The sequence below is a fragment of the Arcicella rosea genome (assembly GCF_040543805.1).
GTDB classification, from domain to species: Bacteria; Bacteroidota; Bacteroidia; order Cytophagales; family Spirosomataceae; genus Arcicella; species Arcicella rosea.
The window spans coordinates 115,344-346,029 of record NZ_JBEUMS010000002.1; the positions used below are offsets into that span (position 1 = coordinate 115,344).

Annotated in this window: 154 protein-coding genes, 1 pseudogene and 1 riboswitch (2 of these 156 only partly in view); of the genes and pseudogenes, 88 read left to right on the plus strand and 67 right to left on the minus strand. The window is 35.4% G+C overall.

Translation table 11 applies throughout. From position 1 onward, the window contains the following. The 19 genes from ABID42_RS03810 to ABID42_RS03900 all read left to right on the plus strand — a co-directional run. Window positions 1-1,246, plus strand: the 3' portion of a protein-coding gene (locus ABID42_RS03810) for a glycoside hydrolase family 140 protein (RefSeq protein ID WP_367282507.1). It extends 152 nt beyond the left edge of the window; the window shows 1,246 of its 1,398 coding nt (coding positions 153-1,398); its start codon lies beyond the left edge, outside the window; the stop codon is at window positions 1,244-1,246. 12 nt (window positions 1,247-1,258) lie between these two features. Next, on the plus strand, window positions 1,259-2,179 hold the full coding sequence (locus tag ABID42_RS03815) for a glycoside hydrolase family 43 protein (RefSeq protein ID WP_367282508.1): 921 nt from the start codon (window positions 1,259-1,261) through the stop codon (window positions 2,177-2,179). 6 nt (window positions 2,180-2,185) lie between these two features. Continuing rightward, the gene (locus ABID42_RS03820) at window positions 2,186-4,030 is read left to right on the plus strand and encodes an exo-alpha-sialidase (protein ID WP_367282509.1); all 1,845 of its coding nucleotides are present in this window, start codon (window positions 2,186-2,188) and stop codon (window positions 4,028-4,030) included. Window positions 4,031-4,100: 70 nt separating this feature from the next. Next, window positions 4,101-5,447 carry a sialate O-acetylesterase gene (locus tag ABID42_RS03825; protein WP_367282510.1) on the plus strand — a complete coding sequence of 449 codons (1,347 nt, stop codon included), beginning with the start codon at window positions 4,101-4,103 and terminating at the stop codon, window positions 5,445-5,447. Further along, on the plus strand, window positions 5,447-8,221 hold the full coding sequence (locus ABID42_RS03830; RefSeq protein WP_367282511.1) for a glycoside hydrolase family 2 protein: 2,775 nt from the start codon (window positions 5,447-5,449) through the stop codon (window positions 8,219-8,221). The genes ABID42_RS03825 and ABID42_RS03830 overlap by 1 nt, the downstream gene beginning before the upstream one ends. 140 nt (window positions 8,222-8,361) lie before the next feature. Continuing rightward, complete coding sequence (locus tag ABID42_RS03835) at window positions 8,362-11,118, plus strand: alpha-L-rhamnosidase (RefSeq protein WP_367282512.1); 2,757 nt, start codon at window positions 8,362-8,364, stop codon at window positions 11,116-11,118. Window positions 11,119-11,170: 52 nt separating this feature from the next. Next, entirely contained in the window at window positions 11,171-12,301 is a 1,131-nt protein-coding gene (locus ABID42_RS03840) for a sialidase family protein (RefSeq protein WP_367282513.1), read from the plus strand. A gap of 4 nt (window positions 12,302-12,305) precedes the next feature. Then, complete coding sequence (locus tag ABID42_RS03845; RefSeq protein ID WP_367282514.1) at window positions 12,306-13,694, plus strand: alpha/beta hydrolase family protein; 1,389 nt, start codon at window positions 12,306-12,308, stop codon at window positions 13,692-13,694. A 5-nt stretch (window positions 13,695-13,699) separates the two neighbouring features. After that, entirely contained in the window at window positions 13,700-14,578 is an 879-nt protein-coding gene (locus tag ABID42_RS03850; RefSeq protein WP_367282515.1) for a sugar phosphate isomerase/epimerase family protein, read from the plus strand. A 51-nt stretch (window positions 14,579-14,629) separates the two neighbouring features. Continuing rightward, on the plus strand, window positions 14,630-17,098 hold the full coding sequence (locus ABID42_RS03855) for an L-rhamnose mutarotase (protein ID WP_367282516.1): 2,469 nt from the start codon (window positions 14,630-14,632) through the stop codon (window positions 17,096-17,098). A gap of 35 nt (window positions 17,099-17,133) precedes the next feature. Beyond that, on the plus strand, window positions 17,134-18,222 hold the full coding sequence (locus ABID42_RS03860; protein WP_367282517.1) for a Gfo/Idh/MocA family protein: 1,089 nt from the start codon (window positions 17,134-17,136) through the stop codon (window positions 18,220-18,222). After that, window positions 18,222-19,805 carry a sodium:solute symporter family transporter gene (locus tag ABID42_RS03865; RefSeq protein ID WP_367282518.1) on the plus strand — a complete coding sequence of 528 codons (1,584 nt, stop codon included), beginning with the start codon at window positions 18,222-18,224 and terminating at the stop codon, window positions 19,803-19,805. The genes ABID42_RS03860 and ABID42_RS03865 overlap by 1 nt, the downstream gene beginning before the upstream one ends. A gap of 18 nt (window positions 19,806-19,823) precedes the next feature. Further along, window positions 19,824-22,016 (plus strand): alpha-L-rhamnosidase-related protein, encoded by a 2,193-nt coding sequence (locus tag ABID42_RS03870; protein WP_367282519.1) that lies wholly within the window; start codon window positions 19,824-19,826, stop codon window positions 22,014-22,016. Between the two features lie 322 nt (window positions 22,017-22,338). After that, window positions 22,339-25,101: an alpha-d-galacturonidase gene (locus tag ABID42_RS03875; protein WP_367282520.1), complete on the plus strand. Its 2,763-nt coding sequence runs from the start codon at window positions 22,339-22,341 to the stop codon at window positions 25,099-25,101. A 60-nt stretch (window positions 25,102-25,161) separates the two neighbouring features. Continuing rightward, window positions 25,162-26,709, plus strand: a complete 1,548-nt coding sequence (locus ABID42_RS03880; protein ID WP_367282521.1) for an MGH1-like glycoside hydrolase domain-containing protein — start codon at window positions 25,162-25,164, stop codon at window positions 26,707-26,709. Between the two features lie 108 nt (window positions 26,710-26,817). Further along, window positions 26,818-29,625, plus strand: coding sequence for a glycoside hydrolase family 95 protein (locus ABID42_RS03885; protein ID WP_367282522.1), 2,808 nt, complete (start codon window positions 26,818-26,820; stop codon window positions 29,623-29,625). Then, window positions 29,625-33,143 (plus strand): malectin domain-containing carbohydrate-binding protein, encoded by a 3,519-nt coding sequence (locus tag ABID42_RS03890; protein ID WP_367282523.1) that lies wholly within the window; start codon window positions 29,625-29,627, stop codon window positions 33,141-33,143. The genes ABID42_RS03885 and ABID42_RS03890 overlap by 1 nt, the downstream gene beginning before the upstream one ends. A gap of 167 nt (window positions 33,144-33,310) precedes the next feature. Continuing rightward, window positions 33,311-34,861: a sodium:solute symporter family protein gene (locus tag ABID42_RS03895; protein ID WP_367282524.1), complete on the plus strand. Its 1,551-nt coding sequence runs from the start codon at window positions 33,311-33,313 to the stop codon at window positions 34,859-34,861. Window positions 34,862-35,020: 159 nt separating this feature from the next. Then, on the plus strand, window positions 35,021-35,959 hold the full coding sequence (locus tag ABID42_RS03900; RefSeq protein ID WP_367282525.1) for a dihydrodipicolinate synthase family protein: 939 nt from the start codon (window positions 35,021-35,023) through the stop codon (window positions 35,957-35,959). 22 nt (window positions 35,960-35,981) lie between these two features. On the opposite strand, the gene ABID42_RS03905 is transcribed toward ABID42_RS03900, so the two are convergent. Both ABID42_RS03905 and ABID42_RS03910 read right to left on the minus strand, forming a co-directional pair. Continuing rightward, window positions 35,982-36,473, minus strand: a complete 492-nt coding sequence (locus ABID42_RS03905; RefSeq protein WP_367282526.1) for a Fur family transcriptional regulator — start codon at window positions 36,471-36,473, stop codon at window positions 35,982-35,984. Between the two features lie 187 nt (window positions 36,474-36,660). Beyond that, window positions 36,661-37,581, minus strand: coding sequence for a helix-turn-helix domain-containing protein (locus ABID42_RS03910; protein WP_367282527.1), 921 nt, complete (start codon window positions 37,579-37,581; stop codon window positions 36,661-36,663). 97 nt (window positions 37,582-37,678) lie between these two features. Here ABID42_RS03910 and ABID42_RS03915 point away from each other — a divergent pair, with 97 nt between their 5' ends. The 4 genes from ABID42_RS03915 to ABID42_RS03930 are packed head-to-tail and all read left to right on the plus strand — an operon-like array spanning window position 37,679 to window position 45,862. After that, the gene (locus ABID42_RS03915) at window positions 37,679-40,900 is read left to right on the plus strand and encodes a DUF1553 domain-containing protein (protein WP_367282528.1); all 3,222 of its coding nucleotides are present in this window, start codon (window positions 37,679-37,681) and stop codon (window positions 40,898-40,900) included. A 3-nt stretch (window positions 40,901-40,903) separates the two neighbouring features. Next, the gene (locus ABID42_RS03920) at window positions 40,904-42,421 is read left to right on the plus strand and encodes a DUF1501 domain-containing protein (RefSeq protein ID WP_367282529.1); all 1,518 of its coding nucleotides are present in this window, start codon (window positions 40,904-40,906) and stop codon (window positions 42,419-42,421) included. Between the two features lie 26 nt (window positions 42,422-42,447). Then, window positions 42,448-43,557 carry an NHL repeat-containing protein gene (locus tag ABID42_RS03925; RefSeq protein ID WP_367282530.1) on the plus strand — a complete coding sequence of 370 codons (1,110 nt, stop codon included), beginning with the start codon at window positions 42,448-42,450 and terminating at the stop codon, window positions 43,555-43,557. 16 nt (window positions 43,558-43,573) lie between these two features. Further along, complete coding sequence (locus ABID42_RS03930; RefSeq protein WP_367282531.1) at window positions 43,574-45,862, plus strand: DUF5703 domain-containing protein; 2,289 nt, start codon at window positions 43,574-43,576, stop codon at window positions 45,860-45,862. 80 nt (window positions 45,863-45,942) lie between these two features. Here the strand turns inward: ABID42_RS03930 and ABID42_RS03935 are convergent, their stop codons facing one another. Continuing rightward, window positions 45,943-46,218 (minus strand): FUSC family protein, encoded by a 276-nt coding sequence (locus ABID42_RS03935; RefSeq protein WP_367282532.1) that lies wholly within the window; start codon window positions 46,216-46,218, stop codon window positions 45,943-45,945. A 260-nt stretch (window positions 46,219-46,478) separates the two neighbouring features. Here ABID42_RS03935 and ABID42_RS03940 point away from each other — a divergent pair, with 260 nt between their 5' ends. Next, window positions 46,479-47,213, plus strand: a complete 735-nt coding sequence (locus ABID42_RS03940; RefSeq protein ID WP_367282533.1) for a 3-keto-disaccharide hydrolase — start codon at window positions 46,479-46,481, stop codon at window positions 47,211-47,213. 124 nt (window positions 47,214-47,337) lie between these two features. On the opposite strand, the gene ABID42_RS03945 is transcribed toward ABID42_RS03940, so the two are convergent. The 13 genes and pseudogenes from ABID42_RS03945 to pcaH all read right to left on the minus strand — a co-directional run bounded on the left by ABID42_RS03945 (window position 47,338) and on the right by pcaH (window position 61,741). Beyond that, the gene (locus ABID42_RS03945) at window positions 47,338-48,126 is read right to left on the minus strand and encodes a PhzF family phenazine biosynthesis protein (RefSeq protein WP_367282534.1); all 789 of its coding nucleotides are present in this window, start codon (window positions 48,124-48,126) and stop codon (window positions 47,338-47,340) included. A gap of 887 nt (window positions 48,127-49,013) precedes the next feature. Then, entirely contained in the window at window positions 49,014-49,667 is a 654-nt protein-coding gene (locus ABID42_RS03950; protein ID WP_367282679.1) for a 3-oxoacid CoA-transferase subunit B, read from the minus strand. Window positions 49,668-49,727: 60 nt separating this feature from the next. Further along, a pseudogene (locus tag ABID42_RS03955) lies at window positions 49,728-50,414 on the minus strand (CoA transferase subunit A); the annotation flags it as partial. A 116-nt stretch (window positions 50,415-50,530) separates the two neighbouring features. Next, window positions 50,531-51,739: a 3-oxoadipyl-CoA thiolase gene (gene pcaF / locus ABID42_RS03960; protein WP_367282535.1), complete on the minus strand. Its 1,209-nt coding sequence runs from the start codon at window positions 51,737-51,739 to the stop codon at window positions 50,531-50,533. Between the two features lie 210 nt (window positions 51,740-51,949). Further along, window positions 51,950-52,714 (minus strand): malonate transporter subunit MadM, encoded by a 765-nt coding sequence (gene madM / locus ABID42_RS03965; RefSeq protein WP_367282536.1) that lies wholly within the window; start codon window positions 52,712-52,714, stop codon window positions 51,950-51,952. A gap of 1 nt (window position 52,715) precedes the next feature. Further along, entirely contained in the window at window positions 52,716-53,084 is a 369-nt protein-coding gene (gene madL / locus ABID42_RS03970; RefSeq protein WP_367282537.1) for a malonate transporter subunit MadL, read from the minus strand. Between the two features lie 175 nt (window positions 53,085-53,259). Beyond that, entirely contained in the window at window positions 53,260-54,744 is a 1,485-nt protein-coding gene (locus tag ABID42_RS03975; protein ID WP_367282538.1) for an acyl-CoA synthetase, read from the minus strand. A 231-nt stretch (window positions 54,745-54,975) separates the two neighbouring features. Beyond that, a complete protein-coding gene (locus ABID42_RS03980) occupies window positions 54,976-56,322 on the minus strand; it encodes a 3-oxoacid CoA-transferase (RefSeq protein ID WP_367282539.1) in 1,347 nt (448 codons plus the stop codon). Window positions 56,323-56,443: 121 nt separating this feature from the next. Beyond that, on the minus strand, window positions 56,444-57,613 hold the full coding sequence (locus tag ABID42_RS03985; RefSeq protein WP_367282540.1) for a 4-hydroxybenzoate 3-monooxygenase: 1,170 nt from the start codon (window positions 57,611-57,613) through the stop codon (window positions 56,444-56,446). Window positions 57,614-57,706: 93 nt separating this feature from the next. Continuing rightward, entirely contained in the window at window positions 57,707-58,825 is a 1,119-nt protein-coding gene (pcaDC, locus tag ABID42_RS03995) for a bifunctional 3-oxoadipate enol-lactonase/4-carboxymuconolactone decarboxylase PcaDC (RefSeq protein WP_435521468.1), read from the minus strand. Window positions 58,826-58,950: 125 nt separating this feature from the next. Beyond that, the gene (pcaB, locus tag ABID42_RS04000) at window positions 58,951-60,279 is read right to left on the minus strand and encodes a 3-carboxy-cis,cis-muconate cycloisomerase (RefSeq protein WP_367282541.1); all 1,329 of its coding nucleotides are present in this window, start codon (window positions 60,277-60,279) and stop codon (window positions 58,951-58,953) included. After that, window positions 60,276-60,800 carry a protocatechuate 3,4-dioxygenase subunit alpha gene (pcaG, locus tag ABID42_RS04005; RefSeq protein ID WP_367282542.1) on the minus strand — a complete coding sequence of 175 codons (525 nt, stop codon included), beginning with the start codon at window positions 60,798-60,800 and terminating at the stop codon, window positions 60,276-60,278. Before pcaG ends, pcaB begins: the two co-directional genes overlap by 4 nt. Before the next feature lie 233 nt (window positions 60,801-61,033). Continuing rightward, a complete protein-coding gene (pcaH, locus tag ABID42_RS04010; RefSeq protein ID WP_367282543.1) occupies window positions 61,034-61,741 on the minus strand; it encodes a protocatechuate 3,4-dioxygenase subunit beta in 708 nt (235 codons plus the stop codon). Window positions 61,742-61,881: 140 nt separating this feature from the next. Here pcaH and ABID42_RS04015 point away from each other — a divergent pair, with 140 nt between their 5' ends. Further along, complete coding sequence (locus ABID42_RS04015) at window positions 61,882-62,784, plus strand: helix-turn-helix domain-containing protein (protein ID WP_367282544.1); 903 nt, start codon at window positions 61,882-61,884, stop codon at window positions 62,782-62,784. Between the two features lie 186 nt (window positions 62,785-62,970). On the opposite strand, the gene ABID42_RS04020 is transcribed toward ABID42_RS04015, so the two are convergent. From ABID42_RS04020 to ABID42_RS04055, 8 genes are all read right to left on the minus strand, one after another. Next, window positions 62,971-64,347, minus strand: coding sequence for an alkaline phosphatase family protein (locus tag ABID42_RS04020; RefSeq protein ID WP_367282545.1), 1,377 nt, complete (start codon window positions 64,345-64,347; stop codon window positions 62,971-62,973). Between the two features lie 206 nt (window positions 64,348-64,553). Next, window positions 64,554-65,765, minus strand: a complete 1,212-nt coding sequence (gene eboE, locus ABID42_RS04025; RefSeq protein ID WP_367282546.1) for a metabolite traffic protein EboE — start codon at window positions 65,763-65,765, stop codon at window positions 64,554-64,556. Window positions 65,766-65,768: 3 nt separating this feature from the next. Beyond that, window positions 65,769-66,926: a 3-dehydroquinate synthase gene (locus tag ABID42_RS04030; RefSeq protein WP_367282547.1), complete on the minus strand. Its 1,158-nt coding sequence runs from the start codon at window positions 66,924-66,926 to the stop codon at window positions 65,769-65,771. 33 nt (window positions 66,927-66,959) lie between these two features. Then, the gene (eboC, locus tag ABID42_RS04035; protein WP_367282548.1) at window positions 66,960-67,841 is read right to left on the minus strand and encodes a UbiA-like protein EboC; all 882 of its coding nucleotides are present in this window, start codon (window positions 67,839-67,841) and stop codon (window positions 66,960-66,962) included. 3 nt (window positions 67,842-67,844) lie between these two features. Beyond that, the gene (locus tag ABID42_RS04040) at window positions 67,845-68,864 is read right to left on the minus strand and encodes a TatD family hydrolase (RefSeq protein WP_323258035.1); all 1,020 of its coding nucleotides are present in this window, start codon (window positions 68,862-68,864) and stop codon (window positions 67,845-67,847) included. 126 nt (window positions 68,865-68,990) lie between these two features. Continuing rightward, the gene (locus ABID42_RS04045; protein ID WP_367282549.1) at window positions 68,991-69,806 is read right to left on the minus strand and encodes an EboA domain-containing protein; all 816 of its coding nucleotides are present in this window, start codon (window positions 69,804-69,806) and stop codon (window positions 68,991-68,993) included. Window positions 69,807-69,890: 84 nt separating this feature from the next. Continuing rightward, window positions 69,891-70,574: a recombinase family protein gene (locus ABID42_RS04050; RefSeq protein ID WP_367282550.1), complete on the minus strand. Its 684-nt coding sequence runs from the start codon at window positions 70,572-70,574 to the stop codon at window positions 69,891-69,893. 95 nt (window positions 70,575-70,669) lie between these two features. Continuing rightward, window positions 70,670-70,804, minus strand: coding sequence for a hypothetical protein (locus ABID42_RS04055; protein ID WP_367282551.1), 135 nt, complete (start codon window positions 70,802-70,804; stop codon window positions 70,670-70,672). A gap of 262 nt (window positions 70,805-71,066) precedes the next feature. Between ABID42_RS04055 and ABID42_RS04060 the strand changes: the two genes are divergently transcribed. From ABID42_RS04060 to ABID42_RS04070, 3 genes are read left to right on the plus strand one after another with little or no spacing between them, the layout of a single operon-like run. Then, on the plus strand, window positions 71,067-72,041 hold the full coding sequence (locus ABID42_RS04060; protein ID WP_367282552.1) for a lipid A deacylase LpxR family protein: 975 nt from the start codon (window positions 71,067-71,069) through the stop codon (window positions 72,039-72,041). A 43-nt stretch (window positions 72,042-72,084) separates the two neighbouring features. Next, window positions 72,085-73,044 carry a D-2-hydroxyacid dehydrogenase gene (locus ABID42_RS04065; protein ID WP_367282553.1) on the plus strand — a complete coding sequence of 320 codons (960 nt, stop codon included), beginning with the start codon at window positions 72,085-72,087 and terminating at the stop codon, window positions 73,042-73,044. Further along, a complete protein-coding gene (locus ABID42_RS04070; protein WP_367282554.1) occupies window positions 73,041-74,186 on the plus strand; it encodes a glycerate kinase family protein in 1,146 nt (381 codons plus the stop codon). The genes ABID42_RS04065 and ABID42_RS04070 overlap by 4 nt, the downstream gene beginning before the upstream one ends. 31 nt (window positions 74,187-74,217) lie before the next feature. Here ABID42_RS04070 and ABID42_RS04075 read toward each other — a convergent pair whose 3' ends face one another. From ABID42_RS04075 to ABID42_RS04105, 7 genes are all read right to left on the minus strand, one after another. Beyond that, window positions 74,218-74,748: a YceI family protein gene (locus ABID42_RS04075; protein ID WP_367282555.1), complete on the minus strand. Its 531-nt coding sequence runs from the start codon at window positions 74,746-74,748 to the stop codon at window positions 74,218-74,220. Window positions 74,749-74,781: 33 nt separating this feature from the next. After that, window positions 74,782-75,411 carry an alpha/beta hydrolase gene (locus tag ABID42_RS04080; protein ID WP_367282556.1) on the minus strand — a complete coding sequence of 210 codons (630 nt, stop codon included), beginning with the start codon at window positions 75,409-75,411 and terminating at the stop codon, window positions 74,782-74,784. Between the two features lie 16 nt (window positions 75,412-75,427). Further along, window positions 75,428-76,366: a ring-cleaving dioxygenase gene (locus ABID42_RS04085; RefSeq protein ID WP_367282557.1), complete on the minus strand. Its 939-nt coding sequence runs from the start codon at window positions 76,364-76,366 to the stop codon at window positions 75,428-75,430. Window positions 76,367-76,544: 178 nt separating this feature from the next. Continuing rightward, window positions 76,545-78,956, minus strand: coding sequence for a glycoside hydrolase family 127 protein (locus tag ABID42_RS04090; RefSeq protein WP_367282558.1), 2,412 nt, complete (start codon window positions 78,954-78,956; stop codon window positions 76,545-76,547). A 34-nt stretch (window positions 78,957-78,990) separates the two neighbouring features. Continuing rightward, complete coding sequence (locus ABID42_RS04095) at window positions 78,991-80,424, minus strand: APC family permease (RefSeq protein WP_367282559.1); 1,434 nt, start codon at window positions 80,422-80,424, stop codon at window positions 78,991-78,993. 30 nt (window positions 80,425-80,454) lie between these two features. Continuing rightward, window positions 80,455-81,456 carry a 4-hydroxyproline epimerase gene (locus ABID42_RS04100; RefSeq protein WP_367282560.1) on the minus strand — a complete coding sequence of 334 codons (1,002 nt, stop codon included), beginning with the start codon at window positions 81,454-81,456 and terminating at the stop codon, window positions 80,455-80,457. Window positions 81,457-81,668: 212 nt separating this feature from the next. Continuing rightward, complete coding sequence (locus ABID42_RS04105; protein ID WP_367282681.1) at window positions 81,669-82,586, minus strand: dihydrodipicolinate synthase family protein; 918 nt, start codon at window positions 82,584-82,586, stop codon at window positions 81,669-81,671. A 235-nt stretch (window positions 82,587-82,821) separates the two neighbouring features. Between ABID42_RS04105 and ABID42_RS04110 the strand changes: the two genes are divergently transcribed. Beyond that, window positions 82,822-82,998: a hypothetical protein gene (locus ABID42_RS04110; RefSeq protein ID WP_367282561.1), complete on the plus strand. Its 177-nt coding sequence runs from the start codon at window positions 82,822-82,824 to the stop codon at window positions 82,996-82,998. A gap of 18 nt (window positions 82,999-83,016) precedes the next feature. Then, window positions 83,017-83,406, plus strand: a complete 390-nt coding sequence (locus ABID42_RS04115; RefSeq protein ID WP_367282562.1) for a hypothetical protein — start codon at window positions 83,017-83,019, stop codon at window positions 83,404-83,406. Between the two features lie 232 nt (window positions 83,407-83,638). Here the strand turns inward: ABID42_RS04115 and ABID42_RS04120 are convergent, their stop codons facing one another. Continuing rightward, on the minus strand, window positions 83,639-86,032 hold the full coding sequence (locus ABID42_RS04120; RefSeq protein ID WP_367282563.1) for a beta-L-arabinofuranosidase domain-containing protein: 2,394 nt from the start codon (window positions 86,030-86,032) through the stop codon (window positions 83,639-83,641). Window positions 86,033-86,577: 545 nt separating this feature from the next. Between ABID42_RS04120 and ABID42_RS04125 the strand changes: the two genes are divergently transcribed. Then, a complete protein-coding gene (locus ABID42_RS04125) occupies window positions 86,578-90,720 on the plus strand; it encodes a two-component regulator propeller domain-containing protein (RefSeq protein WP_367282564.1) in 4,143 nt (1,380 codons plus the stop codon). 65 nt (window positions 90,721-90,785) lie between these two features. On the opposite strand, the gene ABID42_RS04130 is transcribed toward ABID42_RS04125, so the two are convergent. Further along, a complete protein-coding gene (locus tag ABID42_RS04130; RefSeq protein ID WP_367282565.1) occupies window positions 90,786-92,291 on the minus strand; it encodes an esterase/lipase family protein in 1,506 nt (501 codons plus the stop codon). 233 nt (window positions 92,292-92,524) lie between these two features. On the opposite strand from ABID42_RS04130, the gene ABID42_RS04135 reads away from it, so the two are divergent. The 4 genes from ABID42_RS04135 (at window position 92,525) to ABID42_RS04150 (ending at window position 107,629) form a co-directional block, all read left to right on the plus strand. Then, window positions 92,525-96,835, plus strand: a complete 4,311-nt coding sequence (locus tag ABID42_RS04135) for a T9SS type A sorting domain-containing protein (protein ID WP_367282566.1) — start codon at window positions 92,525-92,527, stop codon at window positions 96,833-96,835. Window positions 96,836-96,921: 86 nt separating this feature from the next. Next, entirely contained in the window at window positions 96,922-101,277 is a 4,356-nt protein-coding gene (locus ABID42_RS04140) for a T9SS type A sorting domain-containing protein (protein ID WP_367282567.1), read from the plus strand. Between the two features lie 86 nt (window positions 101,278-101,363). Continuing rightward, a complete protein-coding gene (locus ABID42_RS04145) occupies window positions 101,364-105,686 on the plus strand; it encodes a T9SS type A sorting domain-containing protein (RefSeq protein WP_367282568.1) in 4,323 nt (1,440 codons plus the stop codon). A 170-nt stretch (window positions 105,687-105,856) separates the two neighbouring features. Beyond that, window positions 105,857-107,629 (plus strand): hypothetical protein, encoded by a 1,773-nt coding sequence (locus ABID42_RS04150; protein WP_367282569.1) that lies wholly within the window; start codon window positions 105,857-105,859, stop codon window positions 107,627-107,629. Window positions 107,630-107,699: 70 nt separating this feature from the next. On the opposite strand, the gene ABID42_RS04155 is transcribed toward ABID42_RS04150, so the two are convergent. Together ABID42_RS04155 and ABID42_RS04160 are read right to left on the minus strand one after the other, a co-directional pair. Further along, on the minus strand, window positions 107,700-109,514 hold the full coding sequence (locus ABID42_RS04155) for a bifunctional sugar phosphate isomerase/epimerase/4-hydroxyphenylpyruvate dioxygenase family protein (RefSeq protein ID WP_367282570.1): 1,815 nt from the start codon (window positions 109,512-109,514) through the stop codon (window positions 107,700-107,702). Next, entirely contained in the window at window positions 109,511-110,524 is a 1,014-nt protein-coding gene (locus ABID42_RS04160) for a zinc-dependent alcohol dehydrogenase (protein ID WP_367282571.1), read from the minus strand. The genes ABID42_RS04155 and ABID42_RS04160 overlap by 4 nt, the downstream gene beginning before the upstream one ends. A 315-nt stretch (window positions 110,525-110,839) precedes the next feature. Between ABID42_RS04160 and ABID42_RS04165 the strand changes: the two genes are divergently transcribed. The 5 genes from ABID42_RS04165 to ABID42_RS04185 all read left to right on the plus strand — a co-directional run bounded on the left by ABID42_RS04165 (window position 110,840) and on the right by ABID42_RS04185 (window position 114,658). Further along, window positions 110,840-111,745, plus strand: coding sequence for an AraC family transcriptional regulator (locus tag ABID42_RS04165; protein ID WP_367282572.1), 906 nt, complete (start codon window positions 110,840-110,842; stop codon window positions 111,743-111,745). 24 nt (window positions 111,746-111,769) lie between these two features. Beyond that, the gene (locus ABID42_RS04170; protein WP_367282573.1) at window positions 111,770-113,065 is read left to right on the plus strand and encodes an MFS transporter; all 1,296 of its coding nucleotides are present in this window, start codon (window positions 111,770-111,772) and stop codon (window positions 113,063-113,065) included. Between the two features lie 118 nt (window positions 113,066-113,183). Further along, window positions 113,184-113,390, plus strand: coding sequence for a helix-turn-helix transcriptional regulator (locus ABID42_RS04175; protein WP_367282574.1), 207 nt, complete (start codon window positions 113,184-113,186; stop codon window positions 113,388-113,390). After that, entirely contained in the window at window positions 113,383-113,718 is a 336-nt protein-coding gene (locus ABID42_RS04180) for a HipA N-terminal domain-containing protein (RefSeq protein WP_367282575.1), read from the plus strand. Before ABID42_RS04175 ends, ABID42_RS04180 begins: the two co-directional genes overlap by 8 nt. Further along, window positions 113,708-114,658 carry a type II toxin-antitoxin system HipA family toxin gene (locus tag ABID42_RS04185; protein WP_367282576.1) on the plus strand — a complete coding sequence of 317 codons (951 nt, stop codon included), beginning with the start codon at window positions 113,708-113,710 and terminating at the stop codon, window positions 114,656-114,658. Before ABID42_RS04180 ends, ABID42_RS04185 begins: the two co-directional genes overlap by 11 nt. Before the next feature lie 29 nt (window positions 114,659-114,687). On the opposite strand, the gene ABID42_RS04190 is transcribed toward ABID42_RS04185, so the two are convergent. Beyond that, window positions 114,688-118,842: a two-component regulator propeller domain-containing protein gene (locus ABID42_RS04190; protein WP_367282577.1), complete on the minus strand. Its 4,155-nt coding sequence runs from the start codon at window positions 118,840-118,842 to the stop codon at window positions 114,688-114,690. Window positions 118,843-119,129: 287 nt separating this feature from the next. On the opposite strand from ABID42_RS04190, the gene ABID42_RS04195 reads away from it, so the two are divergent. The 5 genes from ABID42_RS04195 to galA all read left to right on the plus strand — a co-directional run bounded on the left by ABID42_RS04195 (window position 119,130) and on the right by galA (window position 129,500). Next, window positions 119,130-122,117 carry a SusC/RagA family TonB-linked outer membrane protein gene (locus tag ABID42_RS04195; RefSeq protein ID WP_367282578.1) on the plus strand — a complete coding sequence of 996 codons (2,988 nt, stop codon included), beginning with the start codon at window positions 119,130-119,132 and terminating at the stop codon, window positions 122,115-122,117. Window positions 122,118-122,135: 18 nt separating this feature from the next. After that, entirely contained in the window at window positions 122,136-123,743 is a 1,608-nt protein-coding gene (locus ABID42_RS04200; protein WP_367282579.1) for a RagB/SusD family nutrient uptake outer membrane protein, read from the plus strand. A gap of 117 nt (window positions 123,744-123,860) precedes the next feature. Next, complete coding sequence (locus ABID42_RS04205; RefSeq protein ID WP_367282580.1) at window positions 123,861-124,916, plus strand: SusE domain-containing protein; 1,056 nt, start codon at window positions 123,861-123,863, stop codon at window positions 124,914-124,916. A 2-nt stretch (window positions 124,917-124,918) separates the two neighbouring features. Then, entirely contained in the window at window positions 124,919-125,959 is a 1,041-nt protein-coding gene (locus ABID42_RS04210) for a glycoside hydrolase family 53 protein (protein ID WP_367282581.1), read from the plus strand. A gap of 130 nt (window positions 125,960-126,089) precedes the next feature. After that, on the plus strand, window positions 126,090-129,500 hold the full coding sequence (gene galA / locus ABID42_RS04215; RefSeq protein WP_367282582.1) for a beta-galactosidase GalA: 3,411 nt from the start codon (window positions 126,090-126,092) through the stop codon (window positions 129,498-129,500). A gap of 92 nt (window positions 129,501-129,592) precedes the next feature. On the opposite strand, the gene ABID42_RS04220 is transcribed toward galA, so the two are convergent. The 5 genes from ABID42_RS04220 to ABID42_RS04240 all read right to left on the minus strand — a co-directional run bounded on the left by ABID42_RS04220 (window position 129,593) and on the right by ABID42_RS04240 (window position 133,283). Then, the gene (locus ABID42_RS04220) at window positions 129,593-130,291 is read right to left on the minus strand and encodes a DUF2490 domain-containing protein (protein WP_367282583.1); all 699 of its coding nucleotides are present in this window, start codon (window positions 130,289-130,291) and stop codon (window positions 129,593-129,595) included. Window positions 130,292-130,298: 7 nt separating this feature from the next. Then, complete coding sequence (locus tag ABID42_RS04225) at window positions 130,299-130,931, minus strand: DUF4956 domain-containing protein (protein WP_367282682.1); 633 nt, start codon at window positions 130,929-130,931, stop codon at window positions 130,299-130,301. After that, the gene (locus tag ABID42_RS04230) at window positions 130,909-131,706 is read right to left on the minus strand and encodes a polyphosphate polymerase domain-containing protein (protein ID WP_367282584.1); all 798 of its coding nucleotides are present in this window, start codon (window positions 131,704-131,706) and stop codon (window positions 130,909-130,911) included. Before ABID42_RS04230 ends, ABID42_RS04225 begins: the two co-directional genes overlap by 23 nt. Further along, entirely contained in the window at window positions 131,696-132,178 is a 483-nt protein-coding gene (locus ABID42_RS04235; protein WP_367282585.1) for a hypothetical protein, read from the minus strand. The genes ABID42_RS04230 and ABID42_RS04235 overlap by 11 nt, the downstream gene beginning before the upstream one ends. A gap of 280 nt (window positions 132,179-132,458) precedes the next feature. Then, a complete protein-coding gene (locus ABID42_RS04240) occupies window positions 132,459-133,283 on the minus strand; it encodes an SGNH/GDSL hydrolase family protein (RefSeq protein WP_367282586.1) in 825 nt (274 codons plus the stop codon). Window positions 133,284-133,467: 184 nt separating this feature from the next. On the opposite strand from ABID42_RS04240, the gene ABID42_RS04245 reads away from it, so the two are divergent. The 17 genes from ABID42_RS04245 to ABID42_RS04325 all read left to right on the plus strand — a co-directional run bounded on the left by ABID42_RS04245 (window position 133,468) and on the right by ABID42_RS04325 (window position 160,318). Continuing rightward, window positions 133,468-133,971, plus strand: coding sequence for a heme-binding domain-containing protein (locus ABID42_RS04245; RefSeq protein ID WP_367282587.1), 504 nt, complete (start codon window positions 133,468-133,470; stop codon window positions 133,969-133,971). Between the two features lie 103 nt (window positions 133,972-134,074). Continuing rightward, window positions 134,075-136,120 carry a M48 family metallopeptidase gene (locus tag ABID42_RS04250; RefSeq protein ID WP_367282588.1) on the plus strand — a complete coding sequence of 682 codons (2,046 nt, stop codon included), beginning with the start codon at window positions 134,075-134,077 and terminating at the stop codon, window positions 136,118-136,120. A gap of 139 nt (window positions 136,121-136,259) precedes the next feature. After that, the gene (locus tag ABID42_RS04255; protein WP_367282589.1) at window positions 136,260-138,500 is read left to right on the plus strand and encodes a heavy metal translocating P-type ATPase; all 2,241 of its coding nucleotides are present in this window, start codon (window positions 136,260-136,262) and stop codon (window positions 138,498-138,500) included. A gap of 82 nt (window positions 138,501-138,582) precedes the next feature. Further along, the gene (locus tag ABID42_RS04260) at window positions 138,583-138,795 is read left to right on the plus strand and encodes a heavy-metal-associated domain-containing protein (RefSeq protein WP_367282590.1); all 213 of its coding nucleotides are present in this window, start codon (window positions 138,583-138,585) and stop codon (window positions 138,793-138,795) included. Window positions 138,796-139,055: 260 nt separating this feature from the next. Beyond that, window positions 139,056-139,652, plus strand: coding sequence for an RNA polymerase sigma factor (locus tag ABID42_RS04265; RefSeq protein WP_367282591.1), 597 nt, complete (start codon window positions 139,056-139,058; stop codon window positions 139,650-139,652). A 141-nt stretch (window positions 139,653-139,793) separates the two neighbouring features. Next, on the plus strand, window positions 139,794-140,999 hold the full coding sequence (locus ABID42_RS04270) for a FecR family protein (RefSeq protein ID WP_367282592.1): 1,206 nt from the start codon (window positions 139,794-139,796) through the stop codon (window positions 140,997-140,999). 387 nt (window positions 141,000-141,386) lie between these two features. Next, window positions 141,387-144,656 (plus strand): TonB-dependent receptor, encoded by a 3,270-nt coding sequence (locus tag ABID42_RS04275; RefSeq protein WP_367282593.1) that lies wholly within the window; start codon window positions 141,387-141,389, stop codon window positions 144,654-144,656. 19 nt (window positions 144,657-144,675) lie between these two features. Then, window positions 144,676-146,292: a RagB/SusD family nutrient uptake outer membrane protein gene (locus ABID42_RS04280; protein WP_323257961.1), complete on the plus strand. Its 1,617-nt coding sequence runs from the start codon at window positions 144,676-144,678 to the stop codon at window positions 146,290-146,292. A 189-nt stretch (window positions 146,293-146,481) separates the two neighbouring features. Beyond that, the gene (locus tag ABID42_RS04285) at window positions 146,482-148,680 is read left to right on the plus strand and encodes an alpha-N-acetylglucosaminidase (RefSeq protein ID WP_367282594.1); all 2,199 of its coding nucleotides are present in this window, start codon (window positions 146,482-146,484) and stop codon (window positions 148,678-148,680) included. Between the two features lie 182 nt (window positions 148,681-148,862). Further along, window positions 148,863-149,996 (plus strand): acyltransferase family protein, encoded by a 1,134-nt coding sequence (locus ABID42_RS04290; RefSeq protein ID WP_367282595.1) that lies wholly within the window; start codon window positions 148,863-148,865, stop codon window positions 149,994-149,996. Between the two features lie 576 nt (window positions 149,997-150,572). Then, the gene (locus ABID42_RS04295) at window positions 150,573-151,259 is read left to right on the plus strand and encodes an RNA polymerase sigma-70 factor (RefSeq protein WP_367282596.1); all 687 of its coding nucleotides are present in this window, start codon (window positions 150,573-150,575) and stop codon (window positions 151,257-151,259) included. A 197-nt stretch (window positions 151,260-151,456) separates the two neighbouring features. Next, window positions 151,457-152,461, plus strand: a complete 1,005-nt coding sequence (locus tag ABID42_RS04300) for a FecR family protein (RefSeq protein ID WP_367282597.1) — start codon at window positions 151,457-151,459, stop codon at window positions 152,459-152,461. A 72-nt stretch (window positions 152,462-152,533) separates the two neighbouring features. Then, a complete protein-coding gene (locus ABID42_RS04305) occupies window positions 152,534-155,878 on the plus strand; it encodes a SusC/RagA family TonB-linked outer membrane protein (RefSeq protein WP_367282598.1) in 3,345 nt (1,114 codons plus the stop codon). 26 nt (window positions 155,879-155,904) lie between these two features. Next, window positions 155,905-157,584 (plus strand): RagB/SusD family nutrient uptake outer membrane protein, encoded by a 1,680-nt coding sequence (locus tag ABID42_RS04310; RefSeq protein ID WP_367282599.1) that lies wholly within the window; start codon window positions 155,905-155,907, stop codon window positions 157,582-157,584. A gap of 160 nt (window positions 157,585-157,744) precedes the next feature. Further along, entirely contained in the window at window positions 157,745-159,637 is a 1,893-nt protein-coding gene (locus tag ABID42_RS04315) for a pectinesterase family protein (RefSeq protein WP_367282600.1), read from the plus strand. 128 nt (window positions 159,638-159,765) lie between these two features. Next, window positions 159,766-160,002: a hypothetical protein gene (locus ABID42_RS04320; RefSeq protein WP_367282601.1), complete on the plus strand. Its 237-nt coding sequence runs from the start codon at window positions 159,766-159,768 to the stop codon at window positions 160,000-160,002. Continuing rightward, window positions 159,995-160,318: a type II toxin-antitoxin system RelE family toxin gene (locus ABID42_RS04325; RefSeq protein WP_367282602.1), complete on the plus strand. Its 324-nt coding sequence runs from the start codon at window positions 159,995-159,997 to the stop codon at window positions 160,316-160,318. The genes ABID42_RS04320 and ABID42_RS04325 overlap by 8 nt, the downstream gene beginning before the upstream one ends. Before the next feature lie 5 nt (window positions 160,319-160,323). Here ABID42_RS04325 and ABID42_RS04330 read toward each other — a convergent pair whose 3' ends face one another. The 4 genes from ABID42_RS04330 to ABID42_RS23995 all read right to left on the minus strand — a co-directional run bounded on the left by ABID42_RS04330 (window position 160,324) and on the right by ABID42_RS23995 (window position 163,475). Then, entirely contained in the window at window positions 160,324-161,076 is a 753-nt protein-coding gene (locus ABID42_RS04330) for a hypothetical protein (RefSeq protein WP_367282603.1), read from the minus strand. A 116-nt stretch (window positions 161,077-161,192) separates the two neighbouring features. Then, window positions 161,193-161,777 (minus strand): DUF3347 domain-containing protein, encoded by a 585-nt coding sequence (locus ABID42_RS04335; RefSeq protein WP_367282604.1) that lies wholly within the window; start codon window positions 161,775-161,777, stop codon window positions 161,193-161,195. Between the two features lie 74 nt (window positions 161,778-161,851). After that, window positions 161,852-162,919: a YncE family protein gene (locus ABID42_RS04340; protein WP_367282605.1), complete on the minus strand. Its 1,068-nt coding sequence runs from the start codon at window positions 162,917-162,919 to the stop codon at window positions 161,852-161,854. A gap of 133 nt (window positions 162,920-163,052) precedes the next feature. Continuing rightward, window positions 163,053-163,475 carry an HYC_CC_PP family protein gene (locus tag ABID42_RS23995; RefSeq protein WP_435521469.1) on the minus strand — a complete coding sequence of 141 codons (423 nt, stop codon included), beginning with the start codon at window positions 163,473-163,475 and terminating at the stop codon, window positions 163,053-163,055. 182 nt (window positions 163,476-163,657) lie between these two features. On the opposite strand from ABID42_RS23995, the gene ABID42_RS04345 reads away from it, so the two are divergent. Continuing rightward, window positions 163,658-165,598, plus strand: a complete 1,941-nt coding sequence (locus ABID42_RS04345; protein ID WP_367282606.1) for a heavy metal translocating P-type ATPase — start codon at window positions 163,658-163,660, stop codon at window positions 165,596-165,598. Window positions 165,599-165,663: 65 nt separating this feature from the next. On the opposite strand, the gene ABID42_RS04350 is transcribed toward ABID42_RS04345, so the two are convergent. The 12 genes from ABID42_RS04350 to ABID42_RS04405 form a co-directional block, all read right to left on the minus strand. Beyond that, on the minus strand, window positions 165,664-166,056 hold the full coding sequence (locus ABID42_RS04350) for a type II toxin-antitoxin system VapC family toxin (protein WP_367282607.1): 393 nt from the start codon (window positions 166,054-166,056) through the stop codon (window positions 165,664-165,666). Continuing rightward, window positions 166,038-166,295: a hypothetical protein gene (locus tag ABID42_RS04355; protein ID WP_367282608.1), complete on the minus strand. Its 258-nt coding sequence runs from the start codon at window positions 166,293-166,295 to the stop codon at window positions 166,038-166,040. The genes ABID42_RS04350 and ABID42_RS04355 overlap by 19 nt, the downstream gene beginning before the upstream one ends. A gap of 39 nt (window positions 166,296-166,334) precedes the next feature. Beyond that, on the minus strand, window positions 166,335-167,981 hold the full coding sequence (locus tag ABID42_RS04360) for a hypothetical protein (RefSeq protein WP_367282609.1): 1,647 nt from the start codon (window positions 167,979-167,981) through the stop codon (window positions 166,335-166,337). An 84-nt stretch (window positions 167,982-168,065) separates the two neighbouring features. Continuing rightward, complete coding sequence (locus tag ABID42_RS04365) at window positions 168,066-170,258, minus strand: hypothetical protein (RefSeq protein WP_367282610.1); 2,193 nt, start codon at window positions 170,256-170,258, stop codon at window positions 168,066-168,068. Window positions 170,259-170,278: 20 nt separating this feature from the next. After that, window positions 170,279-171,475 (minus strand): BatA domain-containing protein, encoded by a 1,197-nt coding sequence (locus tag ABID42_RS04370; protein WP_367282611.1) that lies wholly within the window; start codon window positions 171,473-171,475, stop codon window positions 170,279-170,281. 127 nt (window positions 171,476-171,602) lie between these two features. Next, the gene (locus tag ABID42_RS04375) at window positions 171,603-172,469 is read right to left on the minus strand and encodes a DUF58 domain-containing protein (protein ID WP_367282612.1); all 867 of its coding nucleotides are present in this window, start codon (window positions 172,467-172,469) and stop codon (window positions 171,603-171,605) included. A gap of 2 nt (window positions 172,470-172,471) precedes the next feature. Next, window positions 172,472-173,455, minus strand: coding sequence for an AAA family ATPase (locus ABID42_RS04380; protein WP_367282613.1), 984 nt, complete (start codon window positions 173,453-173,455; stop codon window positions 172,472-172,474). Window positions 173,456-173,458: 3 nt separating this feature from the next. Then, window positions 173,459-174,073, minus strand: a complete 615-nt coding sequence (locus tag ABID42_RS04385; RefSeq protein WP_323257923.1) for a DUF4159 domain-containing protein — start codon at window positions 174,071-174,073, stop codon at window positions 173,459-173,461. Window positions 174,074-174,202: 129 nt separating this feature from the next. Next, window positions 174,203-175,540: a TldD/PmbA family protein gene (locus ABID42_RS04390; protein ID WP_367282614.1), complete on the minus strand. Its 1,338-nt coding sequence runs from the start codon at window positions 175,538-175,540 to the stop codon at window positions 174,203-174,205. Between the two features lie 113 nt (window positions 175,541-175,653). Beyond that, complete coding sequence (locus ABID42_RS04395) at window positions 175,654-177,294, minus strand: TldD/PmbA family protein (RefSeq protein ID WP_323330270.1); 1,641 nt, start codon at window positions 177,292-177,294, stop codon at window positions 175,654-175,656. A gap of 255 nt (window positions 177,295-177,549) precedes the next feature. After that, a complete protein-coding gene (locus ABID42_RS04400; protein ID WP_323257916.1) occupies window positions 177,550-178,869 on the minus strand; it encodes a TldD/PmbA family protein in 1,320 nt (439 codons plus the stop codon). A gap of 120 nt (window positions 178,870-178,989) precedes the next feature. Then, window positions 178,990-180,633, minus strand: a complete 1,644-nt coding sequence (locus ABID42_RS04405; RefSeq protein ID WP_367282615.1) for a TldD/PmbA family protein — start codon at window positions 180,631-180,633, stop codon at window positions 178,990-178,992. A 284-nt stretch (window positions 180,634-180,917) separates the two neighbouring features. Here ABID42_RS04405 and ABID42_RS04410 point away from each other — a divergent pair, with 284 nt between their 5' ends. Next, window positions 180,918-181,355, plus strand: a complete 438-nt coding sequence (locus ABID42_RS04410; protein WP_367282616.1) for an EVE domain-containing protein — start codon at window positions 180,918-180,920, stop codon at window positions 181,353-181,355. Then, window positions 181,348-181,803 (plus strand): MarR family winged helix-turn-helix transcriptional regulator, encoded by a 456-nt coding sequence (locus ABID42_RS04415; protein WP_367282617.1) that lies wholly within the window; start codon window positions 181,348-181,350, stop codon window positions 181,801-181,803. The genes ABID42_RS04410 and ABID42_RS04415 overlap by 8 nt, the downstream gene beginning before the upstream one ends. A gap of 3 nt (window positions 181,804-181,806) precedes the next feature. Here ABID42_RS04415 and ABID42_RS04420 read toward each other — a convergent pair whose 3' ends face one another. Next, window positions 181,807-183,114, minus strand: coding sequence for a DUF8692 domain-containing protein (locus ABID42_RS04420; protein WP_494337605.1), 1,308 nt, complete (start codon window positions 183,112-183,114; stop codon window positions 181,807-181,809). Window positions 183,115-183,649: 535 nt separating this feature from the next. Here ABID42_RS04420 and ABID42_RS04425 point away from each other — a divergent pair. The 18 genes from ABID42_RS04425 to ABID42_RS04510 all read left to right on the plus strand — a co-directional run bounded on the left by ABID42_RS04425 (window position 183,650) and on the right by ABID42_RS04510 (window position 212,777). Further along, on the plus strand, window positions 183,650-185,254 hold the full coding sequence (locus ABID42_RS04425; protein ID WP_367282619.1) for an arylsulfatase: 1,605 nt from the start codon (window positions 183,650-183,652) through the stop codon (window positions 185,252-185,254). A gap of 59 nt (window positions 185,255-185,313) precedes the next feature. After that, on the plus strand, window positions 185,314-186,942 hold the full coding sequence (locus ABID42_RS04430) for an arylsulfatase (RefSeq protein WP_367282620.1): 1,629 nt from the start codon (window positions 185,314-185,316) through the stop codon (window positions 186,940-186,942). 145 nt (window positions 186,943-187,087) lie between these two features. Then, window positions 187,088-188,176, plus strand: a complete 1,089-nt coding sequence (locus ABID42_RS04435) for a formylglycine-generating enzyme family protein (RefSeq protein ID WP_367282621.1) — start codon at window positions 187,088-187,090, stop codon at window positions 188,174-188,176. A gap of 420 nt (window positions 188,177-188,596) precedes the next feature. Further along, window positions 188,597-189,511, plus strand: a complete 915-nt coding sequence (locus ABID42_RS04440) for a hypothetical protein (RefSeq protein WP_367282622.1) — start codon at window positions 188,597-188,599, stop codon at window positions 189,509-189,511. Window positions 189,512-189,850: 339 nt separating this feature from the next. After that, a complete protein-coding gene (locus tag ABID42_RS04445; protein WP_367282623.1) occupies window positions 189,851-190,024 on the plus strand; it encodes a hypothetical protein in 174 nt (57 codons plus the stop codon). A gap of 152 nt (window positions 190,025-190,176) precedes the next feature. Further along, window positions 190,177-191,082 carry a sterol desaturase family protein gene (locus ABID42_RS04450; protein WP_367282624.1) on the plus strand — a complete coding sequence of 302 codons (906 nt, stop codon included), beginning with the start codon at window positions 190,177-190,179 and terminating at the stop codon, window positions 191,080-191,082. 29 nt (window positions 191,083-191,111) lie between these two features. After that, the gene (locus ABID42_RS04455) at window positions 191,112-191,822 is read left to right on the plus strand and encodes a rhodanese-like domain-containing protein (RefSeq protein WP_367282625.1); all 711 of its coding nucleotides are present in this window, start codon (window positions 191,112-191,114) and stop codon (window positions 191,820-191,822) included. 144 nt (window positions 191,823-191,966) lie between these two features. Further along, window positions 191,967-195,023 carry a SusC/RagA family TonB-linked outer membrane protein gene (locus ABID42_RS04460; RefSeq protein WP_367282626.1) on the plus strand — a complete coding sequence of 1,019 codons (3,057 nt, stop codon included), beginning with the start codon at window positions 191,967-191,969 and terminating at the stop codon, window positions 195,021-195,023. Window positions 195,024-195,166: 143 nt separating this feature from the next. Next, a complete protein-coding gene (locus tag ABID42_RS04465; protein ID WP_367282627.1) occupies window positions 195,167-196,735 on the plus strand; it encodes a RagB/SusD family nutrient uptake outer membrane protein in 1,569 nt (522 codons plus the stop codon). 193 nt (window positions 196,736-196,928) lie between these two features. Beyond that, window positions 196,929-198,323: a sulfatase family protein gene (locus tag ABID42_RS04470; RefSeq protein ID WP_367282628.1), complete on the plus strand. Its 1,395-nt coding sequence runs from the start codon at window positions 196,929-196,931 to the stop codon at window positions 198,321-198,323. A gap of 81 nt (window positions 198,324-198,404) precedes the next feature. Then, complete coding sequence (locus tag ABID42_RS04475) at window positions 198,405-200,705, plus strand: arylsulfatase (RefSeq protein WP_367282629.1); 2,301 nt, start codon at window positions 198,405-198,407, stop codon at window positions 200,703-200,705. 64 nt (window positions 200,706-200,769) lie between these two features. Next, complete coding sequence (locus ABID42_RS04480) at window positions 200,770-200,940, plus strand: hypothetical protein (RefSeq protein WP_367282630.1); 171 nt, start codon at window positions 200,770-200,772, stop codon at window positions 200,938-200,940. Window positions 200,941-201,031: 91 nt separating this feature from the next. Beyond that, on the plus strand, window positions 201,032-203,467 hold the full coding sequence (locus ABID42_RS04485; RefSeq protein WP_367282631.1) for a TonB-dependent receptor domain-containing protein: 2,436 nt from the start codon (window positions 201,032-201,034) through the stop codon (window positions 203,465-203,467). A gap of 103 nt (window positions 203,468-203,570) precedes the next feature. Further along, complete coding sequence (locus ABID42_RS04490) at window positions 203,571-205,886, plus strand: arylsulfatase (protein WP_367282632.1); 2,316 nt, start codon at window positions 203,571-203,573, stop codon at window positions 205,884-205,886. A 94-nt stretch (window positions 205,887-205,980) separates the two neighbouring features. After that, a complete protein-coding gene (locus ABID42_RS04495; protein ID WP_367282633.1) occupies window positions 205,981-206,145 on the plus strand; it encodes a hypothetical protein in 165 nt (54 codons plus the stop codon). A 36-nt stretch (window positions 206,146-206,181) separates the two neighbouring features. Then, on the plus strand, window positions 206,182-208,041 hold the full coding sequence (locus ABID42_RS04500; protein WP_367282634.1) for a sulfatase family protein: 1,860 nt from the start codon (window positions 206,182-206,184) through the stop codon (window positions 208,039-208,041). A gap of 463 nt (window positions 208,042-208,504) precedes the next feature. Next, the gene (locus ABID42_RS04505; protein ID WP_323257884.1) at window positions 208,505-211,072 is read left to right on the plus strand and encodes a TonB-dependent receptor; all 2,568 of its coding nucleotides are present in this window, start codon (window positions 208,505-208,507) and stop codon (window positions 211,070-211,072) included. An 85-nt stretch (window positions 211,073-211,157) separates the two neighbouring features. Next, window positions 211,158-212,777, plus strand: a complete 1,620-nt coding sequence (locus ABID42_RS04510) for a sulfatase family protein (protein ID WP_367282635.1) — start codon at window positions 211,158-211,160, stop codon at window positions 212,775-212,777. A gap of 32 nt (window positions 212,778-212,809) precedes the next feature. On the opposite strand, the gene ABID42_RS04515 is transcribed toward ABID42_RS04510, so the two are convergent. Continuing rightward, the gene (locus ABID42_RS04515; protein ID WP_367282636.1) at window positions 212,810-212,980 is read right to left on the minus strand and encodes a hypothetical protein; all 171 of its coding nucleotides are present in this window, start codon (window positions 212,978-212,980) and stop codon (window positions 212,810-212,812) included. Window positions 212,981-212,989: 9 nt separating this feature from the next. Here ABID42_RS04515 and ABID42_RS04520 point away from each other — a divergent pair, with 9 nt between their 5' ends. The 5 genes from ABID42_RS04520 (at window position 212,990) to ABID42_RS04540 (ending at window position 221,827) form a co-directional block, all read left to right on the plus strand. Continuing rightward, complete coding sequence (locus tag ABID42_RS04520; protein ID WP_367282637.1) at window positions 212,990-213,409, plus strand: rhodanese-like domain-containing protein; 420 nt, start codon at window positions 212,990-212,992, stop codon at window positions 213,407-213,409. A gap of 1 nt (window position 213,410) precedes the next feature. After that, a complete protein-coding gene (locus ABID42_RS04525) occupies window positions 213,411-214,982 on the plus strand; it encodes an arylsulfatase (RefSeq protein WP_367282638.1) in 1,572 nt (523 codons plus the stop codon). Between the two features lie 604 nt (window positions 214,983-215,586). After that, window positions 215,587-218,784, plus strand: a complete 3,198-nt coding sequence (locus ABID42_RS04530) for a SusC/RagA family TonB-linked outer membrane protein (RefSeq protein ID WP_367282639.1) — start codon at window positions 215,587-215,589, stop codon at window positions 218,782-218,784. A 26-nt stretch (window positions 218,785-218,810) separates the two neighbouring features. Beyond that, a complete protein-coding gene (locus tag ABID42_RS04535) occupies window positions 218,811-220,292 on the plus strand; it encodes a RagB/SusD family nutrient uptake outer membrane protein (protein ID WP_367282640.1) in 1,482 nt (493 codons plus the stop codon). Between the two features lie 86 nt (window positions 220,293-220,378). Further along, entirely contained in the window at window positions 220,379-221,827 is a 1,449-nt protein-coding gene (locus tag ABID42_RS04540) for an arylsulfatase (protein WP_367282641.1), read from the plus strand. A gap of 164 nt (window positions 221,828-221,991) precedes the next feature. On the opposite strand, the gene ABID42_RS04545 is transcribed toward ABID42_RS04540, so the two are convergent. The 8 genes from ABID42_RS04545 to ABID42_RS04580 all read right to left on the minus strand — a co-directional run. Next, entirely contained in the window at window positions 221,992-223,182 is a 1,191-nt protein-coding gene (locus ABID42_RS04545) for a cysteine desulfurase family protein (RefSeq protein ID WP_367282642.1), read from the minus strand. A 135-nt stretch (window positions 223,183-223,317) separates the two neighbouring features. Further along, complete coding sequence (locus ABID42_RS04550) at window positions 223,318-223,773, minus strand: protein-disulfide reductase DsbD domain-containing protein (protein WP_323257870.1); 456 nt, start codon at window positions 223,771-223,773, stop codon at window positions 223,318-223,320. Window positions 223,774-223,842: 69 nt separating this feature from the next. After that, window positions 223,843-223,938: riboswitch (SAM riboswitch) on the minus strand. Window positions 223,939-224,025: 87 nt separating this feature from the next. Beyond that, entirely contained in the window at window positions 224,026-225,498 is a 1,473-nt protein-coding gene (locus tag ABID42_RS04555) for a tetratricopeptide repeat protein (protein ID WP_367282643.1), read from the minus strand. A 14-nt stretch (window positions 225,499-225,512) separates the two neighbouring features. Further along, window positions 225,513-226,457, minus strand: coding sequence for a sulfite exporter TauE/SafE family protein (locus ABID42_RS04560; protein WP_367282644.1), 945 nt, complete (start codon window positions 226,455-226,457; stop codon window positions 225,513-225,515). 36 nt (window positions 226,458-226,493) lie between these two features. Then, the gene (locus ABID42_RS04565; protein WP_367282645.1) at window positions 226,494-227,711 is read right to left on the minus strand and encodes a sterol desaturase family protein; all 1,218 of its coding nucleotides are present in this window, start codon (window positions 227,709-227,711) and stop codon (window positions 226,494-226,496) included. Window positions 227,712-227,781: 70 nt separating this feature from the next. Continuing rightward, window positions 227,782-228,630, minus strand: coding sequence for a serine O-acetyltransferase (locus ABID42_RS04570; protein WP_367282646.1), 849 nt, complete (start codon window positions 228,628-228,630; stop codon window positions 227,782-227,784). Between the two features lie 119 nt (window positions 228,631-228,749). After that, window positions 228,750-230,600: a family 2A encapsulin nanocompartment cargo protein cysteine desulfurase gene (locus tag ABID42_RS04575; protein WP_367282647.1), complete on the minus strand. Its 1,851-nt coding sequence runs from the start codon at window positions 230,598-230,600 to the stop codon at window positions 228,750-228,752. Next, window positions 230,584-230,686 carry the 3' portion of a family 2A encapsulin nanocompartment shell protein gene (locus ABID42_RS04580; RefSeq protein ID WP_367282648.1) on the minus strand. The gene runs 821 nt beyond the window's last position, so 103 of the gene's 924 nt are visible here — the last part of the coding sequence; its start codon lies off the right edge, out of view — the gene reads right to left on this strand; its stop codon occupies window positions 230,584-230,586. The genes ABID42_RS04575 and ABID42_RS04580 overlap by 17 nt, the downstream gene beginning before the upstream one ends.

Here is a 230,686-nt window from a genome sequence, read left to right on the forward strand (position 1 = left end):
GGGCGATACGGGCTGGCTTTTATTCAATAAATTGACTCGTGAAGAAACCGAAACATATCTTGAAGACAGAAAACAAAAAGGTTTTAACGTGATTCAAGTGATGGTTTTACATACGACAGAAGCCGTAAATGCTTATGGCGATTCTGCTTTGGTGAAACGAGATGTGGCGAATCCAAAATTGACAGAAGGAAATAATTTTACCAATGAAGAGGAGTATGATTTTTGGGATCATGTAGATTTTGTGATCAAAAAAGCAGAAGAGAAAGGCATTTATATAGCATTAGTTCCTATTTGGGGCGGTAATGTAAAAGCTGGTCATGTTTCACAAAAACAGGCTGAAATATATGCGTCTTTTTTAGCAAATCGTTACAAAAATCAATCAAATATTATCTGGTTAAATGGCGGAGATATTAAAGGAAGTGACTCGTTGGCTGTTTGGAAAACGATTGGAAAAACCATCAATGATATTGATACGAAGCATTTAATTACTTTCCATCCAAGAGGAAGAACTTCTTCATCTGATTGGTTTCACAATGAAAATTGGTTGGACTTCAACATGGTTCAATCAGGACATAAATCCTATGAACAAGATACTTCTGCCAATGAAACTCGTCATTTTGGAGAAGATAATTGGAAGTTTATCAACGATGATTATCGCATGAATCCAATTAAACCAACAATCGATGGCGAACCATCTTACGAAGGAATTCCACATGGTTTACATGATTCTTTAGCAACAAGATGGACGGCGGATGATGTTCGTCGATATGGATATTGGTCGGTTTTTGCAGGAGCATTTGGTTATACTTATGGGCAAAATGAAGTAATGCAAATGCACAAAGGCTATTCTAGTTCTACTTCTTTTGGACCAATAGAAAAATGGTCGGTCGGCATAAAAGCTTTAGGTTCAAGCCAGATGATTCACCTGAAAAATCTGATGCTTTCAAAACCATTTTTTGATTTAGTACCAGACCAAAGTTTAGTACTTGACCAAGGTTCAAGATATGATTATTTAATAGCAACAAAGGCGAAAAATACCGCTTTGATTTATACTTACACAGGTAGAAATTTCAAAGTAAATATGGGAAAAATAGCTGGAGAGCAAGTAAAAGCTTCTTGGTATAGTCCAAGAGATGGAAAAACACTTGAAATTGGAGTATTCGATAACAAAGGAGAACAAGCATTTAATCCGCCAGCAGAACCTAAAAATGGCAATGATTGGGTATTAATCTTGGATTCAAAATAGCTTGAAAATCAAATGAAACGTGTATTCGGAATATTATTAATTACGCTTTTATTGAGCGCTTGTTCGAAAGAAGTATATATGTTTAGTTCATTTCACGAACCAGCAACCGACGGTTTACGATTTTTATACAGTGAAAATGGCTATCAATGGAAAGACTTAAATCACGTTTTTTTGAAACCCAATGTCGGTAATCAAAAAGTAATGCGTGACCCTTCAATTGTGCAAGGACCTGATGGCACTTTTCACTTAGTTTGGACAAGTAGCTGGAAAGGTGATAAAGGTTTTGGTTATGCGAGTTCAAAAGATTTGATTCATTGGTCTGAACAAAAAATGATTCCTGTGATGGAACATGAATCCACTACGGTGAATGTTTGGGCTCCAGAATTATTTTACGATGATGAAACAAAGCAATTTGTCATTATTTGGGCTTCTTGCATTCCTTTTCGTTTTCCAAAAGCGTTGGAAGCAGAAGACAATAACCATCGAATGTATTATACAACGACTACGGATTTTAAAAGTTTTTCGCCTACGAAACTGTTAATCGACCCCAATTTCAGTGTAATTGATGCAGTGATTGTAAAGCGAAAAGCAAAAGATTATGTCTTGGTTTTAAAAGATAATACTCGCCCGAATAGGAATATCAAAGTAGCTTTTGGCGAAAGTGCGATAGGTTCTTTTACAAACGTTTCAGCACCATTTACGAAAAATTTTACAGAAGGTCCAAGTGTTGAAAAAGTAGGCAAAGATTGGTTGATTTATTATGATTCGTATCAAGATAAAACTTATGGTTCGATGAAAACGGCTGATTTTAAGACTTTTACAGAAGTGTCAGCACAAACGTCAGTTCCAGAAGGACATAAACACGGGACAATTTTTAAAGTAAAAAAACGAATCTTAAAAGCTATTCAGCAAGAGATTCAATCAAAGAAATAATTAAGCATGAATCATTTCAAATATATACTTTCTTCTTTGTCGCTTATCTTGAGTTTTGCCATAGCAAATGCTCAAGATACAGTGCATTATACTGGCGAAACACTTTCAAATGTTGATTATCATCATGGGCAATTGAGTCCAGCGGTGGGTGTGCATAATATTCAGGTTTTTCATGCAAATAGAGAAAATCCTGCATTAGCTGGCGGGAGTAATTGGACTTACAATCATGCTCCAATGTTGGCTTATTGGAATAAGACTTTTTACTTGCAATACCTTAGCGACCCTGTTGGCGAGCATATTCCTCCCGGACAAACACTTTTGTTGACTTCAAAAGATGGTTATCATTGGTCGAATCCTACCGTTATTTTTCCACCATACAAAATTCCTGACGGCTGGAAAAAAGAAGGTTATCAAGGCATTGCCAAAGATTTATATGCCGTAATGCACCAACGTATGGGCTTTTTTGTATCGAAGAAAAAACGTTTACTTACTTTAGCATATTATGGCATTGCGATGGATGCAAAAGACGACCCAAATGATGGAAAGGGAATAGGAAGAGTAGTAAGAGAAATTTATGCCGATGGAAAATATGGCGAAATTTATTTTATCAGAAATAATACTTCTTGGGATAAAAGTAAATCTGCTTACCCTTTTTACACCACAAGTAAAGACAAAGGCTTTATCGAAGCTTGTGATGAACTTTTAGCAACGCCTTTGATGATGCAACAATGGGTAGAAGAAGCCGATCGAAATGACCCTTTGATTCCACTAAAAAGAGAAGCGAAGGCTTTTAGCTATTATCATTTGCCAGATAACAGAGTGGTTGGTTTATGGAAACATGCTTTGACTTCTATCAGTAATGATGAAGGTAAAACTTGGCAATATAATCCTTTAAGAGCGCCCGGTTTTGTGAATAGCAATGCAAAAATTTGGGGACAAAAAACCTCGGATGGAAAGTATGCAACGGTTTATAATCCCTCAGAATTTCGTTGGCCATTAGCAATTTCAACCAGCAAAGATGGTTTGAATTACACCAATTTATTATTGGTAAATGGAGAAATTTCTACCATGCGTTATGGCGGGAATTTTAAGTCTTACGGTCCACAATATGTCCGTGGAATTATTGAAGGAAATGGCGTTGTGCCTGATGGAAATATGTGGCTTACTTATAGCATGAACAAAGAAGACCTTTGGGTAAGTAAAGTGCCTGTACCAGTAAGTGACGAAGTAAAAAACCACCCGAATGAAGTTTTTGCAGCAATGAAAAATGGCGAAGAGCTAAAGTATTGGAATATTTTCAGTCCAATTTATGCTCCTGTGGCAATTGAAGAAATCGCTGATGGGACTAAAGCCTTGGTTCTAAGAGATAAAGATAAATTTGATTTTGCCAAAGCTGAAAGAGTAATTCCCGAATCAAAAAAAGTAGCGGTTGAATTTACTATTATTCCACAACAATCAGATAAAGGTTTATTGCACATTGATTTTCAGGATGGAAAAGGAACAACTGCTGTAAGATTAATTTTAGATGTAGACTCTGCTTTTAAAGCAAAAGTAGGCTACAGAAATTCTGGCATTATGAAGTACGAAGCTGGAAAAGAGTACAATGTTCGCATTGAATTAGACCGCCACAAACGCATGTTTAACATTTTTGTCAACGGACAAAGTAAAGGTACAAAACTCTTTTTTGCACCTGTTACTTCTTTCAAAAGAGTAACCTTCAGAACGGGAGAAATTCGCCGATTCCCTGATGCCGATACGCCAACCGACCAAAACTTTGATTTGAAAAATGCTGGAGAATTAGACAAAGAAGCGGTTTATATCATCAAATCATTTAAAACGAGTCCTTATTAAGATGTCTAAAAAGAGTATCATATTTTTCCTTTTTTGTTTGCTTTCGCTCAAAGTCCAAGCACAAATTGTGTTGCCTAGAATTCTGGGACACAACATGGTTTTGCAACAAAATAAACCGATTACCATTTGGGGAAACGCTTCTGTGGGCGAAAGAGTAAGTGTACAATTTGCAGGACAGGAAAAAACTGCTTTTGCCGATGAAAATGGAAAATGGACGATTGTCTTAAAACCTTTGAAAGCGTCTTCTACAGAAGCCGAAATGACTATTTCTGGAAAGAATGTTATCAAACTGGAGCATATTTTAGTGGGTGAAGTATGGCTATGTTCGGGACAGTCGAACATGGAATATACCATGCGCAAAAATAGCAAAGTAAAACGACCAAATATAGCCACTGAAAATCCTGTCGATGAATTGGAATTCGCTAAAAACCCACAAATCCGTATTTTTTTAGTGAATCGGAAAGAATTAATCAAGCCAGATTCGCTGCATCGTGGTTGGAGTATTGCCAAAGATTCTGCCTTGCGTTCGTTTTCAGCGGCAGCATATTTTTTTGCGAAAGAATTACACAAAAATCTAAATGTTCCAATCGGTATGATTTCTTCGGCCATTCCAGGAAGTAGAATTGAGCCGTGGATTTCAGAAGAAGCCTTTGCTGAATCGGCTTACTTCAAAGGTCAAAAAGTAGAAGGTGAACCAGCCAAATTTTATACGCCAATGATTAAGCCACTTGTACCTTTTGCGTTAAAAGGCTTTTTGTGGTATCAAGGCGAAACCAATTGCTTTTTGAAAGAAACCACGGAATACACCCAAAAATTAACAACCTTAATTAACAGTTGGCGAAAAGCTTGGGGTGATAAAAAATTGGCTTTCAATTTTGTACAAATTGCACCGCATAATTATTCGGATGCAAAAGGAAAATTGGTACTGATGAAGGAAACTTTGCCTGAATTCAGAGAAGCGCAAACGAATGTGTTGAAACTTCCGAATACAGGAATGATAATTACGACGGATTTGGTCGATAGTATTAGAGATATTCATCCTGCTTATAAATGGGAAATTGGAAGACGCTTGGCACTTGTCGCTTTGAATCAGGATTATGGCATGAAAAACATAATTGCTTCAGGACCAATCTTTAAAAAAGCGAAAGTAAAAGGGAATGAAATCCAGATAACTTTTGATGAAATCGGAACAGGATTAATCAGCAAAGACGGAAAAAAATTGAGTGATTTTCAGATTGCTGGCGAAGACGGAAATTTTGTAAATGCCGAAGCGACTTTGAAAGATAACAAAGTCATACTTTCGTCTCCACAAATTACCAAACCAGTAAAACTTCGCTTTGCTTGGGACGAAGCCGCTCAACCTAACTTATTTAATCAAGAAGGCTTACCAGCCCGACCTTTTAGAACAAATTTATAATGAAGCGTAATTTTTTAATCATATTGCTTTGCCTGATTTCTTGGTTTGCGAAAGCGCAAGAAACTCAAAAATTGTATTTGTCTGGAACTGGAAATGACAAAACCGTTAACTGGGATTTTTTCTGTACTGCGGGTAATAATTCAGGAAAATGGACAAGTATTCCTGTGCCTTCAAACTGGGAATTACAAGGTTTTGGAAAGTACAATTATGGTTTTTCGAAAGATAGTTCAAGAGGAAAAGAAAAAGGTTTGTACAAACATACTTTTAAAGTACCAAATACTTGGAAAGGCAAAACTATCAATATCGTTTTTGAAGGCGTGATGACTGATACCGACGTGAAAATCAACGGAAAATCGGCTGGAGCTACGCATGAAGGAGCGTATTATGCTTTTCGTTATGACATTACTTCGTTGGTAAATGTTGGTGAAAATAATTTGTTGGAAGTAACAGCTGCCAAACATTCAGCTAATGCTTCTGTAAATGAAGCAGAGCGAAAAGGCGATTTTTGGATATTTGGAGGCATTTTTCGCCCTGTTTACTTAGAAGCTTTACCGACGCAACATATTGAAAGAGTAGCTTTGGATGCTGATGCCAAAGGAACTTTCAAAGCCAATGTTTACTTAAAAAATGCTAAAGTTTCACAACTAATTTCAGCCCAAATTTATACGCTTGATGGAAAGAAAGTTGGTACGCCAATACATCAAAAAGTAAGTAAGACGGATGAAATTGTAGGATTAAAAACACAAGTAAACTCGCCATTATTATGGTCGTCCGAAAAACCAAATCGTTATAAAGTAATCGTTAATTTGACGGAAAATAATAAAGTAATTCATTCGGTTGAAAAGAAATTTGGATTTCGTTCGGTATTGGTCAAACAAAGAGATGGCGTTTATGTAAATGGCAAAAAGATAAAATTCAAAGGCGTAAATCGCCATTCTTTTTGGCCAACTTCTGGTAGAACAACCAGTAAAGAAATTAGTCTTTTGGATGTAAAATTGATGAAAGACATGAATATGAATGCCGTGAGAATGTCGCATTATCCGCCAGATGACCACTTTTTGGAGGTTTGTGATTCTTTGGGTTTGTATGTGATGGATGAATTGGCAGGATGGCACGGCAATTATGATACGCCAACGGGTACAAAATTATTGAAAGAATTGATGGAGCATGATGAAAATCATCCTTCGGTAATTTTCTGGATAAATGGTAATGAAGGCGGACATAATTATGAATTAGACCCAATTTTTCCGCAAGAAGATATTCAAAAACGTCCTGTAATTCACGCTTGGGAAGCTTTTGCAGGTTTTGATACACAACATTATCGTGAATACAATTATGGAATTGGGAATTATGACAACGGACATAATATTGTAATGCCAACGGAGTTTTTACATGGAATGTACGATGGCGGTCACGGTGCAGGTTTAGAAGATTACTGGGAAAAAATGTGGGTGAGTCCTTTGTCTGCTGGCGGTTTTCTTTGGGATTTTGTCGATCAAGGAATCGTAAGAACGGATAAAAATGGGATATTGGATACCGACGGAAATCATGCCGCAGATGGAATTGTAGGTCCATATCGTGAAAAGGAGGGAAGTTATTTTACGATTAAGGAAGTTTGGAGTCCGATAAAATTTGAAGCCAAAGAAATTACTTCTGATTTTGATGGAGTCTTGAATATTGAAAATCGTTATTCGTTCACCAATATTAACGAATGTACTTTCTCATGGAAATTGAAACAATTTGGGAACAAAAACCTTTTAGAAAAATCGGGTTCTGTTGTTTCTCCCAATATTAAGCCGAATGAAAAAGGCATTATCAAATTGTCACTTCCAACAGATTGGCAAGCTTATGATGTGTTGTATGTAACTGCCAAAGATGCGAACAAACAAGAAATTTTTACTTGGAGTTTTAAGATTTCTTTGCCAAATAAAATTGCAGAAAGTATTGTTAAGAAAAGTGGAAATGATGAAGTGAAGATTACAATGGTAGATTCACTCTATACCATTTCTGTAAAGAACTTGCAGATTTCAATCAACAAATTCACGGGACTTTTACAAAAAGTACAGAACGAAAAAGGAGTAATTCCTTTCAATAATGGTCCAATTGTACAAGAAGGTGCGACTAATTTCAAAAATTTCTCGCAACGTGTTGAGAATGGCAATGTAATTATTACTTCTACTTTCGATAGAAAAAATAGTTACAATACTTTGGAATGGACAATTTATCCATCAGGTTGGGTAAAAATGAAGGTGAATTATTTCCCTGGAGATTACTTTACAACCTTTTTTGGAGTAAATTTTTCATTTCCTGAAAACCAAATAAAAGGTGTGGAATATATGGGAAATGGACCTTTCAGAGTTTGGAAAAATAGAATGAAGGGAAACCAATTTGGGGTTTGGCAAAAAGAGTATAACACTACGGAAACAGGAGAAATACCTTTTCTCTATCCAGAATTTAAGGGTTATCACTCAAATATGTATTGGTGTAAATTTATTGGGAAAGAGCAAACTTTTACGGTGGTTACCGAAAATGAAGATATTTTCTTCCGTTTGTTTACGCCAGCGTTTAAACAAGATCCTTACAAAAATTATCAAATTAATTTCCCGAATGGAGATATTTCATTTCTACAGGGTATCGCAGGAATTGGTTCGAAAACCAATAAAACTGAAAACTCTGGACCAATGGGCATGAAAAATATTTATTACGATTACGAAAAAGAACCAGCCAGAGCGAAAGAGTTGGTTTTGTATTTTGATTTTGTTGGAAATAAGTAATTGTGATATAAACCTATAAGGATTTAATAATAATTTTCTTATTATTAAGGAATTAACAGAATCCTTATAGGTTTCAGGTTTCAATAAAATTGTCCGTTGTACTTAGATAGAAAAGATTTATATCAATTGATTATAAAAGAATGAAAATTACAAAACACATCTTCCTTTTGGTAGCCATCGTACTTTTTGCTTCGTTTAATAAGCAAGATGCGGGTATTCAATTACAAAATTTACGTTGCGAAATGCTCGTGAATCCAGAAGGAATTGATGTAGTAAAACCTCGTTTAAGTTGGGAAATTATTAGTCCACAACGAAATGTTCAGCAAATTGCCTATCAAATATTGGTGGCTTCTAGTCCAGAAAAATTAGCCAATAATGAAGCAGATTTATGGAATTCTGGAAAAGTAAATACTGATGAATCTATCCATGTAAAATACGCTGGAATGACTCTAAAAAGTAAAAAAAGAGCTTTTTGGAAAGTAAAAATCTGGACGAATAAAGGTGAATCTGCTTGGTCGGGAAATGCTTTTTGGAGTATCGGTTTACTGAATTATGTAGATTGGAAAGGCAGATGGATTGGACTAGACCGCTCTTTTGAATGGGATAACGAAACACAATTTTCAAGACTTTCGGCAAGGTATTTTAGAAAAGAATTTCAGGCGAAAAAGACAATTAAACAAGCAACGGTTTATATCGTGGGCTTGGGCATGTACGAATTGTATTTGAATGGTCAAAAAGTAGGCGACCAAGTATTAGCACCTGTGCCAACAGATTATACAAAAGGAGTAAAATACAATACTTTCGATGTGACAAAATTGTTGCAAACGGGGAATAATGCCATCGGAACAGTATTAGGAAATGGACGTTTTTACACGATGCGTCAAGATTATAAACCCTACAAAATCAAGACTTTTGGCTATCCGAAAATGTTGTTGAATTTGGATGTAGAGTATACAGATGGCACAAAAGAAACGATTTCTACCGATGAAAGTTGGAAAGTAACTGCCGATGGCCCTATCAGAACTAACAATGAATATGATGGCGAAGAGTACGATGCAACCAAAGAAATGCCCAACTGGAATAAAGTTGGTTTTTCTGATAGCAATTGGATAAAAGCCCAATTGGTGCAAGAAGCTGGAGGAATGTTTGAAGCACAGATGACGGAAAACATGAAAGTAATGGAAACCATCAAACCTGTGTCGATTAAAAACTTGAAAGTCAATACTTATATTTTGGACATGGGGCAAAATATGGCGGGTTGGTTGAGATTGAAAGTAAAAGGAAAAAAAGGAGATAAGGTTACTTTGCGTTTTGCCGAAACTTTACAAAGTACTGGGGAATTGTTCGTCAGAAATTTAAGGGATGCTAAAGTAACGGATGTTTATACTTTGAAAGGCGAAGGACAAGAAATTTGGGAGCCTTCATTTGTATATCATGGTTTTAGATATGTAGAGGTTACAGGGTTCCCGACTGTTCCAACGATTGATGATTTTGATGGAAGAGTCGTTTATGATGATATGGCAACGATTGGTGAATTTGAAACGTCTGATAAAACCATTAATCAAATCTATAAAAATGCTTATTGGGGCATCAGAAGTAATTATAAAGGAATGCCCGTTGACTGCCCACAAAGAAATGAGCGTCAGCCGTGGTTGGGTGATAGAACAACGGGAGCTTATGGCGAAAGCTTTATTTTCGATAATGTTCGTCTTTACTCAAAATGGTTGAATGATATTGAACAAGCGCAAAAACCAGACGGAAGTATTCCTGATGTTGCCCCAGCTTTTTGGCGATATTATGGCGATAATGTTACTTGGCCAGGTACTTATATCACCATCGCTGATATGTTGTATCATCAATTTGGCGATAAAGAAACGATTAAAAAGCATTATCCTTCCATGAAAAAATGGATAGATTATATGCAAGAAAAATACTTGGTCAATGGATTGATTACCAAAGATAAGTATGGCGATTGGTGCGTTCCGCCAGAATCTTTAGAATTGATTCATGCAAAAGACCCAGCTTTACAAACGGATGGCATTTTGTTGGCTTCTGCAACTTATGTGAGGCTTTTAGAATTAATGCAAAAATTTGCCCATTTATTGAATAAGCCTGAAGATGTAAAAGCATATTCAAAAGTTGCTGAGGATATTAAAAAGGCTTTTAATCAAAAATTCCTGAATACTCAAAAAGGACAATACAGTAACGGAACGGTTACAGCCAACCTTTTGCCTTTGGTGTATGAAATGATTCCTGCCAATGAAAAAACTAAAGTTTGGAATAATATTGTCAACAAAATTTTGGTCGATAATAAAGGGCATATCAGTACTGGTGTAATTGGTACGCAATGGTTAATGCGTGGTTTAAGCCAAAATGGTCGTGCAGATATTGCCTATAAAATTGCTTCAAATCGTGATTATCCAAGTTGGGGCTATATGGCTGAAAATGGCGCAACAACCATTTGGGAGCTTTGGAATGGTGATAAAGCCAATCCAGAAATGAATTCTGGAAATCATGTCATGCTTTTGGGCGATTTGATTATTTGGTATTATGAAAATATTGCAGGCATTAAATCTGCAAAAGATGCTGTGGCTTTCAAGAAAATCATCATGAAACCAGAAATGATTGATGGCTTAAATGCAGGAAAAGCATCTTATCATTCCATGTACGGAACGATAAAATCAGATTGGAAAAAAGACGGAAACAAATTTCAATGGAATATCAGTATTCCGGCCAATACTAAATCTTTAGTTTACTTGCCTGCCAATTCTTTAGATAAACTAACAGAAGGAGGAAAGAAAATTGTAGGACTTGAAGGAATCAAATTTGTAAAAACAGAAGGCAATCAATTGATTGTAGAAGTAAGTTCTGGCAATTATTCGTTTATCGTCAATTAGTAAATATTCAGAAAAAATACTCTCAAAATATTAAAAATTTAATACGAATATCATGTTCAAAAAAAGCTTATTTATAGTATTTTCAATGATTTGTGTACTTTTCACAAACCAAGTGAATGCACAAAAGTGGAAATCGGGATTATTAGTCGATGAATTTGTGGTTGAAAATCCACCTTTTCCAGAAAGCCATGCCGCCACCATTGCTGAAACACCCAAAGGTTTGGTTGCCGCTTGGTTCGGTGGTACGAAAGAGCGAAATCCTGATGTTTGTATTTGGGTAAGCAGAAATGAAAATGGTAAATGGCAAGCGCCACAAAATGTTGCAAATGGCATTGTGAACGATACTTTGCGCTATGCTTGTTGGAATCCAGTATTGTTCCAAATTCCGAATGGCGATTTAATGCTTTTCTACAAAATTGGACCAAGCCCTGCGAAATGGAAAGGTTGGTTAAAAACTTCTTCAGATAATGGTCTTACTTGGTCGCAAGCGAAAGCTTTGCCAGAAGGTTATATCGGACCCGTAAAAAATAAGCCAGTTTTGTTGAGTAATGGAAACCTGTTTTGTCCAACAAGTACAGAAGGTTCAGGTTGGAAATTGCATTTTGAAGTAACGCCAGATTTTGGAAAAACTTGGAGAATCGTTGGACCAATCAATGATGGAAAAACCTTTAATGCCATTCAGCCAAGTATTTTAGATCATGGAAAAGGTAAATTACAGATTCTAGCAAGAAGTAGAGACAGAGCAATTATTGAATCTTGGTCAACAGATAATGGTGAAACTTGGTCGCCTTTGGCAAAAGCTAGTTTACCAAACAATAATTCTGGAACAGACGCTGTGACCTTGAAAAATGGAAAACATTTATTGGTTTATAACCATGTTTTACCGCCGGGCGATTTGGCAAAAGGACCAAGAACACCTTTGAATTTATCGTTAACGAAAGATGGTAAAGAATGGTATGCCGCTTTGATTATCGAAGATTCTCCGATTAGCCAATATTCGTATCCGTCTATCATTCAAACGTCAGATGGTTTGGTGCATGTAATTTATACCTGGCGAAGAAAGAAAATTAAACATGCCGTAATCGACCCTTCAAAATTGAAATTGAAGAAAATTACCAATGGAGAATGGCCGAAAATCAAAGGATACGAAGCACCCAAAGGTGGAGAAATTACTAAAGACTAAGCGCATGAAATTCCTAAAAACTTTCTGTTTCTTGTTGTTGAGCTATTATTCTTTGGCTCAAAACGCTGATAATGCTTTCAAAAAACCTTTGAAAGATGTCATTGCGCAAATCGAAACTCGCTTTAAAGTGAAGATTCGCTATCCAGAAGATTTAGTAAAAGATAAATGGGTTACGTATGCTGACTGGCGTTTCAGACCAGATTTTGAAAAAACGATGACGAATGTATTGTCTTCGCAAGACATTACTTTTGCCAAAGAAGGTGAGAAAAAGTACAAACTTCAGCCTTATCAATATCACTTAAAAACACCAGAAGAAGGCGAACAACAGCTTGCTTACTTATCAACTTTATACAACGACGAAGCAAGTTGGGAAAAACGGAAAGATGAATTACAAGCTTGTATGTGGAAAGCGCTGAAACTTTCACCTTTGCCAGCGAAGCCAACAAGTAAAGTAATCACGAGTAATAAACGTACAATGGACGGTTATACCATTGAAAATGTGGCGATTGAAACGCTTCCGGGTGTTTATGTTTGTGGGTCTTTGTATATGCCTTTGGAAAGTAAAGGAAAAATCCCTGTGATTTTAAACCCTGACGGACATTTTGGTGATGGACGTTATCGTGCTGATTGTCAATATCGTTGTGCGATGCAAGCCCGAATGGGTGCTATCGCTTTTAGTTATGACCTTTTTGCTTGGGGAGAATCTACTTTGCAATTCAAATCTGAAAATCATAGAAAAAGTCTTGCGCAGACCATGCAGACGCTAAACAGTATCCGAATTTTAGATTGGTTATTGTCATTTAGCAATGCAGATGCTAGTCGTGTGGGCATTACTGGTGGTTCGGGAGGTGGAAGTCAAACGATGTTAATCACAGCTCTGGATGATAGAATTACTTTGAGCGTACCCGTCGTGATGTTGTCTTCTTACCATTCTGGTGGCTGTCCTTGCGAAAGCGGAATGGGCGTACATCTTTGTGGAAATGGAACAAATAATGTAGAAATTGCCTCAATGGCGGCACCGAGACCACAATTAATTTTATCAGACGGAAAAGATTGGACGCAGCATGTTCCTGAAACTGAGTTTCCTTTTATTCAAAAAATCTATGGTTTTTACGGAAAAACAGACGAAGTAAAAAATGTGCATTTTCCAGAAGAAGGTCATGATTATGGAAAAAGTAAACGCTTGGCATTGTATGATTTTCTAGCAAAAAACTTCCAGTTGGAGGTGAAAAAATTGAAAGATAAAACAGGAGTAATGGATGAAACGAAAGTAACGATTGAGCCATTTCCAGCTATGTATGTTTTCGGCGAAAAAGGTGAAAATCTGCCCAAAAATGCGGTAAAAGATTTTGAAACCTTAGAGAAAATATTCGCCGAAGCGATAAAAAATTAGATAAAATGAAAAAGCTAACCATAGCGATTCTAGCAACGACAATGACTTTTTTCTGCTCGTTGCCATTGGAAAGTATTGCCCAAATAAATCAAAAATATAAAATTGGTGTGATTGATTTAATGCTTTTGAAAAGGCAAAAACTGGGAGCATTGACGCTGACGAAGGAAATCGGAGCTGATGGTGTAGAAGTTGACATGGGTGGTTTGGGCAAACGCCCAACATTCGAAAATGCCTTGGCGAATGATTCTGTCCGAACGGTTTTTCTGAACAAAGCCAAAGAATTGAACATTGAAATGTTTTCATTGGCGATGACTGGCTATTATGCTCAGTCATTTTGTGGAAGAGAAGAGTACAAAAAATCAATTGAAGATTGCATCAAAACCATGCAATTGATGAATATCAAAATTGCCTTTTTGCCTTTGGGAGTACAATGTGATTTGAAAAAAGACCCAGCCGTGAGAGATTCGGTAGTGGCTAGATTAAAAGTTGCAGGCGAAATGGCTAAAAAAGCAGGCGTTATAATCGGAATAGAAACAGCGTTGAGTGCGAGTGAAGAAGTAAAATTATTAAAGGAAATAGGTTCTGAAGGAATTAAAATTTACTTCAATTTTTCTAGCCCTTTAAAAGAAGGAAGAGATTTATACAAAGAGTTGAAAATATTAGGCAAAAATAGAATTTGCATGATTCACTGCACCAATAAAGATGGTGTTTGGCTACAAAATGACCCAGAGATTGACATGAAAAAAGTAAAAGCCACGCTTGATAAAATGAAATGGACTGGCTGGTTGGTCATAGAGCGTTCAAGAGATGCGAATAGACCAAGAGATGTCAAAGGAAATTTTGGTGCAAATACCGCTTTTTTGAAAAGCATTTTCCAGAAATAAACAATGAAATATTGCCACTACATACTTGCTTTTTTGACCTGCTGTTTTTCAATGCAAATTCAGGCACAGACTGATATTTGGGTTGCTCCAAATGGTGCTGATACTAATTTAGGGACAAAAGAAAATCCGCTTCAAACTGTTTCAATGGCAATTCGAAGAGTCCGTGAAATGCGTAGATTGTCAGAAAACAATTTCACAAAAGCCATTCATATTTATGTTCGTGAAGGAAATTATCAATTATACGAGCCCATCACGATTCGTCCAGAAGATGCTGGAACTTCACTGAGTCCAACAATAATAGAAGCAGCTCCGAATGAAAAACCAATCATTAGCGGTGGTATTTCATTAAGTGGCTGGACAAAAGTAAAAGGCAACTTTATTGGCTTACCCAAAGAAGCGATTGGAAAAGTTTGGGTAGCAGATGCACCGAAAATTGGAGGAAATGTATTGGATTTCAGACAATTGTGGGTGAATAATCAAAAAGCGATTCGTGCTAAAGATACTCCTTATCCAAGAATGAATCGTATTTTATCTTGGAATAAGAAAGAAGAAACTTGCTGGATTTCAACACCAAAATTCCCAGAAATAACAAAAGCCAATGGTGTAGAAATGTTTATTCATCAATGGTGGGCAATTGCCAATTTGCGCATCAAGAAAATGGAAGTACAAGGCGACAGTACAAAGCTTTCATTTTTTCAACCAGAAAGTAAAATTCAGTCTGAACATCCTTGGCCTGCGCCTTGGATTTCAAAAGAAACGGGTAATTCTGCGTTCTATTTAACCAATGCCATTCAGTTTTTGAACGAAGCTGGCGAGTGGTTTTTGGATAAAAAAGCTGAGAAATTATACTACATTCCACGGGTAAATGAAGTAATGGAAAATGCGGAAGTAATTGCTCCTTCGCTTGAAACTTTGGTACGAATAGAAGGGACAGTTGATCATCAAGTATCTCATGTTTTCTTCAAAAATATTGTTTTTTGTCATACTTCATGGTTGCGTCCATCTCAGCAAGGGCACGTTCCGCATCAAGCGGGTTTGTACATGTTGGATGCTTACAAACTTAAAATGCCTGGAACGCCAGACAAAAAAACCTTAGAAAATCAAGCTTGGGTTGGTCGCCCGAAAGCTGCTGTGGAAGTTTCTTATGCCAATCACACAGGTTTTGAGGCTTGCCGTTTTGAACATTTGGCTTCTACTGGTTTAGATTATCATAAAGGCGTTCATGATAATTCTATCAAAGGAAATCTATTTAAGGATGTTGGCGGAACGGGTATTCAAGCAGGTGTTTTTGCGGATGAAGCCACTGAAATACATTTACCTTATAATCCTTCAGATGAAAGAGAAGTTTGTACAAACTTGCTGATTAGCAATAACTTAATTTCTGATGTTACGAATGAAGATTGGGGTGCAGTTGGTATTGGGGCAGGTTTTGTAAAAGGCATTAATATTGAACATAATGAAATTTCTGATGTATCATATTCTGGAATAAGTATGGGTTGGGGCTGGACAAAAACCGTCAACGCCATGAAAAATAATAGCATTTCAGCCAACAAAATTCATCATTATGCCAAACACATGTACGATGTTGCGGCAATTTATACTTTGTCGGCTCAGCCTGGTTCTGTCATTTCCGAAAACTATGTCGATAGTATTTACAAAGCTCCTTATGCGCATATCCCTAACCATTGGTTTTATTTATACACAGACGAAGGCTCCTCTTATTTTACGATAAAAGATAATTGGAGTCCCTCTGCAAAATTTCTACAAAATGCCAATGGCCCAGGAAATACTTGGCAAAATAATGGCCCACAAGTAGCAGACAGCATCAAAGTAAAGGCAGGAATTCAGGCAGAATATGCCTATTTATTAAAAGACAAAAAGCAAGCAGATAAGTATTGGGAAATCAATGTTGAAAAACCAGTTATTGTAGAATTGATTACTAAAAATGGACAGACGATAGACCGAAAAAAATTAGATGAAATACTCTTGAAAAGTAAGGTTTCGCAAGAAGCTTTATTTCAATGGGAAAATCATTTAGTGATTTTTGATAAAGTACAAGATGTGTATTTATTGCGAGAAAGACTGAAAAATGCTTTTCCCAAATTACAAATCAAGACTTATGATGATTTGTTTTATGAATTCAATCAAGAAAAATGTAAAAATGGGAAGTCAGCGAAAGAATGGTCGCACACAATACTCACAGCCAATTTAGTAGCTGATACTACTTTACAAAAAGAGTACTTAAGCTATCATGCTACACAATTTGAAAAATGGCCAGAAGTTTCTCAAGGTTTTTGCAATGCCGATTTTCAACAATTATTAATTTATAAAAATGGAAGACAACTGATGTTGGTCATCAGTATTCCTAAAGGTGAAAGTTTGGATAGGCTCAATCCTAAAACGATTGAAAATAATCCTAAAGTGGTAGAATGGAATAAGTTAATGACGAAATATCAAGAAGGAATTTCTGGTACCCAAAAAGGTGAAACATGGGTTTTTCTAAAACCAGCAGGTAATTAAAAATTAGATTCTCAAAATTAAAAATAGCAATACAAATGTTGAAATTAGGAATTTTAGGTTTAGGAGAAGGAAGAAGTACAATGTCGGCAGCTTTGGCAAGTACAAAATTAGAACTGGTAAAAGTATGCGACCGCAATATTGATTTGTGTAAGCAAAGAGCCAAAGAATTTGACTTTCACAATTATACAACTGAATATCAAAATTTATTAGACGATAAAAGTATTGATATTATCGCCATTTATACGCCCGATAAATTTCATGCTGAACATACCAAACAAGCTTTATTGCATGGCAAACACGTTGTTTGCACCAAGCCTTTTATTGATGATTTATCGAAAGCAAAAGAATTAATTGAGCTTTCAGAAAGTACTGGCAAAAAAGTTTTTGTCGGACAAAGCTCTCGTTTTTTTGAACCCATGAAAAAGCAAAGAGCCGATTTTGAAGCGGGATTAATCGGTGAATTAATCACGATTGAAGGCTATTATCATGCCGACCACAGATGGTTTTTAGACAAAGGTTGGTCGCTAGAAAATGCATTTAAATGGCTTTATGGTGGTTTGAGCCATCCAGTAGATTTTATCAGATGGTATTTGCCAAACATTGAAGAAGTAATGGGTTATGGCATGTTGAGTTCAAATGGATTAAAAGGCGGTTTGAAAAATGCCGATACCATGCACTTTATTTTTAAAGCGACTGACGGAAGAATTGCAAGAGTAAGTGGTGCATATACTGGCCCAGTTCAGCCCGTGGTGCGTGATAGCGAAATGAGTTGTATTTTAAGAGGAACAGAAGGCTGCAGCCAAGCCGATTATATGGATTTACGTTATGCTGTTACCACAAATACGGGCGAAGAAATTGTACAAACGTGGGAACATAAGCTAAAACATTACTTCCGTTTTGAAGGGAAAAGTCACCATGCTGGCGAGTACCAAAATTATTTAGAATACTTTGCCGATTGTCTTGAAAGTGGCAAAACGGCTTATCCAAACATCAAAGAGGGCGTTGGAACTGTGGCTTTATTGCAGGCAATGGATAAATCTTTACAAACAGGTTTACCCGTAAAAATTGCCGATGTATTGGCGACGCATCAATTAAGTGCAGACATTTTAAATAATCATAGATAATGGGAAGCATTGTAGAACGCCTAACCATTTTAGATTATAGCATCGTTGTTGCCTACTTGGTGATATTGATTGTTATTGGTTACCGAGCAAGTTTTTCAGACAAATCTGATAAAGAAGAAACCTTATTTTTAGCCAATAAATCTTTGGGTTGGTCAAGCATTGGCTTTAATATGTGGGGGACAAATGTGGGACCATCTATGTTACTTGCCTTTGCCAGTATCGGTTACAGTACTGGAATTGTAGCCGTTAATTTTGATTGGTACGCTTTTGTCTTTTTGTTTTTGCTGGCAATTGTTTTTGCTCCAAAATACTTAGCTGCAAATGTAAGTACCATGCCTGAATTCATGGGAAAACGCTATGGCGATTCTACCCAAACAATTTTAGCTTGGTATGCTTTGATAAAAATTTTAATCTCTTGGTTATCATTAGGCTTGTTCGCTGGTGGGTTTTTAGTAAGACAAATCTTGGGCATTCCGATGTGGCAATCAGTGATTGTTTTGGTATTGTTTGCTGGACTTTTTGCTTTTGCAGGCGGACTCAAAGCCATTGCTAAAGTAAATGTTTTCCAAATGATTTTACTGATTGCAGTTTCACTGACGCTTACTGTTTTGGGTGTTATTAAAGTCGGTGGAATTTCCAAAGTATATCACAGCGTTCCTGCTGATTATTGGACATTGATTCATCCTGCAAGCGACCCAAAATATCCTTGGTACGCCATTTTATTAGGCTACCCAGTAGCTGCAGTGGCTTTTTTCTGTACCGACCAAGCAATGGTTCAATCGGTATTAGGTGCGAAAAATTTGGAGCAAGGTCAATTAGGCGTAAACTTTATCGCTTGGCTTAAAATACTTTCTTTGCCTTTATTTATCCTGACAGGAATTTTATGCTACATACTTTTCCCGAATTTAAAAGACCCATCTGAAGCTTATATGACGATGGTGACGAATCTTTTCCCGCCCGGCATGAATGGTTTGGTCATCGTTGTACTGATTGCAGTACTTGTCGGAACGATTGGTTCTTCTTTAAATTCTTTAAGTACCGTTTTTACGATGGATGTGTATTTGAAGAAAATCAATCCTCAGGCTACCAATAATGAAATTATCAGGGTTGGTCGTATGACGGTAATTGCGGGTTGTTTTTTTGCTATCATGATGGCTTTGGCAATTGATAGTATCAAAGGCTTGAATTTATTCGATGTTTTTCAATCGGTTTTGGGCTTTATTGCGCCACCTTTAGCTGTTGTTTTTTTATTGACTGTTTTCTGGAAAAGAACTACCAAGAAAGCAGTAAACTTCATTCTCTCGGCAGGCTCAGTCTTTAGTTTGGGTGTAGGAGTAATGTATCTCTGGGTTTTTACGCCTGATAAATATCCTATTTGGCCACATTATCTATTACTTTCTTTTTTCATTTTTGCTTTCTTAGCAGTGTTGGCGATGATTATTTCATTGTTAGACAAAGCACCAACCGTTTATTTGGCAACTTTAGAGGAACAAAATAGCATTGAAAAACCAAGTAAAAAAGTATGGATTTCGTGGCTTTTATTAACGATTGTCATGATTGGACTTTACCTTTTTTTTAACTAATGAAAATTCAATTTTAAAATGATGAAAATACTTTCCACAAAAATCTCATTGAAAACAAAGCTGCTGGCAGTCTTGACTTTCCTGTCTTTTTGTTCACCTACTTTGGCTCAAAATCAAGCTACTTGGATTTGGTATCCTGGTGATTTTGAAGTTTGGTTGAGTAACAAAATGCAAAACAGAAGAACAGAACGTGGTTCGTTTTTCCCGCCATTTTGGAAATTGGACAGTCATTATAATTTAGTTGATTTTCATAAAGATTTTGATTTGCCCGTTGCTGAAGAAGTTTTATTGACTGTAGAAGGACAATTCAATGTAAAAATTGATGGAAAAGCAATTGCTGGTTTTCCGAAAAAAATCACTGTACCTGCTGGAAAACATAGAGTTAGTTTAAAAGTATTTTGTCAAGACCGTGTTCCTGCCATTTTTGTGCAAGGCAAAAAAGTGGTTTCAGATGCTTCTTGGCTCGTTACTTTTGAAGACAAAGAATGGATTGATGAAACAGGAAAAGCTTCTGACCAATCTGGTACAAAATGGCTCAATGCAGGTTTCTGGAATTTTAACTCGGCTTTAACGCCTCCTTCAAAATTCAAATTAGACACTAAAATTCAACAAGCTGTAAAAACAGAAAGAAAGTCACAAAGTCTTTTATTGGACTTTGGCAAAGAGACTTTTGGTTTTATCAAATTGCAAGGTTTAAAAGGAAAAGGGAAACTAAAAATTTACTACGGAGAATCTAAAGAAGAAGCTTTGGCGACTGAAACTTGCGAAACTTTAGACGAAATTGAAGTAAATGAAGCCAATAAAAAAGATATGACGATGGAGCTTTCAAAAGCTTTTCGTTTTGTAAATGTGCAATTTGAGGCTGGCGTTTCGCTTGATGGAGTATCGATGTTGTATGAGTTTTTACCTGTAGCCGACCGTGGCGGTTTCCGTTGTTCTGACGAACAAATCAATAAAATTTATGATGTTTCAAACTATACTTTTCATTTGAATACTCGTGAGTTTTTCATTGACGGAATCAAACGTGACCGCTGGATTTGGTCGGGCGATGCTTATCAAAGTTATTTGATGAACTATTATTTATTGTTCGATTCTCCTTCGGTTACTCGTACTTTATTGGCACTCAGAGGAAAAGACCCCGTGACAAGTCACATCAATACCATCATGGATTATACCTTTTATTGGTTTATCGGCATCAACGATTATTATCAATATACGGGCGATAAAACTTTTATTCAACAGTTTTATCCAAGAATGCAAAGTTTGATGGATTACTGTTTGTCAAGAAGAAACAGCAATGGAATGATGGAAGGCTTAACGGGCGATTGGGTTTTTATCGACTGGGCAGAAGGTTTAAGTAAAAAAGGAGAAGTAAGTTTTGAGCAATTGCTTTTGGCGAGAAGTTTAGAAACAATGGCAACTTGTGCCAATATTGTGAACGATACCAAAAATGAAGAAAAGTACAAACAATTGGCAACGGAGCTAAAAGCAAAGCTTTTCACCAATTATTGGAACAACGAAAAACATGCTTTGGTACATAGCCGAGTGGATGGAAAGCAAACCGAAAATGTAACTCGTTATGCCAATATGTTTGCAATTTTCTTTAATTATCTCGACGAAGCTAAAAAACAAGATGTTAAAACACATGTACTTTTGAACGATAAAATTCAGAAAATTACAACACCGTATATGCGTTTTTATGAGTTAGAAGCACTTTGTGCTTTGGGCGAACAAAGTTATGTATTAAAAGAAATGAAAGATTATTGGGGCGGGATGTTGAATTTAGGCGCTACTTCTTTCTGGGAAGAATACAATCCTACCAAAAAAGGGGATGAACATTATGCCATGTATGGTCGTCCGTTTGGGAAAAGCCTTTGTCATGCTTGGGGCGCAAGTCCTATCTATTTGTTAGGAAAATATTTCTTAGGTGTAAAACCTACTTCTGCCGCATATAAAACCTATTTAGTAGAACCACAATTAGGCGGTTTGCAATGGATGGAAGGAAAAGTTCCAACACCCGATGGCGATGTAAAAGTGTATTGTAGCACGCAGCAAATCAAAGTAACTGGTGTAGCTGGAGTTGGAACTTTAAGGTTTAAAAGTAAAATAAAGCCAAGCAGTAAAGATGGAGAAATCAAAGCTTTGGCAAATGATTTATATGAGTTAACGCTTGAAAAAGGCAAGACTTACGAAGTATTTTATGGGTTATAATATTTAGGAATATTGATTAAAAACGGACGAATTTTCGTCCGTTTTTTTATTGTCAATGCCCAATAGAAATACTTCAATTGAATATTTGTGCTTGAAAGTTCTTTCTTGATAGATTTGAAATCTTTTTATCAAAAAATCATTGTCATTTAGAAATGATAAAATTGTACAATAGTTAGAAAAAATGATAGAGTAAAAGCCCTAGCTTTAACAATAAATTTGTAACGTTATTTTGGGCAAGTTGAATTTTATTAATACTTTATTAGATTTTTCTTAAAAATACAAAAGCTCTCCAATCGTTTTATCAATACATCAACTCATTTCTATGAATAAGTTTTTGAAATATATTATCCTTAACCTGCTCATTTGCTGTAGCTTTAGTGCGATAACATTCGCTGAGATAATTCCACAAAAAAAACGTTTAGCTACAATTTTAATAACGGATTCTAGTCAAATTCGTATCAAATTTGGTGTAGAGAAACTTCGTTCGGCTTTAACAACTATTGGCTATGAAGTAAAGATTAAAGCTGTTTCAAATACAAAAGAAACGGGGAGTGTCATCGTCATAAGTACTTTATCTGATGAAAAGCTCCAAAATACTCTTTCTTTATACAATCTTGACAATAAAAAGGATTTAGGAAAAGAAGGATTTTCTATCTCAAAAGCAATCGATAAACCTATGTTGATTATTGGAAAAGATGCTTCTGGTGTTTTGTATGGTTGTTTGGAATTGGTGAATCAAATTAAAGAAACAGGGAAATTATCCGAACAAATTAATATCAGCGAACAACCAGAAATGGTTTTGCGTGGTACTTGTATCGGTTTGCAGAAAACGACTTTATTGCCGGGAAGAGGAACTTACGAATATCCATACACGCCCGAAAGTTTTCCTTGGTTTTATGATAAAGCGATGTGGATTCAGTATTTGGACATGATGGTTGAAAACCGCTATAATTCTTTGTACTTGTGGAATGGACATCCTTTTTCATCTTTAGTGAAATTAAAAGAGTATCCTTATGCGGTAGAAGTTGATGACGAAACTTTTAAAAAGAATGAAGATATTTTCCGTTTTCTAACCCAAGAAGCCGACAAAAGAGGCATTTGGGTGATTCAAATGTTTTACAATATTATCATTCCGAAACCTTTTGCTGAAAAACATAATCTTGAAACACAAGACCGCAACCGTCCGATTATTCCCATTATTGCAGATTATACTCGTAAATCTATCGCCGCTTTTGTTGAAAAATATCCAAATGTTGGCTTGCTGATTACTTTGGGGGAAGCCATGGAAGGCGTTGGTCAGGATGATGTTGATTGGTTTACGAAAACCATTATTCCGGGCGTGCAAGATGGTTTGAAGGCAATCGGACAAACGACAGAACCGCCGATTGTTTTGCGTGCACACGACACCGATGCACCAAGAGTAATGAAAGAAGCATTGCCACTTTACAAGAATTTATTTACAATGGCAAAATTCAACGGAGAAGCCTTGACAACTTATACGCCAAGAGGTTCTTGGGCAGAATTGCATAGAAAACTCAGTAGAATCGGAACGGTTCATGTAGAAAATGTACATATTTTAGCCAATCTTGAGCCTTTCCGTTATAGCTCGCCCGATTTTATTCAGAAATCAGTTTTGGCAATGCACAGTATTTATGAAGCTAATGCTTTGCACTTATATCCACAAGCGTCTTATTGGGATTGGCCATTTACGGCAGATAAAACTGACAAACGTTTATTGCAAATTGACCGTGATTGGATGTGGTACAAAACTTGGGCAAGATACGCTTGGAATTCAAACAGAAAACGAGAAAATGAAGTAAATTATTGGGGAAAAGAATTAGCGAAAAAGTACGGCTTACCGCAAGAAAAAGCCAAAAATGTCTTGACAGCAATGGAAGAAACGGGAGAAATTTCTCCGAAATTACTTCGTCGTTATGGCATTACAGATGGGAATCGCCAAACACTTACTTTAGGAATGTTGATGACACAATTCATTAATCCTTTCCGTTATGGTTTGTTTACAATGCTGTATGAATCGGAAGCACCAGAAGGCGAAATGATTATAGAATATGCTGAGAAAGAATGGAAAAATGAAAAGCACATTGGCGAAACGCCTGTAAGAGTAGCAGATGAAGTAGTAGCACATGGTAAAAAAGCCGTTGAAGCCATTGATAAAGCTGCCAAATTTGTCACCAAAGATAAAACAGAATTCGACCGTTTGAAAAATGATACTTATTGCTATGATGCAATGGCGAATTTTTATGCAGAAAAAGTAAGAGCAAGTCTTTCGATACTTCGTTATAAATATTCAAACGATGTGAAGGATTTAGAAAAAGCTTTACCGCTTTTACAAAGTAGTGTAAATCATTTTTCAGATTTAGTAAAATATACTAAAAATGCGTATTTGTATGCCAACAGCATGCAAACCAAACAGCGTAAAATTCCGATGCGTGGTGTGGATGCTACTTTTATTCATTGGGAAGAAATGTTGCCAGTGTATCAAAAAGAATTAGCTCGTTTTAAGTTTTCAATTGATTCTCTGAAATCACAAAAAAATGTAATAGTAAAACAAGCTACACTTTTTGAAAGTGTAGATGTAAAAGTTTCTGCTGGTGTTGAAGGGTTTTATCAAAACGAAAAAGGACAGCAAGTATTCACAGATACTTTATCAGCAATTTCTGATTTAGCCATTCAATTAAAGCAATTAAAAGGCTTGAAATTTAACCGAGAAAAGCAACAATCTGTTGGAACAAGTTTGACATTTACGACAACAGAGCCCGTAAAACTTTTAGTAGGCTTTTTTAATGATAAAAATCGTAAATTCTTGCAAGCACCTGAATTAGAAACAGATGCAAGTGCTAATGATTACGGTCAGTCGGAAATTAAGATTTCAAATGCAGTATTGATAGCAGGATTTCCAGCGGTAAATATTCATGCTTACTCTTTCAAAGCTGGCACCCATACATTGAACTTAGGAAAAGGAGCTTGTTTGGTTGTAGGTTTTATGAAAGGGAATCAAGAAATCCCAATTTCAGATGCAGGTTTAGCAGGAAACAAGAAAAATATTGATTGGCTATTTGAGTAATTAATCTAATCTCAAACCTATAAGGTTTCTAAAACCTTATAGGTTTAAAAGGTTCAAATAATGAAATATAAATCACATCTTATCTCCATACTTTTACTCTTTGTAATAAGTAATACTTTCGCCCAAAAAGCAAACATTTTATCGACAGATAAACTTAAAAACTTTGTCACAGAATTTAACGCCTCAGACGATGAAGCAGTCGTGAATTTTGTGCCAAATGCCCAATCTTTCGAATGGCTTTCACAGAATATTCCTTTGTTTGAATGTCCAGACTCTGTCATTCAAAAAGTATATTATTATCGTTGGTGGGCATTGCGCAAGCATCTCAAACAAACACCCGATGGCTTTATTTTTACAGAATTTATCACCAAAGTAAATCACGCAGGTAAGCACAATGCCGTAAGTAGTGCGTTGGGACACCATATTTATGAAGGACGTTGGTTGCGTAATCAGCAATATATCAATGAATATACTTCGTTCTGGTTAGATGTTGACCCGAAGCATACTGTTCAGCGTTTTCATGGTTTCAGTAGTTGGATTGACGATGCGGTTTACAATCGTTATTTGGTCAATTTAGATAAAGCTTTTATCGAAAAAAATCTTTTGACATTAGAGGCCGATTACAGAAAATGGGAAGTAGAAAAGCAATTGCCTAATCAGCTTTTCTATCAATTTGATGTAAAAGATGCGATGGAAGAATCTATCAGCGGTGGCAGAAAAGATAAAAATATTCGCCCGACCATCAATAGTTATATGTATGGAAATGCAAAAGCATTAGTGGCAATGGCGAAGTTGGCGCAGAATGATACTTTAGCTCAAAAATATGAAGCAAAAGCAATAGAACTTAGAAAATTGACTATTGATAATCTTTGGGATCAAAAAGCTAGTTTCTTCAAAGTAAAACTTGAAAAGACAAATGGATTTTCGGATGCTCGTGAGGCGATTGGGTTTATTCCTTGGTACTTTAATTTGCCAGATGATAAAGCGAATGTCGCTAAAGCATGGAATCAACTGATTGATACAACGGGTTTTAAAGCACCTTGGGGACTTACTACTGCCGAACGTCGTCATCCATTATTTAGAACACACGGTTCTGGTCATGGTTGCGAATGGGACGGCCCACTTTGGCCTTATGCCACGACCCAAACTTTAAAAGGCTTATCGAATTTGTTAACAAATTATAAGAATCACGGAGCGATGAATGCTCAAGTTTTTTACGATGAATTACACAAATATGCCAATTCGCATCAAATGAATGGCAAATTGTACTTGGGGGAATATCAGGATGAAAAAAATGGAGAATGGCTTAAAGGTGATAATCCAAGAAGTAAGTTTTATAATCACTCAAGCTTTGCAGATTTGATTATTAACGATTTGGTTGGATTAAAGCCAAGAGCAGATAATGTTCTTGAAATCAAGCCATTAATTTCTGAAAAACAATGGGATTGGTTTTGTTTAGACAACGTTTTTTATCACGGAAAAAACCTGACAATTCTTTGGGATAAAACGGGTAAAAAGTACGGAAAAGGGAAAGGTTTCATGGCATTTGTTGACGGAAAACAAATCGCTAAAGCTAAAAAATTAAAAGAATTGAAGGCGAGTTTATGAGTTCATGAGTTTATGGTTTATGAGTAGATTTTATTTACTCATAAACCTTAAACTCATGAACTTTTTACTCATAAATCCTAAACTCATAGACTCACAAACGCAGAACTCATGAACTTAAAAAGTCTTGCTCTTTTCATTTTTTTGCCATTGCTGACCAATGCCCAAGCGTATAAACTTTGGTACAAAAAGCCTGCGGAAAAATGGACGGATGCTTTACCAATTGGAAATGGAAGACTTGGCGCAATGGTTTATGGAGGTGTTGAAAAGGACAGAATTCAGTTCAATGAAGAAACGCTTTGGACGGGCGAACCACGCAATTATAATCATCCTGACGCTGCTAAATACTTAGGTAAAATTCGACAATTATTACAAGAAGGGAAGCAAAAAGAAGCGGAACAACTGGCGGAAGAAAAATTCATGGGAACCAAAAGTAACGATGGGAAACGTGAAGAATGGTTAGCAGAAATTCGTCAATTAAAAGGTTTTGTGGGAAATCCAGCCGCAGAAAATTTTGATGATTCAGCTTGGAAAACGATTAAAGTGCCAACTTATGAAGGTTGGGAAACTGTAGGTTTTGAAGGTTTAGACGGCGCACTTTGGTTCAGAACAACTTTTGATTTACCTGAAAACTGGAAAGGTAAAAATTTGATATTGGATTTAAACCGAGTCCGTGACCAAGATTTTACTTATATCAACGGAAAATTAATTGGAAGTACCAATAATACAGACGTCAGGAAGTATGTAATTCCTGCGGAAGTATTAATAGTTGGGAAAAATAGCATCGCCATTCAAGTAATAAATTATTTCGACAAAGGCGGAATTGCGGGCTACAAAGACACAACTCGCCACATCGGAATTTATCCAGCCAATGAAAATGGCGAACAAAGAATTTCTTTGGTAAAAGATTGGAAATACTTTATTCAAAATGATGAACCGCCAGCCGTTGGGAAATATCAAGCAGATTATCAGCCTTTTGGAGATTTGTCTCTTGATTTTAAAGGACTTCAAAATTTCACCAATTATAAACGTGAATTGTCGCTTTCGGAAGCGATTGCTAGAACAAGCTATACTTCAAAAGGCATTCAATTTACCAGAGAATACTTTGCCAGCGAACCAGACCAAGCAATCGTTATTCACCTTTCAGCCAGTCAGTTAAAAAGTATCAGTTTTGATGCAAGTTTTAGCAGTCCACATAAAAAATATGTTGTTCGTCAGCTTGATAAACATACTTTAAGTTTATCAGTAGCTGTTAGAAATGGGGTTTTGAAAGGAGAAAGTAATTTATTGATTCAAGCAAAAAACGGAAAGATTTCGACTGAAAATAATAAGATTTCAGTTGAAAATGCCGACGAAGTAAGCTTGTATTTAGTCGCTGCTACAAACTTTATTGATTATAAAAACACTTCGGGAAATCCTTTCGCCATTTGTCAGCAAAGACTAGCCAATATTCAAAAAAGTAAGCTTGCTTCTTCCCAAAATTCCACCAAAATCAAACAAAAACATTTACAAGAGTATCAACAATATTACAATACTTTTTCGATTGATTTTGGAAAAGACAAGTACGAAAATCTTCCGACCGACGAAAGAATACAACAATTTCAACATCATTCAGACCCATCATTTGCAGCATTGTATGTGCAGTACGGTCGCTATTTGTTGATTTCTTCTTCAAGATTAGGCACGCATCCAGCCAATTTACAAGGCATTTGGAATGATTTACTCACGCCGCCTTGGGGAAGTAAATACACCACCAACATCAATGCAGAAATGAATTATTGGCCAGCCGAAGTACTCAATCTTTCGCCAATGCATAAATCACTTTTCAAGATGATTGAAGAATTGGCAAAAAATGGAAAAGAAACTGCCAAAACACATTACGATGCACGTGGCTGGTTGGTACATCACAACACAGATATTTGGCGAGGAACTGCGCCCATCAATGCTTCAAATCATGGGATTTGGGTGAGTGGTGGCGGATGGCTGAGTCAGCATCTTTGGGAACATTACTTGTTTACCCAAGATAAAAATTTCTTGAAAAACAACGCTTATCCTATCATGAAAGGAGCGGCGGAATTCTTTGTTGATTTTCTGGTAAAAGACCCTAAAACTGGTAGGTTAATCAGTACACCAGCGAATTCTCCTGAAAATGGTGGCTTGGTGGCTGGTCCAACGATGGATCATCAGATTATCAGAAATCTGTTTAAAAACTGTATTGAAGCAAGTAAAGTATTACATTTAGACGAGAAATTTCGAGATACTTTATTGACAAAATACAAACAGATTGCACCAAATCAAATTGGGAAATATGGTCAATTGCAAGAATGGTTGGAAGACAAAGATGATACTACTAACAGACATCGTCATGTTTCACATTTATGGGGCGTGCATCCTGGCAATGATATTACTTGGGAAGAATCTCCCGAAATAATGAAGGCGGCTAGACAATCCTTAATTTATCGTGGCGACGAAGGAACAGGTTGGAGTTTAGCTTGGAAAATTAATTTTTGGGCAAGATTCAAAGATGGCGACCATGCTATGAAAATGGTAAAAATGCTTATTCGTCCCGCTAGTGGTACGGGCGGTTCTTATGTCAATTTATTTGATGCACATCCGCCATTTCAGATTGATGGAAATTTTGGTGGCTCGGCTGGCATTGCCGAAATGCTTTTACAAAGTCATACCAAATACATTGATATTTTTCCTGCTTTACCCACTGATTTACAAGAAGGAACTGTAAAAGGCATTAAAGCCAGAGGCGGTTTTGAATTAGATTTTACTTGGAAAAATGGAAAGTTGACGAGCCTGAAAATTCTTTCAAAAGCAGGAGAACATTGTTATTTGAGATACGGAAAGAAGGAAATAGATTTCCAAACGACAAAAGGGAAAGTTTATACATTTAATGGTGAATTGAAATAATGAAAAGATGCTTTTATAGTTTATTTTGTTTGGCTTTTTTGTTGTTGAATTCAACGCAGTTTAAAGCTCAATCACTTCTTCGGAAAGATATTTCATTAGATAATAATTGGTTTACTACTGCTAAAGATTCGCTTGATAATTTTCCAGGTTTTGAAATAAGTACCTTTTCTGTCAAAAATTGGAAAAAAGTAAATGTGCCACACAATTGGGATCAGTACGAAGGTTATCGCCGAATGCTTCATGGGAACAAACATGGCTATGCGTGGTATCGTAAAACGTTTAAAGTACAAGAACTCAAAAATGGAAAACGTTTTTTTCTGTATTTTGAAGGCGTAAGTTCTTATGCAACTGTTTGGCTGAATGGTAAAAAAGTGGGTACTCATGCAGGTGGAAGAACTACTTTTACTTTGGATGTGAAGGACGTTATTTTAAGTCAGAATCAAGAAAATACTTTGGCTGTTCGTGCCGACCATCCTGCAAATATTCAAGATTTACCTTGGGTTTGTGGTGGCTGTTCTCCCGAACGTGGTTTTTCGGAAGGTTCGCAACCGATGGGTATTTTTCGTCCTGTGCATTTAGTCATTACGAATGAAGTACGTATTCAACCTTTCGGAATTCATATCTGGAATGATTCCACTGCTTCTGAAAAATCTGCTTTATTGCATCTTTCTGCAGAAATTAAAAACTACAGCAATAAGCTTAAATCACTGATAATTCTCAATGAATTATTCGATAAAAATGGACAGAAAGTAAGTGAAATAAGTTCAAAAATTACCCTTGCTTCCAATACCGTTGCTAATATCAATCAACAATTTTCTGAAATTAAAAATCCAATACTTTGGTCGATTGAAAATCCGTATTTGTATCAAGTACGCACTAAAATCATTGAAAATGGTAATTTGATTGATGAAATAAAAACAGATTATGGCATTCGTACCATCAGTTGGCCAATTGGTAAAAAAGGCGCCAAACAGTTTTTATTGAATGGAAAGCCTGTTTTTATCAATGGCATTGCAGAATACGAGCATCTGATTGGCAATAGCCATGCTTTCAGCAAAGAGCAAATTCATGCTAGAGTACAACAAATTAAAGCGGCTGGCTTCAACGCCTTTCGGGATGCGCATCAACCTCATAATTTACGTTATCATCAATATTGGGATGAATCGGGAATTTTGTGGTGGCCACAAATGGCGGCACATGTTTGGTACGATACGCCTGCTTTCAGAGAAAATTTTAAAACACTTTTAAAAGATTGGATTAAGGAACGTAGAAATAGTCCTTCGATTGTGCTTTGGGGTTTAGAAAACGAAAGTACTTTGCCCGAAGATTTTGCTAAAGAATGTACAGCATTGATTCGTCAGTTAGACCCAACGGCTTCTTCTCAGAGAAAAATAACGACTTGCAACGGAGGAAAAGGGACAGATTGGGATGTTCCGCAAAACTGGACAGGTACTTATGGAGGCGACCCAAATTTATATGGAGAAGACGTTGAAAGACAAGTATTAATTGGTGAATATGGCGCTTGGAGAACCATAGATTTACATAAAAATCAAGGTTTCAGCGAAGACAAAATGACTAATTTGATGGAATTGAAAGTACGTTTGGCGGAAGCTGCGAAAGAGAAAACGACGGGACATTTCTTTTGGTTATTCAATTCGCATGATAATCCGGGAAGAGTACAAGGAGGAGAAGGTTTGCGAGAAATCGACCGTGTTGGTCCTGTGAATTACAAAGGATTATTAACACCTTGGGAAGAACCACTAGACGTTTTTTATATGTTTCGGGCAAATTATGCTTCAAAGGAAAAAGAGCCAATGGTGTATATTTCCTCACATACTTGGGCAGATCGATGGACTAAAACGGGCAAAAAAGATAGTATCGTTGTTTATTCTAATGCCGATGAAGTAGAATTATTTAACGACGTCAATCATGTTTCTTTAGGGAAAATAAAACGAAATGGCATTGGCACACATTTTCAATGGGATGGCGTGGATATTCAATATAATGTTTTGTATGCGGTGGCTTATGTAAATGGAAAAGCTGTTGCAAAAGACTATATTGTACTCAATCATCTCCCGAAAGCGCCACATTTTCAGAGTCTTTATTCGGCTAAATCAGAAGTAGTAAGTGCCAAAAAAGATTACCAATATTTGTACAGAGTAAATTGTGGTGGGAATCAGTACATCGACCATGAAGGAAATACGTGGTTAGCCGACCAACATAAAACCGAAAAAAATACTTGGGGTTCAAGTTCTTGGGCAGATGATTTTAAAGGAATGCCAAGTTTTTTTGCTAGTCAAAGAAAAACGAATGACCCAATTTCTGGTACGAAAGATTGGCAATTATTTCAAACATTTCGTTACGGACGTGAAAAATTGAAGTATCATTTCAATGTTCCAGACGGAGAATATTTAGTAGAATTGTATTTTACAGAACCTTGGCTTGGTACAGGTGGTGGCATAGATTGTTCAGCTTGGCGTTTATTTGATGTGGCCGTGAATGAGCAAACGGTCTTGAAAAATGTAGATATTTGGAAAGAAACAGGACACGATGGCGCATTGAAGAAAACAGTGAAAGTAAAAATAAAAGGCGGTCAATTGGTGATTTCTTTTCCGAATGTTAAGGCTGGGCAAGCACTTATTTCAGCCATTGCCATTGCGAGTTTGGATAAAAAATTAAGTGAGGTTGCCCAAAAATCATGCTTAATTCATGTAAAAGAAGCAAATACTGATACAAAAATGCAATATTGGTTGGACACAGGTGATAAAGTATATTCAGACAATAATGCCCAATTTGTATCCTTGCCTTCAAATTTGTACAGTGCAACATCCCTACAGTTTGCCCAAAATCAGAACACAGAAAAGCTTACATTTACAGCTATAGAAAATATTGATGTTTTTGTGGCGATACCAATATCAGTCATTCAAAAACCAGATTGGCTTGCTAGTTTTGAAGAAACGGGTTCTTTTATCGAAAGTACTTATCAAAACAATACAGCTTATAAAGTGTTAAGAAAACGCTTATCGGTAGGAGAGGAGCTAACGCTGGGTAAAAATCCTGAAAATTCAGCACATTACTTGTTGATGATAAACCAAAGCAGTACCATTGAACCCGCTTATGATTTAAAAACGGTAAAAAGTTATAAAGCCATAGAAGGTAAATTGATAGGAGGAGCAGTGAAAGAAATTTTGATGGAAAAAGAAAGAGTTTCATTCAAAAAACCATCTGGCGATGCTTTAGAATGGACAATTTCAGTGGGGGTTGCAGATACTTATTCGCTAACGATAAAGTATCATAATCCTCTTGAAAAAGTTTTGCAGGCAAGATTAGCGATTGTTGCTACGAATGGCACAGTGATAAAAAAAGGAGATTTAATTTCTTTTCCACCTTCAAAAAAAGGAAAATGGAGTTATTACAGCACAAGTACTGGAACAATGATTAATGCAGGAACGTATCAAATAAAATTGATAGCTGAAGATGCTGAAAATCTAAGCCTTGATGCTATTGATGTGCAATAAATTGCTGATTTGTCTAGAAAGTCAGCAAAAATTTTCAGAAGAAGATAATATCGTATAATACAAAAGAAAAATCCTATAAATAACCAGAGAAATACTACTGTATATTTGTACTGTTGAATATAGAACAAAATACAGTTTTATAATCATAGAATCCCGATTTAGCATACATGAAAAACCTTCCATTTTTTGATTTATCCATCATTATTATTTATTTAATTGGGATGGTTTTGGTAGGGTTTTATTTTTCGAGAAAGAATAAAAACGCTGAGCAATTTACAACGGCCTCTGGTAAAATTCCGGGTTGGGCAATCGGAGCATCTATCTATGCTACTTTTTTGAGTAGTAACACTTTTTTAGGTGTGCCGGGCAAAGCATTCGGGAGTAATTGGAATGCTTTTGTATTCAGTTTATCGATGCCTTTGGCGGCTTGGGTTGCGTCGAAGTATTTTGTGCCTTTTTATCGAAATACGGGAGAAGTATCCGCTTATACGCACCTCGAACATCGTTTTGGTGCTTGGGCTAGAACTTACGCTGTAGTTTGTTTTTTATTGACACAATTGGCTAGAATGGGTTCCATTTTTTTTGGAATTGCCCTTAGTTTACAGGCACTTACAGGTTATTCGATGGAATTAATCATGTTGGTGATGGGTGTTTGTATCATTATTTACACTGTTTTAGGTGGAATTGAGGCAGTTATCTGGACAGAAGTAGTTCAGGCAGTGATAAAAACCTTTGGCGCTATTTTGATTTTGTATCTGATTATCAGTGAGATGCAAGGTGGAGTTGGTAAAATTATTGATATTGGTGTAGCAAATAATAAGTTTAGTTTAGGCAGTTTTTCGCCTGATTTTGTGGATTCATCGTTCTGGGTAGTTTTGTTATATGGTTTTTTTATTAACCTCAATAATTTTGGGATGGATCAAAACTATATCCAACGTTATCATACCACATCATCGGTAAAAGAAGCGTCAAAATCACTATGGCTTTGTGTGTGGTTATATGTGCCAGCGTCTTTAATTTTCTTTGTAATAGGCGCATGTTTATTTGCCTATTATCAGGTAAATCCAGAACTGATTGAAGCAGTAAAACATCAGGTTGCACTTGAGCGATTACCCAACGCATCGCCAACAGAAATTCAGGCAATGATGGCAACTTTACAACCAGCAGATTATGGAGATAAAGTAATGCCACATTTTATGGTAACGAAAATCCCAGCGGGATTAATGGGCTTAATTATTTCCGCAATTTTATCAGCGGCGATGAGTACCATTAGTTCAGGAATGAATTCATCGGCGACTGTTTTTTCTGTAGATATTTATCAACGATACATCAGTAAAGACAATAGTGAAAAGAAACAAATGAATTTACTCCATATCGCTACGGTTGTCTTTGGTTTGTTGGGAATGGGAACGGGAATTGCGATGATTGGTGTAAAAAGTATTTTGGATGTTTGGTGGCAATTATCAGGAATTTTTGCGGCTGGAATGTTAGGTTTATTTTTATTAGGAATCATAAGTCGCCAAAGTAAAAATCACGAAGCATTGATTGCTACGATAATTGGAATTTTAGTAATTATCTGGATGACTTTCTCTCCGAGTATTCCAGAAGAGTATGCTTTTTTGAGAAATACACTGCATAAAAACATGATTATTGTAATAGGAACACTTAGCATTTTTCTGACGGGAATCCTGATTACAAAGTTTAAAAAACGAGCATAATAAAGAAATAACAATATTTAATCATTAAAATTTTTGGTGTAAACGTTAGTGTTTTCACCCTGAATCTTCTGTGCCCTTTTGGATTCGAATGAACAGATTATTCCTGTTTATTTTCATTTGAATTTATTAGCGGTAACAGTTTATCTAATTTAAATTACGATGGAAAAATCGAAAAAAGGTTTTATCCCAGTCATGCTTACGCCTTTTAATGACAACGGATACATTGATTTTGACGCTTTAACAAAACTCACAGAAATCTATTTAGAAGCTGGAGCAAGCGGTTTATTTGCCAATTGCTTGTCGAGTGAAATGTTTGAGCTTTCAGATCAAGAAAGAATAGCATCAATACAGCACGTTATTAAAGTTGTAAACGGAGCTGTGCCTGTTGTAGCAACTGGAACTTTTGGCGGAGCAATTGAAAAACAAGCAGACTTTGTAAAAAGAGTAAACGATACTGGAACAGAAGCTGTAATCCTGATAACCAGTTTGTTAGCGGATGAAAATGAAGCGGATGAAGTATTTGATGAAAGAGTTTTTGCATTATTAGATAAAACAGAAAAAATTCCAGTGGGCTTTTATGAATGCCCAGTTCCTTATAAAAAAGTGCTTACGCCAACACAGTTAAAAGGTTTTGTAGAAACCGGAAGAGTAATTTATCACAAAGATACTTGTTTGGATATTGAACAAGTAAAAGAGAAAATAAAGCTGACTGAAGGATATAAATTTGGCTTGTATGATGCTTATATGGCCCATGCGGTGGATTCTCTGAAAGCGGGTTCGGCTGGACTTTCTTGTATTCAAGGAAATTATTTTCCAGAATTGATTGTATGGCTTTGCAATAATTATGAGGATGAATCTCAACAAAGTGAAGTTGCTAGAGTGCAACAATTTTTGATTGATAACATGGATGTGATGCACAACGTATATCCTATAGTTTCAAAATACTTCTTGCAAAAAAGAGGTTTAGATATTTCGACCTTTACTCGTAGGAAAGTAGGGAATTTCACTGCTTCTATCACCAAAGAAATCGAAACGCTTTATAATAATTACGGACTTTTGCAGGACGAATTAGATTTGAAAATGGCATTGAATTATTAAAACTGCATAATTTAGGTCAAAATTACTTTTCTGTATTTTGTTCTTTGATATTCATCTTCATTCTTTCACTACAGTCAATTTGTTTGCATTTGCTGTAAAAAGTGAGAGAATGATGAAGAATTTCACAATTAAAAAACTCGCCTACCATATTTTGTATATTCTGAATTCTAGGATCACAAAATTCAGTAACTTTCTGGCAATCAACACATACTACATGGTCGTGTTGGCGTCTTCCATAAGCTTTCTCATATCTTGATGATATTTTATTTCCAAACTGATGTTTAATAATCAACTCTGCTTCAACAAGCAGTTCTAAAGTATTATAAACTGTTGCTCGGCTAACATGATAATTCAGATGTTTTAAAGCCAAATACAATTCATCTGCTTCAAAATGGTCATTTCTTTCATAAATATGCTCTAGGATTGTTAATCGCTCGTGAGTTTTGCGGTATCCTTTTGTATCAAGAAATTCCTGAAAGGTTTTTTTAACTGTATTGATGTTTGATAATGCCATGCACTATTGATGATATAATTGATAGATTGTTTTCCTATAATTTTGAACGGTGTAAAATATACTTACCAAAGAATTACCTATTTATCGTATCTAGGTTAAAACCATTGTGTGAAATTAGACTAAATCTAAATAAAAAACAATAAGTCTGCTTAGAAATTATTTTTCCTAATCACTTATCAAAAGTGTTTTACACCACACGATTATTCTTTTTATATTCACTTGGTGTTTGTTGTGTTACTTTTTTGAAACTTCTTGAAAAATAAGATAAACTTTCAAACCCAGTTTTGTTTGCTATTTCAAGAAGTTGGAAATCTGAAGTAATCATCAATAATTGTGCTCTTTCAATACGCTTGAATTGTATGTAACTCAGCGGTCTTTCTCCTGTATTTTCATGGAAAACTCTGGAAAAATAATCTGGACTTAAATTCGCACGGTCTGCTAAATGTTCAACGGTTAGGTTTTCTTCAAGATGTGTCTGAATGTAATTAATGGCTTCTAAAATTTTGGAGGGAATTACTGTCGTTTCTGCTAATTCAAAATATTTTTTCGCCAAAAAACGAGAGAGTAATTGCATAATAATTCCCTGTGTTTCCATGAATGCAGAAGCATCTAAAGTATCATTTTTCTGTTTGAATTCTTGCAGAATTGGATACTTTTCATAGTCTTTTGGGTCGTTAGATTGCGTTAATCCTCTTCCTTTATTCAGGCTCAAAAGTCTTTTAAAATGCGTAAAATCTTGGGCTTCAGCTGGTACTTTAATGATTTTTCGATGATTTGAAAACAAGGCATTTCCATCAATAGATTCTTCAATAAATTGGATGTAATACTGGCTCAAGAAGTGATTACATTGATAATTACAAATGGTAAAACTTGGCACTAAATACAAAAAATTTGGTGCTAGAATTTGACTTTCATGGGCATTAAAAAGTAAACCTTCGCCTTCATCAATCAAATACATTCTATAAAATGGACTAATTACATGCTTGAAATTCCAAGTTTTGTTCAACTTTACGTAATCTGCATTTAAGAGTGAAAAAGTATTTTTTAATGATTTCCTGAGCATTTTATTTATTTTATCAGCTTGATTCCTTTTTGTAAAAATATTCATAAAAGTCGGATTTGTGAAAATATTCGTCAGTTTTGTATAATATTAATAATATATTGTATTATAGATTTGTAGAATTGTTTGCTCAATTATTATGATAATGAACCGACTATTGTTGATATTAATTTTCTTGGCAAGTTTTTCTTTGCTTTCCTGTTCGCCGAAATTACCCGAAGAGGTTGAAATTGCTATGAAGGAACTTCCTGATGAATTGGATTATAATATTCATGTAAAACCCATTCTTTCAGATAAGTGTTTTGCTTGTCATGGACCCGACAAAGCCAAGCAAAAAGCTGGTTTACGATTAGATTTAGCCGAATTTGCTTATGCAGATTTACCAGAAAATCCGAATAAAGTAGCCATCAATCCCGGAGATTTAGCTGACAGTGAATTCTTTCATAGAATCATTTCCGACGACCCAAATTATGTAATGCCCACTCCTGAATCGCATTTAAGTTTAAGTGCTAAAGAGAAAGCAATTTTAATTCAATGGATAAAAAAAGGAGCAGAATACAAAACACATTGGGCTTTTGTAAAGCCTGAAATGCCAGATGTACCTGAAGTAGAAAATGAAGAATTGGTCAAAAATCCGATTGATAATTTTATTCAAGAGAAATTGAGTCAAGAAAAATTAGTCCCGTCAAAAGAAGCTCCCAAAGAAATTTTATTGCGCCGTTTATCATTTGATTTAACAGGATTACCGCCAACAGTTCAAGAAATAGACGCTTTTTTAAAAGATAATACTCCAAACGCTTACGAAAAACAAGTAAACAGATTACTGAATTCGCCACATTATGGTGAAAAAATGGCTGTAGATTGGCTAGACTTAGCTCGTTTTGCAGATTCACATGGATATACAGTGGATAGATTGAGAGATATGTCACCTTACCGTGATTTTGTCATTAATGCTTTCAATAAAAATTTGCCTTACTACAAATTTGTTCATTGGCAACTGGCTGGAGATATAATGCCAAAACCTACCAAAGAAATGATGATTGCGACGGCATTTAACCGCAATCATCAGCAAAATATGGAAGGTGGAATTGTGGAAGAAGAATTCCAAACCGAGTATGTAATTGATAGAACCAATACTTTTGGCGATGCTTTCTTAGGGCTTTCTGTTGGCTGTGCTAAATGCCATGACCATAAGTATGACCCTATTTCTCAGAAAAATTATTATCAATTATTCAGCTTTTTTAACAATGTAAAGGAAGCTGGACAAATTTCTTGGGATGACGCTTTGCCTACGCCAACGATGATGTTGCCAAGCAAGCAACAAGAACAAATACTTCATTTTATCAATACCAAAATTGCCCAACAAGAAAAAGTAATTGCTCAAACAGTTACTCATGAAAATCCAAATTTTCAGCAATGGCTCGCCAATAAAAGCTATCAAAATCTTGCGAAAGAAAGTATTCCAAAGGCTGGTTTACAGGCATTTTTTACTTTTGACGACGGTTCTTTGAAAAATTCAGCAAACCCAAAACAAATGGGTGTGATGAAAAGAGAATCGGGACAATTGGGTGATAAACCTGTTTTTGAAAATACAGCGAGCGGAAAATCAATGCTGATGAATGGAGATGTTTTTCTGGATTTAAACCAAGTGGGAGTTTTCAGAAAATCTCAAGCATTTTCAGTCGGTGTTTGGGTAAATATTCCCAAAGATTTGAAAGAAGGAGTAATTCTACACAAAAGCCAAGCAGAGCGATTGTATAATTTCAGAGGATATCATTTGTACTTGAAAAACAATCGTTTAGAAATCAATATGGCACACACAGCTCCATCAAATGCCATTACAAAAATTTCAAAACAGCCAGTTATTCGTAATCAATGGATTCAATTGACGATTACTTATGATGGTTCGTCAAAAGCAAATGGTTTTAGGTTGTATCAAAATGGAGATGAAATGGCGATGGAAACTACAACAGACCAATTGACGAAAGATATTTTATTTGGCTTTGATGTACAACCAGGCTTGCAAATTGGCGCTTGGTGGCGTGGTTTAGGTTTCAAAAATGGAAAAGTAGATGACATTTCTGTCTATAACCGAGTACTAAGTCCTTATGAATTAAAAATATTGGCTCGAAAAGCCAATTGGTCGAGTTTAGCCAATAAAAATAGTAATCAACTTTCGGCACAAGAAGTATCAGCTTTGAAGCAATATTACTTATCAGCAGTTTCTCCAGCATTACAAAATTCAAGAAAAGTATTAACGCAATTGCGGACTGCCTTAGCAGATTCAACAGAAAAAGTTGATGAATTGATGGTGATGCAAGAAACACCAAAACCTAAAAAAGCACATATTTTACTTCGTGGAAATTATGATGCTTTTGGTGAAGAAGTATTTCCTAATACACCAGAATCCATTTTAAGTTATCCTGAAAATTTACCTAAAAATCGTTTTGGCTTAGCACAATGGCTTACGCATGAAGACCATCCGCTGACGGCAAGAGTAGCCGTAAATCGTTTTTGGCAAAATTTCTTTGGTGTTGGTTTAGTAAAAACAACTGAAGACTTTGGAAACCAAGGAGAAATGCCAACGCATCCAAAATTGTTAGATTGGCTGGCGATTACTTTCAGAGAATCGGGTTGGGATGTTAAAAAGCTCAATAAATTGATTGTAATGTCGGCTACTTACAGACAAGATTCTCGTGCGACGAAGGAAGCGAGGGAAAAAGACCCTGAAAATCGCTTATTGGCGCATGGACCAGTTAACAGAATGACGGCAGAAATGATTCGAGATAATGCGCTCATGGCAAGCGGATTGTTGAATCCTATCATTGGTGGGAAAAGTGTAAAACCTTATCAACCAGAAGGACTTTGGGAAATTAATAACACTACTTATAAAGCAGATTCTGGGAAATCGGTCTATCGTAGAAGTTTATACGTTGTTGTAAAAAGAGCCGTTCCGAATCCTACTTTAGCAACTTTTGATGCTACTTCAAGAAGCTTTTGTGTAGTGAGGCGACAAAAAACTAATACGCCTTTGCAAGCTTTAGTAACATTAAACGACCCAACTTTTGTGGAAGCAAGTAGAGTAATGGGCGAGCAAATGGCAAGAATTCCCGATGTAAAAAAAGCAATTATTGATACTTATAGAAAGCTAACGGGAAGAATACCACAAAATAAAGAAGTAACATTATTGGTACAACTTCAACAAATATCGTTGGCAAAATTTAAGCAACATCCACAAAAAGCAAAAGGTATTTTGAAGGCAGGGCAATATCAAGTAGATAAAAAAATAGATACTTCATTGATTGCAGCCAATGCCGTGGTGGCGAATACAATTTTAAATTCTGATGCTACTTTAACCAAAAGATAGAAAATGGCACATCATCATGACGAAGAATTTAGGCTTCACACGCCCGAATTCAACCATTTACATAATAAATTAGACAGAAGAAATTTCTTGACCAAAACCTCTTTGGGTTTAGGTTCTTTGGCAGTTGGCTCATTGTTGACTGGTGTATCGGGCTTTTTTGATGCACCCAAAAAGATTGTTCAAGAAAGTACTCCTAACCTTGAAGAAGAAATTTTAAAGGCTTTGCCACATATTGCCCCCAAAGCTAAAAGAGTAGTTTATTTGTTTATGAGTGGCGGTCCTTCGCAGTTTGAAACTTTTGATTATAAGCCCAAACTCATCAGTTTAGCGGGGCAAAATTTGCCAGATTCTGTTAGAAAAGGACAAAGATTGACGGGCATGAGTGCTAACCAAAGTGCTTTGCCGATGGTGCCTTCTGCTTTTAAATTCAATCAGCACGGGCAAAGCCAAACGTGGATTAGCGAATTGTTACCACATACAGCACAAGTGGTAGATGAATTGTGTATCATTAAATCTATTCATTCAGAAGCCATTAATCATGACCCTGCCATTACTTTTTTTCAGACAGGAAATCAACTTCCCGGACGACCGTCAATCGGTTCTTGGGTGAGTTATGGTTTGGGTTCTGATAATCAGAATTTACCAACTTTTATTGTATTGGTTTCTAAAAATGGTCAGAAAGACCAGCCACTTTATGCTCGTTTGTGGGGAAATGGCTTTTTGCCTTCCAAACATCAAGGCGTTCAGTTTAGGTCGGGCAAAGACCCTGTTTTGTTTTTAAATGACCCCGAAGGATATGATGGCAAAGACCGCAAAGAAATGTTGGATTATCTTTCAAAACTCAATAAACTACAAAACGATACTTATGCCGACCCAGAAGTAGAAGCCAGAATTGCACAGTACGAAATGGCGTATCGTATGCAAACTTCTGTGCCAGAAGTAATGAGTACAGCCGATGAACCAGACGAAGTATTTGATTTGTACGGAGCCGATAGTCGTGATGCGGGAACGTATGCGGCGAATTGCCTTTTAGCCAGAAAATTGTTGGAAAAAGATGTAAAATTTGTACAATTATATCATCAAGGTTGGGACCAACATGGCGGACTTCCACAAGGAATTACCCAACAATGTAAAAGTACAGACCAAGCCACAGCAGCACTTATCAAAGACCTAAAAAGAAGAGGAATGCTAGAAGATACTTTGGTGATTTGGGGTGGTGAATTTGGCAGAACGGTTTATTCGCAAGGAAAACTCAGTGCGAATGATTATGGTCGTGACCATCACCCAAGATGCTTTACCATGTGGATGGCTGGCGCTGGTGTAAAAGCTGGCTTGAGCTATGGAGAAACGGATGATTTTAGCTATAATATTGTAAAAGACCCCGTTCATGTGCATGATTTTCAAGCTACTTTAATGCACTTGATGGGCGTTGACCACGAACGTCTGACCTATAAGTTTCAAGGAAGAAGATTCCGATTGACCGATGTGCATGGCAAAGTAGTGAAGGATATTTTAGCTTAATTTCAATCAATCAGAACCTAATAACTATGACAACCAGAAGAAATTTTATTAAAAATACAACGCTCGCTACTGCAACTACTTTATCAAGTTCAAGCTTTGGTTTTTCTATCTTGCATCAAGATAAAAAAGCGGAAGAATTAATCATTGGTCATGGAGATTTTAAATATAAAGTAGATAAAAGTTGGGCAAAAATTAGTGCGAATTCAAATCCAATTTTCAATTGCCACGAAATGGTGCAAGACAGCAAAGGGCGATTAATTATGTTGGGCGATAATGTCAGAAACAATATTTTAATTTTTGATAAATCTGGCAAACTTCTTGATTTTTGGGGAACGGCTTTTCCTGGAGGACATGGTTTGACATTGACAAAAGAAGGCGGAGAAGATTTTTTATTGATTGTAGATTGTGGTTGGTACCAAGATAAAACTGGAAAATGGAATCCTCAGGCAGGGCAAGTATTAAAAACTGATTTGAACGGGAGAGTGATTTTTACAATCGGTCACCCACGCACTATTGGTATTTATAAAGATAATGAGCCATTTATGCCAACCGAAACAGCCGTTGCACCCAACGGAGATATTTATGTAGCTGATGGTTATGGCTCAGATTATATCATTCAGTACAATAGTCGTGGTCAATATATTCGCCATTTTGGCGGGCAGCATAATGCAAATAAAGAACATAATTTGTACAATGCCCACGGCGTGGCGATTGATTTACGAGATAAAAATAATCCAGTATTGATTTGTACTTCTCGTGATGAAAATTGCTTTAAATTCTTCACTTTAGATGGAAAGTTTATCAAAAGAGTAGATTTGCCAGGAATGTACGTTTGTCGCCCCGTACTTGATGCTGAAAATATTTATGCAGGAGTATGTTGGTCGAAGGATGCGAACGGGCAAAAATTAGGAGGTGATTCTGGTTTTGTAACTATTCTGGATAAAAATAATAAAGTAGTTTCTAGTCCGGGAGGAACGGCGCCGACCTATAAAAATGGAATTTTACAAGCTACCTTACAAGCTACAAATCCTATTTTCCAACATGGACATGATGTTTGTGTAGATGAAGACAAAAACTTGTATATCTGCCAGTGGAATGCCAATCATACAGCACCCGTAAAATTAACAAGAGTATAAAATCGTACAATTTAAAATGAGAAAATATATTCTTTCAGTCGTTTTGATTGGGTTATTATTGAGCCTAAAAGCACAAAATAAATCAATAAGTGATTACAATGTAGTTTGGAATAGCCAGAGTAAAAACTCGTCTGAATCAATGCCATGTGGCGGTGGCGATATTGGGTTGAACGTTTGGGTTGAAAATGGTGATGTTCTTTTTTACCTTTCCAGAAGCGGTACTTTTGATGAAAACAATGCTTTCCTGAAGCTTGGTCGTGTGCGTCTTCAATTATCTTCCAATCCTTTTAATCGTCCTGATTTTAAACAAGAATTACATTTGGAAGAAGGTTTTGTAAGTATTTCGGCAGGGAAAACGAAATTGAAAATTTGGGTAGATGTTTTTCGTCCCGTTGTCCATCTTGATTTGCAAAGTGACAAAGCCATTACCCTAAAAACTTCCTTCGAATCTTGGCGAAATGAAGACCATCTTATCACGGATGCAAAAGAATTAAGAGCCAATTCTTATAAAGTAAAGCAGAAGTTTGAAGTAAAAACTTTTAAAGATAATATTGATTTTCAAGGAAATAACATTCTTTTTTACCACAGAAATAGGAGTGACCTAGAAAACGTTTTTGATTATACCGTGAAAATGGAAGGGATGAATTCGGTGAAAGACCAACTTTATAATCCTATCAAAAACAATACTTTTGGTGGAATCATCTCAGGAAAAAATCTAAAAGTTGTAGGTAATACTTTCGGGAAATATGCTGATACTGACTTTAAAGCTTGGTCGCTCGAAAGTATCAAGGCTAGTCGTTCACAGCAAATTGATATTGCTTTGCACGTGGCGCAAACCGAAACTTTTGAAGAATGGGAAAAAGGATTAAATAATATTTTAACCGAAGCTGAAAATCATAAAAAAGAAGCTTTTCAGCAAACAAGTACTTGGTGGAAAAATTTCTGGAACAGAAGTTATATCTACATCGAAGGCAAAGACAGTACTGTTTCTCGCAATTATCAACTCTTTCGTTATCAGTTGGCTTGTAATGCTTATGGTAAATGGCCAACAAAATTCAATGGGGGATTATTTACTTTTGATCCTACTCATGTCGATAAAATTTATCCATTTTCGGTAGATTTCAGACTTTGGGGTGGCGGAACGATGACAGCACAAAACCAGCGTTTGGTTTATTTTCCAATGTTTAAAAATGGGGATTTTGATATGCTGAAACCTCAATTTGATTTTTACTTGCACTCACTGAAAAATGCGGAATTAAGGAGTAAAGTCTATTGGAATCATGCAGGAGCTTGTTTTACTGAACAAATTGAAAATTTTGGGTTACCTAATGTTTTTGAATATGGTTTGAAACGACCAGAAGGCTATGATGCGGGTATTGAGTATAACGCTTGGCTTGAATATGAATGGGAAACGGTGTTAGAATTTTGTTTGATGATGCTAGAAACCGAGCGATACGAAGGCAGAGATATTTCGGAATATGTGCCTTTTATTGAAAGTTGCCTTACTTTTTATGATGAACATTATCAGCAATTAGCCAGAAAACGTGGGGTAAAAACCTTTGACGAGCAAGGACAATACATTTTTTACCCAAGTTCGGCCGCAGAAAGCTATAAGATGACTTATAATTCTACCACGGTGATTTCAGCGTTAAAAGTAATTTTATCAAGAGTAATTGAACTTCCTGAAAAATACCTTGACAGTACTCGCAAGGAAAAATGGACAGTGATGTTAAAACGTATTCCGCCGATTCCTTTGCAGGAAATTGAAGGACATAAAACCCTTGCGCCAGCACAAACTTGGACAAGAATTCAGAATTCAGAAGCACCACAATTGTATCCTGTGTATCCTTGGGGACTTTATGGACTTGGAAAACCAAATCTTGAAACAGCTATCAATACTTATCGTTTAGACCCACACGTGCAGAAATATAGAACACATATTGGTTGGCGACAACACAGTATTTTTGCAGCACGTTTAGGCTTGAAAGAAGAAGCGCAAGAACTGACAAGAGAGAAATTCAAAGATGCCAATCATCGTTTTCCTACTTTTTGGGGACCAGCTTTCGACTGGACACCCGACCATAATTGGGGCGGTTCGGCAATGATTGGTTTACAAGAAATGTTGATGCAAGTAGAAGATAAAAAAATCTATTTATTACCTGCTTGGCCAAAAGATTGGAATGCTCAATTCAAATTACATGCGCCTTATAACACAACGATTGAAGGCATCGTGAAAAATGGAAAGATAGAGAAACTAACAGTTTCGCCAGCATCTAGGAAAAGAGATGTGGTGGTGATGGAGTAATAAATATTACCTTTAGTTTATACTTTCAATTAAATCAATAGGGGTGGACTTAAAGTCCGCTCCTATTGATTGACAAGGGTTTATTTATCTTTTTTCCCATTTTTGTTGTTGATTTCTACTTGAATTTCTTTAAGATTTTGTTTCTGAACCTGAGAATTCTTAAAAATTCCAGCAATTAAGAATATTGGAATGGCAAGATATAGGAAACCAAAACCGTTTTTTACAACGCCAAAAACCATTACGCCAATTAAAAATCCTATTATTACAGCAGAGAAAATTTCATTTTTTTTAATCTTTTTTTCTTCAATCAATAACTCTTCAAGAGTCAATTGCGAGTAATCCTTTTTTTCAAACATGTTTTGTTTAGGTTTAATGTTAAAAATTTATGTTTTGTATAGTTGTTTCTTATGGTAGGAATATACTTATTTTAAAAACATTCGCTTCTAAACCTTGAAGTTATATATTTTCGGTCAAATTCTGGATTTTATCAATTTTGAATTTGGCGCTTTGCTTGCCAGCTATAATGGGTCTTTCCTAACTAAGCGGGTCATAATCCTAGAACGTTATTTGTATTTTTGAATGAAAAAATATTCTTAAACAATCAAAATACAGCTTTATGAAAAAGACAATCATTTCCTTACTTTCGTTTGGTTTAATCGTTACACTATTAGGTTCGTGCTCTGAAAAAAAAATTGCTAATAACGAATTAAGTGACCAAGAAAAAGAAAAAGGTTGGACTTTGCTTTTTGATGGAAAAACCACCAACGGTTGGCATTTATACAACCAAGGAAAAGCACCATCGACTTGGATGGTGAAAAACGAAGAATTATTGTGTAATCCAGATTCTGCAAACTTACTGCATGGCGATTTGGTTTCAGACAAAGTATATAAAAATTTTGATTTAAAATTTGAATGGAAAATCTCAAAAGCTGGGAATAGTGGCGTTTTTATCAATGTAATTGAACAAGATACAATTCCGACAGCTTGGGCTTCTGGGCCAGAATATCAGCTACTCGAACACGAAAATATTGGAGCAGACTATCTAAAAGACTCCACTAAATGGTCTGCTTGTTTGTATAGCTTTGCGCCTCAAAAGAATATAGCAAAACTCAAACCATTTGGCGAATGGAACGAATCTAATATCAAACAAAACAACGGGAAAATTGAATTTTATTTGAATGGAATACTCACAGCCGAACAAGATTTAACCGCTGAAACTTGGAAAAAAATGGTCAGTAATAGCTACTTTAAGAATTTTCCGATATTCGGTAAAAATACTGCTGGTCGAATTGCCCTTCAAGAATGGTCGAAAGGAGTGGCTTTTAGAAATATTAAGGTGAAGGAATTGTAGGTGATTTCGCAATGGGTGGTGTATTTACTACCCATTGCGAAATGACTTTTATTGATACATGAAATTTGGTTTTGATAATGTTTGAGTTGCCTCAGTAGTTCTAAAGATAGAAAATACATCAACCTTATTCCGTCCATAAAGTACCAATTGAGTACGTTTTAGCTTGACCACTGATGAGTACTCTATCATCCATCAATTCGCAAAATAGTTTCCCGACTCTTTTGGAAACTTGAAGGGCTGTGAATACTTTTTTGTTGAGTCTGCTTGCCCAAAATGGAATTAATGAACAATGTGCTGAACCAGTAACGGGGTCTTCAAGAATGGATGCTTGAGGTGTGAAAAACCTTGAAACAAAATCACAGTTATCACCAATTGCCGTAACAATTACGCCACCGGGGTCAAGGTTGATTTGGTCAAAAATTTGTCTGTTGATTTGGATATTTTTTACTTCTGTTTCAGTATCATATACCAAAAGATAATCTCTTGCTTTTAATACTTCTTTGGGTTTGATATTCAAAGATTGTTCAATGATAACTGGCAAGTCGGCTTTCTCAGGCATTCTTGAAGGAAAGTTCATTTGGTAGTAATCCTTATCAACCTTTACCGTCAGGTCTCCACTTAGCGTATCAAAAATGAACGTATCGTTTGGGTAATTAAGTAGCGTTTTTAAGCAATGAGCCGTTGCCAAAGTAGCGTGTCCGCATAAATCCATTTCAATTTCAGGCGTAAACCAACGCAAATGAATTTTGTCACCCATATTTACAAAAAATGCAGTTTCTGCAACTGCATTTTCTTTGGCAATTTTCATTAAAATTTCATCAGGAAGCCAAGTATCTAATGGAACAACACAAGCAGGATTTCCACCAAAAACCTTATCGGTAAAAGCATCTATTTGATATAAGTTTAATTTCATTTAGTACTCGCAGACTGAGTCTGCATTTTATTTATTGTTCAAAGTCGAAAGAAGACTTTGAACAGCAAACGTGTATTGTTGTCTGAATGTTTTTGATAGTGGTATTTTTGGAAAATTCATATTCAACTAAGTTTTGATGTGTATTTTAGTATTTTATAAGAAAATTCGGAATTTAGTATTTATGATACATAAACCAAATTACTCTCTCAACTCACTAAAGTATCACATTAACCCTCAAGAAAAAAATCATCAACCACTTTCTCTCCAAAAACTTATTACACAATAATTTCTTGCTCTAAAGTAGCAATGGCACACTCATGGCATGACTATCAGAAACTTAATGCTTCTCAAAAATCACTAGAAGTCATGCCATGAGTTTTTGTTGAAACCTTCCTGCACGTTGCAGGAGCAAAACATCGTGTGATTAAACCTTCCCGCAACTTGCAGGAGCAAAATGACAGACTGAAATTCCTTCCTCCAAGTTGGAGCAACAAAATGATAGGTTGAAATTCCTTCCCGCAGCTTGCAGGAGCAAAATGATAGGCTGAAATTCCTTCCCGCAGCTTGCAGGAGCAAAATGATAGGCTGAAATTCCTTCCCGCAACTTGCAGGAGCAAAATGATAGGTTGAAATTCCTTCCCGCAACTTGCAGGAACAAAATGATAGGTTGAAATTCCTTCCCGCAGGTTGCAGGAGCAAAATGATAGGTTGAAATTCCTTCCCGCAACTTGCAGGAGCAAAATGACAGACTGAAATTCCTTCCTCCAAGTTGGAGCAACAAAATGATAGGTTGAAATTCCTTCCTCCAAATGGGAGCGACAAAAAAATAGAGCCATGTTTCCTCAAAAACACGGCTCTAAAAAAACTCAAAGCTCATAGCTCAAGGCTCACAGCTCAATCACTGGAATATCGCCCTCGATTATTAATTTGCCTTCTGTGGCAGCTTTTACTTCGTCGATACTCACGTTGGGAGCGATTTCTAACAGTTTAAAACCGCCTTCGGATAATACTTCTAATACCGCTAATTCGGTTACGATTTTCTTGACACAATGGATGCCCGTAATGGGTAAAGTACAATTACTCAACAGTTTTGATTTACCATCTTTACTCACGTGTTGCATCGCTACGATGATATTTTTGGCAGAAGCCACCAAGTCCATCGCACCGCCCATGCCTTTTACCATTTTGTTAGGAATTTTCCAGTTGGCAATGTCGCCATTTTCTGAAACTTCCATAGCTCCCAAAATCGTCAAGTCCACGTGTTCGCCTCGTATCATGGCAAAACTTTCGGCAGAACTAAAGAGCGAAGAACCTGCTTGCATCGTAATGGTTTGCTTGCCTGCATTGATTAAATCAGGGTCGATTGCCTCTTCCGTAGGGAATGGACCAATCCCCAACAAACCATTTTCTGACTGCAACACTACGCTGATATTTTCAGGAATATAATTGGCAACCAACGTAGGAATCCCGATTCCCAAGTTTACATAATCACCATCTTTGATTTCACGAGCAATTCTTTTGGCAATTTGGTTTTTATCCAAGCCTTTTGCTGTGGAAACCGCTGTTGCTTTTTCATCTTTGGTAGCACTTGTTGGAATACTTATCGTGCGTTGTTCAATTCTTTTCTGGTAATTTTCACCTTGGAAAATTCGCTGTACATAAATGCCGGGCGTATGGATTTCGTTGGGGTTTAAAGTCCCTGCTGGTACTAATTCCTCTACTTCGGCAATGGTAATTGCCCCAGCCGCCGCCATGATCGGGTTGAAATTTCTTGCCGTTCCTTTGAAAATTAAATTCCCTGCGGTATCGCCTTTCCAAGCTTTTACGATAGCAAAATCGGCTCTGAGCCACGATTCCAACAAGTATTTTTTACCATTAAATTCTCGTACTTCTTTGCCTTCCGCTACTTCTGTGCCTACGCCAGCAGGGGTAAAAAAGGCAGGAATTCCTGCACCGCCTGCTCTTACTCTTTCGGCTAAAGTACCTTGTGGAATTAGTTCTACTTCGAGTTCTCCTGATAATAATTGACGCTCAAACTCCTTGTTTTCACCTACATAAGAAGAAATCATTTTCTTCACTTGACGACTTTTCAGCATGAAACCAATGCCAAAATCATCAACGCCAGCATTGTTTGAAATACAAGTAAGACCTGTAACTCCTTGCTGAATCAAGGCAGCAATACTATTTTCGGGAATACCGCAAAGTCCAAAACCGCCAAGCATCAGCACGGCATTGTTTGGAATATCTTTCACCGCCTCTTGGGCATTTTTTACTACTTTATTTGTCATTTTTTATAGAAATTGTTTTAAAACCTCACCCCCCAACCCCCTCTCCTGTTGAGAGGGGGCTTTTCGTTTACAGAGCTCCTCTTCTCTACAGGAGAAGGGGTTGGGGGATGAGGTTACTAAACCCTCTCAATAATTACCGCATAACCCATTCCTACACCAATACACATGGTAGCAAGGGCGTAGCGTTTATTTTGTTTCTGTAATTCTAAAGCCGCAGAATAAGTAATCCTTGTGCCTGACATACCCAACGGATGACCCAAAGCGATTGCTCCGCCATTGGGGTTTATTCTTTCGTCGTCGTCAGCAATGCCCAAAGCTCTGGTACAAGCCAAAGATTGTGCGGCAAAAGCTTCGTTGAGTTCGATAATATCAATATCATTCAAAGTTAAACCTGCCTTTTTCAAAGCTTTTTGCGTTGCCGTCACTGGTCCGATTCCCATGATACGAGGCTCAACGCCTACGATTGCCGAAGCGACAATTCTTGCTTTTGGGCTTAAACCATATAAATTGATGGCAGATTCAGAAGCTAAAAACATGGCAGCCGAACCATCATTTAAACCTGCGGCATTCCCTGCGGTAACGCTTCCACCGTCTTTTTTGAAAACAGGTTTCAAGGTCGCTAATTTCTCAAGTGTTGAATGGGGTTTTACAAATTCGTCAGTATCAAAAAGTTTGGTTTCACCTTTTTTCACGGTAATTTCTACGCCAACAATTTCTTCTGCCAATCGTCCTGATTGTTGGGCTTTATAGGCTTTTTGATGCGAACGATAAGCAAAAAGGTCTTGGTCTTCACGGCTGATTTTATAAATTTCAATCAAATTTTCCGCCGTCATACCCATTGCATCCGTACCGTACATGGCTTGCATTTTTGGATTGATAAAACGCCAACCGAAACTTGAATCGAACATTTGGGCATCGTTGCCAAAAGGTTTGGAAGTTTTAGAAATTACCCACGGGCTACGAGTCATGTGTTCCATACCACCAGCAATCATAATTTCGGCATCGCCTACTTGAATACTTCTGGAAGCATCAATCACTGCTGACATCCCCGAAGCACATAAACGATTGACGGTTTGGGCTGGCACAGCATAAGGCAAGCCTGCTAACAAAGAAGCCATTCGTGCCACATTGCGGTTATCTTCTCCTGCCTGATTATGATTTCCAAGAATCACTTCATCAATCATTTCAGTAGGAATATTGGGATTTCTTTTCACTAATTCTTTAATCGTCAAAGCTGCCAAATCATCTGCTCTGACGCTCGACAAACTGCCACCAAAATTCCCAATAGGCGTTCTGATGCCATCAATGATATAAGACTGGTTCATATATTTTATTTTAAGCTATCAGCTTTGAGTTATGAGCTTTGAGCTACGAGCTGAAAGTATTGATTGTGTTTTTATGGCTATTTGGGATTTGAGATTTCTGATTTCGGAAATTGCATAAAATTCAATAAAATACGAGACACTAATTTCATTTGATAATGCCGAAATCCGACGTCTGGAAACCGACATCAAAAATTCTGTATAACTAATTACTTAATCAGCAAAAGCTATTTTCATCATGATAAATAAAAGTGAAGGACAGAAAAGACAGCCTAAACCCGTATAAAAAGTGGCTGTTAAAGCACCATAAGGCACTAATTTCGGGTCGGTAGCCGCCAAACCTGCCGTTACTCCACTGGTTGTACCCATCAATCCACCGTAAACCATTGCCGTATGAGGGTTATTTAAGCCAATGTATTTCGCAATAAAAGGTGTACCAATGGTTACAAAAACTGCTTTTACGACACCAGCAGCAATACTGAGTGCCATCACATCCGAACTTGCTCCGATGGCCGCACCTGTTACTGGTCCAACAATATAAGTACAGGCTCCTGCACCGATAGTCGTTAAACTAATGGCATCACGATAACCCCACAATAAAGCAATGAGTACGCCACCCATAAAAGATAATACAATCCCTAAAAAAAGAGAGAGTACTCCTGCTAATCCAGTGCGTTTAATCACGATAAAACTTGCTCCCATTGCCGTTGAAACAATAGCAAAGTCACGAAACATTGAACCACCCAAGACACCAAAACCTGAAAAGATTTTAATGTCGGCAATGCCTTTTTCTCCACCAGTAGCTACACCGCCAAAATATGCCAAGAGTAAACCAATGATAATAGCAATGGCAGAGCCGGGAATTTTTTTATTCGTTGCTTTTACCGAGATAAGCTCTGAAAAGTAAATGATAAGACTGACTACCAAAAACGTAAAAACAATACCATTTTTTTCAAGGAACTTTGAAATGATTTCCATATTAGTCTATTTGAGAGCTTTTAGATATTTTAGCTAAAAAAGGAATGACAGCGATACAAATAAGTACAGGAACAATACCTGCCAGAATAGCCATAAAGCCACTGGAAACCGCCACTTTTACATTCTGTGTCGCCGACATTGCGACTACAATCGGTATGTACATCTGACTCCAGAATAAAATTCCTTTTTCCGTAGAAGTATCTAAATAGTTCTTCTTCTTGAGCCAATCGTTGATGAGAATCAGTAAAATCATGGCAAAGCCAACGCCGCCAACATTGGCATCTACGCCAATGAATTTCCCTATAAACTCCCCAAAAATCTGCCCCACAACATAGCAAAAGGCTAATATGCCTACTCCGTAAATAATCATAGTTTAATAGTAAAGTGGTTGATAATGGTTAGTTATAAATTGTGAATTATGAATTAGTGCTTTAAGAAGGAATGTTTTCGGATTTCAGATGTCGGATTTCGGCTTTATAAAAACGTTTTTTTATTCTTACTTTATCCTATTTTCCGAAATCAGAAATCCCAAATCTAAAATTGTTTTAAAACAACTTCTTCAAATCATTTTTGGTGACTTTTCCCATTGCATTTCTCGGTAGTTCATTGGCGATGACATATTTTCGAGGTGCTTTGTAGGCTGGCATTTTTTCTCTAATCCAAGTATTAAGTTCCTTTAAATCAATCTCTGGATGATTCACAATCAATACTCCTGCAACCAATTCTCCCCATTCTTCATTAGGAATACCTATTACACTACAATCATTAATGTGCGGATGCGTTCGGAGTACTTCTTCAATTTCTAAAGCTGAAATTTTATATCCGCCAGACTTAATAATGTCGATAGAATCTCTTCCTAAAATTCTGTAATAACCCTCTTCAACCACTGCAATATCGCCCGTTTTAAACCAGCCATCTTCGGTGAAAGTTTTCTGTGTCGCTTCTGGTTTGTTCCAGTACTCCAAGAATACATTTTTACCTTTGATTTGAATTTCTCCCGGTTGTCCTACTTCAACTAATACGTTTTGCTCGTCCACTAATCTTGCTTCAACGCCTGCAAGCGGTTTTCCGATATAGCCAGCTTTGCGTTCGCCATCGTAAGGATTACTGATACCCATTCCGATTTCAGTCATTCCGTATCTTTCCAATAAAGTATGTGTGCTGATATGTTTCCATTTTTCCATCACAGAAACAGGCAAAGCTGCTGAACCTGAAACCATTAATCTAAATTTCGACAAAGTTTCTGTGAGTACTTCTTGCTCTGCTGTTGGGAGACTTTCCCAATAAGCAATCAGCTTGAAATAAATCGTTGGCACAGCCATAAATACATTGATTTTACCTTGTTGGAAAGCGGCAAAAACACCTTCGGCTGAGAAAGAAGATAAAAATTCAACCGTAGCACCCGACCATAAAGCACAAGAAATAACATTGATAATGCCGTGAACATGATGCAGGGGCAAAATACAAAGGATATGGTCTTGTGATGACCATTGCCAAGATTCAACCAAAGTAGAAACTTGTGCTTCAATATTACTATGCGTTGTAACGACACCTTTAGGTAAATTGGTCGTGCCACTGGTATAAAGAATCATCGCCCGACGTTCGGAACTAAGTTCAGGTAATACTTTTTCTTCTGAAGCTTGTGCTGGAATATCTGTGAGAATAATAAATCTAAAACCTTTTTCTGCGGCAAGCGGAGCTAAAATAGCAGCGTACTCTTCGCCAGCAATTACGATTGTTGCTTCTGTGTCATCAGTAACATATTGCAATGAAGGCAAAGGATAAGTAATGCACAAAGGCACTGCAATGCCACCTGCTCGCCAAATTCCCCACTGAACTTTTACATAATCAAAGCCGGGAGCAACCATGAAAGCTACTCGTTGTTCATTCAAATCAGTGGCATCTTGCAACAAATAAGTAGCCACAGCATTTGAATTATCTAAAAGTTCTTGATAAGAAAATGATTTTCCATCTGAAATAATAGCTTGATTATTGAGGTTTTTCGTAGCGTTTTCAACAAGTTTAAGCATTGTAATATTTGATTAGTTATTTTTATTCTTTATTTCAGACAAATTTATGGGATTATTCTTAATAATTTGGTAAGTTTTAAATCTTGGGCTTTTCTATTATTTTACTGCTGTTTAGTCAGAAGTTTTATCGAAGTATCAATCATGATATTTTTCTCCAAAAAGCACGTATTGACAGAATTTAGCTAAATTCCGTCAGTACGTTGACGTTTTTTAGCTAAATTCTGTCAATAGCTAATCTAAAGCCTCAATAAAGTTGGCACTGGTTTTGGCTCTTACTTCTTCTAAACTTACGTTTGGCATTAAACCAATTAAGGTTAATTTTCCTGCTGGAAATGCAAAAACCGCTAATTCTGTAATAATCATATCCACAACACTTTTGGCCGTTAGTGGCAAAGTACAAGCAGGAACAATTTTTGATGAACCGTCAGGATTACTGTGCGTCATGGTGATGATTAATCTTTTTGCACCTTTGGCTAAATCCATCGCACCACCAACGCCCAGAAGTGGTTTGCCTGGCACAGCCCAGTTGGCTAAATTGGCTGCTTCATCTACTTCTAATCCACCCATGATTGCCACGTCGATATGTCCGCCACGAATCATCGCAAAAGAATCTGCACTATCGAAATAGCTACTTCCTTTCAAAGCCGTTACGGGAATTTTACCTGCATTTACAGGATAATCCATCGCTCCGCCACCGTCAGTTGGCACTGGACCAACGCCTAACATTCCGTTTTCGGTATGAAGAATAATGCCGTGTTCTTCAGTAATCAAATCAGCAACCAAAGTAGGAATACCGATTCCCAAGTTTACAACATCACCTTTTTTCAATTCAGCCAAAGCACGTTTTGCCATGTTCATACGGCTTTCATCTACTTTTTTAGAAGAAGAAACCGAAGCAGAACTTCCTAAATCTTCTAAAGTAATTTTGGCATCCACTAAATAATCGACATAACAACCTTGCGTATGGATAAACTCTGGTGCAATTTCTCCGACTGGCACAATTTCTTCTACTTCCGCAATGACCAAATCCGCAGCCGTTGCCATGGCTTTGTTGAAATTATTTTCAGTCATTCTGTACTGCAAATTCCCAGCAGTATCCGCACGCCAAGCACGGATAAAAGCCACATTGCCACGAATACTTTTGATAAATACTTGTTCTACGCCATCTAATATTTTGGTTTCTCTACCTTCGGCAATGATAGTTCCTGCCGAAGTGGGCGTATAAAAGCCACCGATACCGGCACCGCCAGCACGGATGGCTTCGGCTAATGTTCCTTGTGGGAGGAGTTCGTAAGCAACATCGCCATTTTGGGCAGCTTTTACAGCATCTGGATTGGAAGTAAAAAATGAACCTATCATTTTTTTGAGCTGTCCGTTTCTTAATAAACGTCCGCCTCCAAGTCCAGCTTCGCCAGTATTATTGCCAATAAAAGTCAAATTCTTTGTGCCGATTTCCGCCAAAGCGTGCATCAAATGAACGGGATTGCCCGTCATGCCAAAGCCGCCTTGCAGTAAAGTGTCTCCATCCTTTACCATCGAAGCGGCAGTGTGTAAGTCGATAATGGGTACTGTTTTCATATTTTGGTAGCTTTCAGCTATCAGCCTTGAGCTATGTATGAGCTGTCAGCGATGAGCTTTTTGTTTTTTTTAAAATCTATAATCTCAAGGCTCATAGCTCACAGCTCAAAGCTATCTGCTATCAAGCAAATGTATCTAATGGAAAACCAACGTAATTTTCTGCGATGGTTTTTTGATATGCTTCTGAAATGGTTAAATAATCAAATTTTGATTTTTGTAAAAGACTTTCAAAACTGCCTTCTGCGGCTTGTTTATGACAGAGGTATGTCATGAAGTTGGAAAAATCCTGTACACGCCAAACTCTTGCAACACATTTTTTAGAGTAATTCTCTAAACTCTCCTGACTACCCGATTCATAAAATTCAATCAAGCCTTGTGCTAAATTATGAATATCAGCCACAGCTAAATTCAAACCTTTTGCTCCCGTTGGTGGTACAATATGAGCCGAATCGCCTGCCAAAAACAAGCGTCCAAACTGCATATTATCAATCATAAAGCTTCGCATTGGCGTAATACTTTTTTCAAAAACTTCGCCTTTGTCTAGAGTAATACCTAAACGCAATTCGAGTTCGTTCCAAATTTTTTCGTCAGACCAATTCTCTACGTTATCGTTGTTATCTACTTGTAAATACAAACGACTTATTTTTTCAGAACGCAAACTTGCCAAAGCAAAACCATTTGAATGGTACGCATAAATAAGTTCGTCGTAAGTAGGCACAGAGTACGCCAAAATTCCTAACCAACTAAATGGATACTCAATTTTGTATTCGTTGTAAGAATCTTTCGGTAAAGTTTTGCGAGCTAAACCGTGGAAGCCATCACAACCGCCTACAAAGTCGCAATAAATCACCTTTTCTTCACCCAAATGTGTAAAATGAATTTCAGGATTTTCACTTTCTACGTTTCTAATTTCTTTCGCTTCTGCTTCAAAAATGATTGGAATTTCACGAGCTTCACAAGCTTGAATTAAATCTTTTACGACCTCTTGCTGACCGTAAATCGTTACTTGTTTTTGAGTATGTTTTTCAAAATCAATGCGTTGACTCACGCCATTATAATTGATATAACAGCCATGATGAACAAGTCCTTCTTTATGCAGACGCTCAGAAACCTGCAAGCCATCAAATACTTCAACGGTATTATGTTCTAATAAACCCGCACGTACTCGGTTTTCAACATACTCTCTACTTCTGTTTTCAATAATAACAGATTGAATTCCTTTTTGCTGGAGTAAAAGAGCCAAAGTAAGTCCCGATGGCCCCGCTCCGATAATTCCTACTTGTGTTTTCATTTTTTTATTTTTAAGCTGTGAGCTTTGAGCAACGAGCTATGAGCTTTGAGCGATGTGTAAAAAAGCCCAAAGCTCATAACTCATGGCTCATAGCTATAGGCTATTAAACACTTCCTCTGCCGTATGAAAAGCTTCGTTGGCGGCAGGTAAACCGCAGTATAATGCCGACTGCATCAATACTTCTTTGATTTCAGCAATGCTTACACCATTGTTGAAGGCGGCACGAATGTGCATTTTTAATTCTGCTTTTCGGTTCAAGGCAATCAACATCGCAATCGTAATTAAGCTACGACTATGCTTTGATAAATTCGGACGAGTCCAGATTTCACCCCAAGCGTAATTACTAATAAACTGTTGAAAATCAGCATTAAAATCATTGATATTGCCGTTGGCTCTGTCAACGTGAGCATTGCCCAAAACACTTCTTCTCACGTGCATTCCTTTTTCAAAAGTGCTTTCACCAACGATAAATTCGATCAATACTTGGGCATATTCTTCGGGCAATTCTGTACTGGCTAAATGACGAGCGTGCAGTACTTTTAAGCGAGCATTCGGGATATTTTTAGCAATAAATTCAGCCTGAGCAACATTTGTTACTGGGTCTTCGTCGCCCGTAATCACCAAAGTTTCTACCGATACTTGTGATAAACTTTCTCTGAAATCAGCATCACGAATGGCAGCACAACAATTTGAATAACCTAAAATATCACTCCGTAAAAACATAGCTTTGGTTTCGGCTACTCTTTGCGGACTGTTATTTCTGAAACTTTCGGTAAACCATCTTTCCATCGTATCGTCCACAATGGCTTGCATTCCCTTGGTTTTGATGGTTTCAATTCTGCCATTCCAGCGTTCATCGTTTCCGATTTTTGCACCCGTATTGCTTACAATTAGCTTTTTGATGCGATTAGGATAATGAATTCCTAACCATTGACCAATCAAACCACCCATCGAAAGTCCACAGAAATAAGCTTCGTCAATTTTTAATTCATCCAATAAATCAATAACATCTTGTCCCAACAAAGCAATGCTGTAAGGTTCGGGTGTAATTTCACTTCCTCCATGCCCACGAGTATCGTATTGCAAAACCCTAAAATATGGTAAAAGAAAAGGCACAAGTTCATCCCACATCAACATTTCAGAACCCAAAGAGTTAGAAAAAATCAACACAGGACTATTCGGCGTTCCTTGTAGTTTATAGTTAGTTTTCATTTTAGCTTTGAGCCATCAGCTATGAGCTTTCGGCTTTTATTTAAAATTTAGTCATACTTTATGATTTAGGCGATAAACCTAAAAATTTGATAATACCTAATGAAATATTGCTTAAAGCCTACTACCTAAAGCTTAGAGCTTACAGCCTTTCCCAAAATATTATCAATAATCTCCAAACTCAATCCAATCGCATTTTCGGCTTGAAAGAGTGGTTGGAGTTCAGGTTCTGTTAAATAGTTCTGATTTTCTACCAGAATCTTTTTCAAATGTTTTTGTTCAGCAACTGCTTTTTTACAGGCTTTTTCTACTAATTCGTGGGCTTCACTTTTGCCAATTTTTTCAGCCAAAGCCAGTGAAACATTTTCTGCATAAATCAATCCCTGTGTCAATTCAAGGTTTTGAAGCATTCGATTTTTATCTACTTCTAAACCGCTGAGAAGCCCAATACTTCGTTCAACAGTGCCAGCCGTGAGTTTCATTAAATCATTCAAAACCTCCCATTCCGAATGCCAGAGTCCAGCTGAACGCTCATGCTCCTGAGTCATCGCAGTCATCAATGTTGCCACCAAATGCGGTACTCTTTGGGCATTTGCCAAAATAATAGCCGATGCAACAGGGTTACGTTTATGCGGCATCGTACTTGAACCGCCTTTGCCCACTCCAGCTCCTTCAAATACTTCGCCTACTTCGGTTTGCATTAGCAGCGAAATATCTTTGGCAATTTTTCCGATACTTCCTACCAAAACGCCCAAAACAGCAGCAAAATGGACAAAAGCATCTCGGTGTGTATGCCAAGAATGAGTAGCCTTTAAGCCTAAAATATTCGCTAAACTTTCTTTTACTTTTTGATTAATCGCTTGATTCTGAGAACCTACCGCACCAGCCAATTGTAAAACCAATAATTCACCTTTCAGCGATTGAATACGTTCTGCCGAACGCTGAATACTTTCCAGACACAAAGCCATTTTTAGTCCGAAAGTAATTGGTTTGGCTTGTTGCAAAAGCGTTCTACCAATCATCAGAGTTTGGCGGTGTTCTTGCGTCTGCTTAATAAGTACCTCTTGTAAAGTATTTAATTGATTTTCAAGCCATTCGACAAATACTTTGGTTTGTAAAACCGTAGTCGTATCAACTACATCTTGACTTGTAGCTCCGAAATGCACAAATTTGGCAGCTTCTGCATCTTGGTTTTTGACCAATTGCGTCAATTGTTTTACCAAAGGAATAGCAACATTTCCGCCCAACTGTATCGCTTTTTTCAAAGCTTGTAAATCTATCAAATCAGCTTGCGAACAAGACGCAATGATACCTGCAGAAGTATTTGGAACGATACCATGTTCGACTTGGGCTTTTGCCAAACTTGATTCAAAAAGCAATAAATAGCTCAGACTCTTTTCATCAGAAAAAAGTTCGTTGATTTCATCGGAATAAAATACTTCGGAATATAGACTCATATTTCAAAAAAGACAGTTTCGTTTTCGCCTTGCATATAAATGTTGAATTCATACACAGAACCTTTTTTCTGAGCAATCAGCGTATGTCGTCTTTCACTTGGTACAGTGTTCAGTACTTCGTCTTGTTCATTCAGCGTAATTTCGTCCGAAAAATATAGACGAGTATAAGAATGAATTAACTGTCCACGCATAAAAACAATTACTGTTAAATAAGGAGCTTGCCCAGCAACCGATTCAGGTTTTAAGGTATGAAAAATAAAGCGACTTTCGGGGTCTGTACCTGTACCAAATCTTCCGAAACGTTGATTATTTTCATCAATTTGCCATAATTCAATCATGGCATCAGGAATTGGTTGATTTTCGCCATCCAAAACCTTCCCGATGATGGTAATACTATCAGGATTTTCAATCGGATTTACCATTAGGTTTCCGACCAAACTTTTAAAATTATATAAATACTGTTCGGGCGAAAGTCCATAAGCAAAATACGGCCCAACAGTTTGAGAAGGAGTCTGTAACATAATTATTAGTTTTGAATTAGCACTGTAAGAATTATTGATTTCGGATTTCAGGTATCGGATTTCGGATTTACTGAAAATAAAGTTATTTTACTCTATTTCTGAAATCCTACCACCAAAATAGCCTTTAAACTTTCGTCAGCACTAATTATTTAAAATCCTTTAATACAATATTTGAACCTACAAGTAAAGCTGATAGCTCATTGCTCAAAGCTGAAGGCTGAAGGCTAAAAAGCTTACTGCTTCTCAAATGGCGTTGCGTTATTTCCTCTTAAAACAAAATCAAAGCGGTAGCCCAAAGCAAAACTTGGTTCAGTGATACTTAAATCAAAAGATGAAATCAACAATTCACGACCTTTCGGAGGTACTCCCAAGAAAATTGGGTCATATTGCAAAAGTGGGTCACCGGGAAAATACATCTGTGTTACCAAACGGTTAGTAATATTTGCCCCAAACAAAGAAAAGTGAATATGATTGGGCCGCCAAGCATTAAAATGATTTCCCCAAGGATATGCACCCGGTTTGATGGTATAAAATTTATAATTCCCTTCGGCATCCGTCATACATCTACCAGCACCCATAAAGTTCGGGTCGAGCGGAGCGGCGTGTTGATCCACTTTATGAACATATCGCCCTGCTGCATTCGCCTGCCAAATTTCTATCAAAGTATTTGGAATGGGTTTCCCGTTTTCATTCATTACTTTACCATGCACCACAATTCTCTCTCCCAAAGGCTCGCCATTGGCGATAGCATTTTTGGTTAAATCATGGTCAAATTCACCTAAATTAAAATCACCAAAAATTGGTCCGCTCAATTCAGATAATGATTGCTTTAATGGAATCAAAGGCTTACTTGGAGCTCTTAAAATCGTTGACTTATAGTCAGGCGATAAATAAGGTGGATGTACTTCTCTGTCGAAAAGGTTATAAATAATATCGCTCATATTTTGTATTAATTATATACAAAAATAGATTATTTTAATGTGGCGAGTATTGTAAAAAATGATATATATCTTGTACAAAACAAACATTTATCACATTTTTGTCTTTAAATACTCTTGATGATAGTATTTTTTAAACATTTATGAAAAAAGACTTAGTGAATTTTAGAGGATTGTATGGAGAGAATCAAACAGATTCTTTAGCAGATTATATTCACATTGAAGAGCTTGAGGTACGAAGTAAATTGTATGACTGGGAAATCACCGAACACTTACATACAGATTTATATCAGATTTTTATATTTCCAGAAGGCGAAGGACTTTTGATTTCTGAAAATACCAAAATCGCTTTAAATACACCATCCATTTTGATGATTCCGCCTAATACTTTGCATGGCTTTGTATTTCAGTCGAATATGGTTGGCGATGTACTTACTTTTTCGCAATCATTTGTAGAAAGTATTTTTAAAAATTCACCGCATATTGTTTTAGAAATCAGTCGTTTAAAGCAATTTACATTTGAAGAATCCTTAGAAGTATTTGAGTCGTTGAAGCAATTAAAACAGCAAATAGCCACAGAGTTCATAGCCGAAAATCCTGAAAAACAGCTTTTTATGGCTTCATTATTTCAGCTACTTTTTATGCACTTATACCGTTTGAGCGTAGCCGTAGAACATCAAATTACGAAATCAGATAATAGAACATTACATTATTTTCAATCATTTCAGAAGCAAATTAAGCAATCATTTCACGAATCAAAATCCGTAACAGAATACGCCAAAGAGCTGAATATCACAGCTGTACACCTCAATCGAGTGTGCCAAACCTTAGTCCAAAAATCTGCTTTACAGATTATTCACGAGTACATGATTAACGAAGCCCAAAAATACTTGTTGAACACTTCCTACACCATTGCCGAAATTTCCTATTTCTTAGATTTCAAAGACCCAGCTTATTTTACACGTTTTTTCAAAAAACAAACAGGTTTTTCACCGAGTGAGTTTAGAGGCAGAGTTTTGCCGAATACTTTATCCGAAAAGGTTTAACTGATTAGATAGAGCCAAATACTAATCTCAATTTGGCTTAATGTCGATTTCTGATAAGTAACAGAGGAAATATTATTAAAGGATGGACTTTGTCACATCTTCGAAATTACTTCAACTAACGGTTTTCAATAAGGCTTCCAATTACGTCTGCATTGCGGACGTAATTGGAAACTGTTTATAACGTTCTTATTCTTCTCCTCCGAACAAAGCCTCCCAAATCACATCATAAACATCCGTAGCGATAATTTCACCGTCACCAATTTTCTGGTCAGAAATTAGTATTGGGTAGTATTCTTTACCGATATTGATACCTCCATGAGAGCCTTTTACTAAGGTAGCATCTAAAGGAATTACGTCCATTAAATACCTGAATCCTAATAGTTTACGAGCTAATTTATAGGCTGCCCGTAACTTGATAAATGGATTAGCTGGATTCATAAACATCTCAACTGGGTCATAACCTGGTTTTCTGTGGATGTCCACCAAGCGAGCATAATCGGGAGCTTTGGCATCGTCTAACCAATAATAATAAGTAAACCAGCTATCTGCATCCGCCATAACTACTAAATCACCAGAACGTTCGTGGTTGAGATGATGTTCTTTTTTACCTTCTTCATCCAAGACTAAAGCAATGCCTTTGGTATTTTCTAAAATACTTTTTACTCTTGCTTTTTCGCTTGGGTCGTTGATATAGATGTGGGCAATTTGATGGTCGGCAATGGCAAAAGCTTTTGAAATTCCTGCATCTAATAATTCATAATCACGTTCAACTCGTACAGCAATCAATCCATTTTCACGCAAAATTCTATTGATATGAATGGGATTATTAACCGTATTGATGCCATATTCAGATAAAATAATGATGTTGGTATCTTGTGCTTTATAATGATTCACCAAGTCTTCAACCAATTTATCTACTTCGCCTAATTCTTTATGAATTTTAGAAAAATCGACCCCAAATTTCTGTAAACAGTAATCTAAATGAGGCAAATAAATCAAAGTAAGTGTTGGGTCATGAGCCTTATCCACCCAAACAGAAGCGTCTGCAATCCATTTTGAGGATTTGATATTGGCATTAGGTCCCCAGAAACTAAACAATGGAAACGTGCCTAAATCTGCTTGAAGTTTATCACGTAAATCTGCTGGTTGCGAATAACAGTCTGGAGCTTTTACGCCATCGGCATGATATTGCGGTCTCGGAGTAAGGGTATAATCTGCCGATGAGTACATATTATACCACCAAAACATTTTAGAACAAGTAAAATTTGGGTTTTTACGTTTAGCTGCTTCCCAAATTTTTTCTGCTTTCACAATCTTGTTCGACTGCTTCCAAAATTTATGTTCGTTATCTTCACGGTCGTACCAGCCATTTCCTACAATCCCATGAGTATCAGGGAATTTTCCTGTTACATAACAACTTTGTGAAGTAGTGGTAACGGCAGGAAAAACGGGTTTGATATGGGTAAGCTGATGTTCTGAAAGGTATTTTTTGATGAATGGAGTATATTCTCCGATGACGCTCGTGCTTAAACCAACGACATCTATCACTACTGTTTTTTTCATATAGCTATTAGCTTTAAGCTCTGAGCCGTGAGCTTTGAGCTTTTTGTTTTAAATAATTTTATAGCCGAGAGCTTCGAGTAATGAGCTGTGAGTTTTATTTATTGTGTTTACTGATGGTATGACTTCAAGTCATGCCATCAGTAATTCTTCATCACAAGCAATTAAAAAAAGCTCAAAGCTAATTGCTCAAGGCTCATAGCTAAACACTAAAGCAATCCCTTCACCCAAGTAACTTCACGGGCGATTGACTCATTCAGTGGTACTTGTACTTCTGGCGGTAAAACGCCCCAAGTATAAGTTTCTATTTCTAAATGATTGGTAAATGGCTTTTGTTTATGAATCGCAATCGTATCTACAATGTCAGATTGTGTCGAAGAAAGTTCTCCGTATTGTTCTATAAACAAAGGAACGTGAAAATGTACTCGCCATTCTTCGTGTTTTCCTACTTGATAATCTTCAATGGCAAGGTTTAAATCTTGATATTTTTCAAAAGTTCCATCTGCTTTTCTGGCAATTACTTGGTGCAAATAACTGGCTTCATCATACTGAGCAATAGCTTTTAATTTAGTTGCTGCATCATTTGTAAAATCAACTTTGATAGCAGAACTAATCTGAATTTTGCCAACTGCAATATTAGCTTTTGCTAATTTCTCTACTACAACTTCTGGCTTTTCGTAGCTTACTGCAAAGTGGCAAACATCATAACATAACTGAATATGTGTATGTAAAATCGCCAATGTTTCTTCGGTTGAATTCCCTTTTTTAGCAAAGTATTCAATGGCAATTGGTCTTAAATAATCTTCGTACCAAGTAATAAATTCCGTAGAATTTTCTAAAATTCCATCTGGTTCTGGTTCGATATCCAAATGTAAAACCTTACCCGTTGCTTGTTTGATGGCGATTAATTCGTCCAACACCAAAAGCATATTTTGTGTCGCTAAAGTAGTGGCATGATGAAGAGTTTCTAAAGGATTTTCACTTTCAACTTTCCACCAAAAACGATAAGAAAGCGGCGAAGTAGAAATTCCTCCTTCTTGCATATCGGCTGGTAATAATTTCGCCAAAAGCTTGAACATTCGGATGGAATACTGTACTCTATCATCTGTCGTCCAGTCGGGTGCGTGTACTTGGTCTTTTACAACTACATCATGAAAACCGCCATAAGGAAAACCATTCATCGTAAAAACGTAGCAATCATTTGCTGACAACCAATTTTGAAAGGCTTCAAAATTAGCAGTTTCCGACAAATCTATACTTGCTTGATTCGCCAAACGCAAACCAATTCCCATCGAAGCGTCTTTACTTACTGAATTTTTAATTTCAGGAATGCTACTTTGGAGTACTGAAAAATGATGTTTCCAATCTTCTCCTGGATGAATATTACTACAATATGTTAAAAGTCCGAATGGAGTTTTCATAATTTATGAGCGTTTTTCGAGATAATCTACGGCTTGTTTTACCAATTCAAAATCTATTTCGTGTACTTCAATGCCTTTACCAAGTCCTTCTAATAAAGTAATGGTAAGGCGTCCTCCCAAGTGTTCACGGAATTCGTTTAAGCCTTTCCAAAGATTGATTTTATCATTTTCGGCTAAAGCTGGATGATACAAATCGAAACCAAGATTTTCTAAAACTAATAAAATTCTATCTAAAGCATCTTCCGAAATCATGCCTTTTAAGAAAGAATAAGCACAATCTAAAGCGATACCGATGGCAACGGCTTCGCCGTGACGAATTTCAAAATTGGTAAGATATTCTAATTTATGAGCCGCCCAGTGACCAAAATCTAAAGGACGAGCAGAGCCACTTTCAAAAGGATCTCCACTTGAAATGTGTTGAACGTGTAATTCTGCACAACGGAAAATTTGCTCATTCATCGACTCTTCGTCACGATGTGCCAACAAAACGGATTTGTTTTCAAGCCATTCAAAAAAAGATAAATCCTTGATTAAGGCTACTTTAACAGCTTCCGAAATTCCCGAACGCCAATCTCTATCGCTCAAAGTTTTCAAGAAAGTACTGTCATTAAAAACGGCTACTGGCGGAGCGAAAGTGCCAAGGAAATTCTTTTTTCCGAAGTAATTTACACCATTTTTCACCCCAACTCCTGAATCATTCTGAGAAAGTACTGTCGTAGGAATACGAATGTGTTTTACGCCACGATGAGCAATCGCAGAAGCGTAGCCAGTCATATCTAAAAAAGCTCCACCGCCAATCGCTGCCACAAAAGAGTGGCGGTCGATACCATAAGTATCAATTGCACGAAGAGTTTGAGCTAAATATATTTCGTCATTTTTTACTTGTTCTCCACCCGGTAAGACTAAAATATCGGCTACTAATTCAATTTCTTCTTGATTGGCGAAGTAATTTTTGATAGCTTCTTGTAGATATTGGTGATGTTCGGCAACGCCTTCGTCGATGACAAATAAGATTTTCTTATGAAATTGGTTCGCCCCGTAATGGGTGCCAAAATTGTTTAAAAAAGTAATTAAAGTAGTATTTTCAGGAGCGAAAAGATTTTCGATAAATAAAATATTATACGAAAACTGAACCTGAAAGCTTTGCTGAATCTGAGACATTTATTGTAAGAGTAAAAAATCGAATTTATTAAATTAAGTAACTGCGAAAATCTTCGCCAATTTCATTGAAAAAGGTAATAAAGCTAAAACACACAAAGCCAGTATCCAGTTTCCTGAAACACTTACCCAAGCGGCATCCATTACGATAAGCGAGAGCACTCCAGCCTTTACAGCTTTGCCAATATTCGGACCGATTGGATTTGAAATAGCAGTAATTAATGGTTTGAAAATCAAATAAATATGCAATAACACAAAACCAATAGCGAATAAAAAGTAGCCTAATTGATAAGCGAAAAGTAGCTGAGAAATGCTAACAAAAGCGTATAAAAATCCTGCAAAATATAAAGTTTTTTGACTACCTCCATGTACTTCTCCACGACTTACCATCGTAATAGCAGCAATGTAAATTACCGGAATTACGCCCAACCACCACAAAGAAGCTGGAGCAGTTGCCACGGCTGACATCCCCAAAATAAGGTTTCCACCCCGACAAAGTCCCATATTGATTGGTCCTAAAATATCATGATGTTTCCCGAAACGATTATAGGCTAAGGCTAAAATAGCCACAATAATGGCAATGAGTCCGCTTTGTGTACTGTTGAAAAAAGCGGCTACAATACCCATTAAAAGCCAAAAGCTACCCCATAAGGTAGCATTTGTTTTACTCACTTTTCCGCTTGGAATTGGTCGTTCGGGTCGTTCGATGGCATCTAATTCGGCATCAAAAACATCATTAAATACAATTCCACCACCATATAAACCTTTAGTGGCGATGGAAAGTAAAATGACTGTTTTGATACTGGCGATGTCAGTTGAAAAAGTAAAACCTGCGATAGAAATTCCTGCGAAAATATCCGCTACGGATGTTACAATATTGGCAGGTCTTAGCAGTTGGAAGTATGCTTTTATATTCAAAATCTAACGAATGATTAAGGCATTTTTATCGACTCTCGGCTGTTGTCCACCTCTCAAAATCGTATTGCCATTATATTTTAAAGTTTGGTCAATTTCTTGTGGATTTTCAAAATCTTCCACATTAATTTGTCCGCTTTGTGCAAAAGCATCAATCGCATTTTGATAAGTAACCAAACGAATATCATGATCTGAAATTCCTTTAATTTTCATCAAAGCGGCAGTTTTTGGTATTGCCAAAGGGTCGCTAATGCCCCAATCAGCAGCAGAATTAATCATAATTCTTTCAGAACCGTATTGTTTTACTACTTCTACCATACGCTCATTTCCCATTTTGGTAAATGGATAAATGGTAAATGCTGCATAAAAACCTTGGTCTAAAACACTTTTTACAGTTTCTTCATTATTATGGTCAATGATAACCATTTGTGGGTCGATGCCATGTTCAAGGGCAATTGCCATACTTCTTTCCGTTCCTTTTTTCTTGTCACGGTGCGGAGTGTGTACTTGTACGGGCAAACCAGCTTCTTTGGCTAACTCTAATTGTAAACGATAATACTTTTCTTCGGCAGCAGTTTGGTCGTCAAAACCAATTTCACCAACACCAACTACGCCTTCTTTGTATAAATACAATGGTAAAATTTCCATTACTTCTTCCGCAAGTGCTTCGTTATTGGCTTCACGAGAGTTCAAACCAATAGTACAGTAATGCTTAATACCAAATTGCGAAGAGCGAAAACGCTCCCAACCAATCAAACTACTGTAATAATCTTTGAAAGTTGAAAGCCCAGTACGTGGCTGACCAAGCCAAAATGCAGGTTCAATAATTGCCACAACACCAGCATCAGCCAAAGCTTGATAATCGTCTGTTGTGCGTGAAGTCATGTGAATGTGTGGATCAAAAAATTTCATATCTTTGATATAATCCATAAAATTTACTTGCACATTCGTTGCCGTTGCCAATTCTTCGGCTGTTCCTTCAAAATGAGAAGGATTTTTGGCTATTTCATTATGTTTTTGACACATTTTTTTAGTGGCTAATGGCTCAATTCAAGATTTTACTCACAAAACCATTCTTGAATTAAGTCTAAATTTCAGATAAAATGCTTATTTGTATATCCTTTATTATCGGAAAAAAAGTAAAGAAATCAACTATTTTTCTAATTTTTCCCAAGTAATATTGTCTTCTCCCAGTTCATTGATCATAGAAACATATTTGTTTAACAATGCTTTAGCTGGTTCAAAAGTACTTTCTCTACATACTAAAATGGCAGCAATTTGATTATCAGAATTATCAGTTTGCAACAATTTTTCAATATCTTTCAAGATTTCTTCATTCAAAAAATTAGTTACTAATCGCCAAACTTGTGCAGGGACAGAACGACCAGCCGCCCAACGTTCATGAGCAAAATCGGAAAGCGTATCGGCTAATTTTTGATTTGCTTTTTCTGCTAAACCTTGAATTAAATGAATCGGTTTAGCATTAAAAATACATTTTAACACCAATTGATTCCATTCTGCTTCGGTAAAATAAGTAGCAGGAAAAGTATTTCTAAACGCCAAAGCATCGAAAATTAAACCAATATTCGAGCGAACTGCTTCTGTCGCTCTATAAACCCATTTATCTTGGAAAGCCAAATAAGGTAAAGCAGAATAAAGTGCTACAGCTTCGTTGATTTCGGCAGTATCAAAAAGTGCGTTGATATTTTTGAGATACGTTTCTTCAACATCTTGCGGAATTGACAATAACAAGTAAACTCGTGTCAGTCTATCCAGTGTCCATTCGTGAAGGATATCTTCTTCATCAAAACTTACTTGTACTGTTTTTTTCGATACAAATCTTGGTGCGGCTACAAAGGCAGTTAAAATATTTTTGCTATCGCCTGAAGTTTTACTTGAAATCCAATTTTGTTCTTTTTCTGAAGTGTTTTCTTGGATAATACTCAAAAGTTTGCTGACTATACTCACAATATCTATTGTCTAAATAATAAAAAATAATAATTATCAAAGGTAAGAAGCCTTTCTTAAATTTAACTTAATAAAAGTCATTGTTTAAGCAAGATTTATCTCTTTTTGCCTTTTTATCAAATACCAAACCGTTGAACGGTTAAACAGTTTACCTTTAACGGTTCTAAAACCAAAATTATTGAGTTCTTGGGCGATACTTTCCAAAGTATATTCATCACGATTATATCTGGCAATCATCCCACTTGCCATTTTATTATTGATATTTTTAATGGCTTTTTCTCTTTGCATTTTTCCACCAAGCTCACGAGTTTCTTGCGTAAAATACTGTGGATTGCCCATTTTCTCTCCTCTTTTTTTCTTGGCTTCTAAAGCGACTTTTGTTCTGATACTGATAATTTCTCTTTCTCTTTGGGCGAAAATCGCATAAATTCCAAGCGTAACTGTATCAGTATCAGGCAAATCGCAGCTTTTAAAATTATCACCCAGTAATTTCTTCAATTTGAAAATATGTTCAATATCACGACTTAAACGATCTAATTTTGCTACGATAAATGTATATTTATTTTCATTACACAATTTTATAGCTTCCATCAATTTCGGACGATTTTCAATATCTTTTCCGCTGATGGCTTCAATAAATTCATGCTCAATTTCGGCTTCATCAATTTTTGCATAATGTTCAATGATGGCTCGCTGGGCTTCTAAACCCAAACCAGAACGCTCCTGCCCTTTTGTAGAAACTCTTAAATAACTGACATATTTTTTCATAGCATTTTATTTTTCTGAATCTAGGAATTGTTGCTTAAATATTTGATTATCAGACGAAAATTATCGAAAAATCAAAATTTCAATTTGCTGAGATTTTAATATTCACTTTCTGAATGAATATTGATATGAAATGTTGGATTCTCGTCGGCTTTGGTTTGAATTTTCACGAAGAATATTTTCTCTGAATATGTCACGTTGATAAAAACCAAAATAGCCGGATACTTTTTCAAGTTTAAGCAAAGATAATAAGTTTTGTTTAAAATCTTAGAGGGTCATATTAGATTTTAAACAAAAGTGCTAAAACCCAGATTTTATTTTTTGAGTGTTGATTTTTCACTTTTTTTTAACTAAATGAATTTTATTTTTTCAAAATGGATTATTGTATTTATAATCCTTTACTGAGAATATTATTTCTTGTTCTATGACAATGTTTAGATGTAGTACATTTCCCAAATTTGAAATGTCAAGAGTAATATTCAAATTTTAATCGTCATGAGAAAAGCTATCCAAATTTTAAGTATCATTTTTATTTTTACCAATACTTTAATTGCCCAAAAATCAGAACCAAGATTTCTGTTTAGGTTATATGAAGACAACGATTTTTTTAACATTCGTGGAATCGGAACAGACGAGGCTTATAGTAATGGAACTAGATTCGATTTATTCTATACCAAAAAACATGAATCGAAATTTTTTGTAGATAAATTATTACCGAAAGCAGGCGATAGTACAGTAAATGTTTTTGGCTGGGGATTGACTCAACTAATGGTAACTCCGAGAGACATTACAAAAACAGAGTTTCAGCCAGATGATTATCCTTTTGCAGGTTCATTATACGTTTCGCATACTTTGTATTCTTATAATCCTGTAAAGAAATATGATTTTCAGACAGAGGTGATTGCGGGAGTGAGAGGTCCAGCTGCATTGGCAAAACGAACTCAAATATTTGCACATAAACTAATTAATGATAGAACTCCAAGAGGATGGGATAATCAATTAGCCAATACTGTAATTTTCAATGTCAATTTTACTGCTGAAAAAGAGCTATTTCATTATCACAAATTTGTTGAAGTAATGGTAGGAGGAAGGGCGACTGTTGGCAATATGCTGAATTCATTGACAGTATTTCCGATGGTTAGAATCGGGAAATTTAGTCCGTATTTTCAAGGGTTTTTGAATCAATATGGAAGTAAATCTAAACGATTTAAGAAATTTCAAGCCTATTTTATCTTTAAACCAGAAGCTTCATTTATCGTAACCAATAAGTTAATGAATGGAGAGTTGAAAAACTCACAAACGGCTGTATTTGAGAATGATATAAGAAATTGGTTCGCCGAAGTTTCGTATGGAGCAGTGATTACAAAAGGGAATTTTGGGATTTCATATACCCAAAAAGTAGCAAGTGCTTATAAAAAAGGACTCTATCGCCACAGTGTTGGCAATCTTTCATTGTATTACAATTGGTAAATTAATTAGCTTTGTGATAATTATGAATTATTAACAAAGCAAGATGAAAATAGTAGTTTTAGATGGATTTACTTTGAATCCCGGAGATTTAACTTGGGATGCTTTACACGCTTTAGGCGATGTGGTGATTTATGATAGAACTTCTCTAGAAGAAATTTTGGAGCGTTCTTTGGATGCAGAAATATTACTCACGAATAAAACACCATTAAGGGCAGAGGTTATTTCTCAATTAAAATCTTTAAAATACATTGGAGTCCTTGCTACAGGCTACAACATAGTTGACATTGAAGCCGCTAAAAATCAAGGAATTTTTGTAAGTAACGTGCCAGCTTATAGTACAGATTCAGTGGTGCAATTAACCTTTGCATTGATATTAGAACTTACTTTGCACGTTCAAAAACACAGCGATGCAGTTCGTGATGGGAAATGGGCAAATTCAAAAGATTTTTGTTTTTGGGATTTCCCATTAATAGAATTAGCAGGAAAAACAATTGGAATCATAGGTTTTGGAACTATTGGGCAAAAAGTAGCTGATGTTGCTACGGCATTTGGAATGAAAGTGATTGCTAATAGTCGCCGACCAACGGACCAATCTCATCGTAAAAATTTTCATTGGGAGAGCATAAGTACTTTGTTGAATGAATCAGATTTTGTAAGTATTCATTGTCCGCTTACTGCTGAAACGCAAGGTTTGATGAATCGGGAGAATTTACAAAAAATGAAAAGTTCAGCCTTTTTAATTAATACTTCTCGTGGACCAATTATCGTTGATGAAGATTTGGCAGAGGCTCTTAACAATAATACTATAGCAGGCGCTGGTATCGACGTACTTTCTGTAGAACCACCTCAAAAAAATAATCCATTATTTATAGCACAAAATTGTATTATTACTCCACACATCGCTTGGGCTACGAAAGAAGCAAGAACTAGATTATTAGCGATAGCGCTTGAAAACATCTCGGCTTATCAATCAGGAACTCCTAAAAACGTTGTGAATTCATGAGAATATTGATTGCTCCCAATGCCTTTAAACATAGTTTGAATGCTAAGGAAGCTTCAAAAGCCATTCAAAATGGCTTTGAGCAAAGTCACTTAGATTGTATTTGCGAATGTTTTCCGATTGGAGATGGTGGAGATGGAACAGGAGAATTAATCATCAGTCATTGTGAAGGAATTGTCATTTCGGAAGAAGTGTTTGACCCGCTCATGCGAACCATTCAAGCAAATTATGGTTTGATAGATAACAAGAAAACAGCAGTGATTGAAATGGCGAGTGCTTCAGGCATTCGTTTGTTAAAAAAAGAAGAATTAAATCCTTTAGAAGCTTCAACTTTTGGTACAGGATTGTTGATTAAATCAGCTTTAAATCAAGGAGTTAATAAAATTGTATTAGCTGTAGGAGGCTCTGCTACTGTTGATGGAGGATGCGGAATTTTAGCTGCTTTAGGAGTAATATTTTTGAATCAAAAAGGTGAAAAATTGTCATGTTTACCTAAAGATTTAATCAATTTAACCAGCATTGATATTACTCATCTTGATAAACGAATACTTAATTGTGAAATCGTTATTTTATCAGATGTAAAAAATCCTTTATTGGGCGAAAATGGTTCAGCTAAAGTTTTTGGTCCACAAAAAGGAGCGACGAATACTGATGTTGAATTCCTTGAAAAAGTACTTATTAATTTTGCTGAAGTGATTTATCGACAATTTGAAAAAGGTATTGTCAATTTAGCATTTGGTGGCGCTGCGGGCGGCGTTTCGGCTGGTTTAGCTGGTTTATTGAATGCTAAATTAGTAAATGGAATTGACGCTTTTTTGTCATTAACTGGATTTGACGAAGCATTGAAAAGAAACGATATTGTTATTACTGGAGAAGGAAGCCTTGATAGACAAACACTTCAAGGGAAAGGACCTTTTGGTGTTGCTGAAAGAGCGAAAACTTTGAATATTTCAGTAATTGGTTTGTCAGGGAGAGTACCTTTAGAAGATGCAGAGGCTTTAAAACCACATTTTGATGCTGTTTTTGTGATAGGAAATGAACCAACCGAATTAAAAAATGCCATCGAAAATACTACTGAAAATCTAACTAGAACGGCTGAACAAATTGCAAATTTATTGGCAATTTCTCATAAAAAAATGGGATAATATGTTCATCAATATTATCCCATTTTTAATATTATGCTTGTTTCACTAACTGAATATTAGCGATTAATTTTACTTCTTCACTTACTAATACACCGCCTGCTTCTGTTGGTGCATTCCAAGTTAAGCCAAAATCTTTACGGTTAATTTTTGCTGTTAACTCAAAACCTGCTTTTACATTTCCCCATGGGTCTGTTGCTGTTCCACCGTACTCTACTGATAATTTTACAGATTTTGTAACATCTTTAATTGTTAAATCTCCGACTAATTCAAATTCTTCATCGTCTGTTTTTACAAATTTTGTAGAAGAAAATGAAAGCGTAGGATATTTTTCAACTTCAAAAAAATCAGCACTTTTCAAGTGACCGTCACGTTGCTCGCTGTTAGTATTGATAGAATCTACTTTTGCTTCGAATGATATTTTTGCATTTTCAAAGTCGTCTCCAGCTTCAACAGTTCCGCTGAATTCTTTGAAATTTCCTGTTACAGTTGTGATTACTAAATGTTTAACTTTAAACTGTACTTCTGAATGTGAAGGGTCGATTGCCCAAATGGTAGTTGACATGATTGTTGTTGTTTAATGTTGTGAATATGATAATTAATTTTCTTTGAAAATATATTGATTTGCTAAATTGATTTCCTCGAAAGAAATTGAATGTTGTTTCCCGTTAAATACTTCTGAATGAACATTCGAATTAAAGCTTTTTAAGATACTTATACTTTCTTGAACTCTTGTTAAAGGTACATGCGGGTCAGGATTTCCAGTAGAAATCAAGATGGGTGTTCCTTCAAAATCACCTTTATATCGTTCTGTAATCAAGGTTTCTCCAATTAATCCCCCTGTAAAAGCTACTGCTCCTCCATACTTTTTCGCATTTCTTGCAAGGTATTCTAAGGTAAGACAAGCACCTTGTGAAAAACCTAAGAAGTAGATTGAATCGGCGGGAATACCCGCCTTTTCAATATCTTGTACCAAATCATTTATTACACCCAAGGCAGAATCTAAAGCAGGCTGATTTTGTACTTCGGGTGCCATAAAACTGTATGGATACCAACTTCTTTGTGAAGCTTGTGGAGCAAAAATTGCCATTTCTTTAAGATTCAAATGCTCTTTTAAAGTAACAATATCTTGAGAAGAACCACCACGACCATGAATCATCACAATCGCTTTTTTAGCTTTCTCTACGGAAATACCTGTGGTTAAAACTTGTTTACTATGTAAATACATAATTTTAAATGGATACTTAATCCAGTTTTGGAAGTGTTTTTTCGATACTATCACGATACTTTTCGTATTGTGCTGGCAATTTTAAATTTAAGCCTAGTTCTTCTAAAGATTCATCCACAGTGAAACCAGGATTATCACTCGCAATTTCAAAAAGTACTCCACCCGGTTCACGGAAATACAGTGAATAGAAATAATTTCTATCGATTTTCTCGGTGATTTGTAAACCAGCATTCATTACTTTTTTACGGAATTCCATCAAAACATTGTCGTCACTTACTCTGAATGCTACGTGGTGAACAGAACCTTTTGACACATGTCCAACTCCTTCGCCGGGTACTTCTACTAAGTCAACAATAGCTGCTTGTTCAACCGCATCCGTTACAAAACGATAACGATTTACATGTTGTTCTAGTAAGCGATAACCGAAAATATCTGTTAAAACTTTAGCGGTAGCTTCAATGTTGTTACTTGTAATCGTTACACTGTGAAAACCTAAAGTAGCATGTTTCGCTGTTACTTCACTGGTTTCAAAAGGAGTGCGAGTATCAGCTTTTTTAGGAACAATCAATTCAAATTTTAAACCATCTGGGTCTAAGAAAGTAAGATATTGTTCTCCGAATTTTTCTGCTACTTTATTATAAGTAACGTTATTGTCTTCAAATCTTTTTTGCCAAAACTCAAGACTTCCTTCTGGAACAGCGTAACCAATTTCTGTTGCTTGGCGAGTACCACGGCGTCCTTGTGGAATTCCATCGCCCCAAGGGAAGAAAGTAAGTACAGTTCCTGGATCACCTGTTCCATTTCCATAATAGAAATGATATGTATTTGGGTCATCGAAATTGACAGTTTTTTTAATCATTTTCAATCCCATTACTCTTGTATAAAAATCAAAATTTCTCTTTGCATTTCCTGCAATAGCAGTGATATGGTGCAATCCATTTATTCTATTTTCCATAATTGTTTTCTTTTTTGTTGATACAAAGTTATCAGCTCGAATATTGATTTCTCTTGAACTAGGACAAGAAAACACAAGAATGAAAATATTTATGAGAAAGTGCTAAAAAGAAAAATAGCTTATTATTCACGTGTTTAATCTGTGAATAATAAGCTATGATTTCTGTGATTGGATTAAATTACTTCACCTTCCACTCATGAATTCCAGCGGCATTGTCTTTCGATAATTGTACTTCTAATTTCAATGCTTTTGTACTTACTGGTTCAAATTGAATGTTATTGAATTTATCTTTAGCGATAGCGTCTTGAGAAATCATTTTTACAGGAATCCATTCGCCATCTTTTTGATATAAAATTCTCCACGAAGTTGGTAAATAACAACCTCCCCAAGGACTATCGTCGAACCAATAAACATCAGAAGACGAAACAGTATAAGTTTGGTCGAAATCATACTGAATGAATTCCGTAGAATTTTTCTTCGGCCACCAGTGGAAGAAATTACCACTTCTGTCGATTGAATTTTCGGCATCATATTGGTCGTTCAATGCTTTTAACATCATCGGACTTTTAATTGAAGCTGATACTTTACTTTTACTAGCAATGGTCGGAGCTGGCTTTGGTTTTGATGCTGAAGCTTCAAAAGGAATCCAAACTTCCATTTCAGAAGAACCACGATTCGCCCAAGTATAATATGGAATGGCTGTTACTTTTTGCTGTGTTTTAATTAAATCATTACTGTTAACTTGTCTTTTTGTAGAAGAACCTTCCATTTCTAAAGTCATAATTCCATTCAATAAACTGGCTTGAAAGTTTGGAGTTATTGTAGCATTTTTATCAACTACAAGATTCAAAACAGAAGAATCTGCATTATCGATTCCTTCCAAACAATAAACAAGTGGTCCTCTTTGTAAAGCAAATCTTTTTAAATCCGCTTTTACGCTGTCTTTTGCTTCAATTTTTTTCACGTCCATTGGCAAATCTAAACTCAGTTTATCGCCTTTTGTCCAAGTACGATTTATTACAGCATAACCCTTTTCGATAGAATACTTTGCAGGTTTTCCGTTTAACAAAAGTGTAAAATCACTTGCTTTACTTTTATCTTGATATAAATCGCCCTTAATTGGTTGGTTGATTGCCCAACCCGGAATACGAATATGAATACTGAAATTTGCTTTTTTTGCAGGATTAATCGTAAACTCATCTTTACCAGACCAAGGATAATTCGTTTCTTGGTGAATGACTACTTTAGTATTAGTTAATTGAATATCGGCATCGCCACCCACAAATAAATTGATATATAAATCATTTTGATTTTGTGCATAAGCATAACCCGGAACGGAAGGTAAAAAGCGAGTCATGTTAGAAATACAGCAAGCACAGTCGTACCAAGTTCTGCGTTGATGTTGCCCCATTGAAGCAAGGGGATTTGGATAAAAGAATTTGTCACCTGTCAGAGAAATGCCTGAAAGTAAACCATTATAAAGTGTGCGTTCTAAAACGTCAATATATTTGGCATCTCCGTGAAGCAAAAACATCCTATTGTTCCAATACACGTTGGCAATAGCCGCACAAGTTTCAGCGTATGCACTCATGTTGGGTAAATCATAATCTGCGCCGAAAGCTTCGCCATTTCCAGTTGCTCCGATTCCACCTGTGATATAAATCTTTTTATCAATAACATCATTCCAAATATCATCTATGGCGCTTAAATATTGCTTATCGCCAGTCAGAGCTGCCACATCAGCCATACCTGTGTACATATAAGTAGCACGCACTGCATGACCAACCGCTGTGTGCTGATCAACTACTTTTTTGTGCGATTGACTATACTCTTGGTTTAAATGTCCTTCTTTCCCTCTTAAATCCAAAAAGAATTTTGCGAGCGACAAGTACTCTTTTTTACCTGTTACTCTGTACAATCTTGTTAAACCAGTTTCTACAATTTGATGACCTGGAAAACGTTCTTCTTTTCCCCAACCAAAAGTCTTTACTAATAAATCAGCATTTTTAATGGCAATATTCAAGAGATTCTTTTTCCCTGTGGCTTGATAATGCGCTACGGCAGCTTCATACAAATGACCAGCATTGTATAATTCATGGCTTAAATCTTCTTCTTTTTCCCAACGTTTTGAACCAATCCATTCATGCGGTTTCGCAATGTTCATGGTTCTAAAAGTATATAAATAGCCGTCAGGTTCTTGAGCTGCTCCGATATTACTGATGAGCGTATCTAAATATTTTTCAAGCGAAGCATCTTTTTTAGTCTGTAAACTATAAGATGCACCTTCAATTACTTTGTATAAATCTGTATCGTCAAAAGTATAAGTAGTACTTTTTTCAACGGGCATTTTGCCTGCCGCTTTCGCAAAGTTGTCTATCCTTCCCGTGATTTTACATTGATTTAATGTATATGGAATGGTTACTTCTGCATTAATTTTCATTTTTGGTAACCAAAAATTGTCTTTAAAATGTACTTGCGTGAAAGTAACAGGTTGAATCGGATAATCGTTTTTTTGCGCATTTATACTATTTGCCCAACATAAGGAAATAGCGACGATTGCTATGTTTTTTTTGAAAGATAGTACTGACATATTTTTGAGTGTTTTATGGCAAAAATGAAAAGTATTACTTTTTCTTTCCGAGAAAAAGATAATATGCAGGAATACCTAATAATACAATTATCAAGCCTGGTAAAGTATATGAAGGTTTGTAAATTAATAATGAAATACAAATAATAGAGGCAGAAACGATGTAAATAAGAGGCAAAATAGGATAACCAAAAGCTTTGTAAGGACGAGGTAAATCTGGTCGAGTAATGCGTAATCTGAAAATACCGATGATGGTTAGGATATAGAAAATAAGTACGGCAAAAATTACATAGTCTAATAATTCTCCATAGCGACCACTCAAACAAAGTATTGAAGCCCAAAAACACTGAATCCAAAGGGCTTTTTCGGGAACACCATTTTTATTGAGTTGCGCTACTTGCTTGAAAAAAAGTCCATCTTTTGCCATGCTATAATACACTCTAGCACCCGATAAAATCAAGCCATTATCACAACCAAAAGTAGAAATCATCAAAAATACGGCAATAACGATCGTGCCAATTTCTCCAAAAATATGTTGTGAAGCAACCATTCCAACACGGTCATTTTCGGCAGTGGCAATTTCTTGTAAAGATAAAACACTTAAATACATTACGTTACAAAGAAAGTATGTTGCCGTAACGATAAGTGTTCCTAAAAATAAACTTAAACCAATATTGCGTTCTGGTCTTTTGATTTCTCCAGCGATAAAAGTAACATTATTCCAAGAATCACTACTGAATAAACTTCCAACCATACTGGCGGCAATCGCTCCCATAAATGCCATATTGGAGTATGGGAAGGATGAAATTCCGTCAAATTGAAAAAATGAAAAACCTGTTTTCCAGTTTGCTTCCCAAATTTCTTTTTTGGCTGCTAAGGTAAATCCAAAAATTATCAGTCCGAATAATGCGATAATTTTAATAAGCGTCAGTACTGTTTGAATGGTTTTTCCTTCTTTCACACCACGAGTATTGATATACGTCAGGAAAGAAACCATTAAAATAGAAGTAAGTTGAGCAGCAGAAATTTTAAACAATCCGACATTCAATAAGATGTTTTTTTCGCTGAGAAAAGGGAAAATATAGGCTGAAAATTTACTAAAAGCCACACCAACAGCTGCAATTGAACCCGTTTGAATGACGGCAAAGAAACTCCAACCATATAAAAAGCCTACAAGTGGGTTGAAGGCTTCTTTTAAATAAATATATTGTCCGCCAGCTTTGGGAAACATGGCGCTCAATTCGCCATAACTTACGGCAGCAGTTAGGGTTAATAATCCAGTAATCAACCAAATAACGAGTAACCAACCCGCTGAACCGACGTTACGAGTAATATCGGCACTTACAATAAAAATACCTGAGCCAATCATCGAACCCGCAACAATCATGGTGGCATCTAATAAACCGAGTGAACGTTTAAACGTACTTGAACTTTGTTCAGAAGATAATGCTACAGGGTTTTCAGGATTCATATTGTTATGGTTTGTTGATGAATTGATTGCTTACAAAACTTGAAAACCAAAAGCATAAGGGTCGTCTTCGTCGTCTATATTAATAGTATTATAGCCGTAAATTCTAGCCCACCCTTCAATACTTGGTCTGATGGCTGGCTTGCCACCCACTGTAGTTTCCTCTTCAATACGACCAATGAATTTTGAACCGATAATACTTTCGTGTACAAAATTATTGCCCATTTTCAGCTTGCCTTTGGCATACCATTGCGCCATTCTTGCGGAAGTACCAGTGCCACAAGGCGAACGGTCTATGGCTTTATCGCCATAAAATACTGCATTTCTAGCGGTTGAGCTTGGGTCAAGTACATCGCCAGTCCACAAAATATGAGAACAACCGTTAATGGTTTCGTTGTCTGGATGAACAAAAGTATATTGTTCGTTGATGCGTTTACGCATTACTCTACTCCAACTAATTAATTGGTCGGCAGTGTAGTGTTGTAAACCTTTGAAGTTTTCTTGAACATCAACAATTGCATAAAAATTACCTCCGTAAGAAACATCAACTGTTAATGTTCCTAAATCTGGACATTCAACAGTAATATTTTCAGCAGCTAAAAAAGAAGCAACGTTAGTCAGTTTTACACTTTTTACTTTTTTGCCTTCTTGTTTATATTCAATCATCACCAAACCTGCTGGCGCTTCCATTCTGATAATGCCAGGCGTTTTGGGGATAATTAATCCTTCTTCAACAGCAATTGTGATAGTACCGATGGTGCCATGTCCGCACATGGGTAAACAGCCACTTGTTTCAATAAAGAGTACTGCAACATCATTTTCAGGAGAATGAGGTGGGAACAAAATGCTCCCACTCATCATATCATGTCCACGTGGTTCAAACATTAGCCCTTGTCTGATCCAATCATATTCTTTTAAAAAGTGCTGTCTTTTTTCACTCATGTTTTCTCCAATGAGTGTTGGTCCGCCGCCTGCTACTAATCTGACAGGGTTTCCACAAGTATGCGCATCAATGCAAAAGAATGTTTTTTTCAAAATAATTGTATGGTTAAGTAATCGAAATACTAAAGATTGTGTGCCATAAGCATTAAAGTTTGTTGATGAAGGTTACGTCTTTAAATAACTTATGGAGAATTAATCGGGAAAACATTCTAGAACCCAGTGAAGGGCTCTAGCGATGTTACAATAAATTATATATATGATTTGGTTTAAGAATTCTAATTTAAAAATACTCAACGCAATATAATCTAGTCAATCACAATTGATTTATAATCTGGTAAAGTTGGTCTTGTTGCAATTCCAGTATTGATAATATTCAAAATTGCTTCTCTTTCTTCACCAATTAAAGTAAGTCTTGGCGGTCTTACAGCCTCGCTTCCTAAACCAACTTGTGCTTCTGCCAATTTGATGTATTGCACCAATTTTGGATGAATATCCAATTCCAACAAAGGGATAAACCAACGATAAATACTTCTCGCTTCAGCCAATCTACCAGCTTTTACCAATGTATAAATCGCAACCGTTTCTTCTGGGAAAGCACATACTAAACCTGCAACCCAACCATCTGCACCCATTACCAATTGTTCCATCGCAATGGTATCAACTCCACAAAGAATACTGTAACGGTCTCCAAATAAGTTTCTCATACGAGTAACGTTGGTCAAATCACGAGTAGATTCTTTTACGGCTTGAATATTCTCGCAAACAACTAATTCAGAGAACATTGCTAAAGTTACTTCAATTTTATAATCTACAGGATTGTTGTAAATCATAATTGGCAATTTCGTTGAATTCGCCACTGCTTTGAAGTACTCTACCGTTTCACGGTGGTCGGTTTTATAACGCATAGGAGGCAACATCATTAAGCCTTCTGCGCCCCATTCTTCTGCTAAACGAGCTAACTCAATAGCATCTTTAGTAGCTCCTTCTGCAATATTCAAAATTACGGGTACTTTACCAGCCACTTTTTCTACAGTGAATTTTACCAAAGCACCTTTTTCTTCCAGACTCAATACGCTGGATTCCCCTAAAGTTCCACCCAAAATAATTCCGTGAACACCCGATTCTAACTGAAATTGTAAGTTCTTATCAAAAAGCTCGAAATCAAGCTCATCTTTCTCATTAAATTTTGTAGTAACCGCAGGGAATACTCCTTTCCAATTAATAGCCATAATTATCTTTATTTTTAATCAAAATTAGCTTAAAAACAGTGTGCATAAATTACCATTTTTAATCAATTATAGATTGATATTAACCTATTAAAAAGAGAATGGTTGTAATTGAGGTTAATAGTTATTGTGTCAATAGTATAAAATTAAAATATTCTGAATAAATATTTGTTACATAGCGTAACAAGTGTTTTCTTTGTATCAAGAAACACCCTAAAAAGCATGATGTAAGATGAAAAAACAGATACTTATCCATCTTAGGATGATGAGAGCCTCTACAAAAACGATGCTGACAAATTTAAAAGATATTGCTGACGAAGAAACGATTAATGAATTGCTTGATACTTTGAACAAGCTAGATGCTGAAATTAAAGATTTAGAGGAACAACTAAAAAATGAAGGAGAATAAATGCCTTCCAAACAGATTATGAAATTAGAGACAATTATTACAGATTTTTTATCTGCTAAAGATGAAATTTCAATTGACCAAAGCTCAAAAGAATTGAAAGAATATTTTAATACGGCAAATCAATCTGAACAAGAGGTTATAAAAGGTGTTATAAAAGCTAAAGCTAAAATGATGTCTATGGAAGCCAATGAACTGATTGAACAAAGTAAAAATTACATTTCTACCCCTGAATTTATAATAGACCTTAATGAATGGATTACTATTAAGGAATATGCCAAACGTTTTCAAGTAGCCAGTACCAATGTGGTGTCAAATTGGATAAAAAGAGGGATTATTCCTTCTGAAAATGTTAGGACATTACCAATGTTAAATGGCATCAAAGTTATCAAAGCTGTTAAGTATTTGTAGAGATAAGAATTTAATAAAAACTGTACTCAGTTCTAATGTATTGAAGAAATGGGTACAGTTTTTTTATGCTAGTTTTTTAGAAAGATATAAATTTTTGTTCAAAATTCCACCAACAAACTTGTAGCAAAAATCCCTTGCAGTTGCCTTTCCTTAATTCTTTGGAATTTGGCAACCGCAAGGGATTTTCGCTACGGTTTTAATAGTATAAAAATCTTATTATTTTCTCTCAAAATTACTTCTCAACTTTGATAATTCTACAACCAAATACTCTTCCAGCAGTTCTGCCTGCATTGGCTAATATTTTTACTTCGATAGTACTTTTTCCTTGAAGAATTTCCGCTGGAATTGGATAAACTATATCAAAGAATTTCCCCGTTGTTCCGCCTTTTAATTCTTGAGTAGCAATTTTTGTTCCGTCGATTATAATGTCAAAAAGTCTTCCTTTGTCGTCGCCTAAATATGTTAATAACAAGCTGTTTTCGATACTTGGATTTACTTTCATTTGGAAAGAGAAAAATCCACCTGCCCTTACTTCTCTTCCAGTTCTGCCTAAAGCGATGTCTGTGTAAGATTGTTCGCTGGCTTTTAGTTGATGGTCACGTTCAGGTTGCATTTCTCCGATTCTGAAATTATCAATCGTCATTTCTTCAATTTTTTGCTGACGTTTTTTCTCTGCTTCATACTCCGCTTGGCGGTTTTGCCAATCTGTATTGGTGAAAAAATCCCAATAAACACTGTAATGTTGCTGATAAGTTTGGTAGAACGGAATCAATGTAGCGTCAAAAGGTTTTCCAGTTTGTTCCATTTTAAAAGTCAAAGGCTGATTAGGCACAGGTTTCAACCAATTATTAATATTTTTATCGTCAGTCAACAATACTGGAGTTTCGTCAGTCAACAATACTGGAGTTCCATAAATTGGGTCTGGTAAATCTTTCCCTAATTGTCCCGCCAAAACCAATGGACCATATAAAAAAGCAATGCGATTGGCATTATCAGGCATACTTTCTGTATAAAGGGACATCGGAAAAGTAATTGCTATTTTATCATTATTTTTCCAAGTTCTGTTGATTACTAAATAGCCTGTTTCGTCTTTTTCAATTTTTTGAAGTTTACCATTTACTGAAATTTGTACTCCTTTACTTGCCCACCAAGGTGAGCGCAAACGCAAAGCAAAAGCTTTAGCCTTTTTAGTTTGGATAGTCAACGAAGTACTTTCACTGTTTGGATACGAAGTATTTTGCATAATGGTGATGCCTTTTTCTTGCCAATTAAGTACCGAAGGGATGAATAAATTCACGAACAAACTTCCATCTGCCCCTTCATAATAAATGCTTTCTGTGTATTTAGCGTGGTTTTCCATACCACTTCCAACACAGCAAGTAAAAGTATTGAAAGGCTCACTAAATTCTTTTTTAGTCCCCATTCTTAAAGGTACAAAATAGCACATCATTCCACTTTCTGGATTCTGAGATGCCAAGATGTGATTGTACAAAGCTCTTTCGTAATAATCACCAAGCTGACTGTTGGGTTGCCAAGTAAACAAATGTCTTGTCAGTTTTAGCATATTATAAGTATTGCAAGTTTCGCAAGTATTGTCGCTGAGATGGTCGTTCAATTTGTGTGGCTCGGTACAATATTCATAATTACTGTTTCCGCCAATCACATAACTGTGGTTATGCACCATAATATCCCAAAAGAAAGAAGCGATGGTTTTATCAGATTCATTGCCTGTTAATTCAAATTGACGAGCACTCCCAATAGCTTTTGGAACGTTGGTATTTGAATGTTTTCCAGCCATCGGGTCAATTTTTTTCGAAAGCGGAACCATTACAAAATCATCGTAGAATTTGTATGACAAATCTAAATATTTCTTATTTCCAGTGATTGCATAAATATTTGCCAATACATCATTCATGCCTCCGTACTCGCATTTTAACATTTTTTGTAATAATTCTGGCGAAAGTGGATTTACTGTATTGGCTGTCCAATCTGCCATTCCAACAACGATTTTCAATGCTTCTTGATTATCGCAATATAAGTAAGCATCAACCAAACCCGCCATTACTTTATGAACAGTGTACCAAGGACTCCAGCCTCCATTCAAATCAAAACCACCAGATTTTATTTCTCCACGAGCCACTTTTGCAAACAAAGTATCTTCTTTAGGAATTGCCCCAACATAGCCAGTTTTTCTAGCTTTTTGGCATTTTCCAAGTTCAGCAACGATATAATCTGTACGATTTTTGAATTCAATATTTCCTGTAGAAACGTACATCATCGCACAAGCCGAAAGGTAATGCCCTAAAGTATGTCCCGAAAGTCCTTCACTTTCCCAACCTCCATAAACATCTCCTTTGGAGGGTAAATTTGCATTTTTATAAAAGCGATGAAGTAAACGATTAGGTTCTACCGACAATAAATAAGCAGCATCTTTATCCATCGCATTTTTAAAAGGACTACCCTCTAAAAGCTTCACATCTTTTAAATTAAAAGCAAAAGCCTTCAAATCAATCACAGGTTTTACCTGAAAACGATTATCAGCTTTTTCAGGAATGTATGATTGTGCAAATAAAGTAGCGTTGCAAAGCAAAAGAATTAGCAGCGTAAAAGCGCAAGACCTTTTCATAAAATTGGGATTTTTAAAATGATTATCGTCGATACAAAGGTGAAAATATTTCTTGAGCAAGTCTTGGCGGGAATTAGTAAGAAGTAGCTAAATATTAGCCACAATTTTAGGAGATATACTTTATATTAGGCTAATAATTTTCTATTGAAATATGCTATTTCGAACTCATTTTTACTAGAATTAATAAGGATTTGACAAATTTAAAAGTTAAGTCATGATAGCATTTTAAAACCAATGTGTTTGAAATATTTATGTAGAATAAACTCTATACGAGATGTTTTTAAATGAAGAATAGCCTTCAATGTGGATACTTCAACAGAAAAGGCTCAATTTTTACACATTGATAAAAAATATTAACAATCGAAAAACAGGACTTTTCAACATTAAAAAACATATTTTTTATTCTATCCAAAGCAAGCTTTATATTATATTTTGACAAAATGACATTTTTGGTAAAATTTTTGCTATTTTTCCAATAGATAATACAATTTAGGGATTCGCTAGTTGATGTTAGAATTTAAAACTTAAAGTTTATTTTGTTAACAATGAGATATAAACATATATTTTTATTCATTTTTATACTACTTCATCATACATTACTTTTTTCGCAAGAATTTAAGCCAGTATTCAAGCGTATTTCTACTGAAGATGGTCTTTCACAAAGTCATGTGAGTGCCATGTTAATGGGAAGAAAAGGCTTTATGTGGTTTGCAACTGACGAAGGACTAAATAAGTATGATGGCGCTAAGTTTACTATTTATAAGCACACTAGAGGAGATAAAAAAAGCCTTAGCGATAATTATATCTATGACCTTCTGGAAGATCATGCTGGAAATCTGTGGGTTGCTACAACTGTAGGCTTAGATAAATTCAATAGAGAAAAAGGTATTTTTGAACACTTCTTTAAAGAGGAATATCATATCACCGTTCGAGATATTTTTGAAGATAGTAAGAAAAGAATATGGCTAGGAACAACAACAGGCTTGTACTTAATAGATGCCGATAAAGGCTCTTTTACCATCATTAAACATCAAAAAAACAATAAAAACAGTCTTAGTAGCGATTTTATTTATTCTATTGGTGAAGACCAAACAGGAAATATTTGGATAGGTACAAAAGAAGGATTGAATAAGTATAATCCAGAGCGTAAGTTATTTACACATTATTTTCATGATGTAAATAACCCAAAAACGATTGGTGCTGATTGGATAAATACCATTTTTTTTGATAGTAAACATAATCTTTGGATAGGTACTTTAGCAGGAGGAATTTCAAAGTACAATCCACAAGATAATACGTTCAAAACTTATAGACATAACGTAAATAATCCAGAAAGTTTATCGTATGATGATATTCTCTCTTTTATGGAAGATAAAAGTGGTAATTTATGGATTGGCACTGAAAACGGAGGAATCAGTATTTATAATCCGAAAACAGACAAATTTAAAACTATCGTTTTTGATATTAATGACCCTAATAGTTTAAGCAATAATTCTGTTTATTGCATTTATCAAGACAGAACTGGAAATATTTGGATTGGTACTTATTCGGGCGGCATTAATTTCTTACCAAGATATGGTAACAAATTTGATATGTTAAAACAGACAGTCGATAAAAATGGATTGAATAATAGTAGTGTACTAAGTGTTTTAGAACATGGAGATAATAAAATTTGGTTTGGTACAGATGGTGGCGGTTTGAACGTACTTGATAAAAAGACCAATATTTTTACGGCTTATAAAAAGAATCCAACTAACAAAAATAGCATTGGTTCTAATTTTGTATTATCTGTTGTAGAAGTAGATAAAGATTGGTTGGCATTGGGTTTTTTTATTGGCGGCTTCGATTTATTCAATACCAAAACGAAAGAATTTATTCATCATTTGCCTAATCCAAAAGATAAAAACACTGTTTCTTCAAACAGTATTTTTGGCATGTTGAAAAGTCAAGATAATAATCTTTGGTTAGGTACTTGGACAGGCGGATTGGGCTATTATGATATTAAAAATAAGCAATTTACGAACTATTTGCACGACCCTCAGAATCCTAAAAGCGTATGCAGTAATTATGTAAAAGCACTGTATGAAAACGGTAGTGATGAACTTTGGGTAGGAACTGAAGACGGGCTTGATCTTTTTAACAAAAAAACTAAAACATTTACTCATTTTAGAGCTAATGCCAACAATCCTAACAGTTTGTGCAATAATAATATTCAAACAATTGTAAAAGCCAAAGAAGGTTTTTTGTGGATTGGAACAACCGATGGCTTATGTTTGATGAATTTGAAGACTAAAACCTTTCAAACATTTACTGAAAACAATGGTTTGCCTAATGATTTTGTGAATGCGATTTTGAAGGACAAAAAAGGCAATTTTTGGATAAGTACCAATAAAGGCATCGCCAGATATAATCCTGCAACGAGTACTTTCAAGAACTTTAGTACTTCAGATGGTTTGCAAGGAAATGAGTTTAAACCTAGGGCTGCTTGCCAAACGAAGGATGGTGAAATGTATTTTGGTGGACCCAATGGCGTGAACTCTTTTTATCCTGATAGTATTCAGTACAATACCATTATTCCGCCAGTGTTTGTTACTGATTTCCAGATATTTAATAAATCGATTATTCCCGGAGAAAAAGATTCTCCACTTTTAAATCATATTAATTATACTGATGAAATTGTACTGGATTACAAACAATCTTTCTTTTCATTTGAATTTACAGCCTTAAATTATATTCTGCCTCAAAAAAATGGTTATGCGTATAAACTTGAGGGTTTTGATAAAGACTGGAATTATATTGGTAATCGTCATAGAGCATCATACACTAATCTTGACCCTGGGAAATACATTTTTAGAGTAAAAGCGTCAAACAATGATGGACTTTGGAACGAAGAAGGAAGTGCAATAAGTATCGAAATTCTACCGCCTTATTGGGCTACATGGTGGTTTAGAACACTCGTTATTTTGTTGATAATTAGCTTGGCAACGTATTTTTATAAGTACAGAATAAACCTAATAAAAGCTCAGAATTTGAAGCTTGAAAGAGAAGTTGAATTACGTACAGCCCAATTGTTAGAATCTACAGAAGAAGAACATAAGGCCAGAGAAGAAGCAGAAAGAGCAAATAAAGCTAAAAGTGTTTTTCTGGCAACGATGAGCCATGAAATCAGAACGCCGCTAAACGGTATTATTGGTATGGCGTCGTTATTAGAGGAAACACCTTTGAACGAAGAACAAAAAAGTTACTCTGATACTATTCATGCTTGTGGTGAAGGTTTGCTAACGGTTATTAATGACATTTTAGATTTTTCTAAAATTGAATCAGGCAAGATGGAGCTTGATTTGCATGATTTTAACCTTAGAAATTGTATAGAAGAAGTATTGGATGTTTTTGCTGCCAAAGTAGCAAGTATGAATTTGGATTTACTTTACTTGATAGAATGGAATGTGCCTGCTCAAATTATTGGTGATAATCTTCGTTTACGTCAGGTTTTATTAAATCTTATTGGCAATGCGATAAAATTTACTCACGAAGGCGAAGTTTTTGTGAGAGTCTTTTTGGATGAAAGTAATGATAATGATGAAATTGTATTAGGTTTTGAAGTCAAAGATTCTGGGATTGGTATTCCACCAGATAAATTAGACAGACTTTTCAAACCTTTCTCACAAGTAGATTCGTCAACTACAAGAAGATACGGTGGTACAGGTTTGGGCTTAATTATTAGCGAAAAAATCGTTAATTTAATGGGTGGTGCTATTCGAGTAGAAAGTACTGTTGGGAAGGGTACAACCTTCAAATTTAAAATCAAAACAAAAGTTAGTTCAGCGAAACTCACTACTTTCCCTTTTAACCTTGAAGTATTGAAAGATAAAAAAGTATTGGTGGTAGATGATAACAATACCAATTTGTCTATCTTGAAAGGACAATTAGAGCATTGGAATATGCAGGCTACTTTATTTTCTTGTCCGAAAGAAGCCATTGCTTTGATAAAGACAAACGAAAATTTTGATTTGGTCATTACTGACATGCAAATGCCTGATATTGATGGAATTTCTTTTGCTTTGGCTGTTAAAAGACAAAGACCTAATATCCCTATTATTTTACTAAGTTCCGTTTCTGATACTTTCTATAAAGAGTATCCCGATTTATTCAGGTCTGTTTTGATGAAGCCTGTTAAACAGCATATTCTTTGTAAAAGCATTCATGATAATTTACTTAGGAGCGAGCAAACCAAAATGGTGGATAAACCAACACCGACTGCCCAAACGCAGAAATTGCAAAGCGATTTTGCCTTGCATTATCCGATGAAGATTTTAATTGCTGAAGATTATGTAATGAACCAAAAATTAGCTTTGAAAGTACTAAGCAAATTGGGTTTTGAAGCAGATTTGGCTGAAAATGGACTAGAAGTACTTGAAGCATTCGAGAAAAAGCATTACGATTTGATACTAATGGATATGCAAATGCCAGAAATGGATGGAATAGAAGCAACGATATTACTTCGTTCAAAACCTATTCAACAACCTGTGATAATAGCGATGACAGCCAATACTTTAGCTGAAAATAGAGAAGAGTGCAAAGCTGCTGGAATGGACGATTATATCAGTAAGCCTATTAATCTTGATTTTTTGGTGAGTGTGCTAGAAAAATGGGGAAAAAAAATTAAAGAAAGACATGAAGTTTCGTAAAGGATAAATTCCTAGCTTGAAAGCTTTAACTTTTTATAGCTTTCAAGCTAAGGAAAAAGATGAAATTACTTTTCTGGTAAAATTTCATTTCCCGGTTTTACATGCTTGAAGTCGCCATCATTAGGCAAATCATTCATCGGATTCATACGGAAAACTTCTTTACTCACAATTCTTTGTAGCACAATTTCTACCAAAGTGGTACTGTTGGGTTTTAGTACATAATCAAACATGGTTTGGTCGGCTTTGATTTCGCAAGGAGCATAATAGACAAAACCTTCTGATGGACGTGGGATGATTTTTAACCCTAATTTATCAATCCCTTTTTGTTTAGGACGAACATCTTTTTTGCCATCTTTTATTGCTGCTATTCCTTTTAAAATATCGTAATTGAGGTAATAAGTAATGTTTTCAGGATTGTTTTTATTTTTTTGACGGTCTTGGAAAAAGCCTTCGGGTAAATGGTTAGGGTCGTTGGCATCTCCTGCTGAAATAATTAAATCAAAATCTCTCACAGAATTCCCTTCGGTATCAATTACTCTAAAAATTACCATGCAATATTGGTCATGAATAAAATAACGTTTTGAAGTAAAAAAACTTGAAACAGTTTCTAATTGTTCTTCTTTCAAAACCTCTTTGGTTTCCCTTTCAAATTGTTTGTAAAGTTTATCATAATCAGCTTTTGTTTTTACTTTGATACAATCTAAAATAGCCTTCAATGTCTCCTGACTTTCAGTTTGGTCATTTTCTTGAACGCTATTCATAATACCCATTTCGTCACCAGAATGCGATTTACCTTTGATGATTCTTAGAGGTGTTTTGGGGGATTGTCTATAATCTACAATTTCAAAATCAGCAGTTTTAATTGCTCTTTCGCTAGTAGGATAAGGCTGTTTTAATTGCACATAACTACTCTGTAAATTAGCCGCCGCAACACGTACAACACCATCCGAACCCAATTCTCCAGTATAAGCATTAAGATTATCATAAAGTTTACGGTCAATCGACTGACCGATAAGTACGAATGGAAAAACGGTTTCAGGTTTAATTTCATTTTCGTCTGAGTAAATCCAGTTTTTATTCAAATCCCAAGCGCCTGAACTTCCTAATTCTAACCAATCTAACACTCCTTGTCCGGGTTCGACGCCACTGAACCAAGCTTTCAATCGACCAACTCTTCCTTTTCCTAATTGGGCAAGTGCCGAGCCAAAATTAGCGGGAGCAAGCATAATTAAGTGACTCATCGGGCAAGGCTTTTTCTCTTTTGTAAAATATCTTTCCCACCAATCACGTATCACAGGCCCGCCCGTAGAATGAGTAATACAAACAAACCTTTCACCAGCAGTAATTTCCGTATTCAATTTTTCAGTAACAGCTGTTTGAAAAGCCCTAGAAATATCTTTGAGTCGTACTTCATCATGAAAACTAATGTACTGACCTAAAAAGATTTCCTCTACCTGAATATCAAAGCCATTGGCTTTGGCTTCATTGTGTAAACGAATCGGTAATTCGCCATAAGTATCAAGATTTGAGACACTCCAGCCGTGTACAAAAACAACAATTAATTTAGCCATAGTAAATGATGATTTAGAAATTATTAAGAGAAATATTGGACTTAAACGGAAGAATCAAAGATAGACAGAAAGCATAAAAACATGCTTTAAAAGGCTTCAATTTTTATTAAACGGTAAACCATTTAAAAGTGACATTTACCATTAGATAAAGTATTGTTAATTAGTTGGGATATTAGCAATAATTGAAATATTTTTGTCCACATTTACTATAACTCTATCATCAATATCGTTCTATGTTACAAAAACTACAATTATCACTACTCCTGATGTTCTTCACTTTTGTTTTGAAAGGGCAAAGTATTGAAATACAAGACATCAATGGACAAACGTTCTCATACTATGCTTGTTTAGGGCAAAAAGTCATCATTTCTTATCGTTCAACGGTATCCTTTAATCAAGGGAATGTGTTTAAATTACAGGTTGGTAGAAGTGATGATACTTGGAATGATGTCAGTGCTGTGGACTCTTCAGGATATTTAGTGGCTACTTTACCTACTGAATTAAGTGTAAAATATACAGAACCAAATCCTAGCGTATCGTTAAAGATTATTTCTACAGCTCCTGTTGCAAGCAGTAGGAATTATAATTTAATGCTATATTCATTGCCATCTTTAGAAATAACTGGTGTTTCTAAAAATATTATTTATCCATTTGAAGAGGTTTCGCTCAATTTAAAAACAAAAGGTTCTAGTCCAGTTACAATTTTCTCTAGCGACAGCACCACCAATAGCTATTACTACTATTATACTGGAAATTTAGATAATGCTTTGGGAATTAAACCTTCTAAATCAGGGAATTATCGTTTTCTGAGTGTGAGTAATGTTTGTGGTATTGGTAAAACAGCAGGTAGCGTTGATTTTACAGTGCTAGAAAATAAAATTACGATTACAGGAATGCCCACAATAGATGTTTGTAGAAATGGAAATTTAGAAGTGTATGCTACTAAAACAGGGAAATGGGCATCTGATGAGAAATTTTATATCAGACTAATCAATAGTAGTGATAGGGCTTTTGATTTTGAAGCAACAGAAAATAATGGAATTTTTTCAGCCAAAGTTAATCAAGAACTCCTTTTAGGAGTATATAGCTTGCAAGTAGTAGCCAAAAAACTTGGAGTAATATCAAATAGTTTTGCTAACGGAGTTAATATTTATGACGAACCCTCGGTTGAGGTGACCGGTGTGTCATCTACAATAAATTTTGGTGATAAGAAGGGACTTTCTTTAACATTTAAAGGTTTTGGTACATTTAAAGCAACGTTGAGTGAAGGAACTGTTGTAGATAACTTAAATCTATATGGTAATGCTAGTATGAGAATAATTGAGGTATCCCCTCAAAAAACTACAGAATATTACGTAAAATCTTTCAGCTCTACTTGCGGAAATGGTTCAGGTAAAACCAAAGTGAAAATTACCGTATTAGATGGTATTAGAACAGATTCTTTAAAATCTGGACAATTTTGTGCAGGAACAACTTGTGAAGTTAAATTTTTGACAAATGTAAATTTCCCTATTGGAAGTACTGTAAAAGTAAAACTTTATAATGTCTTTGAATATGGAGATGGTGCTGATATCTACACTGGTAGATTTGTTGAGGTAATTGGAACAGTTATCAAGGACAAAACAGCGTCTTTCATTATTGACCCATACATTTTTGGGACACTTTATAAGAATAGAGTATTTGCTACTGTTTATACGGATAACATGCCAAATAATTCTCAAAGCCCAAATTTTATTACAGTTATTAGCCCGCCACAGACAGAAATATATCCTGCGATCAATGACATTACTCTAAGCAATCCTCAAACAGTTAATCTTCCCATAAATGTTTTTGGTGGAATTCCTTTCAAATTAATATTGTCAGATAGTACAAAATTTGCTCAAAATGATTTCTTGGGAACACCATCCCAATTTTTAAGTTCTCAGTTTCAAGTTCCTGTTTATGTAGATAAATCCAAAACGATTACAGTGAAATCGCTTAGCAATGTTTGTGGTATAAATTATAGCCATGTGGGTAGTTTCAATATAAAAGTAACAAACCCTAATAAAGCATTAAAGTTACTTTCAAGCTTCGCTGAAAATGAGGTGGTTTGTGCAGGAACAACTCATGAAATTAATTTACTAGCTTCAAAGGATTTCAATAGCGATCAGTTATTTACAGTAAGTTTACTCAATCAAGACCTTGGAGAATTAAGTACATTAAGCTCAGTGAAGAGTGGAAAGTCTATAGTAGAGATTCCATCAACATTAAAAAGTGGTTTTTACTACCTTAAAGTAAAATCAAATGCTTCTCAAGAATCTAGTAACTCTGTAAAACTATATGTTAGAGGTAAAGCAAAGGCTGAGATGGCTGTTTTCTATGGAGAAATTTTAGCGGGGGAAAAAGCATCGTTTGACCTGATAATTAATGATGCCTATGGATTAAATGAGGTACTTTTTACTGATGGGACTAAAGCAACATTTGAAACCCAAAATACTGTTTTTCGTACTTCTTATAATAAAACATTTACTGAATCAGCCTCTTTTGGTATTACTTCAGTAAAAAATGAATGTGGATTAGGTACTGTATTAACCAAAAGTAATGAGATAAAAGTTATCCCTTTCAATATTTACACTGGCGCTCCCTTACAAACTTTAAACAATTTCTGTGTGAATACACCATTGACTGTTCCTTTTGAAATTTATGGTAACAGCAATAATCAAAGCTTATCTCTACAAATTGCAAAAGAGAACGAAACAGCGTTTATTACCTTACAGTCAGGAGTGAAGACTAGTCCCGCAACAGCATTATTGCCAAACACATTAACTGCTGGGAGTTATAAAATTCGTATTGTTAGTGACGACAATCAAGTAAAATCAAATGAAACGAGGTTGACTGTCGCTAGTGCTCCCAATGTAACTCTTCAAATAAATCAAGGTTCAGCAAACATTACTATTGACGCAGGAGAAGGAATACTTTGTTACGTAAAGGATGAAAATCAAGATAATGAGCCTTTTTCTTATATAATTCAAGACAGTAAATATAATAAAATTGCTCAAAACCAACGAGGGAATGGGATTCAGTATTACTTATACCCAATGGAAAGTAAAGAGTATAAATTGATTTATGCTGAAAATAAATGTGGTGTTGGTCAGGTTTCGGGTGCAGTAAAAGTTACGGTAAAACCTGTTTTAAACATGGTGGTTGCAGGAAATACTGATAACCGTTATTGTTTAGGAACAACACTTAATACTACATTTGCTTCAAAAGGGACATTTGAACCAGATAATGTTTTCAGAGTATATGTTCTTGATGGGAATAACGAGAAAATTGAGTTACTGAAATCAACAACCAATGGCAATTTTAGGATACCATTTGGGAATAATCTTAAAAGAGGAAATTATAAACTTCTATTTGAAAGTACTAATCCTGCTATCGTAAAGGAAATAGCGAATATCGTTATCACTGATAAGGCCGATGTAAGTTTGTCGGGTGGAGCAATTGTTAATGCAGGAACTTTTGTACAGCTTGTTCTTAAAAATAATAACTCTCCAACAAACAATAATGAATTGCTGAATTATGAATTAAGCAATGGAACAAAAGGCACAATCTATGGATTTAGTAGTGAAGGTATCAGTGGAATATCAATGTATGTCAATGCTACTGAAACGTTTACCATTAAATCAATTTCAAATATTTGTGGAGAAGGGAAAACTACTGGTTCGGCTACAATAAGAGTGAATCCGCCATCTGACAAACAAGTAGTTTATCAAAGCTTTTTACAAAGTATTTGTAGAGGCTCTGAACCTTTAATATATTTTGTAACCAGAGGAACATTTTCTGCCAACAATACTTTCACTGTTCAATTATCAGACAAAACTGGGCAAAACTTTAAAAATCTTGTTACAGAAGGAACCCAAAGCCCACTTAAAGCAAAAATACCTGCTGATGCCTCACTAGGAGATGGTTATTTAATAAGAGTATTGGCGAGTGATAATGATGCTACAAGTACAACAAATACAACGCCTATTCCTATTTATGAAGGAATTACTGCTCGTTTTGATACAAGTACTTATTATATCAACGAAATAAAACCTGTCACTATTAATGTAAAGTTACAAGGCTTACTCCCCATTTCTTTTTACATGGGAACTGATGAAATTAACCAGAAAGAATATAGAGCGAACAGCAATAATTTCACCGTTACGATTGACCCGAATGTAGCTAAAGCTTATAAAATTTATAGCCTTAGCAATCAAGTGTGTCCTTCAGGGACAATTCTCAGTCCTTCAACCGTAAGAATTGAACTGATTACTGGAACGGATGAATTGGGTAAAATGGGTATCAATATTTTCCCGAATCCAGCTTCTGATGTATTAAATATTGAAAGTAATGATAAAGAATTAGATGTTCAATTAATAGATTTTGTTGGGAAAGTCATCCAAGAACAAACATTAAGAGGAGAACAAAAACAAATAGATTTATCAAAAGTACCATCTGGAACATACTTTTTACATATTCAAAAAGAAGGAAGGCAAGCTACTTTTAAAGTGCTTAAACAATAAGCAAAACACCATATTGTGGTCAGCTTAAATGCTGACCACAATATTTTCATATTTCTATTATTAAATCACTCAAAAAATATAAGTCTATGTTTAGAAAATTACCACTACTGCTACTCCTGATGTTCTTCACTTTTGCTGTAAAAGGACAATCTATTGGGATTTCACAAGTTTCTCCCGCATCTGGCTCAAATATTTGTTTGGGCAATAAAGTGTATCTAGCTTACACCACCATAGGTACATTTAATCAAGATAATATATTTAAAGTACAAGTAAAGTCTAATTATTCAGGCACTTGGGTAGATGTAGCTGCAAAAGATTCATCGGGTTATTTAATTGCTACGCTACCTGATGAAGTGTTTAACATTTCAAACAACTACAGCAATTATGCTAGTTTAAGAATTGTAAGTTCATCGCCTGCCATTACGAGTAGTGACTTCTCTACGTATATTTATTTGCCTGCAAATGTAGAAATTGTTGATATTCAGCGGAAGACGCTTTTCCCGAATGAAGCTGTATCAATGAGCATAAAAAACATTGGTACAACGCCCGTTAAATTATTAATGAGCGATAGTACATATTACCAAATAGATAATAGCTATGGTACGCTTCAAAATATTATGGTGGCTACCAGTAAATCGGGTACTTACAAAATTTTAAGTACAAGTAACCTTTGTGGTGTTGGTAAAAGTAAGGGGAGTGTAGATATTAAAATTGTTGACAATAGCCTGAAGATTCTTGGACTTACTCAAAACCATATTTGTAAGAATAGTAAAGTAACACTAAAGGTACAGAAAACAGGAAAATGGAGTACGAGCAACAAATTCAAAATCCGTTTAGAGGATTATTACTATAATACGAAATTTTATGATTTGGATGTTACAGAAAGTGATGACTTGATGACTGCTATACTTGGAGACAATATTCCCAATGCTACTTATAGAGTAAAAGTGACTGCTAGTGATAACAATATTGAATCGGACTTTTTTTTCAGTCAACTTTATGTGCATAATGAATCAAAAGTTGATTTAACCACTGAAAGTACTTCTATGAAATACGGAGAAGTGATGAATTTAAAAGTCTCTCTTAACGGGTACGGGAGTTATTTTGTTGAGCTAAGCGATGGTCAAGTTTATAGATATGGCAGTGTTAGTGATTATACTTCTTCATTCAATTTTGCGGTTTCGCCCAAAACGACAACACAATATTTTATTAAATCTTTTACCTCTGAATGTGGTAGTGGTTCGGGTGTAAACAAAGTTTCAATAACGGTCAATAGAGCCATAAAAACAGATTCTTTAAAAGAAGCTAAATATTGTGAAGGAGCTACTGCTGAAGTGAAGTTTTCTACAAATGCCTCATTGCCAGTTGGAAGTACCGTTAAAATTAGACTGACAAATTATAATTATTTTGGTTATAATGATACATATTTGGAGGTAATTGGAAAAGTAATTAACGACAATGTGGCCTCTTTTGTAATTCCAAGCAATCTAAGTGCAACTTTCAATAATACTTTTTTTTACGTCTCTGTTTTTACGGATGATATGCCTGCAATTACATTCAGTCCAAACTATACTAGAATCTCCGCATTTCCATCAGCGAATATTAATAATAGTTATTCTAATCCAACTATTTATCTTTCAAAACCTCAATCTACAAATATTGATGTAATCCTAAATGGTAACGGACCTTACGAAATAACAATGTTGGATGATACAAAATACAAGTACACAGATTTTTATAAAAGTTGGAAATCAGAAGTAGGTATTTCAATGTACATCCCTAAATCGAGTACAGTTGCCATAAAATCTATCACCAATGTTTGTGGAACGAATAATAGCGTTTCTTCTCAATATAAATATGTGGCTGTAGAAAATGCTGAATATGGTATCCAGATTTCATCAAAAAAAAATACAAGTATTGAGGTTTGTGCTGGTGCAAAAGTAGATTTGTCAGTTTTAACAGAAGGGAAATACGGTGATGATAATCAATTTACTGTTGAATTAATTAATAGTTATGGTTCATATAATGATAGAACTTTAGGAAAAATTACTGCAGGAGAGAAGGAAATTACAATTCCTTCTGATTTACCAACCGGAGAATATGACATAAGAGTTTCTTCGAGTAATCCATTATTATACAGTAATTTAATTAAACTTCATGTCAGAGTTTTACCCACTGCTGAATATAATACTTATTACACAAGTGTTTACAATTCAGGTGATTATGTAGGTTTTACTTTAAGCATTAAAGGTGGTGGAAACGAACAGGTTACTTATAAAGATGGGCGAACAGAAACTATCGAAAACTATAGTTATGATGGTACTTCTACACAATATTATAACTTTAATATTTACAAGACTTCCACTTTCGGGATAAAATCTATCAGTAATATTTGTGGTGTTGGAACGATAAAAAATAATGATATTACTATTAGAGTAGCTCCATATTCTATTCAAAATATGCTAAACATCAATAATAATTACAACAATAATAATATTCAATGTTTAACAGATAAGATTTTAATACCCTTTAATGTAAAAGGACAAGTGCCTGCTGGAACAACTTTTTCGGTACAAATATCCAATGCTTCAGATACTACTTATACTACTATACAAACAGGTATTACGGAAAGCCCTGTGCTTGTAAGTTTTCCGAGTAAATTTCAGCAAGCAGGCAGTTATAATATTAGAATCGTTAGTAACGATAATAGCGTTAAGTCGGATGTAAATACAGTAAACTTTAAAACTGCACCAAACAATTTAGCTTTGCAATTTAACGGAGGAGCTACTATGACAGAAATAGAAGCTGGAAATGGCGTTTATATTTACTCAAACACAAGCAGAGATAATTCTTATGGGAATATATTAAAATATATAATTAAAGATGATAAGAACTTCAAAACAATTGGCTACAATAGTTATAATTATATTGAGGTATACAAAAATCCTACAGAAACAACCACTTACACATTAACTTCTGCAATCAATGAATGTGGAGTAGGGAAAGTATCAGGAAGTGTGAAAGTGAATATAAAACCTGTTGTTTCAATGAATTTTGAAGGGATGTATAGTGGAATCAGTACTTGTGCAGGTGCAACATTAAAGGTTAATTTAGATTCAAAAGGAACATTCGAAGCTGATAATGTTTTCAAAGTCTATGCTGTTAATGAGAACAATACCAAAACAGAATTATTGAGCAGTACAAAGAATGGTGCTTACAATGTAACATTTGGCAGTGATTTAAAAAGAGGTTCTTATAAAATTCAAATGGAAAGTTCTAATCCATCCCAAACTAAAACTATTACAACCATTGCTTTAGCAAATAAACTTGATATGACTTTGATGGGTTCTTCAACAATTAACCCTGGAACTGATACCTATCTTATTTTGAGAAATAACGATAGCTATAAACCAAACACAAATTCATATTATTATGAATATATTAATTATGAACTAAGCAATGGAAAAACTGGCATATTAGAATTAAACTCTTACAATACAGTACCAACGATATATTTAGCACCACTAAAAACAGAAACCTTCACAGTTAAGACTGTTAGAAATGCTTGTGGTTTAGGAAAAGTGGATGGCTCTGCTACGATTACAGTAAATCCACCTTCAAACAAACAAGTAAACTTCCAGGAATATTTTATTTCAAGTGTAATTTGTGCGGGTTCAACAATTAATGTTCCTTTTTATACTGTTGGAACGTTTTCAGCTAATAACAAATTTACAGTTCAATTATCGGATAACACAGGAAAGAACTTTAAGAGCCTTGAAACAGTAGAAAAAGAAAAAAATATTCTAGCTGCAAAATTGCCTTCAGATTTACTTCCGAGTATGGGCTATAGTATCAGAGTAATTGCAAGTGATTCTAATGCAACAAGTACAACGAATAAATATCCATTTTCAGTTTTAGAAGGTATCACAGCACGTTTTGATAGTAGCTCGTATTATTTTAATGAAAATAAACCAGTCTCAATTGGTATTAAACTTACGGGAACACCACCGTTTACTTTTGCCATCGGTAGTGATGAAGTAAGTGCTAAATCAATCACTGTTAATACAAATGATTATACGCTAACAATCAATCCAACAGCTAATACTGTTTATCGTCTATTTTCTGTGAATAACAATGTCTGCGGAGCAGGAACAGTTTTAAGTCCTTCAACCGTAAGAATTGAATTGATTACTGGTACTGATGAATTAGGTAAAATGGGGATTAATCTATTCCCGAATCCAACTTCAGATGTGTTGAATATTGAAAGTAGTGATAAAGAATTAGATGTTCAATTAATAGATTTTGTTGGTAAAGTCGTTCAAGAACAAACATTAAGAGGAGTACAAAAACAAGTAGATTTATCGAAAATTCCATCTGGAACATACTTTTTACACATTCAAAAAGAAGGAAGACAGGCTACTTTTAAAGTGCTTAAACAATAAGCAAAACACCATAAAGTGGTCAGCTTAAATGCTGACCACTTTATTTTCATATTTCTATTATTAAATCACTCAAAAAATATAAGTCTATGTTTAGAAAATTACCACTACTGCTACTCCTGATGTTCTTCACTTTTGCTGTAAAAGGACAAATAATAAATATCTCCAGTGTTTCAGGAGAGTCAGGATTTAATATTTGTTTAGGGAGAAAAGTATATTTAGCTTATACATTAAATGGTACGTTTAATCAAGATAATACTTTTAAAGTACAAGTAAAATCTAGTTATACCAATCTATGGGTAGATGTTACCGCTAAAGATTCTTCAGGTTATTTAGTTGGTACTTTACCTACTGAGATTTATAATATTTCAACTAATTATAGTAATTATGTGGACCTCAGGATTGTAAGCTCATCTCCGAATATTACAAGTAATGTATCTACTTATCAATACATATATACTCCAGCAAATGTGGAATTGATAGAAATTCAGAAGAAGGTGTTATTCCCCTATGAACCAACTGAGTTAAAGCTTAAGTACTCAGGTTCATTTCCCATAAAACTATTGACAAGTGATAGTATTTATGTAGATGTTAGTAATGAATACCCTAATCAACCCACTGTAGTAACACCCAGTAAGTCAGGAACTTTTAGTATTTTGAGCGTAAGTAATCTTTGTGGTTATGGGAAAAGCTCTGGTAGTGTTGACATCAAAGTGGTTGATAATAGTTTGAGGGTAACAGGTTTATCAAGTATCAATATTTGTAAGAATAGTAAAATTGGGCTTAGTGTATTGAAAACTGGTAAATGGACTGCGACTAATAAATTTACTATTCGTTTGTCACCAACCATTGGCACTTTATCAAAAAGTTATGATTTGGTAGCTACTGAAAATGGAGATTTACTTACTGCAATTGTAGATAATACTGTACTAAATGGTTCTTATTATGTGAAAGTATTGGCAAGTGATAACAATGTAGAATCAAACAATTTTGTTAATTCTATTTATGTACGTAATGAGTCTAAAGTAGATTTAGTAACAGCTAGTAGTAATATTAAATATGGAGAATCAAAAGAGTTATCCGTGAGTGTTGATGGATATGGATATTATTCTGTAGAGCTTAGTGATGGACAAATTTATGATAATTTTTATGTAGGTGATTATACAGGGAATATAAGTTTTGCTGTTTTTCCAAAAGAATCGACTCAATTTTATATTAAATCTTTTTCTTCTGAATGTGGGATAGGAGTGGGTAAAAATAAAGTTTCAATTACAGTTGACAAGGCTATCAAAACAGATACTTTAAAAGCTGGTAAGTATTGTGAAGGAGCTACCGTTGAAGTTGGATTCTCAACAAATGCCGTTTTACCAGTTGGAAGTTCGGTAAAAGTGAAATTAACCAATAGTAGTTATTTAGATAATGCTCAATATAGAGAAGTAAGTGCTAAAGTAGTCAGAGAAAATGTTGCTTCATTTGTCATCCCTGTAAATCTGAGAAATAATTTTTATAGCACTTCTTACTATGCGAGTGTTTATACTGATGATATTTCAGGGGTAAACGTTAGTACTAATTTCATTACTATCAATGCAATGCCTTCTGGAGAAATCAATAACGCAAGTAATATTGTCATTAATCAGAAAAGCCCTCAAAATGTCTATATAGACATGATTTTAAAAGGTGGTGGACCTTATGAAATGATTTTGACAGATAGTTTGAAGTATAAATATGACCCTGAAGGTTCTTATGGAGATAGTTACATAAGTTTACCTGTATTTGTGCCTAAAACAGCAGTAGTAGCGATAAAATCAATTTCAAATGTCTGTGGTACTAATAATACTCCATATTCTACGTACAAATATGTAGTTATTGAAAACCCAGATTATAATATTCAGATTGTTTCAAAAAAATACCAAACAGCTGAAGTTTGTGCAGGTGAAAAAATAGACCTATCTGTTTTGACAAAAGGGAAATTTGGAGATGATAATCAGTTTTCAGTTGATTTAATGTACGAAAATAGCCAAAATGTTATTAAGACGATAGGTACAACTTCGGCAGGTAATATGCAAATTACCATACCTTCAGATATAACAACTGGGCAGTATGTTATTAGAGTTTCGTCTTCAAATCCATTATTGTATAGTAATTTATATAAAGTATTAGTTAAAACATTACCTACAGCCGAGTATTCAACATATTACTCAAGTACAGTAAGTTATGGCGAAAATGTTTATACTTACTTAAATTTAAAAGGCGGTGGAACTCAGACGGTTATTTTCAATGATGGAACGAAAGGGGAATATTGGACTTATCAATATGATGGTACAAATAATTTTTCAAACCAAAAGAAAATGACTAAAACCACCACTTTTGGTATTAAGTCAGTAACAAATGTTTGTGGTGTTGGAAAAGTACTCAGTAAAGACTTTACGATTAATGTTATTCCCTATACTATTCAAAACAAAGTGTCATACAATAATTATACACAATGCTCAGCAAATAACTTAATCGTACCATTTCTTATCATAGGTCAGAAACCAAGCAATCTAAGTTTATCAGTACAAATAAGTAATTCTACTGATACTACTTATACAACTTTAAAATCTGGTATTACCGAAAGTCCAGCTATTGTGAGTCTTCCAAGTAATTTTAAACAAGGTACTTATAATATAAGGTTAATTAGTAACGACAATAGTATTAAATCGGATGTATCAAATGTAGCTTTAGTATCCACTCCCAATATTTCTTTACAACTATACGATGGCTCAACTTCTACAGAAATACAAGCAGGGAGTACAGTAACACTTTATTCGAATTCCTCTGCAAATAGTTCTAATCCTGGAGGTATTTTGAGATATATCATTAGTGATGATAAAAACTACAAAACATTAGGGAAAAGTGGTTATAATTCATTTCAAGAAAATAGAAGTCCACTGGCAACGACCACTTATAAACTTATCGCAGCAGCTAATGACTGTGGTGTAGGGAATGCTTCGGGTAGTGTAAAAGTAACTGTAAAACCAGTATTGAATATGGACTTTACATCAGGTGGTTTAGCTAATATTTGTGCTGGAACATCAGAACAAATAACCCTCAACTCGTATGGAACTTTTGAGGCAGATAATGTTTTTAAAGTGTATTTGATTGATGAGAATAATGTAAAAAAAGAGGTGCTGAATACTAAGAAAAATGGTAATTATACACTTTCTTTTGGCAGTGATTTAAGCAAAGGAGTTTATAAAATTCAAATGGAAAGCTCTAATCCCTACCAACTTAAAGAAATGTATAATTTAAGCCTAACCACTAAAGCAGATGTTAGTATATTAGGGGGCTCAATAGTTAACCCAGGTGAATATGCGTATCTAGTTCTTAAGAATAATGATACTTTTAAACCAAAAGCAAATACCTATTTCAGAGAAACAGTAGCTTATGAATTAAGTAATGGCACAACGGGTTTCGTAGAATTTAATAATCCTTATATACAGTCTTCTATTTATATCTATCCATCAAAAACGGAGACTTATACGCTAAAATCTGTTAGAAATGCCTGTGGTTTGGGGAAAGTAAGTGGTTCTGCTACGATTACGGTAAATCCTCTTTCAAACAAGCAAATCAATATATACGATTATTATAGTAATTTTTGTGCAGGCTCAATATTCAATGTTTATTTTTTTACAGTTGGTTCTTTTTCTGCTAGTAACAAGTTCACGGTTCAGCTTTCTGATGCAACGGGCAGTAATTTCAAAAATATTGAGACAACAGGAGCAGAAAGTCCTTTGAAAGTAAAAATTCCTTTAGATTTAATACCTAGTGCAGGTTATAATTTCAGAGTAATTGCTAGTGATAGTAATGCCACAAGTACGACAAATAAATTACCTTTAACTGCTTATGCAGGTATTACCGCACGTTTTGATAGTAGCTCGTATTATTTTAATGAGAATAAAGCTGTTTCAATCGGTATTAAGTTTACAGGAACGCCACCTTTTATTTTTACATTAGGTAGTGATGAAGTAAGTGCTAAACCATTTACTTCCACTGTAAATGATTATACGCTAACAATCAATCCAACAGCTAATACTGCTTATCGTCTATTTTCTGTGAATAACAATGTCTGCGGAGCAGGAACAATTCTCAGTCCTTCAACCGTAAGGATTGAGCTGATTACTGGTACTGATGAATTAGGTAAAATGGGTATCAATATTTTCCCGAATCCAGCTTCTGATGTATTAAATATTGAAAGTAATGATAAAGAATTAGATGTTCAATTAATAGATTTTGTTGGGAAAGTCGTTCATGAACAAACATTAAGAGGACAACAAAAACAAGTAGATTTATCTAAAATACCATCTGGGACATACTTTTTACATATTCAAAAAGAAGGAAGGCAAGCTACTTTTAAGGTATTGAAACAGTAATTTCCATTTAGATACTTTATTCTTATTAATTCTGAGGTCGGTAGAAATACCGACCTCTTTTTTGTTGAAAAGGCTTCTGTCCTGATTCAACCTAACTGTAATCAGTATATATCAAGCTGTCTTCTCTTTTGTAAAAAAGACTAATAAATCATTCATTTTACTTCATAACAATGGGAAATATTACAAGAAAATCCTTTTTACAACAATGCTTTGGCTTGGGTACTTTGGCACTTTTATCGCCAATGATTAGCCATGCTCAATATATCAATACTTCGGAAGAAAATTTTTATCAACAAATCGTTCAAGCCAATAATAAAGAAGTTGCGAGATTATTAACGGTATTTTCAACAGATATTACAGAAATTAAAAGACGTTTAGGTTTTGATTTAGCCAATTTAGCCGCTGCCTATTGCGAAGCAAAATCGGATTATTATCAAAAAGAGGAGTTGGTTGGAGCAATGACAAAAATTATCCGTTTCCTCAAGAAAGCACAGCAAGAAGACGGTACGCTCAACTTGGGAAATTTAGCGTCTCCTCCTGACACAGCTTTTATTTTAGACCCTCTTTGTGTTGCAACTACGCTACTAAAACATAACGCTTCGCCTGTTTTAACAGAATTACTTTCTTTGTTGAAAGAGTTTATTTTAAAAGCAGGAGAATCTTTGAGATTGGGGGGAATTCACACACCAAACCACCGTTGGGTAGTGTCGGCTGCTTTGGCTCAGATTAATGCTTTGTATCCTAATAAAGCCTACGTGGCTCGTATTGATGAATGGCTTTCTGAAAATATTTATATCGATAGCGACGGACATTTCTTGGAAAGAAGTATGATTTATTCGGAAGTAACAGATAGATGTTTGATTACGATGGCTCGTTTACTGAAACGTCCAAAATTATTGGAACCAGTTCGTAAAAATCTTAATTTAACCTATTTTTACATGGAACCGAATGGCGATTTGGTGACGACAGATTCAAGGAGACAAGATCAATTTATGACGATTAATGCTTTGCCTTTTTATCATGACTATCGTTACTTGGCAATTCACGATAATAATGCTGAGTATGCTGCGATTACCAAGTTTATCGAAAAAGTAAAAGGCTTCGATGAAAAAATCATGGTCGATTTACTACCTTTTTTCTTGGAAGAACCGCTGTATTTAAAGCCACTTCCTACAATTCAAAATCCTTCTGTACATTTTGAGAAATTCTTTAAAACGACAAATTTGGTAAGAATTCGCCGAAATGATACGACATGTACAATTTTTGGCGGAGCAGATTTTCCGATAGTGATTGCTTCTGGGAAATCAACCAATCCGAATTTATTTACTTTTAGAAAAGGAGAAGCCATCCTAAAATATATGCGTTTTTCAACGGATTTTTTCAGTACAGGCTATTTCAGAAGTAATGGAATTACGCATAAAGATGGTAAGTATATTTTGCATCAGAGCATCGAAGCTCCTTATTATCAGCCTTTACCGAAGCAATTCAAAAAAGCGAATGGAGATTATAAACACGCACCAAGTACCGATGGTAGATTTTGGAATAAAATGGATTTTGCCCATCGCCCACAAAGTAATATTAAAACCATTGATACTGCTATCAGCATTGAAGAAAAAAATGGCGCTCATGAATTGACATTTACTTCAAAAGGAAGTGAAGGTGTATCGGTAACGATTGAATTATGTTTCAAAGAAGGCGGAAAATTGTCTGGCGTAAAAGAAATTGAAAATTCGCCCAATAATTACTTTTTTGAAGGCGAAACAGCAAGCTATGATTTCGGAAAAGATAGTATTCATTTTGACGGTGGAATCAAAAAACATTCAAAAATTAAAGGATTAGAAGGCGAAATGTACAGTTCGCATTTTGGTAGTTTAAAAATGGATGGAATGTTTGTGTATTTAACGGGCATCACGCCATTTGAACATAAAATGACGATTCGTTAAGTTGAAAATCCTACTTACTTTGAAGGGTTTTCCCTTCAAAGTAAGTATTAAAAATGACTAGAATATTGAATTAAATTTTTACTCTATCTCTTTCCTGTGCTGCTAATCTGATTTGAGCATTGATTTCTCCATATCTTTCATACATTCCTTTTCTTTGCACGACTTCAAAAAATAAACCATTCAATTCTTTAAAGTAAAAATGGAAAAATTCACCGTCGGCTTGTCGGTCGTAAAGAATATTATATTCTTCCATTTGCTTTAAAAGTTCATCGAATAATTGTGTTTTGGCTTTTAAATCTTCATAATAATTGCTTGGAATCGGAAGTATTAACGCCTTATCGCTAATTGATTGAGCCGTTTTGAAAATATCGTTACTTTCAAATGCAATTTGCTGAATTCCAGCACCTTTTTGTCGAGTGAATTGCTGTGTTGAAGTTCCTTGGCTCAGTGTAGAACTCAATGGAATTCTGATATTTCCAGTCTTATTTTTAGCGACACGACTGTAAACAATTCCACGAGGGTCAAGAATTTCGATAGATTCATCTACTTTTAAACCAAGAAATGCACGATAAAAAAGTGTATTCGATTGATAATATTCTGCTCCGACCGAATGACCTAAATGGTCAATTTTAAGAATACCGTTAGACGCTATACTTTGTTTTTTAATCTCAAATTCTTCGGATAAAAAATCATCATTCCCTTCGATGAAATCATAATTCAAATCGCCAATTCCTTTGACAGAAAGTAATGATTGATTATTTCCCCATTGCCATTTGTATCGCAATTCTTCAGCCCATTTTTGAAATAAAGTATTATTACTTGACTGAAAACCAATAGAACAAATTGAATTAGGAGAAAATTGTTGAACGCTTTCTGTTCGATTAACGATGATATTCACTTTCCCTAATTGATATAAATTGGCATCTTTACTTGTATGTTTTCCAGTTTCAACAAAGCCAATCGCTTCAAGAATATGAATCAAAGCTGTCTGTTTTTCAGCAGAAGTAGCAAATTCAATCCATTCCAGTTTTTGTAATTGTTGCTTTGTCGCACTTTCATTTTGCGTATTATTGCTGTTACTTGTCATTTTTTCTAACCAAATCAAAGACCTTTTTCCATCCAAAGCCACTGGTTCGATAAGCGAAGACCGAAATTCATCACTAAAGATTTCGTGCGATAAATAACCATCATAGCCCGTCGCTTTTACGGCATTTAGAAATTCAACAACTGGATACGAACCTTGTCCGGGAAAACAACGATAATGTCTGCCTAAGTGCATGGCACCCATATCGTATTTTGGGGCATCTGCTACTTGTACCATCGTAAATTTTTCTTTGGGAATCGTATAAATATCTTCAAAAGTTGAACCCAAAACTGAGATATGAAAATTATCTAAAATATTACCAAGGTTTGGATGATTAGCCCGACGAACAATTTCTACCGATTGATGATAAGTATTGACAAATCTGCCCCAAGAAAGTGATTCGTAACCAATTTCAAAATCGTGTTGTTTGGCTAATTCTGCAATATCAAAAAGGTCTTCGGCAGCTTTATCAAGATGATTGATAGTATGAATGGAAGTATTAGAACAAATAAATAATTTTTTAGTACCCAAGCGATGCATCAACTCAAATTTATGCTTGGCTCTCTCCAAATTTCTCGACTTAAATGGTTCTGGCATAGCTTCATAATCTCTAAAAGGTTGAAGCCCGACAAGTTCTAAGTTCAAGTCTTCCAGCATTTTTCTTAACTCTTCTGGTTTTACATTCGATGCCAAAAGGTCATTTTCAAAAAGCTCAACGCCATCGTATTGCGCTTTGGCGATGGCTTTTACTTTTTCTGTGAGTGTGCCAGAAAGAGAAACAGTTGCGATGGAATGTTTCATATAGTTATTACAATTTTACTTTCATTTCCCTGTGCAGCTCTTTCCAAAGCTGCACTAATATTTGAAAGTGGCTCATAACTTGAAATAATCATACTCGGTTGAATAATTTTTGAGGCAATCAATTGAATGACTCTTTTGAAATCAAAAGGATGATCGTAAATAATAGAAGGAACAATTGTGATGCCTTCACGAGCAATTTTTAAAGGACGAAAAGTAGCATTTTTTTCAGACAAACCGACCAACACAATCTCAGAACCACGAGGAGCCGCATCCGTTGCCAGAGATGCCGTAAAGGCAGAACCAGCACATTCAAATACAGCACAAACATCGTTTTCTAACCAAATCTTTTCTAAAACATGACTTTGTTCTTCCAGATTACCAGCGGCTACCGCAGGAATAGCACCCATTTCAACAGCTTTATTCAGTTTTTCTTGATTGATTTCTGTAACGAATACTTTATAGCCTAATCTTAATGCCAAATGTGTTAGAAGTAAACCGATAGCCCCTAAACCAAGGATGGCGATAGTATCACCGGGTTTAGCTTTTGAAGCCATCAAGGCGTGATAGGCTACCGCTGTGGGTTCAATCGTTACAGCATCAGCATCTGAAATTTCTGATGGTATTTCCCAACCAAAATTGGCTGGAATCACTACATATTCAGCAAAACAACCCGCTTCATTGATTCCCAAAATTCTTTTATTTATGCAAATATTTCCATGTCCTGACATACAGTGTTTGCATTTAAAACATGGAAAATTGGGTTCAATCACTACTTTTTCACCGATTCTTCTACCTTCAACACCTTCTCCAATTTTATCAATAATACCAACTCCTTCATGACCGATAATGGTTGCTTTGTCTAATTTTCTATGTCCTAAAAAAAGATGAACATCAGAGCCACAAATACCTATTTGATTTAACTTAATGCGTATTTCACCGTATTTTGGTTCTGGAACTTCTTGTTCTAAAAGCCTTATATCATTGGGGTTAACTAAAAAAGCACCTTTCATAGTCTGTGTTTTTAATGTTTATAAAGAATGTACAAAGCTGTAAATTTTGAAGAATACCGGTGGTAAAATGGGTGGAAAATGCCATACTATTTCAAAAAAGTACCAACGATATTGTTCGCAAAAAATGCTCAAATCAACCAATGTGATAGTTTTTGTGGTTTTTATAGTATTTTCGAAACTTTTAATGGTACATTCGAACCATTTATTATTATTTTGTCACTCCTCATTTAGCTTTGTGAAGTCCAATAAAATATTCGTAATTTACTATATTTATTTTAAGACAGTCAATAAGTTTATTCATGATTGAATACAGCGATGAAATCTGAAATCAAAAATTTTGGCATATATGGCAAAGATGCAGACTCCATTTCAGAGGATTTAATCCATTTGGTTTCGATAGATTCAAGTTGTCGAAAACATAATTGGATGATTAATCCGCATTTTCATAGCCAATTATATCAGTTTTTCTTCATAGAATCTGGCTCAGGAGTGTGTTTGTTGAATGATAAATCGAAGACTTTTGAAGGCGTTCATTTGATTATTGTTCCAGAAAATACCTTGCATGGTTTTCAATTCAAAGAAGACATCAAAGGCTATACTTTATCGGTTTCTTCTCGTATCATCGAAAAAATTACGGATAGCGATAAAGAGTTATTTTTTGAAGTGAACAAAGCTCGGATGATAAACATGAACAATCATTTTGAAGAATTCAATGATGCGATGGATTCTATCAGAAGAATGAATCAAGAGCTTTCGATGAATGCAGCGAAAACGCATCTCTTTTTAGAAACCATTCTGCTTTTACTTTTTGTGAAAATTTTTAGGTTCAGAATTGATAAAAGTAAAGACTATTTAGCCGCAACCAAAGAATTGGTGTATTACAGGAATTTTATGAAAATGATAAAATCTGAAATCCCAACCAACAAAAGTATAGAACATTATACCAAAGCCATTGGCATCAGTAAAACGCATTTGAATCGGGTTTGTCAAGCCATTACAGGAAAACCAACGAAGCAAGTAATTTGTGATTTTTTACTCTCAGAATCAATGGTTTTGATGACGCATACCGATAAAACGGTTTCGGAAATTGCTTATCAATTGGAGTTTAAAGATGTAAGTTATTTCTGCCGTTTTTTCAAAAAACAAACTGGTTATACGCCTGCTCAGTTCAGGATTGATAGCCGAAATAATATCAATCAAAAAATACTTTATAATTATTAAGTAGCCCTAAATATCTGTAAAACAATGAATGAAATTAAAAAAGCGATTAATACGAGTGAAATGACGGCCTTTCAAATATTAATGGTTGCCATTTGTTTTATCCTTAATATGAATGACGGAATTGATGTATTAGTCGTATCGTTTTCAGGTTCAGAAATTACCAAAGAATGGGATTTAAGTAAAACCCAAATGGGCTATATTTTTAGTAGCGGATTGGCTGGAATGACTTTAGGGGCATTTTTATTAGCCCCTTTTGCTGATAAAATTGGTAGAAGAAAAGTATTTATTATTTCAATGCTACTGATTACCAGCGGGATGTTATTGGTTTTTATGAGTAAAGAATATTGGCAAATTTTATCTTTAAGATTACTTACAGGAATCGGTATTGGAGGAATTTTACCAACAATGGCTGCAACGGCTTCTGAATTTTCGAATAATAAACATAGGGATTTTAATGTAGGTTTGGTACAAGCTGGTTGGCCGATTGGGGCAATTCTTACCGGTTTCTTTTGTGCTTGGGCAATTCCACAATTCGGTTGGCGATTTGCCTTTCTTTTTGCAGGAATTATTTCTTTTTTGATGTTGATTGGCGTGATTGTGTTTATGAAAGATAGTCTCGATTTTCTCTTGAATAAACAACCTAAAAATGCTTTAAAAAAAGTAAATGTTTTATTGGAAAACATGAATCAACCCACGATTGATTCATTGCCTTCAATACCAAAAGCAAGTTCAAAAGGCTCTGTAATGTCACTTTTTGAACCACAATATAAACGAGATACTTTTTTACTTTGGCTGGCTATTTCATTTGGTTTTTTAACATTATATACTTTAATGAGCTGGGTTCCGCAGATTGCGAAAGATGCTGGATTAGCTTTTCAAATGGCAACGAATGTAGGAATTGCCTTGAATGTTGGAGCAGCTTTAGGAACAGTTTCGATGGGATTTATCGCCAAGAAATTGGGTTTACAAAAAACAATTTTACTATTTATGATTACGGCTTTTGTAGTGATGGTAATCTACGGAAACTTTAAATTATCAACTTTGCTGATTTTTACCTTTATTTTTCTGATTGGAGTATTCGTACAAGGCGGTTTTAATGGAATGTATCCGACTATTTCAAGAGTGTATCCAGCAGCAGTACGCACAACAGGCGTAGGTTTTGCCATTGGTGTAGGAAGAATTGGAGCGATTTTAGGACCAACCATTTTTGGAATTTTATCGGATGCAGGTTTTTCAAAGTCATCACTCTTTATCATTTTCTCTGTACCACTTTTAGTTACGGGCTTTGCAGTTTGGAGTTTAAAATCTAAGAATTTATAAATTTTACAAGTATTTTATACCTTTTAGGGTATAATGTGAGGATTAATCGTATTTTTATACCCTAGAAGGTATAATTGCCAGAATTAAATGATAATTATACCTTTTAGGGTATAATTTTATGAAGATAGCGCCATATATTAAAGAAAAACGTAAGCGATTAGGCTTAACGCAAACTGATCTTGCAGAAAAAGCAGGTGTTGGACTTCGTTTTGTGCGAGATTTAGAACAAGGCAAAGCGACTTTGCGACTCGATAAAGTGAATCAAATCTTAGAACTTTTTGGGAGTGAAGTTGGTGTGATTAGAAAGGAGGTAGCCGATGAATAGGACTGGAAATGTTTTTTATCAAGATGATTTAGCAGGAATTATTACTGAAAATGAAGAAGGCTATTACTTTCAGTATGATGATTTGTATCTAAAAAAAGAGAATCCACATGCTATTTCTTTGACGATGCCACTTAGACAGGAAATCTATTTCAGTAAGACGCTATTCCCTTTTTTTGATGGGCTTATTCCAGAAGGTTGGCTGTTAAATATTGCCGTTGAAAACTGGAAATTGAACCAAAGAGACCGAATGGGTTTACTTTTATCTGTTTGTGGCGATTGCATTGGTGCAGTAAGTGTTAAAGCGCTAAATCTGAGAAATGATGAATAAATGTTTGTATTGTTATCAACCTTTATTGGAGGGCGAAATTGACTTTCATACAAAATGCTCAAAGAAGTTTTTTGGCGTAAATAATCCTCCAGCCTTGTCTTTTGGTAAAAATGATTTGAAAGTAATGGCACAGCAAATCATCGTTAAAAGCATTGCTGTGACAGGCGTACAAGCGAAACTTTCTTTAGACATTGAGAAAATCGACAGTAAACATAGTCGATTGACCGTCGTTGGTTTGTGGGGAAATTATATTTTAAAGCCACCAACAGAAACTTACGAACAATTGCCAGAAAATGAAGATTTAACCATGAAATTGGCACGTTTATGTGGCATCAAAACCGCAGAACATTCATTAATTCGCTTGGAATCGGGAGAATTGGCGTACTTGACCAAAAGATTTGATAGAACAAAAAATGAAAAAATACATGTAGAAGACCTTTGTCAACTTACAGAAACCCTTACAGAACATAAGTACAGGTCTTCAATGGAAAAAGTTGGTAAGACCATCAGAAAATTTAGTTCAAATGCAGGTTTTGACCTTATCTCTTTTTTTGAATTGAGTATTTTCTGTTTTTTAACAGGTAATGCAGATATGCACTTGAAGAACTTTTCATTACTTCATACTCAATCAGGAGAAATACAATTTGCCCCAGTTTATGATTTAGTTTCAACAAAATTGGTGATACCTGATGATGAAGAAATGGCTTTAACAATCAATGGAAGAAAGAATCGCTTAAAAAGAGAAGATTTTGATGTTTTAGCAAAAAAATTGAGCATCAACGAAAAAGTAAAAGACAATATTTACAAAAAGTTTTCTAATAAAATTCAAGCGATGAAAGTATTAGTTGATGAAAGTTTCTTGGGCGAAGAAATGAAAGAAACATATAAAACATTGATACAAACCAGAGGCGAACGATTGGATTTCCTAACAAAAGAATAGGGCGATAATCCAATCGTTTTACATTCAAATCACTTCTTTAAATCCTTCAAAAACTGCATCGGAGTTTTGCCAAATTCATTTTTAAAGGCTTTTGTAAAGTACGATTGCGTTTGGATTCCCACATTATACATTACTTCGGCAATCGGCATATTTTCTTGAGTCATTAATTGAACGGCTTTTTTCAAACGAATGGTTCGGATAAAATCACCGATGGCTTGTCCTGTCAATTCTTTTACTTTGGTATATAATTTCGTGCGGCTCATTCCCATTTGCGAACAGATATAATCAATATTCATTTCTGGATTACTTAAATGGGCTTCAATCATGCCAATTAATTCCATCAAAAAAGCTTTATCTTTTTGTGAATGAGCCAATTCTACCACTTCGGTCAACTGGTCATTTCCGTACTTTTCTTTCAATTTTTGCTTTTGAACGAAGATATTTTTAATCGTCAATTCCAATAATTCTATGCTAATTGGTTTTGAGAAATAAAAATCTGCGCCAGATTCCACACCCTCAATTTTCGATTCTGTCCCATCTTTCGCCGTTAGCATCAAAAATGGAATATGACTAATTTCATCGTCTTCTTTTACTTTTTGACAAAAAACGTTGCCATTTATCACGGGCATCATCACATCGCTAATAATCAAATCTGGAAAAGTTTCTTTGGCAATGTCATAACCCAATTGCCCGTTAATAGCTTCCAAGATTTTATAGTTTTTACGTAAAGTTTCTTTTAAAAATATTCTTAATTCATCATTGTCATCTACCAGTAAAATCGTTGGTTTGGTTAATTCTTCCGATACTTTTGCTTTAGCTTTTACAGGAATTTCTTCGTCAAGACTTAAAGCCACATCATATTTGGTAGAAATACTTTCAAGTTTTACTAACACTTCTTTGTTTTTAATCCATAATTCTTTTTCGGCATAATCTTCTTTTTTACAAGGAATGCCAATGATGATTTCCGTTCCTTCATCTTTTTCACTATAGACCCAAATACTGCCTTTATGAAGATTTGTAAGGCTTTTTACAAATGCCAAACCAATGCCCGAACCCAAATGTGTTTCAGTAGTTTTATAATATCGCTCAAATAAATTGCTGATTGATTCTTTAGAAATCCCGATGCCATCGTCGGCAACTCTGATGTACAAATAATTTGAGCTTTTGTATTCATTCAAAATCTTTAATTCATTGCTAAATTGGGCTTGATAGTTTTCGAGTGAATCAAGTACTTGTAAAGTGACATGTTTACCATTATCAATGTATTTGAAAGCATTGCTTAATAGATTGATGATAATTTTCTCTAAAATCTGTCGGTCGAACCAAGTTTCAGTCAATTGATTGTCTTGCAAGATTTCAAAAGTAATTTTCTTTTCTTGTGCCAAATCTGCGAATTCATCTGAAATTTCTTTCAAGAAAGTATTGATATTTCCTTGCATCACATTCAGTTTCAACACGCCCGATTCTACTTTTCTGAAATCCATTAATTCGTTGATAAGACTTATCAAACGATTAGCATTTCGGTACATCAAATCATAATAAGGGTGTGCTGGCGAATTAGGAAACTCCTTTTTGAGTTTTTCTAAAGGGCCTAAAATTAGCGATAAAGGCGTGCGGAATTCATGCGAAATGTTGGTAAAAAACTGCAATTGTTCTTGATGAATTTCTTCTTTTTTCTGCTCTTCTAATTGCTGAATTTCTAACCTTCTTTTGAAATTATAAAAAGCCACAATGCCACTTACAATAGCGATAACCGTTAAAGCCCTAAACCACCAAGTTGCCCAAAACGGTGGCGTAATATTGACTTCAACCGAATAGGCATTTTCGTTCCAAACACCATCATTATTGGTTGCTTTTACTAAAAAAGTATAATCGCCCGGACTCACATTCGTATAAGAAGCCTTTTTTTCCTTACTTACATAAACCCAATCTTTATCCCAATTTTCTAATTTATACGCATATTGATTGTTTTCAGAAGCCGTATAATTCAATGCTGCAAAGCCAAAAGAGAAAGTAGATTGCTTGTAAGAAAGGTCGATAGATTTAGAAAAACTAATGTCTTCATCCAAAGGGGAATCTTCTGCGAGATTTACTTTTTTATTGAAAATCTGAAAATCAGTAATATAAACAGGCGGAACAAAAGTATTTGTCGTGATTTTTTGCGGATAAAAAGTATTAAAACCATTTACACCGCCAAAAAATACTTGTCCATCTTTGGTCATCAAAAAGGCATTTGCCTCAAATTCAAGTCCTTGTAAACCATCAACAGTATTGTATTTTTTCACATTTTGTGTTTCAGGATTTAGTTTGGTAATGCCGTTTGAAGTAGCAATCCAGAAATTCCCTTCGGCATCTTCTACCATTCCTTTGATAAATTCGGTATCAAGATTTGCCTTTTGATTGAAAATTTTAAAAGTATTTTCTGCTTCATCAAACAAGTACAATCCTTTTTGCCCAATCCAAACCCTGCCTTTTTTGTCAATAAAAATGACTCTTAAATCGGGCTTTTTACTGTCGTTATTGAAGTAATGCGTAAAAGTTTGTGTAGCAGTATTATAACGATTCAAACCGCCGTCGTCAGTACCAATCCAGATATTCCCTTTTTTGTCTTCGTTGATAGAAATAATATTATTTCCCAACAATTGAGAACGATTATTTTTTCCGTAAACAATACGAGTAAATTGCTTTGTTTCAGCATTCAAAAGATTCAACCCACCAAAATAGGTAGCCACCCAAAGGTTTTGTTTGCTGTCTTCAAATACTTTTTGAATGTAGTTTGAGCTAACGCTATTTTTATCCGCAGGATTATTCAAGAAACGAGTAAAAGTATTGTTTGAACGATTGTACAAACTCAAGCCACCGCCCCAAGTAGCCACCCACAAATTTCCTTTTTTGTCTTCGTTGATGTCTAAAACTTCATTTGAGCCAATCGTATTTTTATGGAAAGGGCTGTATTTAAAATGTTTGAAGGAATTGTTTTTTCGGTTGAATAAATTCAAACCGCCACCATCTGTGCCAATCCAAATATTGCCAAAACTGTCTTCACAAAAGGCCTTAACGTCGTTATAGCTGAGACTATTTAAAGTCGGTTCTTGTCGAAATAAAGTAAATTTTTCCGTTTGGGGCATGTATAAATTGATTCCGCCACGGTGCGTTCCTACCCAAAGATTTCCTTGATTGTCTTCAAACAAAGCCGAAACGGTTCTTTGTGAAAGACTTTTTGGCTCTTCGGGACGATACTGATAATTGAAAAAACTCCCAGAAACTGGGTCGAAAAGATTGAGCCCGCCATTGATGCAACCTACCCAAATATTCTTTTTATTATCCACCAAAATGGCTTTTACCAAATTATTGCCAAGCGACTTTGCTACTGTTTCTTGGTGACTGTATTGTTTAATGGTGTTAAGTTGATGATTATAAATGATTAAACCATTTCCGTTTGTACCGATTAAAAGATTGCCCTGTTTGTCTTCATTAATACAATTTACGGCATAGCCTTTCAGCGAAAAAGGTAGATTTTTCAATACTTCTATTGCTCTGAAAGTACGAGTTGATACTTCAAAAAGTTGAATCCCGCTTTCTGTTCCTACCCAAAAATTATGCTCGCTATCTTCAAAAAAACAATTGACACGATTGTTGGCAAGCGTAATATCTGTATTTGATTTTTTCTGAAAAGCAGTAAAAGTATTTTCAGATGGTTCCAAAAGATTAAGTCCACCACGAGTACAAATCCAAAGCCTGTCTTTGCTATCGTTTTTAATACCATTAATATAATTATCACTGATACTTTTCGGATTTTTAGCTTCGTGTTTGAAGCGAATAAAGGAGTTTTTTCGTTCATCAAAACGATTCAATCCGTTAATCGTTCCTACCCACAAATTTTTGTTTTTGTCTTCCTGAATGTAAGTGATATAATTATCGCTGATACTCTTTTCGTCGTTGGGGTCATTCTTAAAAACTACAATTTCGTTGCCATCATAACGGTTCAATCCATCTCTTGTTCCAAACCAAATAAAGCCACGACTATCCTGATAAATATTTTCGATAGTGCTGTTAGAAAGCCCCTGTTCGTTGGTGATATGTTTAAATTTTAAGTTCGGAATTTGTGCAAAAGCACTCATACCTAAACAAAAGTATAGGAAAGTAAAACGAAGAAGAAAAGTAATTGGCTTTATTGGGAACATTAAATAAGAGTGCTGAAATGTGAATATTGAGCTTTGAAATTTAAAGAAAAAATGATTGAGTATAATTAAGGAATTGTCTTAGGATTACAAATTCACAACCTGCAATTCACAATTCACTACTAATACTTCATCTAAAATAAATCATTTTTTGTGTTGAACCGTTCATTTCCCAAAATTAGAACAATAGCACCAAAATTATGATTGCTGAGATAAAAGTATCCATAATATCCTCTCTAATTTTGATTTTTAAAATAATTAATAGCATTTTATTTATAAACAGAATTGAGATGAGAAAAAAATTACTGTACTATGTCTTGATAGTCATTAGTATTTTAACCCATGTAAATGCCATTGCACAAGACAGAATGATAACAGGAAGAGTCGTAGATTCGGCAGAATCAACCATTCCTGGGGTAAGTATCACGGTGAAAAATAAGAAGACGGCAGCGATTACAGATGCCAAAGGAGAATTCAAAATAAAGGCTGCGACGGGAGATGTTTTAGTGTTTAGTTCTATTGGTTATACTAAATTAGAAATGCCCGTAAGTACTGCTACAACAATGAATATTGTAATGGCGGTAAACAATACAGCTTTAGATGAAGTAGTGGTAGTTGGTTATGGAACGTCTCGTAAAAAAGACTTGACTGGAGCCGTTACAACGATTACAGCAAAAGATTTTCAGACTGGAGCAATCACTACGCCAGAGCAATTGATTGCTGGAAAAGTGCCGGGTGTTTCAATCATTTCAAACAGCGGTCAGCCGGGTGCGGGAAGTACGATTCGTATTCGTGGTGGTTCTTCATTAAGTGCCAGTAATAATCCATTGTTTGTAATTGATGGTGTGCCTTTGGAAGGCGAAGGCGGAATTGCTGGTGCGTCAAATCCATTGAGTTTTATCAATCCAAACGATATTGAAACTTTTACGGTGTTGAAAGATGCGTCTGCATCGGCGATTTATGGAACAAGAGCTTCCAACGGAGTAATCATCATCACGACTAAAAAAGGGAAAAGTGGAGCGATGCGAGTGAATTTTTCTTCGACAAATTCTACTTCTAGTATTACTAAACAAGTAGGTGTTTTGAGTGCTGACGAATTCCGTGCGATTGTCAACGAAAAAGGAACGGCAGCTCAAAAAATGATGCTTGGAAAAGCCAATACAAATTGGCAAGATGTAATTTATCAAACAGCATTTATGACCGACAATAACTTAAGTGTTGGCGGAGAAGTGGCTAAATTGCCTTATCGTATTTCATTAGGATTTCAGAATCAAACAGGGGTTTTGAAAACGGATAAATTGCAAAGAACGTCTTTAGCCATTGCTTTGAATCCTACTTTTTTTGAAAACCATTTAAAGGTAGATATTAGCTTGAAAGGAAGTATGCAAAAAGCAAGATTTGCTTCTTTGGGGGCAATTGGTGCAGCAATTAGTTTCGACCCAACGCAACCAGTTTATGCGACTGAAAATCCACAAAGATTTGGTGGTTACTTCGAATGGTTAGACAGAGCAAGTGCTACAGGATTGGTAAATTTAGCGGGAAGAAATCCATTAGGACAATTAGAACAACGTTTTGATGAAAGTACGCCACAAAGAAGTATCGGAAATATTCAGTTCGATTATAAATTTCATTTCTTACCTGAATTGAGAGCTAATTTGAACATTGGTTATGACGTATCGAAAGGTGCAGGAACGGTTTATGTTTCAGATAGTGCGGCGATTGGCTATGTAGCTGGTGGCGTTGGTGGAACGAACAATACATACAAACAGACAAAACAAAATACGCTTTTAGAGTTTTACCTGAATTATGCCAAAGAATTGAAAGACATTAAAAGTAAGTTTGATGTAATGGCGGGTTACTCTTTCAATAATTACAAAACCACTAATTATAATTACGCAAGCTACAATGCGGCTGGTACGAAGTATCCAAATACCGACCCCGCTTTTCCTTTCGATAAGCCCGAAAATACCTTGATTTCATTCTTTGGTCGTGCGAATTACTCTTTGAATGACCGCTACTTTTTAACAGCAACACTTCGTCGTGATGGTTCTTCTCGTTTTGCTCCTGCTAACAGATGGGGACTTTTCCCATCTATCGCTTTAGCTTGGAACATCAAAGACGAAACTTTCCTAGCGAAAAGTAAAGTAATTTCTGCCCTTAAACTTCGTACAAGTTATGGTGTTACTGGTCAACAAGATGGTATTGGGAACTATGATTATTACTCATATTTTGCATTGAGTTCAGCCAATGCTTCCTATCAATTTGGAGATACTTTCTATCAGGGTTATCGTCCGGGTGGTTTTTATAGCAATCGTAAATGGGAAGAAACAGCATCAAAAAACATTGCTTTAGACTACGGTTTCTTTGATAACAGAGTAAAAGGTAGCATTGATTTTTATGTAAAAAATACCAAAGATTTATTGAATAATATTCCTCAACCAGCGGGAGCAAACTTTACTGCATTTATCGTTGCAAACGTTGGTTCGATGGAAAATAAAGGAGTTGAATTTAATATCGGAACGCAAATTATCAGAACCAATAATTTGACTTGGAACTTAGATTTCAACGCTACTTATAATAAAAATACGATTACCAACTTAACGGTAATTCCTCAAGATAAAAATTATCCTGGCTTCCCTTCTGGCGGAATTGCTGGTGGAATTGGCGGACAATTCGCTTTTATCAATTCGGTTGGATTCAGCAGAAATACTTTCAATTTATACAAACAAGTATATAACGAAGCTGGAAAACCAGTAGAAGGCGTTTTTGTTGACCAAAATGGCGATGGCATTATCAACCAAGATGACCTTTACAAAGGCAAAAGTTCTATCCCAAAAGTATTCTTGGGTTTGAGTAGCTCAGTGAATTACAAGAAATGGAATTTAGGTTTTGTGATGCGTGCTTCTTTTGATAATTATGTGTACAACAACAACTTTAGTCAAAGTGGTGTTTTGAGCCAAATAACTGGGAATAGTGTACTTTATAATGCTTCAACCAATTATTTAGAAACGCAATTTAAAGGAAGTAGCCAACAATTATTGAGCGATTATTATATTCAAAATGCTTCGTTTGTAAGAATGGATAATGCGAACCTTAGTTATGATTTGGGTAAATTCTTGAAAAATAGTAATGCCAATTTACGTATCAACGCCAGTGTGCAGAATGTTTTCGTGATTACAAAATACAAAGGTTTAGACCCAGAAGTAGTTTCTGGAATTGATAATAATTTGTATCCACGTCCACGTACCATTGCTTTAGGATTGAATCTTGATTTTTAATAAAAATTCAACAGGAAAATGAAATTAAACTATATAAAAATAGCCGTAGCAAGTGTAATTGTCTTAATGACGAATGCTTGTACAGATAAATTAGATTTATTACCAACCAACGATATTACTGCCGAAACGGTGTATAAAACGCCACTGGGCTACAAACAAGCTTTAGCAAAAGTATATTCAGCTTTCGCTTTGACAGGTAATACAGGCGGAACGGGCAGTCCAGATATTCCCTCACAAATTATTTCAGATGAAGGAAACTCAGATTTCTTGAGATTGTACTGGAATTTACAAGAATTAACTACTGACGAAGCGTCTTGGACTTGGCAAAATGATGCTGGCGTAAAAGGCTTAAAAGAAATGAGTTGGTCGGCGATAAATCCCATTATAAACGGAATTTATTATCGTGCTTTCTTCCAAATTACACTTTGTAACGATTTTATTCGTCAGTCATCAGACGAAAATCTAAGCAAAAGAGGGATTTCAGGAACGGATGCCGAAAACATCAGAAAGTACCGAGCAGAAGCAAGGTTTATCCGTGCGTACCAATATTGGGTTTTGATGGATTTATTTGGAAACCCGCCTTTTGTTACTGAAAACGATGCGATTGGAGCGACTTTGCCAAAACAAATTCAGCGAAAAGATTTATTTACTTATATCGAAACGGAATTAAAAGCGATTGAAAACGATTTAATTGCACAGGGACAAAACGAATATCCACGTGCTGAAAAACCAGCAGCTTGGGCATTGTTGGCTCGTTTGTATCTGAACGCTGAGGTTTATACGGGAACGGCAAAATATACAGATGCCATTACCTATGTCAACAAAATAAAATCGGCTTCTTTTTCATTGCATCCAAATTATCGTGAATTGACTTTGGCAGATAATCATTTGAATAAAACTGAAAATATTTTCATGATTGCCTACGATGCTACACACACGCAAAACTGGGGCGGAACTACTTATTTAACGCATGGACCAGCGGCTGTGCCGGGAGATATTTCAGGAACAAGTGGAAACTGGGGTGGATTGCGCCACACCAATAATTTTGTGGATTTATTCAGTGATGCTTCTGGTAATACTGACCAAAGAGCGCAGTTTTATACCGTAGGTCAAAACCGATTGATGGCAGAATTATACACAGGAACAGACGGTTATTCGTCAACTAAGTACAGAAACAAAACTCGCACAGGAGCAAAAGCACCAAATGCCGACCCATCAGGCAACTGGACCGATATTGATTTTCCATTATTCAGATTGGGCGAAATCAATTTGATTTATGCCGAAGCAGTATTGAGAGGTGGAACTGGTGGCGATTTAGCAACGGCTCTTACTTATATCAACCAATTGCGTACAAGAGCTTATGGTGGCAAAACCACAGGAAATATCACAGCATCGCAATTAACACTTGATTTTATCTTGGATGAAAGAGGTAGAGAATTATACTATGAAGCTCATCGCAGAACAGATTTAATTCGCTACAAAAAATTCACAACCAATGCTTATTTGTGGGTTTGGAAAGGTGGTATCGCCAACGGTAGAGCTGTTGAAGATAAGTATAATCTTTTCCCGATACCTTCAAATGATTTATCGTCGAATCCGAATTTGGTGCAAAATCAAGGGTATTAGTTTTATTAATTTGAAAATTTGAGAATTTGAAGATTTAAAAATGTTAAAGTTTGGATTTAAGAATTTGGTGAACTATCCCTCATTTTCAAATTACCAAATTCTCCCAAACATACTATCATGAAAAATATATTTAAAATACTTTTATTGTGCCTCGTAAGCATTGGTATTTTTTCTTGTGAAAACGATGAAATCAAAACTGTGATGAGTAGCAAAGGCGAAGCACCAGCATTGACTGCTTCTAAAACAAGTTATGTACTTACGGCAACCACAGCCAACGATACGACTGTCGCATTTACTTGGAATCGTTCAAATTATGGGTTTCAAGCTGCTGTAAGATATACTTTGCAAATCGCCAAAGCTGGAACTAGCTTTGCAGCACCCAAAGAAATCAGTTTGGGAAATACTGTCCAGTTTAAATATACCACTGCTGATTTTAACCAATTGGCAATTATTTTAGGATTAAAACCCAATGCTGTTGGTCAGTTAGAAGTAAGAGTAAAATCTAACATTGCTGATGCAGTGGCGGATATTTATTCTAATGTTTTATCCGTTTCAGTTACGCCATATATTGTTGTCATAAATTATCCTTCGCTTTGGGTAGCGGGCGATTTTCAAGGTTGGAATCCTGTTACAGCTCCAAAAATTTCTTCAAGAAATTCCAACGGAATTTATGAAGGCTATGTAAATATTGTAGGCGGAACACGTCAGTTTAAATACACTAGTCAGCCAGATTGGAATGGAACAAGCTATGGCTGGGCAAGTAGCACCACCACAGGAAGTGACGTAACGGGTACTTTTAGTAGTTCAGGCGGGAATTTATTTGTGCCAGAAGATGGCTATTATTTATTAAAAGGAAATACCAACAGTAATACTTGGAGTGCTACCAAAACTACTTGGGGAATCATCGGAGATGCAACTGCAAACGGTTGGAATGGAGATGTCCCAATGGTTTATGATGCCACCAAAAATGTTTGGAAAGTAACAACAACCTTGAAAGCTGGCGCATTAAAATTCAGAGCTAATGGTGCTTGGGGACTTAATTTGGGAGATACTGGTGCAGATTTATCTTTAGAATACGACGGTGATAACATTACAATTCCAGCTAATTTAGCAGGAACACATACCATTACTTTAGATTTAAAAGCAGGGAATTATACTTACACAATTGAATAAATATGAACAAAATCATCAATTTTATTGCCTTTTCGCTTTTGTTATTGTCTTGTAGCAATACTCCAGAAGTAGTTAAACCAGTGATTGAACCACCAGTTTCTAAATTTGCCAAGGGTGCAGACATCAGTTGGATAACTGAAATGGAAGCTGCTGGACGAAAATTCTATGATAAATCGGGCAAAGAAACAGAATGTTTTGCCTTAATGAAAGCTTTAGGCATGAACTCAATTCGTTTAAGAGTTTGGGTAAATCCTTCGCCTGCTTATAATAATACTGCCGACGTAGTCGTGAAAGCCTTGCGTGCTAAAAGCTTAGGGTTCAGAATCATGATTGATTTTCATTATAGCGATAATTGGGCTGATCCGGGCAAGCAAACTAAGCCTGCTGCTTGGAATAGCTTGGATTTAGCAGGATTAAAATCAGCGATTGGAACGCATACAAGCGAAGTTTTAGCTGAACTCAAGAAAAATGGTGTCACGCCTGAATGGGTTCAAGTTGGCAACGAAACCAACGATGGAATGCTTTGGCCAACAGGAAGAGCGTCAACAAATATGAGCAATTTTGCCCAAATGATTAACGCTGGCTATGATGCCGTAAAATCTGTTTTCCCAACAGCAAAAGTAATTGTTCATATTTCTAATGGCTATGATAATCAGTTGTTTAGATGGATGTTCGATGGACTAAAAGCTAACGGAGCAAAGTATGATGTAATCGGAATGTCGTTATATCCAACTTACGCTCCAGACTTTGCCACTGGCGGTTGGGCGAAAGTAAATCAGCAATGTCTAACGAATATGAATGACATGGTGACTCGCTACAACAAAGAAGTAATGATTGTAGAAGTAGGTATGCCGTGGGACAGTGCCGCAGATTGTAAATTGTTTATCAGTGACATTATCACTAAAACCAAATCAATCAGCAATGAAAAAGGCTTGGGAGTATTGTATTGGGAACCTCAAGCTTATAATTGGGTTGGCTATACTTTGGGAGCATTCGATAATTCAGGGAAACCGACTGTGGCGATGGATGCTTTCTTGCCCTAATTGAAAATGTTTTTTTGGTTGAAAATCATTTTTGAAAATCGTGAATGAGTATGCTGAATACTTGTTCGCTTAAATTTCCTCTGAGTATTCAGAGGAAATTTTTTTAACGATTTCTTACTTTTAAATAATTATGCAAAAACATAAATGTACTTTTTTAACAGGATTCTTCCTGTTATGCTTGTCCTCCTTTTTATCGTTTTCACAAGTAACACAAAGGCAAAGAATTAATTTTGATAACGATTGGAAATTTCATTTTGGACATACTTCAAATCCTGAAAAAGACTTTAATTACAGCATTACAAAGGCTTTTGTAAAATCAGGTATTGCTGAAAATTCTGCGATTGAGCCTCGTTTTAAAGATGAGAAATGGGAAAAAGTAAATCTTCCACATGATTGGTTGGTTGATTTACCTTTTGTAAAATCAGAAGATTTGAATGTTGAGGCACATGGGTTTAAACCTGTGGGCGGTTTATTTCCCGAAACTTCGGTGGGTTGGTACAGAAAGCATTTCAATGTAGCTCCTGCTGATTCTGGTAGTCGTTTCCAAATTCAATTTGATGGTATTTTCAGAGATGCCAACATTTGGATAAATGGTTTTTATTTAGGAAATAACAAAAGTGGATACTTGGGTGTCGCTTATGATATTACTGATTTTATCAATTTCAAAGATGAAAATGTCATTGTTGTTCGGGCGGATGCTTCGCAGTATGAAGGTTGGTTTTATGAAGGTGCAGGCATTTATCGCCATGTATGGTTGAATAAATATTCAAATTTGCACATCAATACAGATGGAATTTTTGCTCATGCGAAAATTCAAGACAATAAAGCGACAATCAATATTGAAACTTCTGTCAGCAATGAAAATTTTGCCTCTGCCAATTATACACTTACTTCGTATTTGCTTGATAGAACGGGTAAAATCGTAGGAAAATCTGCTGAACAGGCTCTCAGTCAAAATGCTTTAGAAGAAAAAACGACCAAACAGAGTTTCATTGTCAATAATCCAAGACTTTGGAATTTGGAAGACCCGTACTTGTATAAAGTCTTGGTTGAATTGAAATCAAACGGTCAAATCATTGATAAACAGAGTTTTAAATTTGGTATCAGAGCGATTGAAATAAAAAATAATGGTGTTTTCTTGAATGGAAAATATGTGAAAATTTTGGGAACAAATAATCACCAAGACCATGCGGGCTTGGGAAGTGCTTTGCCTGATTATTTACAATATTACCGAATCAGTTTATTGAAAAACATGGGTTCAAATGCTTACCGAACCAGTCACCACGCCCCAACGCCTGAATTATTGTCGGCTTGCGACAGTCTGGGAATGTTGGTGATGGACGAACAGCGTTTACTCAACAGCGGAACGGAATACATCAATCAATTTGAACGCCTTATTAAACGTGACCGAAACCATGCTTCCATTTTTATGTGGAGTATCGGAAACGAAGAAGGAGGCATTCAAACCAATACTTTTGGTAAAAGAATCGCTCTGACGCTTATCGAAAAACAAAAGCAATTAGACCCTACTCGTACTTGTACTTATGCCGCCGATTTAGCCAATGTATTTCATGGCGTAAATGAAGTAATTCCTGTAAGAGGTTTCAATTATCGTCAATTTGGCGTAGCCGATTATCATAAAGAACATCCGAATCAACCCATTATCGGAACAGAAATGGGAAGTACTTTAACGACCAGAGGAATTTATGAAAAAGATACCATCAGAGCTTACGTGCCAGACCAAGATATTACTGCTCCGTGGTGGGCAAGTACGGCAGAAGAATGGTGGAAATTGGCAGCTACGAATGATTTTTGGTTAGGCGGTTTTATCTGGACAGGCTTCGATTATCGTGGTGAACCAACGCCTTATCGTTGGCCCAATATCAATTCACATTTTGGCGTAATGGACGTTTGTGGTTTTCCTAAAAACATTTATTATTATTATCAAAGTTGGTGGACTGACAAAGATATACTTCACATCAGTCCGCACTGGAATTGGCAAGGAAAAGAAGGTCAGCCGATTGATGTTTGGGTAAACAGCAATGCCGATGACGTAGAATTATTCTTGAATGGCAAAAGTTTAGGCAAAAAAGAAATGCCAAGAAACGGACATTTGCAATGGGCTGTAAATTACCAAGCAGGAAAATTAGAAGCCATAGCTTATAAAAAAGGAAGAACATTGACGGCAAAAGTTGAGACAACTTCAAACCCCGTAGAAGTAGTCGTTACGCCCTATAAAACCACTACTTTGGCGGATGGAAATGATGTAAGTATTATCAATATCAGTGTGATAGATAAAGATGGGAGGGAAGTACCCAATGCGGATAATTTGATTAAATTTTCAATCAAAGGAGATGCAAAAATTATCGGCGTTGGCAATGGCGACCCAAGTAGCCATGAACCCGATAAATGTGTGGACGGTGCTTGGCAAAGAGCTTTATTCAATGGAAAATGCCAAGTAATTGTGCAGGCAGGCACAAAACCAGATTTGATAAAATTTGAAGCTACCGCCGCAGGACTTTATGCAGGTTCGACGGATATTATGACGATTGCTCCAGAAAATACGACTAAAATTACGATTGATAAAAGCTATGAATTGAAAGGAGAAGCCGCAAAAGCTCGTCCTGTCGATAAAATGATGGGAGCAGACATTTCATTTTTGCCAGAATTAGAAGCAAAAAACATTAAATTTTCTGATAAAGGAATTGAGAAAGATGCCATTCAGATTTTGAAAGAACATGGTTTCAATTACGTTCGTTTACGTATTTTTCATAATCCTGCCGATGTAGAGGGATACTCACCACAAAAAGGTTTTTGTGATTTGGAGCAAACCAAAAAAATGGCAAAAAGGGTAAAAGAAGCAGGCTTGAAACTCTTGCTCGATTTCCATTACAGCGATACTTGGGCAGACCCCGGCAAGCAGTATAAGCCCAAAGCTTGGTCAGGTTTAGCCTTCACAGATTTGAAAAAATCTTTGTTTGAATATACTCAACAAGTAATGCAAGCCTTGAAAAACCAAGGCACTACGCCAGATATGGTGCAGATTGGTAACGAAATCAATCATGGTATCGTTTGGCCAGATGGCAATGTGAAAAATATGGATGAATTAGCACAATTATTAAATGCAGGAACTGCCGCCGTAAAATCTGTTGACCCAACAGTAAGCATGATGTTGCACTTAGCTTTAGGCGGACAAAATCATGAATCCGTGAATTTTATTGATGCGATGTTGGCAAGAGGCGTACATTTTGACGTAATTGGTGAATCTTATTATCCAAAATGGCACGGAACAACGGACGATTTAAGAGATAATCTCAGTAATCTTATTCAGCGTTATAACAAAGATGTAATCGTAGTAGAATACTCTCAGCTAAAAGAAGACGTGAATACCATTGCTTTCAATTTACCCAATGGCAAAGGAAAAGGCACTTGTATTTGGGAACCGCTCAGTACTTGGGAAGCTTTCTTTGAAAAAGATGGGAAATCGAACAAATTTCTCGGCATTTACGATGAACCTTCTAAGCAGTTTTTAGTGAAATAAACTTAAAACCTAACCACCAATTATAATTTGAAATTAAAAGCTCTTGAATGTTTTGGGAATAAATCCTAAAATATTCAAAGAGCTTTTTGTATTTACTCTGAATAATTTCCTCGCTTTTTCTTTTTCCAAGGTTTTAGCGTGAATTCTAAATCTAGTCCAGCGACATGATTGGTTCTTAGCTGTTTATGAGAATAATCGGGTTGCCACAAATAGTATAAATTTACTTTAAAACCTTTTCTTACTTCATATTTAAAGCCCGCTGAATTTCTAAATCTATCAAAAGCCAAACTATTATCAAGCTCAACAAAAGGTTCTGTAAAAGCATAAACATCAAATCTTCGAGTAAGTTTATACTTTCCATAAAACCTTGTTCTTAAAAAGGCATCCGTATCCGATTGCTCGTCGTCGTCAACAAAATATTGTTGCTGATATTGCACCATTGGTCTTATCGCAAACTTAAATCTGCCTATTTCTTTTTGCGCTTCGATGCCTAAAGCATAACGATGATAAGTGCCTTTATCGACCATAGCAAGGCGATAACTACTTTGAATTTCGAAACTATTGCTAATGCGTTTGTCAATTTCGCCAAACAAATACGAACCTTGAAAATTACTGGCATCTTGATTATAACGAAGACGATACTTTCCTGTAATTGACCAATTATGAGTTAAATCAAGCTTAAGTGAAGCACTGTACCAAGCTTGAAAATCATTATAATCTTTTGTGCTTTGTGCCTTTGTTATTGAAGTTATCAAGAAAAAGCAAAGGATATAAATATGTATTTTTTTCATGGTTTGTTTAGTCAAAATAGTAAATAATCATACGTGTAGCATCTCTTAAAAAATCAATAGATTCAATCTCTACTCTTTGTACTTTCAAGCCTGTACGATTTTGTAAATCTTCCAAAAGTTCTTGACGTTTGTCAATATGAATCAGTTCGATGCGCTCATAAATGATAGCCTTTGAATGCTCTTTTTTAACTAGCCATTTACTTTCTAAAATACTGGTCATGATTAACAGAATGGCGTTCAAAGCCGTCAATTCATCCCAACCGCCTTTGCTCACCGCCGAAAGTAAACCAATGGCAATTACCAAAAAAAGGTAAGTCATATCACGAGTAGAAATGCTTTCTGTTCGGTAACGGAGCATCGAAAATACTGCAAACAAACCAAAGGCTGCACCCATCGACATTTCTACATTATTCAACAAATTGGTAATGAGAAAAATGGTGATATTAAAGGTGAAAAAAGTAAAAAATTGCTCTGTTTTATGATAGGTTCTGTAATAAATAAAACGGACTAAAATAGTAGTAGCTATCAAATCAATGCACAATCGTAGAAAAAATTTAGGTGATAATTTATCTAATAACTCAAATCCTGCTCCTTGAATATTCTGTAAAGTATCGGTACTAGATATGTCTTGCAAAAGCATCATGTTGTCTTATTAATTTAGTGATTTTTAGTAAATGTGGTTTGAAATGGTTGTACTTTACGCCTTCGAATAAACTGATAATTCCGAAGCAATATTTGCTAATTGAGCCTTTCCGAATATGGTATTTTTTCATAATATCAATGAAATTGGAAGCGCCCATTTCTTCTTGTTTTACTTCAGCAATAACAATTTGCGGATAGCCTTTTTCATTATCAGAACTCTTAAAATTGAGTTCCAAATCTATCGTGAGGCGTTCTAAATTATGTTTGCTTACCAAAGTAATTCGCTTGTAAAAAACCCAAAGTACTCCTTTCAAATCGTCAGGATGGAAAGGACTGTGTTGTTCCAGAAAATCTCTTTCGTCGGCTTTGATAAATGGCTTATCGAACTCGTGTGTTTTAATTCTTTTCTTGAGTGTTCTGCCTTTATTGTTCTTAAATTTCACTTCAAAAAACTGCAAATCCGATCCAACGTAGTTTCGAGTACGTACTTTGTAGCGATTTAAAAATCCAGCCTGATGTTGATGATAGAGGCTAAGTTGGGTATCTTCATCAAAATACTGAGTTTCATAAGGACAAATCCGCTCCTTATTAATTTCAACTACTTTGTAGTGTTCACGAGCTTCATTTAGAACGATTGGAAATAGCCAAAGAGGAATCAGAAATTTAACATCTACTCTGTCCATGAGTTTTACTTTGTCCATTTCAGCCAAAGAAATGGCGTCGAACGTCTGTATTTCCTTCGAGATAGTTTCCAGAAAACGACTAATTTCCATAGATGTATTTCTTGATTTGGATGGTTTTTCCTTGTGCGTCTAGGGTTTTTCTTTCAGTTCTGAAACCTTTACCATCAATGGTGTAGATGTACTTACTTTCTAATACATTCAAATCATTGTATTTCCATTCTTCTTTTTTCTCGCCATTTACATCGTACTTATAAACTTCTCGGCTAAGTTGTTTGCTGTTGGCATCTTGCAGAATTTCTTCTACTTTATCTTTTTCTGAATTGTACTTACTGAAGATTTTGTTCTGAATATTCCCCTTTTTATCAAAATTTACTTCTTCAATTACATTGCCATTATCGTCTAATTTCTTTTGAACATCATAACGTTTAGTTTCTTTACCTCCGTTGAAGTCGGTAATAATTTCGGTGATAGATTTTACTCTGTATTTTTTTAAGTCTTTTTTGTTTTGTCCTAATAGCTGAAAACTAAAAAAAATACATAAAAATGCCATTGTGTTTTTCATATTGGTATAATTATTTAGTGGGTAAAAAAATTAATGTAATGGAAATTCTTTAACATAGACCTTGTATTTGGCATAATAGGTTGCATCAGTTGCGAAATATCTCATTGAATAATCTGTGTTGTGGGGAGGAATTGGATATGATTTGAGGTTCTGTTTAACATAAGTATAATTATACCATAAAAAAGCAGTTAAACTTTTGCGTATAGATTTTATCAAAAAAAATCCTGCCACCGAATATTTTGAATTCAGCGACAGGATAAAAAATTAGTGTATTTAAAAGTTAAAACCTCTTCATCACTTTTACCAATTGCTTAGTAATTACTTCATAACCTTTGTCGGATGGATGCAAGCCATCATAAGTCATATTGATAGATTCTAATGGATATGGATATTCATCAGTGGCTGCATTGAAAGGAACATCAACGAAAGCTGGATAAGTATAATTTTTGTATTCGCCAGTGAGGGTGTCTTTTAAACGTTTAAAATAGACAAGTTTTTCAACTTTCAGTTTTTTCTGATTGTATAAATCAACCACTTTGATTTTTTCGTACTTACCGATGGCTTTAATCGCTTCTGCAAACTGTGATAAAAGTTGACCCTTTTTCTCTCTGTAAGAACCATAAGCATTGTTTTTAGGATTGGCGATATAAACAAAATCAGCTCTTTGCATCGGCGTAATCAAAACAATTTTTGCTTCCGGATTCAACGCCCTAATTTTATTAATAATGATGCGAAAAGCACCATGAGCTGTCGTGCTTCCTGTATTATTTTGATAGTCAGCAAAAGTGCCTAGCGGTTTTCCGCCCCACCAATCATTCGTTCCCAAAAAAATAGAATACACATCTGCTTTCACAAGTCCGAGATTTTCAATTTGCTCCGCAATGCGTACAGAAGTCCAACCATTATGTCCTTGATTAATGTATTCAAATTGAGGTAATTTTTCAACAACACCTGTCATATAACCTTTTGTAATTCTATTGCCAGTTTCTTTAGGATGGTCGTTCAGATAAGTAATAGAGTCCCCTATTGCTACCCAAGTGATTTTCTTTGGAGCAAAAGAAGTTAATAGTCTAATCAAGACTAAGAGTAATATTTTTTGTTTCATCGTAAATAGTGTTTTTGTGCTACAGATGGTAAAAGAATCTTTGCTTGAAATTATACTTGGCATAATAATTTTCCAAATAGAAACATTTTTCAATGATTTTTATCGTTGGCGATTTAGTGATTTTTAATTACTATTACATTTTAAATATTCTTTAAAAAACATTACCATTATAAACTTAATTAACATGAAAAATAAAATCTTATTAGGAATTGTCATTGTATTGGGCTTAATCCAATTTATTCGCCCAGAAAGAAATCTTTCAGACGATCAAACCTACGATATTTCCACTAAATATGTGGTAACGGGCGAAGTAAAAGAAATTCTGAAAGTAGCTTGTAACGATTGCCACAGTAACAAAACCGAATATCCTTGGTACGCCAATGTTCAGCCTGTGGCTTCGTGGTTGGCACATCATGTAGAAGAAGGAAAAGATGAATTGAATTTATCTACTTTTACGAAATTACCGATTGCCGTTCAAAACCATAAATTAGAAGAGACCATCGAAATGGTAAAAGAAGGCGAAATGCCTTTAGCTTCTTACACCTATTTGGGTTTACACAAAGAAGCAAACTTGACCGAAAATCAAAAGAAAGTATTAATAGATTGGGCAAAAGCTCAAATGGATACTTTAAAAGCCAATTATCCTGCAGATAGTTTGATTTTGAAAAGAAGAAAAAAACCTGAATGAACAGTAACACGAGTTTTCAACTCGTAAAAATTCGTTTTCGTTGATATTACAAAGCTTTACATTGAAATTAATAAATCTACTTACACATTCCCTCAAATATTCTATGCAACACATCACCGTTTCTGAATCATTCAAAAAAATGACTGTTAAGGCAATTTTGTCCATTTGCCTATTTATTGTTACTTATCTAGCCTTGATGATTTTGGCTCTAATCTTTACTTTTATTAGTGCTTATGCAGGGATTGCTATAATCGTTTATAAACCTACCTTTTTTACGCTTTTGGTAGGAGTCGGTTTGGTTGCGATGGGAATTTTGATTCTCTTCTTCTTGGCAAAATTTATTTTTAAAAAGAACGTTGTTGACCGCTCTCATCTTATTGAAATCACAGCTGAACAAGAGCCTAAACTTTTTGCTTTTATTCATAAAATAGTGGATGAAGTAAAGACAGATTTCCCTAAAAAGATTTATTTATCTTCTGATGTCAATGCTTCAGTATTCTATGATTCAAGTTTCTTGAGCATGTTCTTACCAATTAAGAAAAACTTGCAAATTGGAGTTGGTCTGGTTAACTCAGTTTCTGTAAGTGAATTTGAGGCGATTTTAGCACATGAGTTTGGGCATTTTTCGCAAAGGTCTATGAAAGTTGGAAGCTATGTGTATAATGTAAATCAAATTATTTATAATCTACTTTACGAGAACGATTCTTTTGAATCTAAAGCGAGCAGTATCGCAAATGTGCATAGTTACTTGGCTTTTTTTGTAGCCATTGCTTTAAGAATTATCAAAGGAATTCAATGGATACTTCAAAAGATTTATGAAATTGTGAATTTGAGTTACATGAGCTTATCAAGAGAAATGGAATTTCATGCAGATGAAGTAGCTGCAAATGTGGCAGGTTCTGAGCCTTTAATTACTTCGTTGTTACGATTAGATTTAGCAGACCAATCCTATAATGCTGTTATCAATTATTATAGTGAAAAAATTGGAGAAGCAGTAAAACCTTCAAATATTTATCCTCAGCATCAATTTGTCATGAATTTTCTGGCGAATGAAAATAAATTACCTAATGTAAATCACCTTCCTCAAGTAAATCTTTCAAATTATAATCGCTACAACAAAACCAAATTGGTGATTACCAATCAATGGGCTTCGCACCCAAATACAGAAGACAGAGTAGCGGCTCTACAAAAATTGAATATTGGTGTTAAGAATAATAAATCCGACAAAGCGATAGTATTATTCAACAATATTGATGTTGTACAAGAGAAAGTAACTGATAATTTATTTTCAAGGGTTGATTACACGACAGAAATAAAAGATGAAAAGACGGAAGAATTTATCGAAGCTTATACTAAAGATTATCGTGCCAATACGTTTGATACCATTTTCAATTGTTATTACGATAATAAAAATCCAGTCTATTTCGAGAAAGATTCATTAGAAAGAGATAAAATTTTAATTTTCAATGACTTATATAGTGATAATGCAATTGACACCGTTTATACTTCCATTGCCGTAGAAAGAGATATTCAAACCATTTCACAGATAAAAAATGGAGATTTGGTGATAAAATCTTTTGACTACGACGGCGTAAAATACTCTCCAAAACAATGTGATGAATTAATTCCTGTTTTAGAAACGGAATTGACTCGTTTGAAGGAAGAAGTCACAGTAAATGATAAAGCAATTTTTCAATATTTTTTACAATTAGCACAAACGCAAAGTTTGGAAACTGAGTACCTCAATCAATACCAAGCTTATGATGAAATAGATAAAAGCTACGATGAGCAATTTGAAATTTATGCAAAAATGATGAATGCTACGGCATTTATTAATTACAATACGCCTTTTGAGGTCATCGAACAAAATATCAATACGATTTATGAATTGGAAAAACCATTTAAGGAACAAATAAGTAAACTCTTAAGCGATGAGAAGTATCAGTCAGTCTTTACAGATGAAATCAGAGAAAATTTGAACAAATATTTATCAGAAGTATTAGTCTATTTTTCAAGACCAACCTATGACGATAATGCACTCAATATTATGATGATGAGTATTCAACAGTATCAATACCTTATCGGACGAAAATTCTTTGAAAGCAAAAAAGAACTTTTAAATTTTATGGTGAAACTTACAAAACAGTAGAACGAATTTCCAACTTGTCAAATAAAAGTGAAGCTTCAATTTTGTGAATGAAGCTTCGCTTTCCCAAATTATATAAAATTCTCCAACAATTATATAAGTCCTTAGCCAATCCTTCACGCTAATTTTGTGTTATCAAAATATGACACAAAAGATGGAAAGTAAAGTAGAAAATCAAACTCAAATCAAAACACTGATTGTTCCCGTTACTGGAATGACTTGTGCCGCTTGTGCGAGTAGTGTTCAAACCATTCTTGATAAACAAAATGGTGTATTGGAATGTGCTGTCAATTTTGCGAATGAATCTGCCAAAATTCAATTTGATACCAGCCTTACTTCTCCAGAGTTTTTGCAAGAAAAATTACAGCAAATCGGCTATGGACTTATTTTAGGAACACCCGAAAAAGCCAAAGAACAGCAGGCAATTCTAAAAGAAAATCAATATCAAAAACTCAAACAAAACCTGATTTGGGCCACCATTCTAACAATTCCTGTGGTAATTATTGGCATGTTTTTCATGGAAATGCCCTACGCCAACTGGATAGAATTGGCACTAACCACGCCAGTTTTACTTTGGTTCGGACGACAATTCTTTGTGAATGCTCTCAAACAAACTCGTGCGGGCACTGCCAATATGGATACTTTGGTGGCTTTGAGTACTGGAATTGCCTTTTTATTTAGTTTATACAATACTCTTTTCCCAGAGTTTTGGCATCATCGAGGTTTGCACGCTCATGTGTATTATGAAGCTGCCGCCGTGGTAATTGTTTTTATCATGTTGGGAAAACTGTTAGAAGAAAACGCCAAATCGAATACTTCTACCGCCATTAAAAAACTGATGGGCTTGCAGCCAAAAACCGTTTGGGTAATTGAAAATGGCGAAGAAAAGCAAATCCCCATTGCCGAAGTACAAGTAAGCGACAGAATTCTGATTCGTCCTGGTGATAGAATACCCGTTGATGGTAAAGTTTTATCAGGAAATTCTTTTGTAGATGAAAGCATGATGAGTGGCGAACCGCTTCCTGTTGAAAAAAGTAAAGGTTCTAAAGTATTTTCTGGCACAGTCAACCAGCAAGGAAGTTTTAAATTTATTGCTGAAAAAGTAGGCGATGAAACTTTTCTGGCTCAGATTATTCAGTTAGTGCAAGAGGCACAAGGAAGTAAAGCACCCGTACAAAAATTAGTCGATAAAATTGCCAGTATTTTTGTGCCAATCGTCATCATTATTGCTGTACTTACATTTATTATTTGGATGATTTTCGGGGGTGAAAATGCTTTGACTCATGCTTTATTAACTTCTGTTTCAGTTTTGGTGATTGCTTGTCCTTGTGCTTTGGGTTTGGCTACGCCTACGGCAATTATGGTTGGTGTTGGCAAAGGAGCTGAAAATGGAATTTTGATAAAAGACGCTGAAAGCTTGGAAATTGCCCATAACGTAAACGCCATTATTTTAGACAAAACGGGTACGATTACGGAAGGGAAACCTTCTGTGAGTGATTTAATTTGGCTGAACAAACCCGAAAACGAGACCTACAAAAGTATTTTATTGTCTTTAGAAAACCTTTCAAGTCATCCTTTGGCAGAAGCTGTTACCCAACATTTAAAAGCCGAAGGCGTAAAATCTTTGACCATCAATACTTTTGAAAATGTGGTTGGAAAAGGTATTCGAGCAAATTTTGATGGAGTAAAATATTTTGTTGGTAGTCCGAAATGGATTGAGAGTTTTGTTTTGGGGATAGATAAACAGACGATTATTTCTTTAGAAAAACAAGGAAAAACGGTTGTGGTTTTTGCCAATGAAAAAGAAATATTAGCGATAATAGCCATCACTGATAAAATTAAAAGTACTTCTAACATTGCCATTCAAGAGTTGCAAGAAGCAGGAATTGAAGTATTTATGCTAACAGGCGATAATATTTTGACGGCTCAAAAAGTAGCAGATGAAGTCGGTATCAAGAATGTGAAAGCGAGTTTGATGCCCAACGAAAAAGCTGAATTTATCAAGCAATTACAAAAAGAAGGAAAAGTAGTAGCGATGGTGGGCGACGGCATCAACGATTCGCAGGCTTTGGCACAAGCCGACATCAGTATTGCGATGGGAAAAGGTTCAGATATTGCGATGGACGTAGCCAAAATGACTTTAATTTCGTCTGATTTATTAAAAATTCCTCAAGCCTTGAAGCTTTCTCGCCAGACGGTTTCAACCATACGTCAGAATTTGTTTTGGGCATTTATCTATAATCTCATCGGAATTCCTTTGGCGGCAGGTTTGTTGTATCCTTTCAATGGCTTTTTGTTAAATCCAATGATTGCAGGAGCTGCGATGGCACTCAGCTCAGTTTCAGTAGTAAGTAATAGTATTCGTTTAAAATATAGACATTAATCAATTGCGAATTAGTGAGTTGTGAATGAGTGTTTTTATTCCCTCATTCACAACTCACTAATTCACACAATCACAATTAAAAATGGAAACATTATCATTCAAAACCAATATCAATTGCAACAATTGCGTAGCAAAAGTAAAACCTTTCTTGAATCAACTTGAAAACATAGAGAATTGGCAAGTGGACATTAATAATGCTGATAAAATTCTCAGCGTTTCTGGAGAAGAAGAACTTAATGCAGAAGAAGTAATCGAAGCCGTACAGAAGGCTGGATTTAGCATTGAGAAACAGTAGTAGATTTTTTCATCTCATCAGAATAAAGTTTTATCCTTAATATTCAACTATTGAGGATAAAGCTTCTTTGTAAACTCGATTTCAGAGAATATTTAAAAACATAAAATAGACTTTTCAGAGAGTCTATTTTTACTTGATAAATATTCTAAAATTCACTTTTTTTAGAAATCTAGTTTAAAAATCAGCACATTTTGACAAAAAAATAAGTATATTTAAAAATTGAGTTTCTTTATTTATAGAAAATATACTTTTTTGACTAAATGATTACAAAGCTTTTATATGATGAAAATGAACTGCTAGAACTTGCTTCGTCTGGAAACGAACAGGCTTTTGCTACCTTATTTCATGCGTACAAAAAGAAATTATATGGGTATTTGTTTCGTCTGACTGAGTCAAATGAGATTACAGAAGATATTATCCAAGAGATTTTTTTGAAGCTTTGGAAAGATAAAAGTGAACTGGTGAATATTGTTCAATTTGATGCTTACTTGTTTAGAATGGCAAAAAATCAAGCGATTAATGCGTTTAAAAATGTTGCTAGACAAACAATGTTGTATGCTGAATATTTTGACACACAAAATATTGAAGTAAATTCCACCGATAATATGATTCAATTTGATGAAACACAAAAACTGTTGAAGCAAATTATCGAAAACCTCCCTCCCCAACAAAAACTTATCTTTAAGCTTAGTCGTGAACAATACTTAAAACACGATGAAATTGCTGAAATGTTAAACCTCTCCCCTTCTACGGTTAAAAATCACATCATTCAAGCCCTCAATACCATCAAACACAAACTGAAATATCAGGCAGCCATGTATATTTTTTACATGTTTTGGATTATGCTCAAAAAATAATTTAAAAATAATTTCTTCTTAACTAGTCCTATCCTTTCCGAGAAATGTCTTCTATTTAGTTAAGCACAAAAAACGATACTTTTCGATTGTTTTGCTTACATAAATTTTATAGTCTTAAAGGTTTAAAAGCCATTGATTAATATGCCTTCAGAAAGAATCAACTTTTTGGTTGGAAAATATTTCAGTAATGATTGTACTGAAGAGGAAAAGTATGAGTTGATGAAATGGGCGAATTCTGCATCGGAAAGCGAGTTAGAAGTAATTTTACATAGTTCGTGGAAAAAGCATGAATCTACACTTGAGATGCCAGAAGAAATGTCGCAAAGAATTTTGTCTTCAATTTTTTCTCAAGAACAAGAAGTAACCGAAGAAGAAAACTTTGAAGAAGAAGTAAAACCTATTTTTGGTAAAATAAGCTATAGCATAGCTGCCTCTGTTGCTTTAATTATATCGCTTGGATTATTCGCTTGGTTTCAATACAATACTGTTGACAAAAGAACAGAAAATAGAATTGTACAAGTAAAAGAATTTGAGAAAAATGATATTTTACCGGGAAGCGATAAAGCGATTTTAACATTTGATGATGGCTCAGAAGTAATATTGGATAATTCCAAAAATGGTACACTCAGCAAACAAGGTGAAACCAGTATTCTAAAGCCAGAAAATGGACAATTGGTTTATGAATCTAAACAATCGGCTATTGCCCAACCTAGGTATAATACCATTACTACGCCCAAAGGTGGGCAATATCAAGTGGTATTATCGGATGGTACGAAAGTATGGTTGAATGCCGCTTCAAGTTTAAGATTCCCACTGGTTTTTTCTGGCAATGAACGTAAAGTGGAAATGACTGGGGAAATATATTTTGAAGTTGCCAAAAATGCTAAGAAGCCATTTAAGGTAATTAGCGATGGACAGGTAATCGAAGTATTGGGAACACATTTCAACGTAATGGCTTATCCAAATGAAAAAGCAACGAAAACTACTTTGTTGGAAGGTTCTGTAAAAGTGAGCAAAAACGAACGTTCTACGATTCTTCAACCCGGTCAGCAAGCGAAAGTTGGCTTTAATAATGGTATTTTTAGAACCATTAACGATGTGAGTTTGGAGGAAGAATTAGCTTGGAAAAATGGATATTTTCAATTTAATAATGCCAGTTTAGAACTGATTATGCGACAAATTGAAAGATGGTATGATGTTGATATTCAGTATATTGGAAAAATACCAGATGAACATTTTACGGGAAAACTTCAAAGAAATACAAATCTTTCAAATGTATTGAAAATTCTGTCAATGAGTGAAGTGCAATTTAAAATAGAAGGTAAAAAAATTATTATAACGCCTTGATAAATTGTGAGTTAGTGAATTGTGATTGAGTGATTTTAATCCTAAAATCTCAAATCCACTGCCTGGAATTGAATTAGTGATTCACAAATCCAACATCTGAAATCCCAAATCCGAAATCAAAAATTGCTGAGTATAAAAATATTTAACATTTTTCAGTGAAAGTGGCACTCATTCCACTAGAAGACATTGAATAACGAAAAAAGCGAAAACGCAGCCACGTTTTCGCTCAAAGTCGGAGTTCGATTAAAATAAATTTTCCAAGTATCTTATTTAAAACCCCAAAACAAAAGTATGAATCGCAATCCTATTTTCCAAATTAGGCTGGGCTTGCCGTGTATTTCGGCTTCCTGTCGTGGACAAAAACTATCCACTAAATTTTTCAGGGTCATGAAACTAACCTTTATTTTATCATTGACGATATATTTACAGGTAAGCGCTGTAGGGTTTTCGCAGAGGTTTAATTTAAACCTTAGAAATACCGCTATCAATAAAGTATTCAAAGAGATTGAAAAACAAAGCGATTATACTTTTTGGTATAAAACAGATTTGTTATTGAATGCCGACAAGGTATCTATCAATCTGAAAAATGCTAACATTGAAAAAGTACTTGAAGAATGTTTTGCCAATCAACCACTAGATTATTTAATTGTTGATAAAACAATTGTTGTAAAACCTAAAAAAGTAATCCCTAAACTAGAAGCTCCTGTTGAAATAATTGTACAAACTGTTAAAGGAAAAGTAATTTCTTCTACCGATACCAAACCATTGGTGGGTGTAAATATTGCCATTAAAGGCACAAGCAAAGGAACAACAACCGATGCTAATGGTGAATTCTCTTTGAATGCTTCAAAAGATGAAACACTTGTTTTTTCATACATTGGCTATAAATCCAAAGAAGTATTGGTTGGTAGCCAAACATTTATTGCGGTTAGCTTGCAAGAAGTAGCAACTTCTTTGGCAGAAATTGCGGTAGTAGGTTATGGAAAACAATCACGTAAAAATCTTTCGAGTGCTGTAAGTACTGTAAAAACAGAAGAACTTAACAGAGGTGCGATTACAGATGTTGGTCAGCTTTTGCAAGGAAAAGTACCGGGCTTGAATATCACAGCCAGTGGTGACCCGAACAAACCTGCAGCCGTAATTATGCGTGGTGCTTCAACGATTAATAGCGCTCAGAATCCATTTTATGTAATTGATGGCGTGCCTGGTGCTGATATTTCAACGATTGCTCCTGATGATATTGCCTCTATTGATGTGTTGAAAGATGCCGCAGCCACGGCAATCTATGGAAACCGTGCCGCAAATGGCGTAATTATGGTAACAACCAAAAAAGGAAAGCAAGGACAAATGCAAGTTTCTTACAGTTCTTTTGTTGGGATGGAAAAAGTATCTAACAAATTAGATATGATGACGGCTGACCAATTGAGAGCATTCTTAACAAAAATCAATGTTGGTTTTTCTCCAAAAGATGATAAAGGAGCGAACACTGATTGGCAGTCTGCTATCCAAAAAAGTTCGGCTATTTCTACGAATCATAACTTATCTTTCAACGGCGGTGGCGAACACACTACTTATAGTGCTAGTTTGAACTACGTAAAAAAAGAAGGTATATTATTGAATAGTTCATTAGAAAGAGTAATTGCTCGTTTATCAATTGAACAATTGGCTTTGAAAGACAAATTGAAATTTGGTTTTTCAATCACCAATTCAAGCAGTGATGCTCAGGATATTCCTTACAGAAATACGGTTTTATTACAATCTACGTCGTATTTACCTGTTTCGCCTATCACGAATGAAAATGGTACGTATTTTGAAAATCCAGAAAATTCTGGCTATTACAATCCAGTAGCCATGATTAATAATAGCCAGATGAATACTAAATATAGTAACCTCATCGGAAGTTTTAAAACACAATTAGAATTACCTTTTGGTTTGACGTATAATTTAGATTTATCGTATATGAACTCAAATTCATTGCAAGGTTCATACTATAACAAATATTATACAACTACTTATAATAATATGTATGATAATCCAGATCCAGGTTTGGGTTTTCACTACCAACAAGCATTTGGAAAGAATGGACAAGCAACAAGAAGCTCTTACCAAAACACCAATAAAATTTTAGAAACGTATTTAACTTGGAACAAGGAATTTGGTGATCATTCTATCAATGCAGTAATTGGATATTCTTGGCAAAACAATAAAATTGGCGAAGGTTTCCAAGTAACAACAAGTAATTTACCTGTAGATAATATTGGTTACAATAACTTAGCCTTGAGTAATCCTTATGGTACTTCTGGTTTTCAAATTAGTTTCGGACCAGACGGCGTGTATCAAGAAACACAATTGATTTCTGATTTTGCTAGATTTAACTATAACTTCAAAAGTAAATACTTGTTGCAAGGTTCAATCAGAAGGGATGGTAGTTCGGTATTTGGTGCTAATAATCAATGGGGTTACTTCCCTTCAATTGGCGGAGCTTGGAGAATCAGCCAAGAAGATTTCATGGAAAACCAAACAATATTGAGCGATTTGAAACTAAGAGCAAGTTATGGTGTAACAGGTAATGCTTCGGGTTTCAATGCTTATACTGCACAGTTTATTTCTGGAAGTCTTGGAACATATTATTATAATGGCTCATTAACAGGAGCTTATGGCCCAACAAAAGCTGCCAATCCAAATTTACAATGGGAAAAAACATCGACAACGAACATTGGTTTAGATTTTACTACGGCAAATAACAAAGTAAGTGGTTCATTAGAATTGTATGATAAAACAACTACTGGAATGATTTACTCTTACAGCGTTGACCCGATTCTAGTACCAAATGGAAGCATTGTTGCCAATGGTGGAAGTATTAATAACAAAGGGATTGAATTGAGCTTAAGTGCTAAATTAATTACAAAAAGTAATTTTACTTGGACAAGTAATTTGAACCTTGCTCATAATACCAACTTGATTACAAGTTTATCGAATCCATTATTTGCGGGTGGAGACTCTGTATTATTATCTCGTCCAGAAGGTGGTGGACAGTCGGGTAGATCTTTACAAATCTTGAAAGCTGGACGACCACTTGGACAATTCTTTGCGTTAGAGTATGCTGGGAAAAATGCAAATGGAGTTTCTCAATTTGTTGGAGCTGACGGTAAATTAACAACAGCGCCACGAGAAGGAACTGATTATCATTACTTGGGTAGCGCACAACCTAAATTATTGTTAGGTTGGAGTAATACATTTAAGTATCAAAATTTTGATTTCAATCTTTTCATCAGAGGAGTATTTGGCAACAAAATTTTCAATGCTACTCGTGCTGATTTATTCAGACCAAACACAGCGCAATATTCCAATATTTTAGCAGATGCAGCTAATGAATCTGCTTCTGATATCAACGCTTACTTCTATTCTTCACGCTTTATTGAAGATGGAAGCTTTATTAGATTCGATAATGCTACTTTGGGCTATAACTTCAAAAAGTTAGGTTCAGTGATTAAAAACCTAAGAATTTATACTTCTGTCAACAACCTTTTTGTCATAACAAAATACACAGGTGTTGACCCAGAAGTGAATCAGGGCGGTATTGCTCCGGGTGTAGATTATAATAACTTCTACCCTAAAACTCGTACTTTCTTGTTAGGTGTTAATGTATCATTCTAATTTTTAAAATTTTGAAATCATGAAAAAATCATATTTAAATATATTATTTTCAGTGTTACTTTCAAGCATGCTGGTTTCCTGCCACGATTTGTATGTTCCTGTAACAACTGAATTAACAACGGATGTTTTTCCGACTAATACAGAGCAATTTATTTCAGCTTCTGGTCCTGTTTATGTAGCACTAAGAGGAAATTATGCTGTTGAGCATTTCTTCCAACAATCATTTAGTACGGACGAAGGAATTATGCCCGCAAGAGGTGGTAACTGGTTTGATGGCGGACAAAACCAAACGATGCACTATCATACTTGGACTCCCGATAATAGTTATATCAACGGTAACTGGACTTGGTTATCAACTACCATTGGTGTTGCCAATCAATCATTGTCGATTTTGTCAACGACAATGCCCGAAGGAGCAATCAAGAAAACCAATTTGGCTGAAATCAAAATGGTAAGAGCATTCGCTTATTTTATGATGATGGATAACTTCGGAAATGTACCAATTGATACATTATACGGTGATTTTAATCCAAAAACGAATGTTCCAAGAGCAGAAGTTTTCAATTTTATTGAAAAAGAAATTAACGCTGCTTTGCCTTATCTTAGCGATGTATCTGGCGTAAGTACTTATGGAAGAGCTAATAAATGGACTGCTTATGCTTTATTAGCCAAAATGTATTTGAATGCTGAACAATACACAGGCACAAAAAGATATGATGATTGTATTGCGGCTTGTGATAAAATAATGAATTCAGGATTATATGCACTTGAGCCAAAGAATTCATATCTGAACATGTTTTATCCAGCGAATGGACCACAAATGAAGGAATTTATTTTCGCTGTTCCTTACGACCCAGCTGCTGCAAACAGTTTCCCGTTTAGATCTGTAAATATTCATGCTCGTTTTGATGTGCCAAGAAGCGAACGTCAAAAGTTTAGCCTGCCATTTACGCCAGCGGGTGCGGCAAGTACTTTACCTGAATACTATGCTTATTTCAACGATGCGAACGATATTCGTAATAAACAATGGCTTACAGGTTTACAATATATGAACGATGGCGTAACACCTGTAACGGTTACCACAACCAATATTGGTTATGATCAGTACTATAAAGGAAGTAACCCATCGGCTTCGGTAACTTATCATGTAAACTTAACGCCAGAAGTTACTTTGCGTCAAGATGTTGCTTCATTTGATGTGGGTAACGACGAAATCGCTTGGAATATGGGCTATCGCAATATCAAATTTTATCCTGATGCTACTTCTTTAAACAGAAATCAAAATAACGACAAACCTGTTTTCCGTTATTCAGACATCGTTTTAATGAAAGCAGAGGCTATTTTAAGAGGTGGTGCAGCCACTTTAGGACATACTCCACTTGCTTTGGTAAATCAATTAAGAGCATTAAGAACTACTTCTGCTGCTTTAACAAGTGTTGATTTAGAATTTATTTATGCAGAAAGAACTCGTGAATTTGCTTGGGAAGGCTGGCGTAGAAATGACATGATTCGCTTTGGAAAATACGAAAACAAATGGGGCTATAAAACAAATGCTGAAGCCTATCGTAGAATTTTCCCAATTCCAAGAGTGGCTTTACAGTTGAATCCTGCTTTGAAACAGAATCCTGGCTATTAAAATCTAGTGTTAACCACAGGTTTTGGTAAAATCTTTACCTGTGGTTAATGTACACGTATATTGATTGTCGTTCGTATTTTAATCAGTTTTTTTATCAAAAATTTAGAGTAATCATACCCAATTTTTTTTAAAGTTATAAGCTAAACCTTCCGCTAAAGGTTTAGCTTTATAACCCAAACTATACTCCACATGACTAAACTATCTCAGCCCATTGGCTTTCTCGTGGTCATCTTTGTGCTTTTGAGTTGTCATCTGACAAATGCACAGCTTAATAAACAAGAAGCCCAAGCACTCATTGGCAGGGTGATTCCTCAGAAAGCACAATTTTTTGTGGTCGAAGCCTTAGAAAGTACTGCACCCAAAGACCTTTTTGAAATAGAAAGCAAGAACCAAAAAATCATTTTAAGAGGAAACAATGGCGTGGCTGTTGCTTCTGCTTTATATTATTACTTAACAGAATATTGCCATTGCCAAATTACTTGGAATGGCGTAAATCTTGATTTACCAGTAAAACTGCCACAAATTCCGACAAAAATTGCTAAAAAAACACCCTATCAATATCGCTATTATTTGAATTACTGTACATTCAATTACAGTATGTCGTGGTGGAATTGGGAAAGATGGCAAAAAGAAATCGACTGGATGGCGATGCACGGAATCAATATGCCTTTGGCGATTACGGGGGAAGAATATACTTGGCGAGAAGTATATAATGAAATGGGTTTTTCGGATAATGATTTGAAAGATTTTTTCAGTGGACCAGCATATTTTTCTTGGTTTTGGATGGGAAATCTTGATGGTTGGGGCGGTCCACTTCCTATCAGTTGGATGAAATCACATAAAGATTTACAAGTGAAAATTGTGCAAAGAGAACGTGCTTTAGGCATGAAACCTGTTTTGCCAGCTTTTACGGGACACGTGCCTGCGGCGTTCAAAAAGAAATATCCAAATGCAAAATTAAAAGCAACCAACTGGACAAACGGCTTTGGCGATACTTATATTTTGGATTCAGAAGACCCGCTTTTTGCAGAATTAGGCAAAAAGTTTATCAATAAACAAACAAAACTTTTCGGTTCAGACCATTTGTATTCGGCTGATACTTTCAATGAAAATGAACCGCCAACCGACGAACCAGCTTATTTATCGAAACTGAGTGCCAGAATTTATGAAGGAATGCGCCAAGCAGACCCTGACGCAGTTTGGGTGATGCAAGGTTGGTTATTTTACAGTGATAGAAAATTCTGGAAAGCACCACAAATCGAAGCTTTATTAAGTGCTGTTCCTAATGATAAAATGTTATTATTAGATTTAGCAACTGAAATCGAACCCGTTTGGAAACGTACTGATGCTTTTTATGGCAAACCGTGGATTTGGAATATGTTGAATAATTTTGGCGGAAATGTGAATCTTTTTGGTAGAATGGATGGCGTAGCCAGCGGTCCAGCTTTAGCATTGAACGACCCAAATTCTAAAAATTTACAAGGAATAGGTTTAACGATGGAAGCCATCGAACAAAATCCAGTGATTTACGAATTGATGATGCAACATACTTGGCAAACTACACCAGTCGACTTGAACGAATGGTTGGTAAAATATGCTAAGAATCGTTACAAAACGGATGATAAATCTTTAGTGGAAGCTTGGCAAGTACTTCGTCAAACAGTTTATAATGGCAAAGATATTCGTGATGGTGCGGAATCAATTATTACTGGTCGCCCAACTTTCGATTCTACGACGGTTTGGACAAAAACTAAGCTGAATTATAAACCCAAAGACTTAATCCCGGCTTGGGATTTGTTTATAGAAGCTTCAAAAAAAGGTATTGATTCTGATGGTTTTCAGTACGATTTGGTAGATATTACTCGACAAGTATTGGCAAATCATGCCCTTATTTTACAGAAAAAATGGAAGAATGCTTACAAAGCAAAAGATGAAGTACAATTCAAAAAAGACGCTCAAGCTTTTATTGATTTGATTGCGGATATGGATGAATTATTAACAACTCGCAAAGATTTTATGCTTGGCCCGTGGATTAGTTCAGCAAGAAGTTGGGGAAGGACTCCTACTGAAAAAGCACTTTATGAACAAAATGCTCGTGACCTGATTACGCTTTGGGGCGATGCCAACAATCCTTTGCACGAATATTCAAATCGTCAGTGGAGTGGTTTGTTAAATGATTTTTATAAGCCAAGATGGCAACAGTTTTTTGTAGAACTCAACAAATCTTTGGCAGAAAACCGTGAACCAAATTTAAAAACCTTTGATGCCAACATCCGCACTTGGGAATGGAATTGGGTGAAAACACAAAAGAATTTCCCGATTACAACTAAAGGCAACAGCCACCAAGTAGCCTTGAAGATGTACAAGAAATACAGAAATGAGTTGTGATTGAGCGAATTGTGAATGAGTGAGTTAGTGATTGTTAAATAAGTTGTGTTTTATTATAAATGTATAATAGCTCATTAATAAACTCTTATATAAGTATTAATAAGTAACTGAAAAATAATCACTAATTCACAACTCACTAACTCACAATTCACTCAATAAAGAACTCAATAAACAAACACTCTATGAAAGATACAAGACTTATTTCTTTAGATGCTCTGCGTGGCTTCGATATGTTTTGGATAATGAGTGGCGAACACATTATTCATGCTTTGGCAGAAACAACCCATATTCCTTTACTTGAATGGATGTCTGAACAATTGCATCATACCGCTTGGAATGGAATTACTTTTTATGACATGATTTTTCCACTTTTTCTTTTTATTGCGGGAATGTCAATGCCTTTTTCAATGCAAAAAAAAGTAGCAGAGGCATCCGTTGATAGTCCCAATCAACTGCCAAATGTCATTAAAAAGCCATTGTACTTGGCGATGATAAGACGAACAGTAATTTTAATTTTCCTTGGAGTAGTAGTAAACGGACTTTTCAAATGGAATGGTTATGAACAAACACGTATCGCCAGTGTTTTGGGCAGAATTGGTTTAGCTTGGTTTTTTGCAGGAATCATTTATTTGAATTTCAATACTCAAAAACAGATTTTCTGTTTTGCGTTTATTCTTATAGGCTACTGGCTCATTATGAAATATGTTCCAGTTCCGGGTTTTGGTGCAGGCGTATTGACCAAGGAAGGTTCACTTGAATCTTACATCGACCGTATTTTATTACCAGGAAGATTACACAGCATCGTTCATGACCCCGAAGGAATCTTATCAACCATTCCCGCCATCGGTACGGCAATGTTGGGTGTATTTACAGCTACTTTTTTGAAAACTGAGTCTGCATTTTCAGCCTATAAAAAAGTACTCTTGATGACAATCGCAGCTTTTGTACTGATTGGTTTAGGTTTACTTTGGGATATTTCATTTCCCATCAACAAACGCCTTTGGTCAAGTTCATTTGTTTGCTTTGTCGGGGGATGTTGTATCTTGTTTTTTGCTTTATTTCATTTAGTGATAGACTTGTGGAAATTTCAGAAATGGGCATTGCCATTTGTTTGGATTGGTGCAAATTCTATTTTGATTTACATGGCTTCCGAAGGAATTGTCAATTTTGGATATACCGCTAATTTTTTCTTTGGCGGACTTATTTCGCATACTCCTGTACTTTGGCAACCTGTTTTTACTGCTTGTTCAGTTACGCTTACGCAAATTATTTTATTGTATATATTTTACAAGAAAAAAGTCTTTTTGAAGATATAAGCATTAGGGCAGAATTAAGAGTAAAAAATATTAATATATCTAAATGTAAGTTTTAAAATAATTTTTTTAGATGATTGAAATTCCTTTTAAAGGAAATTTGTAGTGGCAATCCCTTGCGGTTGCCTTATCCGAAATGGCAACCGCATGGGATTGCCACTACAAAAAATTGGTTTAAGTAACATTTTGAGTACCTGTTGAATCTTTCGTACGCAAATTAGGAATCTAAAATACCAATCACCAACCACTACTCAGATTTTAAAAACGAAAAATAGACTCTATAAATAGTTCTATACTTATATTTCTTATTAAAAACCTCAAGGCACAAAACTCATCAAGACTCAAATACTTCTTCTAAATTTGAGGTTTTAATACTCAATACTTCTTTTTAAAACATCCTCCAGTCCTAAAGTATTGAATCTAACGTCTTGCTTCTTGAATCTAACCTCTAGCTTCTAATATCCTCAAAAAGTTTTTCAAAAAAAATCCTCTAACTACTAAGGGGCTTTTTGATAGATTGTGTCTTACCTTTATATACTATAGAATAATTCAAAGAATTTATTGTTAAAATCATAGCTTATGAATACGCTGAAAACGCATGAATCCATTGACGAGTTGAGTGATTCCGCCATTCCTGAAATTAAGGCATTGGCAGAAGAGCAAGAAACGTTGCTCGAAGAAAAAACTGCCTTCAGTGATTCTGAGCTTTTTATTCGTAAAGCTTTTGAGGAATCGCCACAAAAGGGCTGTGAAATGTTGTTTAGGCGTTATCATAAAATTCTGTGTAGTCATGCAGTGCGTTTTGTGTATTCAAAAGAACTTGCCGAAGATATTGTGAGTGAAGTATTTTGTAGGTTTTGGAAAACGAAAGCTTATCTGACCGTCACTTCCTCCTATCGTTTTTACTTGTTTAGATGTGTTCGGAATGAAGCTTATAATCATATTCGGTCAGAATTTAAACAATTAGATGAATTGGATTCAGCCATCAATTTTGAATCTTCTTCTGGACAAAGACCCGACAGTATCACACAATTTGAAGAAGTATTTCATCAGGTAGAAGAATTGGTAGAATCGCTTTCACCACAATGTAGAAAGGCATTTTTATTGAATCGTTTTGAAGGAAAAAAATATCAGGAAGTCGCCAACGAATTGAATATTTCTATCAAAACAGTTGAAGTACATATCGGAAAAGCATTGTCAATTATAAGAAAAGGTTTGAAGGAACATTGGTTGATTGGGGTTATTTATTTGTTGATTAAAAATTAAGAATCAACAAAACCAGTAAATATTAAGATTATCAGTGAAATCAACGATTTTGAAACCACAACGGTTGACACAATTCAAAATTCAAAACTCACAATTTATATTTACTAAGGGGTTTTTCAAAAAAATGTGTCTTAATTATATAGACCAAAACCTTTTCCTCAACTATTATCCGATTCTATTAAAAGACTTTAGACACAATGAAATTAGCAATAACATACGAATTAATATTTGACCATTTCGCTCGGAAGACTTCACCTTTGCAACGCAATCTCATTGAAGAATGGTTGAAAGATGAAGCCAATGAAGAATTATATTACCAATGGCTGGAAGAATGGGAGAAAAAACATCCTCAGTATTTAGCAGAAAGCCATGAGGCTTTAGATAATTTCAATGCCTTTATCAAAGGAAATCCTCATGACGAATTACCAGAAGAAGAAGTAATTGAACCATTATCTGAAAATAATAATCGCCGTAAAATGAATTGGCTAATTGCCGCCTCAATTGTATTGCTAATGGGTTTAACGGCATTTATTTTTCAGGATAAAATCATTTACCAAAATTACCAAACTACTTTTGGCGAAACACAATCCTTGGTGTTGCCCGATGGAAGTAAAGTAACGCTTAATTCAAATTCATCGCTTCGTTTACTTCGTTGGGGTTTTGGCCAAACTAACAGAGAAGTATTTTTAAGTGGAGAAGCCAATTTTTCTGTAAAACATACTGTTGATAATCAGCAATTTATCGTAAAATCTGCGAACAATTTTGAAGTAGTGGTTTTAGGAACAGAATTTACAGTTTATGCCAGAAAGAGAGGCTCAAAAGTAATTTTGAATAAAGGAAAAGTACAACTACGTTATCAAGAAGGAAAACAAAGTAAAAATGTAATGATGAAACCGGGTGAATTGCTAACACTCGACCGCCACAATCATGTACAAATCAAAGAAACTGCCGAACCGCAAGCTTATTCGGCATGGGAAGATCAACGCTTTGTTTTTGAAGAAACAACTTTGGAAGAAGTCGCCTATTTATTAGAAGAAAATTATGGATTGCAAGTAGAAATCAAAGGTTCAGAACTTTCAAAAAGAGTACTGATGGGCTCGTTCAGGGCAGAAAATGTGGATGAACTTTTAAAATCAATCTCAGAATTATTAAACATTAATGTAGTCCGCCAAGGTACGCATGTGCAATTGTCGGAATATTAAAAACATTTCCTAAAAACATCTCCTCCATTTATTATGAAAAAACGGTTACAAAAAGCCTCACAATTGGGGCTTATGGTCACTCTCATGCTTCTTGGTAAGCAAATTGGGCTTTCGCAAGCTCTTGCGATGGTGCAACAAATGCCTCAAAATACTCAGGCAGAAAGAACGCCTTCATCAAGTAAAAAATTGAAAGATGCTTTATCGGAACTAAAAAACCAGTATAAAGTAGAAATCATGTTTGAACTCAAAACTGTAGAACGTTACATGGTTCAAAGCAATATGATTCAGGCTAATACAAGTATCGAAAAAAATCTTGACCGCTTACTTTCTCCTTTTGGACTTACTTATAAAAAGGTAAACAAAACTTCTTATTTGGTGATGGAAGGAAAAAAAGAAAAAGGAAGAGGTGATTTGGGGACGCTCTCTTCCGAAAATAATCAAAATCAGAAAAATATAGAGAGTAATACTGCCAATACCTCCCAATCGGAAATACAATCAAACCTTGTTTCAGAGAACTTAACGGTTTTAGAACAAACTGTTTCTGGGAAAGTAATTGACGAAAAAGGACAAGGTTTGCCAGGAGTAAATATTGTACTAAAAGGAACAAACAGAGGCGTAAATTCTGATGCAAATGGAAACTTTAAAATTGCAGTACCAGATGAAAAAGCCATTTTGGTTTTCAGTTTTGTAGGTTATAGCAACAAAGAAGTATTGGTTGGCAATCAAAAAACAATCAATATTTCATTACAAATTGATGACAAAACCTTGAATGAAGTAGTTGTAGTAGGTTATGGAACGGTACAAAAGAAAGATTTAACGGGTTCTGTTTCTGTATTAAAATCTGCTGATATTGTCGCTACTCCAACGAGTAATGCTTTAGAATCTTTACAAGGTAAAATTGCAGGGTTGGATTTGACGAGAAACGACGGACAAGCGGGTTCAAGTTTAAGCTTTACTCTACGTGGGAATCGTTCGTTGAGTGCTTCAAACTCTCCCTTGATTTTGGTGGATGGCGTGCCTTATAGTGCTTCGGCTTTGGAAATAAATCCTTCTGATATTAAAACGATGGTAGTTTTAAAAGATGCTTCTTCCACTGCAATTTATGGTACTCGTGGTGCAAATGGTGTTATTTTGATTACAACCAATAGCGGAGCATCTGGCAAAACCAGAATTTCATTCAGTTCATATTATGGCGTGCAAGATAATGCTGGTTTAGGAGCGATTCAAAATGGTGAAGAATATGCAGCTTTTAAAAGAGAAGCTTTCCGTACAAGGGGCATCACAAACGAAGCATCGATTTTTAATCCTGAAGAATTAGATGCTATCAAAAACCGCAAGTTTGTAGATTGGAGAGGAGAAATTCTGAAAAAAGGCTCAATCCAAAATCATGAAATTTCATTAAGTGGCGGTTCTGATAAAACTACTTTTAATATTTCCTTCGGTGCTTATGGCGAAAAAGGTCTGTTTAAAAATGACCAGTTGACACGTTACAACGGAAGTGTTGGCGTAAATCATCAATTATTCCAAAATGTAAAAATTGGTTCGAAAATTTTCTATACTTATCGTGACAACGACGTTCGTCAAGACCCTTTGAATCAGGCTAATAAAATCAATCCTTACGGTACGCCTTACGATGCCAACGGAAATATTATCATTTATCCAGTTGCAGGTCAAAGCTTTAATATTACACCTTTGGCGGACGAAGTACCGGGTGTTTATACCAATAATTTATTGGAAAAAAGGATTTTCAATACTTCATATTTAGATTGGGAAATCATCAAAAATCTGACTTTCAAAACTGCTTTTGGTTTAGATATTCAGAACAGTCGCCGAGGATATTATTATGGTGCGCAAACCATTACCAGAGCTGGAAATATCTCTCAATCAGGCATCGAAAGTGCGAATACTTTAAATTACACTTGGGAAAATACGCTTACTTATCTAAAAACATTGGGCAAGCATGATTTCAATTTCTTGTTAGGAAATAGCTTTTTGAGTCGTTCGACGGAATCTTTTTCAGGAACAGGTTTTAATCAAGTTTCAGAAACGACTACTTTCTATGATTTAGGTGCAAACTCAGCCCAAGTAGCGATTAAAAGCGGTTTGGTAGAAAGTACTTTAGAGTCTTTCTTTGGAAGAGTTAACTATCAATACAACAGTAAATATTTGTTAAGTGCTAGTTTAAGAGCAGATGGTTCTTCGGTTTTAGCAGCAGGAAATAAATGGGGATACTTCCCTTCGGTAGCTTTGGGTTGGAGAATTTCAGAAGAATCATTCATGAAAAATACTTCTTTGTTTACGGACTTGAAATTGAGAGCGAGTTATGGTATTTCAGGAAACTCAGCGATTTCGCCTTACCAAACTTTGGGTGGTTTAGGCAAAGTAACGTATTCATTCGGAGAAGTTGCGGCTTATGGATACTATCCTAAAGCGATTTCAAACCCAAATCTTTCTTGGGAAACGACGGCAACGACTAACGTTGGGCTTGATTTTGGAATCTTGAATAATAGAATTAACGGTGCTATTAATTATTACCAAAGTAATACCAGCGATTTGTTGATGCAACGTGTTTTGCCAAATACTTCTGGTTATACAAGTGTTTACGAAAACGTTGGAAAAACAGCTAACAAAGGTTTAGAAATCGAAATTTCTACCTTGAATCTTGTCAGTAAATCTCCTCAAGGGTTAAAATGGTCAACAGATTTCACGTTCTCTACCAACAAAGAAGAAATCGTAGCATTGACTGGCGGCGCTGAAAGAGATTTAGGAAATGGTTGGATTGTTGGTCAGCCGACACAAGTATTTTACGATTATAAAAAGATTGGTATTTGGCAATTGGGACAAGAATCTGAAGCGGCAAAATACGGACAAGTACCGGGCGACATCAGAGTACAAGATGTAAATAATGACGGAAAAATTACGCCAGATGCAGATAGAATGGTGGTAGGAACGCCTCGTCCAAACTTTAATCTTGGCGTAAATAATAATTTTAGCTACAAGAATTTCGACCTTTCAGTTTTCTTCTTTGCTCGTGAAGGACAAATGATTAGAAGCGAAGCCAGCGGAAATTATAAAATTGATGGTAGAGAAAATGGACCAAAAGTAGATTATTGGACACCAGAAAATCCAACGAACGATCATCCTCGTCCAGACATGAACAAAAATCAAAATAGTAGCTACATGAGTACGCTTTATTATGTAGATGGTTCATTCTTGAAAATCAAAAACATTTCTTTAGGCTATGAAATTCCTTCAAAAATCAGTAGCAAATGGGGCGTTTCGAAAATTAGAGTTTACACAACTATGAGAAACTACTTTACATTCAGCAAGTTAGCTCCTTACGACCCAGAACGTGGCGGAAGTTTAGCTTTTCCAATGACGAAGCAGTTGATTTTTGGTTTAAATGTTAATTTTTAATTTCTCGATTTTTAAAAGATATAATTATGAAAAAGATATTCACATTCATGATAGGCGCATTTGCTTTCGGGCTGTCGTCATGTTCAGATTTTTTAGATGAAACAAACAAAAGTGGATTAACAGGCGATACTTTTTACGCTACCACTACTGGCATAGAATCTTTAGTAAACAGTACTTATACGCCACTTCGTTTTTGGTACGGAAAAGAAGGCGGAGCTACAATGACGGAATTAGCCACCGACCTTTTCTTGAAAGGGGGTGACTGTCACCATCCAGAAATTGCGGATATGAGTGCGAATTTCAATAGTCAAAGCCCAATTATACAAGTATATTGGAGCAGATTGTATGCCGCAATCAATTACTGTAATACGGCTATCGAAAAAATTCCAGCTTCACCTTTGCCAGAAGCAACTAAAAAATTACGTTTGGGCGAAGTATATTATCTTAGAGCGATGTACAATTGGCTCATTGTAGAAACTTGGGGTGGCGTACATTTATCGACAAAACCAACAATTGGTGTACAAACTACTTCTACAAAAAGCTCGGTTGATGAGTTTTACAAAGTAATTTTTGCTGATTTAGATTTAGCGATTGCTAACCTTGGCGGAAGAATTAACCACGAAGGCGGAAGAGTAACCAAACCAGCAGCTGAGGCATTTAAAGCAAGAATGTTGTTGACTCGTGGACAAAATGCTGAAGCAGCTGCTTTGGCGAAAAAAGTAATTAGTGATTATAATTTCAAATTATACAGCGATTATAAAGCACTTTGGGACATCAATAATAGCGAAGGTTCGACGAATTCAGAAGTAATTTTTTATGTGAATTATTCAGCTGATAATTTGTTGAATCCTGCGGATTTAGAATTTGATGGAAACTCTACTGCCAACGCTTTCCGTCCTGAAGGTGGGAATCAATTGCACTTGATGTTTACGCCACGCTATGATTTTCATGCAGGAATGATTTTGGATATTCCAAACAGTATTGGTTTCCAACGTTATGCTTGTACTAGAAGATACTTAGAACTTTTCAATAGTGATATTGACCAACGTTATGAAGGTACTTTCAAAGAAGTTTGGAAAGCAAATGGTGGTAAAGCTGGCGTTTATACCAATATGATTCAGGGCGATACTGCTGTTTATTGGAGTCATAAAGCATTATCTTCAGCCTTTAAAGCAAGTAAATCCTTGAAATATGAAGTAAAAGACATTAACGATTTGTATAACCCTGACCAATCTTTAGTTGATTTCCGTAATTTCATCGAAATGCACAAACACAACAGTACGACAGATAGAACGGCAATTTTTGAATTTAGAAGTAAAAGAGATGCCTTTGTACAAAGAATTGCCGAAATGTATTTGATTGCTGCTGAGGGAGAAATGAAAGCGGGCAATGCTGCTGAAGCGGTAAAATACATGAATTTGTTGAGAACAAATCGTGCAAAAGCTGGTCGTGCGGCTGACATGCAAGTAACAGCAAGCCAGATGAATATTGATTTTGTTTTGGAAGAACGTGCTAGAGAATTAGGAGGAGAATTATTACGTTGGTTTGATTTGAAAAGAACAGGTAAATTGGTGGAATATGTAAAAGCGTATAATCCAAATGCTAAAAGTAATATCAAGGATTTTCAAGTATTAAGACCAATTCCTCAATCTCATCTTGATGTAATTACCAATAAATCTGAATTCCCACAAAATCCGGGTTGGTAAGATAATGGTGATTTAGTGAATTGTGATTTAGTGATTTTTTATTAAAAAGAATCTAATGCTTTGTTTACGGTTTGTAAAATTCCGCAGACAAGGCATTAGATTTTATAGTGTATTTGCCTTTAGAATATGATTACTCTCAATGATAACAATTTAAAATTCTATGAAAACAAAACAAAAGTATTTTTTCTTCATTGCTTTACTCCTGACTTCTTTCATAAGTAATAGTCAAGCCCTAAAAATTCAGCATGATTTAGTGGTAGCAAAAGATGGTTCTGGAGATTTTAGATATATTCAAGATGCTATTGATGCTGTTAGGGTTTACTTGCCCAATCAAATTACGATTCGTATCAAAAAAGGGATTTATAAAGAAAAAGTGACGATTCCGAGTACACTGAGTAATATCGCCATCATTGGCGAAGACAGTACTGTTATTTCTTATGATGATTTTTCTGGCAAAGGAAAAATGGAAACCTTTGATTCTTACACGCTAAGAGTATTAGGAAATGATATTACTTTAGAAAATCTAATCGTCGAAAATACGGCTGGAAGAGTTGGGCAAGCCGTTGCACTTCACATTGAAGGCGACCGTTGTATAATTCGTAAATGTCGTTTCTTGGGGAATCAAGATACCATTTTTGCGGCGGGAGATAATGCTCGTCAGCATTTTGTAGATTGTTATATTGAAGGAACGGTCGATTTTATTTTTGGTCCGGCAACAATACTTTTTGAAAACTGTATCATCCACAGCAAAGCCAACGGTTATGTAACGGCGGCTTCAACGCCAAAATGGGTGAATTATGGTTATGTGTTCAAAAACTGTAAACTGACTGCTTCTACGGATGTCAACAAAGTTTATTTGGGTCGCCCGTGGAGAAGTTATGCCAAAACGGTGTTCATCAATTGTGAATTAGGAAAGCATATTTTACCCGAAGGTTGGGATCCTTGGGGAAAAGCAGAAAACGAAAAAACTACTTTTTATGCTGAGTACCAAAATACAGGAGAAGGAGCAAAAACTTCATCAAGAGTAAAATGGTCACATCAGCTTTCGGAAGCAGAGGCAAGTAATTATACTTTAGAAAATATCTTTTCAGGAAAACCTAATCCCGCTTTCAATACTTTCTGGAATCAAGTCTCACATTTGGGCATTACAGGAAAAGTAGATACTTCTTATAATAACTATACAGCTTATTTAAATAGTAAAAAGTCGCATCCAGTAACGACGATTGTTCCTGAAAAAACCTTAGCGACAGTTTCAGAAAAGTATGCCATTACTTATGGAAAAATTGGAAATAGAGCGTTGCTATTAGATGTTTTTAGTCCGACAAAAACTTACCCAAAACCTTTACCTGCGGTCATGATTATTCATGGCGGTGGCTGGCGAACAGGCAATAGAACACAACATTATCAATTAGCCAGAAGATTGGCGGAATTAGGTTTTGTTTGTTTTACGCCAGAGTATCGTTTATCGACAGAAGCCTTGTATCCAGCTGCTGTTCATGATTTAAAATCTGCATTGCGTTGGATGCGAGCTAACGCAAAAACCTATAATATTGACCCTGATAAAATTGCTACTTTAGGTTTTTCTGCAGGCGGAGAATTATCAGCTTTTATGGGTGTAACGGCTGAAAATCCAGCATTTGAAGGGGCAAATGGTAATTTGAATTTCTCTTCAAAAGTTCAAGCCGTTGTGGATATTGATGGAACACTTTCTTTTGTTCATCCAGAATCTGGCGAAGGAAACGATAGCAAAGGTACTTCGGCGGCTACTTATTGGTTTGGAATTCCTAAAAAAGATAATCCACAACTTTGGGATGAAGCTTCGCCATTGTATCATGTTGGTGCAAAAACGCCACCAATTTTATTTTTAAATAGTTCGGTGGATAGAATGCACGCTGGAAGAGACGATTTCAGAAAAGTATTAGACCAATATAAAATTTATTCAGAAGTACATACATTTGCCGACGCACCACATTCTTTCTGTTTATTTAATCCGTGGTTTGAACCAACAGTTAAATATGTTGCAGATTTTTTGAAGAAGACTTTGGTGAAATAAATAGATACGCAAAATAATCAGAGGATAATCTGTTTAATGAATAATACAAACAGATTGTCCTCTTAAGCTTTAAAAGCTTTTTTTAAAAGTCTTTGTCGTTTATATTTGTGTAAGATAAAATTAAAAATATGGCTGGTTCAATTCATTTTAACGCAAATATGACTTTCAATCAATTGATTGAATTGGTTAGACAATTGCCTCAAAACCAAAAGAAGCAATTAGTCTCAATTCTTGTAGAAGAAACAGATTCAATCTCTAAAGAAGAAGTAATTTCTACCATCAAAGAAGGTTTGAAAGAAGTCAAACTTCACAAGGAAGGTAAAATTAAACTTAACACCTTAGATGATTTTTTAGCAGATGTATAAAATTATAATTGCCAGAAGCTTTGAGAAAGAAGCAAAACAATTACTAAAAAAATATCTATCGTTAAAGGTCGAATTAGCTGAACTTGGAAAAGAATTGGCTCAAAACCCTATAATTGGTACTCCTTTGGGCAAGAATTGCTACAAAATAAGATTAGCTATTAAAAGTAAAGGCAAGGATAAAAGTGGTGGTGCAAGAGTAATTACCTATGTAATTACAGAAAATAAAGAAGTTGTTTTGTTAAGTATTTATGACAAACAAGTAAAACCTGATTTACACGCCAACGAATTAGAACAACTTCTTGATGATTTTGAATAAACAACTTACATCACCTTCTTATTCTTCTTACTCATAGCCTTCGCACTCACCCAGAAAAGTATAAATCCTGAAAGGATGGTGAGTAATCCAAAAATCGAAAAAGCACGCAATAAGTAATTGGAAATATTATCTCTGCTTTCAAAATCCATCGTGTGCATCATCCATAGAAAATCAAAAATTCTCCATTTTTCATTCCTAAATTTCTGAATCGTTCCTAATTCTGTGGCAACATACACTGTCGTTTTACTCGGATGTTCAAAAGTAACAGCATAAGCGGGTAAAGCTTGTTCACGGTACTCATGGTGTCCGTTTGTGGATGTTAAGTATTCCACATTTCTGATTTCTGCTTCTTCCGAAAAACCTTTTTTTGCTACTTCGATGGCTTCTTCTTTCGATAAAGCTGGTCTGATTTTGCCAGTTTCAGCATCTGCTAATTGGATTTTCTTGCCTCTATCATGTTCTTGAGAATAGGTAATTTGATAAGTAGCTTTCCCTAAAAGCTGAATCAGTTTTATATCAAAAATAAAATTAACGGAATCCTTTTGCTTTATTTGTTGAATAACTGTCTGTGGATTAGCCAATTGAATATTGACACTGAGCGGATGAATATGGGCTTTTTGATGGTCGCCATGTATTTCGTCCATATCCGACCAACTGAAATACAAACCTCCAATCGTCCAAAATAAAAATTGAATGCCAAGTACTAAACCTAAGTAACGGTGAATTTTACGAATGCGAAAATGGAAAGATTTTTTCAAAGGATTATATTTTTTATGATATCTAAAATAAAGATAAAACAATGTTTTTTATCCGATACTGCTAATAAATTAAAGCCCTAAGCTCAAATATAAATTGAGAGCATAGGGCTTTCGAATTATTGGTTGATTAATGTCTCTTTCACAGAACCACATGTCATCATTTTTTTACCAAAATATGGATTAGCAATAGCTTTTTGTTCACTTAACCAAAAGCCTCCTTTGTTATCAAATGCCATCGGACAATAGTCGTAATATACAACTGTATCTGTAATTTTAAAAGATTTAACCATTGCAAAAATGTTTTTTGATAAATCTCCAAAATGGTCTCTTTGATGTTCTACACTTTCTGTTTCTGTAATGTGTTCTGCATCAAAAAGAAGATGCTTTGCGAGTTTTTTGAATACTTCATTTTGCACACTGGTTAATTTCTGACTGTCAACGGCTTTCAATGCGCTTAGTAATGTTTTTGCTTTTTCATTAGCCGTTTTTCCATCTGTCGCTACAAGGGCATTTTTTACTCCATAATAAGCTAATAATACATTATTCATTTGCTTTTTTACGGTTTCGTCTGTTTTCCCAATGTCTGTAACACTCATATCTTGTGCTGAAACAGCTTCTTTTTTATGATGGTCGTGCTGACTAAAAGTGGCATTACTGATGCCTATTAATAATGCTAATAAGCTGATTTTAAAAGTCTTCATGTTTTTTAGAGTTAAATATTAATAAGAATTTTAATTTACTTGAATACTGTTCAAAAAATCATAAATTTTTAAAATTATAATTTTAAGGTAATGCCATTTGGTTTTTGTCCGACGGAAAGATCTTTTGTTTTTGTATGCGTCTTTACATCAATAATAGAAAGTGAGGCCGATTCTTGGTTAGTAATATAGGCTGTCATATTATTAAAAGCGATTGCATGTGCTCCAGCAGCCGTTGAGAAACTTCCTCCTTTCATGAACATTTTCATAGCTGTATCATAAGTCCACCAATGAACTTTACCATTCATTGGGTCAGTTACCCATAATTCTTTTGTATCGTTATGAAAAGCAGCAAAGCCTGGCATAAAACCCAAAGTAATTGTTTCAACAACTTTCAATGTTTTTACCTCTATAATACTAATACTTTGTCCATCTTCATTGTCCACATACATTCTATTATCAGAACCAATCCAAGCGCCTACTGGATTTTTTCCAACGGGAATCGTCGCTAAAATTGTTTTTGTATTTGGGTCGATAGCCATTACTGTATTATCCATGCCATTTGCTACAAAAGCTACTGTTCCATCTGCTGAAAATGTTACTTCGGCAGGTTCTTTACCGACAGTAATCGTATTTTTAAGGTTTAAAGTTTGAGCGTCATAGACCAAAATTTTACCCATTTCACTCATTTGAGAAGTCCAAATTTCCTTTCCATCCAAAGTATAAATGACATTATGATTGGACATAGGCAAAGCAATTACTTTTTTTACTAAACCTGTTTTTGCATCTAATAAAGCTACTTTGCCTTCCATCGTCATGGTTGTATTATGCGATTCACTTAAATCCATTCCGGGAGCAGCAATTGCTAATGTACTTTTATCAGGGCTTAAATAAACATGATGAGGATATTGTAAGAATTTCCCCATGTTCATTCCATCACTTGACTTTTCGGTCAATTGTACCAAACCCGCTAATTCATTGATATTAAGATTGATAATAGACATCGTGCTACTTTCCCCGTTAATGACATAAGCTACAGGATAATTAATGTTCAATACAGGACTTGCCGTATTTTCAGAAGAATTACAACTCGTTAGCACTCCGCTAATCAATGCGATTGCAGAAAGCGTTATTATTTTATTCATGATTTCTAATAATTGAAAATTCAAAGACTCTCTTGTGGATTAAATAGCTTTTCCTTCTACTTCAGAAGAAGCGACAAAGGTTATTTTGCAGCATAGATTGATTAATCAGCTTTTTACACTGTGTCTGTAAAAATCAAATAAGGAAAGACTGAATAAAAATTAGGAGATTGATGCCAGCAAGTGGCGGGGATGATTTGAAGAAAGAAAACGTTTCAAAAAAATGTATATAGGAAGCATTAAAACTCCAAGTAAAGGGTGTGCTAATCCATACAAGTGGATTAATCTTAAAATCAATAGAAGTTCCGTGCGAGGAACTTGTTGAAATTTTAATCTTAGAAATATGGTCTTCGCAACATTTCTTAGGCTTTATAATTCCACAACTTACTTTTTGGGTAGGTACTATTTTTTTGGCACAACAAGTTTTAGGGCTTGAAAAAAGGAAAATCTGTCTTCCTTTAAATTTACATAAATGTTCCGTTACTGTCAATCCTGTACTGGCAAACAATACTTGGAAAGACATCATGAAACAAAATATGCGAATTAGCCAGTTTTTCATCTTACTACAAAGATAACCATCATTCAAGCTTTATTTCTTTACATCAATCTTCAATAATGTTACATAATTTTCAGAATTGGGCATTTTCAATTTTTTTCTGTTTTATATTCTATTTTTGTCTCCCTGTTGCACTACATTTTTCCCTAATTTACCGTCCAAATCCTTATACTTCATCTAAAATTATGTGCGACCAACATTCAACCATACATTCTCATGAACATTCAGACCATGAAGAACATAATCATACCGAACATAACCACAGTGAAAATAATGACTGGCAAGAGTATTTTCCAGCGATTGTTTCTGGGCTTTTACTTTTGATAGGTATTTTACTCGATAATTATCATGCTCAGTTTTTTACCCAAAAAATTCGTTTAATTGGGTACTTAATTGCCTATTTTCCAGTAGGATTTCCTGTTCTTAAAAGTGCGTTTAATAGCATTAAAAGAGGCGATATTTTTAATGAATTTTTCTTGATGGGCTTAGCAACGATTGGAGCATTTGGCATTGGCGAATATCCAGAAGGCGTTGCTGTGATGCTGTTTTATACCATTGGCGAACTGTTTCAAGGAGCAGCCGTAAAACGTGCTAAAGGTTCAATCAAGGCTTTGTTGGATGTTCGTCCTGATAAAGTTTCAGTAAAAAGAGATGGGAAAATTGTCATTGTCAACCCAGCAAAAGTAATGATTGGAGAAATTATACAAGTGAAATCAGGAGAAAAAGTAGCTTTGGATGGAATTCAAATGACTGAATTGGCTACTTATAACACAGCAGCTTTGACGGGCGAAAGTATGCCAGAAACTAAACAAAAAGGCGAGATGATTTTGGCAGGGATGATTAATTTGGATACACTTACTGAAATCCAAGTTAATACTGCTTTTAAAGATACAAAGCTTTTTAAAATTTTGGAAATGGTGCAAAATGCCACTGCCCGAAAATCACAAACGCAATTGTTTATTTCAAAATTTGCCAAAATTTATACCCCAATTGTATTTGCTTTAGCTGTTTTGATTACTTTACTCCCTTACTTTTTTGTAGAAAATTACCTATTTCAAGATTGGCTTTATCGTGCATTGGTATTTTTGGTAATTTCTTGTCCTTGTGCTTTGGTGGTTTCTATTCCGCTTGGATATTTCGGAGGAATCGGGGCGGCTTCGCAACATGGAATTTTGTTCAAAGGAGCTAATTTTCTGGATGTGATGACTAAAGTAAATGCTGTGGTGATGGACAAAACAGGAACACTCACCAAAGGGAATTTTAAGGTCCAACAAATTGAAATTGCAGGAAATGAAGAGAAAAAGATATTAGAAAAAGTAGCTTTATTAGAAAGTAAATCAAGCCATCCTGTTGCCAAAGCGATTGTTGATTATGTAAAACATACTCTTTCTGAAAATGCTTTAAGTGAGTTTAAGGAGATTTCTGGGCATGGTTTAATCGGGAAAATATTAGGTGATGAAGTAATGGCAGGAAATTTAAAGCTTTTGAAAAAGTATCAAATTCCATATCCGACAGCATTAGAAGAAATCGAAGAAACCATTGTTGTAATAGCCATTAATAAAGTATTTATAGGTTATATTTTAATTGGAGATGAAATAAAAATGGATGCCAAACAGGCAATTGCAAATTTGCAAAAACTCAATATCAAAACTGTAATGCTTTCGGGAGATAAAAATGCTGTTGTAGCAAAAGTTGCAAAAACTTTAAACATGAGTAATGCCTTTGCTGAATTATTACCTGAAGACAAAGTACAACATTTACAGACTTTAAAAGACCAACATTTTACGGTTGCTTTTGTAGGCGATGGCATTAATGATGCACCTGTCATAGCGCTGTCGGATGTGGGGATTGCGATGGGTGGAATGGGTGCTGACGCAAGTATTGAAACGGCAGATGTGGTTATTCAAAACGACCAACCTTCTAAAATTGTTACGGCAATTCATATTGCTAAAGCGACGAAAATGATTGTCTGGCAAAATATTTCTTTGGCTTTTGGCGTAAAAGTATTGGTGTTAATTCTTGGTGCTGGCGGACTGGCAAATATGTGGGAGGCTGTTTTTGCCGACGTTGGTGTGGCTCTTTTAGCGATACTGAATGCAGTCAGAATTCAGAGAATGAAGTTTTAGATAATAAAATGAATTACAGGCTAGTTTCAATTTTGTGAACGGAAAGACACAATTTTGAAACTAGCTTAAAGTTTTCTGGGGTTTATATATCTCAAATGTTTTACCTTACCAAAATCTGAATCATTATCTGATAAAAGAATCAAATCATGACAAAGAGCTGTGGCTGCGATAATTGCATCTGGCAATTTTATCTTGATTGATTTTCTAATATCAATTGTCATTTGCACTATTTCTTCTGAAAGTGGATATTCTGTAGAATACTCTATGAATTGACTAATATATTGAACTAACTCTTGGCGATTAGGAGAAAAACCTAATAATTCTATACGACTAATAACCGATATGTAAGCGTTAGCTTCTTCTAAAGTAGTATCAACCAATTCAAGTCCAGCTTCGGATAAATCCTCATCTAAATATTTTCTTACGATATTGGTATCAATTAAATATCTCTTTCCCATTCGTTTCGAATATTATCAAAATAAGTTTTAATCTCTTCTTTATCGGCTAAACTGGCGTTTTTCCAAGCACCACGCAATTTTTCTTTGATATTTTTTTTTGCAATTGTTGCGTAGTTTTCTTTGTCATTTACCTCTTCATCCGTAAACATTACAAAAACTTTAACACGTTGATTGATAGTGGGATTTTCCTTTAGAATAATCTGACCATCTTCATAAATTCCTTCTATTGTCGTTAACATATCTCCTAAGGTTTTATGAATCAAATATACACATTTTAGCTAAAACTTAGGTTCAAGCCATAAAGCTGTTAAGAGTAAAACAATCAACACATACCAAAACCATTCAGGCATGGTTGTTGAAAAAAAATCAGCAGTATTTTCAGCATTGCTGATTTCACTTTCGTTCAAATAAGGTTTAATTACTTTTGCCTTTGCTAAATTACCATTCCTGTCTTCCACATAGATTGACAAGCTATCTTGAAAAGTATTCCAGCCAGCTTTCCTAAAAGTATATTTTGCCACAGCAGACAATGGATTTATGCCTGACTGTGTTGTAGCAACAGTATCTTTTTCCACCAAAATCAATTCATCTGTATTTTGTTTTGTTTTGATATTGCTTTTAACATCTGCAAAAATCGGAGCGTCAACCTTAATATTATCGTTTGAGGATGGATAAAGTGCTTGAAGCGTACTTTGCCAAATTCTTGAATAAGTGATGCTATCACCGCTCAACATCAAAGGAAAACTCTCGTTTAAGAGGCTCACACCTACTTTACCAAATCGTTTTTGAATTGCAATTGGATATTCAAAAATACTCTTCTGGAAAGAACTAACTTCAAATTGATATGGATGCGCCGTTAAATCTTGAGAAATTACTCGATTTTCTTGGTTAGAAATTCTCTTTACTTTCCACTTCATTCCCAAATTTTGATTGATAGCACGAACATCAATATCTGGATTTTCTACATTGATAAATAACACACTTTTACCATCCGAAAAAGCCTTTTTTACCAAAGTATTTCCAGCATTCGAAGGGTCAGTAATGATTATATCTGGAACAAATTTCTTAGCAGTATTAATGGAAAAAGTACTTTGAGTATTCTTCGCAACGGTGGTAATTGTCTCAACTTTATTGCCATTTTTTCCTAACCAATCTGCCAACGTTTTACTTTCAAAGTCGGGATTACTAAGGATAAATAAGAAATTATGAGGCTGATTTTTCAAACTGAAAAAATTGATTTCTTTCACCGACTTCTCTCCTAGTTCTAAATTAATCGCTGTTTTTCCGATAGAAAAATTGGTAAAACCTAATCTGAAAGTATTAAAACCTTTCTCTAATTTGATACTATCCAATACTTGATTCGCATATTTTAGACGAAGTATTTGTGACGTTGAGGAGAAAACTTTTCCATCAATTTGCTGAATTTCACCTTGATAAGTAATACCATTCCAGTGAATTTCTTGTAATTCATCTTCTTGAAAAGATGGAATCCATTGAATAGAATGTTGCTTTATTTTACTCAGTAATTCAGGAGAAGCATCTTCACCCAATAGATAAATTTTGCCAAGCTGATTAATCAATTTTGGATTATCAATTACTTGTCTGTTGAATGATTTTTGCGAAAATACTTCTGTGATTTTCAGGCTATCCTTAACCTTTTGAATGGTTGATTGAGGAACATTTTCGCTTACCAACAATACTTTATTGCTATCTAATGATTTTTCAATACTTGGGTTAATAAACAGTAAGAGTACTACTGCCCAAAGTAAAATATTTAAAGAAATTTTCAGCCAAAATCTCAACGTAGAACTAGGTTTGTTCCGTTTTAAAGCAAAAATTTGTACCAACAATAATATCAACAAGGCTAAAACAATAAGCCAGTCGAAAGTACTGAAAGTATTAACGTTTATAAGATTTAATATCATTGATGAATTTTATTTTATTGGAATAAAATTCAGCGTAAATCAGCGAATTTTATCTCCATAATCAGCGAGTAAAAATTATTCCTTTTATAAAGACGAACTCATATTCTTCCAAAAAGCTTTCTCTAATTTCTTTTCGCCCGTATAATTCAACCCTTTTGGATTGTTTTTATTTGGTAGAGTTTTGCCGATTAATTGGTAAAGTTTGTTTTGCAAGCTAATGGTTTCTGCTTCGGACAAATTTTTATCATTCATCATTTTCTGCAAAGCAGTCAAAATCGACCAACTATTCAAATTCGTATTCATGATTTTTGAACTCATCAAAGTGCCCAATAAAAGTACTTTTTGTTTGTTCGTCGCTGACAGTTTTTGGCTTTCTGCTTTGGTACTTACAATACCAATTACTTCCGAAATCAAACTTTCAATTTGTTGTTGAGAATAGCTTTTTTCGAAAGTAAATTTCTCGTTAAATTTTGTCAATTCTCCCGTTAAACGTTTTTCTTTTTCTTTAATCGGTGGTGGGTCAAAACTGGTCTTTTTCACAAAAGTACGAGCTTTATGTTGTGCCGATTTTAAATACTCTAACGCCTTCTTTTCAAATGGAATCGCCTTTTCTGGTTCGTACATTCGCAAATGCAATTCCGATTGCCACATTTGTTCCAAAGCCATTTTTAGTAAACTTCTGGTCGATTGCTCGTAAAAAGTATTGGCTTCACCATCATCGTGCGAGTGTACATAATCTGCCAACAAACTTGCCAAAGGGTCTTTGTTATCTGCTTCAGATTTATTTCCTCCATGCTCGTGTTCCTCATGTTTTTCGCCTGCTTCATGGTCATGTTCACCTTCGTCATGCGCATGGCGAAAGCCTTTTAACAAATCTCCTCCAGCTTCATTTTCATTAGGTAAAGCGTTGGCTGAACCGATAGAATTTTCAAATTCTTCGCCTAAATATTGTCCGTAGCGCAATCTAAGGGCTTTTTGGTCGAAACCAATTTCATTTGAAGTACTGTTAAATTCTTTGGCTGGTAGCTTTTTCCTTTTGGCAATTAACTTTTCAGTATCAATGATAATTTGTCGTTGACTTCTAAAATACTCTGGCATAATATTCATTGCCATCGTTGCTAAATCACTTTCTTCTACTTGTGTGGTGTCTTTGTAAACGATAAAATAAGTATCCGATTTAGTATAATTTGGAGTCGGACGTTTATTGTCGAAAGCTGCCCAATAGTAATATAACTCATCGCCTGGGGCAAAATTTAAAGCTTTTAAATCAATGTTTTTTATCACATTACTTTGCTTAAAATTGCTATTTGTAATCGGTATTTTCACTTCTCTAAACTTTACATTTTCGCCAGAACCTCTTGCCAAAGTAGCAACAATAAATGCCTGATTTACCAAAAAATCATCTGATATTTTTGCCGAAATCTGTACATTTTTAGCATCTTTCAAAAAGTGTAATTTGTATAATTCTTTAGAACTTGGTTCAATTTTGGGTGCTAAATCAGGAATGGCTTCTAAACGATAATAGTCTGATTGATAAATCAATGAATCTTTCCAATAAGCCTTAAAAGCGTATAAACCCGAACTCAAAAGTTCATCAGAATATTCAAAAATCTCTTTATTCTTCTTGAAAGTAATTTCTCCACCTTGATTATTGGTCAATTTTACGGTTACATTTTCACTATTTGAAAAAGACAATTGCCATTTCAAGAGCGAACCTGCAATGGCTGAAGCATTCATGTTTTGACTTTCAATAATTTTTAAACCTGTATAAGTTGGTGGCTGAATTATTAAGCTTGCTTTTGTGAATATTGGAACATTAATTTTCTTACTATCAGCACTTTGTGGTTTATTTTCTTGTAGAAAACTATCTTCTTTCTTACTTGAAAAATTTGGAAAGAAAGCATACAAAAGCCAAGAAGCAGTGAAAATAGCAACATATAAAATGAGCTTTTTATTAAAAACCCAAGGCATTTGAAAATGCTCATTTGAAAAAATTCGCTCTAATTGTAATTGTTCTGCCAAATTGGGATTTTCAACCGTTAATAATTCAAGGCTATATTCAGTATTTGTAATTTTTTGGTGAATCAAGTGAATGGTTTCTATGCTTTTGTCTTGAAAAAATTTTGTAAAATAAGCCATTAACAACAAGGAAATTACAAAAGCAATTATAGCAAATGAACTTGATTGAAGTAAAAGTAATACCGCAAAATATGCCGAACCAGCCACCAATAAACACCTCAAACCAGCCATAAAATACAGCTGAAATTTGACTTTCATGATGATTTGTTTAAGTTGATTCATGAGTTTTTATAAATGGCAATCCATCTTTCTAAGGCTAAGAGTAATACAAAAAATAATAATAAAGACTTTGAAACCCAGTCGTTTGATATTGCTTTGAAATACTTATGCGCTTTAAATAATGAATTGAGTTGTTGATGACTTAATGATTTGTATTCATTTTGTAAACCAAAATGTTGAATGATTTTTTCGCCTAAAAATTCTGGAAAAAGTCCTTCAAATACCATTTCAGAGCCTTGTGAATTTAATAAACTAGGAATGAGTACTTGATTAGATTTTTCTTCCAAAAGTTTCCACTTAACAGTATTTGAAAAAATATAAAGCGTGTTATCAGACAATGTTTTTTCTGGGAAATGACTACTAAAAACGATGTCGTAAGCAATATTAGGCTTACTTTTTTCAGACAAATCAAACTCTAATTGATACGTTTGAGCCAAAGCTTCTAATGTAGCTTTGATACTTTGCTTTTCGCCATTATCTTGATTTTCAATTAATACTTTTATTAAACCTGAATGTTTTGATGAACCTTTTTCGATACTTTCAGGCGCTAAAGTCAAGAGTTTGTTTGAACCGATAAGTATTCTTTTATTATTGATGAATCCTAAATATGGTCTGACTTGTTGGCTGGTATCAATTAAGCTATGCAGCACAAAAGTATTTGGCACAAAAATATGCGGTAGCGTTTGTAGTGATTCTGAATTGATGAAGTATAAATTAATCTGCTCTTTGTCAATTACTTCTGCTAATTGATTCAAGCTTTTTTGAAGCAATCCTCCATCTAGATTTTCATTTTGTGGAGTTTGCTGTAAGTCAGTAATTGGCAATAATTTCTCAGAAATCCAATAACATTTTTCTCCTTTTTTTAAAGCTTCTTGCAGTTCAAATTTATAATTTTCAGTAATAAAAGCTTTGGCTTGTACCAAATGTACTTTCTTATCTGCTTGATGACTCCCGAAAGTGTTTAGAAAAGGTTTGCTCAGTAAAAAACAAAGTAGCAGTAATAATAAGCATCTGAGCAAAAGCAACAAAATATTGTCTAATCGAATGCCTCTGGATTGTTGAAGATTTTTTTCGATTAGCCAGTTTGTGGCTGCCCAATATATTACTTTTCCTTTTTTTTGATGCCAAAAATGGATAATAATTGGCACAGCAATCGCCAATGTTCCCCAAAGCATCAAAGGATTTAATAATTCCATTTTATTTGCTTTATGCAATAAGCTTTAGGCTGTATGCAAATCAAAGTATAGTATAATTTTAAAAATTTCCATTTCAGAACAAGGTGTTTTAGCCTAAAGCCTATAGCTTACAGCCTAAAGCACAGTATTACCCTTTCCTTTTTTTCAAAGATTCGCTGATGATATTGGCGATGGGTTCTCCCAGATTTGCCCTAAGTAAATAGACAAAAGGTATCTGCAAAGCTGTTTCTAAATTTTTCAGGTAAGTCTGCGCATTTTTAATTACTTCTGCTTTGATACTTTCAGCTTGTAACTCAACTTCTTTACCTGTTTCTAAATCTTTGAAACGATAAAAGCCTTTTAAATCAAAATCCGTTTCTTGCTTGCCAAGTACCTGAAAAGCCATTATTTCTCGATGAGGGTTGGCTAAATTTTTTATCAAATTCAACCACTCTTCATTGATTTGTAGAAAGTCAGAAACGAAAATGACAACTTCTTTCTGCTTTTGTTGAAAAACAGGAAATTTTGGATTCTGATTTTGCCAATCGCCTTTGGCTTCAGCTTTTTCAAGTTCATACAAAATTCTTTGAAAAGACTGTTTCCCAGAACTTACTAAAGTTTGTACTTCTCCATTTTGCAAAGTGTACAAACTCATCATATCACCTTGACGATAGCCCAAATAAGCCAAAGAAGCCAGAAGAATTTTAGCATATTGTAAACGACTGACACCATCTTCAACATAATTCATCGAGCCAGATAAATCTATAATTAGCCTAAGATGATAATTACTTTCTGTGGAAGATTCACGGACTAAATGTTTTTGTGTTCTAGCATAAAGTTTCCAGTCGATTCTTTTAGGGTCATCGCCAGCTTGATAATGCTTGTATTGTTCAAATTCTATTCCGTAGCCAAAGCGTTTACTGTGGTGAATGCCCAACATTAGCTCTTCACTGACTAATCTACCAGCCAATTGTAGGTTGTTGAGTTTTACTAATTCGTTTGATAATAATGCCATAATTATTTCAAATTTTTCAATAATTCAGCAATCACATCATCCGTAGTAATTCCTTCGGCGTCTGCCCTAAAATTCAGTGAAACTCTATGTCTTAGAATCGGAAAAGCAAGTGTTTCGATGTCTTCTGGTAACACAGAAAAACGTTCGTTCAAAACGGCTCTGGCTTTGGCACAGAGTACTAAGGCTTGTCCTGCACGTGGTCCAGCGCCCCAATCGCACCATTGTTTTACAAAAGTTGAAGATGTACTTGCTGGACGAGTAGAGCGTACAATTTGATTAATTTTTACAATCAATTCTTCACTAATATGTACCTGACGAGTCAATTGCTGTAAAGTAATAATGTCTTCATCAGACATCACGGTTTGAAGGTTTTGTTTGCCTACTCCAGTAGTACTTTTTAATACTTGTAATTCCTCTGTTTCTGAAGGATAGCCCAGTTTGATGTATAATAAAAAGCGGTCTAATTGCGCTTCAGGAAGCGGATAAGTACCCGCTTGTTCGATTGGGTTTTGCGTGGCAATAATCAAGAAAGGCTTGGGCAAATCATAATTTGTACCTGCATAAGTTACTTTATATTCTTGCATCGCTTCTAGCAAAGCTGCTTGTGTTTTGGGAGGTGTACGGTTAATTTCATCCGCCAAAACAATATTTGCAAAGATTGGGCCTTTATTGAATTTGAAGAATTTCTTGCCTGTTTCGTGGTCTTCCTCCAAAATTTCAGTTCCTACAATATCACCAGGCATTAAATCTGGCGTAAATTGTACTCTCTTGAATTTCATTTCCAACGCTTCTGAAATGGTTTTTACCATCAGCGTTTTTGCCAAGCCGGGAACGCCTTCCAATAAACAATGTCCACCTGCTAAAAGTGAAATCAAAATTTCATCAATTGCTTCTTCTTGTCCGACAATAACTTTGGCAATTTCTTTTTTGAGTAATGGCAATTTAGCCACCAATGTTTTATAATAAGTAAGGTCTTTATTTTCCAATGTCTATACTGTTAGTGCGTATTGAATGATATTTACTCCAAATTTTGTATTGTCTTCTGCGAGCCATCGCTTATTTCGGAAGTCATAATCCCATTCACAGCCGTAATCTTTATTACTGTACAAAACGCCAATTCTACCATTGATGGTGATGGCTTTTAAATAATCATGAACAAGGTCATCTCCCCAACCGTTTAGCTCAAAACTGGTTGTTGGCGGGCCTTCAAAATGGAAAAAGCAATTGTAAATTGGATGAGTATTCGGGATTTTCTGTAAGGCTTTTTCTCCAAATGTTCTTCCCATTTCTTGTTCGAAAGATTTGGCAAAAAGTCCGTCAATATCGTGATTACAATCATCTACAAATACAAAACCTCCGTTTTCTACATATTTGCGAAAATTGTCTCTTTCTTTACTGGAGAATTCTACCAATTTATGACCACTCAAATAGCAGAAAGGACTTTTAAAAAGCTCATTACTGCTCAGTAAAACTACTTTCTCTTTTTCATCAATGGGAATGGTTGTATATTCTACCAAAGAATTAAGGATATTTGAAGGCATTCGTTGGTCAGTATCCCAATCTCCAGAAGTATATTGAATTCTTGTAAAAATAAATGGTTTCATAATTTTTTATTGCTTTGAGCGATGAGCTTTGAGAATTGAGCCTTAAATTTTAACTTATAATTATGGCTCAATTCTCATGACTTAAAGCTGAAAAAAAGCTCAAAGCTCCTAGCTCAATGCTTACGGCTTTTATACCGCATCCGAAAGTGATGAGAAGGTAAATTCTCTGATTTTCATTGGCGGTACCATGTAATTTTGATTCGATTCTGTACTGACTACACGCTCTGTTTTTCCTAACATTTCAAGGTTGTTAAGCATAATAATCGGACTTTCGTTGAATCTGAAATTTTTGATTGGATACTTAATCTTTCCATCTTCAATGTAAAAAGTACCGTCACGAGTAAGACCAGTTTGTAATAATGTTTGTGGATCTACAGAACGGATGTACCAAAGTTTTGTAACCAAAATACCTCTTTGAGTACTTTTAATCATTTCTTCTAAAGTGGCTGTTCCACCCGTCATAATCATGTTATTTGGAAAAGGAACAGGTTTTACACCTTTTTCTTTTGCCCAATATCTTGAATAAGAAAGATTTTTAACCACACCTTTGTCAATCCACATCAATTTTTCTTGTGGTAAACCATCTCCTGACCAAGATGATGCGGGTAATTCTGGATGAGTTGGGTCTGAGAAAAAAGTCACTCTTTCATCAACAATTTTTTCACCAAGTTTTGTTTTGCCACCCGGTTTACTGAAAAATGAACGACCTTCGTCTGCACTACGGGCATCCATATCGAAGTAGATATTTTCTAATAAAACCACTGCCGCAGTTGGTTCTAAAATCACGGTATATTTACCTGGTTCTAAAGCTCTTGCTCCTTTTGAACCCAATGATTTTTGCATTGCAATTTTAGTCGCTGCCGCAGTGTCTAATTTATTGACGTCGCTATAACCTTTGGCAACATAGCCAGAACCTGTACCATCTTCTGTACGAACTGTCAATGAAAAATTCACATTGGTACTTTTGTAATAAGCAAAAAGTCCTTTAGAATTCATCATGGCTGTATAGCCTTTTTGGTCTTCTAAAAAGCCAGCAGCAACCAATTTTTGTTCTCTGGATAATTTCAAACTTTTACTAACTGCCTCAGCACGAGTATCAGGTGAAACGCTAGCGGTTGAATCGAAATACCCATTCGATTTAATATAAGTTTGCGGTCCTAACAAACCTACATATTCAGGATTTTCAGGAGCTAATTGTGCTAATTCTTCTGAACGACGCACTACTTTTTCCAAAGAAGCATCATCAAATTCATCAATTGTTGCAACGCCTACTTTTTTCCCAAAGGCTGATTGCACAGATAAATTTTGATTAGTTAAAGCACCACTCGTGGATACTTCGTTGCGAGCATAGCGGATGTTTCCACGTATTTCGCCCGACAGATTTACTTCACATTCATCTGCCTTTGAATACTTTAAAACCTTTTCTAACAAGGTTTTAGCTTCACTTTCGGTTAATATGACTGACATTTTGTTTCGAGATTAAAGAGTTTTATAAGCTTTAAGTTATGAGCTTTAAGCTTTTTTATTACTCAGATGCTTTATAAAGAACTCAAAGCTAATGGCTCGTAGCTCATTGCTTCCTATATCTTACGTGCTGTATTAATTACATTTACGCCATTAAAACGAGCTGTTGAACTGCCATGTGAAACAGCACTTGATTGCGAAGGCTGACCTTTTCCATCAAAGAAAGAACCACCCAAACGGTAATCACGCTCATCGCAAACTTGTACGCAAGAATTCCAGAACTCCTGAGTATTTGATTGATAAGCCACATCTTTTAGCATTCCTACAATTTTTCCATCTTTAATCTCATAATACAATTGTCCGCCAAATTGGAAGTTATAACGCTGTTGGTCAATTGAGAATGAACCATCGCCAACAATATAAATTCCTTTTTTAACATCTTTAATCATTTCTTCAACCGACAAAGGTGTTTTGCCTGGAGCCAGCGAAACATTTGCCATACGTTGAAACTGTACCGACGACCAGCTATCTGCATAGCAACAACCATGAGATTCTTTTTCACCGATAATATGGGCTTGGTCACGAATGGCTTGATAATTAACCAAAGTACCGTCTTTTACTAAATCCCATTGTTTAGTTTTTACTCCTTCGTCGTCCCAACCTACAGCACCTAGCGAACCTACTTGTGTTTTATCAGCAAATAGATTTACTTGTTTACTTCCATAGTTGAAGTTTTTACTTTGCCATTTATCTAAAGTCGCAAATGAAGTACCTGCAAAATTGGCTTCATAACCCAAAACACGGTCAAGTTCCAATGGGTGACCAACTGATTCGTGAATTGTTAACCAAAGGTGAGATGGGTCTAGTACTAAATCATACTTGCCAGCTTCCACAGATTTTGCGGTTAATTTTTCTTTGGCTTGTTTTGAGGCAGCGATAACGTCTTCCAACATATCGTAACCTTTGTTGTAGCGAGTAGTTATTCCTGTAATTTTATCGCTTGGATTGGTTTGAAGATATTCGTAACCCATTCCCATTGGAGCGCTCAATGTACGGCGAGTTTCAAATTTTCCAGATTTAGGGTCGATAGTCGTTACATTAAAAATCGGCCAAATTCTGTGAATGTCTTGGTCGATATACGAACCATCCGAAGAAGCAAAATACTTTTGTTCGTTCACTAAAAACATCACTGAGTTTACGTAATTAGCCCCATTCTTCATAGCGGCATCATTTACACCCAATAGTAAATCAACTTTTTCTTTAATCGGTACTTCAAAAGCATTTTTTTGGATGGGCGCTTTCCAGCTTACTTCTCCAAAACCTTTTTGTGGAGCTAATTGAACAGGTTGGGTCATCAATTTAGCATTTGCTTTGGCAATCGCAACAGCCTCTTCAGCTGCACGAGCGGTATCAGCTTCAGATTTAGCATCTACCACGGCAGCAAAACCCCAACAACCATTGGCAATTACTCTTACGCCTACACCATAAGATTCGGTGTTGACAATGTTTTGAACTTTGTCTTCACGAGTAACTACGAATTGATTGAGATAACGCCCAATTCTTACATCTGTGTAAGTTGCGCCTTTGGCTTTGGCAGCATTAAGAGCAGCATCAGCTAATCTTTTTTTGATGGCTACATCTACAGTACCATCCAAAAGAGCTTCTGCGGAAACAGGCCTTCCGACTATTGGGATATTTGGTAGCATCATTGCTCCCATTCCCAAGCCTGACATTTGAATAAAATCTCTTCTTTTCAAAGTTTTTTTAGTTTTTAGTTGAAATAGATATAAGAAAAAACACTTATAAAAAAGCTAAGAAATTATACTTATTAAATCTTTTAAAATGATGCTAAAAGCTAATAATACATCCCTAAAACTCCTTTGGCGAGTTTTTCCAAATACCTAAATATATTGTTTCTGATGAAGTAATAAGTACTTTGAAATGATGATTTTGATGAATGGTTAAATAAAGAAGGTGAATGGTCTGAGTTTTCAGCCATTCACCTTCATCAACTAAACTGCATCAGATAAACTACTGAAGGTAAAGTCTCTTATTTTTAAGGGAGGAACCAAACTACCTCCAATACGCATTGGTGCACCCATTGCTTCTAAATTATTAAGCATAATTACTGGGCTTTCGTTGAAACGGAAATTCTTGATTGGATATTTAATTTGTCCTTTTTCGATATAAAAAGTACCGTCACGAGTAAGTCCTGTGTAAAGTAACGTTTGTGGATCAACCGCACGAATGTACCAGAAACGAGTAACCAAAATACCTTTTTCAGTTCCTTTAATCAAGTCTGCCAACGATTCCGAACCTCCAGCCATGATAAATCCTGATGGTGGTGGTGTAGCTTTTACACCTTTTTTCTCTGCCCAAAATCTTGAATAAGTAAGATTTTTAACGACTCCATTTTCTATCCAATAGATTTTTTCTTGTGGACGACCATCACCCGAAAAACCAGCTTTGGGAATCTCAGGATTACTTGGGTCTGAATAAATATTGACTCTTTCGTCAAATAATTTTTCTCCTAAACGAATACCGCCACCTTTTTTGCTCAAGAAACTTCTGCCTTCGTCAGCATTTCTTGCGTCCATGCTTCTCATCATATTTTGCAATAAATCAATCGAAGCAGCAGGTTCAAGAATTACAGTATATTTTCCCGGTTCCAAAGCCTTTGCTGAACTTGAAGCCAATGCCTTTTGCATCGCAATTTCAGTTGCAGATTTAGTATTAAGTTTTGAAGCATCGTTGAAATCACGAATGGCATAACCAGAACCTAAACCGTCTGCTGTACGCACCGTAATTGAAAAATCAATCGAAGTAGATTTATTATAGGCAAAAAGGCCTTTGCTATTTCCCATAGCATTAAATCCTGAAGAATCTTCTAAATAACCCGCTGCTGTTAAACCTTTTTTAGAACAAGGGTCGATACTTTCAAATGCGGCTTTTGCACGATAATCTGGGTCGATTTTAGCCGTACTTTCAGAAAAAGTACTTGTTTCTAAATATGTTTGAGGTCCAAGCATCGGTACATATTCAGGATTTTCTGGGGCTAATTTGGCAATTTCTTCGGCTCTTCTAACGGTTTTTTCTAATGATTTATCATCAAATTCGTTGATAGTTGCTGTACCTGAACGTTTGCCAAATACTGCAGTTACTGCCAAAGAAAGGTCAAGTGATTCCCCACTTGTTGAAACAGAGTTTCTAGCATAACGAATATTTCCTGTGCGACTACCACTCAGCGACACACTCATTTCGTCTGCTTTTGAAAAGGCTAAAACCTTGTCTATGATTTTTTTAGCTTCTTCTTTTGTTAATATAATTGACATGTTTTTTTGCGGGATTAAGTTGAAAGCTGTGAGCTATAAGCTATGAGCTTTTTTTAAACTTTAAGCTTTCGAGTCATGAGCTACGAGCAAAGCTCATGGCTCAAAACTCACAGCTAATAGCTATATTTTACGTCCTGTGTTAATCACATTTACACCGTTGAAACGTGTTGTCGAACTTCCATGAGAAACAGCACTTACTTGTGAAGGCTGACCTTTTCCATCGAAGAAAGAACCAAAAGTACGGTAGTCGTCTTTATCACAAATTTGCGCACATGAATTCCAGAATTCTTGTGTATTTGATTGATAAGCGACGTCGTCTAACATTCCAACGATTTCTCCGTTCTTGATTTCATAGAACAACTGACCGCCAAATTGGAAGTTATAACGCTGTTGGTCAATTGAATACGAACCACGACCGATGATGTAAATCCCTTTTTCAACACCCTTAATCATGTCAAAAACACTCAATTTTTCTTTACCAGGACGCAAAGAAACATTTGGCATTCTTTGGAATTGAACTGAATTCCAGTTGTCAGCATAGCAACAGCCATGTGAAGCATTTTCACCTAAAATATTTACTTGGTCACGAGTAGCTTGGTAATTCACCAAAATACCATCTTTGATTAAATCCCATTCTTTACATGGCACACCTTCGTCGTCGTAACCAACTGTTCCTAAAGTATGTGGTTGAGTTTTATCAGCAACAATATTTACTTGCTTACTTCCGTAGTTGAAAGCTTTCGTTTTCCATTTATCCAAAGTAGCGAAACTTGTTCCTGCATAGTTGGCTTCATAACCCAACACACGGTCAAGTTCAGTCGGGTGACCAACCGATTCGTGAATTGTTAAACCTAAGTGATTTGGATCCAGAATTAAATCATATTTCCCAGCCATTACCGACTTCGCAGTCATTTTTTCTTTAGCTTGTTTGGCTGCCATGATAGCATCTTCTACCATATCATAAGAATTGCGGTAGCCAACTAAACCATTTGGAGCAGCAATTTTTTCGCTTGCCAAGCCGTCGAGATATTCATAGCCCATACCCATTGGCGAGCTGATGGCATCACGAGTTTTGAATTTTCCAGCCGCTTTGTCAACCGCCGTTACTGTAAACGTTGGCCAAATACGATGCACATCTTGGTCGATATAAGAACCATCAGAAGAAGCAAAATACTTTTGTTCATTCACTAAAAATAAATTGGAAGTAACAAAGCCAGCACCATTTTTCATGGCTTCGCTGTTTACTTTCATCAACAAATCTATTTTTTCTTGAACGGGTACTTCAAAAGCATTTTTTTGGATGGGCGTTTTCCAAGAAACTTCGCCAACACCTTTTTGCGGAGCAAGAATAACTGGTTCTTTCTGAATTTTTGAATTGGCTTTGGCAATTGCTACTGCGGTTTCAGCACATTTAGCAATGCCTTCTGGCGTAACATCACTCGTTGCTGAAAAGCCCCAAGTGCCGTTAGCAATTACTCTAATTCCTACACCGTACGATTCCGCATTTACAATATTTTGAACCTTGTTTTCACGAGTAAACAAAAATTGTTGTAAATATCTACCGATACGAACGTCGGTATAAGTAGCGCCACGAGATTTAGTAGCATTGAGGGCGATGTCTGCCATTCTTTTTTTGAAAGCTACATCAGCGGCTGGTTCTAGCAAATGTTCTGCCGTAACCATATTTCCCAAAACAGGAACGGACGAGCCCATCATGGCTCCTAAGCCCATACCAGATAATTGGATAAAATCCCTTCTATTCATATTGGGGTTTGTTGATTGAAGTTAAAATTAAATGAGGTAAAATCTTGATGAAATGACTTGTTAAATCAAATTGACAAAACAGTACAGTCTAAAAATAGTAAATAAAAACGCAAAAACCATCTCTTTATTCGACAAAAAGCAGAAGTTTATCGACATCTGTTTGCGATTTTATTCAATTTGCCCCAAAAGTGCATGCTGAAAATAAAAATCTGCTTTTTAATTTTTGAATACATTAATTATTTGTTGTCGTGTTTACTATATTTACGACAACAAATAATATCATAATGAATAAGACTAAATATTGGATTATTGTAGCATCGAAAGACCATGTAAAAAATGGTATTGCAGAAGGCATTGCGCAGGCTTGTCATGGAAAGACATCTCCTCTGAGAAGAATGAAAAAAGGAGATTATATTCTTTATTACTCTGGGAAAATGGTTTTGGGGAAAGATGAAAAATGCCAAGAATTTACAGCTATTGGACAAGTAAAAGACGATGAAGTATATCAGTTTCAAATGTCACCAGACTTTTGTCCAAGTAGAAGAAATATTGAGTTTTTCTCTCATCAAGACCTTTCGATTTTACCATTAATAAACGATTTGGAATTTATCCAAAACAAGAAAAGTTGGGGTTATCCCTTTCGCTTTGGTATTCTTGAAATCAATGAAAACGATTTTCAACTCATTTCATCTAAAATGCTTATTACAGAGGAATATGTCTAATTCAATTGAATTTCATTTTAATAAAACTGAGGATAGTTCTGGCTATTTACTTTGGCAAGTAACCACGCTTTGGCAACGAAAAATAAAGCGAGAGTTAGATACTATCGACCTAACTCATACTCAATTCGTGTTGTTGGCTTCCTTGGCTTGGCTTTCGAAGAATCAAGAAATAGTTACCCAAATTGAAATTGCCAATCATAGCAAAACGGACCGCATGATGGTTTCTAAAGTACTAAGAACTTTACAAGAAAAAGGTTTTATTACTCGTAAAGAACATGAAATCGACACCAGAGCGAAAGCAATTACTCTAACTGAAACTGGTGGGAAGATTCTTCAAAGAGCATTAACTATGGTAGAACAAGTAGATATTAATTTTTTCTCTATACTGAAAGATGAAGTAAAACCTTTTAATAGAAATATGCTTGAGTTGATTACTGAAAATCAATAAGTGTTATTCGTAATTGTCTCTTAAATAAAGAAGTCGTTGAAAATGCAAATACAAAGCAATTAACAAAAAAGAGTAAGCAACATAAGCTAAGAATGTTGTATAAAAACCAGCTGGGTAATAAATCGAAATGATAAAAGTAAGTAGCCAAGCAGATAAGTACTTTTTGATATCATTTCCTTTGAACTCAATAATTAAAATAAGACCTACCACTAAGGTTGCTCCCAATAAAATAAATCGAACTTGAGCTAAAAAAGTATCTCTGTAGAAATATAGATTTGCTCCAAAGTAAACAGAAGTTCCGATACTTATTAAAGCCAATAAGATATAAATACTGCAAAGGAAGCCAAGTTTCTTCTTGAAAGAGAATTCAAAATAAAGACAAACAAAGCCACTAAAAATACTAGCAATTGATGGAAACCAGTTTTGTGGTAAGCCAACGTCACTTCTTCCTGAAAAAGTCCAAGGAAAGTAGAAAATCGACAACATCAATGCACCAAGCAATATCAATAGTGTAATCAGGAACTCAAAAAAATATTTATTAAATGTAAAATCTATGCTTAACATTGCTTTTCCACTATAAGAAATAATAGTTTTCTTGATTAAATAAACCGTAAATGAGTACAAGAAAAAGAAAGAAGCAAAGATTTCAGAACCCTCTTCAAGAATAATGAATAACATTGGTCGTTTCCAAGTAAGTTGGTTTAATGAGCTTCTCCAAGCTTCCATTTCAAATTCTTCTTGTAAAGGATTGCTTAAAAGCAACAATATAGCCAATAGGTTCATTGCTAATGGAAATGGATATCGTTTAAATTTTAAGGAAAAAAATAAACACATAGAAATGCCAATAGCTGCGATGACAAAATGAAAAATAAACCAACCTGTATCTTTTCCATTTCCTATACTTTTTAAAAAATCAGTTTCTCCAATTACTTCATGGAAAGACCCCATTTCATCAAAAGACAATAGAAAAAAAATAATCGAAACGAAAATCCAAAAAGCATTCAATACTTTTTCATTCCTACTATAGCTCTTTTGTTCATCAACCAAATAGCAAAAAAAGGCGATAATCCCAATTAAAAAATATAGCATTGATGAATACCAAGAAGCAACGACATTCTCTTCTAAAAGATTAAATAAGGCTAACAAAAGTTGAACTGAGAATTTAGTATTCGTAAGAAGCTCACTTTTACACAACCATGTACCTCCAAGAAATAGAAGGTTTAAACCAAAAAAACTGTAAATTATCCAGTAAATATAATTGACAGCTATTTTGATAGTAAATGAAGGTTTATGCTTGTTGAGCAAATCCATGAATTTTTACATTGTGTTTAAGAATGGCTCAATTTAAAGAAATAATTGATAAATCTTTCTAAAAAATTATCTCAAAAGTTCAAGAGATATTTTCTTCATTTTTTTGTCAATAAATACTTTCTTATAAAATTTTCAATTTATACTTCAATAAAATTCGATCTTGATAGAAAAATTAAAAAAAGATTTGCTTAATCAAAAGGAATAAGTAATCTTTGCCTATCGAAATTATAGACTAATAATAATTTTAACGTATTTTACTTGTTAGCCACCAGCGGGTAAATATAATTCAGAGTAAATTTCAACCATGAACTTAAACGAATTACGCATTTTTCAAAAATGTCGGGATGTTATTCCTATGGCGGTATCTTCCATTTTTTCAAATCTACTTTGTTGTTGTTGCTAGTCAACATCAATCACACAATCTTTTGTTGAAAATCATCAGCCAACCTGTCAAGTTTGGAAGGATAATAGTTTTCAGCCAATTCAAATTATCATTTTAAAGACTATTTCTATCGTTTAAATAGCATAATATTTCATGAAAATCAAACTTATCCTCTTGCTAAGTCTTTTTTCTGTAGGTTTTTCAGCTTTTAGTCAAAAGAAAAAAAGTAACACGCCACCGAATATCATTTTAGTCATGGTGGACGACATGGGTTATTCCGATATTGGTGCTTATGGTTCAGAAATCAGCACGCCTAATATTGATAAATTAGCTTTTGAAGGCATCAGACTCAAAGAGTTTTACAATAATTCAATCTGTGCTCCTACTCGTGCTTCATTAATTACTGGTCAGTATCCTCATAAAGCTGGTGTTGGTTATTTCAATGTAAATTTAGGCTTGCCAGCATATCAAGGATTTTTGAACAAAGAATCTTTAACATTTGGTGAAGTACTAAAAACCGCTGGCTATAATACTTTTCTTTCAGGAAAATGGCACGTTGGCAACGATAGTTTGTATTGGCCAAACCAAAGAGGTTTTGATAAATTCTACGGTTTTATCGGTGGTGCGAGTAATTTTTACGCCGACGCAAAAGATGTTCCTGTAGAATTGGTAGAAAACAATAAGAGAATTACTTTAAAAGAAGGCGAGTATTTAACAAATACGATTACCGATAAAGCGCTTTCATTCATCGAAGAACAGCAGAAAACGCAAAAACCATTTTTCTTATACTTAGCTTACAACGCTCCACATTGGCCTTTGCAAGCTTTGCCAGAAGACATTGCGAAATATCGTGGAAAATTTGCTTTAGGTTGGGATTCGCTAAGAACGATTCGTCACAAAAAACAAATTGAATTAGGTTTGGTTGACCCAAAACACGCCATCGCTACTCGTGATGAAGACGTACCAAAATGGGATGCTTTTACTTATGACGAACAACAATTATGGCAAAGAAAAATGGAAGTTTACGCTGCCATGCTTGATAGAGTTGATCAAAATGTAGGTAGAGTTTTAGCCAAGTTGAAAGAATTGAAAAAAGATGAAAATACACTTATCGTGTTCATTTCTGATAATGGCGCTCAGGGCGGTTATGTACCTTTAGGCAGAAAACGTTCAAGAAATTCTGGACCAATTGGTTCTTCGGGTTCGTATGAGTACCAAGACCAAAGCTGGGCTTCACTCTCAAATACTCCGTTTCGTTCTTACAAAAACAATTTCCATGAAGGCGGAATCAGCTCGCCATTTATCGCTTGGTTCCCTAAAAAAATCAAAGCTGGAAGTATCGCTCGTGGAACTGGACATTTAATTGACTTAGCCCCAACTTTTTATGATTTCGCTGGCGCAAAATATCCAGAAAATTATAATGAATTAAAAACCAATCCATTAGCAGGAGTAAGCTTGAAAAATGTTTTATTAGAAGGAACAGAATTAAACCGAGAATTACCTATCTTCTGGGAACGTGGCGGAAACAGAGCCGTAAGAAAAGGCAAATGGAAATTAGTTTCTATATATCCAGAAAAGAGATGGGAGCTTTATGATTTGGATACAGACCGTGGTGAAACAACAGATTTATCAGGTAAAAATCCAGATGTGGTAAAAGCACTCATAGCCGAGTATGAAACTTGGGCAAAGAAAAATAATGTAGAAAATTACGATAAAATCAAGCCAGCAGTTCAAATCGGAAACGGTACGAGATTTTAGGTAGCTTTAAGCTCTGAGCTTTGAGCCTTTAGCTTTGTTTTAAAAATTGACAAATTCTTATGAAAAATAAATCATTTACTTGGATAAGCCTTTTGCTTGGCTTGAGCTTATCCATTCCAAATACTTTTGCCCAAACCAAAAAGCCTAACATCATTTTAGTCATGGTGGACGACATGGGTTACTCAGACCTCGGTGCTTATGGTTCGGAAATCAACACGCCAAACATTGATAAATTAGCTTTTGAGGGTATCAGATTAAAAGAATTTTATAACAATTCTATCTGTGCGCCTACTCGTGCTTCCTTAATTACGGGTCAGTATCCACACAAAGCAGGTGTTGGCTACTTCGATATTAATTTGGGTTCAGCACCTTATCAAGGTTTTTTAAACAAAGAATCTTTAACCTTTGGCGAAGTACTTAAAACCGCAGGTTATAATACTTTTCTTTCCGGAAAATGGCATGTTGGCAAAGATAAATCTGTTTGGCCAACACAAAGAGGCTTCGACCAATTTTATGGAATTTTGGGTGGCGGTGCCAACTATTTTGATGCAGAAGATATTCCACTCGGAAAACCATATCCAGTAGCATTGATTGAAAATAATCAACAAATACATCCAAAACCGAATTCTTATTATTTCACGGATGAAGTAACAAATCATGCGATTAAATTTATCAGCGAACAAAATCAAAGTGAAAAGCCATTCTTTTTGTACTTAGCTTATACTGCTCCACATTGGCCTTTACAAGCTTTACCCGAAGACATCGCCAAGTACAAAGGAAAATATGATTTAGGTTGGGATGCGCTGAGAAAAAATCGTTTAGCCAAATTAAAATCTTTAGGTTTATTAGACGAAAAACAAACCGTTGCAGAAAAAGACACTGAAATTCCAGAATGGGATAATCTTACTTATGACGAAAAAGAACTTTGGAAAGCTAAAATGGAAGTGTATGCCGCCATGCTCGACAGAGTTGACCAAGGAATCGGTAAATTATTAACAAGCTTGAAAGAACTAAAACAAGATGAAAATACTTTAATTGTTTTTATTTCAGACAACGGAGCACCCGCTGAAGACGTAGCACATTGGGGCGATAAAGTTGGTAAAAACTCTGGACCAGTAGGTACTTCTGGTTCTTTTGAATCACAAGGTAAAAACTGGTCATTTTTATCAAATTCACCATTTCGTTCTTTCAAATCTTTTGCCTTCGAAGGCGGAATTAGCTCGCCATTTATCGCTTGGTTTCCTAAAAAAATCAAAGGAGGAAGTATCAACAAAGGAACAGCGCACTTAATCGACTTAGCTCCTACTTTCTACGAATTAGCGGAAGCGAAATATCCTGAGACATTTAATGGATTAAAAACCAATCCATTACCGGGGAAAAATTTAACGAATTTACTTTTTGAAAACAAAGAATTACAAAGAGAAGAAGGTATTTTCTGGGAAAGAGCAGGCAATAGAGCCGTAAGAAAAGGTAAATGGAAATTGGTTTCTATTTATCCTTCCTATCAATGGCAATTATTTGATATTGATAAAGATAGAGGCGAAACGCAAAATGTAGCTTCGAAATTTCCTTTGGTGGTAGATGCACTTTCAAACGATTATTTCAAATGGGCAGACCAAAACGGTGTGGTTGATTATGATAATATCAAACCTACTACGCCACTTTTACCAGTAAGAAAAAGTAAATAAATCAAACTTGAGCGTTGAAATAAAATTTAAGGGTATTTTTGCAGGAAAATCTTCAAGCCGATATAATATTAAATCTTTCGGAGAGTCCTAATTCAAAATACGTAACTGATACTTAACTCAAAGCTCATGGCTCAAAGCTACTAATATGAAAAAAGTAATTTATATAATTTTGGGCATCAGTGGTTTCGCTTGGTTGATTTCTAATGGAAATGCCCAAACTGTACAGCAAAAACCTACTACTGATACTAAAATCACAGTTTGTAAGGTAAAAAGTCCAACTTTTGTTAAAAATAAATTTGCTACAGATAAAACAAGTATTGTTGCTAGCAAAGGAGGAAAGCTACAAAACATGGTAGAAATTCCCGGAGGTACTTTTGTAATGGGAAGTGATGAGTATTCAGATGCACAGCCAAAACATGCAGTAACTGTCAAAGCTTTTTTGATGGATGAGCATGAAGTAACAAATGCTGAATTTGCACAATTCGTAAAAGCAACGGGTTATAAAACAGTTGCCGAACGGCCATTAAATCCAGCAGATTATCCTGGAGTACCTAAAGAAAATTTAGTGCCGGGTTCAGCAGTATTTACTCCACCCGCAGGAAATGTAGGTTTGAACAATCATTTACAATGGTGGAAGTATGTGGCAGGGGCTAATTGGCAACATCCAAAAGGTCCAAACAGTACTGTTAAAGGACATGAAAATGAACCCGTCGTACAAGTTTGTTATCAAGATGCTGTAGCTTATGCAAAATGGGCGGGTAAGCGTTTACCTACTGAAGCAGAATGGGAATTTGCTGCAAGAGGTGGAAGAACTTCGGGAAGATATTATTGGGGAAATACTTTAAAGCCTAATAATAAATGGGTTGCGAATATTTATCAAGGTAATTTCCCAAGTGGGAATACTGTTGAAGATGGCTATAAAGAACTTGCTCCTACTAAAACTTTCCCGAAAAACCCTTATGGTCTGTTCGATATGGATGGTAATGTTTGGGAATGGTGTAGCGATTTGTATCGTCCTGATTATTACAAAAGTAGTCCGAAACTTAATCCAAAAGGTCCTAGTTCAAGCTATGACCCTGAAGAACCCAATGTAGAGAAACACGTGCAAAGAGGCGGTTCATTTTTATGTAGCGATCAATACTGTGTGCGTTATGTTGCAGGAAGCCGTGGCAAAGGTGAAACAAGTAGTGCTAGTAATAACTTAGGCTTCAGATGTGTGAAAGATAAAAATTAATTTTTTAGACAACATTGATTTTCAGCAAATTGACAAAAAAATATACAATAATTTGCTGAAAAAATTTGGATAATTAAAAACAATAAACCATCTTTGTCTATCGAAATTATAGACTTATAATTTCATCGTAATCATCTTGTTAGCCACCAACAAAGTATGATTGCCTAGTTTACCGTAACATTTAATTAAGCGTTAACAAAATGGAATGCTCAAAAAATAATGGTCACGACTTCACACACAAGGTGGTTCAATCTCTTGCGTCATTTTCTTGCTGTTGCTGTCGATAGCCAAAATCCCAACTCAATTATTAAATCTTATTTAGGCTAGATACTTTTGATGCTTTGTCATGAAGCTAAAAGTGTTGTTATGCTTATTCCTTACAATTATTTACATGTTTTTAAACGTAAACAGATCAAAAAAATGAAAGCAAAACTAACAGGTCTTTTCCTTTTATTAGGAGCAGTAGCAAGTAATGCTCAAAACAGCAAAGTAAGTTTAAGTGGCACACGCTTTACTTATCCTCTCATCGAAAAATGGATTACTGAGTATAAAAAAACATATCCTAAAGCGGATGTACAATTAGCAAGCAATGCAGGTGAATCTGTTACCATTCAGATTATTGCCTACCGTGCTGAACCAACCGCATTTGGAGATGACAAACAAATCACGCCCGTAAGTCGATTTGCATTATTGCCAGTTGGAAACGAAAAAAATTCTTTAGCAGAAAAAGCCATTAAAAAAGGCGTTAAAAAAGAAGAACTGAAAAAGTACTTCTTGGAAGATCCAGAAGATGCTTTGGAACAAGACAAAGACGCTGCAAAATATCAAATTTATACTCGTGCCAGCAAAGTTTGTTCTTCAATCTCATTTGCAAGTTACTTGGGCGATGATGCTGAAAATATTGTTGGCAAGGGAATTACTGGCGATGACAAAAATCTTTTAGAAGCCATTAAACATGACCCACTTGGAATTACGTATAATAACCTAGGTTACTTGTATAATTTACAAACCAGAGAACCTTTGAAAGACTTTACCATCTTTCCGATTGATATTAACAGTAATGGAAAATTAGATAAAGACGAGCAAATCTATGGTAATTTAGACCAATTGATTTCTTTCCTAGAAAAGAATCCTACGAACAAAGCAATTCCTACAGAAAACGTTTATTTTATTACAAACAAAAATGCTGAAAATGAAGAATTGAAGCGTTTTGTTTCTTGGACTCAACATGAAGGACAGGCTTTTGTAAAAGATTTAGGCTTTGTAGGCTTGGGCGAAGTAAGCGACAATAAAAGTGCTTATGTAGAATCTAATGCTTTAAAAAATAAAAATTAACCCTTTCCAGCTTACCTGATGCTGTTTCATCAGTCTATAGATTATAGATTGATGAAACGCTTAACCTAAAATTATAATCAATCATGACGCTTCAAGATTTTAGCACAATTGGGAAAAAAGTACTTATCAGTATTCTTGTCTTTATTATCCCCATTTCTATTCTCACAGGTGGAATTCTGTTGGTAGAACATTTATTAGATTAAATTTCCCTTAACGATATCAACATCTGTTAAAAAAACGGCTGCAGTCCGAAATAAAGTACTGTTTATCAATACTTTAAATCGAATCGGTGAACTCAGTTCACAATTCATGACTCATAATTCATAACTCTTATACAAGATGGCCTTAGAAAAAAGTCTTGCTCGAAAAATCTCTCGAGACGCATTTGTCAGTATATTTATTTACGCTCTTCCAGTATTTTTACTTTGGGGATGGTTTTATTATAAAGGTGAAAAACCTTGGCTTAATAAAGTAAAAACCTCTCAAACTACTTCAGCGAAAGCAAGCGAATAATAGCTTTTAATCATACAGATTACGATATTTTTTATAAAAAACATGATGGTCAGTTCCATATTTCTTGTAGCTAGTAAATATTCTCACCTTTTTAGTCTATTAAAACTATATACATAAAGTACTAATTTATTTACCTTAAACAGAAAATCAAAATGGTGCATTTTATCGAAGAAATTTTTAGAAATTTAAACGGCTGGGGACTTACAGCATTAACTTTTATACTAGGTTTTGCAGAGTTTTCATTGGGTCTTTATGGCAAAAAATGGAATACTAATGAAAAACTATTAGATATTGCTTGTTATACTTTGCCAAAACTAGTGGTTGGTCCAGTCATTACTTATTTCGGATTAAAAGTATTGCCTTTAATTTTGCCACATGCCAAAAACGAATTCACTTGGATTCCCTTTATTTTCGGGGCATTAATCATCGCTATTTATGATGACTTGACCCAATATTGGTATCACCGTTTACATCACCAGGTTCCGTTTATGTGGCGTTTTCATCGTACTCATCACTCGGCACCTTACATGGGTATGGCGATGGCATCAAGACAAAACATTATTTACACACTTTTCTTTTCACAGTCGTATGTAACTACCGTTTTGGTTTACTTAGGTTTGGGCTATCCAGCATTATTTGTAAAAGGCTTGAAATCGTTGATTACGAAATTGGCACATTCAAGTATTAAATGGGATAAACCTTTTTACGAAAACAAATGGCTACATCCAGTTGCATGGGTTTTAGAACGTACTATTTCAACCCCAGCCACACACCATGCTCATCATGCAGATTCTGCGGATGATGGTGTTGGGCATTACAAAGGAAACTTTGGAAATATGTTCTTTTTGTGGGATATTATTTTCGGTACTGCATTGATTACCAGACAATATCCAGCAGCTTATGGCATTAAAAATTACAAAGGCGAAGAATGGTATGCACAGTTATTATGGCCAATTTTTAAATCGAAAAAAGAAGGTAGTGAATTATCAGCCAACGGTCCAGAAGTAGCAGACGAGCACGATGAGGTAGAACCAGAAATTGCTTTACAGTACGCTTAACCCTAACAATATTTTAAAAATTTACGAAGATGATTAAGTCATTAAAATTTATCATTGGAGCATTAATATTGAGTACTTCAGTATTTGCTCAGAAAGGTGATGTTGACAAAAAGAACTGGGTTTCAGCAGATATTTTTGCTGAAAAAATTCAGAAACAACAAAAAGCACAAATTATTGATGCAAGAAGTGCTGAAGAGTTTGCACAAAATCACATCAATGGAGCTGTCAATCTAAATCCTCAAGATGCTTCATTCATTGAAAAACTCAATCCTTCACAACCCGTTTTTGTGTATTCTATCGCAAACGGCAGAAGCGTTGCTTTTGCAAAAGAATTAGCCACTAAAGGCTTCAACGAAGTATATGTACTTGATGGTGGAATCGGCACATGGGTTGGACATGGAAAAGCACTTTTTACAACTGCTAAAAAAGGCTTGAACATTAATGATTTTAACAACATTGTTGCTTCAAATAAATTGGTTTTAGTAGATGTAGGTTCTAAATATTGTGGTTCTTGTAAAAAAGTAAAACCTATTTTAGAAAGCTTAAAGAAAGAACATGGTGATGCTTTAAAAGTGGTAGAAATCGAATTAGAAGAAAGTCCACAATTAATTGCATCCTTGAAAAGAGTTACTTCATTTCCTTATTTGATTCTTTACAAAGACGGAAAAGTGACTTTTGAGAGAAGTGGAATTGCTGAATTGAAAGGTGTTTTGGATACTGCTCTGGCACAAGCCTTGTAGTATTTTCTCTATCATCGAATAGAATGAGACTGTTCTATTCGATGATTATTCTAATCCCAAAAAAATCCCAATAATCCTTACTGTTTACTTCCATTCTGAGTTTTAGAATGAAGCCTTATAGTATATATAATCCATAGAATAAACATGAATAACAAATTACTAAAATTAATCTTTATGTTGGTTTTGGCATTCGTTTCTCTGAAAACCAATGCCCAACAACTTACAGGAAAAATCATTGATTCAAGAACAAAAGAGCCGATTATCGGTGCAGCCATTGCCATAAAAGGAACTTCAACTGGAGTAACAACTGATGTAAACGGAAAATTTACGTTGAAAACCAGTCAGAAACCTCCTTTTACGATTCTTGCTACTTTTGTTGGTTATAAAAAGAAAGAAATTGAAATCGTAGAATTTGAAAACCTAAGTATTTCATTAATTGAATCAAAAGGTCAGCGTTTGGATGAAGTAATCGTAGTTGGTTATGGAACTCAAAAAAGAAGTGACATTACAGGTTCAATAGCATCAGTTCCTTTAGAAATCAAAGCACAACCTGTTGCTTCGGTTGAACGTCTTTTACAAGGTTCAGTAGCAGGGGCAATTGTTACACAAACTTCTGGTCAGCCTGGTGGTGGAGTAAGTGTACAGATTCGTGGGAATAACTCAATTACAGCAGGCTCAGATCCATTGTATGTAATTGACGGATTTCCAATCAATAACGATTATTCTTTAAATGACGCTGGAGTAACGAATGGTTCAAAAATCAACCCATTGTCAACTATCAATACTGCTGATATTGAATCAATTGATGTATTGAAAGATGCTTCAGCTACCGCAATTTACGGTTCTCGTGGTGCGAATGGTGTTGTAATTGTAACGACTAAAAACGGGACAAAAGGAAAATCTTCGATTAATTATGATGCCTATTATGGCGTGCAAGAAGTAATTAGAACTTTACCAGTTTTGAATGCAAAAGAGTGGTGGGCATTAAGAAAAGACGCCGCTAAAAACTCAGGCAAAACAACTTCACTCCCTTCAGTTACAGGTTATTCTTTAGATACTTCTGGTGTGGGAACAGACTGGCAAGCGGCTGCTTTTAGAAAAGCGGCTATTCAAAGCCATAGCTTATCTATCCTTTCAGGTTCTGATAAAACAAGATTGTCAATTTCTGGTAACTACTTTAAACAAGATGGTATCCTTCAAAATACCGATTTCATTCGTTATTCAGGTAGATTTGGTTTAGACCATGACTACAGCAAAAACTTTAAAATCACTTCAAATATTTCGGTTAGTAATATCAAATCACAAGTAGCACCTGCAGCAATTGTTGCTAACTTATTATTAACGCCTCCTGCTTTACCAGTTTATAAAGACGATGGAACTTTCGTAGTAAACAGTCCTTTTGAATCAGGTTTACAAAACCCAATAAACTCTTTATACAATCAATTAAACGAAACAATTACGAATCGTATTTTAGGAAACGTTGCGGGAGAATACACTTTGGCAGATGGTTTAAAAGCAAAAGTATTATTCGGTATTGATATTGTTGATAATAAGCAAAACCGTTATTTACCAAGTAGTACTGCTGAAGGTTTAGCACTTTCTGGCAATGCAATTGTTGGTACTGTATTTACAAGTAACTGGCTGAATGAAAACACATTAAGCTACGACAAAGAACTTGATGCTAAAAATAAAATCAATGCTGTAGTCGGTTTTACTGCACAACAATCAAAAGCGAAAGGTACTGTTGCTGAAGCTGCTGGTTTTGCTACTGATGCTTTTTCGTATAATAATTTAGGAACTGGTATTACAGCAAGAACACCAAGTTCATTGGCTAGTGCGTGGTCTTTAGCTTCTTATTTAGGAAGAGTAAACTATGTTCATGACGATAAATATTTATTGACTTTAACATTGCGTGCAGATGGTTCTTCAAGATTTGGCGATGGCAATAAATGGGGATATTTCCCTTCGGCAGCCTTTGGTTGGAATGTAAGTAATGAAAAGTTCTTCCAAGATATTAAAAATGTAAGTAGTCTTAAATTACGTTTAAGTGCAGGTTCAACGGGTAACCAAAATATTCCTTCATATCAATCATTATCACAATTAAGCTATTTTAGATATAATTTCTCGAATACAACCGTTTCGGGTTATGCACCTAATTCAGTACCAAATCCGAATTTAGGATGGGAAAAAACTTTCCAAATCGACGGTGGAATTGACGTTGGTCTTTTCAATAATAGAATTACCCTTGTGGCAGATTATTACTACAAAAAAACGACTGATTTATTGTTGACAAGAACCGTTCCGGGTACTTCTGGTTTATCAGATTTTTATAATGGACAAGCTTCTGTAATTTACCAAAACATTGGTGCAGTAGCCAATCAAGGCTTTGAATTATACGTAAATTCGCATAACATCGATAGCGATTTGAAATGGAATACTACTTTGGTCTATTCAAACAACAGCAATAAAATTTTAGATTTAGGTGCTGGTGTTGATCAAATTATTCCTTCAATTTCTTCTCCTTCTATTGCTAAAGTAGGCTATCCGTTGGGTTCATTTATTGTGTATCAAACAGATGGTATTATTCAATCTGGTGATGCAGCGCTTACTCCGCAAGCGAACAAAAGTCCCGGTGGGCAAAAATACAAAGACATCAACGGTGATGGCGTAATTACGCAAGCAGGCGATAGAGTTGTGATTTCAAACCAGCCCGCTTTTACAGCAGGTTTAACCAACACTTTCAATTACAAAGGATTCGATTTAGCTGTTTTCTTCCAAGCATCCATTGGCGGTAAAATTTACAATGCCAACCGTGCCAACTTAGAATTAGGAACTGGTTATGTGAATGCTTCAACGGTATTATTGGATAGATGGACAACAACGAACACAAACACAGATGTGAAAGCGGCGTATCAAGATCCTGCCATCACAATTTCTGACCGTTTTATTGAAGATGCTACTTACTATCGTCTGAAAAATGTTTCTTTAGGATATACCATTCCTTCGAAAATTGTGAAGAAAGCAAATATCAAAAGTTTGAGAATCTATGTTTCGGCACAAAATGCTCTTACTTGGACTAACTACTCTGGCTATGACCCAGAAGTAAGTTTGAACGGACAATCTTTAATCAATAAAGGTATCGACCAAGGTGTATATCCAAACAACAAATCGTATCAATTAGGATTGTCGTTGTCGTTTTAGTTATGGCTATGAGCAATGAGCTTTAAGTTTAAAATTCATCGCTCTTTAAAATCCTAAAATTCACGATAGATAATTACAAGTAAAAACTGTCAGCTTAAAGCTCATTACTCAAAGCTGACAGCTCATTTTAACATTAGAATCCCATGAAATTATTAAAATATATCGCCCTTGCAAGTATTGGATTTTCAGCTACTTCTTGCGAGTCATTCTTAAAAGAAAATCCTGAATCAATTATTTCAGAAGAACAATTTTATAAAACTCAAACTGATGCCCTCAACGCAGTAAACGCTGTTTATTTCTTATTAAACTCTGGAGGAAGTACTGTGCAAACGCCTTACAATACTTTGTTCAATACGGGAATGAACTTTGCTGGCGATGATGAAGATCCAGGACCAGGAGCAACCAATCCAGATGTGCGCTCGTTGGCAGTATTGGCACATTCATCAGCTAATCTACGTATTTATGAACTATGGCAACAGCACTATGCAGCCATAAAAAAAGCCAACGTAGCTTTAGAGAAAATTCCTACGATTGAATTTGATGCGACACTCAAAAACAGATTATTAGGCGAAACCAAATTTCTGAGAGCTTTATATTATTTCAATTTAGTACGTTTATACGGCGACGTTCCTTTGATTACAAGCTACCAAAAGTATGTTAATGCGAACGATTATGCAGTTGCGAAATCTCCTTCAACCGCTGTATATCAACAAATTGAAAAAGATTTAACAGAAGCCGCTAGCGTTTTACCTAATACTTATGCTTCACCAGATGCTGGACGTGCTACTTCTGGCGCAGCCAAAGCACTTTTAGCCAAAGTATATTTAACAAAAGCTTCGTTCCCTTTGAATTTGACACAACATTATGCAGATGTTGTTAAAAAGGCAGAAGAAGTATTATCGCCAGCCGATGGTGGAACAGGTGCTTATGGCTATGATTTATTTGCAAATTATGCCGATGTATTTTTGCCAGCTACCAAAAATGGTAAAGAACATATTTTCTCAGCACAGTTTAAATCAAATTCAATTGGACAAGGGAATAACCAAAACCCACGTTCTATCTTAACGGCAATTCCGGGATTAACAGGTTCTTATGCTGATATGGTTCGTTTTTATACCGTTGGAAATGATAAATTCTTCAGCGTTTATAAATTGTACCAACCAACTGACAAAAGAAAAAGAGTAACGTTTGTAACAAATTTCACCAGTCCTTCAAATGGTAGAAAGTACGCTTTACCGATTGTCAATACGGCTGTTCCAAATGATTCAACGCCATTTTTCAATAAAACTTGGGACCCAAATTCATTATCGCCAACCAACGAATCGGCTGCCAATGTTGCCATTATTCGTTATGCTGAATTATTATTAATTCATGCAGAAGCTGAAAATGAATTAAATGGACCAACGACAAAAGCCTACAAATCGTTGAACAAAGTAAGAAACAGAGCAGGCTTGCCCAACCTTGCGGAAGGTCTAAGCAAAGATCAATTTCGTGAAGCCTTATATCTTGACCGTCGTTTAGAATTAGTATTTGAATACCAACGTTGGTTCGACTTAATTCGTCAAAAAGATGCTACAGGAAAGAGTTCTTTCGTAGCGAATTTGCACAAAGTAGGCAAAACTAATGCAGCTGACAAACACAGACTATACCCAATTCCTCAATCTGAAATTGACAATAATCCTTTGTTAGAACAGAACACACTTTGGAAGTAATGAAGTTGTGAGTTAGTGATTGAGTGAATTAGTGATTTTAAGGAAACGTAGTTTTAGGTTTCGTCCATAAACCTTTATCAAGCAATACTTTTAAATATTTATTTGATAATTAGATTCATACTATTTGTCTCAAAAAATCACTAATTCACTCAATCACTAACTCACAATTCAATTACTCAATAAATGTAAAAGCATGATGAAATTTACGTTTAGAATTACTACTACTTTCCTCTTAGGAATGTTGTCCGCTACGAGTTTATTGGCTCAAAAAACGCCTCCGAAAAAACCAAATTTTGTCGTAATTATGGCGGATGATTTGGGTTATGGCGATATTGGTACATTCGGAGCGAAAGATATTCGTACGCCTAATATTGATAAACTCGCTAATGATGGTCTGAAATTTACTTCATTTTATTCAACATCTCCCGTTTGTAGTCCATCCAGATTTGGTTTATTGACAGGGCGTTATCCACGTCGTCAAGGTGTTGATGGTGTGTTTTTCCCTGAAAGTTTCAATGGTATTCCTAAAGAAGAATTAACCATTGCCGAAGCCTTGAAAACCAAAGGATATTCAACAGGAATCGTCGGGAAATGGCACTTGGGACATCACCGTCAATATTTGCCTTTGCAAAATGGTTTTGATGAATACTTTGGAATCCCTTACAGCAATGATATGCAAGGCGTAGCATATTTGCGTGGAAATGAAGTAGAACAATACAATATTGACCAAAAATATACGACTAAAACTTATACAGAAGAAGCCATTAAGTTTATTGATAAACACAAAAAAGAACCTTTCTTTTTGTACTTGCCACATACCATGCCACATGTGCCTTTGCACGCTTCTCCAGCTTTTGAAGGAAAATCAAAAAGAGGTTTGTATGGCGATGTAATTGAAGAATTGGACTGGAGCGTTGGACAAGTAGTAGAAGCTTTGAAGAAAAACGGAATTGAAGACAATACTTTGGTGATTTTCACCAGCGATAATGGTCCTTGGTTGATTTTTGATATTGAAGGCGGTTCAGCAGGAAATTTAAGAAATGGCAAAGGAACAACTTTTGAAGGTGGACAAAGAGTACCAGCGATTTTCCATTGGCCAGCAAAAATAAAAGCAGGAACTGTGTATGATGACTTGGCGCTACATTTAGATATTTTTCCAACCATTTTAACATTAGCAGGTTATCAATCAAAACTTTCAAATCCTATTGATGGTGAAGACATTAGCTCAATTCTGACAAGTAATGGAAAAAGAAAAGGTGACGAATTTATCTATTATTCCAACGGAAAAGTAGAAGCTTTCAGAAAAGGAGATTGGAAAATCCGTTTAGCACAACCAGCTTCTAAAAATTACTTAAACGGAAAAGAAAATCCTGCTACAGAAGCATTGTTATTCAACTTGAAAGATGATGTAGCCGAAACGAAAAATTTATACCAAAGTAGTCCAGAAAAAGCAAACGAGTTACTATCAGCTTTAGACAAAAAAATAAAAAGTATCGGTGAAACGCCAAAAACACTTCCACAAAGATTACCAGCCGATGACTCTCATATCAAAAAATATCAGCAGCGTCATCCTGAGTTGAAGAAGTAATCAAGATTTGCATTGAAGTCCTCTTTAAAATGTATCAATTAATATAATCCATAGGTAACATATTAACATTGAAAAAGCATTATGATGATTCACAAAAAACCAAAACAGTTTTCAAAACTAACTGCTTCGCTGGCATTAACTGGACTTTTATCTAGTTCAAGTATTTTTGCACAGCACGACCCAACCCAAGCTTTTCAAGGAAAATTAGGAAAAACTTTAGGCGAAACACAACAATCATGGCAAGAACGTTATACCAAAGCACCTAAAAATGCCCCAAACGTCGTTTGGATTTTATTAGATGATATTGGTTTCGGCGCTGTCAGTACTTATGGTGGTTTAATCAAAACGCCTACTTTAGATAGTCTGGCGTCCAATGGTTTGCGTTATACCAATTTCCACACCACAGCCATTTGTTCTCCAACTCGTGCGGCTTTGTTGACAGGTCGTAACTCACACTCAGTTCACATGGGTTTATTCCCAAATACTGGTGGTGGAACGCCTGGCTATGATGGCTACATGCCTTTTGAAAAAGCAACCATCGCCGAAATCCTTCGTGAAAATGGTTATAATACTTATGCTGTTGGTAAATGGCATTTAACACCGCCAAGCGACGCAACGGCAATTGGTCCTTTTTCTCGCTGGCCAACGGGTAGAGGTTTCGACCATTATTATGGATTTTTGAGCGGTTCAACCGACCAGTATAATCCTGTAGTTTGGGAAGATACCAAGAAAGTAATTCCAGAAAAAGGTAAATTATTTAGTACACAAATGGCTGATAAAGCCATTAATTTGATTGCCGAACAAAAATCACTTGCTCCTGAAAAACCATTTTTCTTGTACTTCACGCCGGGTGCTGGGCACGAACCGCACCAAGTAGATAAATATTGGAGTGACCAATACAAAGGAAAATTTGATTTCGGTTGGGATAGATACCGTGAAATCGTCATCGAAAACCAAAAACGTTTGGGCGTAATTCCTAAAGATGCCGTTTTGCCAGAACGTGGACCGGGCTTAAAAGCTTGGGATGCTTTATCGCCCGATGAAAAGAAATTATATGCTAAGTTTTTTGAAGTATATGCAGGTTTCTTAACGCATATCGACTTGGAAATTGGTAGAGTTATTAATTTCTTGAAAGAAAGCGGTCAATTAGAAAATACCCTTGTAATTGTTTCTGTAGGTGATAATGGTGCTAGTAAAGAAGGGACTTTTGAAGGAAGAGCGCATCGTAATTTTGATCCAGATTTGACGCCTGAACAACGTTTGAAGAAAAATCTTACTTTAATTGACCAAATCGGAACTGAAAACTCAAGTCCAAATTATCCATTAGGCTGGGCTCAGGCTACGAATACTCCTTTCAAACATTGGAAACAAGATGCCAATTCAGAAGGTGGAACACATAATCCTTTGATTATTTTCTGGCCAAAAGGCATCAAAGACAAAGGCGGTATTCGTAATCAATACACGCACTTGATTGATATTTTACCGACAACCGTTGAATTGACTGGTGTAAAAGTTCCGACGGTTATTAATGGTTATCCGCAAGAGCCGATTGAAGGAACAAGTTTAGCGTATAGCATTGATAATGCGAAGTCGCCTTCTCGCCATACGGTTCAACATTATGAAATCATGGGTTCTCGTTCAATTTATAAAGACGGCTGGAAAGCAGGTACTTTGCACGTGAAAAAACAAGATTTCGAGAAAGATGTTTGGGAGCTTTATAATTTGAATGAGGATTTCAACGAGCGTAACGATTTGTCAACTAAAAACCCAAAGAAGTTACAAGAACTGAAAGAACTCTTTGATGCACAAGCGTGGAAATACAATATCTATCCATTGAAAGACGGTACGATTCCATTGGCGGCTCCAACCATTTTTGATCATCGTAAACAATTGGTTTTATATCCACAAACTTCACAGTTATTTGAAGGTTCTGCTCCAAAATTAGGCGGTCGTTCTTTGAGCATCACTGCCGATGTAGTTGTACCAGAAAAAGGTGCTGATGGCGTATTATTGGCTGTTGGCGGTAAAGCAGGCGGATTAAGTCTTTATGTACAGAAAAATCAATTGTGGTTTACCTACAATAATGGCGACGAAAAAGTTTATGCTACTTCAAGCGATGTGATAAAAGCTGGTAAGAATTCATTAAAAGTAGATTTCAACTACGAAGGGACTGAAAGTGTCAACAACGCTCCTGCCACAGCTATTTTATACATCAATGATAAAAAAGTAAGCGAAGTAAAAGTAAAAAGAAGCTTGCCAGCCGTAGGTTTTTACGAGAGTATCGAAGTCGGAAAAGACCAAGTAACTGCTGTAACCGAGAAATACAATATCCCTTTTACTTATACGGGGAAGATTAACAATGTAACGATAGATTTGAAATAAGCTCTATTCTTTATTTCAATCAATTGAATCAAAATTTGCTTCGGAGTATCTTTTTAATGCTCGCATGAATGAAATTAATACTCCGAAGCATCATTTGAATACTCGCATGAATCAAAACGATACTCGTGAGTATCTTTTGAATGCTCGCATGAATCAAAACGATGCTCGTGAGTATCTTTTGAATACTCGCATGAATCAAAATGATGCTCGTGAGTATCTTTTGAATACTCGCTAAACTGTCAGCCATTTATAAATTCCATAAAAGCTCTTCAAAATATTTTTTGCCGTTAATCCATCAATGGCAAAAAAATATACTCAAGAAACAAATGAAACAACTTTACAAATTTTATTACTTGGTATTCCTAAGCTTTGCTGTGTTTTCGACCAAAATACAGGCCCAAAACTTGGTTTTGGAAGGAAAAGTAATTGATAGTCAAACTTCACAACCTGTTTCTTTTGCCAATGTCGAAATCTGGGCAGATGATAAGAAAGCTGTGGCAGGAACAGTGACAGATGAAAAAGGAAGCTTTACTTTTAAAAGCCTCATTCTGGAAAAAGGCATTATCAAAGTTCGTTTTGTGGGTTATGAAACTTTTCAACAAGCATTTTATGCAGATAATAAAAAGAGTATTTCTTTTCCCACTTTTCGGCTAAAACAACAAAATAGTGTATTGAACGAAGTAATTGTTTCGGGACAAAAAAGTACAACTACTATTGCTTTAGACAAGCAAATTATCGACCCTAAAAAGTTTCAATTAGCTACCAATGGAACAGGACTTGATTTATTACAGAAACTTCCGTCAGTAACCGTTACCAGCGAAGGCGATATTTCACTTCGTGGCAGTGCGGGTTTTATTGTATTGATTAATGGAAAGCCATCCAACCGTACACCGGCGGATATTTTGTCGCAATTACCAGCGAATACCATTCAAAATATTGAAATTCTTACTTCGCCTTCCGCCAAATATGATGCCGACGGAAAGACTGGGATTATCAATATTATCACTTTACAAAATGTTAACAAAGGTTGGAGTTTAACCAGTAACGGAATGTTTGGCGGTGGAAACCCTTCAAGATTTGGAGGAGATTTAACACTCAATTACGGTAGCAAAAAATGGGATTTTTATGCCTCAGCAGATTACAGACGCTATGACATTAACGGCAGACGCATCGGAGAAGTACGAACCATTTACAAAGATACTTTGACGTACTTACCTTCTGATGGACTGAGAGATTATAAAGATTATCAGTATTCTTTCAGAACGGGTTTTGCTTATAATCCAAATGCCAATAATTCATTTTCTTTCAATTTATACAAAGCTTATAAAGAAACGACTCGTCAGGCAGATTTGCATTATCAGGAATACTTTGCGGCTGGTTCTACCAATTTGTTTCAAACACAGTTTTCCACCGCTCCAGCACTTACTTTCAACGAAAATACTTTCGTGCGTTCGGGTGATTTCAGTTCGGTAAATTTAGACTATACTCATACATTTTCTAACAAAGCCAAATTGGCTTTAGTAGGAATTTATGAGCATTCTGTTTTGGGTGGTCCGCTCAGTAATTCTGATAAATACGAAAGTAATTTATCAGTTTTCTTGTTAGAAAAAACCAATGAAAACTCGCCTCTGAATGCCCTACGATTACAAGCAGATTATACTTTGCCTATTGGAAAAACAGGAAAATTTGGTGCAGGAGCAGTACTAAGAAGTTTTAAGCAAAATGGAACATTTAATTATTATAGAAAGACTGCGATTGATGCTCCCGCCTACTTCGACCCACTTTTCAATGATGCCATCGACGTAAATCAGCAAATAAGAGCGGGTTATGTACAATTTGAAAATGTTTATAGAGCATTAAGTTATAATGTGGGTTTGCGTGTGGAAGATATGGACAGAAGTTTGAAAGACCAACAACAGGCTAAAACGTATCAATATCAACAAGTTAATTTATTCCCGTCGGCTCAATTTTTATGGAAAGTAAACAATAGTCAGGATTTACGTTTGGGCTATAATCGAAGAATAGATTGGCCTACGATAAAGTCACTTTCTCCATTCTTGAATCACCGCCACAAAGAAACCATTGAAAATGGCGACCCGAATTTAAAACCAGAAATCGCCGATATTATCGAGCTTTCTTACAGCAAAACATGGTCAAATTTAAAATTGGTGACGACTGCTTTTCGCAGTTTTGTCCAAAATAAAGTATTCAGAACCAATTATATAGACAATCGAATTATTTTAGGCAGGTCTTATACCAACGGAGGCGATGCTACTTCTACGGGTTTAGAAATTTCAGCAGATATTAAAGCGACCAACTGGTGGCGATTTTATGTAGGTACAAGTGTGTATGATTTTAGGGTTTCAAATATTTTGAACGATGCCAACGCAAGTAAAAATAGTTTGAATTATACCATCAATGCCAATACAAGTATTACGATAAACCCAACGCTTCGCTTGCAATGGGATTTGAATTATGTTTCTGCCACTATTACTTCACAAGGAAATGACGGTGGAATTTTACTGTCAAACATCGGTTTGAAACAAAATATCTGGAACAATAAAGGAACAATTGGCTTACAGCTGAACAATATTTTTCAATCCAACAGTCAAAAAATCACAACGCAATCAGCCACTTTTTACTCTTATACCGATTATATCAAATATGACCGAGTATTACAGTTGAGCTTGGGTATTCGCTTGAACGAGTCAAGCAAGAAAGTAAAATCAACGAAGACTGAATATGGTGAGAAGGAATTTTAATAGTACTGAATACAAAAAATCAATGGTGGTGAACTTAAGTACACCGCTATTAAAAGGGAAAAGCGTAATTATTTTTTTGCTCTTTAATAATAAAACCTTAAATATGAAATTCATACAAGTACATAAAAAAAGAATGTTTGCCTTTGCTGTAAGTATATTTTTTACGCAGACAACATTTAGCCAAAATACACAAGAAGTATTTCAAGGAAAAATTGGTAAAACACTTGCCGACTCCAAAGAATGGTGGCCAGCAAAACCACAAGCACCCAAAAATGCTCCAAATATTGTTTATCTCTTAATTGATGATGCTGGTTTTGGTACTTCAAGTGCTTTTGGTGGTTTAATGCACACGCCAACTTTGGATAGTTTAGCCAATAATGGTTTACGTTATACCAATTTTCATACAACAGGAATTTGCTCGCCAACCAGAGCAGCATTATTGACAGGTCGAAATTCTCATTCAGTTCACATGGGACTTTTTCCTGTAACGGCAACGGGATTTCCGGGTTATGACGGACGTTTGCCAGATGATAAAGCAACCATTGCACAAATCTTGAAAGCCAACAATTATAGCACTTTTGCCGTTGGGAAATATCATTTAACGCCCATCAATGAAGTTTCGGCAGTTGGTCCATTTGACCGATGGCCATCAGGAAAAGGCTTTGAACATTTTTATGGTTGGCATTTGGGACATACAGAACAGTATCACCCTAATTTGTACGAAGACAATAGTGTTATCGACATTGAACCAAACACCAAACATTTAAGTACACTTTTGGCAGATAAAGCGATTAAGTACATCGCTAACCAAAAATCGCTTGCTCCAGAAAAACCTTTCTTTTTGTACTTTGCCACTGGAGCGATTCATTCACCACACCAAGTAGATGCCAAATGGAGTGATTTGTACAAAGGAAAATTTGACAAAGGTTGGGATTGGTACAGAGAAGAAGTATTGGCTCGCCAAAAGAAATTAGGCGTTGTACCTGCCAATGCCGTTTTACCAGCTCGTGATGCAAAAGTACCAGCTTGGGAAAGTCTTTCTGAAGGTGAGAAAAAACTGTACGCTCGCTACATGGAGATTTACGCAGGATTCCTGACTCATGCTGATTATGAATTTGGTAGAGTAGTGAATTACTTAAAAGAAATCGGACAATTGGATAATACCGTAATTGTTGCCATTATCGGTGATAATGGTTCTAGTCCGAGTACAAAGCATGGTACAATCAATGGTTATATTAGCAGTCTCGAAAACAAAAAGCAGATTGAAGAAGCCATTAAAAATATCGAAAAATTAGGAACTGAACACGCTTTTCAAGATGCTCCTTATGGTTGGACACAAGCGACGAATACGCCATTCCGTCAATGGAAAGTTGATGGAAATTCAGAAGGAGGAACACATAATCCCTTGATTATTTTCTATCCAAAAGGCATCAAAGAAAAAGGTGGCATCCGCAATCAGTACAGTTATGTTAATGATATTGCTCCGACAACCTTGGAATTGATTAAAGGAGAATTTCCTCAAACCATCAATGGCGTAACTCAAAAACCATTTGAAGGAAAAAGTCTTGTTTATTCATTTGAAAATGCGCAAGCCAAAAGCACTCATACAGTTCAGCATAATGAAATCAAAGGGAAACGTTCTATCTATAAAGATGGTTGGAAAGCGGCCGTTTATCATGAGCCGGGAACAGATTTCAAAAACGACGTTTGGGAACTGTATAACCAAAATGAAGACTTCAACGACCGTATTGATTTAGCGAAAAAATATCCAGAAAAACTAAAGGAATTACAAGATTTATTCGATCAAGAAGCCTACAAATACAATGTATATCCTTTGCAAGATACGACACCAAGCGGTGAGAGAAAACGAAGTATTTTCGGCAATAGCGACAAGATTGTGCTGTATCAAGGAATCGACCAGATTTTGAATTTTAGCGGACCTCAATTCATTCAAACTTCTTTTAAAATCTCTACGGAAGTAGATTATGTAAAAGGAAACGAAGGCATTTTGTTCTCAACAGGTGGTTCATTTGAAGGCTTAAGTCTATTTATCAAAGATGGTAAATTTCAAGTAGCCAATAATACAGGTACAATTATCAGACATTTAGAAGCAGATAAAGTACTGCCAGCGGGTAAAGTAAAACTTTCTTATCAATTTAATTATCAACCTCCTACCGATGCTAAAAGTTTAATTGCTCAAAATATTGATCCAGAATCGGGAAATGCTGAATTGTATATTAATGGGCAATTAGTAGCTAAAAGAACTATTTATTATTCAGAAGCCAAGTACATTGCCTTTTATAAAGACGGCGTTGATGTTGGTGCAGATTTGAACAGTCCTGTTTCAAATCGTTATGAAACACCGTTCAAATACAATGGGAAATTTGATAAAATAACGATTGAATATCTTCCTAAATAATCAACAAACCATAAAAAATCTCTTGTAAAACTTAGCAAGAGATTTTTTAAATCTTAATTAATATACTTATTCCATAGATTAAAATTGAATTACTATGAAAACACAAATTACTTCATCCACAACCAGATTTATCGCATTAATTCCACCATTGGTAATTCTACTAATTACGGTGATTGGTAATCCTGATTTATTCAAGAAAAAACAACAAAGTAAAAACCAGAAAATTATTCCCCTTTCAAGTATTCAAAAGAAAATTTAAACGATACTCATATTTCAACTCATTTAATTAAAGAAGATGAAACAAAAAAGAAATCCTTACTTACCATTACTCGCTGGTGCAGTTTTAATGACTTCAGCCAATAATTTATTCGCTCAGACTGAACAAGAGTGGAAAGGAAAAATTACAAAATCACACAAAACATCAACGCCTTACAAAGTTGATTATTTGAAGAAAGCTAAAGCTGGTTCTCCCAATGTTGTTGTGATTTTATTAGACGATGTTGGCTATGGCGCAACAGGTACTTTTGGTGGATTAATTAATACACCAACTTTTGATGCCCTCGCAAATAACGGACTTCGTTATACCAATTTTCATACCGCAGGAATTTGTTCTCCTACTCGTGCGGCATTGTTGACTGGTCGCAATCATCATTCTGTTGGCATGGGACTTTTCCCACATTTTTACTTATCAGCAGATTATCCTGGTTATGATGGTCACATCAAACCAAATAAAGGAACAATTGCCGAAGTACTTCGTGAAAATGGTTATAGTACTTATCAGTTAGGAAAATGGCATTTGACGCCAGATGATGAAAGTACCGATTTAGGTCCTTTCGAACGTTGGCCTTCTGGCAAAGGTTTCGACCATAACTTTAGTTTCTTGGGCGGTGCAACCGACCAGTACAAACCAGATTTAGTTGAAGATAATCAACATATCAAACCTGATGGCAGACATCTAACGGCTCAGTTGACCGACAAAGCCATTAGTTACATTACTAGACAAAAAGCAATTGCTCCGAACAAACCTTTCTTCTTGTATTTTGCTCCTGGAGCTACACACGCACCACATCAAGTTTCAAAAGAATGGAGCGATAAATACAAAGGCAAATTTGATGAAGGTTGGGATGTTTTCAGAGAAAAAGTATTTGCGAACCAAAAGAAATTGGGCGTAATTCCTGCCAATGCAGTTTTACCAGAAAGAAACGATTTTATCAAAGCTTGGAAAGATTTACCTGCTGAAGAACAACATTTGTACGCTCGTTTTATGGAAGTATATGCTGGCTTTTTAGAATATACCGATTATGAAATTGGTCGTTTGGTCAATCATTTGAAGGAAAGTAAACAATTGGATAATACTGCTATTTTCGTCATCATTGGTGATAATGGAGGCAGTAAAGAAGGTTTAGAATATGGAGTAACTAATAAAACCATTCGTTTTGGAGCAGATAATATTACTCGTGAAGAATACAAAAAGTATATTTTAAGCGAATACGATAAAATCGGTACTCCAGATGTAAAATCAGTAGCCAATTATCCTTTAGGTTGGGCTCAAGCAACCAATACACCTTTCAAATTCTGGAAAAGTGATGCCAACGCTGAAGGAGCAACACACAATCCATTGATTGTACATTATCCAAATGGTATCAAAGAAAAAGGCGAAGTCCGTACTCAGTTTGGACACGTAACAGATATTTTGCCAACTATCGAAGAAATCGTTGGTGTTCAACAGCCAGAAGTATTGAGAGGCATCAAACAAGACCCAATTCATGGCAAAAGTTTAGCGTATTCTTTTGGTGATGCAAAAGCTCCTGAACAGCATACGCAACAATACTTTACCATTTTTGGAAACAGAGCCATTTATAAAGATGGTTGGAAAGCAGGTGCGGCACATCATCCCAATACTTTAGAAACCTTTACTTACAAAGGTGAAACGCCTCCGAATATTGAAAACAATCCTGATAAAGAAGAATGGGAATTGTATAATTTGAAAGAGGATTTTAACGAAAGAGTAAATTTGGCGAAGAAGTATCCTGAGAAACTTAAAGAATTAAAAGCACTCTTCGATTCAGAAGCTGCCAAGTATAATATCTATCCATTAATTGATGTTGAACATGCCGCTGAACGCTATAAAGTTCAGTTTAGTGGTGGTAAGTAAATCAATTGAGCATTAGAGTAATAGTCTTTTATTGTTCTAATGCTCATACTATTCTTTAATAAAGTTAAACCTATCAAAACTATGAAACATTTAATCCCACGCTTTAACTCTGGTACTGGTGTTGGCGGTCTTACCTCATGCAATCGACATGCTAATTACAGAATTCTGTGATTGTTACTCAAAGTATTTCTCTCATTTTTCATCCAATAAACTACATTATAAGTCAATTTTTAATATTATTTCAATAACAAATTATACAAATTAATGAATTTTATCAATAGTATATAAAAATGATATACTATATAGAATAAAATACTTAACTTGCACTCATTATCGAATATGATTACAATTGGAAGTCTTAGAAATACCATTCTAGGATTTTTTTAAAGGAAATTAGTCTATAAAACTCATAGAGTTAATTCCTGAAATAAACATAATAATAACATAAAATATCTATCACTCGATGAAACAAATTTTCAAATCAACCTTGCTAATCTTGGCAATAATATTACCTCTTTTAACATCAGCTCAAGATAAGCCAATTATCAATGCAACTATTTCAGGTAAAGTAGTTGATTCAAGAACAAATGACTTAATCATCGGAGCATCAGTAGTGATTAAAGGAACAACTAACGGTGCTTCTACAGATGCTAATGGAGAGTTTTCGTTAATTACAGGGCAAAAATTGCCATTTACTTTAGTGATATCTTATGTAGGTTATCAGAAAAAAGAAGTCGTAATCAATACCAATAAAGTAGAAATCTCTATCGAAGAAAGCACTAATGAACTTTCTGATGTAGTAGTTACTTCAAGACGTCGCCAAGAGTCGATACAAGATATTCCAATTCCAATTGCTGTGATTAGTGGTGCAAAAGCAGAAGATGCAGGAGCGTTTAACCCTAACCGTTTGAAGGAATTAATTCCTTCAGTACAATTATATTCTTCAAATGGTAGAAATACAACATTGAATATTCGTGGATTAGGTTCGTCGTTTGGGCTTACTAACGATGGCATTGATCCAGGCGTTGGATTTTATGTAGATGGAGTATATTATGCAAGACCTGCGGCAACGGCTATCGACTTTGTTGATGTTGACCGTATCGAAGTACTTCGTGGTCCACAAGGAACGCTTTTCGGTAAAAACACTACTGCTGGTGCTTTTAACATCACAACAAGAGCCCCAAGCTTTACACCAGGAGCAACATTTGAAACAAGTTATGGTAACTTAAATTATATTCAAGCAAAAGCTTCTATCACAGGACCAATCAGCAAAACATTGGCAGCTAGAGTTTCATTCTCTGGTACACAAAGAGATGGAACAATTTTTAATACAACTACTTTAAAACCAACAAACTCGTTAAATAACTTAGGTTTTAGAGCACAATTACTTTATACACCATCTGAAAATGTAAATATTACTTTTGCAGGAGATAATGCTCGTCAAAGACCAGATGGAAATGCAACGGTTGTGGCTGGTGTAGTAACAACAAAACGTGCTGCTTATCGTCAATTCAATGCCATTATTGCTGACTTGGGTTATAAATTACCAACAACAAATCCTTTTGATAGAATTACAGATGCAGATTCTCCGTGGAGAGTAAACAACGATTTTGGTGGTGCGTCTATCAATGTTGATGCTAAAATTGGTAAAGGAACACTTACTTCAACAACTGCATGGCGTTACTGGATTTGGGATCCATCAAATGATAGAGATTTTATTGGCTTACCAGTTTTAACTAAATCGCAAGGAAACTCAAGACATGACCAATGGACACAAGAGATTCGTTATGCAGGACAATTTTCTGAAAGATTGAGCGGTGTTTTTGGCGTATTTTTGATTGACCAACTTTTAACATCTGACCCAGTTCAAACAGAAGAATCAGGTTCAGCACAGTGGAGATTCTCACAAAGTTCAACTTCTGCACTATGGAAAACACCAGGTTTATTTGATGGTTTTGGAACAAAAACAACTTCAAGACTTAAAACTTTAGGTGCTGCTGTATTTAGCCAAGTTGACTGGTCAATCACTGAAAAATTACATTTATTACCGGGTCTTCGTTTCAACTACGATAAAAAAGATGTGGATTACAAACGTGAAACTTACGGCGGTTTACAAACAACTGACCCAGCTTTATTGGCTTTAAAAAATGGTGTTTATACAAATCAAGCATTTAATTTTAGTGTAAACGAAAACAATTTATCTGGACAAGTAACATTGGCATACAAACCAACTAAATCTTTGAATGTTTTTGCTACTTATGCAAATAGTTATAAGCCAGTCGGTGTAAACCTTGGAGGACTTCCAACTGCTAATGGAGCCGTTTTAATTGATTTAGCTAAAGTAAAGCCTGAATTTGTAACTCACTATGAAATTGGCGTAAAAACAAGACCAACATCTCAGACTTCTTTAAATGTAACTATTTATAATACTGAAATTAAAGATTACCAAACGCAAGTTCAAACGGCTGAAGTTGGTGTAAATAGAGGTTATTTAGCAAATGCTGAAAAAGTAAGAGTAAAAGGAGTTGAAGTTGACGGAAGTATCAGAGTGGGTAGTCATTTCACATTCAACGGAGCGGTTTCATATACTGATGGAAAATATGTTTCATTTAAAAATGCACCAGTTCCATTAGAAGAAACAGGTGGAGAGTCAGCTTTCAAAGATGTTTCTGGTGGTGATTTACCGGGAATTTCAAAATGGGCAGGTTCATTAGGGGGAGAATTCAGTACTGCTGGAAAATTCATGACTTTGAAAGGAAATTACTTTATCGCACTTGATTCTTATGCTCGTACAACGTTCTCATCAAGTGCTTCACCATCTAAATTTTTGAATATTGAAGGTTACAATATCGTAAATGGTAGAATTGGTTTCCGTGCTTCAAATGGACTTTCAGTGTTAATTTGGGGTAGAAATATCTTAAACAAAGATTATTTCGAACAATTATTACCAGCAGCAGGAAATGCAGGACATTACGCTGCTGTATTAGGTGACCCAGCTACTTATGGTGTAACGCTTCGTTTCACTTTCTAAAATCATCGAATAAATTTTAAAGCCTATGAATTTGAAGCTGAATTGCTGAAAAATTCATAGGCTTTTTTTATGATAAATCATCAAAATGGCTATTCGAAAAATCTTACTTCTAGGCTTAATTCTTTCTTTTAGCCTAAAAGAAACTTTTGCATTTCAACAAAATAAAACAACAAAACAGCCGAATATTCTTTGGATTACTTGTGAAGACATGTCTCCACATTTAGGAAGTTTTGGTGAAAAAATAGCTAAAACGCCCAATTTGGATAAACTAGCAAAAGAAGCAGTTCGTTATACCAATGTATTTTCTACGGCTGGAGTTTGTGCGCCAAGTAGAGCTACTTTAATTACGGGCATGTACCAAACTTCAATTGGTGCTCATAATATGCGAACCTTACAAACTGCCGTTTCACAAAAACTTTCTGTGCCATTTTATTCTGCGTTACTTCCAGAACAAGTAAAATGTTTTCCGGAATATTTACGAAAAGCGGGCTATTACTGCACGAATAATGAAAAACAAGATTATCAGTTTGAAGCACCAGTAACAGTCTGGAATGAGAACAGCAAAACAGCAAATTGGCGAGGAAGGGAAGACAAAAATCAGCCTTTTTTCTCAGTAATTAATTTAATGATTACACATGAATCACAAGTATTTTCTCGTGATAAAGAACCTCTTTCTGTGCATCTAGATTCGGTAATTGTTCCACCATATTATCCTGACAATGCCATTATTAGAAAAGACATTGCTCGTTTTCTCTCTAATGTTGAAATCATGGACAAACAAGTTGGGGATATTTTACAGCAACTCAAAGATGATGGTTTATACGATAATACGATTATTTTCTTTTACAGTGACCACGGTGATGGTTTACCTTTTGTGAAAAGAGAATTGTATGACAGAGGCTTAAAAGTACCGATGCTCATTCGTTTTCCAAATGCTAAAAATGCAGGGACGACTGATAGTCAATTACTCAGCTTTGTGGACTTCGCTCCTACTGTATTGTCTTTAGCGAATATTCCTATTCCAAAATATATTCAAGGACAGGCTTTTCTGGGTAAACAAAAAAGTGAAATTGCCCGAAAATACATTTATGCTGCCCGTGATAGAATGGACAGTGAATATGATAGAGTACGAGCAGTAAGCGATGGTCGATTTAAATATTTGAAAAACTATCAACCTGAAAAGCCTTATTATCAGAACCTTAAATACCGATTAAGTCAAAAGAGTATGCAAGAAATTCTTCGTTTAAAAGAAGCTGGAAAATTAAATGATCAACAAGCATACTGGTTCAGAAACTCAAAACCAGAAGAAGAACTTTTTGATACGCAAACCGATCCTTATGAATTTAAAAACTTAGCCAATAATCCAACTTACAAAGCAAAACTTACTGAATTACGCCAAAAACATCTTGAATGGATAAAGCAATTTGGTGATTTAGGTGCAATTCCTGAAAATGAATTAGTAGCTTCGTGGTGGCAAGGGAAAGATAAAGCTCCCGAAACCTCTTCACCAGAAATCTCACTGAAAGAAGGAAAAGTAAGTATTATTTCGGCGACTAAAGGAGCTTCAATAGCTTATAAAAAGCATGAAAAAGATAAAGAATGGCAAGTTTATTCAAAACCATTTCACATCCAAAAAGGAGATTCTCTCTACGTAATTGCCCATAGAATTGGCTTTAGTGCCAGTAAAGTGATTAAAATAAAATAGTTTATTGGATTTCAGTCGTCTGCTTTCGGCAATCAGTCATCGGCTTTCAGATTTAGGATTTTTGTTGTCGATAATTCGTCACTATTAGCAACTTTAAAACGATAGCTAATATCCGAAGACCAATGCAATAGCAGACAGCAGAAAACCCAAAGCCATAATCCTAAAGCTGAAAGCCGAAGACCGATAGCCGACAGCCCTAACATAATAATTAAATGAAAAAATACCTCTTCACATTCGCCCTTTTACTTTCAGCAGTTTTGAGCAATGCACAAACAGCAAGTCACCAAGTTTATACTCAAAAAACAGCCAATAAAATCACTGTTGATACAAAATTGAGTAAGAAAATTTTGAAAGAAATTCAGAAAGGGAAGGCTTATTTAGTAGATGTCCGCACGCCAGAAGAGTACAGTACAAAACATTTAAAGTACGCTCAAAATATAAATATTCGTTCCGAAAAATTTTCTGAAGAAATTCAGAAATTAGATAAGTCAAAGAAGATTTATTTGTATTGTCGTTCGGGAAACAGAAGTGGAAAAGCCGCTGATACTTTACAAACTTTTGGCTATCAATTGGGCTATAATATCGGAGGTTTAGATAGTCTTCTCACAAAAGGTTTACCCGCAGAAAAATAAAATGCTCAAGAAAATTCTAAGCGTAGGGCTTTTATTGACCTCAACTTTCCAACCATTGTTGGCTCAAAAAAAACAGCCAAATATTGTTGTTATCCTAGCCGATGATTTAGGTTTTTCGGACATTGGAGCATTTGGCGCTGAAATCAAAACACCCAATTTAGACAAATTGGCAAATAATGGTCTCATTATCAAACAGTTTTATAATGCGGGTCGTTGCTGTCCTTCACGTGCTTCTTTGCTTACGGGTTTGTATTCACACCAAGCTGGTATTGGCGATATGGTACAAGACAAAGGTTTTCCTGCCTATCAAGGTTATCTCAACGAAAATTGTATCACCATCGGACAAGCCTTAAAACAAGCTGGCTATTCTACAATAGTTTCAGGAAAATGGCATGTTGGTTTAGTGCCTTCAGCTTGGGCAGTGAATCGAGGTTTTGATGAATCTTTTACTTTGCAAAATAACGGAAGTAGCTACTTTAATTCTCAACCACTGTACAACGATGGCAGAACGGTTACTTTTTTGGAAGGAAATAAAGAAATTATTCGGAACGATACTGCTAAATATCTCACGCAAGCCATCACCGATTTTGCCATCAATGCTTTAGATAAACAGCATAAAAACCAAAAGCCATTTTTTCTGTATTTGGCTTATAATGCTCCGCATTGGCCAATTCAAGCTTTGCCCGAAGACATTGCTAAATACAAAGGAAAATACTTGAAAGGTTGGGATGATTTAAGAACCACACGTTTGAAAAAACTACAAGCCTTGGGTATTATTGATAAAAATTGGGAACTCTCCAATCGTTTTGAAAATGTGCCTGATTGGCATAAACTCAGTGCCGAAGAAAAAGAAAAATGGGATACACGCATGGCAATTTATGCTGCTATGATTGACCGAATGGACGCAGGAATCGGGGAAGTTTTGCAGAAAATAAAAGCACTTGGTGAAGAAAACAATACCATTATCTTCTTTCTTTCCGACAACGGAGGAAGTGCGGACGATGTGAAAAATTGGAATTATGTAACGCAAAAAAACGGAGAAGCTGGTTCGGTTGCTTCGATAGATAGTTACGAAAGTCCTTGGGGAAATGCCAGCAACACGCCTTTTAAATTATTCAAGAAGAATACTCACGAAGGCGGAATTGCTTCACCATTTATTGCTTATTTCCCAAATCATATCAAAGCAGGAAGTAAAAGTAACCGTCCAAGCCATTTGATTGATATTTTTCCAACGGTGTTGGATTATGCAGGTGTTCAATACCCAAGTACTTTTAACGGAAAAAAACTTACGCCATTAGAAGGAGTCAGTCTGAAAAATGAATTGGAAGGCAAACAAAGTAAACCCCACGAAGCACTCTTTTGGGAACATGAAGGCAGTCGGGCGATTAGAAAAGGAAATTGGAAAGCCATTGCCGAAAATAACCAAGCTTGGGAGTTATACAATATTGCAGAAGACAGAACAGAAACCAAAAATTTAGCAGAAAACCATCCTAAAATACTACAAGAACTCATCACAGCACACGAGGTTTGGTCGAAAAAAGTAGGTGTTCAAGATTGGAATAAAATCAAATAAATAATTGTCCTTTATGATTTATTTGATTATAAAGGACGATTGTTTTTCAAATCAGTACCTTCTCTATTGACAATATCAATACAAAAATTTTAATTAAATACTCTCATCAAAGCTGAAATCTTAAAGGCTATATTTTCAAAAAAACTCTTTTAACATCTTCTAAAACTTATAATAAAACTCCTTAAACTTAGTAGACTAAAGGCAAATTCCCTTCAAATTCCACACTATTTATTCAATAAAATATTTGAATTGCACAATTAAAAATGAATTAATAAAATATTTTAAAAAGTACTTGTCTGAAAAATTTACAGATTATACATTTGCCCCATAAGTTTTATAGAGTAGTTACAAATGTGTCAATATTACACTTTACGAAACTTATTTTTCCTTACATATTTAATATCATAATACCCATGAAGACTTAGCGCTTTTTAGTGCTAACGAACCTAAACATTTGGCAAATCGACGCAACATCACAAAAAATGATGGGAGGAAAAGTATTTGTCAAATTTAAAATTTAAACAAAAAAGTTATGGATCAACACAAACAATGGAAACAAAATTTACGGAAACTTCAAGTCCTTTTTTCCATCCTTTTAGTCTCAATGAGTACATGCTCACAGAGTTTTGCTCAAAAGCCTACAAAATCTAGCGAACAAGTAATATCAGGAATTATTAGAGATGAAAAAGGCGATATTTTACCCGGAGTAAACGTAATCATTAAAGGAACACAAAGAGGTGTTTCTTCTAATCAAGATGGGAAATATTCGATTTCTGTCAGTGCAAAAGATGCTTCTTTGATTTATTCTTTCGTCGGTTATTTACCACAAGAAGTAAAAATCAATAACCAATCTACAATTAATGTTTCACTACAACCCGAAGCAAAATCTTTAGATGAAGTAGTTGTAATTGGTTACGGCACACAAAAAGCTAGTGACATTACTGGCTCGGTGGTATCTTTTGATGCAAAACATTTAGAAGAAAAACCGATTGGTAGAATCGAACAAGCACTTGTCGGACAAATGGCTGGAGTACAAGTAAAACAACAAACAGGTTTACCCGGAACAGGTTTAAGTATTGTAGTCCGTGGAACGGGTTCTATCAATGCAGGTTCTGAACCACTTTATGTAGTGGATGGATTTCCTTTGGATATTGCTGGACAAAGCTCAGATGGAAGTATCGGAACGAGCCCACTCGCAAATTTAAGTGCTAACGATATTGAGAGTATTCAAGTACTAAAAGATGCTGCTGCGGGCGCAATCTATGGTTCTCGTGCTGCCAATGGTGTTGTATTGATTACGACTAAAAGAGGAAAATCTGGTAAGTTGAAAATAAGTTTAAACACCAATACTGGCATTAGCAGTGTTGCTAAAAAATTGGATATTTTAAGTGCAGAAGAATGGGTTGGCGTAGCCACAGAAGTAGCAAATACAAACTGGATTCGTTCGGGAACTGGACGCACAGCCGACCAAACGAATGACCAACGTAGAGCAATATTAGGATTAAAAGCAGGTGAGTACAATACTTCATATATGCCAGACGAACGTTGGTCGCAAGAGGGGCATCCGGGTTTAACTTATGTTGATTGGCAAGATGCTATTTACAGAAAAGCGGCTTTCCAAAACTATCAATTATCAGCAACTGGCGGTACTGAAAATGTGAGTTATTTCTTTTCAGGAAACTACTTGAATCAACAAGCTACTTTGGTCAATACAGATTTTAAAAGTTATGGTGTACGTGCTAATATCGAAGCAAAAGCAAACAAAAAATTGAAATTTGGCATCAATCTAGCACCAACTTATTCTGAAAATAATACGCCACAAGGCGACGGAAAAGATAGTCCAATTATGAATATCGCCGCTATTTCTCCAGTCGTAGAAGCAAATGCAGGTTTGAATACAGGTGCTGGTGAGTTTTCAACTTATACTTGGAGTAGCCCTCGATTGGTAAGTCCTTATGCGATTTTGAATAATTCAATCGGATTAACAAAAAATACTCGTCTCTTAACTTCGGTTTATGCTGAATATTACATTTTGCCAAGTTTGTTTGCCAAAACAACCATCAATTATGACGACGTAAATCAGCAAACAAAAAAATATGTTTCTGATTATGTAGCAGTTGGTGGCGCTGCTGAACGAATTACCAATCCTGGAAAAAATGCAAGTGGTTCGTATGGAGGTTACAGAAAACAAAACTTTGTAAACGAAAACACCTTGAATTTTATCAAGACTTTCGATAAAGTACATAATGTTTCGGCTGTGGCTGGGGTATCATTCAATTCAGTTCATGGAGAATCTTTCAACATCAATACTGCTGGTGGTTTTGCCAATAATATCGTGAACACGATTAGCAATGCAATTCCAAATGCTGCTGGAGTAACGGTTACAGGTTCAACGAGTGAAAACAACAATACTCTTTTTTCATATTATGGAAGAATCCAATACGATTATTCAGGTAAGTATTTAATTACAGGAAGTATTCGTCGTGATGCTTCTTCAAAATTTGGTATCAATAACCAATGGGGAACTTTCCCGTCGGCATCAATCGGTTGGAGAATTTCACAAGAATCATTCTTGAAAGATATAAAAGAAATTAGCGATTTGAAATTGCGTTTTAGCTGGGGGAAATCGGGTAATAATAATATCGGAAATTATAGTGCAATTCCTACTTTGTCTGGTACTTCATATAATTTCGGCGGAAATACGCCTACTGTTGCAAGCGGACAAGTATCAGCAGGTTTGGCGAATCCGAACTTGAAATGGGAAACTTCTAATACTTATGATTTAGGTTTTGATGCAGCTTTCTTCAACAATCGCCTTAATCTTTCTTTTGATGCTTATACCAAGAAAAGTACAGATTTGTTGTTGAATCTCCCTGTTTTGGCAGCAAGTGGTTTCTCGACTAGCTTACAAAATATTGGTTCTGTAAAAAACCAAGGAATTGAATTAGGCATTACTTCAAGGAATATCGTAACGCCTGATTTCCAATGGAGTACAAATGCCAACATTGCTTTCAATAAAAACGAAGTAATTTCTTTGAATGCAGATGGCTCTCCTATTTATATTCCTTCGGCATATAGCGGAAGTAATGCGCCTTATATTTTACAGCCGGGTTTACCAATGTTTAGTTATTATGTAACAAAATCAATTGGAGTCTTAACGCAAGCTGATTTGGATGACCCGAAAGTTGCTAAAATCAGAAACCAAACTGTTGGCGACACAAAGTATTTTGATGCGAACGGCGATGGCGTAATTAATGCAAACGATAGAGTAGTTTATGGACAACCCAATCCAAAATATACTTGGGGTGTCACTAACAATTTCAAATACAAAAATTTTGATTTGAGCGTACAAGTATATGGGCAAGTTGGCGGTTCAATTCTTTCATATTTTGGTCGTGCTATTGATTTCAGCGGAAGTACAACCGCTAATATTTTAGGAATTTGGAGAGAAAGATGGACACCAGAAAATCAAAATTATGATGCTCCTCGTGGAAAACTAGCAAGTACTTATACTGTTCCACAAGTAACATCCGACTGGGTTTATTCAACTGATTTTATCCGTATTCAAAATATTACTTTTGGTTATAATCTCAGAGATTTAGCAAAATCTGGCGTATTCTCTTCTGCTCGTGTTTATGTAGCTTTACAAAACTGGTTTAACCACGATAATTACCGTGGTGGCGTAAACCCAGAAGCCCAAAACACCAATGTAAGTGGAAATGGGAGTTATCCAATTCCGGGCGATTACGGTGCAATGCCATTGAGCAAAACTGCTTCTGTAGGTATTAATCTTACTTTTTAATTCACGTAATTACACGTTTTATAGTCATGAAAAAAACAATATATATAGCACTTAGCGCTGTCATCTTGGGGCTTACTTCCTGCGAAGATCAGCTCGACCAGAAACCAGTTTCAAGTACCACAGCAGAAAGTTTTTATACAAATACCAATGATTTTACACAAGCCGTCAATGGTGTTTATAGTAAATTAACTTCTTATCCAAGTCAAGTACTTTGGTTAGGTGAAATGCGTAGCGATAACCTAAATGTATTACACGATGGTAACCGTGACTGGCAAGGAATCAATGATTTCTCTCCAAATATCACCACAACAGGTTTTATCGCCAGCGCTTGGAATGACAATTTCAACGGAATTTTCAATGCCAATTCAGTTTTACAGGCATTAGAAACTAAAGGAAGTATTATTACAGATGCTACTTTACGTTCAAGATTTACAGCCGAAACACGTTTTCTGAGAGCTTTCTATTACTTTCAATTAGTGCGTACTTTCGGAAAAGTACCTTTGGTAGAAAAGCCTTTAACAGCCGCAGAAGTAGAATCTGTACCTAGAAGTGCTGTAGCAGATATTTATAAATTGATTATTGCAGATTTAGAATTTGCGGTACAAAATCTTCCTGCATCTTACACAGGTGTTAATGTTGGTCGTGCTACAAACAATGCTGCAAAAGGTTTATTAGGTTTGGTTTATCTAACTCGCTCAGGAACAACGTATAATATTGAAGGTGCAGGCTTAAATAGCAACGAATACGATAAAGCACTTTCGCTTTTTAATGAAGTAATTGCGAGTAATCAATACCAATTATTACCAAATTATTCTTCGGTTTTTGCTTATGACAACGAAAATAATAAAGAAGTAATTTTTGATGTACAGTTTATGAGTTCTTCGAATGGTGCTGGTTTTCCAAGTCATCTTGCTCCAGTTGCTTTTTGGACGGGACAAGGAATTTCAAACGCTTATGGTAATGGTTATGGCGCAAGTAACTTTAATATTTCTAAAGAACTTAAAACTTCGTACTTAACTAATTCGTCGGATGTAAGAAATGCTTTCAATATCCAATTATCTTACTCTCAGCCTTTTATCAAGAAATATATTGATGTGGCAAAAAGAGGTACAAATGGAAGAGATTGGTCTATCAATTTTATCGTTTTGCGTTATGCGGATATTCTTTTATTGAAAGCAGAAGCCATTTTAAAAGGAGCAAAAGGCACGCAAACCGAAGTAGATGCTTTGGTGAATCAAGTAAGAAATCGTGCAGGATTACCAAGTATTTTGAACGTTACTTTTGATACTTTATTGGAAGAAAGACGCAAAGAATTTTTAGGAGAAGGCACCCGTTGGAACGATTTAGTTCGTTCTGGAAATGCTGTTACTAAAATGAATTCTTGGATAAAAAATGATGGAATTCTAACAATCAATGCCGTAACATCCGACTTTTTGATTTATCCAGTGCCTGCCACTGAAATAGGAACAAAAGTAGGGCTGTATCAACAAAACCCTGGGTATAATTAAACATTTCTTGTCTTTAAGAACATACGTAGTAATTCAGTTTGCTACGTATGTTTTTGTTTTATAGGTAATCTAAAAGTAGCATCATCATGCAAAAAATCATATTAGCTGTCGCCTTGCTGTTCACACAAGCAGTTACTTTATTGGCACAAAAAAATAAACAAAAATCAAATGATACTCGCCCGAATATCATCTTCATTTTAGCGGATGATTTGGGTTATGGCGACATCGCTATCAACGGACAAAAACTTATCAAAACTCCCAATATTGATAAATTAGCCAAGCAAGGTGTTCGTTTTACGCAATTTTATGCGGGAACAAGTGTTTGTGCGCCATCACGTTCTTCGCTATTGACAGGGCAACATACGGGACATACTTATATCCGTGGCAACAAAGGTGTTGACCCAGAAGGACAAGAACCAATTGCTGATTCTGTGCGCACGGTGGCTGAAATTCTTCAAAAAGCAGGTTATCAAACTGGTGCTTTTGGTAAATGGGGACTAGGACCAGTTGGTTCGGAAGGAGATCCTAACAAACAGGGTTTTGATCAATTCTTTGGTTATAATTGCCAAACGTTAGCACACCGTTATTACCCAAATCATTTATGGCAAAATGGTCAGAAAATCGTATTGGAAGCCAATAAAAATCTGATTGAAAATAAAGAATATGCCCCAGATATTATTCAAAAAAAGGCATTGGAGTTTGTTGATAACAGAGTAAAAGACAAACCATTTTTTTTATTTTTACCTTATATTTTGCCACATGCTGAATTACTTGTTCCTAACGATAGCATCTTGGAATATTATAAAAAACATTTCAATGAAAAGCCATATAAGGGAAATGATTATGGTTTAAAAGCCACAAAAGGTGGTTATACTTCGCAAGAATATCCACATGCGACTTTCGCTGCAATGGTTAGCCGACTTGATTTATATGTCGGTCAAATTCTTGAAAAATTAAAGCAAGAAGGCTTAGATAAAAATACTTTGGTGATTTTCACAAGTGATAACGGCCCACACAAAGAAGGTGGTGCTGACCCTGTTTTCTTTAACAGTGGCGGTGGTTTCAGAGGCGTAAAACGAGATTTGTATGAAGGTGGAATTCGTGAACCATTCATCGCTCGTTGGACGAACGTCATCAAACCCAACTCACAGAATAATCATATTGGTGCTTTTTGGGATATTCTACCCACTTTCGCTGAATTAGCTGGTGTAAAAGCGCCTAAAAATACTGATGGACTTTCATTTGTCCCAACTTTAAAAGGTAATAAATCACAAGCAAAACACGCATATCTTTATTGGGAATTTCATGAAAATGGTGGTGTTCAAGCCGTACGACAAGACAATTGGAAAGCCGTAAAATTGAATGCTTCAGCAAATCCTAAGAATGAAGTAGAATTATATGATTTAGCAAAAGATCCAGCTGAAAGTAAAAATATTGCCAAGCAATTTCCTGAAAAGGCGAAGGAATTAGAAGGATTGATGAATTCATCACATGTAGAATCTACTTTATTTCCGTTTGTAAGTCAGAATAAGTAGTTTTGTAAAAATTTAAGCGACAGCCCGCCAAAACTAAAGAGAGTCAACCACCGACTTTCCTGAAAGATTTGACAAAGCTGTCGCTTAAATATTAATATTATATCCTATATATTCGATAGACAAAGATACATATTTTATCTAAAAGAACCATGCAAAATCAAAAATTAAGCATAAATTAATTGTGCTGTTTTATTTTGAACGGACTTTCTTACGAAAATATCTTGCTCGTAAATATCCACAATAGCTTTTATAATCAAGTCGATTTCAGCAGGCGTATTGTATTTACAAAATGAAAAACGAACGCTGTCTTTATCAAGATTACGATTCAAGGTTTTTAAAACATGTGACCCATTATTGGTTAAATTAGAACAAGCACTTCCTCCAGAAACTGCAATTCCAAGTGCATCTAAACGATTTACTAATACTCCACCTTTCTTTAAATTCGGGAAAGCAACGTTTAAAATATTAGGCAAACTATTGGTAGAAGAATCACTTTCTCCGTTAAATGAAATTTCATCTCCAAACAAATCATGCAAGGCCGTAATCATCTTTGATTTCAAGAAAGCCACATAATTTTCGTACTCTTCTAAATTTCTGTAAGCTATTTCCAAGGCTTTAGCCATTCCTACAATACCAGCCACATTTTCGGTTCCACCTCTTGTTCCTCTCTCTTGAGCACCGCCGTAAATATGTGGTTGAATTTTTCTGTATTTATTGATGTAAATAAACCCAACACCTTTAGGTCCATGAAATTTATGCGACGAACCAACGATATAATCTATATAAAGTTTTGTGACATCAAATCTATGTTTCCCAATAGTCTGTGTGGTATCACTATGAAAAATAGCATCGTATTTTTTACAGATTTCTCCAATTTTTTTAATGTCCGTCAGATTTCCAATTTCATTATTGCCGTGCATCAAACTCACGAGTGTTTGTTGATTATTTTTCAAAAGCCACTCAAATCGTTCTAAATCTATATTCCCTTTATTATCAAGTTTTACAAAATCTATCTCTAAATCATTATGCTGACTATACTGCCCTAATGTTTGTAAAACGGCTTTATGTTCTAATCTACTTGTGATAACATTTCTGATTTCATAAGTTTTAATAGCTCCAGAAATTGCCAAATTATTTGCCTCTGTAGCACCAGAAGTAAAAAAAATATCATTTTCAGAAGCATTTAAAAGCTTCGCAATTTTATGACGAGCCTCTTCTACAGCTTCTCTGGCTTTTCTTCCAATAGCGTGGCTAGATGATGGATTTCCGAAATGATTAGTCAAATACGGAATCATCGTATCTAAGACTTCCAAATCTAAGGAAGTCGTCGCAGCGTTATCACAATAAATCTCCATGGTGTTTTTTATGTTGTTTAGATTGTTGAAGGTTCAATTTTCAAGTCAATAGGTTTAAAAGGTTTTTTCCTTTCACTGTAATCTGTATTTATTGATGAAATGTAAATGAATGATATAAACTAAATTAACTAATTCCTAAAACTGAAATTTCTGTTCAAATGGGATGCAGACTCCTTTTTTATCATTACAGAATTGTCCTTTTATTCCCCCGAAAATATCTAAGGCATGTTCTACAATTCTTACTCTTGTTCTGAATTCAGCTTTGTCTTTAAAGTAGGTTACTTCAAATCCCCAGTTTTTATCTAGCTTTTTTAAGGGAGCAACTGGCGTAATTTTTCCGTCATATTCAAAAGAACCATTTTCTGCAAACCAAAAAGTAGTTGGTTGAGGACCTATATCCGCTTTGAAGTCATTAGAGTACAATGACCAACCTTTTTCTATATTCGCTGTAAAAATCAATTCTACTTCATCTCCTACTTTAAAATTAGGATTTGAATAAGTATATTTCCAATTAGCAATCTGATTTACTTGCTGGGCTTTTGCCGATACAAACGACAAAATTAATACAACGATAATAAATATACGTCTCATGATGTATTAGATTGTGGAATAGCAAGTGCTACTCCTTGATTAAACAAAATGTGTAATTTGATTTCTTCTGATTTATCATTAGAATAAGGTTGGGGCACCTTGTTGGTGGTAACAGGTTGCCAGAAGTTCGTTGAGCCTTATCTCTCCCTTCGTTCTTTATAAATCTATTTATTCGATAGACAAAGTTCTATTTTTATAATGAGTAATCCAAATATTTTAGGAATTTATTTCTTCAATTTTTCAAATTATATATCAAATTCCCATTTCGGTTAACGCTGCTTGCGCTTTGTTGTCAATAGAATTTTTATACTCATGTTTTTTATAGGCAATCGCTTTTTCGAAAGACATTCTTGCTTTTAATTTATCATTTTTTTGCTGATAAATATATCCTAATTGTAAAGAAGAACTCGCTCCAAAATGGCAATTCTGACCAGCACAAAGTGCCATAGCACGCTCAAAATAAGGAATTGCTTGATTCTGAGCATTTAATTTTTGTAAAATTCTGGCTTTTCTGAAATTGAAATTTGCTTTATCTAATTGTGCCGTAAAAGAGTTCTCATCAAGATTATCTAAAAATTCTAATGCTTCTGCATAATGTCCTCCTTCAAAAGCATAGTTCGCTTTCACAAGGTTTTTATTCGGATAAATCTTTGTTTTCTGAAATTGTTCGTAAAAATTTTGCGCTATAATATCTGTTTCAGAAAGCTTTTTCCCAACATTCGGAATTTTTGCCAAATGATTTAAAGCTTTATCTGGATTATTCGTTAGCCAGTTCGCCAAGAACAATTTAAAATTTACATCTTTCAAAAAACTATGTCCTCGGAAATTTTTCAAATAATTTTGATAATACTGAATAGCCTGTGGATAATTGCCTTTGTTGAATAAAATTTCAGCTTGATACAAATCGAAAATTGGCATGGCTAAATATCCTGAACCACTTGCTCTTGTCTGCAAAATTTTCTGTGCTATTTCACTTTTATTATCCCTCATTAAAATAGAAGTAGCCAAAAAACTAATCGCCAAATTATCAGGATTGTTGTTTACAAATTGTGTTATTTCTTGACGTTCATCATCATTCAAAGTCAGTACATTCGACTGTATAAACAATTGATAAAACTTGGCTTCTTTGCCTACAATTTTATCATTGATGGCAATATTCAATTCTTTCAAGCCTTGTTGAATGTTTCCTTTTAATCCCAAGAGTTTTGTAACCCAACGATAATTTTCAGGAACTGAACCAATCATAACATGAAAAACACCTAAATTCTTATAATTCGCAGTGAAATTGGGAAATTTCTTACGATTTTCTTCTAACAATTTATAGGCTGAAATCGCATCAAAACCTCCTTTGGTTTCGTGTCCTAATTTCATTTTTACCAAAGCCCAATGAAGTTTTATTTCTGCTTGAATGAATTTGTTATAAGGCGAATTTTCGTCTAAATCTTCAATTAAATCTAATCGCTTATCTTCATTTTCTGCCAAACGCTCATATTCTTTTTCATCTTCACTAGCAAAAAGTACAATCATGTCTGCAAAATCTTCCAACCAAATTCTGATACCATTATTGGTAGGTTCTTTCGCTAACAATTGTTTGGCATGTTGTACTTTTAATTTACATAATTCGCTATAGGCGTTTTGAAGATTGGGCGTAAATTCAAAATCATTCGCAAATGAATTATTTGAAAACCAGAAAAGTACGATTAAGATGAGGTTCCATTTTTTCATAATTTTAGCCTTTACTAATGAATAATCACTTTCGAAATAAATAAGTACAAATCGGGAATTATAGCCCACAAAGTCCTGAAACTTAAGAAAATCACGACCGAACCAACGATAAACATCAATGGTCGTCTTGGCACTTTATTGATTAAAATTGCACCAAAAGGAGCGGCAATAATTCCACCAACTACTAAACCTAAAATAATTTGCCAAGAATTAACGCCTTCAAAAAATAAGAAAGTCAATCCACTCGAAAGCGTAATTAAAAACTCAGCCGCATTCACTGAACCAATAGCATAACGAGGATTACGCCCCTGTCCAAGTAAAGATGAAGTAACGATTGGTCCCCAACCACCGCCACCGATGGCATCCATAAATCCTCCGAAAATTGCTAAAATTCCTACTCTTTTGGTTTTGCGTTTAGCGATATTTTTCTGAAATGCTTTCTTCAAAATCACAAAACCAAGTATCAACATGTACAATGAGATATAAGGTTTGATGAAATTTCCATCAATAATTTCAGAAAGTAAATAAGCGCCAGCCACAGAACCAACTACGCCCCAAAGCAAAGCTCTGAATAGTTTTTTATTGATATTTTTGAATTGGTAATGCGAAATAGCAGACGCCCCTGTTGTAAACATTTCAGAAACGTGAACACTCGTACTGCTCAAAGCTGGTGGTACTCCAATACCCAAAAGAAAAGAAGTTGAAGTAATGCCATAAGCCATTCCTAAAGAACCATCGACCAATTGAGCAAGTAAGCCAACGCCAACGTATAAAAAGAAATCTTCTCCCAACCATATTTTGGTTTGATAAACGGCATCTAACAAAGGAGCTTTACCAATAAAAATGCTAAAGGCTAACAAATAGATAGTAATGCCAATGAACCACATCAACACTCGTTCAAACTGATTGTTGAGTTTTAAACGAAGATATATTTTATTTAAGAACTGATTGTTTTCCATTTTGATGTAATTAAAAATAATGTAAAAAACGCTGGTTTAGTTATTATGCAGGCCGTAAATCAACCTTAAATACTGACGATTCAGTGTTTTGAAATACAGCGTGACGGTTAAAATAATGCTACTTAAAAAGTAAGGATTAATGGTATTTTCAAAGTGGATATAGCTAATCCATAAAATCAGAAAACATCGAATGTATTCAAGATAAAATATCCAACGACGTTGTTCTAAAATAGCTCCACAATTCACCAGCGTAATCAATATGATGAAAGTTGTGGCAATTTGCGTGGCTAAACCTAATTGTCCTTCTAAAAGTAAAAAGGCAAACAGTGTGATTAAAATCAACGTCATCTGCAAAACCACATAATTTCTAAAGCGTGTACTGTGCAATTTATCGGTTTTATGAATCACAAATTTTTGTTCTAATACTCTTCTGTAAGTAGGATTTATATGTTCTGGCTTGCCGAAAAGCATTTTTAATTTATCCCTCCAGCCCTCAGCATATTTAAAAGCATAGCCCATTTCTAGCATAAAATGGAAATGTTGCCACAAGAAACTATTACTGTTCAGTGGCTTTGTTAAACCATAAGTTGGCTCTTCAATTTCTTCGGCGAAAGTGCCAAAGAGTTTATCCCAAATGATAAAAACATCGCTGTAGTTCTTATCTAAATATTGCTCGTTATTGGCATGATGCACTCGGTGATGCGAAGGTGTTACCAAAATATATTCAAGGATTCCTAATTTCCCAACGGTACGAGTATGTATAAAAAATGGATACAAACCATGAATTAATAATATCGTCGTAATCATTTCCGCAGAAAAACCTACAATTGGCAAAAGTGACCAAAAGAAAGTACGTGCTACTGCTTGAAACAAAGTAATACGAGCAGAAACCGTAAAATTAAACTCTTCACTTTGATGATGTACAACGTGTACACTCCACAATAAATTTACTTCATGCCCTAAACGGTGATACCAATACCAAAGAAAATCTGTAATCAACAACAAACCAATCCAAGAAAGTACCCTTGGCTGAATATGAAAAATTGCAAAATGCTTGTACAAATAATCGTACACAAAATAGAATAATCCGAGAGTCAGACCATCCAACAATCTTTCTGCAATCCCTACGCTGAGATTTGAAACAGTATCATTAAAATTATAAAAATGTTTTCCTTTCTTTTTTGATACCCAGAATTCCAAGCCAATCAAAAACAAGAAGAAAGGAACTGCTAAAGCTAGATAATTGAAATTCATTGCTGTATTATTTTTATTAACTACTATATTTATAGATTACATAGAATAAAAAATCATAGAAAAAGATTCACTAGTGAACCTCCGATAAAATTGGCTTTTCTTGGAATATTTCATTCTTTGAAGTAATTCTAAGCTGATGCGTATTAAATACTTGCGAATTAGGTTCAACACTTTTGGTTAGAAAAACGCTTCCTCCTATAATACTATTTTTCCCTATCACTGTTTTACCTCCTAAAATCGTAGTACGGGCATAAATCACTACATTGTCTTCAACCGTCGGATGTCTTTTTGTATCCGAAAGTTCTTTAGCTACTTGCAAAGCTCCTAACGTAACCCCTTGATATATAGAAACATTATTGCCAATAATACTGGTTGCACCAATGACAATACCTGTTCCGTGGTCAATCATAAAAGGTACGCCAATTGTTGCGTTTGGATGAATATCAACACCTGTTTTTCCATGAGCATATTCTGAAATAATTCTTGGCAAAACACTAATATTCAATTGCGTTAATCTATTTGCAATACGATATACTGTAATGGCATAAAAACCAGGATATGAAACAATTACTTCATTGACACTGGTTGCGGCGGGGTCGCATTCATAAATTTTTGAAGCGTCCAACCTTAAATCTTGATAAAGCTCTCCGAGCGATACATAAAAAGCTTCTACTACTCCTTCAATATCAATTTCTCTTACATCAAGATAACTCAATAATATATTTTCTAAATCAATTTGGTTCTTTTTCAAAATTCCTTCATAGGAAGATTGCTTAGGCAAATGGTTACTCGGAAACAAAAAATGTACAAGATCATTCAACCAACCAATAGCCTCTTGGGCTGAAGGAGTAGCTTCCCATTCTGCATGATGCGTTTTTCGAAGCAAGTCAATCAAAGGTTGAGTATGATGATTTTTCATATAATCTTAAATTTCAATATGGGTGGTTTCATTGAAAAGTTCAATTTGTCTAAAAGACAAAAATCATTAAGTATATCAATAGGTCGAGACTTAAGTCCCGACCTATTGATATATAAAAGCTATCTTACAGCTTGTTTATGTCCAGCACGTAATTTATAAAGTGTTTCCACCAATAAATCAACGTCTGAAGTAGTATTATAAAAAGCTAAAGATGGTCTTACAGTTGATTCTAAGCCAAAACGTCTTAAAATCGGCTGTGCACAGTGATGTCCAGTTCTCACCGCAATTCCTTCTTTGTTCAATACTTGTCCTACTTCATTATTACTGTATCCATCAAAAATAAATGAAAGTACAGAAGCTTTTTCTTTGGCTGTGCCAATCAGACGAAGTCCCGGAATTTCTTTCAATAGTTTGGTTGCATACACCAATAAATAATGCTCGTATTGATGAATAACATCTATTCCGATTTTATTTACATAGTCAATGGCAGCACCTAAACCTACGGCATCAGCGATATTTCCAGTACCTGCTTCAAAGCGAGAAGGTGCATCATGATATTGAATTTTCTCGAAAGTAACATCAACAATCATATTTCCGCCACCTTGCCAAGGCTGAGTTTCGTTCAGTAAATCTTCTTTTCCATAAAGTACTCCAATCCCTGTTGGACCAAATACTTTATGACCAGAAAATACGAACCAGTCGCAATCTAAGCTAATCACATCCGAACGCAGATGTGAAACAGACTGAGCACCATCAACCAAAACCTTCGCTCCTGCTGCATGAGCCAAAGCTACAATTTGTTTTGCAGGCGTAACCGTTCCTAAAGCGTTGGATACTTGAGTAAATGATACTAAACGAGTTTTTTCATTCAATAATTTAGCGTACTCGTCCAATAAAATTTGTCCGTCGTCATCTACAGGAATTACTCTAATTTTCAAGCCTTTTTTGTCTGCCAATTGTTTCCAAGGCACAATATTAGCGTGATGTTCAAGATTACTGACAATGATTTCGTCACCAGCTTTTAGGTTTTGTTCGCCCCAACTTTTAGCTACTAAATTGATAGCTTCTGTTGCACCACGCACAAAAACGATTTCATTGGTAGAACGTGCATTCAAAAAAGCTCTTACTTTTTCACGAGCGGCTTCATAAGCATCGGTAGCACGAGCTGCCAATTCATGCGCTGCACGGTGAATGTTTGAGTTTTCATGCTCGTAGAAGTAAGAAATTCTATCAATTACTTGCTTCGGTTTTTGCGTCGTTGCAGCATTGTCTAACCAAACCAAAGGACGACCATTTACTCTTTCTTGTAAAATAGGAAAATCCTTTTTAATCAGGTTTACATCAAATGCTGTACTGGTAAATCCCGTCAAATTATGATTTGTTACTTTGTCTGGAAATTGAGGTACTTTTTCATTCACTCTATAAGGATTTTGTCCTGATAGAAAATAATAAGAAGCCTCATTTACACCAATCGGAGCCGATGTCGGAACAGATGGAACCGCATTGAAATCATTAATTGAAGGTAAAATATTACTTAAATCTAATTCAAAAGGAAAAGTAGTAGCCAAAGGCGATTTTGCATCTATCGTTCCAATATTGGGCAAAGCTGTAGGCGAAGCACCAAATCCCGAAACAGAAGGCTGATTACCAGCATTAGCAAAATGTGGATCTGGCAAACTTGTTTGAGGTTGCACACCAGCCTGATTAGTCAACGGCTGAAAAACGCTACCATGTTGAAATCCAGCAGGTGAAACACCTAAACCAGTACTTGCAAAAGGAACTGATTGTATTGTTTCGTACAATCTTTCAGCAAAGTGATTTGCCTTCGGATGGTCTTGCGGATTCAATGAAATTTCTTTCGGAAATTCATTTGGGAGTGCCTTGAAAATATCATTTGCCAATTGCTGTAAATCTTCTATCGAAGGTATTCCTTGCAATAAACTTTCCTGTTGATTAGTATTTATATTCATGGTAATTTCCTATTTCTACGTCTTCCAATACAGCAATGGCATCATCTACTAATACTGCCAATGAGCAATAAAGCGATACTAAATAT

Coding starts and splice junctions, on each gene's coding strand:
- ABID42_RS04495 (WP_367282633.1), top strand. CDS start 205,981: ATGAAAACACAAATTACTTCATCCACAACCAGATTTATCGCATTAATT.
- ABID42_RS03925 (WP_367282530.1), top strand. CDS start 42,448: ATGACAACCAGAAGAAATTTTATTAAAAATACAACGCTCGCTACTGCA.
- ABID42_RS04575 (WP_367282647.1), bottom strand. CDS start 230,600: ATGAATATAAATACTAATCAACAGGAAAGTTTATTGCAAGGAATACCT.
- ABID42_RS03915 (WP_367282528.1), top strand. CDS start 37,679: ATGAACCGACTATTGTTGATATTAATTTTCTTGGCAAGTTTTTCTTTG.
- ABID42_RS03835 (WP_367282512.1), top strand. CDS start 8,362: ATGAAAATTACAAAACACATCTTCCTTTTGGTAGCCATCGTACTTTTT.
- madL (WP_367282537.1), bottom strand. CDS start 53,084: ATGATTATTTACGGAGTAGGCATATTAGCCTTTTGCTATGTTGTGGGG.
- ABID42_RS04450 (WP_367282624.1), top strand. CDS start 190,177: ATGGTGCATTTTATCGAAGAAATTTTTAGAAATTTAAACGGCTGGGGA.
- ABID42_RS04505 (WP_323257884.1), top strand. CDS start 208,505: ATGAAACAAATTTTCAAATCAACCTTGCTAATCTTGGCAATAATATTA.
- ABID42_RS04310 (WP_367282599.1), top strand. CDS start 155,905: ATGAAAAAGATATTCACATTCATGATAGGCGCATTTGCTTTCGGGCTG.
- ABID42_RS03890 (WP_367282523.1), top strand. CDS start 29,625: ATGAAAAGATGCTTTTATAGTTTATTTTGTTTGGCTTTTTTGTTGTTG.
- ABID42_RS04285 (WP_367282594.1), top strand. CDS start 146,482: ATGACTAAACTATCTCAGCCCATTGGCTTTCTCGTGGTCATCTTTGTG.
- ABID42_RS04345 (WP_367282606.1), top strand. CDS start 163,658: ATGTGCGACCAACATTCAACCATACATTCTCATGAACATTCAGACCAT.
- ABID42_RS03910 (WP_367282527.1), bottom strand. CDS start 37,581: ATGAATATTTTTACAAAAAGGAATCAAGCTGATAAAATAAATAAAATG.
- pcaH (WP_367282543.1), bottom strand. CDS start 61,741: ATGAGCGATATTATTTATAACCTTTTCGACAGAGAAGTACATCCACCT.
- ABID42_RS03975 (WP_367282538.1), bottom strand. CDS start 54,744: ATGCTTAAACTTGTTGAAAACGCTACGAAAAACCTCAATAATCAAGCT.
- ABID42_RS04110 (WP_367282561.1), top strand. CDS start 82,822: ATGAAAAAACAGATACTTATCCATCTTAGGATGATGAGAGCCTCTACA.
- ABID42_RS04320 (WP_367282601.1), top strand. CDS start 159,766: ATGGCTGGTTCAATTCATTTTAACGCAAATATGACTTTCAATCAATTG.
- ABID42_RS04115 (WP_367282562.1), top strand. CDS start 83,017: ATGAAATTAGAGACAATTATTACAGATTTTTTATCTGCTAAAGATGAA.
- ABID42_RS04260 (WP_367282590.1), top strand. CDS start 138,583: ATGGAAACATTATCATTCAAAACCAATATCAATTGCAACAATTGCGTA.
- ABID42_RS04255 (WP_367282589.1), top strand. CDS start 136,260: ATGACACAAAAGATGGAAAGTAAAGTAGAAAATCAAACTCAAATCAAA.
- ABID42_RS04180 (WP_367282575.1), top strand. CDS start 113,383: ATGAATAGGACTGGAAATGTTTTTTATCAAGATGATTTAGCAGGAATT.
- ABID42_RS04470 (WP_367282628.1), top strand. CDS start 196,929: ATGATGAAATTTACGTTTAGAATTACTACTACTTTCCTCTTAGGAATG.
- ABID42_RS04240 (WP_367282586.1), bottom strand. CDS start 133,283: ATGAAACAAAAAATATTACTCTTAGTCTTGATTAGACTATTAACTTCT.
- ABID42_RS04460 (WP_367282626.1), top strand. CDS start 191,967: ATGAATAACAAATTACTAAAATTAATCTTTATGTTGGTTTTGGCATTC.
- ABID42_RS04305 (WP_367282598.1), top strand. CDS start 152,534: ATGGTCACTCTCATGCTTCTTGGTAAGCAAATTGGGCTTTCGCAAGCT.
- ABID42_RS04340 (WP_367282605.1), bottom strand. CDS start 162,919: ATGAATAAAATAATAACGCTTTCTGCAATCGCATTGATTAGCGGAGTG.
- ABID42_RS04430 (WP_367282620.1), top strand. CDS start 185,314: ATGAAAAATAAATCATTTACTTGGATAAGCCTTTTGCTTGGCTTGAGC.
- ABID42_RS04265 (WP_367282591.1), top strand. CDS start 139,056: ATGATTACAAAGCTTTTATATGATGAAAATGAACTGCTAGAACTTGCT.
- ABID42_RS03830 (WP_367282511.1), top strand. CDS start 5,447: ATGAAGCGTAATTTTTTAATCATATTGCTTTGCCTGATTTCTTGGTTT.
- pcaG (WP_367282542.1), bottom strand. CDS start 60,800: ATGTTACAGACTCCTTCTCAAACTGTTGGGCCGTATTTTGCTTATGGA.
- ABID42_RS04385 (WP_323257923.1), bottom strand. CDS start 174,073: ATGAAACCATTTATTTTTACAAGAATTCAATATACTTCTGGAGATTGG.
- ABID42_RS03860 (WP_367282517.1), top strand. CDS start 17,134: ATGTTGAAATTAGGAATTTTAGGTTTAGGAGAAGGAAGAAGTACAATG.
- ABID42_RS04500 (WP_367282634.1), top strand. CDS start 206,182: ATGAAACAAAAAAGAAATCCTTACTTACCATTACTCGCTGGTGCAGTT.
- ABID42_RS03815 (WP_367282508.1), top strand. CDS start 1,259: ATGAAACGTGTATTCGGAATATTATTAATTACGCTTTTATTGAGCGCT.
- ABID42_RS04530 (WP_367282639.1), top strand. CDS start 215,587: ATGAGTACATGCTCACAGAGTTTTGCTCAAAAGCCTACAAAATCTAGC.
- ABID42_RS04570 (WP_367282646.1), bottom strand. CDS start 228,630: ATGAAAAATCATCATACTCAACCTTTGATTGACTTGCTTCGAAAAACG.
- ABID42_RS04290 (WP_367282595.1), top strand. CDS start 148,863: ATGAAAGATACAAGACTTATTTCTTTAGATGCTCTGCGTGGCTTCGAT.
- ABID42_RS03900 (WP_367282525.1), top strand. CDS start 35,021: ATGGAAAAATCGAAAAAAGGTTTTATCCCAGTCATGCTTACGCCTTTT.
- ABID42_RS04080 (WP_367282556.1), bottom strand. CDS start 75,411: ATGTATTTACATAGTAAACAAGTTTTAACCACAGGTATTTCCGTAGAG.
- ABID42_RS04375 (WP_367282612.1), bottom strand. CDS start 172,469: ATGGCATTATTATCAAACGAATTAGTAAAACTCAACAACCTACAATTG.
- ABID42_RS04210 (WP_367282581.1), top strand. CDS start 124,919: ATGAACAAAATCATCAATTTTATTGCCTTTTCGCTTTTGTTATTGTCT.
- ABID42_RS03850 (WP_367282515.1), top strand. CDS start 13,700: ATGAAAAAGCTAACCATAGCGATTCTAGCAACGACAATGACTTTTTTC.
- ABID42_RS04515 (WP_367282636.1), bottom strand. CDS start 212,980: ATGTTAGGGCTGTCGGCTATCGGTCTTCGGCTTTCAGCTTTAGGATTA.
- ABID42_RS04535 (WP_367282640.1), top strand. CDS start 218,811: ATGAAAAAAACAATATATATAGCACTTAGCGCTGTCATCTTGGGGCTT.
- pcaDC (WP_435521468.1), bottom strand. CDS start 58,825: ATGAAAACTAACTATAAACTACAAGGAACGCCGAATAGTCCTGTGTTG.
- ABID42_RS04120 (WP_367282563.1), bottom strand. CDS start 86,032: ATGAAAAGGTCTTGCGCTTTTACGCTGCTAATTCTTTTGCTTTGCAAC.
- ABID42_RS04520 (WP_367282637.1), top strand. CDS start 212,990: ATGAAAAAATACCTCTTCACATTCGCCCTTTTACTTTCAGCAGTTTTG.
- ABID42_RS04050 (WP_367282550.1), bottom strand. CDS start 70,574: ATGAAAAAATATGTCAGTTATTTAAGAGTTTCTACAAAAGGGCAGGAG.
- ABID42_RS04540 (WP_367282641.1), top strand. CDS start 220,379: ATGCAAAAAATCATATTAGCTGTCGCCTTGCTGTTCACACAAGCAGTT.
- ABID42_RS04150 (WP_367282569.1), top strand. CDS start 105,857: ATGGGAAATATTACAAGAAAATCCTTTTTACAACAATGCTTTGGCTTG.
- ABID42_RS04225 (WP_367282682.1), bottom strand. CDS start 130,931: ATGCTTTTGCAAGACATATCTAGTACCGATACTTTACAGAATATTCAA.
- ABID42_RS04550 (WP_323257870.1), bottom strand. CDS start 223,773: ATGAGACGTATATTTATTATCGTTGTATTAATTTTGTCGTTTGTATCG.
- ABID42_RS04405 (WP_367282615.1), bottom strand. CDS start 180,633: ATGAATAGAAGGGATTTTATCCAATTATCTGGTATGGGCTTAGGAGCC.
- ABID42_RS04245 (WP_367282587.1), top strand. CDS start 133,468: ATGAAAAATAAAATCTTATTAGGAATTGTCATTGTATTGGGCTTAATC.
- ABID42_RS03905 (WP_367282526.1), bottom strand. CDS start 36,473: ATGGCATTATCAAACATCAATACAGTTAAAAAAACCTTTCAGGAATTT.
- ABID42_RS04350 (WP_367282607.1), bottom strand. CDS start 166,056: ATGGGAAAGAGATATTTAATTGATACCAATATCGTAAGAAAATATTTA.
- galA (WP_367282582.1), top strand. CDS start 126,090: ATGCAAAAACATAAATGTACTTTTTTAACAGGATTCTTCCTGTTATGC.
- ABID42_RS04555 (WP_367282643.1), bottom strand. CDS start 225,498: ATGAAAAAATGGAACCTCATCTTAATCGTACTTTTCTGGTTTTCAAAT.
- ABID42_RS03865 (WP_367282518.1), top strand. CDS start 18,222: ATGGGAAGCATTGTAGAACGCCTAACCATTTTAGATTATAGCATCGTT.
- ABID42_RS04365 (WP_367282610.1), bottom strand. CDS start 170,258: ATGAAAGTCAAATTTCAGCTGTATTTTATGGCTGGTTTGAGGTGTTTA.
- ABID42_RS04360 (WP_367282609.1), bottom strand. CDS start 167,981: ATGATATTAAATCTTATAAACGTTAATACTTTCAGTACTTTCGACTGG.
- ABID42_RS04270 (WP_367282592.1), top strand. CDS start 139,794: ATGCCTTCAGAAAGAATCAACTTTTTGGTTGGAAAATATTTCAGTAAT.
- ABID42_RS04155 (WP_367282570.1), bottom strand. CDS start 109,514: ATGAAACATTCCATCGCAACTGTTTCTCTTTCTGGCACACTCACAGAA.
- ABID42_RS04235 (WP_367282585.1), bottom strand. CDS start 132,178: ATGAAAAACACAATGGCATTTTTATGTATTTTTTTTAGTTTTCAGCTA.
- ABID42_RS04145 (WP_367282568.1), top strand. CDS start 101,364: ATGTTTAGAAAATTACCACTACTGCTACTCCTGATGTTCTTCACTTTT.
- ABID42_RS04425 (WP_367282619.1), top strand. CDS start 183,650: ATGAAAATCAAACTTATCCTCTTGCTAAGTCTTTTTTCTGTAGGTTTT.
- ABID42_RS03870 (WP_367282519.1), top strand. CDS start 19,824: ATGATGAAAATACTTTCCACAAAAATCTCATTGAAAACAAAGCTGCTG.
- ABID42_RS04400 (WP_323257916.1), bottom strand. CDS start 178,869: ATGTCAATTATATTAACAAAAGAAGAAGCTAAAAAAATCATAGACAAG.
- ABID42_RS03935 (WP_367282532.1), bottom strand. CDS start 46,218: ATGTTTGAAAAAAAGGATTACTCGCAATTGACTCTTGAAGAGTTATTG.
- ABID42_RS04230 (WP_367282584.1), bottom strand. CDS start 131,706: ATGGAAATTAGTCGTTTTCTGGAAACTATCTCGAAGGAAATACAGACG.
- ABID42_RS04300 (WP_367282597.1), top strand. CDS start 151,457: ATGAAATTAGCAATAACATACGAATTAATATTTGACCATTTCGCTCGG.
- ABID42_RS04160 (WP_367282571.1), bottom strand. CDS start 110,524: ATGAAAGGTGCTTTTTTAGTTAACCCCAATGATATAAGGCTTTTAGAA.
- ABID42_RS04355 (WP_367282608.1), bottom strand. CDS start 166,295: ATGTTAACGACAATAGAAGGAATTTATGAAGATGGTCAGATTATTCTA.
- ABID42_RS04465 (WP_367282627.1), top strand. CDS start 195,167: ATGAAATTATTAAAATATATCGCCCTTGCAAGTATTGGATTTTCAGCT.
- eboE (WP_367282546.1), bottom strand. CDS start 65,765: ATGAAAACTCCATTCGGACTTTTAACATATTGTAGTAATATTCATCCA.
- ABID42_RS04185 (WP_367282576.1), top strand. CDS start 113,708: ATGATGAATAAATGTTTGTATTGTTATCAACCTTTATTGGAGGGCGAA.
- ABID42_RS04090 (WP_367282558.1), bottom strand. CDS start 78,956: ATGTCAGTACTATCTTTCAAAAAAAACATAGCAATCGTCGCTATTTCC.
- ABID42_RS04560 (WP_367282644.1), bottom strand. CDS start 226,457: ATGGAAAACAATCAGTTCTTAAATAAAATATATCTTCGTTTAAAACTC.
- ABID42_RS03875 (WP_367282520.1), top strand. CDS start 22,339: ATGAATAAGTTTTTGAAATATATTATCCTTAACCTGCTCATTTGCTGT.
- ABID42_RS04075 (WP_367282555.1), bottom strand. CDS start 74,748: ATGTCAACTACCATTTGGGCAATCGACCCTTCACATTCAGAAGTACAG.
- ABID42_RS04545 (WP_367282642.1), bottom strand. CDS start 223,182: ATGGAGATTTATTGTGATAACGCTGCGACGACTTCCTTAGATTTGGAA.
- ABID42_RS04040 (WP_323258035.1), bottom strand. CDS start 68,864: ATGTGTCAAAAACATAATGAAATAGCCAAAAATCCTTCTCATTTTGAA.
- ABID42_RS03880 (WP_367282521.1), top strand. CDS start 25,162: ATGAAATATAAATCACATCTTATCTCCATACTTTTACTCTTTGTAATA.
- ABID42_RS04200 (WP_367282579.1), top strand. CDS start 122,136: ATGAAATTAAACTATATAAAAATAGCCGTAGCAAGTGTAATTGTCTTA.
- ABID42_RS03895 (WP_367282524.1), top strand. CDS start 33,311: ATGAAAAACCTTCCATTTTTTGATTTATCCATCATTATTATTTATTTA.
- ABID42_RS04480 (WP_367282630.1), top strand. CDS start 200,770: ATGAATGAAATTAATACTCCGAAGCATCATTTGAATACTCGCATGAAT.
- madM (WP_367282536.1), bottom strand. CDS start 52,714: ATGGAAATCATTTCAAAGTTCCTTGAAAAAAATGGTATTGTTTTTACG.
- ABID42_RS04325 (WP_367282602.1), top strand. CDS start 159,995: ATGTATAAAATTATAATTGCCAGAAGCTTTGAGAAAGAAGCAAAACAA.
- pcaB (WP_367282541.1), bottom strand. CDS start 60,279: ATGAGTCTATATTCCGAAGTATTTTATTCCGATGAAATCAACGAACTT.
- ABID42_RS04130 (WP_367282565.1), bottom strand. CDS start 92,291: ATGGCTAAATTAATTGTTGTTTTTGTACACGGCTGGAGTGTCTCAAAT.
- ABID42_RS04410 (WP_367282616.1), top strand. CDS start 180,918: ATGAATAAGACTAAATATTGGATTATTGTAGCATCGAAAGACCATGTA.
- ABID42_RS03985 (WP_367282540.1), bottom strand. CDS start 57,613: ATGAAAACACAAGTAGGAATTATCGGAGCGGGGCCATCGGGACTTACT.
- ABID42_RS04140 (WP_367282567.1), top strand. CDS start 96,922: ATGTTTAGAAAATTACCACTACTGCTACTCCTGATGTTCTTCACTTTT.
- ABID42_RS03820 (WP_367282509.1), top strand. CDS start 2,186: ATGAATCATTTCAAATATATACTTTCTTCTTTGTCGCTTATCTTGAGT.
- ABID42_RS04135 (WP_367282566.1), top strand. CDS start 92,525: ATGTTACAAAAACTACAATTATCACTACTCCTGATGTTCTTCACTTTT.
- ABID42_RS03845 (WP_367282514.1), top strand. CDS start 12,306: ATGAAATTCCTAAAAACTTTCTGTTTCTTGTTGTTGAGCTATTATTCT.
- ABID42_RS04565 (WP_367282645.1), bottom strand. CDS start 227,711: ATGAATTTCAATTATCTAGCTTTAGCAGTTCCTTTCTTCTTGTTTTTG.
- ABID42_RS04485 (WP_367282631.1), top strand. CDS start 201,032: ATGAAACAACTTTACAAATTTTATTACTTGGTATTCCTAAGCTTTGCT.
- pcaF (WP_367282535.1), bottom strand. CDS start 51,739: ATGAACCAGTCTTATATCATTGATGGCATCAGAACGCCTATTGGGAAT.
- ABID42_RS23995 (WP_435521469.1), bottom strand. CDS start 163,475: ATGAAAAACTGGCTAATTCGCATATTTTGTTTCATGATGTCTTTCCAA.
- ABID42_RS03920 (WP_367282529.1), top strand. CDS start 40,904: ATGGCACATCATCATGACGAAGAATTTAGGCTTCACACGCCCGAATTC.
- ABID42_RS04420 (WP_494337605.1), bottom strand. CDS start 183,114: ATGGATTTGCTCAACAAGCATAAACCTTCATTTACTATCAAAATAGCT.
- ABID42_RS03855 (WP_367282516.1), top strand. CDS start 14,630: ATGCAAATTCAGGCACAGACTGATATTTGGGTTGCTCCAAATGGTGCT.
- ABID42_RS04030 (WP_367282547.1), bottom strand. CDS start 66,926: ATGTCTCAGATTCAGCAAAGCTTTCAGGTTCAGTTTTCGTATAATATT.
- ABID42_RS04060 (WP_367282552.1), top strand. CDS start 71,067: ATGAGAAAAGCTATCCAAATTTTAAGTATCATTTTTATTTTTACCAAT.
- ABID42_RS04205 (WP_367282580.1), top strand. CDS start 123,861: ATGAAAAATATATTTAAAATACTTTTATTGTGCCTCGTAAGCATTGGT.
- ABID42_RS04370 (WP_367282611.1), bottom strand. CDS start 171,475: ATGGAATTATTAAATCCTTTGATGCTTTGGGGAACATTGGCGATTGCT.
- ABID42_RS04020 (WP_367282545.1), bottom strand. CDS start 64,347: ATGAAAAAAACAGTAGTGATAGATGTCGTTGGTTTAAGCACGAGCGTC.
- ABID42_RS04280 (WP_323257961.1), top strand. CDS start 144,676: ATGAAAAAATCATATTTAAATATATTATTTTCAGTGTTACTTTCAAGC.
- ABID42_RS04475 (WP_367282629.1), top strand. CDS start 198,405: ATGATGATTCACAAAAAACCAAAACAGTTTTCAAAACTAACTGCTTCG.
- ABID42_RS04195 (WP_367282578.1), top strand. CDS start 119,130: ATGAGAAAAAAATTACTGTACTATGTCTTGATAGTCATTAGTATTTTA.
- ABID42_RS04125 (WP_367282564.1), top strand. CDS start 86,578: ATGAGATATAAACATATATTTTTATTCATTTTTATACTACTTCATCAT.
- ABID42_RS04440 (WP_367282622.1), top strand. CDS start 188,597: ATGAAAGCAAAACTAACAGGTCTTTTCCTTTTATTAGGAGCAGTAGCA.
- ABID42_RS04335 (WP_367282604.1), bottom strand. CDS start 161,777: ATGAAGACTTTTAAAATCAGCTTATTAGCATTATTAATAGGCATCAGT.
- ABID42_RS03945 (WP_367282534.1), bottom strand. CDS start 48,126: ATGAAATTAAACTTATATCAAATAGATGCTTTTACCGATAAGGTTTTT.
- ABID42_RS04015 (WP_367282544.1), top strand. CDS start 61,882: ATGAAAAAAGACTTAGTGAATTTTAGAGGATTGTATGGAGAGAATCAA.
- ABID42_RS04165 (WP_367282572.1), top strand. CDS start 110,840: ATGAAATCTGAAATCAAAAATTTTGGCATATATGGCAAAGATGCAGAC.
- ABID42_RS04445 (WP_367282623.1), top strand. CDS start 189,851: ATGGCCTTAGAAAAAAGTCTTGCTCGAAAAATCTCTCGAGACGCATTT.
- ABID42_RS04275 (WP_367282593.1), top strand. CDS start 141,387: ATGAAACTAACCTTTATTTTATCATTGACGATATATTTACAGGTAAGC.
- ABID42_RS04510 (WP_367282635.1), top strand. CDS start 211,158: ATGGCTATTCGAAAAATCTTACTTCTAGGCTTAATTCTTTCTTTTAGC.
- ABID42_RS03940 (WP_367282533.1), top strand. CDS start 46,479: ATGAAAAAGACAATCATTTCCTTACTTTCGTTTGGTTTAATCGTTACA.
- ABID42_RS04435 (WP_367282621.1), top strand. CDS start 187,088: ATGAAAAAAGTAATTTATATAATTTTGGGCATCAGTGGTTTCGCTTGG.
- ABID42_RS03840 (WP_367282513.1), top strand. CDS start 11,171: ATGTTCAAAAAAAGCTTATTTATAGTATTTTCAATGATTTGTGTACTT.
- ABID42_RS04175 (WP_367282574.1), top strand. CDS start 113,184: ATGAAGATAGCGCCATATATTAAAGAAAAACGTAAGCGATTAGGCTTA.
- ABID42_RS04095 (WP_367282559.1), bottom strand. CDS start 80,424: ATGAATCCTGAAAACCCTGTAGCATTATCTTCTGAACAAAGTTCAAGT.
- ABID42_RS04070 (WP_367282554.1), top strand. CDS start 73,041: ATGAGAATATTGATTGCTCCCAATGCCTTTAAACATAGTTTGAATGCT.
- ABID42_RS04190 (WP_367282577.1), bottom strand. CDS start 118,842: ATGTTCCCAATAAAGCCAATTACTTTTCTTCTTCGTTTTACTTTCCTA.
- ABID42_RS04085 (WP_367282557.1), bottom strand. CDS start 76,366: ATGGAAAATAGAATAAATGGATTGCACCATATCACTGCTATTGCAGGA.
- ABID42_RS03885 (WP_367282522.1), top strand. CDS start 26,818: ATGAACTTAAAAAGTCTTGCTCTTTTCATTTTTTTGCCATTGCTGACC.
- ABID42_RS04295 (WP_367282596.1), top strand. CDS start 150,573: ATGAATACGCTGAAAACGCATGAATCCATTGACGAGTTGAGTGATTCC.
- ABID42_RS04390 (WP_367282614.1), bottom strand. CDS start 175,540: ATGTCAGTCATATTAACCGAAAGTGAAGCTAAAACCTTGTTAGAAAAG.
- ABID42_RS04250 (WP_367282588.1), top strand. CDS start 134,075: ATGCAACACATCACCGTTTCTGAATCATTCAAAAAAATGACTGTTAAG.
- ABID42_RS04415 (WP_367282617.1), top strand. CDS start 181,348: ATGTCTAATTCAATTGAATTTCATTTTAATAAAACTGAGGATAGTTCT.
- ABID42_RS04455 (WP_367282625.1), top strand. CDS start 191,112: ATGATTAAGTCATTAAAATTTATCATTGGAGCATTAATATTGAGTACT.
- ABID42_RS04220 (WP_367282583.1), bottom strand. CDS start 130,291: ATGAAAAAAATACATATTTATATCCTTTGCTTTTTCTTGATAACTTCA.
- ABID42_RS03930 (WP_367282531.1), top strand. CDS start 43,574: ATGAGAAAATATATTCTTTCAGTCGTTTTGATTGGGTTATTATTGAGC.
- ABID42_RS04490 (WP_367282632.1), top strand. CDS start 203,571: ATGAAATTCATACAAGTACATAAAAAAAGAATGTTTGCCTTTGCTGTA.
- ABID42_RS04170 (WP_367282573.1), top strand. CDS start 111,770: ATGAATGAAATTAAAAAAGCGATTAATACGAGTGAAATGACGGCCTTT.
- ABID42_RS04065 (WP_367282553.1), top strand. CDS start 72,085: ATGAAAATAGTAGTTTTAGATGGATTTACTTTGAATCCCGGAGATTTA.
- ABID42_RS04315 (WP_367282600.1), top strand. CDS start 157,745: ATGAAAACAAAACAAAAGTATTTTTTCTTCATTGCTTTACTCCTGACT.
- ABID42_RS03980 (WP_367282539.1), bottom strand. CDS start 56,322: ATGAAAACAGTACCCATTATCGACTTACACACTGCCGCTTCGATGGTA.
- ABID42_RS04525 (WP_367282638.1), top strand. CDS start 213,411: ATGCTCAAGAAAATTCTAAGCGTAGGGCTTTTATTGACCTCAACTTTC.